The sequence below is a fragment of the Streptomyces sp. NPDC002306 genome (assembly GCF_053593435.1).
Map to the genome: position 1 here is coordinate 1 of NZ_JBSFCK010000008.1, position 222,605 is coordinate 222,605.

Sequence of the window (222,605 nt, forward strand, 5' to 3'; positions counted from 1 at the left end):
GTTGATAGGCCGGATCTGGAAGCCCAGTAATGGGTGGAGGTGACCGGTACTAATAGGCCGAGGGCTTGTCCTCAGTTGCTCGCGTCCACTGTGTTGGTTCTGAAACCACGAACAACCCCGCCATGGCCACATGGTGGTGCGGTTGTCAGTTTCATAGTGTTTCGGTGGTTATAGCGTGAGGGAAACGCCCGGTTACATTCCGAACCCGGAAGCTAAGCCTTTCAGCGCCGATGGTACTGCAGGGGGGACCCTGTGGGAGAGTAGGACGCCGCCGAACAAATTGTGAGAGAACCCCTGGCCGGGATAACCGGCCGGGGGTTTTCTGCGTTTAGGCAGCAACGCGCGGAGCCGAACCGCGGAAGGGATGCCCGGAGCGCGGCAGTTGGTCGCCGTGGGGCTGAGCGGGGACTGGGCCGGGACGCTGACCGTGCTCGTCGAGGAGGCCGGCACGCGGGACTGGGCCGGGTTTCCGGTCGAGCGGGCGGATGCGTGCTGTTGGGGAGGCCAGCCACAGCACCCGGTGCGTCCGAGGTGGAGTTCGTCGTAGCGCCCGTGTGAGCGGGCCTGGTCACACCGGGAGTTCGTGGTGGGGCCAGCGGGAACGGGCCTGTTCCCGGGAACGGAGCAGGGCCAGGGTGGGAAGACCCCGGTCCGCTCCGGTGGCCAGCAGCTCCGGGAGCTGGGGAAGCGGAGCCACCGCCGCGACGTCGTCCAGGACGAGCGTCAGTGGTGGGTCGAGGCGACCGGAGGATGACCGTTCGGCCATGCGCCGGCCACGCTCGACCACGCTGGAGACGAGGGCCGTCAGAAGCGGCATCGCGCCGGGGTTCGTCCGGGGGTCCTCGATGGATTCACCGACCACATAAAGCGTGCCCCCTTCATCGAGGAAGGAATCCAGCGCGAGCGCGTCAGTTCGGTTCGGTGTGCAGGCTTCACGGATGTTGACCGTGAACAGCGAGGACAGCGCTCGGCTCGCCAACTCCTGGGCGATGTCCCGTCGTTCGGGATGCGAGGTGAGGGCGGCCTCCAGCTCGCCCGCCGAGCCCGGGGCCGCCTTCGGGTTCGTGCGAAGGGTTCGTACCGCGTCCTGGATCTGGGTGCCCTGGGACCAGCGGTGGACGTGGCGGATGGTGCGCCCGTCGATCGCGGCGGCGTGCAGATAGCTGCGCAGGAGCGTTTCGGCGGTGTCGCTGACGGCTTGGTCGATCTTGGCGGTGGGGCGGACGGGGGTGAGGAGGGCGACGGCTCGCCGCACCGCGGTCTGCTTCTCCTCGCAGCCCGCGGTGGGGGACCAGTGCAGGCGGGCCGGGGTGTCGCAGAGGTGGGTGGGGTCGTAGAGGTGGACCGGGCCCAGTTTGGCGCGGGCGTCCTTCGTGTCCTGCCAGAGGGCGGGGTTCGAGGTGACGACGAGGGTCGCGCCCTCCGCGTCGCGCACGGCCTGGGTCGCGGTCGCATGACGGGTCTCGGGGGTGGCGTAGAGGACCGTGCCGTCGGCGCGCTTCGGCTCCCACGCGCCGAGTCGTTCGACGGCGAGCAGCGAGGCGACGGGCTCCGGGCCGCCCACCGGCACCGTCGGGGTGGGCGTCGGCTGTGACCCGGCCGTCTCGACCCTCTCGGCAGGCACCGCCGACACGGTCGGTACGGCCGCTTCGGCCGGTACGGGCTCCGGCGTCCGTACCGGCCCCCGCGGCACCGGCACTTCATGTGGTTCCGGGGCACCGGCCGCCGCCGCTGCGCGTCTTCTCGCGCGGCCCGCGCGCCAGCGGGCCAGCGTTCCCACCACGAAGACGGTCAGCACGAGCAGGACCATCAACTGGCCGATGAACAGGCCCCAGAAGAGGCCGTATCCGGAGAGGTGGGCCGGGGGCGTGTCCGGCCAGGCACCGGGCATGTCGTGCGGCTGGGCGATCAGTTGGCGCATGGCCATCGGTGTACGGGTGAAGGTGACCCCGGTGGGCCAGGAGCCGTGGGCGAACAGGCCGGCCAGGCCGGTGGCCGACCACACCAGCAGGGTCATGCCGAGGAGGAACGCGAGTATCCCGACCAGCAGGCCGTCGGGAATACCCCCCTCGGAGCTCGGGCGGTCGTCCGGTCTCATGCCAGGGAAACCCCTTCTACGCCACCGTCGACTCGGACGAGCCGTCCAGGTCGCTCAGGTGCTGTTCCATGAAGGCCGCCGCCCTTTCCTCCGCCTCCAGTTCGGCGGCGCGCAGCGCGTCGTCGTTGGAGATCAGGTCGCTGGACGACTCCGTCATCGCCCGGTCGGTGAAGACCAGCGGGCGTTCCGTCTCGGTGACCAGGTGTTTGACCACCTGGACATTGCCGTTGACGTCCCAGACCGCGATGCCGGGGGTGAGCGTGGGGATGATCTCGACGGCCCAGCGCGGCAGCCCCAGGACCCGGCCCGTCGCCCTCGCCTCGTCGGCCTTCTGGGCGTAGATCGTCCGGGTCGACGCCATCTTCAGGATGGCCGCAGCCTCCTTCGCCGCCGCTCCGTCCACCACGTCGGACAGGTGGTGGACGACGGCCACGAAGGACAGGCCGAGACGGCGTCCGAACTTCAGCAGCCGCTGGAACAGCTGGGCCACGAAGGGGCTGTTGATGATGTGCCAGGCCTCCTCGACCAGGAAGATGCGCTTCTTCCGGTCGGGGCGGATCCAGGTGTGTTCGAGCCAGACGCCGACGATCGCCATCAGGATCGGCATGGCGATGGAGTTGCGGTCGATGTGGGAGAGGTCGAAGACGATCAGCGGCGCGTCCAGGTCGATGCCGACCGTCGTCGGCCCGTCGAACATGCCGCGCAGGTCACCGTCGACCAGGCGGTCCAGGACCAGGGCGACGTCCAGGCCCCAGGCCCGTACGTCGTCTATGGCGACGTTCATCGCCTCGGCCGACTCCGGTTCCGGGTGGCGCAGTTGCTCGACGATGTCGGTCAGGACCGGCTGGCGTTCGACGACCGTCTCGTTGACGTAGGCGTGGGCGACCTTGAGGGCGAAGCCGGAGCGTTCGTCCAGGCCGTGGCCCATTGCGACCTCGATGATGGTGCGCAGCAGCGCCAGCTGGCCCGTCGTCGTGATGGAGGGGTCGAGCGGGTTGAGGCGGATTCCGTGGTCCAGGGCGGCCGTCGGATCCAGGCGGATGGGAGTTATTCCCAGCTCCTGGGCGATGAGGTTCCATTCGCCGACCCCGTCCTCGCCCTGCGCGTCCAGGACGACGACCTGGCGGTCGCGGAAGCGCAGTTGCCGTAGGACGTACGTCTTCTCCAGGGCCGACTTGCCGTTGCCGGACTCGCCGAGGACGAGCCAGTGGGGGGCCGGCAACTGCTGGCCGTAGAGCTGGAAGGGGTCGTAGATGTAGCCCTTCCCGGAGTAGACCTCGCGGCCGATGATGACGCCGGAGTCGCCGAGGCCGGGGGCGGCGGTGGGGAGATAGACCGCCTGGGCCTGGCCCGTCGAGGTGCGCACCGGGAGCCGGGTCGTCTCGACCTTCCCGAAGAGGAAGGACGTGAAGGCGTCGGTGAGGACGGACAGCGGATCCCGCATCAGGTCCTACCTCCGAATGCCGGTGGCGAAGGGAAGTGTGTTCACGAAGGCGCGGTGGTGCTCACGGTCGCACCACTCCAGTTTCAGATACGACTTGCCGGCCGAGGCCCTTATGGTCCGCTTGTCGCGGGCGAGTGCCTCGGGGTTGCGGGAGGAGACGGTGATGTAGCCGACCAGGTTGACGCCGGCCGCGCCGCTGGCGAGGTCCTCGCCACGCTGATCGAGGCGGCCGTGGGCGGCCACGTCACGCGGGTCGACGGTGCGGTTCATCTTGGCGGCGCGGGACGCCTCCGCCTCGTCGTTCGTCTTCTCCGTCAGCATGCGCTCGATGGCGACCTCGGTGGGTTCGAGGTCCATCGTGACGGCGACCGTGCGGATGACATCCGGGGTGTGGACCAGCAGGGGCGCCAGGAAGTTGACGCCGACCGGGGTCATCGGCCACTCCTTGACCCAGGCGGTGGCGTGGCACCAGGGGGCGCGGGTGGAGGACTCGCGGGTCTTCGCCTGGAGGTAGGTGGGCTCCATGGCGTCGAGCTCGGCCGGCCAGGCGTTGCGCTTGGTCATCGCCTGGATGTGGTCCATGGGGTGGTCCGGGTCGTACATGGAGTGGATCAGGGACGCGAGGCGGCCCTGGCCCAGCGGCTGGCGGACCCGGATGTCCGCTTCCTGGAGGCGGGAGCAGATGTCGGTGAGCTCGCGGGCCATGACGACGGCGAGTCCCGCGTCACGGTCGAGCTTGCGGCCGGCCGTGGGGCGTGCCGTGCGGGCCATGGCCTGTGCCTCGGCGGCCAGTTCGCGGTTGAAGTGCATGCAGGCGACGAGGTAGGCGCGGTGCTGCTCGCTGCTGGTGGACACCATCGACTGGAGCTGCTCGTACGACTGGGTCAGCCATCCCGGTGCCTTCTCGTCGCCGCGGACGGACACGTCCTTGGCGTGGGCGTCCGGGTCGGCGGGGAGGGTGCGGGCGAGCATCTGGAGGCGGGTGACGAAGCCGTCGCCGTTCGCCACGTGCTTGAGGAGCGTGCCGAAGCGGTCGACGAGGGCCTCCTGGTCCTCGCTGTCGCGCAGGCCGACGCCGGGCCCCTCGATCTCGATCGCCGCGGTGACCGTACGTCGGTCGGCGTGCAGGAGGACGGCGATCTCGTCGGGGCCGAAGGGCGCGGCCAGCCAGCTGATGCGGCCGATGCCGGGCGGCGGCCCGATCTCGATCTCCCGTCCGTCGACCCGGGTGCCCGCCTCCATGACGGAGGAGCGGTACGCGGTGCCCCGGCGAAGGGTCCTCTTGTAGCTGCGGTTGACCTCGAACCACCGGTAGAACGTGCGCTGTTTGTACGGCACGTAGACGGCGGCGAGGGCGAGCATCGGGAAGCCGGTCAGCAGCACGATGCGCAGGGACAGGACGGGGACGAGCAGCCCGCACATCATGCCGAGGAACGCGCCGACGACGATGAGCGCGATCTCGCCGGACTCGCGGTTGCGGCCGACGATCGCGTTCGGCCGGGCGCGGCCGATCAGATATGAACGGCGGGGCGTGATCGGATGGGACAGGTGGGACTCGGTCGTCAACGCCCTTCACCTCCCGTGCGGTTGGTACTGCTGTTGCGGGTGTTGCCGGCGTGCGGGGAATTCGCCGGGCTGCTGGGGGAGCGCGGCGCGGGTGCGGCGGAGGGGACAGATCCGCCGCCTCCGTTCGGGGTGCGCGTGCTGTGCGCTGCCACTCCGCCGGAGGCGGGGTTGGCCGGGCGGGGGCCGTTGGAACCGGACTGGCCTCCGCCGCCGTTGTTGTCGGCGCGGGTGCTGTGCGTCTTGATGCCCTGCGCGACCAGGGTCGCCGGGGAGCTCATGACGGCCGCGGCCTTGCCCTCGGCGCCCTGCATGATGCGGTTGTTGCGGGAGTTGGCGATCTCGTCGCCGAAGCCGGGGACGAAGCGGTAGATCATCGCGCTGGCGAAGATGGCGAGCAGGATGATCGCGAGACCGGAGACCACGGCGGAGAAGGCGTCGGGGCCTTCGTCGGTGGACAGGGCGCCGGCGAGGCCGAGCACGATGACGATGACCGGTTTGACCAGGATCACGGCGATCATGATCCCGGCCCAGCGGCGGACGTGGCCCCACAGGTTCTTGTCGACCATGCCGGCGTAGACGACGGTGCCGAGGAGGGCGCCGACGTAGAGGAGCGCGGCGCGGATGACCAGCTCGAGCCACAGGACGCCGGCGGCGAGGATGGAGACGAGGGACACCACGATCAGCATGATCGGGCCGCCGCCGATGTTCTCGCCCTTGGCGAGGGCGCTGGAGAAGTTGCCGAAGAACGAGTCGGTCTGGTTGCCGGTGGTCTTCGCGAGGACCTCGGTGATGCCGTCGGTCGCCGAGACGACCGTGTAGAGGATCAGCGGGGTGAAGGCGGAGGCCAGCACGGTGAGCCAGAGGAAGCCGACGGCCTCGGAGATGGCGGTGGTCAGGGGGACCCCGCGCACGGCCCGCTTGGCGACCGCCAGCAGCCACAGCAGCAGCGTCAGGACGGTCGACGCGGCGAAGACGACCGCGTACTGCTGAAGGAACTTGGGGTTCGTGAAGTCGACGTTCGCGGTGTCCTTCACGGCCTCGCTGAGCTTGTCGACGGTCCAGGACGCGGCGTCGGCACAGCCCTTGGCGAGGGAGGAGAGGGGGTCGAGGGTGTCGGTGGTGCTGGGGGCGGTGCTGCCGGAGGGGGCGTTGCCGCGTTCGCAGTACTTCTTGGCGTCGCCCACGATGAGACGGCAGTCGCTGTTCCCGGACGGCGACGGCGAGCCCGAGGGTGACGGCGACGGGCTGGGTGTGGGCGCGGCGAAGGCGCGGGTCGCCAGCAGCACGGCCGACGTCTGTACGGCCGTGACGATTCCGGCGAGCCTGAGCACGCGGTGCGCGTTACCGGGCATACGTGAACCCTCCGTACTCCTCGATGGCCTTGCTGATCTCGTCGGAGCTGGCGGCCTGGTCGTCGCCCGGGACCGGGGCGGGGCCGTCCTGCTGGGAGTCCGCGGTGATCTTCCAGTCGCCGCCGGACCACTGCAGGTCGAACGTCCAGGTCTTCCAGGTGGAGGTGACGGGGTCGGTGGAGTCGTCCCCCGACATCCCGATGAGCCCCATGCACCAGACCGCGACCTTGGCGGTGGTGTTGCCGTACGCGTGGACGGTCGTGCCCACCGGGATCACCCGGGAGACGAACGTGCTGCCTTGCGGGGCCTTGCCGTTGGCGTCGAGCCCGAGCTTGCCGAGGAAGTCGGCCGAGTAGGCCCGGTCCATCGGGGCCTGGAGCCGGGTGGCCGCTCCGGAGGTGTAGAGGGCGTCGACGAAGGCGTGCCGGCTGTCCTTGCGGAACATGCCGGTCGAGCCGAGGGCCACGGAGTAGTTCGCCGCGGCGGACTGGGCGCCCTGCTGGGTGTCGGCGAACCCCGAGGGGATCCCGCCCGCCCTCGACTCCACCGGCTTCGTGCCGCTCGCCGCGGTCGACGACGTCCGGGGTCGGCTGTCGCCCGCGCTTGCCGTTCCGCTGCCGTCGGTGTCCGCGGGGTCGTCTCCTCCACGGTTGGCGAAGGCGATCGCCGCGACGAGCAGCACCACCACGCCGACCACCGTGACCAGGCTCCGGGAGGAGGAGCGGCCGCCGCGTCGGGCGCCCCCGTAGGGGTCGCCGTCGGGCAGGCGGGTGCGGGTCTGGCCGCTGCCCCCGTAGCCGCCGTCGGCACCGGTGCGCGTGGTGTCGCCGTAGCCGTGATCGTCCCCGAGGCTCATGTCGCGTACGCCCCCTCGGCCTCGTACCGAAAAGCATGGAAGTACGACGGTAGCCGCGCTGGTTTCCGCGCGGGCGCGGTGTGGTGACTCGACATCAGGGAAACGCAACCTCAGCCGGTGGGCACGACGGGCGGGTGGGGTGGAGGTGGGACCGGGCGCGCCCGGGAGGAGCGGGGCTAGACGGCCATGCCGTACACGATGGTGAACAGCGTGCCGAGTGAGCCGATGATGAAGACGCCCGTGAGGCCGGCGATGATGAGGCCCTTGCCCTGTTCCGCGCTGAAGGTGTCGCGCAGAGCCGTCGCGCCGATGCGCTGCTTGGCGGCGCCCCATACGGCGATGCCGAGGCAGAGCAGGATGGCGACCGCCATCACGACCTCGATCATCACCTTGGCCTCGTTGCCCAGGCTGCCGAAGGGGCCCCAGTCCGGAGCGATCCCGCCGATGATGGTGTTGATGTCTCCCTTGTCGGCCGCAAAGAGCATGTAAGTCACCGCCCCTGGTGGGTAGTTCCGAGGGCCCCTGCGGTGTGCAGAGGTCAGGCCTCATTGTCGCCGACAATGGCGCTGTCGTATGTCGACTTGGCGTCATTGGTTGGCGGGTTTCGTACGAACACCTGGCGAAGGGCCGTATGGTCACTCTGTGTATCACGCCTGGTCACGCCGGGCAATGAAGTCGGAGCGGAACCTGTGGTGTGGTTCCGTCGTTGTCCCTTTTTCGCGTCGATGTTCTCGGGATGAAGGTTATCGGGTACGGCGGACGGGACCTCACGGCCGCTGGTGGCGTGCGGTGGTGACTGTGCGTCAGTCGACGTGGGCCGCGTTTCCCTCCGGGGCGTCCCGGTCGGCCTGAGGGCCGCCGGGTGCTCGTCGCGCCCGCCCTCGTCGACCCCCCGGTCCGCGGTGGCGACGCCGGGGGCTCCAACCGGGCCTGGGTCAGCGGGGCTTGAGGCCGTGCAGGACGTGGTGCACGTACTCGTCCACGCCGGCCAGGGCGACCTCCGGGTCGAGGCTGCCGTTGGCGGTGAACGCGGCCAGGCCCTGGATGCCGGCGGCCGCGACGAGGGTGATGTGCCCGGAGTCGCCCTCGACGATCTCGCCCCGCTGCTGGGCGCCGGAGATCAGCCGCTCGAAGGAGCCCACCGACCGGTCGACGGCCGAGGCCAGCTGCTCGGAGAGGTCGGTGTCGTGCTTGCGCGCGTACATCAGCTCCAGCAGCGCGGCGTTGCCGACGGCGAAGCCCAGATACGCCCGGGCCAGCGCGGTCAGCCGTGGTTCGAGCGGCAGCGCGGGGTCGTCGGCGGCCTCCAGGGACTGGGCCAGCCGCTCGTACCCGGAGAGCGCGAGGGCGTCGAGCAGGGCCTGCTTGTCCTTGAAGTGCCGGCCGGGGGCGGCGTGGCTCACACCGGTCTCGCGGGCCAGTTCGCGCAGGGACAGCGCGGCCGTCCCCCGCTCGCGCAGGGTCCGCTCGGCGCTGTCGAGGAGCGCGGTGCGCAGGTCTCCGTGGTGGTAGGGGCGCTGGGGCATGCGCACCATCGTATCCCGATGTTGTCACTGTCAGCATAGATGGCACTGCCAACAATGTTGTCGTTGACATCATTGTTGTCGCCGCCTACATTGGCGGCATGGCTGACCACATGAAGACCCGGAATCAGAGCAAGAACGAGAAGATCGACGAGAACGGCAAGAAGGCGCGGGGTGGCCCTGCCCTCGACCTTCCCGACCTGTCCGGCCGCATCGCCGTCGTCACCGGCGCCAACAGCGGCATCGGCCGCGCCGCCGCGGAGGCGCTGGCCGGGGCCGGTGCGCACGTCGTGTTCGCCGTACGGGACCCGGAGCGCGGCCGGGCCGCGGCGGCGGCCGTGCGCGGCTCCACGGAGGTGCGCCGGCTGGACCTCGCGGACCTGGCCTCGGTACGGGAGTTCGCCGCGTCGTGGACGGGCCCGCTGGACCTGCTGGTCAACAACGCGGGCGTGATGATGCTGCCGGAACTGCGCACGAAGGACGGCTTCGAGATGCAGTTCGGCACCAACCACCTCGGACACTTCGCGCTGACGAATCTCCTCCTGCCCCACCTCACGGATCGCGTCGTCACCGTCGCCTCCGGCGCGCACCGCATGGCGGACGGCATCCACTTCGACGACCTCGACCTGACCGGGCGTTACACCCCGCAGCGCGCCTACGCCCAGTCCAAACTGGCCAACCTCCTGTTCACCCTGGAACTCCAGCGCCGGCTGACCGAGTCCGGCTCACCGGTCCGGGCCCTCGCGGCCCACCCGGGCTGGGCCGCCACGAACCTCCAGGGCCGGGTGTCGAACCCCTTCGCCCGGGTGGCCATGACGGTCGGCAACCGGTTCCTGGCCCAGGACGACCGGGCGGGTGCCCTGCCCACGCTGTACGCCGCCACGCGGGACCTGCCCGGCGCGAGTTACGTCGGTCCGAGCGGTCTGGCGGAGATGCGGGGCGTCCCGACGCTGGTCGGGCGGACGGCCGCGGCGAGCGACCCGGTGACGGCACGGCGGCTGTGGGAGGCGTCGCAGGAGCTGACGGGTGTGCGGTTCGCGGTGGGCGTGGGGGCCTGAACCCGGTCCCCGGGGGCGGGTTGGGCGACCGGCCGTCCCACTCCGGGCCTTCTCCCCGGCCGCCTTCATGGGTCAAGGTGGGCCCGGTGAAGCGCACGCTCGGCATCCTGGGCACCCGTAGGCACGCGCTGCTCGGCGCGCTCGTGCTGCTGGCCGCCGCGTCGGCCTCGACGGCGGCCGCGGGCGACGGGACCGGTCCTCTCGGGGTGACCGCCGTCGCGACGGCGACCGGGCCCGCCGCCCGGGTCGGGGCGCTCTTCCCCGCCGGGCGGGCCGCAGGACTCGTCGGCGGACACTTCTGCACCGCCTCCGTGGTGCACAGCCCGGACCGCGACCTCATCGTCACGGCGGCGCACTGTCTCGCCGGGAGGAGCGGGGCGTTCGTCTTCGTACCGGGGTACCGGGACGGCGAGGCGCCCTACGGGGTGTGGACGGTCCGGCGGCGGTTCCTGCCGGACGTGTGGGCCGACGGGCGGGGCGACGTACCGGGCGACGTACCGGGCGACGGACCGGCCGACGTGCGGGGCGAGGACAGTGACGTCGCCTTCGCCGTCGTCGAGCGGCAGGGGGATGAAGCGGGCGCGGGAGGTGCGGGAGCCGGGGGAGCCGGGGGAGACGAGGGTGCCGGCGGCGGGAAGGGCGAGAAGCGGGTCGAGGATGTCGTCGGTGCCAACCGGTTCGCCGCGGGGGTGGCCACCGGCGCGACCGCGGTGACCCTCACCGGGTATCCCGACGCCCGCGAGGTGCCCGTCAGCTGCACCGACAAGCCCACCGCGCTCGGGTCCCGCCAACAGCGCGTCGGCTGCCCCGAGTTCAGCGGTGGCACCAGCGGCAGCCCCTGGGTGAACGGTGACCGCCAGCTCGTCGGCGTGCTCGGCGGCCACGAGCGGGGCGGGAACACCGCCGACATCTCGTACAGCGTGGTGTTCGGGAGCGAGGCCCGGGAGTTGTACGAGGACGCGGTGAGCGGTTTCTAGCCGCCGACGCGCGCGGACGCGTCGACCTTGGCCATGATCACCCCGCTGTGGCGGGGCCGCCTCTACACTGACGTGGGCGGACTCCCGGTCGGTGAGGGGCGGTTGACGGTGCGTAAGACGTGGGTCGTGGTCACCGCTGTCGGCGGTGCCGGTCTCGCCTTCGTGATGGTGCTCGTCATCGCGGTGTACGTCGTCGCCGGGAACCTCGCGGGCGGGGTGGGCGGCGGAGCCAGGGCGCTGGCCAAGGGGGCCGTGCCCGCCGCGTACCAGACGCTCGTGCAGAGGTGGGGCAACCTGTGCCCGGCGCTCAACCCGGCGCTGCTCGCCGCCCAGCTCTACCAGGAGAGCGGGTTCAACCCGAGTGCCAAGAGCCCGGCCGCCGCGCAGGGGATAGCGCAATTCATCCCCGGGACGTGGGCCACCCACGGCATCGACGGGGACGGGGACGGCGACCGCGACGTGTGGGATCCGAATGACGCGATTCCGTCGGCCGCTTCGTACGACTGCCAACTCGCGTCGTACGTGAAGGACGTGCCGGGGAACGCCACGGACAACATGCTCGCCGCGTACAACGCGGGGGCCTACGCGGTCATCAAGTACGGGGGCGTCCCGCCGTACCGGGAGACCCGGAACTACGTGAAGACGATCACGACGCTGGAGGACTCCTTCGCCGCGCCGGTCAGCCGGGTCGATCCGTCGAAGCAGGCCGCGGGAGCCATCTACTACGCGCAGAAGAAGCTCGGCACCCCCTATCTCTGGGGCGGCAACGGCACCGCTGACCAGGGCGGACGGTTCGACTGCTCGGGGCTGACCAAGGCCTCCTACGCGAGCGTGGGGATCACGCTGCCTCGGGTCGCCAACGACCAGTACAACGCCGGGCCGCACCCCAAGCGCTCCGAACTGCTCCCCGGGGACCTGGTGTTCTTCTCCCACGACCTCACCGATTCGCGGGCCATCCACCACGTGGGGATCTACGTGGGTGGCGGGTACATGATCGACGCGCCGAGAACGGGTGCCGTGATCCGGTTCGACCCGATCGACACGTCCGAGTACTTCGGTGCCACGCGGGTCACCGAAGATGGCGCGAAAGCGCTGCCGACCACGGTATGAACCGAGCGTGAACCCACCCCCTGAGCTGCGGCGATGTATCTCTCTTCGATAACGTCTGCGTGATCATTCGGTGGAGTGTGGAACGTACTGAGCGGGGCCGTGCGTTCCTGTGGGGGTAGCCCCGCCGGCGGGAGTCGGCACGTGTCACGTGCGCGGGTGCGCGCGGCGGAACGGAAACGGATCCACGGACCACGGGGGTGGGCAGCAGCGGCGCACGTGAAGTGCGCCCGGGAGAACGACGAAGGGGCCACAGCGCCATGGCTGGACTCGCTGAATCCGGGTCGAACCCCGACGTCGACCTGCTCTACGACATCAACGGTCTCGCCAAGGACGCGCCGCACTGGTTCGACCGCGGGGTCGAGCTCGTCGGCGAGTACGGGCTGCTGGCCGCCATGGTGGTGCTGGTGATCTGGTGCTGGTGGACCGTGCGCCGTCGGGGCGGGGACGAAGCCGCCCCGACCGTGGCCGGGCTGGTCTGGGCGCCGCTTGCGGCGGGCATCGCGGTGCTGGTGAACGTGCCGATACGGGGGTTCGTGGAGCGGCCTCGGCCCTTCCGCGACCACCAGGGACTCGATGTCCTCGTCTCCGGCAAGACCGACTACTCCTTCGTGAGCGACCACGCGACGATCACCATGGCGATGGGCGTCGGGCTGTTCGTCGCGAACCGGCGGTTCGGGCTCGCCGGGATCGGGCTGGCGCTGCTGGAAGGGTTCTGCCGCGTGTACATGGGCGTGCACTACCCGACCGACGTCGTCGGCGGCTTCGCGCTCGGCACGGCGGTGGCCCTGCTGCTGTCGCCGCTGGCCACGCTGATGCTCACCCCGGTGGTGAAGGCCGTGGAGCAGGCGCCGAGGGCCGGACGCCTGATTCGGCGGCGGTCGCCGGGGGACGGCGGGGACGCGGTGGTCCCGGGTGCGCGCAGCGCGCCCACGACCGGAACAGAGGAACGCGACCTCGCGGCTTGAGCACGGCTGCGGCGCCTGCGGCGACTGGGGGCGGGGGCCCTGGGAGCGTTTGCGGCGCAGGCGGGTCGGGGCTGGGGGTCGTAGCGGCGCAGGCGGGGGCCTGGAACGGTCTGCGGCGCAGGTGGCGAGGGCCGGGGGCGGTCTACGGCGCAGGCGCGGAGGTGCCCTGAGCTGGGCTGTCTACAGCGGTTGGGCGCAGGCGCACGGTGGCTTCTCAGCGCTGCGGGGCAGTCGTCCAGGGGCGACCGCGACCAGCTTTCCTAGGGGGCGCGAGCAGCTGTCCTGGAGGTCGCGGTCGTAGAGGCGTCTGGAGAGCAGCCCGCGGGCGTACGTGCACAGGTGTCTGGGGAGCGGTTGAGTGTGGGGGCCCGCGTGCCGTCGGCTTCGGGGGCCCGCGAGCGGGTGGGCGTGGCGCTCGCGGGCCGTTGGCTACAGCGCCTGCGGGTAGGTGAAGAAACGATTCGGGTCGTACTGCTTCTTCAGCTTGGCCAGACGCGTCGCCGCCTGGCCGTAGTACGCCTTGCGCCAGTCCGTCAGGGTCGGGTCCGTGTAGTTCTGGTAGGCCGCGCCCGAGGCGTAGGGCTTCATCGCGCGGTGGGCCGTCGTCAGCCAGGACTGGGCCGTGCTGCCCGAGGACCCGGCTCCCCAGGAGGCTATGTACTGCGCCAGCATGCGTGAGCGGCGGTGCACGAAGGCCGTCGCGGTGGGCGAGACCCGGTTGACCGCGCCGCCGAGGGCGGTGAGCGCGATGCTGCCGGCGCCGCCGCGGGCCGAGCTGATCTGGGTGAGCAGGGTCTGGATGCCGGCCGTGGACAGGGAGCGGTCGAAGAAGTCCGAGCGCGCCGCGTACGTCTCGCGGCCCAGCGCGCCCTGCGGGGAGCGGCCCGGGGTCGAGCCCGGCAGATGGCACTGGGGGTCGGTGGCGAAGGAGGAGCAGCCCGCGTAGATCTCCATCGCCTCCTCGTAGCCGCGGCGGCGGAGCGAGACGCTGCTCGCCGGGGCGCCGACCCGGTCGGCGAGACGGTCGACCGCGTTCTGGAGCTCGCCGTACGTGCCGAGGGAGAAGGCCGCGACGGAGATCTTGGGGGTGCCGCTGCCGTTCTCCAGGTGCAGCGAGGACCAGATCTCGTCCGGCTGGGACGGTCCCCACTCCTGCCAGGCCTTGATCACCGCGGCCGCCTTGGCCCACGGCCAGGTCAGGTATCCGGTGACGGCCTGGGGGGCGGCGTGGGTGCGGAACTGGAGTTCGGTGACGACGCCGAAGTTGCCGTTGCCCGCGCCGCGCAGGGCCCAGAAGAGGTCCTTGTTCTCGGTGGCGTTGGCGGTCAGCTGCTTGCCGTCGGCGGTGATCAGGGTCGCCTGGGTGAGGCTGTCGCAGGTCAGGCCGTACGCGCGCGAGGCCACGCCATGGCCGCCGCCCAGCACCAGACCGGAGACGCCCACGGTCGGGCACGAGCCCGCCGGGATCGTCACGCCCTTCGCGGCGAGCCCGCGGTAGACGTCGATCAGCTTGGCGCCCGCGCCGACGACCGCGGTGCTGCCGCTGCTGCGGACCCGGTTGAGCTTGGAGACGTCGACGATCAGGCGGCCGTCGCCGGAGGACCAGCCCGCGTAGGAGTGGCCGCCGTTGCGGATCGCGACCTGAAGGTGGTGGGCGCGGGCGTAGGCGAGGGTCGTGCGGATGTCGTCGGCGTGGGCGACATAGGCGACCGCCGTCGGCTTCAGGGTGTCGAAGCGGGTGTTGTAGAGCTGGTGGGCCGTCTGCCACTTGGCGTCGCCGGGGCGGACCAGGATGCCGTCCAGGTCGTGGGCGAGCGCGGTCCAGTTCGCGGGGACGGACGCGGCCGTGGTGCGGAGAGAGGGGGTGGCGGAGGCTCCGACGGAGGCTCCGGTGGTCGGGGGTGGAGTGCCCTGCGAGGCCGCGGACGACCCCGTTTCCCCGCCTTTGCACCCGGCCGTCACGACCGCCGCTATCGCGGCCGTGCCGCCTGCTATGAACGTACGCCGTTCCATGTGGCCTCCTGCCGGTTTCTCGTCGGACGAGACGAGTGCCCCGGGCGAAAGGTTCCCCTGGCAGGACGGTGGAGCCGCATGTCACACCGTGCGGCGGAGACGGGCATGAACGGGCATATCGTCGGGACCTCCACGTGTTCTCCCTGTGAGCATTCCGTGACCTAACCACACCGCCCTCAGGGGTTCACCCTCCGTTCACCTGTGGCCGTAGGCGGCTTCACCTGATCTGCCTAATTTCGGCCTTACCCGATGCGGGACGCACAGTTCATCTGCGCCTCTCATCGATCAGTCAACGCACGCCGTCGGACAGGCCGACGGCTCCTGGAAGGAATTTCCTCAAGTGAAGCTTCAGCGCATGAACCGGCGGGCTCTCGCTCTCGGCGCTCTCGCCGTCTCTGGCGCCCTGGCCCTCACGGCGTGCGGCTCGGACGACACCAGCAGCGGCACCGGTGGCAGCAGCGCCTCCGCCACCACGGACGCCAGCAGCATCAAGTGTGACGACGCCAAGGGTCAGCTCCTCGCCGACGGCTCCTCCGCTCAGAAGAACGCCATCGACGCGTGGGTCAAGCAGTTCACCGCGGCCTGCAACGGCGTTCAGATCAACTACAAGGGCGGCGGCTCCGGCGCCGGCGTCACCGCGTTCACGCAGGGCCAGGTCGCCTTCGCCGGTTCCGACTCCGCGCTGAAGCCCGAAGAGGTCACCGCCTCGAAGTCGGTCTGCAAGGACGGCACCGGCATCGACCTCCCGATGGTCGGCGGCCCCATCGCCGTGGCGTACAAGCTGGACGGCGTGGAGGACCTCGTCCTCGACGCTCCGACCATCGCGAAGATCTTCGATGGCAAGATCGCCAAGTGGAACGACGCCGCGATCAAGAAGCTGAACCCCAGCGCCAAGCTCCCCGACCTGAAGATCCAGGCGTTCCACCGCTCGGACGAGTCCGGCACCACGGACAACTTCACCAAGTACCTGATCGCCACCACCCCGGACAACTGGAAGTACTCCGGCGGTAAGGCCTGGCAGGCCAAGGGCGGCCAGTCGGCGTCCGGTTCCTCCGGTGTCGCCGCGGGCGTCAAGCAGACCAACGGTGCCATCGGCTACATGGAGCTGTCCTACGCCAAGGACGGTCTGGGCACGGTCTCCGTCGACACCGGCGCCTCCGCCCCGGTGAAGGCCTCCTCCGAGGGCTCCACCAAGGCCATCGCGGACGCCAAGGTCGTCGGCACGGGCAGCGACCTGTCGCTCAAGCTGAACTACGCCACCAAGGCTGACGGCGCCTACCCGCTTACCCTGGTCACGTACGAGATCGTCTGTGACAAGGGCAACAAGGCGGACACCCTTCCCGCCACGAAGGCGTTCCTCCGCTACATCGCCAGCGAGCAGGGCCAGGGTGTCCTCTCCGGCATCGACTACGCGCCCATCCCGGCCGAAATCAACGCCAAGGTCCGCACCACCATCGAGGGCCTGAGCTGATCTGAAGGCGCGGTCCGGTCCTGGGAGCCCGGGACCGGACCGCGCCGTCCGGTGCACCGCCGCCAGGAGCCGCCGTAGGTACGGACGGCTCCGCCGAGCTGCTCCGACCGAGTGGCTCCGCAGACCGGAGAAACCCGATGGATATATCTACACAGAACACACACGTTCCACCCCCGACGCCCCGGCCCTCCGAGGCTCAGCGCAAGCGCGCCACACGTGGCGCCACCCGGCCCGGTGACCGAATCTTCCTCGGTCTGTCCCGTGGGTCGGGCATCCTGCTGCTCGTGATCATGGGCGCGATCGCCGCCTTCCTCGCCTACCGCGCTTCCCTCGCGATCAGCAAGGACGACGCCAACTTCCTCACCGCCTTCGAGTGGAACACCGGCCTTCAGCCGCCGGCCTTCGGCATCGCGGTGCTGGCCTTCGGCACGGTCGTCTCCTCGCTCGTCGCCATGGTCATCGCCGTCCCGATCGCTGTCGCCATCGCGCTGTTCATCACGCACTACGCGCCGCGCAAGCTCGGCGGCACCATCGGGTACGTGATCGACCTGCTCGCCGCCGTGCCGTCGATCGTGTACGGCCTCTGGGGCGCCCTGATCCTCGTACCGCACATGAACGGCCTGTTCGGCTGGCTGAACGAGTTCTTCGGCTGGACCGGCGTCTTCTCCTGGGACGAGGGCGCGCCCCGCTCGATGCTCACCGTCGGCATCCTGCTCGCGATCATGATCCTTCCGATCATCACCAACGTGAGCCGCGAGGTCTTCCGCCAGGTCCCGCAGATGCACGAGGAAGCGGCTCTGGCTCTCGGCGCCACGCGCTGGGAAGTCATCCGGATGTCCGTCCTGCCGTTCGGCCGCTCCGGCGTCATCTCGGCCTCGATGCTCGGCCTCGGCCGTGCGCTCGGTGAGACGATCGCCGTCGCCACGGTGCTCTCGCCGAGCTTCGACATCCAGGCCAGCCTGCTCAACCCGGGCGGCGGAACGTTCGCCCAGAACATCGCCAGCAAGTTCAGTGAGGCGACGGAATTCGGCCGTGACGCGCTCATCGCCTCCGGTCTGGTCCTGTTCGTCATCACCCTGCTGGTCAACGGCGCGGCCCGCATGATCATCGCCCGCCGCAAGGAGTACTCGGGGGCCAACGCATGAGCCACGCAGCCGTCGTCAGCGACAAGCGGCGCAGCACCCTGCGCGGTGCCAGCCTGCCCAGCTGGTCCCCGTGGGCCATCGCCGGAGGCTCCGTCGTCCTCGCGATCGCCATCGGCCTGGGCGCCGGCCTGGACAGCCGCGTCCAGTGGGGCCTGATCGCCGCGCTCCTCTTCGTCTTCGGCACGTACGTCATCGCCGCGCGCGTCGAGGGCCGCCGTCAGGCCAAGGACCGCATCGCCACCTCGCTCGTCTGGGTCGCCTTCCTCATCGCCCTGATTCCGCTGGTCTCCCTGATCTGGGTGACCGTGCAGCGCGGTGTGAAGGTCCTGGACGTCTACTTCCTGACCCACTCCATGGGTGTGGTCGCCGACTCCGAGCCGGGCGGCGGTATCTACCACGCCATCCTCGGCAGCCTCGAGCAGGTCGGGCTCGCCACCGTGATCGGTGCGCCGATCGGTGTGCTCACCGCGATCTACCTGGTGGAGTACGGGCGGGGCAACCTCGCCCGGACCGTCACCTTCTTCGTCGACGTCATGACGGGTATCCCGTCGATCGTCGCCGGTCTGTTCATCCTCAGCCTCATGCTGATGTTCGACATGCAGCCCTTCGGCTTCGCCGGCTCGCTCGCACTGGCGATCCTGATGATGCCGGTGGTCGTGCGCTCCACCGAGGAGATGCTCAAACTCGTCCCGAACGAGTTGCGCGAGGCCTCCCTCGCGCTGGGTATCCCGAAGTGGCGCACGATCCTGAAGGTGGTCCTTCCGACCGCGATCGGCGGCATCACCACCGGCATCATGCTGTCGGTGGCCCGTATCGCGGGCGAGACCGCGCCGGTGCTGCTGCTGGTGTTCGGCAACCCGTTCATCAACGCCAACCCCTTCGAGGGTGCGCAGGCCTCGCTGCCGCTGTACATCTACCAGCAGTACTCGCAGAGCGCTGGTTCGAGTGCGGCGTACGACAGGGCCTGGGCGGCGTCGCTGACGCTGATCGCCTTCGTGATGATCCTGAACCTGGTGGCCCGCGGCATCGCCCGCTGGAAGGCCCCGAAGACCGGTCGCTGACGCGGCCCTCGGCGACTGAAGATTCTGGAAGTGAAGTAGTCATGTCCAAGCGAATCGACGTAAGCGGACTCACCGCCTACTACGGCTCCCACAAGGCGATCGAAGACATCTCGATGACGGTCGAGCCGCGCTCGGTGACGGCCTTCATCGGCCCGTCGGGCTGTGGCAAGTCGACGTTCCTGCGCACGCTCAACCGTATGCACGAGGTCACCTCGGGCGGCCGGGTCGAGGGCAAGGTGCTGCTGGACGACGAGGACCTCTACGGCGCCCACATCGACCCGGTGTCGGTGCGGCGTGAGATCGGCATGGTGTTCCAGCGGCCGAACCCCTTCCCCACCATGTCGATCTTCGACAACGTGGCGGCGGGTCTGCGCCTGAACGGCAACTACAAGAAGAGCCAGCTGAGCGACGTCGTGGAGAAGTCGCTCAAGGGCGCGAACCTCTGGAACGAGGTCAAGGACCGTCTGAACAAGCCCGGTTCGGGTCTGTCCGGTGGTCAGCAGCAGCGGCTGTGCATCGCCCGCGCGATCGCGGTCGAGCCGAAGGTCCTGCTCATGGACGAGCCCTGCTCGGCGCTCGACCCGATCTCCACGCTCGCCATCGAGGACCTCATCGGTGAGCTCAAGGAGCGCTTCACGATCGTCATCGTGACGCACAACATGCAGCAGGCCGCGCGTGTCTCGGACCGTACGGCGTTCTTCAACCTGTCGGCGGTCGGTCAGCCCGGCCGGCTGATCGAGATCGACGACACGGAGCGGATCTTCTCCAACCCGTCGGTGCAGGCCACCGAGGACTACATCTCGGGTCGCTTCGGCTAGGCCGACCGGTCTGTATGACCCCTTGCGGTGCTGCATGGCGGTGCCACCGTGAGGCAAAAAAGGGCCCGCCCCCTGGCTCCCGGGGGGCGGGCCCATCGCCGTCCCCGGGGCCGCGCCTCGTCCCCGGTCCCTGGGGCTCTGCCCCGGACCCTGTTCGGCCTGGACGGCCTCGTCCTCAAGCGCCGGACGGGCTGGATTGCCGCTGGCCGGCGTTGTCCGCATTGCCGTCGGCAGAGTTGTGAGCAACGCGGCTGGCGGTGTCGGGAAAGCTGTGGGTATTGCCGCTGACCCGTGTTGTCCGGGTCGCTGTCGACCAGAGCCGCGGGCAGTTGTGCCGCTGGGGCGGCACGGGTGGGCGCGGCGGCACCCCGTGGGCGCCGGGTTGCGCGGCCTCCCCCCTTACCCGCACCGGACCGAGTCGTCCCCCGTACTCGCACCGGACCTTGCCGTCCCGCCGTACTCGCACCGGACCTTGCCGTCCCGCCGTACTCGCAGCGGACCTTGCCGTCCCGCCGTACTCGCAGCGGACCTTGCCGTCCGCGCTGTACCCGCGCCGGACCGAGTCCTCCGCGCCGTACGCGCCCGCACCGAGTCGTCCGCGCCGTAAGCGCACCTGACGGAGTCCTTCGCGTCGTCCCGCACCGGACCGAGTCGTTCGCGCCAGGCGCGCGGCCCCGTGCTACAAGAACGCCAAGTTCACGAGCCAGAAGCTCGCCGCCGCGACCAGTGCCGCTGCCGGCATCGTGATGAACCAGCCGAGGACGATGTTCTTGGCGACGCCCCACCGCACCGCGTTCACGCGCTTCGTCGCGCCGACGCCCATGATGGCCGAGGTGATGACGTGGGTCGTGGAGATCGGCGCCTTGAAGAGGAACGCCGTGGTGAACATGATCGACGCACCGGTCGTCTCCGCCGCGAACCCCTGCGGCGGGTCGAGCTCGATGATCTTGCGGCCGAGGGTGCGCATGATGCGCCAGCCGCCGGCGTACGTGCCCAGCGACAGCATCACCGCGCAGACCAGCTTGACCCAGACCGGGATCGGGTCGCTGTAGTCCTCGACGTCGGCGATGACCAGCGCCATCACCACGATGCCCATCGTCTTCTGGGCGTCCTGGAGGCCGTGCCCGAGGGCCATGCCCGCCGCCGAGACGGTCTGCGCGATGCGGAAACCGCGCTTGGCCTTGTGCGGGTTGGCCTTCCGGAAGATCCACATGATCGCGGTCATGACCAGGTAGCCGACGATCAGGCCCACGATCGGGGACAGGAACATCGGGATCACGATCTTGTCGAGCACCCCGCTCCAGTAGACCGTCGTACCGCCCGCGAGGGCCGCGCCGACCATGCCGCCGAACAGCGCGTGCGAGGAGGACGAGGGCAGGCCGAAGTACCAGGTGACCAGGTTCCAGGTGATCGCCCCGACCAGCGCCGCGAAGAGGATGCCCATTCCCTTCGAGCCCTCGGGGGTCTGGATGATGCCTTCGCTGACGGTCTTGGCGACCCCGCTGCCGAGGAAGGCACCGGCGAGGTTCATGACCGCGGCCATGGCGAGAGCGGCGCGGGGCGTCAGTGCCCGGGTCGAGACGGAGGTGGCGATCGCGTTGGCGGAGTCGTGGAAGCCGTTGGTGTAGGTGAAGAAGAGCGCGACCGCGATGGTCACGACCAGGGCGAAGGTGTCCATGAACTAGCTCAGGACTCCTTGACCGCGATGGTCTCCACCGTGTTGGCGACGTGCTCGAAGGCGTCCGCCGCCTCCTCCAGTACGTCCACGATCTGCTTGAGCTTCAGCACCTCGATCGCGTCGTACTTACCGTTGAAGAGATGGGCCAGCAGCTTGCGGTGGATCTGGTCCGCCTGGTTCTCCAGGCGGTTGACCTCGATCCAGTACTCGGTCAGGTTCTGCATGGTGCGCAGGTTGGGCATGGCCTCCGCGGTCAGGTCCGCGGCCCGCGCCAGCACCTCGATCTGCTGCTCGACACCCTTGGGCAGTTCCTCCACGTTGTAGAGGACGACCAGGTCGACGGCCTCCTCCATGAAGTCCATGATGTCGTCGAGGGACGAGGCGAGCGAGTAGATGTCCTCGCGGTCGAAGGGCGTGATGAACGAGGAGTTCAGTTGATGGAAGATCGCGTGTGTGGCGTCGTCACCGGCGTGTTCCGCGGCCCGCATACGCTCTGCGATCTCGGCCCGAGCGGAAGCGTCCGCCCCGAGCAGTTCCATCAGGAGTTTCGAGCCCGTGACGATGTTGTCCGCGGACGCGGCAAACATGTCATAGAAGCTCGTCTCCCTGGGGGTCAGACGAAAGCGCACGTGGGGTCCTCGGGATGCATCGGTTTCGGTCAGGCTGATGCTAGGCGCATCATCCGGCCACGGCTAATGGGCCGTCCCCCAGTGTCGCCCATCAGGCAGAACGATCATCACGGGGTCCGGCACCCGCCACGGGCAAGGGCCCTATACCCAGCAAAGTTCGTTACCATATACCCACCAGGGGTATCAGTCAGCAGGAGGACGCGATGACGACCACCGAGGCCGGCGCGACGGCGCCCTCCGCGGCAGCCGTGCCGGAAGCGCCCGTGCACGGATACCACAAGCAGAAGGACGAGCACCTCAAGCGACTGCGTCGGATCGAGGGCCAGATCCGGGGTCTGCAACGCATGGTCGACGAGGACGTCTACTGCATCGACATACTCACCCAGGTGTCCGCCTCCACCAAGGCCCTGCAGTCCTTCGCCCTGCAACTCCTGGAGGAGCACCTGCGCCACTGCGTCGCCGACGCCGCCGTCAAGGGCGGTGCCGAGGTCGACGCCAAGGTGGAAGAGGCGACGAAGGCGATCGGGCGGCTGCTGCGCACCTGAGAGGTGCCGCGCGTATGGCCGGTTCTCACCGGCCGAGGATCGCTCACCGGCCCGAGGACCGCTCACCGGCCCGAGGCCCGGCGGCCTGGCCTCAGCGGCCGTAGGCGGCGCGTTCCTCCGCCACCCGCAGCACCTCGTCGATGCTCTCCAGGCTGAGCCGGTCCTCGGCGGCCGACGCCGCGATGATCAGCTCCCCGCACAGTTCGATCTCGGCGAGGGCCACGTGATCCTGAACTGCCGTACCGCCGCCCGGAGCCACGCGCGTCACCTCACCTCTGTCGTCACCGACTTCCTAGAGTAGGGAGCGGCCTACACACCGCGCATGGCACGGACGGGCTAGTCCTCACGCCTCACTCCTCGGCGATCCGCCCCGCGTAGATGTCCCCGGGCGCCGGCAGCCGTACGTCCGCCGGGGCCCCGAAATCGTAGAGCAGCGCCGTCGACGTGACCGCCACGGCGTCCTTCTGCCGCCCGTTGACGAAGCTGAACCGCTGCCGGATCTTGCGGATGCGCCCCTGGTCGTCGAGGTAGACGTCGAACGGCACCTCGGCCGTGGCGAACCCTTTCGCCGCCGCCCGCAGCGGGCCCCGCCCGCCCGCCGAGGCGCGCGCGGCCGCCGCGTTCAGGTCGGCGGTGCCGCGGTAGTGCCGCACGCTGGTCCCCGCGACCTCGGTCCGGCCCAGATAGGTGGCCGCCCGCGTCCCGCGCAGCACCTCGGCGGCGGCATACGGATCGGTGGCGCCGCCCGTCACCAGGTTCCCGTCCGACAGACCCGTCGTCTCGACCCGGACCCACTTGTCGTCCGGCACTCCCGCGCCCCGGTTCTTCATGAACAGGGCACCCGGCGCGAGAAGCTCCGTGATGGGGCGGTGCTCGCTCTGCCCGGCCGGGTCCTGCGGCAGCAGCACCTTCAGCCGCCCGAGCTGCCTGCGGTAGTCGTAGACGCCCTCGCCCCGGATGGTCACGCGGGTGCCGCCGGTGGCCATCTCCATCGACGTGCGGGCCTGCGAACTGCCCGCGTCCACCAGCCGGTCGGCGGCGTGCCGCAGCGTCTCCACGGGATCGCCCGCACCGCGCCCGTCCTCGGCGGCGGCGCCGCTCCAGGAACATCCGGTGGCCCCGACACAGACCCAGGCCACGAGCCCCGCCACGGCGGTCGTGCCCGTCGTCCGGCCGTGCCACCGCTGCCTTGCCGCCATCGCCTGCCTACCCCCAGCCGGTACGTCCGTCACGGGCCGCTCGTCGTTTCGGCTAACGACGGGCGGGTGACGCCGGTCACGCGCGGGCCGGGGTCCCCCGGGCGGCATACGAGCCCTTTACCGAGAGTCGGTAACGTGCTCGGTGTGGCGCAGCATGAGGGGCCGGATCTCGTCAGGGATCTGCCGGGACATCGCACGACGACGACCGAACAGGGGCATTTCTGTGTGGCTCGCTGCTCCTGCGGCTGGCGCGGGCCGGCCCGCCGGGCGCGGAGCATGGCCCGCACGGACGCGGAGGGGCATGTGGCGGGCGGCTGAGCCGTTCTCCTCCCGGGCGGCTGAGCCGCTCTCCTTCCGGGCGGCGCCGGGTCAGGCGGGCCGCACGGTCACCAGCAGATCGTCGACCAGGGTCCGGTCGCGGGGCTGGGTGAGGCGGCCGCGGGCCGCGGTGGGGGAGAGCCACAGGATGCGGTCGACCTCGTGGTTCGGGGCGAACGCGCCGGACACCGCCTCGGCGGCCCAGTAGCGGACCTGCTTCGGGCGGCCGTTGGCGAGATAGCACAGGGTCGGCAGCCGGGCGCCGGGCTCGGCGGAGTACCCCGTCTCCTCGGCGACCTCGCGCAGGGCGCCGGCGAGCGCTTCCTCGCCGCGCTTGAGCTTCCCCTTGGGGTGGGACCAGTCGTCGTACTTCGGCCGGTGGACCAGACAGAGCTCCAGCCCCCCGTCGAACGGGGAGCGGCGCCACAGGACACAGCCGGCCGCCTGGACGGTGCTGTCGTTCGTTTCGGTCACCGGGTCTCAGCCTCCCGCGGGTCAGGACGTCGCGACGGTCTGTTTCTGCCATGCCTGCTGGAAGGCGAACCTCGCCGCTTCCACCTCGTGCCGCTGGTCGGCGTGGAGCACCCCGAGCGCGTACGCCGTCGCCGGGGCGATGCGGGGCGTACGGGCCGCCTGGGCCGCGGCCGCGGCGGCCTCGGAGGCGTCGCGGTGCCGGTTGAGGGCCTGCCCGGCCGCCGGCACGCGCATGTGCGGGGCGGTCTCCTCGCCGTCCTGGGCCAGCACCTCGCGCGCGTAGCGGTACAGACGCAGCAGCAGGCGGACCTGATGCCAGGGGGCGTCCTGGGGGTGCGGGGACGGATCCGGGGAGAGGCCGTGGATCAGAGCCTCCGCGTTGTAGGGGTGGCCGGCCGTGACCAGGGGCAGGGCGGCCACGGCGTCCGTGAGGCGTTCCTCGGCCGCGGCCGCGAGGGGGCGCAGGTCCATGGTCGGGGCGGCCGGGACGAGCGGGACGTCGCTGGCGAGCACGGCGAGCTTGTCCGCGACGGCGTGGAAGCGCGACGAGCCCAGGGCCTGGAGCGCGGTGCTGTGGGCCCGGGTCCGGGCGAGCGTCAGCTGCCGTTCCAGCAGGGCGCCCGCCTTGGCCGCGCCCACCGTGAGGTTGCCGCGGTCCGGCGTCGCCGGGGGCGGGACGGCGGGGCCGGTGGTGCCGGGTACCGCCGCGCCCGCCGGCTGCGCCGGGAACACCGCGGCCCCGGACAGCCGGTGCAGGGCCAGCAACAGCCGCTCCAGCCGGGCCTCGCAGGCGTGCTCCAGTGCCAACGTGCCGGACAGCCACGCCAGTTCGGGGCGGATCTCCTCCGACCAGGCGGAGTCCAGCAGCGGCCGGTAGGTGTGCAGGCTGCCGCTGATACGGCGGGCCGACTGGCGCAGGGCCAGCGCCGCGTCGGCGGATCCCGCCGTGCCGTTGTCGCCCGCTTTCTGCTGTGCCCGGCCGGGGGCGCCGCCGCTGCCGCCGGTCTCCCGGTGCAGGCGCAGGGCGCGCAGGAACTCCGTGGCCTGGGACCGGAGATAGCGTGCGAGGGCGTCCCCCGTCACCGGCCCGGCCGCGGGGTCCGTCGGGTCAAGGTGTTGCTGTGCCACGCCGGCGCCTCCGGGCGTCTATGAGCATCTCCTGGATGTTGCGCAGGGGCTGACCGTCCGCGTCGGTCGCGTGCCGGATCCACTCGCCGTCCGGGCCCAGGTGCCAGGACGAGGTGGAGTCGGACATGCCGGTCTCCAGCAACCGGTTGAGAGACGCGCGGTGGGCCGGGTCGGTGACCCGGACCAGGGCCTCTATTCGGCGGTCGAGGTTGCGGTGCATCATGTCGGCGCTGCCGATCCACACCTCGGGCTCGCCGCCGTTGCCGAAGCCGAACACTCGGGAGTGTTCGAGGAAGCGGCCGAGGATGGAGCGGACCCGGATGTTCTCCGACAGACCCGTGACGCCCGGGCGCACCGCGCAGATGCCGCGGACCCAGATGTCGACCGGCACGCCCGCCTGGGACGCCCGGTAGCAGGCGTCGATGACCGCCTCGTCCACCATCGAGTTGACCTTGATGCGGACGTGGGCGGGCCGGCCGGCCCGGTGGTGCTGGACTTCCTTGTTGATGCGCGCGATCAGCCCGTCCCGCAGGGACTTCGGGGCGACGAGGAGACGGCGGTAGGTCTCACGGCGGGAGTAGCCGGAGAGCCGGTTGAACAGGTCGGAGAGGTCCGCGCCGACCTGCGGGTCCGCCGTCAGCAGGCCCAGGTCCTCGTAGAGGCGGGCCGTCTTCGGGTGGTAGTTGCCGGTGCCGACGTGGCTGTAGCGCCGTAGCGTCTCGCCCTCCTGGCGGACCACCAGGGACAGCTTGCAGTGGGTCTTCAGACCGACCAGGCCGTACACCACGTGGCAGCCGGCCTCCTCCAGCTTGCGCGCCCACTTGATGTTGGCGTGCTCGTCGAAGCGGGCCTTGATCTCGACCAGCACGAGGACCTGCTTGCCGGACTCGGCGGCGTCGATGAGCGCGTCGACGATCGGCGAGTCGCCGGAGGTCCGGTACAGGGTCTGCTTGATGGCGAGGACGTCGGGGTCGCCGGCCGCCTGCTCCAGGAAGGCCTGGACGGAGGTCGAGAAGGAGTCGTAGGGGTGGTGCAGGAGCACGTCCCGGTTGCGCAGCGCCGCGAAGATGTCGGGGGCCGAGGCGGACTCCACCTCGGCGAGGTCGCGGTGGGTGCCGGCGACGAACTTCGGGTACTTCAGCTCGGGCCGGTCCAGGCTGTGGATGCGGAAGAGGCCGGTCAGGTCCAGGGGCCCCGGCAGCGGGTACACCTCGGCCTCACCGATCTTGAGCTCGCGCACCAGGAGGTCGAGCACCTCGCGGTCGATGGACTCCTCGACCTCCAGGCGCACCGGCGGCCCGAAGCGGCGCCGCATGAGCTCCTTCTCCAGGGCCTGGAGGAGGTTCTCGGCGTCGTCCTCCTCGACCTCCAGGTCCTCGTTGCGGGTGAGCCGGAAGGCGTGGCTCTCCAGCACCTCCATGCCCGGGAACAGCTCCTCCAGGTGGGCGGCGATGACGTCCTCGATGGGGACGTACCGGCCGGGGGAGCTCTCCAGGAAGCGGGACAGCAGCGGCGGGACCTTGACGCGGGCGAAGTGCTTGTGGCCGCTGACCGGGTTGCGTACGACGACGGCCAGGTTCAGGGACAGGCCGGAGATGTACGGGAAGGGGTGCGCCGGGTCGACCGCGAGGGGGGTCAGCACCGGGAAGATCTGGTGGCGGAAGAGCGTGAAGAGGCGCGCCTGCTCCTTCTCGGTCAGCTCGCTCCAGCGCACCAGGTGGATGCCCTCCTCCGCCAGGGCGGGGGCGATGTCCTCGTGGTAGCAGGCGGCGTGCCGGGCCATGAGCTCGCGGGAGCGGGCCCAGATCATCTCCAGCACCTCGCGGGGCTGGAGGCCGGAGGCGGAGCGGGTGGCGACCCCGGTGGCGATACGGCGCTTCAGACCGGCCACCCGGACCATGAAGAACTCGTCCAGGTTGCTGGCGAAGATCGCCAGGAAGTTCGCCCGTTCGAGGAGGGGCGTGTTCGGATCCTCGGCGAGTTCGAGGACGCGCTCGTTGAACGCGAGCCAGCTGCGCTCCCGGTCGAGGAACCGGCCCTGCGGCAGCTGCGGCCCGTCGTGCGGCGACTCCTCGTATTCGTCGAGGTCGGCATCGATGTCGGGTTCCAGGTCGGAGACCGCGGCCGCCACGGTGTGCGGGCGGTGCGCGGCTATGGAGCCCACGGAGGGCTGCGCGTGCTGGACCTGTGCCTGGGCGTTTGGCTGGCTCATGGACCCATTCTTCCGCGCCAGCAGCATGACAGGCGCGTCGGAGCGTGCGGGCGGGAGCGCGGCGGCGGCGCCCTCGGGGGGCGGCGAAGGCTCAGGCACGACGGGGTTCATTGGCTGAGCGTCGCAAGTTCGTCTGAACCGTTGGTTACGGAGACATGGCGTGCGGGATATCGGGGCGCGGCTCCCGGGCGTCCGCGCCAGGGCCCGCCGTGTCCCGGGCGGCCGGGTCGGGCGGTGTCCGCAAGCAATGATTCCGGACTCGTCGGGCCGCATGGGCCAGAAGTGCGACGAGAGGGGGAGGGACGGGGTCGACTTGTGACTGTTCGTGACCATTTCGGGTTTGTTGGAAGTCGATTTCCGCATGTCGGATACCGGCTTCCGCCGCCGACCTGCCGGGTTGTCCCGATCGGGCCGTGCCGATCGGTCCCGGTCGATGATCCGAAAAGTCGGCGGCGATCCTGTGAACCGAACGGGAGGGCTCGTCCGATGAGGAGACGTGAGCGAAACGAGAAGCGACGGGGAGCTGCTGCGTGCCATCGCGGCGGACGCGGACCGGCGCGCCTTCGAGGAGCTGTACCGGCGGTACGCGCCGTGGCTGGGCGCCCGGCTGCGCGGCCGGTGCGCCGACGCCGGGATCGTCGACGACGTCGTACAGGAAACGTTTCTCGCGGTGTGGCGGGGGACCGCCCGCTACCGCGAGGACGGGTACTCCGCGGATGCCGCGGGGTGGCTGTGGCGCATCGGGTCACGGCGTCTCGTCGACGTGCTGCGCGGCGACGGGGCACGCGGGCGGCTGCGGCAGACGCTGGCACGGCTGCGGCACCGGGACGAGGTCTCGGCGGAGGAACGCGTGCTCGCGGGGGTGGAGCACGGGGACCTCGCGGGGGCCCTGGTACGGCTCTCGCCCGAGCTGCGGGCCGTCCTCCAGGCGACGGTCGTCGACGGACTCACCACCAGGGAGGCGGCCGTGCTGCTCGGCATCCCGCCCGGCACGGTCAAGACGCGGGCCCTGCGCGCCCGCAAGCAACTGCGGGAGGCGCTGGCATGAGTACGACCTGGCATGTGCCGGAGGAGGATCTGCGGGCCTACCTCCAGGGCGAGTTGGCGGCGCCCCGGCTGTGGTCCGCCGACACGCACCTGGCGGCCTGCGCCGACTGCCGCGCCCGGCTCGCGCGGGCCGACGACCCCGTCGCGCTGGACGCCGGCTGGGAACGGCTCGACGCCGAACTGGACGCGCCCGAGCGCGGGTTCGTCGAGTGGGTGCTCGTCCGCGTCGGCGTCGCCGACCACACGGCGCGGCTGCTCACCGCCACGCCCGTGCTGCGCCGCTCCTGGCTCGGGGCGGTCGTCGCGGTCCTGCTGATGACGGTGCTCGCCGCCCACACGGTCCAGTCCGGGCAGTCGCCCAAACTCTTCCTCGCCCTGGCACCGCTGCTGCCGCTCGCCGGGGTCGCGCTGTCCTACGGGCCCGCGCTCGACCCGACGTACGAGATGGCCGTCGTCTCGCCGCTGCACGGCTTCCGGCTGCTGCTGATCCGTACGGTCGCCGTCCTGGCGGTCGGCCTCGGCCTCAACGGCCTCGCCACCCTCGCCCTCCCCGGCTACGGGCTGCGCGCGCTGGCCTGGCTGCTGCCCGCCCTCGCGCTCACCGCGACGGGGCTGGCCCTGACGCCCCGGCTGGGCCCGGTCCTGGGCCCCGGCCTGGTCGGCGGCGCGTGGATCGGCCTCCTCGTCGCGGCGAGCGCCGGCACCGAGGGGACCCTCGCGCCGTTCACCGCGGCCGGCCAGGCGGTGGCGGGCGCGGTCGCCGCGCTCGCCGTCGGACTGCTGTACGCGGCCCGCGACCGGTTCGACTCGTCGTCGGCCCGGGTGCTGTTCGGGGGCTCCACGGACGGACGTGCGCTGTGACGGACTCCCGTCCCGCGACGCCGGACTCCCGTCCCGCGATGCAGGACTCCCTTGCTGCGATGCCGGACTTCCCTTCCACGAAGGACGCCTCTTCCCCGATGACGAACTCGTCTCCCGCGATGGCGGGACGCCCTCCCGTGACGACCGACTCCTCTCCCGCGATGACGCCCGGCGCGCGGCGCCGCAAGCGGCTCGTGCTGCTGCTCAAGGCGGCCGCGTTCGCGGCGGCGGCGGTCGCCGTGTGCGTCGCCGAACTCCTGCGCCTCGTCGTCACCACCCCGACGTCCCACCGCTCCGGCAACGGCGGCGCAGACGGGGGCGACGGATGAACCCCGTGGCGGTGCCCCGCCCCCGGCCGATCCGGTCCGGCCTCCCCCGTCTTTCCCTCCTCTCCGATCCCTCTCCGATCCCTCCCTCCCGTCCCTCCCGAAGGAGCGCTCCATGACGCCCACCGTCTCCGCCTCCGGGCTGACCCTCCGCTACGGCGGGACCGCGGCCCTCGACGAGGTCTCCCTGCGGCTGACCGAGGGGGTCACCGGACTGCTCGGACCCAACGGCGCCGGCAAGACCACCCTGTTGCGGGTGCTCGCCACCGCCGTGCCCGCCGACCGGGGCGCCTTCACCGTCCTCGGGCACGACCCGGGCACCGCGGCCGGACGGCTGAACGTGCGCCGCGCCCTGGGATACCTGCCGCAGACTCCCGGGTTCCACCCGGACTTCACCGCTTTCGCGTTCGTCGACTACGTCGCGATCCTCAAGGAGATGACCGACCGCGGCGCCCGGCACCGCGAGGTACGGCGGGTGCTCGACGCCGTCGACCTGTCCGACGTACGCGGCAAGCGCATTAAGCGGCTGTCCGGCGGAATGCGGCAGCGCGTCGCCCTCGCCGCCGCCCTCGTCGGCGACCCCGGCTTCCTCGTCCTCGACGAGCCGACCGTCGGCCTGGACCCCGAGCAGCGCATGCGGTTCCGCGAGCTGATCGCCCAGTCGGGCGAGGGCCGGACGGTCCTGCTGTCCACCCACCAGACCGAGGACGTGGCGATGCTCTGCCACCGTGTGATCGTCATGACCGACGGGCGGGTCCGTTTCGAGGGCACCCCCGCCGAGCTCACCGCCCAGGCGGCCGGCCGGGTCTGGAGCAGCGCCGAGCGCGACCCGGGGGCACGGGCCGGGTGGCGTACGGGACTCGGCACCTTCCGCAACGTCGGCGACCCGCCCGAGGGCGCCGACCTCCTCGAACCGACCCTGGAGGACGGCTACCTGCTCACCCTCGACGGCCGGCCCGCGGAGGCCGCCGTATGAGCGCCACCGACGTCATGGCGACGGCCCCCACGGCCGTCGAACCCGCCCCCGCCCCCCGGCGCACGGCGGCCGTCCTCGCCCTCGCCCGCTTCGAGGCCCGCGAACTCCTCCAGTACATAGCGGTGTTCGTCTTCTTCTCCCTGTACGTCGGCTACACGGTCTGGCAGATGTTCTCGGGCCGGGAGGGCATGGACGCCTATCCGGTCCTCCAGGACGTCGACCGCGGTACGCAGACCGGGCCGATGCTCGTCGCCGTCGCGCTGCTCGTCTGCGTCAACCGGGCCGCGCTGCGCTCCGGCCGCAACGGCACCGACCGGCACGACGCCGTCCTGCCCGTCGAACTCTGGCGCCGCACCGTCGCGCACGCCCTGTCCGTCGTGCCCTACGCGGCGCTCACCGCGCTCGTCGTGGCCTTCGAGTTCACCTGGGCGGCGCTCAAGCCGGGCGCGACCGGTCACGGCTCCTTCGCCGAACTGGCCGTGGGCCCGCTCACCGTGCTGCTGTCCGGCACCGTCGGCGTCCTGCTCGCCCGCCTGATCCCGTCCTCCTTCGCCGCCCCGCTCGTCGTGGCCGGCGGCTACGTCCTGTTCATGCTCGTGTCGGTGCGGGTCGGCGACGCGCGGTGGCTGCGTGAGCTGTGGCCGGTCGTCACCGAGACCGGCGCCGCCCCCTACCCGTCCGGGCTGATCGGCCGCCCGGCCGCCTGGCACGCGCTGTACCTGGCGGGACTCGTCCTGCTGGTGCTCAGCGCCGCCGTGTTGCTGAGCGGCGGGCGCACCCGGCTGATCCGGGTGACGGCCGTCGCCGCCCTCGCCGTCACCGTCGCGGGGGCCGTGGGGCAGGCCCCCGGCGACCCGGCCGCGCTGAAGGCCGCCCGCGCCGAGGCGTCCGTCCACCCGGAGCGCGTTCAGAAGTGCGTCGCGCACGGCACCTCGACGTACTGCGCCTTCCCCGAGTGGACCGGCCTCACCGCGGACTGGGCCGCCACGGCCGACCGGGTGCGCAGCCTCGCGGGGGGCGCCGCGGGGAGCACGCGGCTGACCGTACGGCAGCGCGTCGAGGCCCGTTACGGCCTCGAGGGGTCCGGCGCGATCGAGCCGCTCACGGCACCCGGCGAGGTCACCGTCACCACCGCCTGGGGCGGCAACCGGATCCCCCAGTTCGAGGTCGCCGTCGCCTCCGTGCTGGTGGCGGGCGACGAGACGGCGGGTGGCGCGGTGTGCGACTCCCGGGTCGTGACGATCATGTGGTTGGCACTGGGCGCGGAGTCCGACCCGGTGTCCGCGTTGCGTCACGTCCGCCTCGACGACACGGTCACGGGCTCCGCGATCGCGCTGAGCCCCACGGGCGCCGTGTCCATGAGCGCCGGACAGACCGAGGTCGTACGGCAGTTGCTCCAGCAGCCGCGCTACGGCGTCACCGCCAAGGTCAAGGCCCACTGGACGGAGCTGACCTCGCCGAAGACCCCGCTCACCCGCGTCGCGGAACTGCTGGACGTGAACGCGCCGAAGAACGCGGAGACGGAGGGCGGGACGAGTGACGAGTCGTGTGGCGGCTAGCCAGGACCACCCCGGAAGCGGAACGGAGACGAAGGAGTACGCCGTGGGGCGCGCCCTGCTGAGCCCCCTCTGGCGCACCCTGCCCTGGCCGGCCCTCGCCGCGGCCGGCGGTCTCGGACTCCTGCTGGCCGGGATCCCGCGTCTGCTGTCCGGGCCGGCCGACCCGTGGCTGTGCCTCAACCTGCTGCGGGCCGCCGCGCTCTGCCTCGGCCTGGGCCTGGCGTTCCTGCTGGACGACCCGGCCCGGCACACCACCGCTCCGGTGCCGGTACGCCGTCCGGTGCGCAGCGCGCTGCGGCTGGCGCTCACCGCTCCGGTGGTTGCCCTGTGGTGGACGGCCGCGCTGCTGCTGGTACCGGGTCCGGCGCGGCCCCCGGTGGGCGCCGTCACCCTGGAGGCGGCCGCCTGCGGCATGTTCGCCCTGGCGGCCGCCGCGGCCCGGGTCCGGTTCACGGACGAGCCCCGGCCGGGCACCGGCGTCGCCGTCGGCCTGCTGCTCGGCGGAGTCACCGTACCGACGCTGCTGCTCCCCGAGCGCTGGGCGCTGCTGGTGTCGGTGGGCGACAAGCACTGGGGGGACGCGCACGAACGCTGGGCCCTGCTGCTGGCGCTGGCGACAGTGGTCGCCGTCCTGTGCACCCCGGAACCACTGCGCCGCGGGCTCGCCGCCCGGCGCGGACGCGGGAGCGGCCACCGGCGCCTGTCGGCGGAGGCCGGCCCGTCCGGCGTCTGAGGACACGGCCGCTCAGGCCGGCAGCGGGGCCGGGCGGCGGGGGCCCGGTGGCGGGGGTCCGGCGGCGGCGGGAAGCCGGGGCCGACAGCCGGGGTCCGGCGGCGGCAGCGGGAAGCCGGGGTCCGGTGGGGCAGCGGGTCTGAGGCCGGCAGCGGGGGCCCGGTGGCGGCGGCCTCCGGGCCCCCGCTCACGTCTCCGTGCGGTACATCAGATCCGTCTCGTGGGTGCGGAACCCCAGCCGCTCGTACACGGACACCGCCGCCTTGTTGTCGGCGTCGACGTACAGCATCGCCGTGGTCAGCGCCTGCGCCGCGAGATGCCGCAGCCCGACCGTGGTGAGCGCCTTCCCGAGCCCGCCGCCCTGCGCGCCGGGCGCGACCCCGAGAACGTAGACCTCGCCGAGTCGCTCCTCGGCGTGGACCTTCGTCCAGTGGAAGCCGATCAGCCGGTCCCCGCGGAAGGCCAGGAAGAACCCGGCGGGATCGAACCAGGCCTCGGCCTCGCGGTCGTCGAGGTCGCGCTGGGTGAGGGACCCCTGTTCGGGGTGGTGGGCGAACGCCGCGGAGTTCACGGCCAGCCAGGCCGCGTCGTCGGCGCCGGGCTCGAAGGTCCGCATCGTCACCCCCTCGGGAAGGGCCGGCTCGGACAGTTCGAAGTCGGTCAACGACCGGCGCATCTGGCGCAGTTCACGGAACAGGGTGAGACCGAGGACCTGGGCCAGGTGCCGGGCGGCGGAGTGCCCGCCGTGCGCCCACACCCGCAGCCGCTTGCCCGAGGCGGCGAGCAGTGCGGAACCCAGCGCCCGCCCGTGCCCGTGGCCACGGTGTGCGGGGTGCACGACCATCTCGGCGGCCGGCGCCTCCACCGGGTCGGTGTCCTCCAGCTGCGCGTAGCCGACCAGTTCGTCGCCCACGGACAGCAGCAGGTGGGAGACCCCTTCGCGGGCACCGCCGCGCAGTTGCAGCCGGCCCTGTTCGGACACCGCCTGCTGGCCGTCGTTCAGCGCGGCCTCGGCGAGCAGGGCGAGCACGGATTCGGTCTGTTCCGGAGAGAGCGCGGAGTGGGTCCCGATGGAACGGGCGCCGGGCAGCCGTGCGGTGTCGTCGCTGGTCATGCGTACGAGGGTAAGGGGAGGACGCGGCAAAGTGGCGGCAAAGTGCGACAAGTGGAAAGGTCAAGGGAAACCAGGATGTAACCCCGAACCCCCTGTCGCGCTACGCGCGTTGACCCTAGGCTGCGCCGGACGGGCCACATCCTCAGCAGACCCACTGGGCCGTGACGGCCCCGGGGACGCACACCAGCCTCAGGGGGGCGTATGTCAGCCATATCTCAGCCGGACCCCAGCCGCAGACGCCGTACGTACCGGCTTCTCGCGACCGCCGCCGGTCTCGCCACCGTCGGCGCACTGGCCGCCGCGCTTCCGGCGGACGCGCACGAGCGGGGCGGGCACGGCCACCACCCGCACCCGAGCCGCTACCAGGACGTCCAGCTGCTCTCCTTCAACGACCTGCACGGCAACCTCGAACCGCCGTCGGGCTCCTCCGGGCGCGTCACCGAGATACAGGCCGACGGCACGACGAAGACGATCGACGCGGGCGGTGTGGAGTACCTCGCGACGCATCTGCGCCAGGCCCGCAAGGGCAACGCGTACTCGATCACCGCGGCCGGCGGCGACATGGTGGGCGCCTCGCCGCTGATCTCGGGCCTGTTCCACGACGAGCCCACCATCGAGGCGCTGAACAAGCTCGACCTGGACGTCACGTCCGTCGGCAACCACGAGTTCGACGAGGGGGCCAAGGAACTGGCCCGCCTCCAGAACGGCGGCTGCCACCCGACGGCCGGCTGCTACACGGACAAGAAGTTCCGGGGCGCCGACTTCCCGTACCTCGCGGCCAACGTCCTCGACGAGAAGACCGGCAAGCCGATCCTCAAGCCGTACACGGTGTGGAAGAAGAACGGCGTCAAGATCGGGTTCATCGGCGTGACCCTGGAGGGCACTCCGGGGATCGTCTCCGCCGAGGGCGTCAAGGGCCTGAAGTTCAAGGACGAGGTCGAGACGATCGACAAGTACGCCAAGGTGCTGGAGAAGCAGGGCGTCAAGTCGATCGTCGCGCTGATCCACGAGGGCGGACTGCCCGCCTCGGGCTCGTACAACTACAACTGCGACTCGCCGGGCGCGGGTGACGGCGTCTCCGGACCGATCGTCGACATCGCCAAGAACATCACGCCGAAGGTCGACGCGCTGGTCACCGGCCACACCCACGCGGCGTACGTGTGCACGATCCCCGACCCGGCCGGCAAGCCGCGCATGGTCACCTCGGCCGCGTCCTTCGGCCGTCTCTACACGGACACCACGCTGACGTACGACCGCTTCACCGGCGACATCGCCCGGACGTCGGTCAAGTCCGCGAACCACGTGGTCACCCGGGACGTCGCCAAGGCACCCGACCTGACCCAGCTGATCGCCCGGTGGAACACCCTGGCCGCGCCCGTCGGCAACCGCGCGGTCGGCTACATCTCCGCCGACGTCGCCAGCACCGGCACCGAGTCCCCGATGGGCGACCTGATCGCGGACGCGCAGCTCGCGTACGGCAAGAAGCTGGACCCGGAGACCGACCTCGCGCTGATGAACCCGGGCGGCGTCCGCGCCGGTCTCACCTACGCGGCCAAGGGCGCCGAGGGTGACGGCGTGGTGACCTACGCCGAGGGCTTCACGGTGCAGCCGTTCTCGAACACCGTGAACCTCCAGGACTTCACCGGCGCCCAGGTCGTCCAGGCGCTCAAGGAGCAGGTGAGCGGCGCGAACGCGGCCGCGCCGAAGATCCTTCAGCCCTCGTCGGGCCTGACGTACACGCTGGACCTGACGAAGACCGGCGCCGACCGTGTGGTCACCGACTCCATCCGGCTGAACGGCGCGGCCATCGACCCGGCGGCCACCTACCGCGTCGCGACCAACAGCTTCCTCGCGGGCGGCGGCGACGGCTTCACCACGCTGGGCCAGGGCACGGGTGACGTCGTCGGCACCGACGACCTGGCCGCACTGGTGGAGTACCTGACGGCCAACTCCTCGGCCGGGAACCCGATCGCGCCGCCGGCGGCCGACCGGATCACGATCGTGCAGTAGACCTGCCGGCGGAGCCCACGGGGCCCGGGACGTACGCGCGGCGTACGTCCCGGGCCCTTTGTCGTGCCCGTAATAAATTCCAGGTGAATACGACTTCGGTTCCCGGCGCTGCCTGAAAATGGCCTCAGGCGCATTTCATCAAGGTCTCAGAGGATTCGGTGCTTTGCTCGTTTTCGGTGTCGTAGTGTTTTCCATGTCGAGAACGAACGGCGTGAGCGGCACATCGCAGACAGTTTCTCGACATCCAGCCGAAGTGATGCCGAAGTAATGCCGAAGTTGATACCGGAATTGATGCCAAGGTCGATACCGAAGCAATTCAGAGGTATCCAGAGGAAATCCAAAGGCAATTGCGAAAGAGGCAATTGCGGCAGAGAGGAAAACCCCATGAGCTTCCACAAGATCGCCCCGGTGAAGAAGACCCGCAAGCCCGTCGCCCCGGCCCCGAAGCGCGCGGCCGTGAAGCCCGCCCCGAAGAAGACCGCCCCGAAGCGCCGTCCGGTCGGGCACCAGGGCTGAGGCACGCCACGAGGCGGGGTCACCGGACGCGCACGACGCGTACCGGGGCCCCGCCTCGGCCATGTCCGCACCACGGAAGGCCATGCCCGCACCACGGAAAGGGAACTGCCGACATGAGGGACGCCCGCGAGGCCTTCCGCCGCTTCTGGCCGCTGACCCGCGGCGACCGCGGGAGGCTGCTGGTGATCATCGGGTGCGTGGTGGTGGCCGCGCTCACCGAGACCGCCGCCATCCTGCTCTTCGCCCGGCTCACCGACGACGCCCTCCGGGCCGGCTCGCTCTCCGCCTTCTGGGGTCCGGCCGGAGCCTGGCTGGCCGTGGCCGTGCTCGGCGCGCTGGTCAGCTACCTCGGCAACTCGCTCGCCACCTGGACGGCGGAGCGGTTCGTCCTGCGCCTGCGCGCGAACGCCTTCCGCCATCTCCAGGACCTGCCGCCACACTTCTTCCAGCGGCACCGGCAGGGCGACCTGCTGGAACGCCTGACCGGAGACGTGGAGGCGATCGAGGAACTGGTCGTCTCCGGTGTGGTCGGCACGGTCTCCGCGGCCTTCTCGGCGGTCTTCTACGCGGCGGCCGCGCTGTGGCTCCGCTGGGACCTGGCGCTGGCCACCTTCGTCCTGGCCCCCCTCTTCCTGTTCGCCGCCCGCCGCTTCTCCGGCCGGATCAAGCAGACCTCGCGGGACGAGCGGGCCGCCGACGGCGCGATCACCTCGGTCGTCGAGGAGTCGCTCGGCAACATCGTCCTGACCCAGGCCTACAACCGCCGGCGCGACGAGGAACGCCGGCTGGACCGGGAGGCCCGTGCCTGGATGCGGGCCAGTGTGCGCGGGGCGCGGCTGAGCGAGAGGTACGAGCAGTTCGTCGAGGTCGTCGAGACCCTCTGCGTCCTCGCGGTGATCGGCCTGGGCGTCTGGGAGATCTCCGCGGACCGGATGACCCTGGGCGACCTCCTGGCCTTCGCCGCCTTCCTCGGCTACCTGTACCCGCCGGTCCGCAGCCTCGGCCGGCTCGGCCTCACCGTCACCGCCGCCACGGCCGGCGCCGAGCGCATCGGCGAGATCCTCGACGCCGAACCCGCCGTCACCGACCCCGCCCACCCGCTGCCCGCGTGGCCCGTCCGCGGCTGGATCGCCTTCCACGACGTCTCCTTCACCTACCCCGGCGCCCCCCGCCCCTCCCTGCGGAACGTCACCTTCGGCGCGGGCCCGGGGGAGTTGATCCTGGTCACCGGCGCGAGCGGCGCGGGAAAGTCGACCCTGTCCAAGCTCCTCATCCGCTTCTACGACCCCTCCTCGGGCGTGATCAGCCTGGACGGCGCCCCGTTGACGGACGTACCCCTGGAGTTCCTGCGCGAGAACGTGACGCTGCTGCCCCAGGAGACACTCGTCCTCAACGGCACGATCCGCGAGAACATCGCGTGCGGGCGGCCCGGCGCCACGGACACCGAGATCGCCCACGCGGCCCGCTCCGCCGCTGCCCACGACTTCGTCACCGCCCTGCCCGACGGCTACGACACCCACATCGCCCCCGGCACGGCGGCCCTCTCCGGCGGCCAGCTCCAACGCGTCGCCATCGCCCGCGCGATGCTCCGCGCCGCCCCGGTCCTGGTCCTGGACGAACCGACGGCGGGCCTCGACTCGCTCGCCGCCCGCCAGGTGGTCCCGTCGCTGCGCCGTCTGATGTCCGGCCGCACCACCATCATGATCACCCACGACCTGAGCCTGGCCCCCGACGCCGACCGGATCCTCGTCCTGGACGACGGCCACCTGGTGGAATCCGGCACCCACACCGAACTGACCGCCCACGCCGGCACCTACGCCCGCCTCGCGGCCCCCTGGGCCCGGCCCGCACCGGCCACACCGGCACGGAACGGCTGAACCGAATCTTCGAACCGCCTTACGTCAGCCACGCTCAGAACCGTGCCCCTCGAAGCGGCACATTCAAGGGTTGATCACTCTTCACGGTGATCGGCGGGTGCGGGTCCGGGACCGACGCCGGTAGGAAGGGGCGAGCGCGGCGACGGAGCATCGACAGTGAGGGGGAGCGCGGTGGGGGAACTGTTGCGGGCGGAGGGTGTGGGCAAGGCCTACGCCCTGCGCGGGAGGAGGGTCGACGTCCTGCGGGACATCGACCTCACGGTGCGCGGAGGCGAGGTCACGGCGCTGGTCGGGCAGTCGGGTTCCGGGAAGTCCACCCTGTTGCACATCCTCGGGCTGCTGGCGGCACCGGACCGCGGCCGGGTGTTCGTCGCCGGGGCCGACACCTCGGGGCTCGGCGACGGCGGCCTCGCGGACCTGCGCCGCGACAGACTCGGGTTCGTCTTCCAGTCGTACAACCTGCTGCCCCAGCACCCGGCGCTGCGCAACGTACTCCTGCCGTACGTCGGCCGCCGCGCCGAAGGGGAGGAGCGGGCCCGTGCGCTGCTCGCCCGGGTCGGGCTCGCCGAGCGGGCCGAGCATCTGCCCGGCGAGCTCTCCGGTGGGGAACAGCAGCGGGTCGCGCTGGCGCGGGCGCTGGTCAACGACCCGCCGGTGGTGCTGGCCGACGAGCCCACCGGCAACCTCGACGAGGCGAGCGAAGAAGTGCTGCTCGGTCTGTTCCGGGAACTGGCGGACGAGGGACGGGCCGTCGTGCTCGTGACCCACAGCCCGGCGGTGTCGCGGACGGCGGACGTGGTGCACCGGCTGGCGACGGGAGCACTGGTGACGGAGGGGAGCGCCGCGTGAACCTCTTCCCGCTGGCCCTGGCCAACGTCCGTGCCCTGCGCCGTCGTCTGTACGGCCTGGTCGCGCTGGTCTCCGTCGCCGGTGCCGTCTGTCTCGGTGCGCTGGGCATCGCCGACCGGGCGCAGGGCGCCAGCGACACGGGGGTCGCGCAGAGCGCCGCCAACCGCAGCATCACCGTGGACCGGCCCGACGGCCGCCCCGGCACACCCCAGTTGACGGACCGTACGCAGGAGCGGCTAGCGCGGCTGCCGCATGTCGCGTCGGTGCAGCACCGGGCACAGGTGTCGCTCGGTGTGTCGACCGAGTCGGGCGAGGTGGCGCTGCTGTACGCGACGACCCACCGTCCCGCGCTCGACCCGCCGGTGACCAAGTCGGTCCGCGCCCGGCTCTTCCCGCTCCGGCCGGGCGAGATCGTGGCCCCGGCGACCGCCCAGGGCGTCGACCTGAGCGAGCAGGTGGGCCGGGAGATCGAGATCGAGAGGACACGTTACGTACGGCCCGGAGAAGGCACCGGGGTCACCGGACACGCCCGCCTCGTCGGCGTCTACGACCCGACCTGGCAGCTGGACGGCCCGGATGCCGCGTACGCGGCCGACTCGGCGGTGGTCACCTGGGCGGCCGAGCGTGCCGGGGAACCGTCGGACCGCTATCTCGGCACGGTCGGCTTCGACCAGCTGACCGTGGTCGCGGACAGCGCGACGGACGTGCCGGCGGTGATGAAGTCCGTACAGAAGCTGGGCTATCCGGCCGTCACCCTGCGCCAGCAGTTGGACGCGCTGCCGTCGGTGCTGGAGCTGATCAGAGTGAGCGGACGGCTGCTGCTCGGTGTGCTCGGCGTCCTCGCCTTCGTCGGCGCGGTCACGGTGACGGGTGCGCTCTCACGGCAACGCGCGCAGGAGATCGGTCTCCTCAAGGCGGTCGGATTCCGCACCAGGGCGGTCCTGGCCATGCTGGTCACGGAGATGGCCCTGGCCGGTGCGGCCGCCGCGCTGATCGGCACGGTCCTCGGCGCGCTGCTCGGCGGCATCGGCGCGGCACTGCTGCGCACCAGCACCGACCTCGCGCCCTACGCCACGGACCGGGTGCCGCTGCCGACGGCGGGCACCGTACTGACCCTGCTCGGTCTGACCGTCCTGGTGGTGACGACGGGCGCCCTGGCACCGGCCCGCCGCGCGGCACGGATGTCCCCGACGGACGCGATGAAGGACTGGTGAGGCCGCGCGGGCGGTCGCCGCGGGCGTCGCTAAGGCAGTTCCGGAGGTGGGGTTTTTGAGCCCGGTAGGCGGACTGTCGCCACGGTGCCGCCGCCTGTGGCGTGGGTCAGGGTGACCTCGCCGCCCGCCTGCTGCACCGTGCGGGCGACGATCGACAGGCCCAGTCCCGAGCCCGGCAGGGCGCGTGCGCTCGGGGAGCGCCAGAAGCGGTCGAAGACGTGCGGGAGTTCGTCGGCGGGGATGCCGGGGCCGTGGTCGCGGACCGTCAGGACGCCGTTGCTGAGGCGTACCTCGATCGTGCCGGCCTCCGGGCTGAACTTCACCGCGTTGTCGAGGATGTTGACCACGGCCCGCTCCAGCGCCGACGGTTCCGCGCGCACGAACCAGGGATCGATGGCCGAGGTGATCTTCAGCTCCGGGCCGCGCAGCCGGGCGCGGTCCAGGGCGGCCTCGACGGTCTCCTCCAGCGAGATCACCTGGATGCGTTCGCCTCGCTGGCCCTCCGAGCGGGACAGCTCCTGGAGGTCGCCGATCAGCGACGCCAGTTCCGTCATCTGGGCCTTCACCGAGGCCAGCAGGGCCCTGCGGTCCGCCTCCGGGAGGGGGCGGCCGGTCTCCTCGCTGCGGGTGAGGAGCTCGATGTTGGTGCGCAGGGAGGTGAGGGGCGTACGCAGCTCGTGGCCGGCGTCCGCGATGAGCTGCTGCTGGAGCTCGCGGGAGTTGGCCAGGGAGGACGTCATCGAGTTGAAGGAGCGGGAGAGCCGGGCGATCTCGTCCTCGCTGTCGTCCTCCACCGGGATGCGGATGCTCAGGTCGTCCGTGCGGGCCACGTGCTCGACCGCCTCGGTGAGCTTGTCGACGGGACGCAGACCCGCGCGGGCGACGGCCAGGCCGGCCGCGCCGGCCCCGATGACCCCGATGCCGGAGACCAGGAGAAGGATCAGGGCGAGGTCGTTGAGGGTGGACTGGGTGCTCTTGAGCGGGATCGCGATGAGGAGGGCGGTGTCGGGGTACAGCTGCGGCGGGCTGTTCGGGCCGAGGGTGACGGCCAGCGGGACGGTGAGCACGCGTACGGCGTTGCCGTCGGTGTCCGTCCCGTTGCGGATGATTCCGCTGCGGACGAACCCCTCGGCGCTGTTCGCCTCCTTGATCACGTCCTTGTCGGCGGCGGTGACCTTGACGGTGCCCGCCGAGGTCGCGGAGACACAGGGCGTGCCGTCGGCCTTGACGAGCTGGATGTAGTTGTTCCGCGTCCGCAGGCCGCTGATGTCGGTCTGGTCGCTCTCGTCGCTCTGGTCGGTCTTCTGCGGACAGGCGGCGAGGAGTTCCTCGACCTGGCTGTTGCGCTGCGGCTGCGACATCTTCCTGAGGTCGTCGTTCACCTGCTCGTACAGCTTCCCCTGCACGATGAACCAGCAGGTCACCGAGACCGCCGCCACCGCGAACGCCACCGCCGCCGCGACCAGCATCGACAGCCGTGCCCGCATGGGCAGCGTACGGATCCGGCGGCCGACCTTGCTCACTCCGCGCCGCCCTGACGCAGCACGTAGCCCACTCCGCGCACCGTGTGCACGAGGCGCGGCTCGCCGCCCGCCTCCGTCTTGCGGCGGAGGTACATGACGTAGACGTCGAGGGAGTTGGAGGAGGGCTCGAAGTCGAAGCCCCATACGGACTTGAGGATCTGCTCCCGGGTGAGGACCTGGCGCGGGTGCGCCAGGAACATCTCCAGCAGCGTGAACTCCGTGCGGGTCAGCTCCACGGCCCGGCCGGCCCGGGTCACGTCCCGCGTCGTGAGATCCATGCGCAGGTCGGCGAAGGTGAGTGCCTCGTCGGCCTGGTCCGCGCCCGCCACCGGCGCCGCGTACGAGCTGCGCCGCAGCAGCGCCCTGACCCGGGCGAACAGCTCGTCCAGCTCGAACGGCTTGACCAGGTAGTCGTCGGCGCCCGCGTCGAGCCCGGTGACCCGGTCGCCGACCGTGTCGCGGGCCGTCAGCATCAGGATGGGTGTGGTGTCGCCGACGCCGCGGATACGGCGGGCGGCGGTCAGGCCGTCCATGCGCGGCATCTGGATGTCGAGCACGACCAGGTCGGGCCGGTACGCGGTCGCCTTCTCCAGGGCGTCGGCTCCGTCCACGGCGACCTCCGTTCCGTATCCCTCGAAGGCGAGGCTGCGCTGGAGTGCTTCGCGCACCGCCGGCTCGTCGTCGACGATCAGGATGCGCTGGGTGTCACGGTCGCCTTCGGCGGGGCTCATGGCGTGGTTCCTCGGTTGCGGTGGGACGACTACGGGACAGAACGGACTCGACGCGTTCAGCCTCGCACGTTTCCCGGCTGCGGCGTGAAGGAAGGGGCGGGCGTCTCAGCCGCACACCACGCTGAGCCGCTTCAGCGGCACCTTGCGGCGGTGCGGACGGTCGGCGGAGGTGCGCAGGCCCATCAGCTGGGGGGCCACTTCCGGTGCGCGCAGCTCCGGTACCTTCGGCGGCTGCGGCGCGTTGAGTTCGTAGGCCACGTCGAGGGCCAGGGCGTAGCCCGCCGGGGTGTTGACGATCGCGGGGTGGGAGATCTGCTTGATCATGACGTACTCCTCTGCGTGTCGGGTGCGCTCGGGGGCGAGCGGCCGCGTCAGCTGTCGGAACCGCCCGCCCGCAGGTCGGCCAGGTCCGACTTGACGGTGTTGATCGGGATGGCGAAGCCGAGACCGACGCTGCCGGCGCTGGACGAGGACGTGGAGTCCGCCGCCGAGTACATCGCGGAGTTGATGCCGATGATGTTGCCGTTCATGTCGATCAGCGCGCCGCCGGAGTTGCCGGGGTTGAGGGACGCGTCGGTCTGGAGGGCCTTGTAGGTCGTCGTCGACGTACCGGTGTCGCCGTTGAACTGCCGGCCACCGAACTCGAACGGCCACTGGCCGTTGCCGCCGCTGGGGCCCTGGCTCTGGCTCTGGCTCTCGTCGGTCGAGACGGTCACGTCCCGGTTGAGGGCGGAGACGATGCCGCTGGTGACGGTGCCGGTCAGGCCTTCGGGGGAACCGATCGCCACGACGTCGTCGCCGACCTGGATGCCGTCGGAGTCGCCCAGGGTCGCCGGGGTCAGGCCGGAGGCGTTCTCCAGCTTGATCAGCGCGAGGTCCTTCTTGCTGTCGGTGCCGACGACCTTCGCGGTGTACTCCTTGCCGTCGCTGGTCGACACCTTGACCGACGAGGCGCCGGAGATGACGTGGTTGTTGGTGATGATCTGGCCGCCACTGGTGATGATCACACCGGAGCCGGTCGAGGAGCCGTTGCCGAGCGCGGCCTTGACCTCGACGATGCTCGCGCTGACCGCCGCGGCGACCCCGGCGACCGTGCCCTTCTTGGCGGCGGGCACCACGGTGGTGCTGGTGGAGCCGGCGACGACCGAGTCCTTGCCGGTGAGCTCCTGTATGCCGTAGGCCGTGCCACCGCCCACGGCCGCGGCGACGATCGCCACGGCGGCGAGCAGGCCGACCGTGCCGCGCTTCCTCTTCGGCGCGGGCCCGGCGGGCACGGCGGTCAGGACGGCGGTGTCGCCGCCGTGGCCGTCACCCGCGCCGGCCGCCGCGAAACCGGCGGGGGGCGCGGCCGGGTAGGCCTGGGCCGGCCACACGGTGGCGCCGGGCTCGACGCCCACCGGCTCCGCCGGCCGGTACGCCGGCGGGGGCGGCCACTCGGGGTCCACCGGGGAGGAGTCGTGCTGCTGCCGGGGGTACGCCGGCTGCGAGGGGTGGGTGGCGTGAGGGTCGCCCTGGGAGGGGGGCTCGTACTCGCCGCTGCGGCGGAGGCTCTCGGTCATGACTAGAGCTTCCCGCGCCACGATGAGAGCTTCCTGAGTGCTCCCTGAGAAGGGGGGTAGAACCTCGTATGCCCGATATAAGGAGCATCCTCGAGCCGCGCCCGGAGGTCCGATAGGCACCGTTTTCGTGATGCGCCCGGGAGGTGCTGGTAAGGAGTGTCCTCGCGCCGCGCCGGGAAGTCCCGCCGAGCCGCTCCGGGTCGGTGCAGGCCCAGGGACGCGAGCCCTTAGACCACGCGCGGAGCCCTACTCACAGCCACAGGACCGACGGGCGACCAGCTTCGCCGGGAACACCTTCAGCCGCTCCCGCCGCGACCCCGCGACCCGCAGCCCGTCGTCCAGCACCAGGTCGACCGCCGCGCGTGCCATCGCCGAACGGTCCGACGCGATCGTGGTCAGCGGCGGATCCGCCAGGGCCGCCTCCTTGATGTCGTCGAAGCCGGCCACGGCCAGCTCCTCCGGCACCTCCAGGCGCAGCTCCCGAGCCGCTCGCAGCAGGCCGATCGCCTGGTCGTCGGTGGAGCAGAAGATCGCGGGCGGGCGGCGCGGTCCGGAGAGGATCTCCAGGGCGACCTTGTACGCGTCGTAGCGGTTGTAGGGCGCCTCGAAGAGCCGTCCCTCCGTCGAGATCCCCGCCGCGTCCATGGCGCGCCGCCAGCCCTCGACGTGGTCGGAGACCGGGTCGCCGACCGCCGGGGTGTCGGCGGTGCCGCCCATACAGGCGACGTATTCGTAACCGTGTTCGAGCAGGTGGCTCACGGCGTGCTGGGCGCCGCCCAGGTCGTCCATGACGACGGCGACGTCGTCGATGGCCTCGGGCCGCTCGTGCAGCAGGACCACGCGGGCGTCCCACGCGTCGATCTCGGCGGCGGCCAGGTCGTTGAGCGCGTGGCTGACGAGGATCAGACCGGAGACGCGCATTCCGAGGAAGGCCCGCAGATAGTGGACCTCGCGTTCGCCGATGTAGTCGGAGTTGCCGACGAGCACCATTTTCCCGCGCTCGGAGGCGGCCTGCTCGACCGCGTGCGCCATCTCCGCGAAGAACGGCTGGCGCGCGTCCGGCACGATCAGGCCTATGAGGTCGGTTCGCCGGGACGCCATCGCCTGGGCCACCCGGTCGGGCCGGTAACCCAGTTCCTTGATGGCGGCGAGGACACGCTCGCGCGTGGCCGGGGCGACCGGCCGGGGTCCGTTGTTGATGACATAACTGACCACAGCGGTGGAAGTCCCCGCCAGTCGCGCCACATCATCCCGAGTCACCTTGGCCACGCGCGGAGTCTACGCGGATGGACCGGCCCTGGGCAGGGCGTTTCACAGCTTGTCCGGGCCCGGACGGGGCGGGGGTGCCCCGCCCGAGCGCCCTCTACGCCTCCGCCCGGACCCCGGTGCTGTCCAGGGCGGCCGTCTCGTCCGCATCCTCCGGCTTTGGCGGGGCCGTCTTGGCCTTCGCCTCGTCCGTGGCGCGCTCGCCCTTGTCCGGGGTAACGAATCGATAACCGACGTTCCGGACGGTTCCGATCAGCGACTCGTGCTCGGGGCCGAGCTTGGCCCGCAGCCGCCGTACGTGCACGTCGACGGTGCGGGTGCCGCCGAAGTAGTCGTAGCCCCAGACCTCCTGGAGCAGCTGGGCGCGGGTGAAGACGCGGCCCGGGTGCTGCGCCAGGTACTTCAGGAGCTCGAACTCCTTGAAGGTGAGGTCGAGGACGCGGCCCTTGAGCTTGGCGGAGTACGTCGCCTCGTCGACCGACAGGTCGCCGTTGCGGATCTCCATCGGGGAGTCGTCGTTGACGATCTGCTGCCGGCCCATGGCCAGCCGCAGCCGGGCCTCGACCTCGGCGGGACCGGCGGTGTCGAGGAGGACGTCGTCGATGCCCCAGTCGGCGGTGACCGCCGCGAGGCCGCCCTCCGTGACCACGAGGATCAGGGGACAGCCGGGTCCCGTGGACCGCAGCAGCTGGCACAGGCTGCGGACCTGCGGGAGGTCGCGCCGTCCGTCGATCAGGATGACGTCGGCACCGGGGGTGTCGACGAGGGCGGGGCCTTCCGCCGGAGCCACTCGCACGTTGTGCAGGAGCAGGCCGAGAGCGGGAAGGACCTCCGTCGACGGCTGGAGGGCGTTGGTCAGGAGCAGCAGAGAACTCATCGCACCCCACCTGCCTGGGTCGTCGTCATACGTTCGTGCACGGTTCGCTCGCCCATAACGTCTGGTTCCTCCTCGGTCCCTGCGAGGACGTTTGCGGCACTGCTTCGTACTGTGCGGTTCCCGCGCCCCCTGGGATCCGCCACGGCTCCGGGGAGCCGCCCTGTGCTCAAGGGTCCCGTACACCTGCGGTTTCCCGCTTCGTATACAACGCTTCCGAAAGCACAAAAGGACCCGGGGGCAACGCTGCCCGAGTCCTCTGTCCAGCAGAATAGCCCACATGAGCACCAGTTCGGCAGGTCATGCGGCACGTTCCGTCGTTCGTCCGAACTCTGAGACGAGCAGACACACAGCATTGCGGACGTTTCTCCACACCGTCGACGGTGTGACGATCGATTCCGTATACGACCCGGGTGCGGTCGTATACGACGCCGGCTCGCCGCCTTCCCGTGACCTGGTGTTCGTCGTCGCGCACGGCTTCACCGGCGATGTCGATCGGCCACATGTTCGACGGGTGGCGGAGGTGTTCGCGCGGCACGGGGCCGTCGTCACGTTCTCCTTCCGGGGGCACGGAGCGTCCGGCGGACGCTCCACGGTGGGGGACCGGGAGGTGCTCGACCTGGCGGCCGCGGTGGAGTGGGCCCGCGGGTTCGGGCACGCGCGCGTGGTCACCGTCGGTTTCTCCATGGGCGGCTCGGTGGTGCTGCGGCACGCGGCGCTGTACGGCGCGCGGGACGAGGCGGCCACGGACGCCGTGGTCTCCGTCAGCGCGCCGGCCCGCTGGTACTACCGGGGCACCGCCCCCATGCGGCGGGTGCACTGGCTGGTGACCCGGCGCGAGGGCCGTCTGCTGAGCCGCTTCGGCCTGCGCACCCGCATCAACGACCGCGACTGGGACCCGGTGCCGCTGTCCCCGGTGGAGGCGGTCCCGCGCATCGCGCCCAGGCCGCTGCTGATCGTGCACGGCGACCAGGACGGCTACTTCCCCGTGGACCACCCCCGGATGCTGGCCGCGGCCGCCGGCGACCACGGCGAACTCTGGCTGGAGCCCGGCATGGGCCACGCCGAGCACGCGGCGGACGACGGGCTGCTGCGCAGGATCGGTCGCTGGGCCGCCGCGACGGCGGGCTAGCCTGGCAGCTGTTCACTGCCGAACCGACGTGAGGGACGAGATGGCAAAGGTCACGGTGCGTTACTGGGCCGCAGCCAAGGCCGCGGCCGGGATCGCCGAGGAGCCGTACGACGCGCTCACGCTCGCCGAGGCGCTCGCCGCGGTACGGGAGCGGCACCCCGGCGAGCTGGTGCGCGTCCTGGCACGATGCTCGTTCCTCATCGACGGTGATCCCGTCGGCACCCGCGGGCATGAGACGGTACGGCTGGCCGAGGGCGGCACGGTCGAGGTGCTCCCGCCGTTCGCAGGAGGATGACCCCACCGATGACCAACCAGCCGTACGAACCGCACGAGGGGCCCCCGTACGAGGGGTACGACCCGTTCGGGCAGCAGCAGCATCAGCCGCATCACCAGCAGCAGCCGCAGCAGTCCTGGCAGCAGCACCAGCCCTACGCGTACGAGGACCCGCAGCACACCCAGCAGTGGCAGGGGCAGACCTGGGAGACGCAGGTGCAGCCGCCCGTCGCCGCGACGGACACGGCGTACCCGCCGTCCCAGGGGTACCAGCAGCAGGCAGGGGAGCAGGCGCGGGCCCAGGCGTACGGATATCCGGATCCGTCGGCCGCGGGGTGGTCCGCTGCCGCCGCTGCCACCGGTCCCGCCGCCGCCGGTCCGGTCGCCGCGCTCGCGCACCCGGCGCCCGGCGCCGCCCCGGCCGACGAGGGCGCCGGCCCGGGCCCCTCCTACGGCCCCGCCACCCTCGCCGGCAACGCCCGCATCACCGACGCCCAGCGCGCCCGCCTCGAAGGCCGCTCCCCGGTCATCGAGCCCGGTATGCAGCCCGCCGCGCTCACCGCGCTGCTGGGCCTGCTGCTCGCGGCCACGGCGCCCGTCGGCTCCTACGCCCTCCTGGTCCCGCTCGTCGCCCTGCAGGCCGTCACCGCCGCGGGCTGGTTCCGGCTGAACGGGATGTGGCCGGCCCGGCAGGGCATCGCGCTGGCCTTCCTGGGCGCGCTGGTCTCGGACGCGGCGGTGCTCGTGGCCGGCCGGGAGCACGGGCCCGCCGCGATCCTCGGCACCCTCGGAGTGTGGGTGCTGCTCTGCCTCGTCCTCCAGCTGCGCTCGCACGCCGATCCGGACGAGCGGATGTACGGCCTGATGGCGGGCGTCGCCTCGGCCGCGCTGGCCATCGTGGCGACCGGGCACCTCGCCGCGGAGGCGGACGCGGTGTCGGTCGGTGCCGCCGCGGTGGCCGTGGCCGTCCTGGCCCGCGCGCTGCCGCTGCCGACCCCGGCCTCCGTGGTCGTGGCGCTGCTGGCCGCGGCGGGCGCCGGCGTCGCGGTGGGCGCGATGACGGGCTTCGGCTCGAAGGGGGCGGTGCTCGGCGTCGGTGCCGCGGTCTGCGCGCTCATCGGCCACCGGGTCGCCAGCTACGACTACCCGTCGCGGTTCGTCCACCTCACGGCGGGCGTGGCCCTGCCGCTGTCGGCCGCGGCACCGGCGATCTACGTCCTCGGGCGGGCGCTCGGCTAGAGCCCTGGGTGAGCCTTCCGGCGAAGCTCCGCGGCCAGTGCGATGGCCGTGACATGTCACAGGTGATCGACAATTTCACGGTGGTCCCGCGGGGCGGGACTACCGTGGCAGTCGTCCTTGATGGCTGCCGGGTGGGGGAAAGACCGAATGCGCGCGCTGCGAGTACTTCTGATCGTCGTCGTGATCCTTGGCGTGCTCTTCGTGGTCGTGGACCGGGTGGCCGTCCACTTCGCCCAGGGCGAGGTGGCGGACAAGCTGCGGACCACCGAGGGTCTGGCGAGCGCACCGGACGTGTCCATCAACGGTTTCCCCTTCCTCACCCAGGTGGCGGGCGGCGAACTGGACGACGTCGAGATCGGCATCAAGGACTACGACGCGTCCACCGGCACCGGCACCGGCGCGGAGAAGATCCGTATCGACAACCTGAGGGCGCACATGAAGGGCGTCGAGTTCTCGGGCGACTACAGCTCCGCCACCGCGGCCACCGCCACCGGCACCGCGACGATCGCCTACGACGAGCTGCTCAAGGCCGCCAAGTCCGAGCCCACCCGGGTCGCGCCCGGCGCCACCGCCCAGGTCGTGGGCCTGTCCGACGGCGGCAACGGCAAGATCAAGGTGGAGATCGACGGGACCTTCCTCGGCGTCGAGCTGCCCCACCCGGTCTCCGTGCTCAGCACGGTCACGGTCAAGGGCGACACCGTGCGGGTGCGCGCGGACGGGCTGCCCGAGCTCGGCGTCGACCTGGCCGAGAACGCGGTCCGCTCGATCACCGACTTCCAGCAGGCGATAGAGGAACTGCCCGGCGGCGTCCGGCTGGACAAGGTGCGGGCGACGAGTGACGGCGTGGAGATCTCGGTGAAGGGTTCGAACGTCAAGCTGGCCGGGTAGGTGGGGGTACGGCGGACGGAGGGCGGACGAAAACCGTCCGAAGGACGAGACGCTCGCCTCCGTGGAGCCGCCGTGGCGACGGACGCGGCGGCCCCGGCGTCGGCCGACGGCGCGCCGGGAACCATCCGCATCCCACATCGCGGACGATCGCGTCTCAAAATACGACACACCGGTGACATGCCAGGCTGTCCGTCCCTACGATCGACACCATGAAGCGACAGGCGGATCTCACGAAGCGGCGGGCAGTAGACCTGTGCCGCGTCGCCGCCATGCTCTGTCGCCCTTTCTGAGCGGAAGCACCGACTTCCGCGTCCCTCTCGCCCTGCCCGGGCATCCGTGCGCCCCTCTCTGTGTGCGCGCACCCCTCTCACTCGCACGCCCCGCCGCAACTGCCCCGGAGGAGAAAGAGCATGAGCCGCAGTGACGTCCTGGTAGACGCCGACTGGGTCCAGGACCACCTGGACGACTCGAACGTCGCCGTCGTCGAGGTCGACGAGGACACGTCCGCGTACGAGAAGAACCACATCAGGAACGCGATCCGGATCGACTGGACCAAGGACCTCCAGGACCCGGTCCGCCGTGACTTCATCGACCAGGAGGGCTTCGAGAAGCTCCTCTCGGCGAAGGGCATCGCCAACGACACGCTGGTGATCCTCTACGGCGGCAACAACAACTGGTTCGCGTCCTACGCCTACTGGTACTTCAAGCTGTACGGCCACCAGAACGTCAAGCTCCTCGACGGTGGCCGCAAGAAGTGGGAGCTGGACGCCCGCGAGCTGGTCGAGGAGGTGCCCGAGCGCGCCGAGACCTCCTACCAGGCCAAGCCGCAGGACACGTCCATCCGTGCCTTCCGCGACGACGTCCTGGCGGCCATCGGGGTGCAGAACCTGGTCGACGTCCGCTCGCCCGACGAGTTCTCCGGCAAGCTGCTGGCCCCGGCGCACCTGCCGCAGGAGCAGTCGCAGCGCCCGGGTCACGTCCCGACCGCCCGCAACATCCCGTGGTCGAAGAACGCCAACGACGACGGCACCTTCAAGTCGGACGACGCCCTCAAGGAGCTGTACGCCGACGAGCAGGTGGACCTGGCCAAGGACACCATCGCGTACTGCCGTATCGGCGAGCGCTCGGCCCTGACCTGGTTCGTGCTGCACGAGCTGCTCGGTGTCGAGAACGTCAAGAACTACGACGGCTCCTGGACCGAGTACGGCTCCCTCGTGGGCGTGCCGATCGAGCTCGGCGCCAACAAGTAGGCGACCCGACCGACCTCTCATCACCCTCTTCAGGAGTACGACATGTGTGGAGCGAAGGCCGGCGGCCCGGACGCCTCGACGATCAAGCCCGGTGAGACCACCATCCAGGGTCAGGTGACGAAGGACGGCGAGCCCGTGGTCGGCTATGTCCGCCTGCTGGACTCGACCGGCGAGTTCACCGCCGAGGTCCCGACCTCGGCCACGGGTCAGTTCCGTTTCTACGCGGCCGAGGGCACCTGGACCCTGCGCGCCCTCGTTCCCGGCGCCAGCGCCGACCGCACGGTCGTCGCCCAGCAGGGCGGTCTCGCGGAGGTCGCGATCGCGGTCTGAGCGCTCGCGGCGGCCGCGACCGCCGCGACGACACCGTGAAACACCGAAGGGCCGCACCCCGCGGGTTGGACGCCTGGGGTGCGGCCCTTCGGCGTGCGCGGCCCTACGCTGGAGGTATGTACGCACGGCGGCGTCACGTCTACTTCGCCATGATGGGGATCTGCATCGGTCTCTTCGTCCTGGCGTGGGCGGTCGTGCGCCTCTGGTCGGTCCCGGCGGCCGTGGGCATGTGTGTGGTGGCCATGGTCATCCCGCCGCTCGCCGCGATGGTCGCGAACCGGCGGGGACCGGACGACCGGTGGTGGGACGACCCCTCCGGCGATCCCAAGTCCGACGAGTGGTGGGACGAGCTGGACGGGAAGAAGCGGCCCCGGTAGGAAAGGCGCATGGCACCCACGAGGCTGTCGACCGTCGTGCTGGACGCGTCCGACGCGCACGAACTGGCCGGGTTCTACGTCCGCCTGCTCGGGTACGCCGTGCGTGCCGAGGAACCCGGCTGGGTGCTCATCGGGCCGCCCCCGGGCACCGAGGGCACGGCCCTGGCTTTCCAGGCCGAGCCCGGGTACGTACCGCCCCGGTGGCCCACGCGCCGGCCCGGCGAACAGCAGATGATGCTGCACCTGGACATCCAGGTCGACGACCTGGCGGGCGAGACCGCGCGGGCCGTCGCGGAGGGGGCCAGACTCGCCGCCTACCAGCCGCAGGACGACGTCCGGGTGCTGTTCGACCCGGCGGGACACCCCTTCTGCCTGTGGGTCCCGTAGGCCCGTTCCGTCTGCGGACCCGTAGGCCCGCTCCGGATCAGTAGACGAGCGCCTGCGTCTCGTCCCCCAGCGCCTCCTGTACGAACACCTGCGCGCCCGCGATCCGTACGCCCTCGATGACGTCGTCCTCCGTGATGTCGCGGCGGGCCGCGCACTGCGTGCACAGGGTCAGCCGGCCGCCCGCCAGGACCGAGTCGAGCAGGTCCGGCAGCGGAGCCGCGTGCGGCAGCTCGAACTCGGCCGCGCGGCCGGGCAGCGCGAACCACGCGGACTCCCCGGTCAGCCACAGGGAGACGTCCACCCCGCTCGCCACGGCCACGGCCGCGACCGTGAACGCCTGGGAGCACCGCTCGGGCTCGTCGGCCCCTGCCGTCACCTTGATCACGAGCTTCTTCGCCATGTCTGAATCGTAATCAACTCCCTTACAACTAGCTGTGTCGGCCATGGGTCTCCTGTGAAGCCCGTATGTGGAACCTACGCTTCATGTTCTGTGGGGGAACGTCTTGGAAGAACCCGAAGTGGTACCCGGTGCCTCTGACGTGCCGGATGTACCCGATGCCTCGGTTGGGCCCCGGTCGCGCCGTCGCGGGCGCACCGCGCTGCTGATCGGCTGCGCCGTCGTGCTCGGTCTGGTCGCCGGCACCTGTGGTGGCTACCTCGTCCAGGCGGACCGCGAACCGACAAAGCTGCCGCCGCTGTCCCAGCCGACGCTGCCGCGGGCCGGCGGCCCGGGTCCCGAGCCGCTGTCGGCCGCGCAGGACCGCCAGGTGAAGACCGACGGCGACCTGCGGAAGCTGCTGCTGAAGGCGCCGCGCGGAACCAAGAAGCTCGACTGGATCGCCAAGGACAACTGGATGGATCTGGCGAGTTACGCGGACAACTTCGAGAAGCCGGGCGATGCCTTCCCCGACCTCGTCGGCGAGGAGTTCCGCCGCGCGGCCGTCACCGGCTGGGGGATCCGCGGTACGTCCACCGTGGAGATCCGGCTGGTCCAGTTCCGCCAGGAGGAGGAGGGCGCGGCGGCCGAGGACTCCAGCAGCGACAACCAGTACTGGGCGGACAAGGAGGACGCCACCGACAGCTGGAGCGTCCCCGGTACCGGGGACGGTATGGCGTACGTCCACACCCGGCCCGACACCAAGCCCGGCTACCTGCCGATGTACCAGGCGGAGGCGCACGCCTGGCGTGGCGACATCGCCATGGAGATCTGGGTCTACGGGAGCAAGCCGATCGCCAAGAAGACGATCATGGACCTGGCCGAGCGGCAGATGGAGCGGTTGTGAGCGAGAAAGAGACCGAGCCGGTCGAGTCGGCGGTGGAGTCCATGGAGCCGGTCGAGTCGGCGGCGGTGGCCGAGCCCGCCGAGCCCGAGGTGTCCGAGGTGTCCGAGTCCGCGGCGCCCGTCACCGAGGTGCCCGGGGCCGTCGCGCCCGCGCCCGCCCGTAAGCGTCCGCGCAAGGGGCGTATCGCGGCCGTCGCCGGGTCCGTGCTGCTGGCCGGTGCCGTCGTCGCCGGGGTGGGGTACACCGTGGTGACCGTGAACGGCGCCGACCGTGACGCGGGTGCTCCCGTCTGGAAGTTCCCGAAGCCTCAGGCGGACACCGGAGCGGCGCCCGCCCGGAAGGGGCTCGCCGGCCTGCTCGTGGCGTACGGGACCGATGGCTGGAGCAAGGGGCCCGACATCGCGGTGTACGGCGCCGACGTCCAGCTCAGCGGCGCCCAGGCCACGGCCCTGCGCAAGCAGGCGCTGGTCGATCTGCCCCGTACCCGGCGCAAGCGGCTGGAGCGGGAGATCGACAAGCAGCGCACCACGGGCATGGCCATGCGCAGCTACTACAGTCAGAAGCCCGGCAGCTTCGGCAACGAAGACATCTACGCCGTGAAGATCGTGCTGGCCCAGATGGAGAGCAAGGCCGCGGTGCGGGACATCTCGACGTTCCAGAACGAGTTGTTCGACGCCCTGGACGTCTTCCGCAAGGGTCCGGCGATCAAGGGGCACAAGGACGCCAAGTGCTTCCTCCCGCCCAAGTCCGCCAAGACGGATCTCGACAGGATGTTCTGCTCCGCCTACGTGGGGAACGTGCTGGTCACGGCCACCGCGGATGGCGTGAAGCCCATCGACACCAAGGGAGTGGCGGACCTGCTGAGCACCCAGCTCGACCGCATCGCCGCGCCGGGGGAGGCGGTATGACCGAGCAGCAGCAGGTCGCGGAGCCCACGCCGACCGAGGAACCGCAGGTGCACGCGCCTGCTACCGCGGAGGCCGAAGCCAAGGCCGATGTCCAGGCCGAAGCCGTGACCGTGGCCGACGTGACAGCCGTCGCCGAGCCCGCGGTGCCTCAGCCCGCCGTCGCCGAGCCCGTCGTCCCCGGGCCCCCGAAGGACCGCCGTGTGCTGCGTGCCGTCCTGCGCTGGACCGCCGCCGTCGGCGTCTTCGCGGCGGTCGCCACGGCGACGGCGTACGGGATCGCCGGCATGGAACGGACGGACGTACCGGGACTGGCGACGGAATCGGACGGGCGCTGGGAGTTCCCCGCGTTGGTCCAGCCGCCGCTGCCCTCGGGCAGTCCCGCGCCGTTCGCCGAGGTGAACACCGCGAACGCGCACCACGCCGACCTGCGGGCGCTCCTCCTGCCCGTCCCGAAGGGCGCGACGGAGGACAAGGCACTGCGCGGCTCGGACGGCTGGCTGGCGACGAAGGACTACCTGTCGGAGTACGCGGTCGACGACGAACGTCAGGAGCTGGGGCAGAAACTCGTCGACGCCGGTCTGCGGCACGTCGCGGCCCGTGGCTGGACCACCCCGGACGGCACCCGGACCCGGATCTATCTGCTCCAGTTCGGCACGGCGGCGGTCGCGGACAAGATGTACGTGAGCCAGGCCGTCCCGTTCGGCGCCCCCGCCTACGAGGTGCGTGGCGCCGCCGAGTCCACGTTCGACGAGGCCATCGCGATGCAGTCCACGGTGCGGGGGATCAACCGTGCGGTGTACGTCGAGGCGAAGCCGTACGGGCCCGAACAGGTACGCCAGGGCTATGTGTCCGCGGGTGACGTCCTCGCGGTGATCCTCCAGACGAGGAAGGGCACCGCCGCCGCCATCCCCTTCCAGCAGACGGTGACCCTGCAGAGCCAGCTGCTCGGCTGACCCGCAGGGCGTACCTCACGGAGAGGGCCGGGTCCCAGCCGCGTAAGCTGGGACCCGGCCCTGTCTACGTGCGACACCCCGCTCATCCCAAGGAGCAATCCCGTGGAGATCTTCTTCGAAATCCTGCTGGTCCTGGTCTGCGTCGGCGTGCTCGCCTTCGCCGGACTGACCGTGAAGAAGCTGTACCAGGGCCAGCGCTGATCAACCTCTAGGGACTGCCGCTCATGATCGAGATCCCGTCCGACCTGCACAAGGACCTCGTCCCCCTCGCCTTCCTGCTCGGCGACTGGGCCGGTGCCGGTGTGCACGACTTCCCCGGTTCCGAGAAGTGCAACTTCGGCCAGGAGGTCGCGTTCACGCACGACGGCCGGGACTTCCTGGAGTACCGGTCCCACACCTGGGTCCTGGACAACGACGGGGAGAAGGTCCGGCCTCTGGAGTCCGAGTCCGGCTTCTGGCGGATCGACGCCGACCGCAAGGTCGAGGTCACGATGACCCGCGACGACGGCGTCATCGAGATCTGGTACGGCGAACTCGCCGACAAGAAGCCGCAGATCGACCTGGTCACGGACGCCGTGGCCCGTACGGCCGCCTCCCGCCCCTACACCGGCGGCAAGCGCCTGTACGGCTACGTCAAGAGCGACCTCATGTGGGTCGGCGAGAAGCAGACCCCCGAGGTCGAGCTGCGCCCCTACCTGTCCGCGCACCTGAAGAAGGTCGTCACCCCGGAGGACGTCGAGCGCTGGGCGAAGGCCCTGCCCGACGACATGCCGGACGACGGGATCGCTTTCTTCAAGTAGTCCTAGACTTTCTGGTGTGGTGAGCACCGGAAGTACGGACTGGAAGAGTGATCTGCGGCAGCGCGGCTACCGGCTGACGCCGCAACGGCAACTCGTGCTCGAAGCCGTGGACACCCTCGAACACGCGACCCCCGACGACATCCTCGTGGAAGTGAGGAAGACGGCGTCGGGGGTCAACATTTCCACGGTCTACCGGACCCTGGAGCTGCTGGAGGAGCTCGGGCTGGTCAGCCACGCCCACCTCGGACACGGCGCGCCGACGTACCACCTCGCCGACCGGCACCATCACCTCCACCTCGTCTGCCGTGACTGCTCGAACGTCATCGAGGCGGACGTCCAGGTGGCCGCCGACTTCACCGCCAAACTGCGGGAGACCTTCGGCTTCGACACGGACATGAAGCACTTCGCGATCTTCGGCCGGTGCGAGGACTGCACTCTCAAGAGTTCAATTACCAAGTCGTAGGCTTACGGTCATGAAGAGCCCTCTGCTGTCCCTGTCCGGCGCCGTCCCCGCCGAGGGCGTGGACGAAGACGTCGCCGCCCACTACGGCGACCTGTTCCGCGAGCAGCGCGCACTCGCCGACGGCACCGGATTCGTGGACCTCTCCCACCGCGGGGTCGTCGCCGTCACCGGCGAGGACCGGCTGAGCTGGCTGCATCTGCTGCTCACCCAGCACGTCAGCGAGCTGCCCGCCGGTGAGGCCACCGAGGCGCTGGTCCTCTCCGCGCACGGCCACATCGAGCACGCCCTGTACCTGGTGGACGACGGCACGACCACCTGGGCGCACGTGGAGCCCGGCACCCAGGACGCGCTGATCGCGTACCTGGAGTCGATGAAGTTCTTCTACCGGGTGGACGTCACCGACCGGACGGACGAGTTCGCGGTCGTGTACCTGCCGGCCGGTTCGATCGCCGAGCTGCCCGCCGGTGCCGTCGTGCGCGAGACGGCGTACGGCCGTGACCTGTTCCTGCCGCGGGCGGACCTGGAGGCGTTCGCGGCGAAGGCCGGCCCGCCGGCCGGGCTCCTCGCCCACGAGGCGCTGCGCGTCGAGCACCATCTGCCGCGTGTGGGCTTCGAGACCGATCACCGCACCATTCCGCACGAGCTGGGCTGGATCGGTAGCGCGGTGCACCTCCAGAAGGGCTGCTACCGCGGCCAGGAGACCGTCGCCCGCGTCCAGAACCTGGGCAAGCCCCCGCGCCGCCTGGTCTTCCTGCACCTCGACGGCAGCGAGGTGCACCTGCCGGCCCACGGCACGGAGATCCGGATCGCGGACGAGGGTCCGGACGGCCGCCGGATCGGGTTCGTCACGACGTCCGTACGCCACCACGAGCTCGGCCCGATCGCGCTCGCGCTGGTGAAGCGGAACGTGCCGCTGGACGCGCGGCTGGTGGCGGGGGAGACGGCGGCGGCGCAGGAAGTCGTGGTCGAGCCGTAGGCCGAGCCGAGCCGTAGGCCGTGGAGCTCTGGCCGTAGGCCGTCGGGCTCTCCGACCGCGGTGCCGTCGAGGTCGTGGAGGCTAGATCTCCACGAGGACGGTGAACGGACCGTCGTTCGTCAGCGACACCCGCATCTGCGCGCCGAAGCGGCCCGTCTCCACCGTCGCGCCCAGCTCGCGCAGCCGGGCGACGACCTCGTCGACCAGCGGCTCGGCCACCTCGCCGGGGGCGGCCGCGTTCCAGGTGGGGCGGCGGCCCTTGCGGGCGTCGCCGTACAGGGTGAACTGGCTGATCACGAGGAGCGGGGCGTCGATGTCGCTGCACGACTTCTCGTCCTGAAGCATGCGGATCGACCACAGCTTGCGGGCGAGCTGGGCCGCCTTCTCCGCGGTGTCCTCGTGGGTCACCCCGACCAGGACGCACAGTCCCTCGCCGATGATCTCCCCGACCGTCTCGCCGTCCACGACGACGCTCGCGCCGTCCACCCTCTGCACCACTGCACGCATACGCCCATCATGCCGGGCCCCGGCGATGGTCCGTACCAGTTCACTTTTTGATCCCTATCCCCCCATCTGGGGCCGATCGGGGGCACTCATTCACATAGCGGCCACTTGGAGTGACACGATGGCGCCCACACGCCGGTCGAGGGGACGGTAGAGGCACATGAGCACACCGAGTACCGGGCGGCCGCCTGCGGCCGCCTCCGGACCGCCCGTGCAGCGCACCGACAGCCCTTGGCTGACCGCGGAGCCGCCCGAGCACGAACTGGCCGTACTGAGCCTGGCCGAGCTGCGGACCCTGCGCCGGGACGCCCAGCGCGACGAGGCCGACCTCAGTTACGTACGGCGGCTGTTGCAGGGCCGGATCGACATCCTGCGCGCGGAGCTGGCCCGGCGCGGCCCGGCGTCCGTCGTGGACGAACCGGGCGAGGCGTCCGTCGTCGACCGGCTCCCGGAGATCCTGACCGACGCCCCGGCCCGGCACCGCTCCTCCGCCCGGCACGTGACGCTGGGCACCCCGCACAACGAGGAGTACGGGCTGCTCGCCACGGAGATGCTCGCCGAGGTGGAGCTGTCGGACCTGGACGCCCGTACCGACCCGGAGCTGAGTGAGGCGATGGGGCGGCTCGTGCGCTACGAGCAGCAGGTCTCGGGCCGGCGCCAGCGCTTGCAGCGGACGACGGACGAGTGCAGCGCGGAGATCGCCCGCCGGTACCGTGAGGGGGAAGCACAGGTGGACGACCTGCTCGTCTGACGCGCCTGGCCGGCGTACCCGTCCGACGCGTCCGGCGCGTGGGACGGGCACGCTCCCGGGAAGGCAGGCCACAGCCGATGTCCGCAGCCGTACCTCGCACGTCCGCGCCGCCGGTTCTCGCGGAGGTGGTGCGTTCCGGTTTCGTCGAGGGGCGGCACCGGGGAAGCCTGGTGCTGCTGGCCGCGGACGGGTCGGTGGAACGGGCGCTCGGGGACGTCACGTCCCCGGTCTTCCCGCGGTCGTCCAACAAGCCGATGCAGGCGGCGGGCGTGCTGCGGGCGGGCCTGGACCTGTCCGGCGAACGGCTCGCCCTGGCCGCGGCGAGCCACTCCGGCGAGCGGTTCCACCGGGATCTGGTCGAGAAGATGCTGGCCGAGCACGGTCTGGACCGGGACCTCCTCCAGTGCCCGCCGGACCTGCCCCTGGACCCGTGGGAGCGGGAGGCCTACGTGGCCTCGGGCGCGGTCCGCGACCGGGTGGCGATGAACTGCTCCGGCAAGCACACGGCGATGCTCGCGGCGTGCGTCCTGCGGGGCTGGCCGCTCGACTCGTATCTGGATCCCGCGCATCCCCTTCAGCGGCTCATCCACAGCACGGTGGAGGAGACGGCGGGCGAGGAGGTCGCGGCGGTCGGCACGGACGGCTGCGGGGCGCCGCTGGCGGCGATCAGCCTGACCGGCCTGGCCCGCGCGTACCGCGCCTTCGTACTGGCCGACCCCGGCTCCCCGCAGCGCCGGGTCGCCGACGCGATGCGTGCCCACCCCGAGTACGTCGCCGGCACCCGCCGCCATGACACCCGGCTGATGCGTGACATCCCCGGCGCGCTCTCGAAGATGGGCGCGGAGGCGGTGCAGGCCGTCGCCCTGCCCGACGGCCGCGCTCTCGCCTTCAAGGTGGAGGACGGCGCGAGCCGGGCCCTGGGTCCGGTACTGGGCCGGGCGCTCACGTTGCTGGGCGTGCGCCCCTCACCGTCGGCCGAGCTCGACGCGACCCCGCTGCTGGGCGGAGGCCGCCAGGTGGGCGAGATCCGGGCGGCCTTCTGAGCGCCCGCCGATCGCCGGCCCGGGGGGCCGCGGGCCCGGTGATCCGGGGCGGGAGGGGGCGGTGGTTCGGGGCGGGAGAGGCCGATGGTCCGGGAGGGGGCCGCGGTCGGGGTTCGCGGAGACATCACCCGTGGGGTGGGCGAAATTTGCGCGACACCTTCCTCGCCCGAGACCTACCGTGACCCCATGACCCGCCGCCCCGACATCGACGTCCGCCCGATCACCGAGCCCGAGTTCCGCGAGTGGCAGCGTGCGCTGAACACCGGCTTCCTGCGCGAGCCGGTTCTCTCGGAGGAGCAGTTGGCGGCCCGCCGCAACCAGTTCGTACCGGGCAGGCTGCTCGGCGCCTTCGACGGCTCCCGGTGCGTCGCCACCTTCCGCTCCTTCGCCCAGGAGCTCACGGCGGTCGGCGGCACCCCGGTCCCCGCCGACGCGATCTCCAACGTCACCGTCACCGCGACCCACCGCCGCCGCGGCCTCCTCACCCGCATGATGAGCCAGGACCTCGCCGCGGCGAAGGAACGCGGGGACGTCGTCGCCACCCTGATCGCGGCCGAGTACCCGATCTACGGCCGCTACGGCTTCGGCCCCGCCACCTCCATGGCCGAGTGGACCGTCGACGTCACCCGTACCGGCCTCGACAAGCGCCGGCCGGTCCCGGACGACGGCGGCCGTATCGACCTGGTGGACGGCGAGGACGTGCGCAAGCTCGGGCCGGAGCTGCACGAGCGGGTGCGCCGGGCCCAGCCGGGCGCCATCAACCGTGACGAGCTGTGGTGGCGGGTGAACACGGGCGCCGTCCGCTTCAGCTCGTGGACCGAGCCCTTCTACGCCGTGTACCGCTCGGCGGACGGCGAGGTCGAGGGGCTGATGTCGTACGAGTGCGACGACAAGTGGGACGACGCCAAGCAGCCCCGCAACACGGCGAGCGTGGAATGGCTGATCGCGTCGACCCCGGCGGCCGAGCGCGCGCTGTGGCGGTACGTGTGCTCGATCGACTGGATCGTCCGGGTGAAGACGGGCTGGCGGGCCCCGGACGACCTGCTCCCGCTCTGCTTCCCCGACGCCAGGGCGGCGAGGATCACCACGCAGGCCGACTGGCTGTGGGTGCGGCTCCTGGATGTCGTACGAGCGCTCGAGACACGTACGTACGGCGGACCGGGCTCGCTGGTGCTGGAGGTGGTCGACGGGGCCGGGCTCACCGGGGGCCGCTACCGGCTGGAGACCGCGGCGACCGGGACGGGGGTCTGCGCGCCGACGTCGGCGGACGCCGACCTCACCCTGGACGTGGGCGATCTGGCGGCCCTGTGGCTCGGCGACGAGTCGGCGGTGCGGCTGGCGGCGGCGGGCCGGGTGCGGGAAGAACGAGCGGGCGCCGCCCAGGTGGCCGACGCCCTGCTGCGTACGTCCAGGCGACCTTGGTGCCCGGACATGTTCTGAGTGCTCCTTCCGGCCGACGGCAAGTACGGCAGTGCGGTGTTGCGGTACCACGCATCCGTAGCGGTGGCTGTTCAGTTGTGGTTGTTGTGCGGTGGTGCGGTGGTGCAGACCGACCAGGCTCCCGGCTCCCCTCCGGAAGGGAGCCCGGTCAGCCGGACTGGGCGAGCAGCATCACGAGGATGACCGCTCCGATGCCGCTGATCATGGTGTTCTTGGCTTTGATGCCGATGGTCAGCGCGGCGAACGCGATGAGGCCCATCGGCCCGTACTTCCACTGGACGAGTTGTTCGAATCCGATGGCGAGGGCGGCGACAGCGATGGCGATGAGCGGCATGACGGTCTCTCCTTGTCCCCCTGGTGGCCAACACCCGGCAGGCTTGACCATGTTGCTCAAGTTGGCGACCAACTTCACTGTACTTATCTCCGCTTGGAAGCGGCTCATAACCACCTTTCCGTGAACTGCCCAAAGATGGCGGGAAGTTGTAGTGTTTGGTCGTGGAGCCGGAACCCGCCTCCGTCAATGGACGGAAAAGGCCACAACGGCCACAGCGGACACACCGCGAGGTGGCCGACGAACTGCGCACCCGGATCAGGTCCGGGGTGCTGCGGCCGGGTCAGCGCATGCCCACGCAGGCGAAACTGGCCGACGAGTTCGGCGTCGAGCGCGGGACCGTACGGGAGGCGCTGCGGATCCTGCGGGCGGAGCAGCTGCTCACCGACGTGTCCAAGGGGAGCCCGGCGACAGTCGCCCCCGACCTGGGCCTCGGCACCGCCCTGACCGGCCCGGAAGCCCCGCCCCAGCCCACCATGGTGGCCCTCGCCCCGCGCATCGCGGGCGCCTTCGCGGCCGAGCTCGTCGAGATCGACGCCCTGTGCCTGACCTCGGTCTCCCTCACGCTCGCCATGGGTGAGCCGTTGCGTCAGATCCACGCGGGACGAATGAAACCGGCCAAGGTCGACGTGCGGATCCTGCTGCCCAGCCGGGACATCGACCTGGCGTTCCCCGCGCCGGTCGACCGCTCCGTCCCCGACCGGCTGCAGGGCCGCTGGCTGGCCCAGCGCAACGCCCAGGGACAGGTGCTCCGGCACAATCTGCTGGCCCTGCGTTCCACGCACGGCATCGACGTCCGCGTGACCTTCCGCGCGCTGCCCTTCACGCCGCCGGTCAAGCTCTACCTGCTCAACGGCGCGGAAGCGCTCTTCGCGTACTACACGCTGGCGCGCCGCGAGGAGGAGATCGACCACGAGCCCCTGGAGATGTACGACGCCGAGGGCACCCAGTCGATGCTGTTCGCCTTCGAGCGGGGGACCGGCTTGCGGGACACGACGTTCGTGGAGCAGTCGTACCTGTGGTTCAACGCGCTGTGGGAGACGATCAGCTCCGAGCTGGTGCTCACGAGCTGATGTCCCCCACAGGTGGTGGCGCGGGCGGTGGTCAGGGCGCTGACCTGGGCGCTGACCTGGGCGGTCGGCCGTCAGGCGGCGGGCCTGGTCACCAGGGCGACGAGCACGACGGCCCCGATGGAGCTGACCGCGGGACTCTTCGCCTTGATACCGACGGTGAGCAGCAGCAGACCCACGGCGCCGGCGGCGCCGTATTTCCACTGGACGGTCTGTTCGAAGCCGACGGCGAAGACGGTGAGGAGGAGGGCGAGGGCGGCGGGCATGGTGGTTCCCCCTTCGGGCGGCCGGACGGAACGGGTGTGGGGGACGGAGGCTGGTCGAGGGGAGGCAAACCTTCCACCAACTGGGCTAAGTTGGCGACCAACTCCAAGATGTTTGTCCCCACTTGGTGGCAGGTCATAAACAACTTTCAAACAACTCCCGGAAGATGGATCTAAGTTGTAGCGTTTGGTCGTGGCACAGGAGAACGTGGCAGTGAACGGCAGCAGCAGGCTCTCGCCCCAGGAGATCGCCGACGTCCTGCGCGAACGCATCCGCGTCGGAGACCTCAAGGCGGGCGACCGCCTGCCCACCCAGGCCGAACTCGCCGAGGAGTTCGGCGTCGAACGCGGCACCGTCCGCCAGGCCCTGCGGGCCCTCCAGGACGCCGGCCTGCTCAGCAACGTGAGCAAGGGCAGCCCGCCGCGCGTCGCGCGGGCGACACCGAGTCCCCTGGAGCCGCAGCCGACGATGGTCGGCCTCGCCCCCCGTCTGGCCGTGGCCTTCGACGCACCGCACGTCCGGATCGACGCGGCCTGCCTCACGGCGGAGAGCCTGATGATGGCCCTGAGCGAGCCACTGCGCACGATCCACGCGGGGCGCGGCCGGCCCGAGTCGATCGACGTCCGTATCCTCCTGCCCTCCCGGGACATCGCCCTCGCCTTCCCGATCCCGGTGGACGGCCGCGGCGACGACGACCCGGTCCATCAGCGGTGGCTCCAGATGCGCAACGCCCAGGGGCAGGTCCTGCGCCACAACCTCCGCTCCCTGCGCTCCTCCCACGGCATCGACGTGCGCGTCACCTTCCGCGCGCTGCCGTTCACCCCGCCGGTGAAGCTGTACCTGCTCAACGGTTCGGAGGCGCTGATGGCCTACTACATGATCAAGCGCCGGGAGGAGGCGACCGAGAGCGGGACGACGATGGACCTGTACGACGTCCAGGGCGCCGAGTCCGTCCTGTTCTCCTTCGAGCGTGGCGCGGGTGAACGGGACGCCGCGTTCGTGGAACAGTCCCAGAAATGGTTCGACGCGCTCTGGGAAACCATCACTACGGACCTGACCCTCGGCTGACCGGTGTCGCAGGCGGTCACCGGTGCCGCACACAGTACGCACGTCGACCAGGAGAACGCGGTGGTGAACGGCAGCGGCAGAGCCTCGGCCCAGGAGATCGCCGACGTCCTGCGGGAACGCATCCGGGCCGGCCACCTCGAAGCGGGGGACCGCCTGCCCACGCAGGCCGTGCTCGCCGAGGAGTTCGGCGTCGAGCGCGGCACCGTCCGCCAGGCCCTGGGGATGCTCCAGCAGGACGGACTGCTGAGCAACGTGTCCAAGGGGAGTCCGCCGCGGGTGGCCGAGGTCGCGGAGGAACAGCCGCAGCAGGACAGGAAGGCCCGGGTCGTCCTGGTCAGGTATCTGAGGGAGGCGTTCAGGGCGGACGACGTACGCATCGACGCCGTCTGCTTCACGGCGGAGACCCTGATGCTGGCGCTCACCGAGATGTGCGACGCCGTCCGCAAGGGCGAGGCGCACCCCAGGTCGATCGCCGTGCGATGCCTGCTGCCGGGTCCGGACGTCCCCCTCCCCTACCCCGAACCGCTGCACCGACCGGAGCTCAGGGAGCGGGTCCACGAACAGACGAAGTCGCAGATCAGGGCGCAGATGGCGACCATGGACATCCATCTGTCCAACCTGAAGCGCTACCAAGGCGTCGACGCCGGGGTGACCTTTCGCCCGCTGCGTTTCGTGCCGTCGGAGAAGAAGTACGTCCTGAACGACACGCTGGTCCTGCGGGGCGACTACCCGGTGGACCGGCGCCGCTACGACGAACTGCCGGATGCCGGCGAGTTCGAGATCCTCGACCTCAGCGGCTTCAACTCGGACCTGTTCGAGTTCCGGCAGGGCAGGGGCGGACAGGATGCAGCGATCGTGCGGGCCACGAAGAATTACTTCGATGCCCTCTGGGATTCGGAGGCTCCCGGACAGACACTCGCTGAGTGACTGCTGAGACGGGACGGACCGAACTGGTGACGAGTGAGACCGGGAATCTTCGGGAACGGGTTGCCGTCGACCGAGACCAGGTGGGGCCGACTGAACGGCGGGGGGCTTCCGATGCGACGCGGACCGATGCGATGACAGAAGAGGGAGAGACCGAGACCGAGGTCCGGCTGCGGGGGCTGACCGCCCGTGCGCGGGTCGTCCTCTGGGACTTCGACGGACCGATCTGTCGGCTGTTCGCGATGCACCCGGCGGCACAGGTCGCGAAGAGCCTGGTGGAATGGTTGGACGGGCAGGGCTTGGACGGTCTTCTGACGGACGGGGAGAGAGAGTCGCCGGATCCGCACGAGGTGCTGCGCGCGGTGAACCGCCGACAGCCCGGCAGTCCGCTCGTGGAGGAACTGGAGAAACGTCTCACCGAAGAGGAGCGAAAGGCCGCCGGATCTGCCATGCCCACCGCTTACGCGGACCCCCTGATACGGACCTGGTCCGCGGTGGGCGCACGACTCGCGGTGACGACGAACAACTCTCCGAGCGTGGTCGACAAGTACTTGGTAGGCCGCGGACTGCGGTCCTGTTTCGCCCCGCAGGTCTACGGGCGTACCGAGAACCTTCAGGCTCTCAAGCCGGATCCGCACTGTCTCAACAGGGCTTTGGAGGACATGGGAGCGGACCCCCGGGACGCCCTGATGATCGGTGACACGGACTCGGACTTCCTCGCCGCCCGAGCGGCCGGCGTCCCCTTCCTGGGCTACGCGCCGGATCGACCCAGGCAGAAGCGGCTCAGGGGCGCGGGCGCCAAGGAGATGGTGGACTCACTGGCGACGGTGCTGCGGGCGGTGCTCGCCTAGCAGTCGTCAGTCAGCGTTCCGCGGTTCTGGTGGAATCCAGCGAGGGTCGCTGATGATGGGATGTTCCGGCTTGATACGGGCAAGCCTTTCCCAGAGGTTTCGGTGCCATTCCATGTGGTGCTCCGCGATCTCTCGTGTGGATCGGGACTTCGACCGCCTGTCCCAGCCGATGATGCGGGCCGCTCCGTGCCGGAGGCCCAAGCCGGCGGTGTCGAGGATGTGATAAGCGTTGCCGTGCCATACGAAACGCTTCTCCATGATTCCGTAGGGCTGATAAAAGAACTTCTCCTGATTGAGGATGTAGAACTTGCGTTCGGGGATTTGAGGTGACTCCCTTATCTCGCAGGAGATGGCAATCTCTGGATTCCTCTCGTGGATCTTGTCCAGGAGGTCCTTCAGTTTTCCCCAGTTCGGTATCGTGAAATCCTCACGCATTCGCCGGCGGTTTTCCGCGGAATCGCCGAAGTGAAGTGTTCCGGCGGGATCTCCATGGCCGGCGGGTGCGGCGTCGAGTCGACCCGGAAGGCTCATTGGGAGATTCAAGTGGGCGACGATGATACGCATCGTCAGCTCTTGTGTGCGCACTTCCCCGTCGGCCATCCGCTGGAGTGGCCCTTTGAGCAGGTCAAGCAGCGTCTCCATGGTGAAGCCGGAGAAGTCCACTCGGACGTGGCGCGCCTCGAACGCTTCCTCGAACGGGCCGTGCAGGTCGTTCTGTTGGGCGAGCACGTAGACGCCCGATACTTCCGGAGGGTCGGATTCACTGATGGCGTCGAAGAGGATGAGGGCGATCAGCGCCGCGAAGGAGCCACCCAGGAATCCCTGACTCTTGAGGGCTTCGCCCAGGGGATCGATGAGTTCCGCGGCGATTCCCAGAGCGGCTATCAGCGCGAGAGACCATTTGATGATGCGGGGCTTCCACTCGCTCAGCGAATGCCGAACGAGGTCGAGTCTGGACGGGCGGCCGACACCTGGACCGCGAGAAGACACAAGCCACCCCCGTACGTAACCCGCGGACGTGAGGCGGACGCCACGGCTCTCCCCGGCGCACCATGATGCCTCGGTCGACTTGGTCGCGCCAGAAGGTCAGTTGACGCTCTACAGCATCTTCGCCGCGTCGACGAGGGGGGCGTACGACCGCACGACCCAGGAGCCGCCCCGGTTCCGCATCTCCGTCGCGCGCCTCTCCGAGCGGGTGTACCCGAGGAAGCGCGTGCCCGCCGTGTGAGCGGCCTCCAGGTCGGTGAGCTGGTCACCGATGAGCAGGCAGGAGGAGGGCGGGAGCCGAAGATGTGTCACGGCCTGGTTCACGCAGTAGGGGTCGGGCTTCATATGCCGGAACTCGTGAGGGTCACGGCCGGCGACGGTCTCGAACTTCGACTGCAGACCCATGCCCTTGAGGAACTCCCACACAGGGCCGTCGGAGTTGTTGCTCACGATGGCGAGCGGGAGCCTCAGTTCGCACAGGACGTCGATGAGTTCCACGAAGAGCGGGACGGCCAAGGCCGACTTGGCGGCGTCGTACTCGTGCCGCGTCACGATGGCATCCGCTTGTTCGAGTGTCCGGCGGTCGCGAGGGAGGGTACTCGGCCGGTCGTACATGTCCCTGAGGTGTCGGAGAATGCCGTGCGAGTCCTCACACGCTTCCACGTCGTCGTCCAGCGCACCCCATTCGGCGCGTGCCATCTCTTTGATCTCGTGGGCGATGGGCGCGGTGGACGTGTCGCCGAACAGGTCGGTGACCGGCCCGTCGAAGTCGAGCAGGACGGCGTCCGCCTCACGGAGCAGCTTCCGCAGGGTCTTTTGTTCGTCGCGCATAGGCCTTCTCGGCCTCCTCCCGCTCACCGGGTTCAGTGTGGACCACGGCGGCCCGTACTGCCAGCATCGCAGGTCGAGGTGCAATCTGGGGCACAGCGGGCGGAGTTCGGTGAGTGGGTGGTGTCTCCGCCGCATGGAGCGCCGCCTCGCACACATGCGCGTCCGGTAGCCGGTCAGTGGAATCACGTTCGATACGGAGCGGACATGCCGGCGCGACGCGGGTCATTGATGGAGTACCGTGCTCACACTTTCTGAACCCGGATAGGGGTCCAAGAAGAAAGAAGCGGATGATGCCACTCGAATCGACCTCGATAGCTCGGCGGCGCGCAGTCGAGGTGAGTGGTGACGAGAGTGTCGTCCAGGGGCCGCTTCTTGGGTACCACCACGAGACCTATGTATTTTCGCTGCCCGACGATGTGCCGGGCGCTGGGGGAGGTCGGTGGAAGTGCCGGGAGCCGCGCACCGGCCTCTTGTGGTTCGATAGGCGGTGCTTTTTCTCGGAAGAGCAGTTGCTGAGCTCTCTCGCCGACCGTATTTCCGGCATCCCGGATATCATCGAGGTCGGCGGAATCCGCTTGCAGAGATTTATTGAAGGGCGGACGCTGGCAGCGTTGTGCAGGTCCGGATCTCCGGTTCCGGACACTCTTTTCCGTCAGATTGTCGACCTCTTCGGTCAAATGGTCGACGTCACTTCCGAGACCCTCCTGGTCAAACGGCGATGCAAGCCGGAGGACTTCCCGGAGGCGGGGGACAGCAACGGATTTCTTGAACGGCTCATCTGTTTCGCCGAAGAGCATGTGTACCTGAAGAATCTTGAGCAATTCGAAGTTCTCTTCGGCGAACTCGGAATTGACGTCGATTCTTTCAAGAAGCTCAGGAAACACGTATCGGGCCTCAAGGAGCGCCCGTTCAGCCTTCTGCACGCCGACCTGCACGGCGAGAACTTCATCGTCGACTTCGGGAACAAGCTCTGGACGATCGACTGGGAGCTGGCGATGATGGGCGACCCGCTCTACGACCTGGCCACCCATCTCTATTTGATGCGGTACCCGAGGTGGCAGGAGCGGCGGATGGTGCGGGAGTGGCGCTCAGCCGTGGAAACGTTCCGGCCCGGCGCTTCTCATGGTCTGGAGCACGACCTTCCCCTTCTGCTCGACTACAAGCGGGCACAGTCCGTCTTCACGGACGTCATCCGTGAAGCGCTGTCATTGGACGCGGGCCCGGAACCCTACGGACGTCGGATTGCTCCGGCTGGGCGCAAACTGCGGGACGTCATGGCCGCGGCTTCCGGACCGCTCGGCCTGGACGCGGTGCCGACCTCGGCGGGGATCGGGTCGGCCCTCATGCGCTGGCGGAGGTCGCGCAAGGGCGGGGAAGATGCCGGCTCACGCTGATCAGACCCCGGCGCAACACCGGCCGGGTCGGCGCCACGGTTGTGCTGGCCCGTGGCCGGCCCGGCGGTCGTGGGTGGGAGGCTGGCGGCGGGGCGGGAGAAAGGGCAATGTGGTTTTCGATGCCTCCGTCGCCTCCGTCGCCTCCGTCGCCTCCGTCGTCCCCCTGGTCCCCGTCGTCCCCCTCGCCGTCCCGGCCGCCCTCGGCTGCCCTGCTCCTCTTCCTCGACATCGACGGGACGCTGCTCCCCTTCGGGGCGGACGGGCCGTACCCGGTGTACGAGGTCGGCGGCCTGCCCTCCGCCGATGCCGGGAATCCCCTGCTGACCAGGATCGACCCGGGGCTCGGTCCCCGGCTGGTGGCGCTGGGCTGCGAGCTGGTGTGGGCGACGACCTGGATGGACGAGGCCAACGTGGCGGTCGCGCCCTGGCTGGGGCTGCCCCCGCTGCCGGTGGTGGACTGGCCGGACGAGGCGTACCCGCCGGGCGCCCTGCACTGGAAGACCCGGCCGCTCGTGGCCCGCGCGGCGGGCCGGCCCTTCGTCTGGGTCGACGACGAGATCACAGCCGTCGACCGTGACTGGGTGAGCGCCCACCACCCCGGACGGGCCCTGCTCCACCGCGTGGACCACCGGTACGGCCTGACGGACGCGGATTTCGTGGCATTGGAGGGGTGGATCGGCGGGTACCCGTGCTGAGCGTCAGGTCCGGACCCGCCTCGGCCGCCCCACAGCTCCGCAGGGCCGCTCTCGCGTCTCGAACGACGCGGACGGCTCACCCGAACGGGTGATGCGGCGCACTATTGCAAGCAGATGCTTGCAATAGTTAGCAAGGGTGGGGCATGGTGGAGTCATGGCATCACTCAACGTCGGCAATCTCGGCGAGTATCTGCGCGAGCAGCGGCGCTCCGCGCAGCTGTCGCTGCGGCAGCTCGCCGACGCCGCCGGAGTGTCCAATCCGTATCTGAGTCAGATCGAGCGCGGGCTGCGCAAGCCGAGCGCGGAGGTGCTGCAGCAGGTCGCGAAGGCCCTGCGGATCTCCGCCGAGACGCTGTACGTCCGCGCCGGGATCCTCGACGCCGAGCGGGACCGGGACGAGGTGGAGACACGTGCGGTCATCCTCGCCGATCCCACGTTGACCGAGGGGCAGAAGCAGGTACTGCTCCAGGTCTACGAGTCGTTCCGCAAGGAGAACGGATTCGTGGCCGCCCCCGAGGGGGAACCGGCCGACACGCCCGGCACGGTGGACGCCGACGACGATTCCGACGGCGCGAAGGTCGCTGACGACAGTGCTGACGACAGAGACGACCTGAGTGCTGACGACAGGGACGACCCGGGCGACGGCGAAGGCGACGGTGCCGTACGCCGTACCCGCGAGACCCCCGCACGCCGTACCCGCCGCGCCGGCGGTTCCGGCACCGATCCGCAGCAGACGGCCAGTTGACCGGACCAGGGCACGGACCGCCCGACTGCGGACCCACAAAACCCTCAGCCGAACGTGAATTCCGGGAGGACCATCACCATGGCCATCACCGATGACCTGCGCAAGACCCTCAGCGACCCGACCCCGTTCTACTTCGCCGCCGGCACCGCCGACCTGGCCCTGCAGCAGGCCCGGCGGGTCCCCGGTCTGGTGGAGCAGCTGCGCGCCGAGGCTCCGGCCCGGTTCGAGGCCGTCCGCGGCACCGACCCGAAGGCCGTGCAGGAGAAGGCCGCCGCCCGCGCCAAGGAGGCGCAGGAGAGCCTTCAGACGAAGGTCGGCGAGTTCATCAACACCCTCGACGGTGACCTGAAGAAGCTGGGCGAGAGCGCCCAGGACCTCGCGCTGCGCGGGGTCGGCGTCGCCGCCGAGTACGCCGTGAAGGCGCGCGAGACCTACGAGAAGGTCGCCGAGCACGGCGAGCAGGCCGTGCGGACCTGGCGCGGCGAGGCCGCCGACGAGATCGAGGACCTGGCGATCGCCGTCGAGCCGAACTCCGAGCCGGCCGTGGTCAGGCAGGAGCCGAAGCCCGCCGCCGCGGCCGAGGTCAAGGCCGAGCCCGTCACGGACCGGAAGCCCGTGGCGAAGAAGGCTCCGGCCCCGCGCAAGGCCACCGTCAAGAAGCCGACGCCGCCCGCCAAGTAATCGGGGACGGTATGCGTACGGGCCGGGCACCTCTGGGGTGCCCGGCCCGTTCTACGGGTACGGTGGCCGAAGGAGCCATGGTCATGGGAGTCGGAGAGAACGGACGGTGGGCAGCATGCTGGCGTTGGGCTTCGCAGGATTCCTGGGGCTCTTGAAGATCCTTCTCATGGTCCTGGCGGCGTTCGGGCTGTTCGACGCCGTGTTCCGGCGTGAGGACGCCTTTCGCGCGGCCGACAAGCAGAACAAGGTCTTCTGGCTGATCATCCTCACCATCGCGCTCGTGGTGAGCTATCTGTTCTCGATCTTCTCGATGCTGCCGATCGCCGGCGCGGTCGCGAGCATCGTCTACATCGTGGATGTGCGGCCCGCCGTCAAGCAGGCCTCCGGCGGTGGCAGCGGCTGGGGCCGCCGCCGCGGCGGAAGCAGCAGTGACGGCCCCTACGGCCCCTACAACGGCGGCCGCTGACCGCGTCGCCGCTCCCTCAGGACCCACGGGCCTCCGAGAACCGGCCGACGGTCGTTCCAGAGACCGTCGCTTGGTCCTCGGGGGCCGGCCGTGGGCCGCTGAGGATATTGCCGCCAGTCGCTCAGGGCCCGTCGGCTGTGTCGCCGGGCGGGCCCTGAATCTGTTTCCGGAACCCGCCGCATCCTCCGCGGGTCTCTTGGAATCCGGCGGAGAGCTCTCAGGGCCTCCGCAGGTCTCTCGGGGACCCCGCAGGTTCTGTCGGGACCCCTCGGCGGGTTCTCCGGCGACATCGCCTCTCAGGTCACCCCGCCCGGGGTCCCGCCGGCGGGTTCCTCAGGGGACCCGGTCCAGCAGTACCACCGCGACGTCGTCCGTCAGCTCGCCGCCGTTCAGCTCGCGGACCTCGTTGACCGCGGCCCGCAGCAGCTGTTCGCCGTGCAGGCCGGACGTGAGCTGGCGGCGGACCATCTCGACCATGCCGTCCTGGCCGAGCCGCTCCCGGCCCGCCCCGACCCGGCCCTCGATCAGACCGTCGGTGTAGAGCATCAGGCTCCACTCGGCGCCCAGCTCCACCTGCATGCGCGGCCAGCGGGCGCCGGGCAGCAGCCCGAGCGCGGGGCCGTTGTTGTCGTACGGCAGCAGCTCCGCGGGCCGGCCCGGACGGGAGATCAGCGGAGACGGGTGACCCGCCAGGCACAGGCCCGCGCGGCGGCCGTCCGGCGCGATGTCCACCGTGCACAGCGTCGCGAAGATCTCGTCGTCGCCCCGCTCGTGCTCCAGCACCTGCTGCAACGTGCCGAGCAGGTGGTCGCCGCACAGGCCCGCCAGGGTCAGCGCGCGCCACGCGATGCGCAGCTCCACGCCGAGCGCCGCCTCGTCCGGGCCGTGCCCGCAGACGTCGCCGATCATGGCGTGCACGGTGCCGTCGGGGGTGCGGACGATGTCGTAGAAGTCACCGCCGAGCAGCGCCCGCGAGCGGCCGGGCCGGTAGCGGGCGGCGAAACGCAGAGCCGAGCCCTCCAGCAGGGGGGTCGGCAGCAGGCCGCGCTCCAGACGGGCGTTCTCCTGGGCGCGCAGCTTGCCCTCGGCGAGCCGCCGCTCGGCGCTGTCGGAACGTTTCCGCTCCACCGCGTACCGGATCGCCCGGCTCAGCAGCCGGCCGTCCAGCTCGTCCCGGAAGAGGTAGTCCTGGGCGCCGACCCGTACCGCCTGGGCGCCGCGCTCGGCGTCGCCGGACGCGGTGAGCGCGAGGACGGCGTGCCGGGGCGCGAGCCGCAGCACGTGCTTCAGCACGGCGAGCTCGTCGTCATCGTCGCCGGACGGGCGGGCGGGCGCCGACAGCGCCAGGTCCAGCAGGATGCACTGGACGTCGTCGGTGAGCAGCCGCTCGGCCTCGGTGAGGTTGCGGGCGGTGCGGACGCGGATCGGGTTGCCGGCCGAGTCGAGCAGGTCGGGCACGATCGGCGATCCCGCCGGATCGTCCTCGATCAGCAGGAGCGTGAGGTGGGTGTTGGCGGTGGCGTTCGGCTGGGTGGTGGCGGCGGTGTCGTCGACCGTGGCTTCCTTGCGCGGGGTCTCTTCCTTCGAGGGGCCGCTCTGGGACACGGCCTGCGCCTGACCACACTCCACGGCCGGGATCGCTCTCTGCCGCGGCACGGGTACGGGCATCGTCTGGGTTCCTTCCCTCCCCCCGAGGGCATGGCGGACAGAGGGACCTCCATCCACCGACGGGGACCATAGCGGTTGTCGGCGCCGCAACGGAATGGTGTGAGGCAGGCCGCTTCGCTTCAGACCGCAGTCATATGCCGTTTTACGTAACGCAGTTGGGCAGGGGTCCTGTGCAGCGGAGATGACGAACGTCACGTCCGTGCCGGGTTTGCCCGCGACCCCGGGTGCGCTGGGTCACGTGGGCCGGGTCACGCGTCCGGCCGGACCACTCCGAGGATCGGCATCGTGCCCGCGCCCGCCAGTGTCACGGTCCGTCCCGGCCGCGGGGCGTGGATGATCGCGCCGTCGCCCACGTACATCGCGACATGGCTGGCGTCGCCGAAGTAGATGATCAGGTCGCCGGGGCGCATGTCCTTGATGTCGACGTGCTTGAGCTGCTTCCACTGCTCCTGCGAGGTGCGCGGGATGCCGTGGCCGGCGCTCGCCCAGGCCTGTGAGGTCAGGCCCGAGCAGTCGTACGACTTCGGTCCCTCGGCACCCCACTCGTACGGCTTGCCCATCTGGGCCGTCGCGAACTGCACGGCCTTCTTGCCCTGCTCGGACGCCTTGCCCTTGATCTCGTCGAGGATGCCGGAGTCCAGCCAGGCGGTCTGTGCCTGGTGCGCGGCCGCCGCCTCCAGCTCGGCGAGGCGTTCCTTCTCCTCTTTCTCCAGCTGGGACTCGAGCGTCTTCGCCGCCGCGATCTGCTTCTCGATCTTCTTCTGGGCGGCGGCGCGGATCTGGCGGTCGGCCTCCAGCTTCTGCCACTGGGCGGTGGCGTCCTTGGCGTACTGCTCCAAGTCCTGCTGGGTACGGGTCATTTCGCCGATGAGGCCCTTGGTCGCCCGCTCGCCCTGGATCACCCGGCCCGCTCCGTCGAGGAACTCCTGCGGGTTGTCGCTCAGCATCAGCTGGGCCTCGTCGGGGAGTCCGCCGCCGCGGTACTGGGCGCGGGCCGCGGCGCCCGCGCGGTCCTTCAACTCGTCCAGCCTGTCCTGGCCCTGCACGATCTTCTTGGCCAGCTCGACGATCTCCGCGGACTGCTTCCGCGTCCGCTCCTCGGCGGCGTTGTACGCGTCGGTGGCGACGGACGCCGCGTGGTAGAGCTGGTCGAGCTTCTCGCGGACGGCCTCAAGGTCCTTGCCGGGCTTGACCTTCGGGGCCGCGCCGGAACCGGCGGTCGGAGGGGTGGTCGGCGTGGGGGCCGCGAACGCGGTGCCAGGCACCGCCAGGACGGTGATCGCGCAGACGACGGTCACGGCCGCCGCGATCAGACCGCGCTTGCCCGTACCCATACCTCGTCCCCCCAAGCTGATTAACCGTCAGTAACTTCGCACGCCTGGGGGATCGTGCCATGTCGGCGCGGAAAACGACAGAGGCAGCGCTTCCGCCTCACTTCCCCCTCATCCGCCCCGGCATGACGATCTCCCCGCCTTTGTGACGAACGACTCGTGGAGATCGTTCCTCACGGACCGACGCGGGCAGGCCAATGCGGCCGCACCGACGCGTGAACGGGCCGCTGCGAAAGGGTGAAGCGGATGGTCCTCGGTGGGCGGATTCGACCGTTTCAGGGTCTTGGTCCGAAACCTCCGTGCGGCGGTCGGGCCACCGAGCCGAGCCGAGTTGCGCCGAGTTGCGCCTACCCACGCCGTGCCGAGCCGTGCCGACCAACGCCGAGCCGACCCAGGTCGCGCCGACCCACCCCGCGCTCGCCGGCCGAAGCCGCGCGCCGCCCGTCCCGGTTCACCCCCGAGGCGCCAGCGCCTCCCACCGCACCGTCACTTCGCCCTGCCGCCACCGCGCCGGCCGGTCCGTCACCGGCCAGTCCGCCGTCAGGTCCCGTACCGCCCGGATCCAGCGCTGACGCGCTCCGTACGAGGCGTAGGGCGCGGCGGCGGCCCACGCGCGGTCGAAGTCGCGCAGGAAGGCGTGCACCGGCTCGCCGGGAACGTTGCGGTGGATGAGTGCCTTGGGCAGGCGTTCGGCCAGGTCCGACGGGCGGTGCAGGGAACCCAGCCGGGTCGCGAAGGTGACCGTGCGCGGTCCCTCCGGGCCGAGCGCGACCCACACGTGCCGGCGGCCGATCTCGTCGCAGGTCCCCTCGACGAGCAGTCCGCCCGGAGAGCCCTCCGTCGCGGGGGCGAGGCGGGAACACAGCCGCTCCCAGACCGCGGCGACCTCGGCCTCGTCGTACTGGCGCAGGACGTTGGCCGCCCGGACCAGGTGCGGCCGGCGGGGGAGGGGGAGTTCGAAGCCGCCGTGCCGGAAGAGCAGTCCCTCGCGCTCGTAGGGTCTGGCCGCCGCCACCCGGGCCGGTTCGATCTCGAAGCCCACCACGCGCGCGTGGGGCGCGACGGAGCGCAGGCGCCCCAGCAGCTCGACGGCCGTCCAGGGGGCGGCCCCGTATCCGAGGTCGATCGCCAAGGGGTCGGCCGCGCGCCGCAGCTCCACGCCGTGCGTGGCCGCGATCCAGCGGTCCATGCGGCGCAGCCGGTTCGGATGGGTGGTCCCGCGCGTGACCGTGCCCACGGGGCGGGCGGGGGCGCGGGATGTCATACCTACGAGGGTATGCGGACGCGACAAGAGGGACGCGCGGCCGCGGGGGTACGCCTCCCACCCTCGAACGGTTGAGCGACAACCGGTAACGCCTCGGCAAAAACCGGCCCGCCTGGAATGGGAACAGCGTCCTCCGGTGTTGGAACGGCTCGGAGGGCGCGCCGTGTCCTCCCAACGGCATGCCCGCAGCGAGGAGGAACGCGACGTGAGCCAGTACGTCAGCAGGCTCGGGCGTCGCTCACCGGCCACGCCCTCGCGGCTCAGGCTGCCGCTCCGCAAGCCCCGCAGGGTCGCCATGCTCTCCGTGCACACCTCACCCCTGCACCAGCCCGGCACGGGCGACGCCGGCGGCATGAACGTCTACATCGTGGAGCTCGCGCAGCGCCTCGCCGCGATCAACATCGAGGTCGAGATCTTCACCCGCGCCACCACCGGCGCCCTCCCGCCGACCGTCGAACTCGCCCCCGGCGTCCTCGTCCGGCACGTCGACGCGGGCCCCTACGAGGGCCTCGCCAAGGAGGAGCTGCCGGCCCAGCTCTGCGCCTTCACCCACGGCGTGATGCAGGCCTGGGCGGGGCACCGCCCCGGCTACTACGACCTGGTCCACTCGCACTACTGGCTCTCCGGCCACGTCGGCTGGCTCGCCGCCCAGCGCTGGGGCGCCCCCCTGGTGCACGCCATGCACACCATGGCCAAGGTCAAGAACGCCAGCCTGGCCGAGGGCGACACGCCCGAGCCCGCCGCCCGCGTGATCGGTGAGACCCAGATCGTCAGCGCCGCCGACCGGCTCATCGCCAACACCGCCGAGGAGGCCGACGAGCTGGTCCGGCACTACGCCGCCGACCCCCGCAAGGTCGCCGTCGTCCACCCGGGGGTGAATCTCGACCGTTTCTGTCCCGCGGACGGCCGCGCCGCCGCCCGCGCCCGGCTGGACCTCCCGCAGGACGCCCTGATCCCCCTCTTCGCGGGCCGTATCCAGCCCCTCAAGGCCCCCGACGTGCTGCTGCGCGCGGTCGCCGTGCTCCTCGACGAACGCCCCGACCTGCGTAAACGCCTGGTCGTACCGATCGTGGGCGGCCCCAGCGGCAGCGGTCTGGCCAAGCCGGAAGGCCTCCAGAAGCTCGCCGCGCGGCTGGGCGTCGCCGATGTCGTACGGTTCCGGCCGCCGGTCGACCAGGAGCGGCTCGCGGACTGGTTCCGCGCCGCGTCCGTCCTCGTCGTCCCCTCCTACAGCGAGTCCTTCGGGCTGGTCGCGATAGAGGCCCAGGCGGCCGGCACGCCGGTGCTCGCCGCCTCGGTCGGCGGCCTGCCGGTGGCTGTGTGCGACGGCCGGACCGGCGTACTGGTCCAGGGCCACGATCCGGCCGCCTACGCGCGCGTGCTGGCCGAATTCGCCGACCGCCCCGAACTGGCCGCCCGGATGGGCGTCGCCGCCGCCCGGCACGCCCAGTCGTTCGGCTGGGACACCGCGGCCGCGGCCACCGCGGACGTCTACACGGCGGCGGTGCAGGCCCACCGGCGTCGCGTACGCTCCCACCATGGCTGATGTCGACCGGGCCGCACAGGTCATCGAGGGCTTCCTGAAGGACGCCGAGCTGGAGTGGGAGAGCCCCGAACCCGGCACCTACGTCGTGCAGCTGCCCGGCACCCGCAAGCTGAAGACGACCGTCTCCCTCGTGGTCGGCCGCCACTCCCTCTCGCTGAACGCCTTCGTCATCCGCCACCCCGACGAGAACGAGGCGGGCGTCCACCGCTGGCTCCTGGAGCGCAACCTCAAGCTGTACGGCGTGAGTTACGCCGTCGACCGGCTCGGCGACGTCTACGTCACGGCCCGCCTCCCGCTCGCCACGGTTACCGCCGAGGAGACCGACCGCCTTCTCGGCCAGGTCCTGGAGGCCGCCGACGGCGCCTTCAACACCCTGCTGGAGCTGGGTTTCGCCTCCGCGATCCGCAAGGAGTACGCCTGGCGGGTGTCCCGCGGCGAACCGACCGGCAACCTCGACGCGTTCAGCCATCTGACCCGGCGCCAGGCCGACTGACCCGCTGCGGGGACGGAGGCTCGGGCGGTGACGGGGACGCAGTAGGGCCGAGGCGGTAGCGCCCCGGTGTCACCCCCACCAGCCTCTTGAAGTGCCGTGTCAGATGGGCCTGGTCGTAGAAACCGGTCGCCGCCGCCACCTCGGCCGGCGGCCGCCCGTCGAGCAGGAGGCGGCGCGCCCGGTCGACCCGGCGGGACATCAGGTACTGGTGCGGGGCGATGCCGTACGCCCCGCTGAACGCCCGTACCAGATGCGCGGGATGGGCGGGTACGAGCCCGGTGGCCTCGTCGAGCGTGAGGCCCTCGACCACGCGCTCGTCGAGCAGTTCGCGCAGCCGGCGGGCGACGACGGGGTCCCGGCGCGCGGCCCGTACGCCGTCCCGCGTGGCGTCCCCTCCGGCGTCCCGGGGCCGCAGCCGTGCCCGCAGCCGCTCGCCGACGAGTGTCAGCCGGCTCTCCGCCTCCAGCTCGTCACCGGGGTGCGTGAGCGCGGTGTGCAGTTGCCCGACGCGCCGCCGCAGCAGCGGATCGCGCAGATCGGGCCCGTCCACGGCCGCCCCGATCAGCTCGTCCCCCAGCCGTGAGCTGTCCAGGTAGAGCACCCGTTTGCGGAAACCGCCCGGGGTGGCGGGCGAGCCGTTGTGCGGGACGTGCGGCGGCAGCAGCGACACCACGTCGTCCGGGGTGCCGTGCTCGTGCCGGTCGAGGTCGTACCGTACGGCCCCGTCGTCCACGATGAGCAGCGTCCACGCCTCGTGCACATGCATCGGATACGCGTACCGCGTGAAGTGCGCGTGGAAGACCTCGACGACACCCGGCACCCGTGGGCGCCAGGCGGAGACGCTGTCGCCCCCGTCCCGCTCGGTGCGTTCGCCGGCCATGCAAAGAACGTACAAGACCACGTCGTACGACGTCGGGCAGCCTCGAGACATGAGCGAGCAGCCCCGTTTCGACACCAAGATCGCCGTCCTGCTGCGGGAGGACCTGGAGACCTGGCAGCGCCTGAACGTCACCGCGTTCCTGGTGAGCGGCCTCGGTACGACCGTCCCCGAGGTGATCGGCGCCCCGTACGAGGACGCGGACGGCGTCCCCTACCTGCCGATGTTCCGCCAGCCGGTGCTGGTCTTCGAGGGGACGAAGGAGACGCTGACGGCGGCCCACACCCGGACCCTCTCGCGTGCCCTGCCCCGAGCGCTGTTCACCTCCGACCTCTTCGCCACGGGCAACGACCGGGACAACCGGGCGGCCGTGCGCGCGGCGCCGACGGCCGGGCTGGATCTGGTGGGGCTGGTGGTGTACGGGCCGCGGAACGCGGTGGACAAGGTGCTGAAGGGGGCGCGGATGCACCCCTGAAGCGGGTGAGCGGTGCGGCATCGCTGGAAAGCGGGGCGAGTGGTTCAGGGGCTCAGGCGGCGCTGATCTCGGACCTGGTCTCCACGGGCCGTTGCGCCACGCGCTCGTCCGCGGGCAGCCTCCGCATCAGCGCCCCGTACCCGACCGCGGCGCCGGTCCCGACGACCGCGCACAGGCCCCACAGCCACTCCGCCCCGAACCGGTCGATGACGAAGCCGGACATCAGCGGGGCCACCAGCGCGGCGACGGACCAGGACATGGTGTACATGCCCTGGTAGCGCCCGCGCCCGTGGACCGGGGAGAGCCGGACGATCAGCCCGGTCTGCGTCGGCGCGCTGACGATCTCGGCGAGCGTCCACACGCACACCGTCAGGGCGAAGACGCCGACGGATCCGGCGAGGGCGGTGAGCCCGAAGCCGTACCCCGCCAGCAGGGACGAGAGGACGAGCAGCCGCCGCGGGTCCCGGTGCTCGATGAACCGGGTGACGGGGATCTGGAGCGCGACGATGAGGACGCCGTTGACGGCGATGGCCATGCCGTAGTCGGCCGGGGTGAACCCCGCCTCGCCCATGGCGACGGGCAGTCCGACCGCGCCCTGCTGGAAGATCAGCGCGACGAGGAAGGACAGCCCGACCACGCTCATGAAACGCCCGTCGCGCAGCACGGTCCCGAGCCCCACCTCGTCGGCCGCCCGCTTCTCGGCCGCCGTGCGCTGCGGCCGGGACTCGGGCACCTTCAGGAACACGACGAGCGCGCAGGCCAGGGTCATCCCCGCCTCGATCAGGAACCCGGCGAGGTAGCTGAACTCGGCGATGAAGCCGGCGGCCATCGAGGAGACGGCGAAACCGAGGTTGATGGCCCAGTAGTTGAGGGAGAAGGCCCGCACCCGGTCCTCGGGCCGCACGATGTCGGCCATCATCGCCTGCACGGCCGGCCGGGAGGCGTTGGCGGCCATCCCGACGAGGCAGGCGACACCGGCGATGGCGACGGGATCGCGCATGAACCCGAGCAGTGCCACCGACAGGGCGGTGGCCACCTGGGCGATCAGCATCGTGGGCCGCCGCCCGAACCGGTCGGCCATCACCCCCGCGCCCAGGGAGGAGACGACCCCGCCGAGCCCGTGCAACGAGGCCACCAGACCGGCGTACGCGGGGGAGTACCCGCGGTCGAGGGTCAGGTACAGCGCCATGAAGGTGGCGACGAAGGCACCGAGCCGGTTGACGAGCGTGCTGGTCCACAGCCACCAGAACTCGCGGGGCAGCCCGGAAAGGGTCTCGCGAGTGGCGCGTCTCAGGGTGGCGACGGACATAGGGGACCCCCACGGATGGACGGATGCAAGCGCAGATGTAAGCGGCTCGGGCGGCGTACACAACTTACGGTCGGTGGCTCCGCGCGGACCACTCGATTAACAGATCCCGTCAACCGTCGGCCCAACCGTCCGCCCTGCGGGCAGGGGCGCTCGGCCCCAAAACCTTCGATTACGCTCATACGCATGGCCGACGCACCGTACAAGCTGATCCTCCTCCGCCACGGCGAGAGCGAGTGGAACGCGAAGAACCTGTTCACCGGCTGGGTGGACGTCAATCTCAACGAGAAGGGCGAGAAGGAGGCAGTCCGCGGTGGCGAACTCCTGAAGGACGCCGACCTCCTGCCCGACGTGGTCCACACGTCCCTCCAGAAGCGCGCCATCCGCACCGCGCAGCTGGCCCTCGAATCCGCCGACCGCCACTGGATCCCGGTCCAGCGCTCGTGGCGCCTGAACGAGCGCCACTACGGCGCCCTCCAGGGCAAGGACAAGGCGCAGACCCTCGCGGAGTTCGGCGAGGAGCAGTTCATGCTCTGGCGCCGCTCCTACGACACCCCGCCGCCGCCCATCGAGCCCGGCTCGGAGTTCTCCCAGGCGGACGACGCGCGCTACGCGTCCATCCCCCCGGAGCTGCGCCCCCTCACGGAGTGCCTGAAGGACGTCGTCGAGCGCATGCTCCCGTACTGGTACGACGACATCGTCCCCGACCTCCTCGACGGCCGCACGGTCCTCGTCGCCGCCCACGGCAACAGCCTGCGCGCCCTGGTCAAGCACCTCGACGGCATCTCCGACGCCGACATCGCGAGCCTGAACATCCCCACGGGCATCCCCCTGTACTACGAACTCGACGCCGACTTCAAGCCGCTCACCCCCGGCGGCACGTACCTCGACCCGGAGGCCGCGGCAGCGGCGATCGAGGCGGTCAAGAACCAGGGCAAGAAGAAGTAGATTTTGTGATCATGCCCCCGACCTGCGCATACGGCGCGAGTCGGGGGCGTCTTCATGAGCCGGGCCCTCTGTGGGACCTCAGCGCAGCGGCTCTTGCTGCGGTCGGAGTGCCTGGCTGAGGGCCTTCCGGGCGCGGTCCCGGCTGCTGGGCATGAGGTGCGCGTACACCTGCAGCGTCAGGCCCGGGTCGGAGTGCCCCAGGTACTCGCTGACAGCCTTGATGCTCTCTCCCGTGTCCAGCGGAACCGACGCGTAGAAGTGCCGCAGAGCGTGCATGCCGCGCTCCCGCGGGGCAGCGTGCTCGCGGCGCTTGGCCTTCGGGATGACGCCCACGGATGCCAGAGCGGGCTTCCAGTGGTCCTCATTCAGCGACGTCCGCCGGACGTGGCCGCCGTTGGGCCCACTGAAGATCAGGCGCTTGGCCACGGGCTGCCCGTTCGCTCGCATCGCCGTTGCCGAAGTCCACCCCATCCACGCACAGCCCGAGGATCTCGCCTTGCCGTAGGCCGCAGCCGGCGCCCACGTCGACCATGGGCCGGAAGCGTTCGACCATGGCGCCCCGCATCGCGAAGACGCGCTCCGGCTGCCAGCGCGATGGCCGAGGTACTCGCTGAGCGCCTCGGCAAGCGTACGGCTCCCTGATCAGGCGCGACCCCAAACCGGGCAGGACACCGACCAAAGCCGCTCCGTAGGTTGTTCGGCCGCCCGGGAGGCTTAAACGGGATAATCGAGTGAAATGGGCGTTTCTCCCTCGCTTGCTGACTAGCGGGTCGTTGCCGGTCAGTACGTTCCCCACGTCGGCTCCTCCATTCGCACCCGGAGCCTGATCGCAGCGGACCCCCACGGACTGGAGAAACCGTAGATGAAAAGACACGGGTTGAGACGGCGGATGTCTGCCCTCGGCACGGCGGTGGGGCTGGGCGTCGCGCTGCCGTTCGCCCTGGCCGCGCCCGCCCATGCTCAAGCAATCTTGAGTATCAGTAAGAGCCATGAAGGGAACTTCGCACGAGGAGGGCAAGGCGCCTACAGCATCACGCTGAGCAACAGCGGTGATGACACGAGCGGCCAACTGCTGCTCACGGACAACCTTCCCGCGGGTCTCACGGTCGCGGGCCTCGACGGCTACATCTCACCCGGCTGTGACGTCACCAACGCCGGTGCGACGCTCCGTTGTGACGGCTTTGCTCTCAGCAATACTGGCTCTGCCACACTCATCGTCACCGTCAACGTCGCCGTCAACGCACCGTGTTCCGTCACCAACACCGTCACGCTCACCGAGACAGGCACCGGACAGTCCACTGTCTCGGACGGCGACCCGACGACGATCACCGGCGGCGAATGCGACGGAGGGAACAGTGGCGGCGGGGGCTCGATCCTGCCGATCAACCTCAACGGCATCATCCCGATGTTCAACAACATCACCACGAACAGCAACATCAACAGCCCCGGCGCAAGCAACAACAGCCGTCAGAACTTCGGGCTGAACGCGCCCTGAGCGCTGTAGCGTCACACCGCGGACCAGTTTTGAGCTGAATACGCAGGCCGTGCCAGGCGCGTGCCAGACGCACCGGGGAATCACGGGAAACAGCGGGCGCGGCGACGAGGCAACCCCCTCCGATCCGCGTCCGTTGTGCCGGCTCAGGCCCAGTAACTCCCCGTGGACCACCTGAGCTTCCCAGACTGATGCGCTTCGCCCCGGCGGATCAGCCAGCGCGGTTTGCGTGCTTCGATGCGCCCCCGTCGCGCCACTCCCCCACGTCAGACGCACCTCAACCATGAACCCGCATGAACGGAGTCGGAAAGTACTGGGGTTGGATCGTCTTCGCAGTGCTGATAGCCGGCTGGCTGAGCTTCGACTTCGGACCGGTCGTGCTCCTCGTCCTGTCGGGGATCAGCGCCTTCTCCTTCTTCTTCAACGTGCCCGTCTGGTGCGGAGCCGAGGGACGAGGCGAGGCCCGTTGAATCGAACTTCTAAAGCGGTGGCTCCCTGCGAACTAGCGGCAGCGGCCAGCCGGCGCAGGCCACTAATGCGCTGCCGTCCTCGGTGGGAAAAGCAGGGTGGTCCATGTCCGATCGGCAGCATCGATCAGCCCTGTGCGCACGGGCCGGCCATGTTCGCGGACGAGCTGCACTGCTCGTTCCAGCCCAAGAGGTTCGAGTCCGTGCATCCGCATGCGCTGAAGTCGGCCCTTGAAGACTCCGGCATGCTGGCCTGCGGGTTGTGCCTTGTCTGCCACCCAGTAGGTGGCACCGCTGCGGAGGGTGGCCAGAGCTACGGATCAGAGGTTCCCGTGCCACATCCGTGCCAGATCCAGCGGGGAGCCACGGGGAACGGCAGTGGCTGGCGGGTGACTGGCTCTCGATCCACCAACTGGACAATTCGTAGCTCAGAGTGGCACTCGCCCAGCCTCACTCCTCAAGGGCCCGATCCCTCGCCCCATCGCAGCTCCCGTGCAAAGCCGCTGCGCCGGCCTCCGATACCGTGCGCCTGTGGACGTCTAGCGGATGGTCCAAGCCTTGCCGTGCCGTCCGAGGTCGCCCAACCGTAGGCAGACAAGTCGACTGAACCTTGGCAAGAGAACAACTTGGAGCACTCGGTGACCGACTCTTTGGAACGCTTGGCTCAGTTGCTGCCACCGCCTGCGGCGTCCGTTACCCAGCCGCCCTGGGAGCGGTCGCGCGCGGAAGTGGGGTTCGACTTTCCCTCGGACTACCGGGCCTTCGTGGACCGCTATGGCGGAGGGGAATTCGGCACCTCGGACTGGTCGACGTTCAAGGTCTACGCGCCGTCCTCCGCAGAGCTGAAACCCGGTAAGCCTGCCGGATTTCAGGGTTTCGTGGATTACCACGTCTCGGGAACCGCCAGACTGTTCGAAGGGTGCGACGAGGACGACTGGGGCGGCACCGTCTACCCCATGCATCCCCAGCCAGGTGGCCTGCTGACGTGGGGGGAGAACAGGGAGGGGGACATTTTTTGGTGGCTGACCGAGGGCGACGATCCTGACGCATGGCCGGTGGTCATGTGGGCGCGCAGTACCGCAACGACCTACCGGTTCGACACCGGCATGGTTGAGTTCCTTCACTCCATGGTCAACGGCGACGTTCCGGGCCCCAGCTGGATGCGGTCCTCCCGGAACCGCTGGACCACGACCCATGACTGGCTGTACCGCGCCCTCACCATCTCAGCGGGCCCGGGCTCGCGTGCCGGACGTGCGTGAGCGAGCGGCCCCTCTGGCGAGCGCCAGAAGCCTGACAGAACTCGGAGCTGGTTCCCCCGCTGGGCCCTCCGGGGACGACCGACGACGACAGGCAACGACCGCCAACGACCGTACGGTCGCAGGCCAGTTGGGGTGCGCGGCCCTCTGGCCAGGTCCGAAAAAACGGGCCCACCAGACCCAGGGCAAGAAGAAGTAAGCACCTGCCTTTGAGCCACCGACCTGCGAGTTCTTCGCGGGTCGGGGGCTTTTTTGCGGGGCTGGGCCGTCAGGTGCCTGGTCGAACCGTCAGACGTTGCGAGCACGCCGCCACTCGTAAGCACCAGGTGATGTCTCGACGACCTCGCGCGGGTGGACCTCGCGCACCCGGGTGAGCAGGGCGCGCTGATCGCTGACCCACGTCGGCGGTGGTACGGACAACGGGACGGTGATCGTGACTCCTGACGATGGCCCGTCGTGCACGGACACCCGGAGCCCGCCGCTCTCGGCAGGCTTGAACTCCATCGAAGGAGTTCGCCCGGATACGAGCCACATGGCGAACCGGCCGGACTCCAGGGTCGCCAGTGCGTCCTCCCAGTCCTCCAGGTCCTCAGGGAGAAGGGTCACCGAGAAGGTGCCGTTCACGGACTCCGCCTTGATGACGATCTCGCAATCGAGGAAGTCGTGTCCGGTCAGAATGCCGGGTTGGGAGCGCCCCAGGACGCGCACGGAGACACTGTGTCCGCTGGTGCCGGGCCTGTCGGCCAGGTGGATCAGATTGACGACGCCGTCCGTCGAGTCCATGGATTCCCTCCCCGAAGTGACCAGGTCCGAGCATCCTGCCGGACCACCCGCGGACCTCACGGTTCGGGGTGCAGACGCTTCGAGTAGACATCGGACACGGTCTGCTGGTCCGCTCCTGGCTGGTCCGAAGCTGAGAGCCCTGCCTCGTCATCGGCTGATCGCTTCCGCCGAACAGGCGGAGGCACAGCAGAGGTCCCTACGGAAGAGGGCTCGTCGGAAAGAGCCTCTGCCAGTTGTCAGAGGCCCCGGTCGCGGTTCCAGCGGCTCACGTGCATCGCGTAGAAGACGTTACCGATGCCCGCGGTGAACATGAACAGCCAGAAGTGGGCCCATAGAGACTGACGCCGACGCCTCAGCCCCGCCCCGGCGATAACCGCTGCGGCAGATGCCGTAGCGGAATTCATGTTGTTGATGATGATCGTCGGAGGCTGTCCGTACGGCTGAACAGGCTGATGATCCGGCGGTGTCGCCATGCTGCGTCGACTCCTCGGTGAGCTGAGTTGCAAAAGTGAGACGCACCATAGGGGCGTTTGGACCGTCGCCATGGCCGAACCAGCTGCACGTCACCCGGTCGAGGCATGTCGCCTCCGCCCGTCTCAGTTTCCGTATAATTCAACGCCGTTCACGACCGTTCAGACGAGGTTGAGGGCTATGGGCGGGCCCCTCGATGGGCCGCCATGAACACAGGTGAACGCCGCCGTCCGCAGCCCCCGAGCCCACTGCCACAGTTGGAAAGCGTGAAGGTCCGCAGACTGGAGGACTGCCAGATGGGATGCCGGCGACTGGCACCGCAGGGGTCGGAGCCATTCAGGCGAGATGAGGCGCCGGGTCGACGGACATGCCGAGGATCTCGCCTTGTCGCAGGCGACATCCGGCGCCCACGTCGGCCATCGGTCGGAACCGAACCGGGCCGGACAAGGTGTGGAGTTGTTCCGGTGGGTGGTACCGGAAGCGCCGTCGTGACCTCAGGGATGTGGCTGATCATCGGACCGGCCGTCGGGATGTGTCCGTCAGGTCCTCGACCGGGTGCCGCTTCGAAGGAGGATGGGGGAAGAGAGGGCCTCTGACAACTCCGACAGTAGGGAGCGTTCCTTCCGATGACCGCACAGCCCGCACAGCCCGTATGCCCTGAGCGCAGTGGTCCCGGGGCCGCCTCGGTCATGGGTGTCCCGCCGTTCAAGCCGTCCCTCGTCAAAGCGGTGTTCAGGGACGTGACCCCGATGCAGGTCTCTCGGTCGGCCGCGTGGGCCGCGGCGTCGGTGACGCGGACCGTGCTGACGGAGATCATCGACGGCGCGAGGAGAGCGGCGGCGGCGCAGGCTCGGAGGAAGCTGGTTCCCGGGGACCTTCTCTCGGCGATCGACCGGAACGTCGAGCTCGAGGTGGGGGACAAGTGGTACCACCACAGCCCGACGTTTCGCGGCCTGACCGGTGTCCTGCGCGACGCCGAGGGTGTCATCGTGCCTTCTCACGAGCGCAGGGGGTCGCGTAAACCGAGTGCTGTGGTCGGCGCCCACAGGTTCGAGGCCGGGGTCAAGAGGCTGCTGTGGAGCCAGGGGGTGACGGCCGTCCCGGCGCTGGTCCGCGACCTGGACGGAATCGCGAGCGTGTTCCTGACGGACCTCGCCCGGGACGCGGCCATGGTCGTCCGCGAGGGCGGGGTCAAACGGTTCGGTACGGTCACCCCGGTGACGTCGGGCGAGCCGGCCCCACCCACGTTCCCCGAGGATTCCCTGCGGGCCATGTCCGCACGCAGAGGGGACGGGCGGACCATCGGCAGGGACGACATCCTGGACGCCGCCACGATGCAGCTGTTCGGCGGCAACCTCAGGCAGCGAGCCCTCGCCGAGGCACGCGAGGCGACACAGAACACTTCGGCCGGCTGAGCGGGTGCGTGCGACCGGCATCGCCGCCCGCACCCTCATCTGCTAGCGCGGCCGGCAGCCCTGATCTGCTGCCCGGTCCCCCGAATGGCATCCCCCGGATGCTGTGCACAGGATGGAGAGGTAGGCGCGGCCTCCAGCTCCGAGCTCTGGAGTGTTCGAGGGGATGGTTTGCATGTCGTACCCGAAGCAGGTGTATTTCGGCGATGGCGGCGAGGTCGACGCGCACTTCCTGCCGGCCGACACCGCGCCGGATGTCGGCGAACCCGGGGAGGGCATGGCCATCCGCTACCTCGCGACGAGCGGCCTCACGCATGGTGAGTTCGGCCTCTACCGGGTCATGTTGGGGGCGAAGGCGGGTGGCCCCAGGACGCATTTCCACCGGACCATCTCGGAGTCCTTCTTCATCCTCGGCGGAACCGTCCGCCTCCTCAACGGCGAGACGTGGGTGGACGGGCGGGAGGGCGACTTCTTGTACGTTCCGCAGGGCGGGCTGCACGCCTTCCGCAACGACTCCGACTCCCTGGCCGAGATGCTGCTGCTCTTCACGCCGGGCGCGCCGCGTGAGGAGTTCTTCGAGAAGATGCCGGAGATGCGTGACGCCACCGACGCGGAGCGCGCCGAGTTCTTCGACAAGCACGACCAGTATTTCGCCGACTGACCGGCGCCACCCGATCCACATCGCCGCCCGCTACGGATCCGACAGGTTGTGCCACTCGTGACCGCACCCATCGGCGCAGTGCAGCCTGCGCCTGCGGGTATCCGCGACGGTGAAGAGGGCGATGAGCAGGCGGAAGGACTTGGTGAGTTCATAGGGCGGGAGGGCGTCCATCCCGAAGCGCCACTTCGTGAGCATCACCGCGGGCGTGTGCGTGGGACGAATGCCGGAACGCGCGATGCTCTCCGGCACATCGTCCTGGCGGGCGCGGGCCTGCCCGCAGAAGAGCTCCAGTGCGTGCAGGACCTTGCGTCGGTCGTCCTCCGGGAGGCCTTCGAACCACTCGACACCCTCGGCCGTCGGTCTCAGCCCCTGCGCGAGTTGGTTCAGGACCACCTCGTGTGCGTACAACATCGGCCGTCTCCCCCGCTTTTTCGACCGACGGTACGCTCACCGGTTTCCGTGAGCGAGACAGTTTTCTACGTCACCTCTTCTACGTCAGCCGGCGCACCCCCCGATCGCTGTTCGACCGGCGGCGTACGAGACGCGTCGTGGGTGTCGCGCAACGTGCCCGGTTCGATACTGAGCGCATGCGCGTCGAATACGACCCCGAGGCCGTGGGCCGGGATGCCTTCTACAGGTTCCTGACGTCCGTGGTCGTTCCCCGCCCGATCGCCTGGGTCTCCACGGTCACGCCGGACGGAACCACGAACCTCGCCCCGCACTCCTTCTTCAGCATCGCCAGCACCGACCCCCCGATCGTCCAGTTCACCTCGATCGGGCGCAAGGATTCCCTGCGCAACGTCGAGGACACCGGGGAGTTTGTCGTCAACTTCTCCTCGGAACCGCTACTGGAGCTGATCAACGCCACCGCCATCGACTTCCCCCGGGGGGTCAGCGAGTTCGACACCGCGGGGATCGAGCGCGAGGCCAGCAGGTGTGTGCGGCCGCCCAGGGTGGCCGCGTCCCATGTGGTCCTGGAGTGCCGCTCGCACACCACCCTGCGGATGGGCAACTCCACGCTCGTCTTCGGACGGGTGGTCCATGCCGCCGCGGATGAGGACTGTCTCGCCGACGACCGTCCCAGCAGCGGCCTGCTGCGTCCGCTCACCAAACTCGGCGGCGACGAGTGGGGCACCCTGGGCGAGGTCATCCACCTGAGCCGGATCCCCTACGAGGAGCCCGACTCCGACTGACCCGCGTGGACGCCCGGCCTCCTGGATCCTCGACCGCCGAAGTGGCGGCTCTCCGGCCCCGGCTGACGCTCCGTGGCAAGGTCTCCCCGTCCACACGGCCGACCTTCCCGAACGTTCCGGCCCGCCCGGGAGAGCCCCCGTCGGAGGCCCGTCCGGCTCCGTCTCCGCGGCCGGGCTGAGGCGGTCGGCGGCGCCCCGCGCGCCCGGGCCGCCCGTCTCCTCGGTCGTCGGGGGGACTCCTCCGCGCGGTCTGGCCCCGCGTCGGGCCCATCGCCGCGCGGGAGTTGAGGCAGGGGTGCGGGACCGGCGACCGCGTGCGCGCGGGGCTCCGGTGGACACCTCCGGTGGGGCGGCGGAGCATGGATGGGGAGGGACAGCACAACGGTTCACGTGTGACCGCGTAGACGCCATGCGGGAGACGCATAACGCCCCGTGAGCACATGTTCGTCAGAGCCGGGCGCGGAGCGCGGCATGTGAGTCCGAGGTGGCCTCGTGATCTCCGGGTCCTCGGGCGGGCCGCTCGTGCGTGTCCCGGTTCGCACACACCCCAGGGCCGTCGTCGTGTTCGGCGTGCCCCTTCCCGCTCCGGGAGGAAGAAAAGATGATCCGCACTCGTCGGCTCGCCACGCTCACCCCCCTGCTCGTGTCCGCGCTGGCCCTCGGGCCGGCTGTCGCCGCGCACGGAGCGACGGGGCACACGCCTGCCGCCCCCACCAAACCCCGGTGTCTCCTCGCCCAGGACGCGGGCAACTCGAAGCCGGACGACCCGAGGTTCACCCTCTTCGCCTCCGGCTTCAAGTCCGACTCGGTGTCGTTCTCCGGCGGCAACGGGAACGGTGGCGCGAAGACCACGAACGGATCCTTCTCCGTCAACAACCTCAAGCCGGGCCGCTACGTCGCCAAGAGCCACAAGGACGGCGTAGTGAACTGCGGTCGCACACCGGGAGAGAGGGGCAACACGAACAACGAGGCCAAGACCCAGTACGGGAAGGGGTTCCTGGACGGCTACAAGACGATCAAGAAGGACTGCAAGGGGAAGCCGCCTCAGGAACTCAGGAAGTCGAACGCGGACTACGAGCGCGGCTTCAAGGACGGAGCGGCCCTGGCCTCGGACAAGTTCTGCTAGCGAGTCCGCCTCGGACAAATTCCGCTAGCGAGTCCGCTTCGGGCTGGTTCTGCCGGTAAGTCCGCATCGGATTAGCTCCGCGCGCCCGCGGGTCCGCCTCGGACGAGTTCCGCTGTCGGGACGTCCTCGGACCCGCCCCGGCCGGCACACGCTGCCGGCCGGACGCGGAGACGGCGTGGACCGCGTACGACGACCTTCGTCGCCGGACGCGGTCCACGCCGTCCGTGCCGTGTGCCGCGTCAGCCGCACTGGCAGGGGTTGCCCGACTGGCACCCGCACCCGCAGCCCGACCCGCAGCCGCACGCGCCGATCAGCGTCAGGTTCCTGATCTCGGTGGGCTGCTCGGTCGGGCGTTCCTGCGTGGGGTCGGGCGTCTTGCTGGGGGATTCGGCCATGACTCTGGGTCCCTCCTCGAGGCTGTGCCTGTGCCCATTTCATGCCCGTTCCACTGGGCGCATCAACGGCGCACTGTGGAACGGTCGCGCACGCCCCGCCCGAACCCCCCGCGCGCCCGTCCGATGACGGAGGAGCGCGGGGGGTGTCGGAGCGGGTCGCGAGGGGAGTCGGCCCAGAGGATTCCGGAGGGAATCAGGGGATTCCCGAGGGAATCCCGAAGGGTCAGGCGCCCTCGGTGCCCGGCTGGATGTCGGGCTGGATGTCGGGCTGGAGCTCGTCCGCGTGCTCGCCCGTGACCAGGAACACCACGCGCTTGGCGACCGCCACCGCGTGGTCGGCGAACCGCTCGTAGTAACGGCCGAGCAGCGTCACGTCCACGGCGGTCTCGATGCCGTGCTTCCAGCGGTCGTCCATCAGGTGCTGGAACAGCGCGCGGTGCAGCAGGTCCATGTCGTCGTCGTCGGCCTCCAGCTGGAGCGCCAGGTCGACGTCCTTCGTGATGATCACCTCGGCCGCCTTCGCCATCAGACGCTGCGCGAGCTGGCCCATCTCCAGGATCGTGGCGTGCAGGTCGTGCGGCACGGCGTGGTGCGGGAAACGCAGGCGTGCGAGCTTCGCCACATGCTGGGCGAGGTCGCCGGAGCGCTCCAGGTCGGCCGACATACGCAGTGACGTGACGACGATCCGCAGATCCGTGGCCACCGGCTGCTGCCGGGCCAGCAGGGCTATCGCACGGGCTTCCAGGTCGTGCTGGAGCTCGTCGATCTTCTTGTCGGCCTCGATGACGCTTTCGGCCAGCTTCAGATCGGAGTCCAGGATGGCGGTCGTGGCGCGTCCGATCGCCGATCCGACCAGCCGGGCCATCTCCACCAGTCCGTCGCCGATCGAGTCCAGTTCCTCGTGGTACGCGTCCCGCATCAGGATTTCCCTCTCCTACGTGTGCTGTCGGGGGTTCCGGGGGCCGGGACCCCGGCGGTGTCAGTCCTCGAACATCCTCGAACCGGCGGTGCGAACCCCACGCTCCCACGGTCCGGCCTGTACGCGTCGGTTTCCGTCATCCCAAATGAACCACTACTAGCTCCTAGGTGAACTCTGGGCGACGAGTGTTCGAGGTCGCACTTCGATGGCTGTGGTCTGGCCGGACGACATGCCTAACCTGGGAGCATGGACGTGAACGCGGCGGTCGCCGCAGCGGCAGCGATCGCCGGGGTACTCACCGGTGTCATCGCCATGCTGGCGTTCCGCTGGAGCGAACGCGACCAGCAGCGACCCACCAGAACCTCACTGCACACCGACCCCGTGCTGCCGCCGGGAGTGGACACGGTCCTGTCCGTGCTCCGCTCCTCCGCCGTCGTCCTCGACGAGGCGGACGCCGTGGTCAAGGCGAGCTCCGCCGCGTACGCCCTCGGGCTGGTGCGCGGCGGCAAGCTGGCCGTCGAACCCATGCTCCTGATGGCCAGGGACACCCGGCGGGACGGAGAGATACGCCAGGTCGAACTGGATCTGCCCCGGCGGGGGACCGGGCGGGGCGAGGCACTCGCCGTGTCCGCGCGCGTCGCCCCCCTCGGGTCCCGGCTCGTCCTGCTGCTGGTCGAGGACCTCACCGAGGCCCGGCGCATCGAGGCGGTACGGCGCGACTTCGTCGCGAACGTCAGCCACGAGCTGAAGACCCCGGTCGGCGCGCTCTCCCTCCTCTCCGAGGCCGTCATGGACGCGTCCGACGACCCCGAGGCGGTGGAGCGTTTCGCCGGACGCATGCAGATCGAGGCCACCCGCCTGACCAACCTGGTCCAGGAGATCATCGACCTCTCCCGGGTCCAGAACGACGACCCCCTGGAGGACGCCGAGCCGGTCCGCGTGGGCGAACTCGTCGCCGAGGCCATCGACCGCTGCCGTCACCAGGCCGGCGCCAAGCAGATCACCATGGCCGCCGGCGGCACCGCCGACCTGCGGATCTGGGGGAACCGAGGGCAGCTCGCGGCCGCTCTGGGCAACCTCGTCGAGAACGCGGTCAACTACTCCCCGGCCCGCACCCGGGTGGGCATAGCCGCCCGCCGGGTGACCGCGCCCGGCGGAGAGCTCATCGAGATCGCCGTCACCGATCAGGGTCTCGGCATCTCCGACAAGGACAAGGAGCGCATCTTCGAGCGCTTCTACCGCGTCGACCCGGCCCGCTCCCGCGCCACGGGAGGCACGGGTCTCGGGCTGGCGATCGTCAAGCACGTGGCCGCCTCGCACGGCGGGGAGGTCACGGTGTGGAGCTCCGCGGGTCAGGGCTCCACGTTCACTCTGCGGCTGCCGGAGGCGGGTGCGGCTCGCGACCGTGCCCAGCAGCACCCCGACCTCGACGACGACAACGACGACGACATCGAGAATGATGGGGCCGGGCAGTCAGCCCACTCGTCGCGCGCCACTTCCCCCGACTCACCCGCGTACCAAACGCTTTCCGCCCCGGAGGTCCTTCCGTGACCCGAGTGCTCGTCGTCGAGGACGAGGAGTCCTTCTCCGACGCCCTGTCGTACATGCTCCGCAAGGAGGGCTTCGAGGTCGCCATCGCGACCACGGGCCCCGACGGACTCGACGAGTTCGAGCGCAACGGCGCCGACCTCGTCCTCCTCGACCTGATGCTGCCGGGGCTGCCCGGCACGGAGGTGTGCCGTCAGCTGCGCGGCCGCTCCAATGTCCCCGTGATCATGGTCACCGCCAAGGACAGCGAGATCGACAAGGTGGTCGGCCTGGAAATAGGAGCCGACGACTACGTCACCAAGCCGTTCTCCTCGCGCGAGTTGGTCGCCCGTATCCGGGCCGTCCTGCGCCGCCGTGGCGAGCCCGAGGAGGTCACCCCGGCCGCGCTGGAGGCCGGACCGGTCCGTATGGACGTCGACCGCCACGTGGTCACCGTCTCCGGCTCGAAGGTCGACCTCCCGCTCAAGGAGTTCGACCTGCTGGAGATGCTGCTGCGCAACGCGGGCCGTGTGCTCACGCGCATGCAGCTCATCGACCGGGTCTGGGGCGCCGACTACGTCGGTGACACCAAGACCCTCGACGTCCACGTCAAGCGCCTGCGCGCGAAGATCGAGCCGGACCCCGGCGCGCCGCGGTACCTCGTGACCGTGCGCGGCCTCGGCTACAAGTTCGAGCCGTAAACCGCCCACCGTCGACGCTGGATCGGTCGGCGGCAGGAGCACGGTAGGCGGTACACACGAGAAGGGCGGCACCCGGTGACGGGATGCCGCCCTTCTCGTACGCGCGTGCCGCTCGGGGTCCGCCTCGAACCCGGTCGCGGACGCTGCTCAGTTGCCGGACGCGGACTCCGAGGCCGTCGCGTTCGCGTTCGTGTCGCCCGCGTTCGCGTTCGCGTCGGCGTTCGCCGTGTCGCTCGGGGAGGCCGAGGTGGAGGCGGACTCGCTCGGCGAGGACGACGCGCTCTGCGACGGCTGCTCGGAGGCGGACGCCGAGGCGTTCGGCACCTCGCTCGGGCCCCAGGTGGAGAAGTAGCCGTCGGCCGGGACGACGAAGGCGCGCAGGCTCACCGCGCCGGTCTTGCTGAAGGTGAAGGTGATCTTCTGGGCGTTGCCGCCCTTCACGGAGTCCCCGGGCGAGGAGAGCACCGCGGCGACGTTGTCCTTGCCGCCGATGATCACGGAGCCGCCGGCCGGGACGGTCAGCTTGTCGTCGCCCTTGGCGGGGGAGAGCTCGGCGTTGCCGTCACCGTCGACGCTGATCGAGTCCAGAGTCTGGGGAGAGGTGCCGCTGTTGAAGACGGTCGCGGAGATCACCGCGGGACCCGAGGAGCCGGTGCCCGGCTGGGTGATGACGATCGCGTTCTGGATCTTGATGTCACCGACGCTCGTCGCCGCGTTGTCCGGCTTGATCTCCAGTGTCTGGGAGTTGCCTCCCGCGCCGCACGCGGCGAGCGAGGCGATCGAGAACGCGATGGCGGATGCGGCGAGTGCGCCGCGTCGAAGGCTGCTGCTCACGGCGGCGGCTACTCCTTGTTGAACGCAGGGGCAGCTGTACCTAAAGCCGCCCTAAGTGTCTGTCAGCGGCCTTAGGTTACCGATCCGTTCCCCGGAGGCCGCACCCGACCCTCCCTCGAGCGCCCGGCTTCGCTCAGCAGGCGGTACCCGGACGCTTTCCGGACCGTGAAGTGCGCCCGGGTCACATTGGTCTCATGGTCGTACGGGATTCACTTAAGGGGGCTTGCAGTTTTTCCGTGCGGGAATGCGCGCGCGGTGACGGGGCTATGTCTTGGAATTGATCACGGACTGCGTCAGGTCGGGCGTTCCACAGGTTGTTCCGCCGGTTGTTCCGTCGGCTGTTCCGAGGGCGTTCCGCCGGCCTAGTGATCGGTCCCGTGATCCATCCCGTGATCGGCCTCGTGATCACCCCGTGATCAATTCCGGATTCGACTCGTATCGGCCGCGGGCAACCGAACGGAGTAGCGGAAGTCGATCGTATGGAACCGGACATATGTGGACGTTCATCCACCCGGAGGTGCCTCCGGATGCGGGTGACGCGCGTGTTTCTCCTCCCCCGGACAGCCGCTCCGACCTGCGAATACCCGGTTCCGATCGGCCCGCGATGCACGTTCCTGTTGCTGTTGTCAAGCCCCGAGATATGCCCTGACCTGCGAAAACGCCATTCAGAACCCGCCGTTTCCGTGTTACCCTGGATAGCCACGGAAGGGGTACCTGTCACATGACGTTCAAGGTTGGCGACACCGTGGTCTATCCCCATCACGGGGCCGCGCTGATCGAGGCCATCGAAACTCGCCAGATCAAAGGCGTGGACAAGACCTACTTGGTGCTGAAGGTCGCCCAGGGTGACCTGACGGTACGTGTGCCAGCGGACAATGCGGAGTTCGTCGGCGTGCGTGATGTGGTCGGTCAGGACGGGCTGGACCGGGTCTTCGAGGTGCTGCGCGCTCCGTACGCCGAGGAGCCCACGAACTGGTCGCGCCGCTACAAGGCAAATCTGGAGAAGCTCGCCTCCGGCGATGTCATCAAGGTCGCGGAAGTCGTACGTGACCTGTGGCGTCGTGAGCGCGAGCGCGGACTCTCCGCGGGTGAGAAGCGCATGCTCGCCAAGGCCCGCCAGATCCTGGTGAGCGAGCTCGCCCTCGCGGAGAACACCAACGAGGACAAGGCGGAGGCCCTGCTCGACGAGGTCCTCGCGTCCTGACGCGTGGCGGTCACGGCCCGCCCCACTTCAGCACGCTCAGCACAGTGAAATGCCGCGGTGCCCGATGACGTACGTTCTGTCGCCGGGCGCTGCGGCATGTTCGTGCTCGAATGCCGTACGCCACGGGGGAAACCCCCGATACTCGGTGTGCCGGGCCCGGGCTGCTGGCTCGACCGGTGTCACGGAAGGGTTCCGGTCAAGGCGTCGCGCCCGGCACGCTGTGGCCATACCCACGTAGGCCGAGCACACAAACCTGACAGGAACCGATGTCTGACGTTTCGCACCCTTCGACCGCGGGTGCCGTTCCGGAAGCCCCGACTGTGGCCCCCCGTACCGCCGTGGTCATCCCGGCCGCCGGCCGGGGCGTACGTCTGGGCCCCGGCGCCCCCAAGGCGCTGCGCGCGCTGAACGGCACGCCCATGCTCATCCACGCGGTACGCGCCATGGCCGCCTCCCGCGCCGTCTCCCTGGTCGTCGTTGTGGCGCCGCCCGACGGCGCGGGCGAGGTCAAGTCACTGCTCGACGCGCACGCGCTGCCGGAGCGGACAGACTTCCTCGTCGTACCCGGCGGGGAGACCCGCCAGGAGTCGGTGAAGCTCGGCCTCGACGCGCTGCCGCCCGACTACGCCATCGTGCTCGTCCACGACGCGGCGCGGCCGCTGGTGCCGGTCGACACGGTGGACGCCGTGATCGACGCCGTACGGGAGGGCGCGCCCGCCGTGGTGCCCGCGCTGCCGCTCGCGGACACGGTCAAGGAGGTCGAGCCGGCGGCGGTGCCGGGCGAGCCGGAGCCGGTGCTGGCCACGCCCGAGCGCGGGCGGCTGCGGGCCGTCCAGACACCGCAGGGCTTCGAGCGGGCCACGCTGATCCGTGCGCACGAGACGGTGACGGACGACGTCACCGACGACGCGAGCATGGTGGAGCAGCTCGGGCTGCGGGTCGTGGTCGTCCCGGGGCACGAGGAGGCCTTCAAGGTCACGCGGCCGCTGGACCTGGTGCTGGCGGAGGCGGTTCTGGCGCGCAGGAGGCTCAACGATGGCTTCTGAGGCGTCCAGGGCGCCGGAAGCCGCCCGGGCTTCCGTGCCGCCGCTGCCGCAGGTCGGGATCGGTACGGACATCCACGCCTTCGAGGAGGGGCGTGAGCTGTGGTGTGCCGGTCTGAAGTGGGAAGGGGAGGGCTCGGGCCTCGCCGGGCACTCCGACGCGGACGTCGTCGCCCATGCCGCGTGCAACGCCCTGTTCTCCGCGGCCGGGCTGGGGGACCTGGGGCAGCACTTCGGCACCGGGCGGCCCGAGTGGGCCGGGGCGTCCGGGGTGACGCTGCTGGCGGAGGCCGCGCGGCTGGTGCGCGCGGCCGGGTTCGTCATCGGCAACGTGGCCGTCCAGGTCGTCGGGCCGAGGCCGAAGATCGGCAAGCGGCGCGACGAGGCGCAGAAGGTGCTGTCGCAGGCGGTGGGCGCGGCGGTGTCCGTGTCCGGGGCCACGACGGACGGGCTGGGGTTCCCCGGACGGGGAGAGGGACTGATGGCGGTCGCGACGGCGCTGGTGGTCCGGGTGGCCTGAGCGCCGCCGACCCGCCCGGCCCAGCGGGCCGGAAGACCCCGCCGAGGAGCCCTGCCGCGGACCGTGGCGGGGCTCCGCCCCCGCACGGTCCCGGCTCGCGCCCTCCCTCAGTACCTCTCAAACACCCCCACCCCCGGGGCAATACCGCGCAACGGTCGCGAGGCACTGCCTCGTGCCCACTACCCTGGAGTGGTGACCATTCGCCTGCACGACACCAGCGCCCGGCAGATTCGTGACTTCGCCCCGCTCACGCCGGGTTGTGTCTCGATCTACCTGTGTGGTGCCACCGTGCAGGCCGCACCGCACATCGGGCACATCCGCTCGGGGCTGAACTTCGACATCATGCGCCGCTGGTTCGAGTACCGCGGCTACGACGTCACGTTCATCCGCAACGTCACCGACATCGACGACAAGATCATCACCAAGTCCCACGACCAGGGGCGCCCCTGGTGGTCCATCGGGTACGAGAACGAGCGCGCGTTCAACGACGGCTACCAGGCGCTCGGCTGCCTGCCGCCCACGTACGAACCGCGGGCCACCGGGCACATCCCCGAGATGATCGAGATGATGCGCGGGCTCATCGAGCGCGGGCACGCCTACGAGGCCGACGGCAACGTCTATTTCGACGTGCGCTCCTTCCCGGAGTACCTCCGGCTGTCCAACCAGGAGTTGGACAACCTCCTGCAGCCCTCGGGCGAGGGCGAGACGGGCAAGCGGGACCCGCGTGACTTCGCCATGTGGAAGTCGGTGAAGCCGGGCGAGCCGAGCTGGGAGACGCCGTGGGGCCGGGGCCGGCCCGGCTGGCATCTGGAGTGCTCCGCGATGGCGCACAAGTACCTGGGCACCGCCTTCGACATCCACGGCGGCGGCCTGGACCTGATCTTCCCGCACCACGAGAACGAGATCGCCCAGGCCAAGGCGTTCGGTGACGACTTCGCCCGGTACTGGGTGCACAACGCCTGGGTCACCATGAGCGGCGAGAAGATGTCCAAGTCGCTCGGGAACTCGGTGCTCGTCTCCGAGATGGTCACGCGGTGGCGCCCGATCGTGCTGCGCTACTACCTGGGCACCCCGCACTACCGCTCCATGATCGAGTACAGCGAGGAGGCCCTGCGCGAGGCCGAGTCCGCGTTCGCGCGGATCGAGGGCTTCGTGCAGCGGGTGGTGGAGAAGGCCGGCGGGGTCGTCGAGCCCGCCGCCGAGGTTCCGCCCGCCTTCGCCGAGGCCATGGACGACGACCTGGGCGTGCCCCAGGCGCTCGCCGTCGTGCACACCACCGTCCGGCAGGGCAACTCCGCCCTCGCCGCCGACGACAAGGAAGCGGCCGTCGCCCGCCTCGCCGAGGTGCGCGCCATGCTCGGCGTCCTCGGACTCGACCCGCTCGACCCGCACTGGGCGGGCGAGAGCGACCGCGGTGACGATCTGCACGGCGTCGTCGACAGTCTCGTACGACTCGTCCTCGACCAGCGTGAGGCGGCCCGTACCCGCAAGGACTGGGGCACCGCGGACGCCATCCGCGACCAGCTCAACCAGTCCGGGCTCGTCATCGAGGACAGCCCGCAGGGGCCGCGCTGGACCCTCGGTCCGCGCTGACCCCGTCAGATCGCTTACGTGATCGATTGTGCCGTCCGGGCCTCCGGGCGGCACACTTCATAGACGTACACGCTTCATCGCTTCGCACAGACAGGTAGGTCATGGCCGCTAACAACCGCCGCATGTCCGGCAAGAAGGGCGCGCAGGTCGGCAGTGGCGGCCAGCGGCGCAAGGGTCTGGAGGGCAAGGGACCCACCCCGCCCGCCGAGATGCGCAAGGGACACAAGAAGAACCGCGTCGCCAACGCCAAGGCGAAGCAGGTGGTCCGCCGGCCCGTGCAGCGCGGCCGGGGCGGCAAGGGCACGTCCGAGATGGTCGTCGGACGCAACCCGGTCGTCGAGGCGCTGCGCGAGGGCGTGCCCGCGTCCACGCTCTACGTCCAGCAGTTCATCGACAACGACGAGCGGGTGCGCGAGGCGCTCCAGCTCGTGGCCGAGCGCGGTGGCATCAACCTCATGGAGGCGCCCCGCCCCGAGCTCGACCGGATGACCAACGGGCTCAACCACCAGGGCCTGGTCCTCCAGGTCCCGGCGTACGAGTACGCCCACCCCGAGGACCTCGCCGCCGCCGCGTACGACGAGGGCGCCGACCCGCTCATCGTCGCCCTCGACGGCGTCACCGACCCGCGCAACCTCGGCGCGGTGGTCCGGTCCGTCTCCGCGTTCGGCGGCCACGGCGTCGTCGTGCCCGAGCGGCGCGCCGCCGGTATGACCGCCGGTGCCTGGAAGACGTCCGCCGGCGCGGCCGCGCGCACGCCGGTCGCCCGCGCCACCAACCTGACGCGCGCCCTGGAGGCCTACAAGAAGGCCGGGATCGCCGTCGTCGGTCTCGCCGCCGACGGTGAGACCGAGGTGGGGGAGCTGGCGGCCCTGGGCGGCCCGGTCGTCATCGTCGTCGGCAGCGAGGGCAAGGGACTGTCCCGGCTGGTCGGCGAGACCTGTGACTACCGGGTGCGGATCCCGATGCCGGGCGGCACGGAGTCGCTGAACGCGGGTGTCGCGGCCGGTGTCGTGCTGTACGAGGCGGCCCGGCGACGCGCCTGAGTCCGGGTGCGGGCGGCGCCCGAACGGGCGTCCGCCGCATCACCCGCTCGGGGCAATCTGGACGGCGAGGACAATGTTGACGGGGTCCGGACAGATCCGGCCGGTCAAAGCAGTGTCCTAACTCCACGTCACTCGGTTAGATGAGTGTGGACACCAGAACGCCCCGCACACCCAGGGGGGACCGCTCGTCGGGATACGACGACGCTCCCGCGCTGAGCATGGTGAAGGTGCCGAGCGATCCGGCGCAGGTCATCGTCAATCACGCGAGTTTCCGCGTACAGCTGGGCACGTCGACGAGACGCGCCCAATCCCCGCGGATCGCACGGCACTTGAGCGCCGCCGACGGCGCCGGGCGCGTGCCCGCCGCGGGCGCCACCGCAGGCCGCCGCCGCGCGGTCGTCTGGAGCGGCAGGTCCGACCCCGACGACACCGGCGCCCACCGCCTGCTCCAGGCCGTGCGGGCAGGCAGCGTCCGCCACGGCGAACAGCCCGCCGCCGACGCCGGAGCCACCCAGGTCATCCCCCGTGTCGACGCCGCTCCCGGCTACCCCGGCGGCGGTTACGAAGGCTACGACGGGTACGGCGGTGCGTACGGCGGCGGACCCGACCGCGGTTACGGCGCCGCCTACGGCGAGCTCGACCAGACCGTCGAGACCCCCGTCGTCGGCGCCCAGCGCACCTCCGGCGACGGCGACCCGGCCGGCGCCCGGCTCCTGCCCCCGATGCGTACCGTCGGCAGCGCCTACGACGAACCCGCCTACGACGCACCGGCGTACGGCGAACCCGCCTACGACGACGGGCGGTTCGAGGACGAGGAGTTCGAGGAGCGGACCCGGGCGGCGCGCGGGTCCCGGGCCAGGCGGCACGGCGACGACCCCGCGCGGCACGCCTACTACCCCGGCCGCCGGATGAACCTCGGCGTCGTCCTGCTCCCGCTGCGCATCTTCCTCGGCTTCATCTCCATCTACGCCGGCATGGGCAAACTCTGCGACCCCGTCTACTTCGACGGCGGCAAGCGCGGCTCCATGGTGAAGTGGCTCAACACCCTGCACCCGTGGGAAGTCGCCGAGCCACTGCGCCAGTTCGCGCTCCAGCACCCGGTCGGCTCCGGCCTCGTCATCGCCTTCCTCCAGGTCGTCGTGGGCGTCCTGACGGTCCTGGGCTGCTGGCAGCGGGTCACCGCGGTCGTCGGCGCGACCCTGTCCGCCGCGCTGATCGTCACCGTCAGCTGGAAGACGGTCCCCGTCTACGACGCCCCCGACATCATCTGCCTCGCCGCCTGGTCCCCGCTGATCATCGCCGGCGCCCCCGTCTACTCCATCGACGGACGGCTCGCCGCCGGTGCCTGGCGGCGCCTCGGACCCCGCTCCGACATCTGGGAGCTGCGCCGCTACGTCCTGCGCCGCGGCGCCCTCGTCACGGCCGTCGCCGCCGGTCTCACCCTGCTGGTCGGCTCGCTGCTCGGCGGTGCCGTGCGCGACGCCGACCGTATCGTCGTGCCCGGTCCCGGCGAGGCCCCGCGCAACGAACTGCCCGGCTCGCCGCTCCCGCAGGACCCCGCCAAGCGCAAGCACCAGCAGAAGCCGTCGGCCTCCACCACGCCCACCCAGGGCGCCACCTCCGGCTCGGCCAGCCCCTCCAGCGACGCCGCCACCACCCCCGGCGCCACCCGCGACACCGGTACGGCCACCACCGGCGCGCCCAGCCAGAGCCAGAGCAGCGCCGGCCAGGCGCCGCCCCAGCACTCGGCCCCGTCCGGCGGCTCCCCGAGCACCAGCTCCGGACCGTCCTCCACCGGCGGCAGCGGCTCGCCCGGCGGCAGCGGCGGCACCGGCGGCTCCTCCGGTGGCTCCGGCGGTTCGAGCTCCTCCTCCGGCCAGCCCGGCCTGGTGGGCGGCCTGCTCGGCTAGCACCTGCCCGCGTCCCGACCCGCACGTACGACGACGGGGTCCCGCACCTGGTGGTGCGGGACCCCGTCGTCGTAGTGCGTCCGTGGGCGTCCGTAGGCGCGTCCTGGAGGGCTGTCAGCGGCCCAGGGCGGCCAGTTCGCGCGCGGCCTCGGTGAGGTCCTTCGCCGTGTCGATCGCCCGCCAGTAGGCGCCCTGCGGGATCGGGAAGCCCGCGAGGCGGCGCTCACGGGCCAGATGCGGGAACGTGGTCCGCTCGTGGTCGCCCCGCGCGGGGAGCAGATCGGCGAACTCGGGGGAGAAGACGTAGACGCCCGCGTTGATCTCGTACGTGGTCGGCGGGGCCTCGATGAAGTCCGTGATGTGGCCGAAGCCGTCCGTCTTCACCGCGCCCCACGGGATGCGCGGGCGGGCCAGGGCGAGCGTCGCGGCGGCGTCCCGCTCGGTGTGGAAGTCCGCCATGTCGCGCAGCGAGAAACGGGTCCAGATGTCGCCGTTCGTGGCGTACCAGGGCCGGTCCGGGTGGGGGAGGTGGGCGGCCGCGTACTTCAGACCGCCGCCGCGGCCCAGCGGCTCCGTCTCGACGACCGTCTTGACGTTCACCGGCAGATCGGCGGCGTCCAGCCACTTCTGCAGGACGTCGGCGAGATGGCCGCAGCTGACCACCACGTCCGTCACGCCCTCCTCGGCGAGCCAGACGAGCTGATGGCCGATGATCGGCGTCCCCGTGCCGGGGATCTCGACCATCGGCTTGGGCCGGTCGTCGGTGTACGGGCGCAGCCGGGAGCCCTGGCCACCGGCCAGGACGACGGCTTGCGTGGGGCGGGACGCGGCGTGCGGATCGGTCATGCCCGAACTGTACGCGGCGCCCCGCTCGTGGCCTGGACCGGCGATCGATCCTCGACCAGCCGCTTCCGACCGGTCGCCGCGGTGGCGCGGGCCGGGGGTGTCAGAGCTCAGCTGTGGGCGGCCGCCACCCCCGACGCGAAGGAGGTGTCGCAGACCGGGCGCGCGTACCGCTGGGCGCGCGTGGGGCCGTAGATGCGGACCGCGGCCCGGCCGAGGGCGCGGGCGATGGAGACGCAGTGCTCGGCCAGCGCCGGACGGCCGTTGACGGCCTGCTGGAGGTGGGTGAGGACGTCACCGGGGTTCTTGTCCTGCAACTCGGTCAGCAGCCGGTCACGCAGCACGTCCTGCGGTGCGCGGGCCGCGGAGTGCGAGGTGCGGCCCGCGGCGGAGACGTCGGACGCGGTGAGCACCGAGTTCGAGGGGTTCCCCGACCAGTTGACTCGGGTGACCGCGAGGGTCCCGGAGAGCACCAGGACGACGGGCAGGACGAGGGCGAGGGTGCGGCCGATCCGGCGGGCGGGGCCCCGGTGGCCGCGTCGCGTCTGTTGGGAGATGGAGTGCTTCACGCGTGTGAGGGTAGCGCCCGGTAATGATTTGGCGACATTTAGTCACCGGTTCGGGGGATGAACTGGTGCCCCCTGGTGGGTAAGGCGTTGACGTACAGCGCTCGAAACGGGTGGTTTGTCGGGGTATTTGTCGACAACGGAAAGGGCCCCGCAGGGGTTTGCGGGGCCCGATTCGTCAACCTGGGTGAATTACCCGGGAATCACCGTCCCGGGATGTGGTGAAACATCCCGGGATGATCCGTGCTGTCGCGGGATCAGTCGGTGAGGCGCTCGCCCGTGGACGTCGAGAACACGTGGATCTCGCCCGGCCGCGGCACGACGTGCAGCTGCGCGCCCTTGTCCGGCACCTGACGGCCGCCGACGCGGACCACCAGGTCCTTGACCTCGCCGCTGACCTCGGCGGCGCCGTAGACGTAGCCGTCGGCGCCGAGCTCCTCGACGACGTTCACGGAGACCGCGAGACCGGCCGGGGCGTCCTCGGTGTCCTTCGACAGCGAGGCGGCGGCGGCGCCGTTGTGCTCGACCACGTCGAAGTGCTCGGGGCGGACGCCGACGGTGACCGTGCGGTCACCGCGGTCGGCGGCGGCCTTGAGCGCGTCGCGGTTGACCGGCACCACGCTGTTGCCGAACTTCACACCGCCGTCGGTGATCGGCACCTCGACCAGGTTCATCGCCGGGGAGCCGATGAAGCCGGCCACGAACAGGTTGGCGGGCTTGTCGTACATGTTGCGCGGGGTGTCGACCTGCTGGAGCAGTCCGTCCTTGAGGACCGCCACACGGTCGCCCATCGTCATGGCCTCGACCTGGTCGTGGGTGACGTACACGGTCGTGATGCCCAGGCGGCGCTGGAGCGACGCGATCTGCGTACGGGTCGACACACGGAGCTTGGCGTCCAGGTTGGACAGCGGCTCGTCCATGAGGAACACCTGCGGCTCACGCACGATGGCGCGGCCCATCGCCACACGCTGACGCTGACCGCCGGACAGCGCCTTCGGCTTGCGGTCCAGGTACTCGGTCAGGTCGAGGATCTTCGCGGCCTCCTCGACCTTCTGCCGGATCTCCGCCTTGTTGACGCCGGCGATCTTGAGCGCGAAGCCCATGTTGTCGGCGACCGACATGTGCGGGTACAGCGCGTAGTTCTGGAACACCATCGCGATGTCCCGGTCCTTGGGCGGCAGGTGCGTGACGTCACGGTCACCGATGCGGATGGCGCCGGCGTTCACGTCCTCGAGCCCCGCGAGCATCCGGAGCGAGGTGGACTTGCCGCAGCCGGACGGACCGACCAGAACGAGGAACTCTCCGTCCTCGATCTCGATCTCGAGTGCGTCTACGGCGGGCTTCTCGGAACCGGGGTAGATCCGGGTCGCCTTGTCGAACGAAACAGTGGCCATGGTGATGGGCCCCCTTCTACCGGCAGGAACGTGCCGGACGATCCGTTGTAGGAAGGTGGTTGGTGTAGTCCACACGAGTGAACTGAATCTGGACGGTACCTGGCGACCGGCCACTCTGTCAGTACCCGAAGGACTGTGAACTTCGCGGCAATTTTCGACCGGCTGCCTCTCGCGACCTGGGTACACTGCACGGGCACGCGCGTGCTCCGCGCGCGCAGGCCTCCTTAGCTCAGCTGGTCAGAGCGCCGCTCTTGTAAAGCGAAGGTCGTCGGTTCGAATCCGACAGGGGGCTCCGGGAAAGGCCCAGGTCGAAGCTGTTCCGACCTGGGCCTTCGGCGTGGTGGCGAGGGTGTGCCGGGGGCTATTCCTGGGTGCCCAGTTTGGCCAGTGGCTCGTCTGTCAGGCGGTAGACCGTCCACTCGTCCTGGGGGCGGGCGCCGAGGGAGTCGTAGAAGTCGATCGCGGGCCGGTTCCAGTTCAGGACCGACCACTCCAGGCGCTGGTAGCCGCGCGCCACGCAGATGCGGGCGAGTTCCGTCAGGAGGGCCTTGCCGTGCCCGGCGCCGCGGGCCATGGGCCGGACGTACAGGTCCTCCAGGTAGATGCCGTGGACACCGCGCCAGGTGGAGAAGTTCAGGAACCACAGCGCGAAGCCGACCGGCTCGCCGGTCTCGTCGTCCGCGGCGATGTGGGCGAAGGCGGCGGGCCGCTCGCCGAACAGCGCCTCGTGGAGTTGCTCCCGCGTGGCCCTGGCCTCCTGCGGAGCCTTCTCGTACTCGGCGAGTTCGCGGATCAGGGCGTGCACGACGGGGAGGTCGGCGGGGGTCGCGGTACGGATCATGCGGGGAGCCTAGGACCTGTCCGGCGGATCGCCCCGCAGACGCGGGGGCAGGACGGCGGGCGGTTCGGCCGCGGACGGGGGGTCTGGCGGGGAAGCGGTTCGGCTGGGGACGGGGGCGGGCAGGTCCGCTGGGGTCCTGTGGTTCGTGCGGGGTGGGTGCCGTGTCGGCTTCACCCGCCTGAGCTTCGTAGTCTGTGCGCGATCTCCAGCTGGGTCTGCTGGGGCGGGCGTCCGGCCTCGATCTCCCACAGGCAGTTCTGGAGCACCCGGCCGAGGGTCCAGGCCCTGGCCCGGTCCCGGTCGAGGGCGAGGACGTCGGTCAGGGCGTCGAAGCGCCGGAGCAGGGCGCCTGGGTCGTAGCGGTTGGCGAGGGCGGGCAGGAGCTCGAAGCCGGGGTCGCCGGCGAGCGGCTTGGGGTCGATGGCGAGCCAGGGGGCGCGGTCGGCGGCCAGGACGTTGTCGTAGTGCAGGTCCCAGTGCAGCAGCCGGTCGCCGGGCTCGGCCAGCACCTCGCGTACGGCGGCGGCGCAGTCGGCGAGGAGCCGGCCGCTCCCGGGGTCGGGGACGCGGTCCAGCGCGGCCGGGGCCCGTTCCAGCAGGGCGCCGGCGAGGTCGCCGAGGCGGCGCAGCCCCGCCGGGGCGGGGAGAGCCGTCAGCCGGGCGAGCAGCCGGGCGATGACGAGGACCGCCTCCTGCGGGTCCGGGAGCCGGGACAGCGGGCGGGCCGCGTCGAGGCGTTCGAGGAGCAGGGTGCCGGTCGTCCCGTCGTGCCGCAGCAGCCGTACGGCCCCGTCGCCGTCCCACGCCCGCAGGGCGGCCGGTTCGCCGGCGCTCTCCTCGTCCACGAGCGGCATCTTCAGTGCGGCGGGGGTGCCGTCGGCGCGGCGGACCGGCAGGACGAGGGCGGTGACGCCGTGCAGGGAGGGGCCGTCGGGGCGCAGCTCCCAGCGGTCCAGGAAGCCGGCCGCCAGCCGGGGCAGCCCGGCGACGAAGGCGCGTCCGGCCGCTCCGTTGAACTTCGCCTGCGCCGCCACCAGTCCCGCCGGGATGTCGATCACATGGGGACGATACTGACGATACTGGCGGGTGTGAATCGGCTCATGCGGGACAGCGGCGGGGGTGGCGGTGTGCGCCGGGTGTGGGCGTACGTCCGCAGTGCGCCCGGCACCTACGGGTGGCTGGGGATCCTGTTCGTCACCACGGTCGCCCTGCACCACATGTCGCCGGACTTCGAGGCGGACTTCCTGCGGCAGCGGTCGACGAACATCCATGAGCTGTCGAACAATCCGGTGCGGGTGCTGATCGCCAGCGCGATGTGGATCGACGGCGGGTTCTGGTGGCCGTACGTCGTGCTCTACTCCGTCTTCCACGCGCAGGCCGAGCGCTGGCTGGGGACACCGCGCTGGCTGCTGGTGTGCGGGACCGCGCACGTGCTGGCGACGCTGATCAGCGAGGGCGCGCTGCTGAAGGCGGTCCGGGACGGGATGGCGCCGGCCTCGGCGGTCGACACCCTCGACGTCGGGGTGAGTTACGCGCTGGCGGGCGTGGTCGCGGTCCTGACCTACCGGATCGCGTCGCCCTGGCGGTACCTGTATCTGGCGTGCGTGCTCGGCGGCTACACGGTCCCGCTGGTGACCGGGCGCACCTTCACCGACGTCGGGCATTTCGTCGCGGTGCTGATCGGGCTGGCGTGCCGTCCGCTGGTCGCGGGGCGCGGAAAAGTGCGGAATCCGAAGGAGACAGTGGCCGCGCCCGGGAGTTAACGTCCCGGCCATGAGCGACTCGGGCGGCGGTGCGGTGAACGGCGGGGTCTCCTTCTGGTACGCGGACGACGGTCTGCCGGCACGGCGGGAACCGCTGGCCGGTGACGCGTCCGCGGACGTCGTGATCGTCGGGGGCGGGTACACGGGCCTGTGGACCGCGTACTACCTGAAGAAGGCGTCCCCGTCGCTCCGTATCACCGTCCTGGAGCAGAAGTTCTGCGGTTACGGCGCCTCGGGCCGCAACGGGGGCTGGCTGTACAACGGCATCGCCGGGCGGGACCGGTACGCGAAGCTGCACGGCCGGGAGGCGGCCGTGCGGTTGCAGCGGGCCATGAACGACACCGTGGACGAGGTCGTCCGGGTCGTCGGCGAGGAGGGCGTCGAGGCGGACGTCCACAAGGGCGGGGTGCTGGAAGTCGCCCGTACCCCGGCGCAGTTGGCGCGCCTGAAGGCGTTCCACGCGGGAGAGCTGGCGTTCGGCGAGAAGGACCGGGAGCTGTACGGCGCGCGGGAGACGGCCGAGCGGATCCGGGTCGCGGACGCGGTGGGTTCGACGTGGACGCCGCACGGGGCGCGGCTGCACCCGGTGAAGCTGGTGAAGGGGCTGGCGGCGGCCGTGGAGGCGCTGGGGGTGACGCTGCACGAGTCGACGCCGGTGACGGAGATCCGGCCCGGGCACGCGGTCACGCCGTACGGGACCGTCCGCGCGCCCTACGTCCTGCGCTGCACGGAGGGGTTCACGGCCTCGCTCAAGGGGCAGCGGCGGACCTGGCTGCCGATGAACTCCTCGATGATCGCGACCGAGCCGCTGACGGCGGAGCAGTGGGCGGCGGTCGGCTGGGACGGGCGGCAGACGCTGGGCGACCTGGCGCACGCGTACATGTACGCGCAGCGCACCGCCGACGGCCGGATCGCGCTGGGCGGGCGGGGCGTCCCGTACCGCTTCGGGTCGAGGACCGACAACGACGGGCGCACCCAGGAGGCGACCGTGGCGGCGCTGCGGGAGATCCTGGTGGACTTCTTCCCGGCGCTGGCCGGCGTGCGGGTCGCGCACGCCTGGTCGGGGGTGCTGGGGGTGCCGCGGGACTGGTGCGCGACGGTCACCCTTGACCGGTCCTCGGGGCTCGGCTGGGCGGGCGGTTACGTCGGTTCGGGCGTCGCCACCGCCAACCTCGCCGCCCGCACCCTGCGGGACCTCGTCCTGCGGGACTCCGGCACGGGCGGGCCGACGGAGCTGACGGATCTGCCGTGGGTGGGGCACCGGGTCCGCCGCTGGGAGCCGGAGCCGTTGCGGTGGCTGGGCGTGCGGGGGATGTACGCCACCTACCGGGCGGCGGACCGGCGGGAGCGGGAGACGCACGGCGCCGGGTCCTCACGGCTGGCACGGCTGGCGGACCGGGTGGCGGGACGGCACTGAGACACCTGTCGGGGGCGGAGTGGCCGGGGTGGCCGGGGGCGGTGCGGGCCGTGGCCGGTCAGGGCTCCAGGACCACCTTTCCGGTCGTGCCGCGGGTCTCCAGGGCGCGGTGCGCGGCGGCGGCCTCGGCCAGCGGGAAGCGCTGGACGGCGGGGGTGAGGCGGCCCGCGGCGGCCTCGGCGAGGGCGCGCAGTTCGAGGGTGCGTACGGGGTCGGGGCCACCGGCCCTGCGCATCATGGCGGGCCCGAGGACCTGCTCGGAGACGCCGTCGACGAGGTGGGCGCCGCCGCCCCGGAGGCCCTCCGCCGACCAGCCGAAGACGAGGTGCCGGCCGCCGGGGCCGAGCAGGGCGACGGCCTCGCGGGCGACGGCGCCGCCGACGCCGTCGAAGACGACGGTGGCGGCCCGTCCGCCGAGGTACCCGCGGACCGTGTCCGGCCAGGCGGGCTCGGTGTAGTCGACGGCGAGGTCGGCGCCTTCGGCGCGCACCCGCGCCACCTTGTGCGGGCCGCCCGCGAGGCCAACGACGGTGGCGCCGGCGTTCTTGGCGTACTGCACGAGCAGGGTGCCGATGCCGCCCGCGGCGGCCGGGACCACGGCGACCGAGTCGGGGCCGAGCTCGGCGAACTGGAGGATCCCCATCGTCGTACGGCCCGTGCCGATCATGGCGACGGCCTGGGCGAAGTCGAGGCCGGCGGGGATCTCGTGGACCCGGCCGGCGTCGGTGACGGCCAGCTCGGCGTAGCCGCCGGGCGCGAGCCCGAGGTGCGCGACCACGCGCTTGCCGAGCCAGTGTCCGTCGACGCCCTCGCCGACGGACTCGACGGTGCCCGCGACCTCGCGGCCGGGGACGGTGGGCAGGACGGGCGGCTCGGGCAGCGGACCCCGGAAGCCCTCGCGCAGGGCGGTGTCGAGGAGGTGGACACCGGCGGCGGCCACGGCGACGCGCAGTTGGCCGGGGGCGGGCAGGGGGTCCTCGACGCGTTCGTGGACGAGGTTCTCGGCGGGGCCGAAGGCGTGGAGGCGGATGGCGTGCATGAAGGGGCTTCCCGTTCGGGTCACTTGGGCGCCGCGTGGGTGCGGTCCGGGTGCCGCCCACTCTTCGACCTCGAGCGTGCTTGAGGTCAAGGGGCGGGGTCCCGGTGGGACCCGACGGGCTCGGGCGGCGCGGCCGACGGGGTCCCTGTGGGTCGGGGTCCGTGCGGGTCGGGGTGAGTGTCGGTGGCGGGGTGCAGGATGGGGGCATGGCGAGGACAGGTGTGAGCGGGACGGGAAGGGCCGGAGGGGGCGGCGGGACCGGCCGTAAGGGCGCGCGGCGGCCGGAGCTGCGCCTGCCGCCGCTGGAGCCGTACGAGGGTGGCGCTCTGGAGCCCGACGGGGACTACGACGGGCTGGAGTTCCGCGAGCGGGACCTCGCAGGGCAGGACGGCGCGGGCGCGCGCTTCATGGACTGCGCGCTGCGGGGCTGCGCGCTGGACGGGACGCGGCTGCACCACGCCCGGATCCTGGACTCGGTCCTCACCGGCATACGGGGTGTCGGCACCGACCTCGCCGAGTCGACCCTGCGGGACGTGGAGCTGCTCGACGCGCGGCTGGGCGGGGTGCAGTTGCACGGCGCCGTGCTGGAGCGGGTGGTGATCCGGGGCGGGAAGATCGACTACCTCAACCTGCGTACGGCCCGGCTGAAGGACGTCGTCTTCGAGGGCTGCGTCCTGGTCGAGCCGGACTTCGGGGGCGCGCGTCTGGAGCGGGTGGAGTTCGTGGACTGCGCGCTGAAGGGCGTGGACTTCGGCGCGGCGACCCTGACGGACGTGGATCTGCGCGGGGCCGTCTCGCTGGAGATCGCCCGGGGTGTGGACCGGCTGCGGGGCGCGCTGATCAGCACGGGACAACTGCTGGATCTGGCACCGGTGCTGGCGGCGGAGCTGGGGATCCGCGTGGAGGGGTGAGCCGGGTGCCGGGGTCAGGGCAGTCTCGGGAAGCGGGCCTGAAGGGTCCAGATCGCCGGGTTCTCGCCGAGGTCGTCGTGCAGGTCGACCAGGTCGGCGATCAGGTCGTGCAGGAAGTCCCGTGCCTCGCGGCGCAGTTCGGCGTGGGAGAAGGTGAGCGGGGGTTCCTCGGCCGGCATCCAGTCCGCCTCCACGTCGACCCAGCCGAAGCGGCGCTCGAAGAGCATGCGGTCGGTGGACTCGGTGAAGTCGAGCTCCGCGAACTGCGGACGGGAGGCGCGGGAGCCCGCCGGGTCCCGGTCGACCCGCTCCACGATGTCGCACAGCGCCCACGCGAAGTCCAGCACCGGCACCCATCCCCAGGCTGTGGACAACTCCCGGTCCTTCTCGGCGTCCGCCAGATAGACGTCGCCGCAGAACAGATCGTGGCGCAGCGCGTGGACGTCCGCGCGGCGGTAGTCCGTCTGGGGCGGGTCCGGGAACCGGTTGGAGAGGGCGTAGCCGATGTCGAGCACGTACGTGATGGTGTCACGCCCTCATAGGATCGCCGGCATGTCCCGATCTGCGCCCGTTGTTCCCGCGCTCGTGCTCGCCCTCGCCCTCACCGCGTGCGGCGGCGGCGTCCACGGCACCCCGGGCGGCTCCGGAGTGCGCGACCCGTACTTCCCGAAGGCGGGCAACGGCGGCTACGACGTCTCCCACTACGACCTCGAACTCACCTACGACCCCGACAGCCGCCACCTCACCGGCACCGCCGACATCACCGCCCGCGCCACCCAGGACCTCTCCGCCTTCGATCTCGACCTCGAGGGCCTGGACGTGCGGGCGGTCACCGTCGAGGACCAGGCGGCCCGCTGGAGCCGCGCCGGCCAGGAACTGACCGTCCGCCCGCACGACGACATCGACGACGGGACGACCTTCCGGGTCAGGGTCCGTTACGCGGGCACCCCGGTGACCATCACCGACGCGGACGGCTCCAAGGAGGGCTGGCTGCCCACCGCCGACGGGGCGCTCGCGCTCGGCGAGCCGACGGGGTCCATGGCCTGGTTCCCCGGCAACCACCACCCCTGCGACAAGGCGGCCTACGACATCGCCGTCACCGTGCCGAAGGGGCTGACGGCGGTGTCCAACGGAGAGCTGACCGACGAGGAGACCGCGGGCGGCCGCACCACCTTCAGCTGGCACGTCGGCGAACCCATGGCGAGCTATGTGGCCACGGTCGCGATCGGCCGCTACGACGTCACCCGCACCACCACCGACGACGGCCTGCCGGTGTACGTCGCCGTCGACCCGGCCCGCGCGGCCGACAGCCGGGCCGTGGTCGCGAAGATCCCCGAGATCATGGAGTGGGCGGAGTACAACCTCGGCCCGTACCCCTTCTCCTCCACCGGCGTGATCGTGGACCGCGCCGACGACGTCGGCTACGCCCTGGAGACCCAGAGCCGCCCGGTCTTCCCCGGCACCGTCGACACCGAGACCCTCGTCCACGAGATCGCCCACCAGTGGTTCGGCGACTCCGTCACGCCGAAGACCTGGCGCGACATGTGGCTCAACGAGGGCTTCGCGACGTACGCGGAACTGCTGTGGCAGGAGGACCAGGGCGGCGACAGCGTCCAGGAGGCCTTCGACGCGCTCTACGACGGCGACTACTTCGACGACGCGCAGGAGAACGAGGAGATCTGGGCGTTCCCGCCCGGGAAACCGTCCGACGCGGCCCACATCTCCGACCCGCCCGTCTACTGGCGCGGCGCGATGGTCCTGCACAAGATCCGGCAGACCGTCGGCGACGACACCTTCTACGACATCGTCCAGGGCTGGGCGGCCGCGCACCGGCACGGCAACGCGGACACGGCGGAGTTCACGGCGTATGTGGAGGAGCAGGCGCCCGGCAAGGACTTCAGCGGGATCTGGAAGGACTGGCTGTACGGGGACGGGAAGCCGGCACACCGCTGACCGCTGACCGCTGACCGCTGACCGCTGACTGCTGATCCCGTGCCTGCGTGCCTGCGTGCCTGCGTGCCGCCGTGCCCCCGTGACGCCCGCTGACGGCTGAGGGTCGGCCGCCGTCACCCGCTTCGGGGCGGATCAGTCCCCGCTCGGCCCGTCGGGCCCGTCCAGCGCCTCCAGTTCGTCCAGCAGGCGGGCCAGTTCCGGAGGCCGGACCGGCTCCCGCTCCTCGGCGAGCTCCTGCCGTGTCCACCAGCGCCAGCCCAGGATCCCGTCCCGCGCGTGCGCGTCCGCGAGGCCGGGGCCGGTCGGCTCGCGGTGCGGGCCGTGGGCGACGTAGATGTGCTCGGTCTGGTGGACGGGGACGTCGAAGCGGGTGAAGTCGTGCTCCCAGGTGCACAGCAGCGGGCCCGGCTCCAGGTCGGTCCAGCCGGTCTCCTCGCGCAGTTCGCGCAGGGCGCCCTCGCGCGGCGACTCGCCGGACTCCAGCCCGCCGCCGGGCAGCGCCCAGTGGACGCCGACCTCGGCGTCGTCGTACCGGAAGAGGAGGACGGAGCCGTCGGGAGCGAGCACGGCGACGCGGCCGGCCGGGCGCGGGGTGCGCAGGCGTTTGCGCAGGACGGCGCAGGGGCGGCCCAGTTGGCGGTCAGGCCTCCGGTCGACGACCTCGTATCCGAGGGCGGTCCAGAAGGCGAGGCCGGCAGGGTTGTCGTCCAGGACGGCGAGGCGTACGGCGGTACGGCCGGCGGCGCGGAAGCGGTCCTCGACGGCCGCCGCCAGCTCCCGCCCGTACCCCCGCCGCTGCACTCCCGCGTCCACCATCAGCAGCCCGATCCACGGGTCCGGGTCGGCCGGGTCGGGATGGTGCGCCAGGGTCACGGCCACCCCGACGAGCCGGCCCTCGCCGCGCGCCAGCGACACCTCCACGCCCGGCTGCGCCAACTCGGCGGCCAGGGCCGCCGCCACCTGTTCCGGACGGACGTCGTCCGGGTCGGGGAAGTCGCCGCTGAGGGCGTGGAAGGCACGGTTGGACGCGTAGAGCGCGGTCAGTTCGGTGAGGAGGGGGCCCGGGATGTCGTGGTCGGGGGTGAGGCGGAGCGGGTCGAGTCGCATGGGCGCAGGTTAGGACCTGTCCGGCCGGTCGGGCGGCAGGACGGCGGCGGCCCGTTCACGCCGGAGCCCCCGGCCGGGTGGCCGGGGGCTCCGTGCGGTCGCGTGGGACTCAGACGTTGACGCCGAAGTCCTGGGCGATGCCCGTCAGACCGGACGCGTAGCCCTGGCCGACCGCGCGGAACTTCCACTCCGCGCCGTTGCGGTACAGCTCGCCGAAGACCATGGCGGTCTCGGTCGCCGCGTCCTCGGAGAGGTCGTAGCGAGCGATCTCGGCGCCGCCGGCCTGGTTCACGATGCGGATGTAGGCGTTGCGGACCTGGCCGAAGTTCTGCGAGCGGGTCTCCGCGTCGTAGATCGAGACCGGGAAGACGATCTTGTCGATGTCGGCGGGCAGGCCCGCCAGGTTGACGTTGATCGCCTCGTCGTCGCCGGCGCCCTCACCCGTGCGGTTGTCGCCGGTGTGGACGATCGTGCTGTCCGGGGTCTGCTTGTTGTTGAAGAAGACGAAGTGGGCGTCGGAGTAGACCTTGCCCTGGGTGTTGACCGCGATCGCGGAGGCGTCGAGGTCGAAGTCGGTGCCGGTGGTGCTGCGGACGTCCCAGCCGAGGCCCACGGTGACGGCGGTCAGGCCCGGAGCCTCCTTGGTGAGCGAGACGTTGCCACCCTTGGACAGGCTTACAGCCATTGTTGGGAGTCCCTTCCCTCGGTGCGAAGCGGCTTCGTACGGCACGAAGCTACAGCTACCCCTATGAACGCCGAGAGACGTACCGAAGGTTCCAGGTGTCTTTACTTTCTTTACCCGATCGCCCGAATGCCCGAATGCCGGATATTCGGGTGACGTGGACCGGACAGAGGCGGGACCATGGACGGCATGTCTGGTCCTTATGTCGTCCGCGGCTCCGTCTCGCTCCCCGAGGCCGAGCTCATGTGGCGTTTCTCGCGGTCGTCGGGGCCCGGCGGGCAGCACGTCAACACCAGCGACTCACAGGTGGAGCTGCGGTTCGACCTGGCCGGGACGACCGCGCTGCCCGAGGTGTGGAAGCAGCGGGCGCTGGAGCGGCTGGCCGGGCGGCTGGTCGACGGCGTCGTGTCCGTCCGTGCCTCCGAGCACCGTTCCCAGTGGCGCAACCGCGAGGCCGCCGCCGTACGCCTGGCGGCTCTCCTCGCCGAGGCCACCGCGCCGCCGCCCAGGCCGCGCCGGCCCACCCGGATCCCGCGCGGGATCAACGAGCGGCGGCTGCGGCAGAAGAAGCAGCGCTCGGACACCAAGCGGGGCCGGTCCGGGCGGGACTGGACGTAGCGCACCCGGTCCCGGCGGGGAGGGGGCCGTGGTGTTCACGTTCGTACACGGTCGCGTCGCCGTGATCGCCGGCGCGACGGGTCCCGCCCGGGTGACCCGCCTCGCCGTCGGGAGGGTCTAGGACAGCTCCAGCACGCCCACGGTCTCGTCCTTGCTCAGTTCGCCGGTCGTCCGGAAGCCGAGGCCCAGATAGAAGCCCTCGGGGCCGTGGGGGCCGGGGTGCCAGGTGACGTGGAGCTCCTTGCCGCCGCGGCGGCGGATCTCGGCGGCCACCGACTCGACGGCGAAGCGGCCGTATCCCTTGCCCTGTTCGGCGGCCGCGATGTTCAGGCGCCACAGGCCGGAGCGGAAGAGGGTGCCGTCGGCGCGCCAGTCGATGTCGAGGAAGGCCATCAGGAAACCGACGGGCCGGTCGCCGTCGACGATCAGGCGCGGCCAGGCTACGCCGGGTGGATGGACGTAGGCCTCGGCGAGGGACCGCATCACCGGGGAGACCGCGTATTCCTGCTCGGGGCGGACCTGGATGCCGGTCGCCGCGTCGAAAAGGGCGGGTGTGATCTCTTCGAGGCGCGGTGCGGAAGGGGGCGTCATACGGGGACCGTAGGCAGGCGGTGCGACGCGGTGCCACGGGATTTCTCAACCCAACTGCCGGTACCGCCCGCGGAAATGCACCAGGGGTCCGCCGTCCGCGCTCGGTACCTCCGCCGTCAGCACCCGCCCGATCACCAGCACGTGGTCCCCCGCGGTCACCCGCTGCTCGGTGCGGCACTCCAGGGTCGCCAGCGCGCCGCCCACCAGGGGCGCGCCGGAGACCTCGCCCCGCGCGTACGGGATGTCCTCGAAGAGCAGCCGGTCGCTGATGCGGCCCTTCATGGCGAACCGGCCGGCGATGTGCCGCTGGCTCTCGGTGAGCACGGAGACCGCCCACAGGGGCTGTTCGTCGAGGAGGTCGTCCATACGGGAGCCCGTGCGCAGGCTGACCAGTACCAGGGGCGGGTCCAGGGACACCGACAGGAAGGCGGTCGCCGTCATGCCGACGTCCTCACCGCCCGGCGCGGACGGGTCGTCGGGGTCGAGCGGCGGCTCCTGAGCGGTCACCAGGACCACGCCCGCGGCCAGTCGGGACATCGCGGCGCGGAACTCGTCGTTGCTCACCCCCTCAGCATGCCCGGAGGCGGGAGCGGGGGTGGGGGAGGGCACGGCGGGGGGAGTCTTCAGCACGCCGGAAACGCTAGCCTCCGCGACGCGGGCGGCACATCGGACCTCGGCCCGAGGAGGGTCCTACGCCCCTGGACGGAGGCCCGCACGCGACGCACAGGAGCCCCACGGCACACTTCGTGCAACAAGTCCTCACAGTCACAAAGTTTGCGTTCAGTAAACGCACAGGGGAAATGCAGAAACTCCACTCAATTGCTCAGGTTCTGCTGTGACTTGAGTCACAAGAGCCATTAATTGTTGACCCTGTGTACCGAGTGGGGAGCGCGCTGTGATTCAGTGGCGGGGAAGCTGCAAGGACGTACGCCGAAGACAACCCTTGATTCGCTGCGAAGTCTCGGGGGGAGGGCGAGCATGGAGACCGAGTCGGAGCCCTACGTCCGTCTTGCGTCCCTGCGACAGCTGCACCAGGTCATGGCGGACATGAACACCGCACGCAGCCTGGCGGACACACTGCAGACTGTCGCGGAGGGCGTGGTGACCGCCCTCGGGTACGAGCTGGCGTGCGTGAACCTCGTCCGCCCCGACGGCGACCTCGTGGTCGCCGCCTTCGCCGGCAACCCGGCCGCCGAGGCGCTCATCACCGGCCGGGTCGGCTCGCGCGACTCCTGGGAGCGCCGCCTGAGCATGGGTGAGACCTGGGGCGACCTGGTGTTCATACCCCATACCGAGGGCTGGGTCCTCGACGACGACGACGTGCCCCAGTGGTACACCGACGGTCCCGCTCCCCGCTTCGAGGACGAGTGGCATCCCTCCGACCGGCTCTTCGCGCCGATGTTCACGCCCGCCGTGCCGGGAGGCTCCTGCGGCGAGCTGATCGGCGTCCTGTCCGTGGACCGGCCGCGCAACGGCCGCAGGCCGGGCGCGTGGGGGCGCGAGGCGCTCCAGATGTACGCGTTCCAGGCCGCCATCGCGATCAGCAACGCGCGTCTACGTGCCAACATGCAGCGCGCGCTGGTCCGGCTCGAACGGGAACAGCAGGCCCTGCGCGCCAGCGAGGAAAGCTTCCGGCAGGCCTTCGAGTACGCGCCTTCCGGCATGGCCATCGCCGAGATGGGCGGCGAGCAGCACGGCCGGATCCTGCGCACCAACGACGCCCTGTGCCGCCTGCTCGGCCGCCCGGCGTCCGCGATGCGCCGCTACTCCTTCTCCGACCTCGTCCACCCCGAGGACATCGGCACCCTGCTGCGCACCTCGGCCGAGGGCGGGCGGGCCGAGCTGCGCCTCGGCCGCCGTGACGGCACGTACGTCTGGGTGTCCCTGCGCAACAGCGTCGTCGCCGACGCCGCCGACGGGCCCCGGTTCCTGCTCACCCACGTCGAGGACATCGAGGAGCGCAAGCGCCGCGAGCTCCAGCTCGCCCACCGCGCCTCCCACGACTCCCTCACCGGCCTGCCGAACTCCGCGGAGCTGCGCTCCCGGCTGTCCGCCCGGCTCTGCCGGCGTCCGCAGTCGACGCATCCCGCCGCGCTCGACTCCCACGACGCGGCCTTCGGGCATCCCGCCTTCGACGCCAACGGTCACGGCTTCGACTTCCGGCCGGGCACGGAGGCGTACGACGCCTACGACCACCATGTGCACACGGCCGCCCCCGAGGAAGGCCAGGACGACGGCACCAAGGGACTCGCGGTCCTCTTCTGCGACCTCGACGGGTTCAAGTCGATCAACGACCGGTTCGGGCACAACGCGGGCGACGCGGTCCTGATCGAGGTCGCCCGGCGGCTCAGCCGGCAGGTCCGCGACGGTGACACGGTGGCCCGGCTCGGCGGCGACGAGTTCGTGATCCTCGCCGACGGCCTCGGCCTGGCCGACGCCGAGGACCTCGCCGTACGGCTGCGCAACGAGATCATCCAGCCCATCCGGGCCGAGGGCCGGGCCGTCCGGGTGGGCGCCAGTTTCGGCATCGGCTGGGCGCACTGCGGCATGACCGCGGACGAAGTCCTGAAGTCAGCTGACGAACGGATGTACGTGGAGAAACGATCTCGTCCCAAACAGCACCGGCGCGCGGGATGATCCGCAGGTCAGTGTATCGATGCGGTCCGAGTCACCCGTTTGGGGCAGCGGAAGCGGGTAGGCTCGCCATTCTCTACACCTAGAGAAACGCGTACCGCATCCGACCCGCACCTGTTGAGGAGTACGAAGGGATGACGCCCGGCAACAACGGCGCGAGCACGCCCGAGGACGAGGACCCGTTCGGCTACCTCTACGCCGACGGTCAGGCCAACGGAGCTCAGCCGCCGTCCGGCGGTGGCTACGGCTACCCGAACTCGGTCAGCCGGGTGCGCGCGGTCGGCGAGCGACAGTACGGCCAGCAGGCGCCGACGACCGCCTACGGCCAGCCCCAGGTGCCCCAGCAGGCCACGTACGGCCAGCAGAACACGCACTACGCGGCGCCCGAGTCGTTCTCCGGCGGTCCGTCCACGGCTCCGCAGCAGTCGGCCCACGGCGGTGGCGGCCGGGGCCGCGGCCCCAACACCAAGGGCCTGTTGATCGGCGCGATCGCGGTGGTCGCGGCGGTGGTGATCGGTATCGCGGTGGCGATGGCGGGCGGTGACGACGACAAGAAGGCCGGCGACCAGGCGAGCACGGAGCCGTCGACCTCGGAGAGCGCGTCGCCCAGCGCGTCGTCCTCCGCGTCGGCCGAGGCCGGAGAACTCCCGAAGATCGACGCGAAGGCTCTGCGGCTCGGTGGCACGGCGGCGCTCGCCTCGGACGTCCAGGGGGCGGAGGCGGGCGGCGGCATCTACGTCGGCAACCTCAACCAGGTCGGCAACTCCGTCACGTGGACGGTCAACAGCATCCCCGAGGACGGGGACTACACGCTCTTCGCGCACTACAGCGTGCCGGGCCAGGACCAGTCGATGACGCTCACGATCAACGGCAAGCAGTTCGGCAGCAAGCTGAACCTGGGCAACTTCGCGCATGGCGCGGACGGTGACTTCTCGAAGGGCTGGACGAAGACCTTCGCCTACCCGACGCTCACCAAGGGCACCAACACGATCTCGGTCTCCTGCCAGGACGGCGACAAGTGCAACGTCCTCCTGGACCAGCTCTGGCTGAAGAAGGGCCAGGTCAAGGGCTAGCGAGCCCGGCACGTCGGTGGCCGCCGCGCGGCCACCGACGGCGATCGGCGCGGACGTCGAGGCCGGAGTCGTGGCGGACGTCGAGGCGGCGGCCGTCAGCCGTGCCCGACCTTTTTCACGCCGCCGACGCCTCGGCTGTCACGGCCACCTTGTCCAGCAGTTCCTCGTAGGTGGGCCGGTCGAAGTCGCCGGCCGTCGGGGACAGGACCGTCGCGGCCGACAGCGCGGCCGCCCGGGCCAGGCGTCCGGGCCAGGGAAGCTGGTCGGCCAGGCCGGAGAGCAGACCGGCGACCACGGAGTCGCCGGCGCCCGTCGGGTTGCCGTGGATCCGGGCCGGCGGGGCGGCGCGCCAGCGGCCCTCGGGGGTCACCGCGAGGAGACCCTCCGCGCCCAGGGAGGCGACGACCGCCCGTGCGCCGCGCCGGCAGGCGTCCTGGGTGGCACGCAACGGCTCGTGTGCGCCGGTGAGTTCGGCGAGTTCGTCGGTGTTCGGCTTGACGATGTCCGGGCGGGCGGCGACGGCCCGGCGCAGCGGCTCACCGCTGGTGTCCAGCAGGACCGGGACGTTCGCGGCGCGTGCCGTGCGCACGAGCCCCGCGTAGGCGCCCACCGGGACACCGGGCGGCAGGCTGCCGCACAGGGCCACCGCCGAGGCCGTGGCGAGCAGCGCCGCGTACGTCTCCTGGAAGGCGGACCACTCGGCGGGCGTGACGTTCGGGCCGGGCTCGTTGAGCTGGGTCGTGTCGCCGGTGCGGTCGTCCACGACGGCTATCGTGCGCCGGGTCGTGCCGGTGACCGGGACCAGCGCGTCCACCACGCCGGGGCTGTCCGCGAGCCGCTCCCGCATGATCCGGCCGGTCGCGCCGCCGGCGAACCCCGTGGCGGTGACGGGGTGGCCGAGGGCGGCCAGGACGCGGGCCACGTTCAGGCCCTTGCCACCGGGGCGTTCCCACACCTCGGACACCCGGTGGGAGGCGTGCGGGCGCAGGGACCGTACGCGATAGGTGATGTCGAGAGCGGTGTTCAACGTGACCGTGAGGATCACCCGGACCGACCTCCCCCCGAAAGAATTCAGCACACGTTCGCCGTGTCTCCTTGTCCAGGGGCCTGATCATGCCAAAGAGACGGCGGTCGGCCCAGTCCCCGGTGCGCCACCGTCTCTTCGCGAGCGGACGTTTCAGGTCAGTTGGGGATCGACGACCCATTCGCCCCGGCGCATCACGCCCTTGAGGGCGAAGTCCGCGTCGAGGAGCACCAGGTCGGCGTCCTTGCCCGGGTCGAGGGAACCCACCCGGTCGTACATCCCCAGCAGCCGGGCCGGGTTGGCGCTGAGGGCGGCGACGACGTCCTCCACGGGGAGCCTGTCGATGGTCACCGCCCGCTGGAACGCGCGGTCCAGGGTGAGGGTGGAGCCCGCGATCGAGCCGCCCTCCACCAGCCGGGCCACGCCCTCGCTGACCTCGACCTCCAGCGGGCCGAGCATGTAACGGCCGTCGCCGATGCCGGCCGCGTCCATCGCGTCGGTGATGAACGCGACCCGCCCGGCGCCCGCGTGATGGAACGCCAGTTCCAGTGCGGCCGGGTGGAGATGGGTGCCGTCGTTGATCAGTTCGACCGTGACGCGCTCGTCGTCGAGCAGCGCGGCGATCGGTCCCGGGGTGCGGTGGCCGAGCGTGGGCATCGCGTTGAAGAGGTGCGTGGCCACCGTCGCGCCCGCGTCGATCGCCTCCACCGTCTGCTCGTACGTCGCGTCCGTGTGCCCGATCGCCGCGATCACGCCGTGCTCCGCGAGCAGCCGTACGGAGTCGATGCCGCCCGGCAGTTCGGTGGCGAGGGTGACCATCTTCGCGTGGCCGCGCGCCGCGTCGATCAGCTTGCGCACCTCCGCCGGGTCGGGATCGCGCAGCAGTTCCTCGGAGTGCGCGCCCTTGCGGCAGGGCGAGATGAACGGGCCCTCGAAGTGGATGCCGGCGATGTCGCCCTGCTCGGCCAGTTCGGACAGCTGTCCGGCCTGCCGGGCGAGGAAGTCCATGTCGTCGGTGACCGTGGAGGCGACCAGGGTGGTGGTGCCGTGCAGCCGGTGGGTCCGGATCGCCGTCAGGGCGTCCTCGACCGGGCCCGAGAAGGACGCGCCGCCGCCGCCGTGGTTGTGGATGTCGACGAAGCCGGGGACCAGCCAGTGGCCGCTGACGTCCACGCTCCGCGCGTCGGCCGGGGCCGAGCCGGCGATCCGGGTGCCCTCGACGATCACGCGGCCGCCGTCCACGGTCCCGGTGGGCAGTACCACCCGGGCACCGGCGAGAACCTTGCTAGTGGCCATCAGGCGGTTACCTCCGAGGGGTCAGTGGTGGTCAGGAGATCCCAGGCGAGGAGTCCCGCGCCCAGGCATCCGGCGGTGTCCCCCAGTGCGGCGGGGACGATCGACGGCAGCTTCTGGAAGGTGACGCGCCGCCGCACGGCGTCCCGCAGCGGCGAGAACAAGGTTTCCCCCGCTTCGGCGAGCCCGCCACCGATGATGAGGGTGCCCGGGTCCAGCAGGGTGAGCGCGGTGACCAGGCCGTCCGCGAGCGCGTCGACGGCGTCCCGCCAGACCCGGACGGCGTTCGGGTCGCCGGACGTGACGGCCTTCGCGCAGTCCGCGGCGTCCGCCGCCGGGTCCCCGCAGGCGGCGGCCCACGCCTCGCTCACGGCGGCGGCCGACGCGTAGCGCTCCAGGCAGCCGTGCTGCCCGCAGGGACAGGGCGACCCGCCGGGCCGTACGACGATGTGGCCGATCTCGCCCGCGAAGCCGTGCGCGCCCGCCTCCACCCGGCCGTCGAGCCCGATGGCGCCCGCGATGCCGGTGCCGAGGGGGACGAACAGGAAGCGGTCGGCGCCCCGGCCCGCGCCGATCCGGCCCTCGGCGAGTCCGCCGGTGCGCACGTCGTGCCCGAGGGCGACGGGGATGCCGTCGAGCCGCCGCCCGAGCAGATCGCGCAGGGGGACGTCGCGCCAGCCGAGATTGGCCGCGTAGGCGGCGATGCCGTGGGTCTCGTCGACGATGCCGGGAACGGCGACGCCGGCCGCGGCCGCGGGCTCACCGAGCTGCCGCTCGCCGTGGGCGCGCAGCTCGGCGGCGAAGTCGAGGATGCCGTCGACGACCGCGTCGGGCCCGCGCTCGCGCCCGGTGGCCCGACGGGCCCGGTGCAGCAGCCGGCCCTCGGCGCCGATCAGGGCGGCCTTCATCCCGGTGCCGCCCACGTCGAGGGCGATGACATGTCTCACGCAGGACAGTGTGGCCCCAGGACCCGGGAGAGGTCTAGTCCACTTGCGTGGTGTAGACCTTAATTCGGAAATCGGACGGCCGTTCAGGTGAACGTTCAGTGGAATCGGAGCGAACAGCGGTGCAGCAGGGCCAGCGGGGCAGGACAGGGATGATCGCGGCGGCGTCCGCACTGGGCATGACGGCGGCCCTGGGAGGCTGCGGGCTCGGTGACGGCTCCGACGAGGTGACCCTGAGACTGGTCGCCGCCGACTACGGCGACAGCGAGGCCACCAGCTCCCAGGGCTACTGGGACGCACTCGTCAAGGCGTACGAGGCGAAGCACCCGGACGTGAAGGTCGACGTCACCGTCTACTCCTGGAACGACGTCGACCGCAAGGTCAAGGAGCTGGTCGCCGCCGGCGACGCCCCCGACATGGCGCAGACCGGCGCGTACGCCGACTACGCGGCGAAGGGCCTCCTCTACCAGGCAGGCGAGGTCCTCTCCATCCCCGTACAGGCCGACTTCAACGCCCAGCTCGCGCAGGCGGGCGAGGTGAGCGGCGTGCAGTACGGCATGCCGTTCGCCGCCTCCACACGCCTGCTCTTCTACAACAAGTCCCTCTTCGACCAGGCCGGGATCACCACGGCGCCGACGACCTGGGAGGAGCTCGCCGCCGACGCGAAGGCGCTGAAGGGGAAGGGCGTGAAGTACCCGTACGCGCTGCCCCTGGGCCCCGAGGAGGCGCAGGCCGAGACCATGCAGTGGCTGCTGAGCGGCGAGGGCGGCTACACGGCGACCGTCGGCACCTACGACATCGACTCCGCGCAGAACGTCGAGACCTTCGGCTGGCTCAAGAACGAGCTGGTCGGCAAGGGCCTCACCGGACCGGTCGCGCCCGGCAGCCTGAACCGGGCGGCCGCGTTCACCGCCTTCGCCGCCGGTGACGTCGGCATGCTCAACGGCCACCCCTCCCTGATCAAGGCGGCCGCCGAGAAGGGCGTGCGGGTCGGCATGGTGCCGATGCCCGGTGTGAGCGGGCCCGCCGCGTCCGGGATGGGCGTCGCCGACTGGATGGCGGCCTTCAAGAAGAACGGCCACAGCGAGGAGATCGGCTCGTTCCTCGACTTCGTCTACGACGAGAAGAACGTGCTGGCCTTCTCCCGCGCGTACGACCTGCTGCCGGTCACCGTCTCCGCGGCCGACGCCATGGGCACGGCCGCGCGGGACAAGGACCTGAAGCCGTTCCTGGACGGACTTCCCGTCGCCACGCTCTACCCGGTCGGCAAGACCTCCTGGGCGACGGTCAGCGCGGCCGTCAAGAAGAACATCGGCCAGGCGGTGGCGCCCACCGGCAGCCCGTCCGGGGTGCTCGCCGAGCTGGAGGCGACGGCGAACTCCGCGGACGCCGAGGCACAGTAGGCAGCCCGCCTGTCGGTGGCGGGGGCTACCGTGCGGTCATGGACGACGAGAGGGAAGGCCTCGGCCGCCGCGAACGGGACATCCTCGCCCTCGAACGCCGGGGCTTCCCCGGCGCCGGCGCGAAGGAACGCGCGATCCGCGAGGAGCTCGGCCTGGCCCCCGTCCGCTACTACCAGCTCCTGAACGCTCTCCTCGACGACGAGCGCGCCCTCGCGGCGGACCCGGTGACGGTGAACCGCCTCAGAAGAGTGCGGGACTCCCGGCGCGCGGAACGCTGAGCGCGGTGGGCGACCGGGCGCGAGGTTGCGCGTCCGGCCCGGGTCGCCGGGTACCTGGCGCGCGTCACGCACGCGGGTAGCCGGTTCGCGTCACGCACGCGGGTACCCGGCCCGAGTCACGCATGCGGGTGCGGTCGCGCGGATAGGGTCGCCGTATGGGCAGCCATGACACGCACCCCCCGCATCCCGCACCGCCGCCCCTGCCGGCCCCCACGACCCGGGCGGGCCGCGACGCGCTGGACGCCGTCCTCGCCCGCCCGCAGCGCGCGGTGATCGGGCTCGACTTCGACGGCACGCTCGCGCCGATCGTGGCGGACCCCGAGCAGGCCCGCGCGCACCCGGACGCGGTCCCCGCGCTCGCCGTCCTCGCGCCGAAGGTGGCCGCCGTGGCCGTCGTCACCGGACGGCCGGCCGCGGTGGCCGTGCGGCACGGCGGCTTCGACGGCGTCCCCGGCCTGGAGCACCTGGTCGTCCTCGGCCACTACGGCGCCGAGCGCTGGGAGGCCCGCACCGGCACCGTCACCGCCCCGCCGCCGCACCCCGGCGTCGCCGCGGTACGGGCCGAGCTGCCGGGGTTCCTCGACACGATCGGCGCCTGGCGGGGCACCTGGATCGAGGAGAAGGGCCGGGCACTCGCCGTCCACACCCGCCGCGCCGAGGATCCGCAGGCCGCCTTCGAGGCGCTGCGCGGCCCCCTCGCCGAGCTGGCCGCCCGGCACGGCCTGATCGTCGAGCCGGGCCGTATGGTCCTCGAACTGCGGCCGCCGGGCATGGACAAGGGCGTCGCCCTCCAGGAGTTCGCCCGCGAGCTCGCCGCCGAGTCCCTCGTCTACGCCGGTGACGACCTGGGCGACCTGCCCGCCTTCGCCGCCGTCGACAAACTCCGCTCCGACGGCGTCCCGGGGCTGCTGGTGTGCAGCGGCAGCGACGAGGTCGCCGAACTGAGGGACCGGGCGGACCTGGTGGTGAACGGCCCGGAAGGGGTCGTGGACCTGCTGCGCGCGCTGGCGGCCCGGCTCGGCTGACCGGCCCGCCCCGCGGCACCGCGCGAGCGTGCGCTCAGTCCCTCAGCGCACCGAGCTGGTCGAGGAACCACTGGGCCGGCGGCAGCGCGGTCGCCGCGGCGGCCAGGCGCTTCGTCCGCTCCGCCCGCTCGGGCAGCGGCATCAGCAGCGCCTCGTGCAGGGCCCGCGCGGTGCCGACCACGTCGTACGGATTGACGGTGATCGCGTCCTCGCGCAGCTCCTCGTAGGCACCCGCCTCCCGCGACAGCACCAGCGCGCACCCCTCGTCGGAGACCACCGGCACCTCCTTCGCGACCAGGTTCATGCCGTCCCGGATCGGGTTCACGAGGGCGACGTCGGCCAGCCGGTACGCGGCCAGCGAGCGCGCGAAGTCGTCCTTCACATGCAGCACGACCGGAGTCCATCCCGGTGTCCCGTAGGCGGCGTTGATCTCGTCCGCGAGCCGCTGCACCTCGGCCGTGTAGTCGCGGTAGACGGCGAGGTCCTGCCGGGAGGGGTAGGCGAAGGCGACGTGCACGACCCGCTCGCGCCACTCCGGGTGGTCGTCGAGCAGCTGCCGATACGCCAGCAGGCCCCGCACGATGTTCTTCGACAGCTCGGTCCGGTCGACCCGCACGATCGTCCTGCGACCCTCGCCGATCTCCGTCCGCAGCGCGGCCATCCGCTCGCCGACGTCGGCCTGGTGGGACCGGGCGCGCAGGAACTCGGCGTCGGCCCCGAGGCCGTGCACGCCGATCACCGTGGTGCGGGCCGGACCCCCTGAGGCCGGCGTGTGCTCGATCGCCGCGCCCGGCTCGCCGGCCGGTCCGGTCGGGCGGATCCGCTCGGGATCCACCTCCCCGGCGCACTCCGTGAAGGCGCGCGCCCACCGCCGGGTGAGGAAGCCCAGCCGGTCCGCGCCGAGCATGCCCCGCACGATCTGCTCGCGGATGTCGTCCGGCAGCATCCGGAAGTAGTCCGGCGGTGCCCAGGGCGTGTGCGAGAAGTGGCCGATGCGCAGGTCGGGGCGGAGTTCGCGGAGCATGCCCGGCACCAGTGTCAGGTGGTAGTCCTGCACGATCGCCGTGGCCCCGTCGGCCGCGTCCTCGGCCAGCGCCCGCGCGAAGGCGCGGTTGTATCTCTCGTACGACGTCCACCGGCGCCGGAACTCCGCGTCGAAGGCCGGCTCCAGCGGTGTCTGGTAGAGCATGTGGTGGACGAACCAGAGCACGGAGTTGGCGATGCCGTTGTAGGCGTCGGCGTGCACGTCGGCCGGGATGTCCAGCATCCGCACCCCGCTCTCGCCCACACCGCGCCGGACCGCCTCGCGGTCGCCGTCGGACAGGGCGGAGCACACCCACAGCGCCCCCGCGTCCGGCCCGATGGCGGACAGGCCCGAGACCAGCCCGCCGCCGCCCCTGCGGGCGTGCAGCGAGCCGTCCTCGCGCACCTCGTACGAAACCGGGCCGCGATTGGACGCGACCAGCACCTCAGCACCGTGCGTGGAAGCCATACGCCTCAACCTAGCCCGGCCCGGAAACGCTCAAACGTGCGGCAGGCCCGCACAGTCCGGGGATATTTGTATACGACCGCTGGTGACCGTCACTCCGCGCGCGCGTCACGCGACCTTCCGTGACGCGTACTCCGCGATCTCGGCCATGGGCGGACGCTCCTCCGTGTCCACGGAGTACGTGCGTGGCTCGAAGCCGTCGGGGCCCCGCTCGAACTGGGTGAGAGAGGGCCGGATCAGGTGGCCGCGGGCCATGCGCAGCTGTGCGGTGCGGTAGATCGCGGCGGCCATCCGGCCCAGCGCCTGCCCGTCCTGGTGCCGGTGCTTGCGCACCCCGACGTCCACCTGGGCCAGGGCGTCGAGACCCACCAGGTGCAGCGAGTCGACCAGCATGCCGAGCTCCACGCCGTAGCCGACGGGGAAGGGGAGCTGTTCCAGCAGGGAGCGGCGGGCGGCGTACTCGCCGCCGAGCGGCTGCACGAATCCGGCCAGCCGCGGCCAGTGCATGTTCAGCAGCGGGCGGGCCATCAGCTCGGTGACCCGGCCGCCCTGGCCGGCCGTACGGCCGGAGTCGAGCACGTCGGCCCCGGTGCCCAGCGGGCGGTCGTACATGGCCTTGACCAGGTCGATGCCGGGGTCGGTGAGCAGCGGCCCCACGATCCCGGAGACGAAGTCGGAGGAGAACTCCTTCAGGTCGGCGTCGATGAAACAGACGATGTCCCCACGGGTGACCAGGAGCGACCGCCAGAGCACCTCGCCCTTGCCCGGCACGGCCGGGACGCGGGGCAGGATGTCGTCGCGGTGGACGACCCGGGCGCCCGCGGCGGCGGCCACCGCGGAGGTGCGGTCGGTGGATCCCGAGTCGACGACGACGATCTCGTCGACGAGCGGGACCTGCTGCATGAGGTCGTGACGGATCACGGCGACGATGTCGCCGACCGTCTCCTCCTCGTTCAGCGCGGGCAGGACGACGGAGACCGACTGGCCCCTGGCGCGCTTCGCGGCGAGGATCTTGTGGAGCGGGCGATCGGTCACGGACCAGGAGCGTGTGCTCAGCCAGCGCTCGACTTCTTCCAGCACAGTGGCGGCTCCTTCTACGTTCTCGCGGCGGGAGGTGGTGCCTGTCGTGCCGACGGCTGACGGGCCCGGGCATCTCGCGGTTCGGACGGTTATCTCAACTGTCCTGGCCTTCGGTTACAGTCTTGAACAACGCGGATGACCATCGCATGTCCAGGGTGGCCCCGCCGTTCACAACTTCATACCGCTCATCCAGAGGGGCAGAGGGATACGGCCCGATGAAGCCCCGGCAACCCTCCAGTCGGTTCTCGTTCACGCGAGGCTCCCGGCTCGGGAAGGTGCCAAATCCGTCTCACGGCGAGGTGCGCCGTGAGGAAGATGAGGAGAAAGGGCCTCGCCTCCATGGCTGTGCAGACCGCTGCAAGCACCACCAACTCCGTCGATCTGGGCCCCGCCGCGGCGCTTTCCTGCCGCGAGTGCGGACACCGCGTGCCGCTCGGCCCGGTCTTCGCCTGCGAGGAGTGTTTCGGCCCGCTCGAGATCGCCTACGACTTCTCGGCCTACGACACCGAGGAGCTCCGCAAGCGCATCGAGGCGGGCCCCGCGAACATCTGGCGCTACGCCCCGCTGCTGCCCGTCCCGGCCGACGTGGCGACCAAGCCCAACATCAACCCCGGCTGGACCAAGCTCGTCCAGGCCGACAACCTGGCGCGCGAGCTCGGGGTGACCGGCGGGCTGTACGTGAAGGACGACTCCGGCAACCCGACGCACTCCTTCAAGGACCGGGTCGTCGCCCAGGCCCTGGAGGCCGCGCGCGCCTTCGGCTTCACCACCCTCTCCTGCTCCTCCACCGGCAACCTGGCCGGCGCGGTCGGCGCCGCCGCCGCGCGGGCCGGCCTGCGCTCCTGCGTCTTCATCCCGCACGACCTGGAGCAGGGCAAGATCGTCATGGCCGCGGTCTACGGCGGTGAACTCGTCGGCATCGAGGGCAACTACGACGACGTGAACCGCTTCTGCTCCGAGCTGATCGGCGACCCGGCCGGCGAGGGCTGGGGCTTCGTCAACGTCAACCTGCGGCCGTACTACGCGGAGGGCTCGAAGACCCTCGCGTACGAGATCTGCGAGCAGCTCGGCTGGCGGCTGCCCGACCAGCTGGTCGTCCCGATCGCCTCGGGCTCCCAGCTCACGAAGATCGACAAGGGGCTCCAGGAACTGATCAGGCTCGGGCTGGTCGAGGACCGGCCGTACAAGATCTTCGGCGCGCAGGCGGAGGGCTGCTCGCCGGTGTCCGTGGCGTACAAGGCCGGCCACGACGTGGTGCGGCCGCAGAAGCCGGACACCATCGCCAAGTCCCTCGCCATCGGCAACCCGGCCGACGGGCCGTACGTCCTCGACATCGCGCGCCGCACGGGCGGTGCCGTGGAGGACGTGACGGACGAGCAGATCGTGGACGCGATCAAGCTGCTGGCGCGGACCGAGGGGATCTTCGCGGAGACGGCGGGCGGGGTGACGGTGGGCGTGACGAAGAAGCTCATCGAGGCCGGCCTGCTCGACCCGACGAAGACGACCGTCGTGCTGAACACCGGCGACGGCCTGAAGACCCTGGACGCGGTGGCCGGCACCGGCCTCACCACGACGATCCGCCCGAACCTGGACTCCTTCCGAGAGGCTGGCCTCGCATCATGAGCGTCAACGTCCGCATCCCCACCATCCTGCGCACCTACACCGGCGGCCAGGCCGAGGTGAGCGCCGAGGGCGCGACCCTCGCCGAGGTCATCTCCGACCTGGAGAAGAACCACACCGGCATCGCGGGCCGCGTCCTGGACGACGAGGGCAAGCTGCGCCGGTTCGTCAACGTGTACGTGAACGACGACGACGTCCGCTTCGAGCAGGGCCTGGCGACCGCGACCCCGGACGGCGCGGGTGTCTCCATCATTCCGGCGGTCGCCGGAGGCTGATCATTACCATCGGTAACCGAGATTACCGAGAGTTCATCGAATTGCCCCCTCCGTGAGAGAAGCGGAGGGGGCAATTCAGTGTGGTTGAGCGCGGTACAGTTGGGGAAGCCGCCCCCGATTCCAGGGCGGGCGACCTTCGCAGCCCGCTGGACTGCCGATAAGAAGCAGCCAAAGTATGCAGGCCTTTTGCGCCTTTCGCTCCCTATGCCTGGCCCAACTTGCCCTGAAACCAGGCGAATTGTAGGTAGATTCCGGACCCGTCATGCCCGGATTTCTCGTCCGATTGACCTGTTGCAGACGGCAGTTGGACAGATACATTCAGCCGCGGTCGACGCGTTCCGGCGCACGCCCCCGGCCAATGGGGGGTGAGGTCTGACCCGGATTCGCGAAGTGCGGATCTGTGCAAGGGCCAGTAATAGGGGAGTTAGGCATGGCTCAGGGCACCGTCAAGTGGTTCAACGCGGAGAAGGGGTACGGCTTCATCGCGGTCGACGGTGGTGCGGACGTGTTCGTCCACTACAGCGCGATCCAGATGGACGGGTACCGCACCCTGGAAGAGGGCCAGCGGGTCGATTTCGAGATCTCGCAGGGTCAGAAGGGGCCGCAGGCGGACATGGTCCGCCTGGCGACCGGCTGAAGCACGCGCCGACTTACTGCAGCGACGTTCTTCTGTACTGCTCGAAGGGCTCGTATCCCACGGGGTGCGAGCCCTTCGGCCTGCCCGGGGTCCGCCGCGCGCGCCCCCGGATCACCGGCCCGCGCCGGCGTCCGTCCGTCACCCGACCGCCGCCTCCCGTCGTGCCTGCCGCGCGGGCGCACCTTGCACTCGGGCGGGGCGAGTGCTAATCATTGGCGTTAGCACTCTGAAGGTGAGAGTGATAACGAAGGACCGGTTCGGTGAGGCCCGCAGGCCAGGTGGTGCAAGGAACCACGGGGCAGGCAGGCCGTCCGTCGCGGGCGCCAGCGCGGTCCGGAGCAATCCACCCCAGTCCGGGAGGACCACTTCACATGGCCAAGATCATCGCGTTCGACGAGGAGGCACGGCGCGGTCTCGAGCGCGGGATGAACCAGCTCGCCGACGCCGTCAAGGTCACCCTTGGCCCCAAGGGCCGCAACGTCGTCCTCGAGAAGAAGTGGGGCGCCCCCACGATCACCAACGATGGTGTTTCCATCGCCAAGGAGATCGAGCTCGAGGACCCGTACGAGAAGATCGGCGCCGAGCTGGTCAAGGAAGTCGCCAAGAAGACGGACGACGTCGCCGGCGACGGTACGACCACCGCGACCGTGCTCGCCCAGGCGCTGGTCCGTGAGGGCCTGCGCAACGTGGCCGCCGGTGCCAACCCGATGGCCCTCAAGCGTGGTATCGAGAAGGCCGTCGAGGCCGTCTCCGGTGCCCTGCTGGAGCAGGCCAAGGATGTCGAGACCAAGGAGCAGATCGCTTCCACGGCCTCCATCTCCGCCGCCGACACCCAGATCGGCGAGCTCATCGCCGAGGCGATGGACAAGGTCGGCAAGGAAGGCGTCATCACCGTCGAGGAGTCCCAGACCTTCGGTCTGGAGCTGGAGCTCACCGAGGGTATGCGCTTCGACAAGGGCTACATCTCGGCGTACTTCGCCACCGACATGGAGCGTATGGAGGCGTCGCTCGACGACCCGTACATCCTGATCGCCAACTCCAAGATCGGTTCCGTCAAGGACCTGCTCCCGCTCCTGGAGAAGGTCATGCAGTCGGGCAAGCCGCTGCTGATCATCGCCGAGGACGTCGAGGGCGAGGCCCTGTCGACCCTGGTCGTCAACAAGATCCGTGGCACCTTCAAGTCCGTCGCCGTCAAGGCCCCGGGCTTCGGTGACCGCCGTAAGGCCATGCTCGGCGACATCGCCATCCTCACGGGCGGCGAGGTCATCTCCGAGGAGGTCGGCCTCAAGCTGGAGAACGCGACCCTGGACCTCCTGGGCCGCGCCCGCAAGGTCGTCATCACCAAGGACGAGACGACGATCGTCGACGGCTCCGGTGACACCGACCAGGTCCAGGGCCGGGTCAACCAGATCCGCGCCGAGATCGAGAACTCGGACTCGGACTACGACCGCGAGAAGCTCCAGGAGCGCCTGGCGAAGCTGGCCGGCGGCGTGGCCGTCATCAAGGCCGGTGCCGCCACCGAGGTCGAGCTCAAGGAGCGCAAGCACCGCATCGAGGACGCCGTCCGCAACGCGAAGGCGGCCGTCGAGGAGGGCATCGTCGCCGGTGGTGGCGTGGCCCTGCTCCAGGCCTCCTCGGTCTTCGAGAAGCTCGAGCTCTCGGGTGACGAGGCGACCGGCGCCAACGCCGTGAAGCTCGCGCTGGAGGCCCCGCTCAAGCAGATCGCCGTCAACGGTGGTCTCGAGGGTGGCGTCATCGTCGAGAAGGTGCGCAACCTGCCCGTCGGCCACGGCCTGAACGCCGCGACCGGTGAGTACGTCGACATGATCGCCGAAGGCATCATCGACCCGGCGAAGGTCACGCGCTCTGCCCTGCAGAACGCCGCCTCCATCGCCGCGCTGTTCCTCACCACCGAGGCCGTCATCGCCGACAAGCCGGAGAAGTCCGCGGCTCCGGCCGGCGGCGGCATGCCGGGCGGTGACATGGACTTCTGATCCTTCGCGCACCGCGAGGATCGGACCCGTCCGTTCAGTACCGAGGGCGGCACTCCCTGGAAACAGGGGGTGCCGCCCTCGGGCGTTTTCACGGGGAATCCCAGGCAGGGCCGCGCGGGGAGCGGTGCGGTGAGGCGTGGTGAGTGGCGCGGATCACATCCGATGGGCGGGGGGTCGGCGGAATGCGGCGGCCCGCGGGTCCGTTGACGCCACAGTGCTTTCGATGCACACGCACATACCGACCAGTCCAGTCAATTCACCAGGAGCCCCCCACGTGACCGTCAACGCGTCCTCCGCCTCCCGTGCCGCGGAGATCCTGTCCCGTCCCGTCGCGCTCAACGGCCTCACCGTCCCGAACCGCATCGTGATGGCGCCGATGACGCGCCAGTTCTCCCCGGGCGGCATCCCGGGCGAGGACGTGCTGTCGTACTACTCCCGCCGCGCCGCCGCCGGCGTGGGCCTGATAGTCACCGAGGGCACGTACGTCGGCCACGAGTCGGCCGGGCAGAGCGACCGCGTGCCGCGTTTCCACGGTGACGAGCAGCTGGCCGGGTGGGCGCGGGTCGCGGACGCCGTGCACGCGGCGGGCGGCACGATCGTGCCGCAGCTGTGGCACATCGGCATGGTGCGCAAGGCCGGGCAGCCGCCGTTCGCCGATGCCCCGCCGGTCGGCCCGTCGGGCATCGGCGCGGAGGGCGCCGAGGTCACCGGCAGGGCCATGACCCGGCAGGACCTGGACGACGTGATCGAGGCGTTCGCGAAGGCCGCGGCCGACGCCGAGCGCATCGGCTTCGACGGGGTCGAACTGCACGGCGCGCACGGCTATCTGCTCGACCAGTTCCTGTGGGCGGGCACCAACCGCCGTACGGACGCCTACGGCGGCGACCCGGTGGCCCGGACGAAGTTCGCGGCGGAGATCGTCGCTGCGGTGCGCGCGGCGGTCTCGCCGGAGTTCCCCGTCCTCTTCCGCTACTCGCAGTGGAAGCAGCAGGAGTACGACGCCCGGCTCGCCGAGACCCCGGAGGAGCTGGAGGCGATCCTGACCCCGCTGGCCGCGGCCGGCGTCGACGCCTTCCACGCCTCCACCCGCCGCTACTGGCTCCCGGAGTTCGAAGGCTCCGACCTGAACCTGGCCGGCTGGACGAAGAAGATCACCGGCAGGCCCGCCATCACCGTGGGCTCGGTCGGCCTCGACGGCGACTTCGTCGGGAGCTTCCGGGGTGAGGGCTCCCCGCTGAAGGGCATCGACAACCTCCTCGACCGGCTGGAGCGCGACGAGTTCGACCTGGTGGCCGTCGGCCGCGCGCTGCTCCAGGACCCGGACTGGGCGTCGAAGGTCCTGGCAGACCGCCTCGACGAGCTGAAGCCGTACGACGCGGCGGCGCTGCGCACCCTCAGCTGAGGTCCACGGGCCCGCGGCCGCCCTCTGGCCGTGGGCCCCGACTGCCGTTAGCGTGCGGCAGATGCGGATCCTGCATCTGTCCGACACCCATGTCGAGCGGACCGACGAGCCCAACCGGCACGGCGTCGCCGCCACCGAGTCGCTGCGGCTGATGCTGGCCGCACTGCGCCACCAGCGGGCCGTCGACGCGATCGTCGTCACCGGTGACATCGCCGACGACGGCGCGGTGGAGGCGTACGCGACCGTGCGGGAGGCGGTCGGCGCGTTCGCCCGGACCTGGGACGCCCCCGTCTTCTTCACCACCGGCAACCACGACGAACGCCAGGCCTTCGCGAAGGTGCTGGGCAGCGGGCATCTGGCCGCCGACGGGACGGAGCGGGCCGTCGCGGCCCTGCCGGGGGCCGAGCGGGCCGCCGTGAGCGGCGTCGGCGGCTACCGCTTCGTGACGCTGGACTCGCTGGTGCCGGGGGAGGTGTACGGGCGGCTGGGGGAGGCCCAGCTCGACTGGCTGCGCGAGGTGTTGAGGGCGCCCTCGGAGCGGGGCACGGTGCTGGCCCTGCACCATCCGCCGATCGCCCTGGACGTGCCGACCCAGCGGGCCTTCGGGCTGTGTGATCCGGGCGGGCTGGGCGAGGTGATCCGCGGGACGGACGTGCGGGTCGTGCTCACCGGGCATTTCCACCTCCAGCTCCTCGGCTTCCTGGCGGCCGTGCCGGTGTGGGTCACGCCCGGCGTGGTCAACCGCATCGACCTCACGACCCGGCCGGGGACCGAGCGGGCGGTGCGCGGCGCGTCGGCGTCACTGGTGGAGCTCGGCGGGGCGTCGGGTCCGATGTTCCACACCTTCCACGCGCGCGACCCGCGGGCTCACGAGACCGTCTACGAACTCGACGAGGAGCGCACCCGCGAGGTGATCGCGCGCCACGGGCCCCCGGACCACCGGGACTGATCCCGCTCCTCCCCTTCTCTTCGCTCCTCCCCTTCTCTTCGCTCCTCTCCTCCACGCGTCCGGGCTCTCGGCCGCCCTGCCCGCGTCGGTGCCGGGCCCGCCCGTTTCTCTTGCTTAAGTCAATCAATTGACTTAAAGTTGCCTGAGTCAAGCAGATCCGTGTGCCCGTACGCCCCTCGGAGGCCCCTCCATGTCCGACGCTCCCGTCCGGCCCCCAGTGGCCGGGGGAACCGCCCAGCCCAGGTCGAACGCGGTGGTGGCGGTCCTGGCCTTCGCCGGCATCGTCGTCTCGCTGATGCAGACCCTGGTCATCCCGATCGTCCCGGAGCTGCCGAAATACCTGAACGCCTCGGCCGCCGACACCGCCTGGGCGGTCACCGCCACCCTGTTGGCCGCCGCCGTCGTCACGCCCGTCGCCGGCCGGCTCGGCGACATGTTCGGCAAGCGCAGGCTGCTGCTCGTCAGCATCGTGCTGCTGGTGGCCGGGTCGGTGGTGTGCGCGTTCAGCGACTCCCTGACCCCGATGATCGTGGGCCGCGCGTTGCAGGGCCTGGCCGCCGCCACCGTGCCGCTCGGCATCAGCATCATGCGCGACGAACTGCCCGCGGAGCGGCTCGCCGGTTCCACCGCGCTGATGAGCGCCTCCCTCGGTGTCGGCGGTGCCCTCGGTCTGCCCGCCGCCGCCTTCATCGCCGACAACTTCGACTGGCACCTGCTGTTCTGGACCTCCGCCGCCTTCGGCGTCGTCGCCCTGGCGCTGGTCCTGACACTGGTGCCCGAGTCCCAGGTGCGCACCGGCGGCCGCTTCGACTTCGTCGGCTCGGCCGGGATGGCGGCCGGCCTGGTCTCCCTGCTGCTCGCCGTCTCCAAGGGCGCCGACTGGGGCTGGGGCAGCGCCACCACGCTCGGCCTGTTCGCCGTCGCCGTCATGGTCCTGCTCGCGTGGGGCTTCTACGAGCTGCGCACCCCGACCCCGCTGGTCGATCTGCGCACCCTCGCCCGCCGGCAGGTCCTCTTCACCAACCTCGCCTCGATCGCCTTCGGCTTCTCGATGTTCGCGATGGCGCTGGTGCTGCCGCAACTGCTCCAGCTGCCCACCGCGACCGGCTACGGACTCGGGAAGTCGATGCTGACCGTCGGCCTGGTCATGGCCCCGCAGGGTCTGGTCATGATGGCCTTCGCCCCGGTGTCGGCGACCGTGACCAAGGCCAGGGGCCCGAAGGTCACCCTGATGATCGGCGCCGTGATCGTCGCGGCCGGCTACGGCCTGAACATCGTGCTGATGTCCGAGGTCTGGCACCTGGTCCTGGTCTCCTGCGTCATCGGCGCCGGTGTCGGCTTCGCCTACGGCGCGATGCCCGCGCTCATCATGGGCGCCGTGGGCCCGTCGGAGACGGCCGCGGCCAACAGCCTCAACACCCTGATGCGTTCCATCGGCACCTCGGTCGCCAGCGCCGTCGCCGGTGTGATCCTGGCGCAGATGACCATGAACCTCGGCGGCTACGCCCTGCCGTCCGAGAACGGCTTCAAGGTCGTCATGGCCCTGGGAGCCGGTGCCGCCGCGCTGGCGTTCGTCCTCGCCGCCTTCCTCCCCGGCCGGGACGCGGCCATCGCCCGGCCGGCCCCCGCGGCGGCCGAGCCCGGTGGGCGGACGGAGGCAGGCGAGGCTCCCGACGCTCCCGAGGTTTCCGGGGCGAAGGCGTAGGACGGGCCGGCCGGGGAGCCGCCCGGTGCCGCTAGAGGTTCCCGAGCGGTTCGATGTCGACCTTCACCGGGGTGCCCCACACCCGCAGCACCTCGTAGTCGGTGAACTCGTGGACCAGGCGGTAGGCCATCGCGGGCCGGGGGCCGCGGCGCTGGGCGGCGATGTACAGCTCCGCCTCGCGGCGGTCCCGGCGCGGGGTGCCGCACAGCTGCCACTCCTGCCCGTTCCACAGCTCCGGCAGCCAGCGCTGCTGGGGTTGCGGCCGGTCCGCGCGCACGCCGTAGCGGGAGGGGGCCAGGACGCCGGGCCGCTGGTCCGGCGCGGGGCCGTTGAACTCGGAGCGGCGGGCGGCCCGGCGCCGTGTCTCGCACAGCAGGCACAGGTCGGGCGCGGAGGCGTCCACCGGCCCGTTGGGGTGTTCGGCGCACCGGGTGTTGGGCACGGCCGTGGTGGCACTCTCCTCCAGCAGGTCCAGGGCGCGCCGCAGGTCCGCCCTGACCTCGTGCAGCCGGGTGTCGGGGGTGTCGGCGGTGAGGGCCTCGCCGTGCTCGCCGAGGAGACGGAGGGCACGGCCCAGGGAGGTGAGCTGCGCATGGTTCATGGGGACCTGCTCCTTGGTGGTCTGCGGCCTCCAGCGTAGGACGCCGGGGGAGCGGGCAGGGCGGCCGCGAGGGTCGTGACGAGGACGTGAAGGCCCCGCGGCGACGGCGTGCGGAAAACTCGTTCCTCGATTGTCACAGCCATGCCATAGGCTCCGTTCCGGCAGCCGCGCCCCGCGCGTCACCGCCGACACGAGTCGCGCGGTCATGTGCGGGTGTTGCGCGGCGCTCTCGATTCCCCGGTGCACCACCGGGTTTCTTCGTGGGGGTATCAGTAACTGTGCGTACGCGCAGCATTTCGACCGCGACGGCGCTCGCGGTCCTCTTCAGCTCGGCGGCGCTGACCGTCGCCACCGCCGGTTCCGCGTCGGCCGAGTCGGCCGTTCTCACCCAGCCCGTCGGCCTCGTCGTGGACGGCGCCCTGCAGCGCGTCTTCGTCGCCGACCAGGACAACGGCCGGATCCTGGCGACCGACTACAACGGTTCCCTCGTCGACCTGAACGTGGGCTTCGGCCGTCCCAGCGACCTGGCGCTCTCGGACGACGGGGCCACGCTGTACGCGGCACTGCCGACCAGCCACGAGATCGTGGCCCTCGACGCGGCCACCCTCGACGTCAGGACCCACTACGACATCGGCGCCGAGGCCACCCCGCGCGAGGTCGCCTTCGCGGGCGGGCGCCTGTGGTTCTCGTACCGGACCACCGGTGAGGACGGGGCCTTCCACGGCAACCTGGGTGCCATCGACCCCGCCGTCGCCGACCCGGCCGCCGCGGTGGCCGTCGGGCAGCTGCCGGACGCGGTGACCCCGTACTACAACTCGGCGATCCTCGACGCCGACCCGGCGGTCCCCGGCCTGCTGGCCTACACCGACAGCGGCGACAGCTCGGGCACGGCGAACGTGCTCGACGTGTCCGGGGCCACCCCGCAGGTGGTCGCCAAGAGCGACGGCGGGCGCTACTTCGGGGACGTCGACCTCGTGCCCGGCACCTCCGAGGTGCTGTGGAACGGCACCCGGCGGCTCTCCTACGCCGACGGGGGCTTCACGGAGGCGGGGAGCCTCACGGAGACGGGCTGGCACGGTGACGTCTCGCCGAGCGGTCTGATCGCGCAGGTCTACGACCGGCACGTGTCGGTCTACAAGCCCGCGGCCGACAAGCCGGTGCGCCGCTTCGACGCGGGGAACTCCTCCATGGGAGAGGTGGCCTGGGCCCCCGACTCCTCGCGGCTGTTCGCCCTGACCGGCACGGACAGCACCTACACCCTCAAGGCCTTCACCGGCCCGGCGCTCAGCGTTCCCACCCTCACGGCCAGCGCACCGTCCACCGCGACCCGCGCGAAGGCGCTCAAGGTCACCGGCCGGCTCTCGGCCACCGTCCCGTTCGCGGCGGGCACCAAGGTCGCGGTCACCCGTACCGACCTGGAGAGCCCGCGCGGCAAGGCGCTCGCGGCTGTCACGGTCAAGGCGGACGGCACGTACTCCTTCACCGACACCCCGCCGGCCGGCGGTACGGTCACGTACAAGGTCGCCTACGCGGGCGACGCCCAGCACACCGCGGCCTCCGCCTCCGACTCGGTCGCCGTCTCCCGGGCGGCGACCAAGCTGACCCTCAACAACAACGGCAAGCTGTACAACTACGGCGCCGACGTGAAGTTCACCGCGCACCTCGGTACGACGTACAAGAACCGTACGGTCGAGATCTGGTCCGACCCGTTCGGCGGCGACAAGCCGAAGAAGCTGGTCAAGACCGGCAAGGTCAACTCGCACGGCGACCTCGCGGTGACGCTGGACATGACCCGGGACACGGCGGTCACCGCGGTCTTCAAGGGCGACGCCCGCTACGCGTCGAAGTCCGTGAAGGTCACGGGCTACGCGCGGGTGAAGGTCTCCACGGCCGTCTCCCGGCACTACAAGACGGCGAAGATCGGCTCGACGTCGTACTACTGGTTCCACAAGAACACCGCCCCGGTGCTCACCACGAGCATGACGTACTACCCGGGCCGTGAGTTCCGGTTCGACCTCGAGGTCTACTACGGCGGCCGCTGGTACTCCACGGACTCGGAGTACTTCCCCCTCGGCACGAGCGGCCGGACCGCCGTGCAGCTCAGCGCGCCCGGCGAGTCCGGCATCCGGGCCCGGGTGCGGTCGACGTACGTCAACGGCTCGTCCGGCGACAGCGTGAACTCGACGACGTACGGAGCGTGGAAGTACCTGTACTTCTCCAACTGACCAGGTTCAGCCCCCCGCCGCCAGCGCGGCGCGCAGACGGCCGTCCGACTCCTCCAGGAGGCGGGCGGCCGTCGGGCCGTCCACCCCCGCCAGGATCGCCAGGATCGCGTGCTTCACCTCACCGCCGGTGGCCGCCAGCGCCTCCTCGATCTCCCGGTCGTCCGCGCCGGTGGCGAGGGCCACGATCCGGCGGGAGCGGGCGCGCAGCTTCTCGTTCGAGGCGCGTACGTCGACCATCAGGTTCCCGTACGTCTTGCCCAGCCGGATCATCGTGATCGTCGAGATCATGTTGAGCACCAGCTTCTGCGCCGTGCCCGCCTTCAGCCGGGTGGAACCGGTGAGCAGCTCGGGTCCGACGACGATCTCGATGCCGTGGTCGGCCGCGGCGGCCAGCGCGCTGTCCGCGTTGCAGGCCAGCCCGATCGTCAGCGCGCCGCGCGTCCGGGCGTGGGCCACCGCGCCGATCGCGTAGGGCGTGCGTCCCGAGGCCGAGACGCCGACCACCGTGTCGTCGGCGGTCAGGCCGAGGGCGTCCAGGTCGGTCCCCGCCATGGCGTCGGAGTCCTCCGCGCCCTCGACCGAGGTGACCATGGCGTCCGGGCCGCCCGCGATCAGCCCGACGACCTGTCCGGGCCGGGTGTTGAAGGTCGGCGGGCACTCGGAGGCGTCCAGCACCCCCAGCCGGCCCGCCGTGCCCGCCCCGGCGTAGACCAGCCGGCCGCCGCGGGCCATCCGCTCCGCCACGGCGTCGATCGCCGCGGCGATCTCCGGCAGCCGCCGGGTGACCGCCGCGGGCACGGTGGCGTCCTCGCCGTTCATGAGCCGGGCGATGTCGAGGGTGGGGAGTCGGTCGACGTCGGCGAGTTCCGGACGGAAGGCTTCGGTGGTGAGCGTCTCCAGCTCGGCCAGGAGATCACGGGGACGGGAGGCGGAGGTCATGGGCGGTGGCTCTTTCCGGGTGCTGTCCGGTCGTGGCGTGGTGCGGCGGGCCTGAAGGGGGGCGGATCTGAAGGGGGGGCGCTCAGCGATGCCGGTGGGCCAGCGCCTCGTACGAGGCGGCCAGCGCCGGTCCGGCCGTGTCGTACGTCCGCTGCGCCACTCCCACGAACAGGCAGTCCACCACCAGCAGTTGGCTGGTACGGGACGACATCGCGGCGGGCCGCAGCTCGCTCTCTCGGGCCGTGGACGTGGTCAGCACGTGATCGGCGTACTGGGTGACCGCGCTGGTGGGTCGTCCGGTGATGGCCACCGTCGTCGCCCCGCGCTCGAAGGCGACACGCAGCGGCTCGATGACGTCGCCGGTGGACCCGGAGTGCGTGATCGCGATGGCCAGGTCGCCCGCGCGCAGCTGTACCGCGTTGGTGACGGCGAGGTGCGGGTCGCTGTGCCCGTGCGCTATCAGCCCTATGCGCAGCAGCTTCTGGGTGAGGTCCTGGGCGACCAGGCCGGACGCCCCGATGCCGTACACGTCGATGCGCCGGGCGGTGGCGGCCGCGGCGACCGCCGCGCCGAGCTGGACGGTGTCGAGCCCGGCCGCGGTGTCGGCGAGGGTCTGCTGCTCGTCGTAGGCGAGTTTCGCCACGACGTCGGCGATCGGGTCGTCGGCCGCGATGTCGGTGGTGATCACGGGCGCCCGTCCCGACTGCTGGTGCGCCGCCAGGCCCGCGAGGGCCAGGCGCAGATCGCGGTAGCCGGGGTAACCGAGGAGGCGGGCGGTGCGCACGACCGTGGCCTCGCTGGTGCCGGTCAGTTCGGCGAGGCCGGTGACCGTGAGGGCGGCGCAGCCGGCCGGGTCGCCCGCGACGGCCTCGGCGACGCGCTGCATGGAGCGGGTCATCGACGGGGCGAGCGTGCGGACCTTGGCCGCGAGGGCGGCGGGCGCGGGCGGGCTGCCGCCGGGCGCACCGGGACGGCCGAAACTTTCCTTCACTTTCTGGGTCACCTGTGAAAGATATTTTCAGCTCGGTGTCGGGGTCAAGAGTGCGCACAATGGGTGCATGGATCCCATCAGCCCCCTGGAGCAGGCTCTGCACGCCGCGCGCGCCCTCGTCCTCGCCGATCTCGTCGCCGGGCAGGTGGCCGAGGCGGACGTGGTGTCGCTGGTCGAGGACTCGGTGGTGCAGCGGCGCTGGTGGGTGGAGCAGTGGCCGGACGGCGCGGAGTACGTGGCCGGGCTGATCGCGCAGGACGTGCAGGACGCGCTGCTGGAGCGCTACGGCCGCTGGCCGCTGTGCCCGGTCTGCGGCTCCGGCGACCCGCACGCCCTCGACGTGGAGCCGGAACTCGGCCCCGATCCGCACTGGGTGTGCCACCAGGCGGGCGTGAAGGTCGCGCCGGTGGGAGCACTGGGGTCGGCCGCCGACGGGACGCCGTCCTCGTGACGGCGGTGCTCCGGTGACCATCTACATCGACCCGCCCACCTGGCCCGGTCACGGCCGCCTGTGGTCGCATGTCGTCAGCGACGTCTCCTACGACGAACTGCATCTGTTCGCCGACGGGCTGGGCGTGCCCCGGCGGGCCTTCGAACGCGACCACTACGACCTGCCCGAGCGGCGGTACGCCGACGCGGTCGCCGCCGGGGCGGTCGAGGTCAGCAGCCGCGAGGTGGTGCGGCTGCTGCACGCCTCGGGGCTGCGCAGGCCCAAGGGCCGTCCTCAGCCGAGGAGTTCGTAGGCGAGTTCCTCGTTGTCCGCGGTGTCCGTGTCGACCCGGGTGAACCCGGCCCGGGTCACCACGGCCTGCGAGGCGATGTTGTCGCGTTCGACGGTCGCGAACAGGGACCGTACGTCCTCGCGCGCCAGCGCCCACCGTGTCAGCACGTTCAGCGCCTCGGTCGCGTAGCCCTGGCCCCGGGCGGCCTCGACGAGGTCGTAGCCGACCTCCGCGCGGCCCTCCTCGTCGGGGGCGCCGTGGAAGCCCATGCCGCCGACCGCGCGGCCGTCGTCGGCGCGGACGAGCGCGAACACGCCCCACTCGGGCCGGTGCACACCGGCCTCGTACGCCTTCACCAGCATCCCGGCGGCCTCCCGTGTGCCCTCGAACGGGCCGCCGTCGATCCACTCGAACCCGCCGTCGCCGCCGAGGCTCAGGTCGCGGGCGGCGGCCGGGGTGACGCCCTGGAGGGTGAGGCGTCCGGCCGGGAGGACGAGGTTGTTGTTCCAGCGCCACTCGGTGACGGGGGCGCGGCCGGGCAGGTCGCCGCGGCCGGTGGCCCACAGCAGGGTGGCCCAGGGGGTCGGACCCGGCTGGACGTGCGGGAAGATCCGGGTGAGGACGCTCTCGGCGAGCTCGGCGGACGGCTCGTGGGCGAGCCCGAGGCCCTCGGCGATGTCGTGGGTGTGCAGCAGCGCCTCGGCGATGCCCATCGCGGCGAAACCCTCGCGGCCGGCGCTGCGGAACGGGTACGGGTGGAAGGCGCGGACCTCGCGCGGGGTGGTGCGCACGGCGGCGGCGAGCAGGGCGCCGGTCGTCTCGATGACGTGCAGGATGCCGGAGTTGCCGGCCGCGTCCAGGCCGTCGTCGCTGCCTTCGATGGTGATCTCGAAGGGTACGTACGCGTGCTGCGCCCGGCCCGCCAACTGGCCCGCGTAGGCGATGAGATCGCTCGCGATGTGCGCGGCCGTCTCCCGGCAGCTCCATTCCAGCCGGCCGGCCCTCACCCCGGCCCAGTCCTCGTCCACCGCCGGCCGCAGTGTCGCGACACAGCCCGCGACGGCCTCTTCCACCTGATCCCCGCCCATGGCACGCATGCGGGGCAGCGTAGGCGGGCCGTGGTGGTCAGGTCGACAGCATTTCCAGCTCGGCGCGCAGGTTGTAGCGGGCCGTGGCCTCCCACTCCGCGACCGCGTGCGGGGTGCGGAACAGTCGTGGCAGGTCGAGGAGTTGGCGCAGGATCGCCGACCGGCCCGCGCGGAAGGCGTCGTCGGGGACGAAGTGGTACTCCTGGCGGACGGCGGCCGTGTACGCGGCGTACGCGGACGGCGGCCCGGCGAGCACCGCGAGGTCGGCGTCGCACAGGACCTGCCCGTTGCGGTCGTCCTCGGCCGGGTTGTGCCCGACGGTGAGGCGGACCAGGCGGGCCACCTCGGCCGTCCGCTCGGCGCCGACCCCCGCCTCGGGCAGCGCGCGTTCGGCGAGGCGGGCGGAGCGCTCCTCGTTCGTCGAGCGCTCCGGCAGGTAGACCGCGTCGTGGAACCAGGCCGCCAGCCGCACCGCGAGGGGGTCGTCCGCGTCCTTCTCCAGTACGTCGACGTGGTCGAGGACCGCGACCAGGTGGGCGACCGTGTGGTACCGGCGCTGCGGCTCCGCCCAGCGGCGCAGCAGGTCGTCGGCGTACCGGTACGGGTCGGGGTGGCAGGCGCCCTCCCGTGCCGCGAGCAGGGTGCGCAGCCAGCGGGAGCGCAGCGCGTCGAGATCGACAGGATCGGCCATGTCCTCATTCTCCCGCCACCGCCGCCGTGTTCCAGCCGCCGCGTGCCGGGCCCGGCTGAAGCGGGCGTGGGTGCCGACCGTCTCGCGGCCCCGGGGCCCGTGGGCGTACCCTGAGATTGGACTAGACCTGTAGCACTCCAGGGGAACCAGGGACACCAAGGGAAGGGGCCCTATGAGCACGCGTGCAGTCCTGGAGGTGATCGCCCTCGACGCCGTGGACGCGGTCGCCGCCCAGGCCGGAGGCGCGGACCGCCTCGAGGTGGTCACCGACATCGCCGCCGACGGGCTCACCCCGTCGGTGGCGACCCTCGCCGGGATCCGGGCCGCCGTCGACATCGACCTGCGCGTGATGCTGCGGCTCGCCGACGGGTTCGACGCGGGCGACGTCGAGGGGCTGGTGCGGGCCGCCCGCGCGCTGCGGGCGGCCGGTGCCACCGAGTTCGTGCTCGGCTTCCTCGACGCGCAGGGCGGTGTCGACCTCGGCGCGGTCGAGCGGATCGTGGCCGAACTGGAAGGCGCTCCCTGGACCTTCCACCGGGCCATCGACCGCGCCGCCGACCGGGACGCCCTGCGCAAGCAGCTCGACGGCCTGCCCGGCCTGGACACCTACCTCACCGCCGGCTCGCCGGCCGGCGTCGACGAAGGCCTGCCCGTCCTGCTCGCCGAGGCGGCGCGGTGCGGGGAGCCCGGCTACGAGCAGCGGCTCCTCGTCGGCGGCGGCCTCCGCCTCGACCATGTGCCGGCGCTGCTGTCCGCCGGGATCGACGGCTTCCACATCGGCGGCGCGGCCCGCCCGGACGGCTGGACGGCCCCGGTGACGTCGACCGCGGTCGCGGAGTGGCGACGGGTGATCGACGGCGGTTGAGCGTCGGCGCGCGACCGTGGGCGGGTGACGGTCGGTGCATGCGCGAGGCCGCCTGGGTGGGCGGCTGGTCGTTGCCGCGCTTTCGCCGGTGTGCGACTGCCGGCGGACGTCTTCCGGCGGACGCCCGCCGGTGCGTGACCGGCGGTGGGTGACCGTGGGCGGGTGTCCGCCGGTGTGCCGCCGACGGTGTGTGGCCGTCGGCGGTGACTACCGGAAGATCCGTCGGCGGTGACTGCCGGAAAGGGGGTGCCCCCGGAGGGCCTCCCCTTGCCGGTCTACCGGGTCTACCGGGGCTATCGGGCCAGCTGGGTCGGCAGTGGAGCCGAGTGGGTGACGATCAGGCCCGACACCGCGCGGGTCAGCGCCACGTACAGGCGGCGCAGGCCGGTGCGTTCGTCCGGTTCGCCGTCCACCAGGGCCTGCGGCTCGTCCAGCACCACGTAGTCGTACTCCAGGCCCTTGGCGAGCGAGGCGGGGACCAGGGTCAGCCGGGTCTCCCGGGTCGTCTCCTCGCCCGGGGCCAGATACGCGATCCCGGCCGCGGTGAGCGCCTGCGCGAGCGCCGGGACACGGACGTCGGCCGCGATCAGACCGGTCGAGCCCTCATTGCGCAGCAACTCCTCGCAGGCGGCGACCACGTCGGCGGAACCGGCGGCCGGACGCAGGTCGAAGAAGCCCGGGTTCTCCCGGACCGACGCCACCGGGGCGAGGCCCGGCGCGATGTGCGGCAGCAGCCGGGAGGCGTAGCGGATGACGTCCGTCGGTACGCGGAACCCGGCCGTCAGCTCCTCGATCACCCCGTCCGACTTGCCCAGGTGGGCCAGCGCCTCGTCCCAGCTGCGGGTCGCCCAGGGCGTGGTGCCCTGCGCCAGGTCACCCAGCACGGTCGCCGAGCCCGTGGTGCACCGCCGGCCGACGGCCCGGTACTGCATCGGCGAGAGGTCCTGCGCCTCGTCCAGCACCACGTGCCCGAGCGAGTGCGTGCGCTGCACCAGGTCGGTCGCCTCGTCGATCAGCACGGCGTCGGCCGGGGACCACCTGGCCGCCTTCACGCTCCGCACGGGCTTCGCCCACAGGACGGTCTTCTGCTCCTCCTCGGTGAGGATCCCCTCCGCGTGCGCGGCGAGGAAGTCCGCGTCCGTCAGCAGCCGCAGGACGAGCTTCGCCGGATCCACCGGCGGCCAGATCTCCTTCACCGCCGCCTTCACCGCGCTGTTGCGGGCCACCGCGTCCTGCACCCGGTCGTCCGGCGCCTCGCCCGAACGCTCCATCTGCACCAGCACGGCGTGCGCGACGCGCTGCGGCAGGGCCTCGCGGGCGGCGCCGTAGCGCATGTCGCGCTCCAGCAGCTCGCGGACCATGTCCTCCAGCTCGTACGCGGGCACCCGCCAGCGCCGTGAGCCGCGCACCACCACGACGGGCTCGGTGGGCACGGTGACGTGCGCGTACACCGCCCGCCTGAGCACCCGCGCCATTCGCGCGTCGCCCTTGACCACCGCGGCCGTCGCGTCGTCCGCGCCCCGCACGTCCACATGGGCCACCAGGTCGTCGACCGTGGCCTGCCGGACCGCCAGCTCGCCCAGCGCGGGCAGCACCTGCTCGATGTAGTGCAGGAACGACCGGTTCGGCCCGATGACCAGGGTGCCGGTGCGGGCGAGCCGCTCGCGGTGGGCGTACAGGAGGTAGGCGACGCGGTGCAGACCGACGGCGGTCTTCCCGGTCCCCGGCCCGCCCTGCACGCAGACCGTCCCGCCCAGCCCGCTGCGGACGATCTCGTCCTGCTCGGGCTGGATGGTGGCCACGATGTCCCGCATCGGACCGACACGCGGGCGCTCGATCTCGCGCTGGAGCAGCTTGCTGGTGCGCGCCGCCTCGGCCGGGTCCGAGAGGTGCTCGTCCTCGTACGCCGTGAGGTCGCCGCCCGTGTACCCGAAGCGGCGGCGCAGCCCGACGTCCATCGGGTCCTTCTTCGACGCCCGGTAGAACGGCTGCGAGACCGGCGCGCGCCAGTCGATCACCATCGGATCGCCGTCACCGTCGTGCACATGCCGGCGCCCGATGTAGAAGCGCTCGCCCTCCGCCCCTTCCGCCCGGTCGGCGCCGGGCGCGTGCAGGTAGTCGAGCCGGCCGAAGAACAGCGGGGTGTCGCTGAGGTCGGCCAGGGCCTTGATGCGCTCGTCGATCTGGCGGGCGAGGACCTCGGCGTTGACCCAGTTCGCCGTGACGTCTCTGATGTCGAGGGACTCGGCGTCCTCGCGCATCGCGCGCAGCGCGGCACGGGACGAGGTGAGGTGGGAGCGCTCACGGGAGAGGGGGTCGTCGATGGGCGGAGTGGACAAGGGGGTGCCTCCGGGGGCCTGCTGCGGGAAGGACTGCTGGTGCGCGCGGCGTGCGAGGCGGCCGCGGGGTGCCGCCCGGTTTCCGTCCGGCCGGCTGCGCTCCGTGAGGGAGGCGGGCAAGAGCGGAGATTCTAGGCGAGGGGTGGGCGGGGGCGCGAACGGTTTTCCGTCCCCTAGGGGACGCCCCCTCCCGCCCTGGGGGGAGCGGGTCGGTCCACGGGAGGACTCGGGGGCCGTGCGGGTTCGGCCCGGGGACCGATGCGGCTTTTACGCCAGAAGAGCGACCATGGAGACATGAGCGCAGCAACCTTCCACCCCCATCACCCCGTCCGCCCCGCCGGTGCGACCCCGGTCACCGGCAGCCACCCCCACCGCCTCGGCGACGCCCTGCGCGCCGTGAAGGTGTTCGTGGGCGCGGCCTTCGACGTGGTCATCCTCGGGGAGTACGGCGAGGAAGCGGGCGTCCGCCACCGGTGACCCCCTAGGGTCACTGCGTGATCCGCCGTTCACTCTCCGCGACCTCCCCGCTTCTCCTGGCGGCCTCCTTCGCCGCCTTCGCCGCCCTGTGCGTCGCACAGCGCGCCCCGATGGCCGACGCGCTGGTCTACCGCGCCGAGGGCGAGGCCGTGCTCCGCGGCGCCGACCTCTACGGCTTCACCGTCACCCGGTGGCGGCTGCCCGCCACCTACCCGCCGTTCGCGGCCCTGCTGTTCGCCCCGGCGGCCCTGCTGCCCGAGGCCGCCCTGAAGGCCGCGTTCCTCGCGGGCAACGCGCTGCTGCTCGTCTGTCTCGTCCGGCTCTCCGCCCGCCTCGCGGGCCGCCCCCTCGCCCTGCCCGCGCTGTGCACCGCCACGGCCCTGGCCGTCTGGCTGGAGCCGGTCTTCCAGACCCTGCTGTTCGGGCAGGTCAACCTCGCCGTGACCTGCCTGGTGCTGTGGGACCTGACCCGCCCGCCGGGCGCCCCCGGCAAGGGCGTCGCCCTGGGGATCGCGGCCGGCGTCAAACTCACCCCGGCGCTCTTCGTGGTGTACCTGCTGCTGCGCGGCAGGCGCCGGGAGGCGGCCACCGCGACGGCGGCCTTCACCGGCACCCTGCTGCTGGGCGCCCTCGTCCTGCCCGCCGCCAGCGCCGACTTCTGGACCCGCCGCCTCTACGACACCGACCGCGTCGGCAAGGTGTGGATCGTCGACAACCAGTCCCTCCAGGGTCTGACCGCCCGCGTCCTGGGCGATCCGGCGCCCGGTGCCGCCTGGGTGCTCCCGGCGCTCGCGGTCGCCGCCGCCGGCCTGTGGCTCGCCGCGCGCGCCGCCGACGAAGCGCGCGGTGTCCTGCTGACCGCGTGCACCGCGCTGCTGGTCTCGCCCGTCAGCTGGTCCCATCACTGGGTGTGGTGCGTCCCGCTGATCGCCGTCCTGCTGGCCGAGGGCCACTCCCGCACGGCGGTCCTGACCGCCGTGCTCTTCACCGCCCGCACGATGTGGCTGCTGCCGCACGAGGGCGACCTGGACCTGCGGCTGCCCTGGTGGCAGCAGCCCCTGGCGGCGCCGTACCCGCTGGCCGGATGCGCGCTGCTGGCGGCCTCGGCCCTCGCCGGGCGGCGCGCCGCCCGGGGTGCGCCGCCGCGCCCCGGCCCGTGGCGGCCGGCCGCCGCACCGGGCGCGCCCCGCGCGGCTCAGCCCCCCGCGAGCAGTTCGTCCGCGTCCACGATCCGGTAGGCGTACCCCTGCTCCGCCAGGAACCGCTGCCGGTGCGCGGCGAAGTCCTGGTCGATCGTGTCGCGGGCGACGACGGAGTAGAAGTGGGCCTTGTGGCCGTCGGCCTTCGGCCGCAGGACCCGGCCCAGCCGCTGTGCCTCCTCCTGCCGTGACCCGAAGGTCCCCGACACCTGGATGGCGACGGTCGCCTCCGGCAGGTCGATCGAGAAGTTGGCGACCTTCGACACCACCAGCACGCTGATCTCGCCCTCCCGGAAGGCGTCGAAGAGCTTCTCGCGCTGGGCGTTCGAGGTCTCGCCCTTGATCACGGGCGCGTTCAGGTGCTCGCCCAGCTCGTCGAGCTGGTCGATGTACTGGCCGATGACGAGGATCTGCTGGCCCGCGAAGCGCCGCACGATCGCCTCCGTCACCTTCCGCTTCGTCGCGGTCGTGGCGCAGAAGCGGTACTTCTCCTCGGCCTCGGCGGTCGCGTACGCCAGCCGCTCGGATTCGGTGAGGTTGACCCGGACCTCGACACAGTCCGCGGGCGCGATGTAGCCCTGCGCCTCGATCTCCTTCCACGGCGCGTCGAAGCGCTTCGGCCCGATGAGCGAGAAGACGTCCGACTCGCGGCCGTCCTCGCGCACCAGGGTCGCGGTGAGTCCCAGCCGCCGCCGGGCCTGGAGGTCGGCGGTGAACTTGAAGACCGGCGCGGGCAGCAGATGCACCTCGTCGTAGACGATCAGCCCCCAGTCCCGGGAGTCGAACAGCTCCAGGTGCGGGTAGACGCCCTTCCGCCGGGTGGTGAGCACCTGGTAGGTGGCGATGGTGACGGGCCGGATCTCCTTGCGCGTCCCGCTGTACTCGCCGATCTCGTCCTCGGTGAGCGAGGTCCGCTTGACCAGCTCGTGCTTCCACTGCCGGGCGGAGACGGTGTTGGTGACGAGGATCAGGGTGGTCGATCTGGCCTGCGCCATCGCCCCCGCCCCGACCAGCGTCTTGCCGGCGCCGCACGGCAGGACGACGACGCCGCTCCCGCCGTGCCAGAAGTTCTCCACGGCCTGCTTCTGGTACGGCCGCAGCGCCCACCCGTCCTCGGCCAGGTCGATCGGGTGCGCCTCGCCGTCGACGTACCCGGCGAGGTCCTCGGCCGGCCAGCCCAGCTTCAGCAGCGTCTGCTTGATCTGCCCGCGCTCGGACGGGTGCACGGCGACGGTGTCGGGGTCGATGCGGTGGCCCACCAGCGGCGCGATCCGCTTGGAGCGCAGGATCTCTTCGAGCACGGGCCGGTCGGTGGTCGTCAGGACGAGCCCGTGCGCCGGGTCCTTGGACAGCGTCAGCCGTCCGTAGCGGTCCATCGTCTCCGCGATGTCGACGAGCAGCGCGTGCGGCACGGGGTAGCGGCTGTACTGCACGAGCGCGTCCACGACCTGCTCGGCGTCATGGCCGGCCGCCCGCGCGTTCCACAGGCCGAGCGGCGTCACCCGGTAGGTGTGGATGTGCTCCGGCGCCCGCTCCAGCTCGGCGAACGGGGCGATCACCCGGCGGCAGTCGTCGGCCTGCTCGTGGTCGACTTCGAGGAGCAGGGTCTTGTCGGACTGGACGATCAGCGGACCGTTCACTCGGGGCTGCCTTTCTGGATGGCGCGGCATGGCCAAACGTCCAGTGTGCCCTACCGGCCGCCCGGGTGACCGGTCGTGCCGGGCGGGAGCGGTCGGTCGGCGGGCGGAACGGCGGGTGACGCTTTCGTGCGGGAGCCGCCGGCTCCGCCGGCTCTTCCCGCCGCCGGCCCGGCGAGCGGATCCGAGGCCGTCGCGCGGGCGGTCCGTCCGTCTCCCGGGAGCTCCGCCGGTCTCAGGCGGTCCGCCATTCTCAGGCCCTCCGCCGTCCTCCCGGACGCTCCGCCGTTGTCCCGGGCAACCGTGCGCCCGCGCCGTGAGTCTGACCGGGAGGGGAGCGGCGCAGCCCGCGCGGCGCGGTGAGGAGCGCACGGTATGTCGGCACACAGGTGGGGAACCGGCGTGGGAGCCGTGGTGGTGCTGGTCGCGACGGGCACCTGGGTGATGTGGCCGGCGGGCGTGGACGCCCGGCTGTGGGGCGAGGTACGGCCGGTGATCGAGGCCCGGCTGGTCGCGGACTCGCGGGGGACCGGGTACGGGGAGAGCGAGCCCGGCCTCGGCGCGCGGTGGTTCTGCCGGGCCCGCGCGCTCGACCTGGAGGAGAGCGGGGACCGGATACGGGCGGGCGTCGACACGCTCTGCGTGGAGTACGGGGTGCGCGACGGGGTTTTGGTGGAGTGCGGCGGAGCGCGGATCCCGCAGGTGGTGAGGCTGGAGCGGGACGGCGACGGCGGCTACCGCGTCGTCTCCCGGGACCAGCCGCCGGACGGCGCCGGGTACGCGGAGTGGACGAAGAGCCGCTTCGGCTTCCTCACCCGGTCCAAGCTCGACGACGACGTCCCGGCCGCCGCGCTGGAGGCCGCGGCCCGCGAGCGCTTCGGACTGCCCGCGAACACCCCCGTCCGGGACTGCTGACGGGGGCGCCCGGCGGTCACCGCTCGTCGTCCGCCAGCTCCGCCACCCCCGTGATCCGGTGCAGCGGATACGTACGGACCTCGTCCGCGGTGTGGTCGTAGGCCGTGACGAAGCCGCCCTCGACCCGGACCGGCGCGATCACCCGCTGGCTCGCGGCGCCCTCGGCGTTGACGTAGCCGATCCACACGGTGTCACCGGTGAGGACGGCGGCCTGCATGGTGGCGAGCGTCTCGGCGGAACCGGTGCGCGGGAGCGCGCCGCCGGGCGGCGGGGCGCCGTCGGCCGTGGGCTTGCGGGGGGCCGTGGAGGCCAGGTCACCCGCCCGGATCGCGCGGATCGCCGCCGTCAGGAGTGTCCCGTCGGGCACCGGCGGGCCGTCGGGGACCGGCTCGGGGGCCGTGCGCGGCGGAGTGCGGTGGGCGTGCGCGCGGGCGATCAGCACATCGCCCTCGGCGGACTCGGCGGCCGGCGCGTAGCCCATCGCCCGCAGGCCCTCCAGCAGCGTCGCCGGGTCGGCCTGGGTGGCCAGCACGGTCGGCGCGAGACGGCGCAGCCGCAGGCCGGCGGCGCGCTTGTCGGCGACGATCTCGTTCAGCAGGGCGTCGTCGTCGCAGCGGACGTACGCCGAGGCGGCGCCGACGCGCAGATGGCCGTGTCTGCGGGCCACGTCGTCGATCAGATAGGCGAGCGGCTGCGGGACCGGCGTACGGGAGTGGGTGGCGAGGAAGGCCTGCAGGTCGGACGCCGTCCGGCCGGCGTCCAGCGCGCGCCGCACCGAACCGGGCGTGAACCGGTACACCGTCGCCCCGCCCTTCGACTCCACGTCCGCGAGCACGCCCAGGGTGTCGGCGAGCGGGCGCCGCAGCGGGCCGGGCGCCACCGCCGTCAGGTCGGCCTGGAGCAGGACGTGGTCCAGGGGCTCGGGAAGGAGCGGGGCGAGCAGCCGGGTGGCGGCCGCGGAGGCGACGGCCTGTGCGGCGGGGGAGAGGGGTTCGAGCGGCGCGGCCCGGTGGTGCGGGAAGGGCAGCCTGCCGCCCGGGCCAGCGGAGGCGTCGGCGGCGGCCGCCCTCGGCTCGGGCGCCCCGAGCAGCGCCCGCCCGTGCGCCGACAGCGCGCCGCGGCCGGTCACGCCCAGCGTCTCCGCCTCGGACAGCGTCCACCGCGCCAGCCGGGACCGCAGGTCGTCCCCCTCGCCCTCGGGGTCGCCCGCCCGCGGGGTGCCCGGGGTGCCGCGGCCACGCAGCGGACGTTCCCAGCGCAGCCGGGCGAGGACCGTGCCGGAGGCCGGCGCGGCGCCCTCGGGGAGCCCGGCCAGCAGCGTCAGCACCCGGTGGCGCACCTCGGGCGCGGCGGACCGGTCGAGGCCCGGCCCGAGCGCGGACAGCGCCCGCTCCTTCGCGTCCCGTCCGCCGACCACGCCGGAGGTGCGGGTCGCCGACAGCCACGCCTCGGCGAGCCGTGCCCAGCGCTCGGCGGGGGGCCGCTCCAGCCATTCGTCGTAGGCCGGGGTGGCCGCGTACCGTTCGTCGGCCTCGCCGTCGGAGGCCAGCAGCCCGGCCGCGTATGCCAGTTCGACCCAGAACGCGGCCACCGGCTCGGCCACGTCGAGGGCGACGGCGGTGCGCTTGAGGTCGCGCACGCTCAGGCCGCCCGCCCGCAGCACCGTCGGCCCGCCCTCGTCCCAGTCCTTCAGCAGCTCCTCCACGGTCGAGAGCGCCGTGTACGCCTGTCCGGCCGCGGTCGCGTCCACCACCGCCAGGGCGTGCGCGGCGGCCGGATCGACGGCGGGCGGCACCGGTTCCGGCGCGTGGTGCGCGCGTCCGGCGCGCAGATGCAGCGCGACCTCGCGCGGCAGTACGACCGTCCCGGGCGCGGTCGGCAGCAGCAGCCCGCGGTCCAGCAGCCACCGCAGCCGCGCCGCCGGGTCGGCCGTGACCTGCCCGTAGGGCGGCCCCCACACCAGGCGGTCCAGTACGTCGAGCGAGTCGGCCGGCGCCTCGCCGAGCAGGGTGTCCATCCGGGCGCGGTCGGTGAACAGGGCGGTGAGCGCGGCGGCCGCCGACACGGCGTCGTGCGTCGACGTCAGCCCGGCGGCGGTGACGATCTCCTGGATGCGGCCCGGTGACATGGCCGCCGTCGCCTCCTGCACGGTCGGGCCCAGACCGGTCGGGGACGGGTGCTGCGGGGACGGCGCGAGCAGCTCACGGGCGGTGCGCACCAGCCGCAGCCGGTCGTCGCCGCCCCACACGAGGGCCTGTTCGCGCAGCACGGCCAGGGCACCGGGCAGGGCCGCGGCGACGGCCGGGTCGCCGTCGTCGCCGGCCATCAGGGCGAGCAGTTCGCCGTACGACGCCGGGTCGTCCGCGACCGCGAGCGCCTCCGCCGTCTGGAGCGCGAACCGGTCCAGCCGTTCCAGCGCGCGCACCACGGAGGCGCGGGTGCCCGCCCTGGTCGCGAGCTGGGTGAGGTCGGTGGGGACGGGGGTGATGAGGTCGGGGCGGCTGCGCAGGAGGGCGGCCAGGGAGGAGTCCTCCCTGACGCGGAGCGCTTCCGCGAGGGAGCGGGGGGCCGGGTGGTCCGCGGTGCTCATCTGACCCACGGTAGCGGGTCACCTGGGGCGGCCCACCCGGGAGCGGCCCGGTTGTGGCCGGCGTCCCCGCGGGGCGGGAGATGCCCGGCCCGCGCCGGGGGCGGTAACGTCTCCCACCACGGGGTCAGCCAACACACCCGCCCCGGAGGGGACTTCGTGGGGATCGAGAGCGACCAGGTCGTCTACGAGTATCTGAGCCGTGTCGGAGACGTGGCGCACCAACGGCAGTTGCCGTCGTCCGCGCGGATGCGGCTCGTGTCGGAGCTGCGCAACGAGATCGACCGGCGGCGCGCCAGGACCCCGGTCGACAGTCCCGCCGCCGTGCGCCGCATCCTGGACCGCCTCGGCAGCCCGGACGACGTCGTCGCGGCCGTCGAGGACGGCAGCGGGGGTGCCCCGCGGGCACCGGAGAACTCCGTGCCCGTCCAGCGCGACCGGCTGGATCCACAGGGCGACGGCCGGTCCAGGAAGCTGCGCCGGGTCGTACCGCGCCCCCGGACGGGCCGGCCCGCCGTGCCGGACGCCCCGTCGCCGCCGCATCTCGCGGCGGCGGACGAACTCGGCGACAGCGTCTCGCGGCCCGACTGGTGGCGGACGGACAGCAGCCCGTTCGGGGCCGGCGAGGACGTGCCGGGGTTCGTCGGCGGGGTGGAGATCCCGGAGCTGCTCAAGCCGCCGCCCCGCAAGGACCCGAAGGTCCCCGGGGAGCCGGCCGAGGCCGAGGAACCGGCGGCGCGGGCCGTGGAGGAACCGGAGCCCGCCCGCCGCCGCCGTCTGCCGTCCCTGCCCACCGGCGGCTGGAGCAACCCGCTCCTGCTGATCGCCGCCTGCTGTCTCGTCGTCGGCGCGGTGCTCGGCAACTGGTTCGCGCTGCTGCTCGGCTGGCTGATCGCCTACGCCTCGCGCCGGCTGTCCCGGACGGAGACGAAGTGGGCGGTCATGGGCCTGCCCGGCCTCGCGGTCGCCGCCGGTGTCGTCTGGCTGTGGGGCAGGACCGACGGCCGCTGGGGCGCCCCCATCGCCGACGGCCACATGAACGACGCCCTCGCCCAGACCTGGCCCTGGGTGGTCCGCGGCGCGGCCGTCACCTCGGCCCTGTTCCTCACCTGGCGCTCCCAACGCCAACGCTGACCCCACCCCCGACCGGTCCCCGTCCCCCGGCCCCCGGCCGTCCCCCCGCCCCCGGTCGTCGTTCCGGGCTCGGCACAATGGGTTGTATGGCTTTCACCACCGCGTCCGTGCTGACCGTCGGGTTCGATCTGGACATGACGTTGATCGACTCCCGGCCCGGGATCCGGGCCTGCTACACGGCGCTGGCCGAGCGGACGGGGACGTACATCGACGCCGATCTGGCGATCACCCGGCTCGGGCCGCCGCTGGCGGAGGAACTGGTCAACTGGTTCCCGGCGGAGGACGTGCCGGCCGTGGCGGACCTGTACCGGGCGATGTATCCGGCCATCGCCGTCGGCGCGACGCCCGCGCTGCCCGGCGCCCGTGAGGCGATCGAGGCCGTACGGGCGGCCGGTGGACGGGCGATCGTGGTCACGGCGAAGTACGAGCCCAACGCCAGACTGCACCTGGAACACCTGCGCATCGACGCCGACGAGGTGATCGGCGATCTGTGGGCCGAGCAGAAGGCGCGGGCGCTGCGCGCGCACGGCGCGGGCGTCTACGTCGGCGACCACGTCGGGGACGTGCGCGGTGCCCGCACCGCCGGCGCGCTGTCGGTCGCGGTCGTCACCGGACCGTGCGGCACGGAGGAACTGCGGGAGGCCGGCGCGGACGTCGTCCTGCCGGACCTCACGCACTTCCCGCGGTGGCTTTCGGCCTATCGCCCGGCGGCCCGCGCCTGACGGCGCCCGGCCGCGACCGACTGGAGCACCCCCGCTCCGGCGATCAGGAACCCGACGCCCATCAGCATGCTCAATCCGAACATGTACGTCGGAAAAGGCGTCGTTCCGAGCAGGAACGGGGCCACCGTGACCAAAGTGGCCACGGCGCCGGCGAAGAAGACGATGGCACCGGCACGGATCAGACGGTCACCGGGCGCGGCGGAATTCGTTTGGGTTTTGTCACGCACCCGACCAGGGTAGTTCCCAGCCCGAAGGAACAACCGGGCGACGTCTTGTCACCGGCCTGAAGACCATTAGCCTTGGTACCGGCGGGTCCCGACGACCCGCCCCAGTGCTATCAAGACCCGTTTCCAGAAGCAGTTTTCCGACGAGTACGAGGACGAGGACAGACGTGCCTACCGGCAAGGTCAAGTGGTTCAACAGCGAGAAGGGCTTCGGCTTTCTCTCCCGTGACGACGGCGGTGACGTCTTCGTCCATTCCTCGGTCCTCCCCGACGGAGTCGAGGCACTCAAGCCGGGACAGCGCGTGGAGTTCGGAGTCGTCGCGGGACAGCGCGGCGACCAGGCCCTCTCGGTCGTCATCCTGGACCCGACCCCGTCCGTCGCGGCCGCGCAGCGCAAGAAGCCGGACGAACTGGCCTCCATCGTCCAGGATCTGACGACCCTCCTGGAGAACGTCACCCAGACCCTGGAACGCGGCCGCTACCCGGAGAAGACCGCGGGCAAGAAGGTCGCCGGCCTGCTCCGCGCGGTCGCCGACCAGCTGGATGTGTGACGTCCGCCGGGAAAGAGATTTCCGCGAGGAGCAGGACCTCCGCGAGGAGTAGGGCCCCCGCGGGGAGCGGGATCCCGCTAGGGGAAGACGAGCGCGTCCGGGCCGAGGGGCGGCACCAGTCCCTCGGCCGCCGCACGCGTCAGCAGTCCGCGCACCGCCGCGTAGCCGTCCTCGCCGAGGCCGGCGGTGAACTCGTTCACGTACAGCCCGATGTGCTGGTCGGCGACGGCCGGGTCCATTTCCTGGGCGTGTTCCATGACGTACGGGCGGGAGATCTCGGGTGCGCCCCAAGCCGCACGTACGGATGTGCGAATTGATTCGGCGAGCAGGGTCAGCGTCTCCGTGCCCAGCGAACGCTTCGCGATGATCGCGCCCAGCGGAATCGGCAGCCCGGTGGTGTCCTCCCAGTGCTCGCCCATGTCCGCGAGCTTGTGCAGCCCGTAGTTCTGGTAGGTGAAACGCGCCTCGTGGATGACGAGGCCCGCGTCGACCTTTCCGTCCCGCACGGCGGGCATGATCTCGTGGAAGGGCATCACGACGATCTCCCCGACCCCGCCGGGAACGACGTCCGCGGCCCACAGCCGGAACAGCAGGTACGCCGTCGACCTCTCGCTCGGCACGGCGACGGTACGGCCGGTCAGGTCGGCGCCCGACTCCCGGGTGAGCACCAGCGGCCCGCAGCCCCGCCCCAGCGCGCCGCCGCAGGGCAGCAGCGCGTACTCGTCGAGGACGTACGGCAGCACGGCGTACGACACCTTCAGCACGTCGGACTCGCCGCGCTCGGCCATGCCGTTGGTGATGTCGATGTCGGCGAAGGTCACGTCGAGGGCGGGGGCGCCCGGGACGCGCTCGTGGGCGAGGGCGTCGAAGACGAAGGTGTCGTTCGGGCAGGGGGAGTACGCGATCCGCAGCGAGGGCCGCGCGGGCTCACCGGTCATGGGGGTTCCACCTTCGAAGAACGGGTGCGAGCTGCGTGAAGCCCTCGGTGAGGGCCGCGAGGGCGTCGCCGATGCGCCAGGCGGCACGGTCGCGGGGACCGACGGGGTTGGAGACGGCGCGTATCTCCAGCACGGGCGTGTCGTGCGCGGCGGCCGCCTCGGCGACCCCGAACCCCTCCATGGCCTCGGCGAGCGCCCGGGGGTGCCGGGCGCGCAGTCCCGCCGCGCGCTCGGCGGTCCCGGTCACCGTCGAGACGGTCAGTACGGCCCCCGAGCGGGCGCCCAGTGCCGCCGTGAGATCTCGTACGAGTGTTTTTGGCGGACGGTGGGTGACGGTGCCGAAGCCGAGTTCGGTGACCGGCAGGAAGCCGTCGGCGGTCTCGGCGCCCAGGTCGGCGACGGTGATCTCGTCGGCGACGACGAGCGAGCCGACGGGCGCCCCGGGCTGGAAGCCGCCGCCGATCCCGGCGCTGACGACGAGACCGTAGGGGGCGCCGCGCAGGGCGGCGGCGGTGAGGGCGGTCGCCGTGGAGGCGGCGGCGAGTGCGGGGCCGACCCCGGCGGCCAGCAGGTCGTACCCGTCGGCCACCCGCAGCAGGCTCAGCCCGGGAAGACGTTCCTCACGGACGGCCCCGGCGAACGCCTGTGCCACCGCGTCCCGTTCGGCGGGAACCGCGGTGGTCACGAGGACACGTACGGAAGACGTGGTCAGGCGTCCTTCTTGAGCTTGAAGGACCACAGGCCCGTCACGTCCTTCTCGCCCTCCTTGATCGACACCAGCGTGGAGTTGCCGCTGGCGCCGTACTGGGCGTTGAAGAACACGCTGCCGGGGATCGTGCGGTACGTCTTGGTGCTGGAGTCGGTCAGCGGCTGACCGTTCATCAGGAGCGTCCAGCCGTTGTCCGCGATCTCCGGGTCGACACCGAAGCGCACGGTCTCGTCCGGGTCGACCTCGATGGACTTGATGCCGGAGTCCTTCAGGCAGGTCGTCAGGGTCTTGGTGTCCAGGGCCTTGCCGTCGTTGTAGCAGGTGGCCTGGCTGTTGACCGAGCTGGAGCCGACGGTGATCGTGGAGATCGGGGTCGGCTTGTCGCAGGCGGACAGAACGAGCAGTCCGGCGGAAACGGCGCCGGCGGCTGCGACGGCGCGGCGGCGTCGCACAACGGATTGCAGCGTCTTCATGCCCGAAGGCTATCGGGCACCCCCGACGCTCCCCCCATGTGGGGTGCGGCGTGGCCGGGGGTTACGCCACACGCGACCGGGTCCGGCCCCCGCGCCGCGCCGAGGACAGCAGTCCCCGTGCCGTCGCCAGCCAGCCGACGGCCACGATGCAGGCGGCCACCGAGAGGCCCAGAGAGCCGTTCAGCGGCATCACGATCCCCACCGCGCCGCCGAACACCCAGGACACCTGGAGCAGCGTCTCGGAGCGCGCGAACGCCGACGTACGCACCGGCTCGGGCACGTCCCGCTGGATCAGCGCGTCCAGCGAGAGCTTGGCCAGTGCCTGCGCGAACCCGGCGACCGCGGCCAGACAGGCCACCAGGAACGCCCCGAAGAACACCGCCGCGGTGATCGCCACGCCCAGCACGAACGCCACCACCGTGAGGATGATGATCTCCGGCGCCCGCGATCTGAGCCAGGCCCCGACCGCCGTCCCGAGCGCGTTGCCCGCGCCCGCCGCGACGCCGACCGTCCCCAGCGAGACGGCCGCGCTCTGGCCGGTCAGCGGATGCTCCCGCAGCAGGAAGGCCAGGAAGAAGATCAGGAAGCCGGTCAGACAGCGCAACGCGGCGTTGGCGCCCAGCGCGTGGGTGACGGCGGGCCCGACCGTCCGCAGGCCGGGGCGCCTGACCGGTTTGCGGTGCGGCCCGTACAGATGGTCCTCGTCGGAGGCCAGCAGGGCGATGTCCTCGCCCTTGGCCGAGTCGACCTTCGGCGGCAGGGAGAAGGACAGGAAGGTCCCCGCGACGAAGATCGCGAAGGCGCCGTAGAGCGGCCAGCGCGGGCCCACCGCCTGGAGCCCGGCCCCGATCGGCGCGGCGACACCCGTCGCCAGCAGCCCGCCCAGGGTCACCCGGGAGTTCGCCTTCACCAGGGAGAACCCCGGCGGCAGCAGCCGTGGCACGACCGCGCTCCTGACCACCCCGTACGCCTTCGACGCGACGAGCACGCCGAGCGCGGCCGGGTACAGCCCGATGCTGCCGGTGATCACCGCCCCCGACAGCACCAGGGCGAGCAGCGCGCGGGCGAGCATCGCGCCCGCCATGGCCGCGCGGCGGCCGTGCGGCAGCCGGTCCAGGAGGGGCCCGATCACGGGCGCCAGGACCGTGAAGGGCGCCATGGTGATCGCGAGGTAGAGCGCGACCCGCCCGCGGGCCTCGTCCGTCGGCACCGAGAAGAACACGGTGGAGGCGAGGGCGATGGTGATCATGACGTCGCCCGCGCCGTTCACGCCGTGCAGCTCGATCAGCTTGCCCAGGCCGGACTCGCCGGCGCCGTGCGCGTGCGTGGCCTTGCGGATGCCGCGGGCGGTTCCGGTGAAGGGCAGGTGCAGGGCACGGCCGACCGCGCGGACGGACCCGGTGACCCGGCCCGAACCGCCACCTCGACTGCTGCCCTTCACTCCACCGGTCCCGGCGGCGCTCTGGGACGACCTCGCGGCTGCCACGTACGTCATAGTGCCCCGATAAGGCTGTGCCTAGTGCGGTTACCGCGCGTATGGGCGTGCACTTTGTGACCGGACGGCGCGGTCGGGCGGCCGGGAAACAGCACGAAACATCATCGGGAGGCGGCGAACAGTCCCGTCGGTGTAGGCCAAGCGCACGCGAACAGGTAGCGTGCGTAGCGCGCCGTGGCGAACGTTCTCGGCCGCGCGCCTCTCGGACATCCCGCAGAATGGATGACGTAGGTGCGCCCGAGCGCGTCGGGCGCGGACGTCGACGCGGCCCTTCGGTCCGCTCCGTTCGCCCTGCCGCCTTCAGGCCGGCGCACCCGAGAGACGGCGTAGGAGAGAAGCGATACCTGTGAGCGCAGCGACAACGCGAAGCCGCACCCCCGACCGTCTGTGCGCCGAGGCGGTCGACCTCGCCCGAGCCGCCGCCGAGGAGGCCGCCGCGCCCGGGGTGGTCGGCGAGCACGTGGGGCTGGAGTCCGAGGGCGACCGCGTTGTCACACACTTCTTCGGGTGCAAGGAACTCGGGTACCGGGGCTGGCGCTGGGCGGTGACGGTGGCCCGCGCGTCGCGCGCCAAGATCGTCACCCTCGACGAGGTGGTCCTGCTGCCCGGGCCCGACGCGGTGCTGGCACCGGAGTGGGTGCCGTGGAGCGAGCGGCTGCGCCCCGGGGACATGGGCCCCGGCGACCTCCTGCCGACCGACGCCGACGACCTCCGGCTGGAGCCGGGCTACACCGGCGAGGACGAGCTCCCGCCGAACGCGCCCGTCTCCGAGGAGATGGCCGAACTCGCCGAGGCCGAGGACGCGGAGGTCACCGCCGGTACGCCCGCGACGCTGCCTACCGTGCCCTCCCGCGGCTCCCTCGCCTCGGTGGCCGAGGAGCTCGGCATGCGCCGGGCGCGGGTGCTGTCCCGGTACGGCCTGCACATCGGCGCCGACCGCTGGGAGGAGTCGTTCGGGGCGAAGACCCCCATGGCCCAGGCGGCTCCGGCGCCCTGTGTGAGCTGTGGCTTCCTGCTGCCCATCGGTGGCTCCCTCGGGCAGGCGTTCGGCGTCTGCGCCAACGAGTTCTCCCCGGCCGACGGCCGGGTCGTCTCCTTCACCTACGGCTGCGGCGGTCACTCCGAGGCCGCGGTCATGCCGACGCCGCCCCGCCCGGCGGAGCCGGTGATCGACGAGACCCGGGTGGATCCCTTCCCGCTGCGACCGGCCCCGGATTCGGGATCGGTGCCGGTGGTGACGGCGGACGAGGAGACGGCGGAGCTGGGGCACTCGTAGGGTGCCGTGGCGGGGGATCCGCGCGCCCGCGACCCCCTTTCCGGGGCTTCCTGCCCCTGTTCCGGGGGCTTCGTCCCTGTTCCGGGGGTTGTGCACCCCTGGGGCCCCGTCCCGGGGGTTCTTTCGCCCCCGCCCCGCCGCCCCTTCCCGTCCCGTCCCCGGGGGCTGCCGCCCCCGGACCCCGCTTCGGCCTGAACGGCCTCGTCCTCGAACGCCGGACGGGCTGGATGGGTCCGGGTGGGTCTCGGGTGGGCTGCGTGAGTGGCGAGGGCCGGGGTGCCCGCTCGGGCGCCGGAGGGGCCGAACGAGTTCCGGAGCGGCAGAATCGGTCGGGACCGGCTGAGCGACGCTCGTCGGCACGGCGGGAGCGCCCTCGACCGCGCGGTACCTTCGACCTCACGCCGATGAGGAGAGTGTGAACGTGAGCAAGTTCGTGCGGCCGGCACCCGAGGGCGCGGACCCCTTCGGAACGGCCCGTCTGCGCCGCGGTGTACTCGACGCCTGGGCCACCAGCCCCGCCCGCTTCCGTGAGGACGCCAACGCCGAGGAGGACCTGGTCCTCGGCGGCTACCGCGACCGGCTCGTCGTCGAGCTCGCCCAGAACGCCGCGGACGCCGCCGCCCGCGCGGGCGTCCCGGGCCGCCTCCGGCTCACCCTCCGCGACGGCGTCCTCGCCGCCGCCAACACCGGCGCGCCCCTGGACGCGACCGGCGTCGAGTCGCTGTCGACGCTGCGCGCCTCCGCCAAGCGCGGCGCCCACGACACCGCGGTGGGCCGCTTCGGCGTCGGCTTCGCCGCCGTCCTCGCCGTCACCGACGAACCCGCGGTCCTCGCCCGCCACGGCGGGGTCCGCTGGTCTCTGGCGGAGGCCCGCGAGCTGGCCTCCGAGGTGGCCGGGCACAGCCCCGGCCTCGGCGACGAGATCCGCCGCCGGGACGGTCACGTCCCCCTGCTGCGCCTGCCGTTCCCCGCCGAGGGCACCGCCCCCGACCCCTACGACACGGTCGTCGTCCTCCCGCTGCGCGACACGGCCGCCGCCGACCTCGCCGAACGCCTCCTCGACGCCGTCGACGACGCCCTCCTCCTCGCCCTGCCCGGCCTGGCGGAGGTCGTGGTCGAGATCGGCGACGGCAGCCCCCGCACCCTGGAACGCCGCACCGACGGCGACCACACCGTCCTGGCGGACTCCCGTGACGGCACCACCCGCTGGCGCACCGTCGCCGCGCACGGCCCGCTCACCCCCGACCTGCTCGCCGACCGCCCCGTGGAGGAGCGGCTGCGCCCCCAGTGGTCGGTCACCTGGGCGGTGCCCGTGGACGGCGACGGCACTCCCGCGCGCCCCCGCACCAGCCCCTACGTCCACGCCCCCACCCCCAGCGACGAGCCCCTGGGCGTCCCCGCCCTGCTCATCGCCTCCTTCCCGCTGGACACCACCCGGCGCCACGCGGCCCCCGGCCCGCTGACCGACTTCCTCGTGCAGCGCGCGGCCGACGCGTACACCGAACTCCTCGCCGGGTGGCGCCCGGTGAGCGACGGCGTCATCGACCTCGTGCCCGGCCCGCTCGGCAAGGGCGAACTCGACGGCGCCCTGCGGCAGGCGATCCTCGAACGGCTGCCCCGCACGGCCTTCCTGCCGCCCGCTCTCGCGCCGGACGGCACCCCCGACTCCGACCTTCCGGAAGCCCTGCGCCCGCGCGACGCCGAAGTGGTCGAGAGCGCGGGCGGCGAGACCGTAGAGGTCCTCGCCGAGGTGCTCCCCACCCTGCTGCCCGCCGGCCTCGAACGCCGTGTCGAGCTGCGCACGCTGGGCGTGGCCCGGGTACCGCTCGCCGACGCGGTCGACCGGCTGGCCGGGCTGGAGAAGGAACCCGACTGGTGGCGGCGGCTGTACGACAGCCTCGCCGGCGTCGACCCCGACCGGCTCTCCGGGCTGCCCGTCCCGCTCGCCGACGGACGGACCACCATCGGCCCCCGGCAGGTACTGCTGCCCACCCCGGACGGCGCCCGGATCGACCCCGAGGTGCTCGCCCGGCTCGGCCTCAAGGTCGCCCACCCGGACGCCGCCCACCCGCTGCTGGAGAAGCTCGGCGCCCTGCCCGCCACCTCCCGCGCCGTCCTGACCACGCCCCAGGTCCGGGCCGCCGTCGCCGCCTCCCTCGACGACGAGGGCGGGGCGTGGGAAGAGGACACCCCGGACGCCGAGGAACTCGCCGACATCGTCCTCGCGCTGGTCCGGGACGCCGGTCTCGACCCCGGCGAGGAACCCTGGCTCGGCGCGCTGGCCCTGCCCGACGAGGACGGCGAACCCGCCCCCGCCGGCGAACTGGTGCTGCCCGGCAGCGCCTTCGCGCAGGTGATGCGCGAGGACGAACTGGCCTTCGTCGACGCCGAACTGGCCGAGAGGTGGGGCGAACAGCCGCTGGCCGCCTGTGGCGTGCTCGCCGGTTTCGCCCTGGTCCGGGCCACGGACGTGGTCCTCGACCCCGATGAACTGGAGCCCCGCGAAGGGGACTTCGCCGAACCCGACGACGCCGGGCTGCTGGACGCCGTGGACGTGTGGTGCGAGGACATCCTCGACCGGTTCCCGGACACCCCGGTGCCGCCCGTCGCCACCGAACTCGTCGCCGTGCGCGACCTCGACCTCGTCGACGAGGACCGCTGGCCGCAGGCCCTCGCCCTGCTCGCGCTGCCCCCGCTGCGCGACGCGCTGATCCAGCCGCTGCGGATCCTGCTGCCCGACGGCACCCACGAGGTCGTACGGCCCTACACGGCCTGGTGGCTGCGCGGGCACCCGGTGATCGACGGCCGCCGCCCGGCCGGCCTGCTCGCCGCGGGCGGCGACCCGCTGCTGCGCGGGCTGTACGACGAGGCCGACGCGACCGGATTCGACGACGAGCAGGTGCTGCGGGCGCTCGGTGTGCGCACCTCCGTGGCCGCGCTGCTCGACGAGCCGGGTGGCGCCGCCGAACTGCTCGACCGGCTCGCCGACCCGGAGCGTTCCGTCACCGCCGCTCAACTGCACGGCCTGTACAGCGCGTTGGCCGAGCTGGATCCCGAGCAGGTGACGCTGCCGGACGAGCTGCGGGCGGTCGTCGACGGCCAGGTACGGGTCGTGGACGCGGCCGACGCCGTGGTGGTCGACTCACCCGACCTGCTGTCCTTCACCGAGGGCGTCCCGCTGCTGCCGGTACGCCCGGCGCTGGTCGCCCAGCTCGCCGAGCTGTTCCAGGTGCGACGGCTGAGCGAGTCCGTCACCGGCGAGGTCGGCTCCGAGGGCGCCGAACACGACGTACCGGAGTCGGTAGGGGTGCTGCTCGGGCCGCGCACCCCGCGGTCGTACGTCGAGCACGAGGAACTCCTCGTCGACGGCACGGAACTGGACTGGCGCCTCACCGGCGACGGCGTCCTGCACGCCTCGACCCTGGAGGGCGTGGCCGCGGGCCTGGCCTGGGCGGCCGGCCAGTGGCCCCGCCGCTTCGAGGTCGCGGCCCTCCTCGAAGACCCCTCCCGCACCGAGGAACTGGCCCGCGACCGCTGGTTCGACTGACCTCGACGGCCAGTCTCTCGCCGGCAGGGCGACGGCCAGTCCCTTGCCGGCAGGGCGCGTACAGGCCTCGTCCGCGTGTACGCGCCCGCACGCGCGGGCGAAGAGAACTCCCTTTCGGTAAACCCGTCGGAGAATCTCCTCGGTTCATGCAACCATGCGCACCTGTCACAGCTCTGATCACATGAGCCAACAGACCCACTGATCGCTTCCTGACTTCATCGGAGGAGCGCATGCGCATCCGAGTCACCGTGGCCGCCGTTTCCGGCGCCCTCGCCCTGTCCGCTTTCGCCGTGCCCGCCGCGCAGGCCGGACCGCAGGGCGACGGGGGGCTGTCCCGGCCGACCGCCGCCGAGCGCTTCGGGGTCCCGTCGGCCGGGTCGGGGCTGCGGGCGACGGCCGCCGCGGGCGAGCTGCCGAAGGTCTCCAAGGTCACGGTCAACTCCGGCAAGGACATCGTCGTCGGCACGACGGGCGCCAAGAAGTTCACCGTGTCGGTGACCGCGAGCCACTCCACCGGCATCGCGGACGCCTTCATCAGCCTGTGGCACGGTACGAACACCGAGTCGGGGCTCAACGGCCTGCTGCTGCCGAGCGAGGACGCGGCCGCCTGCACCGCGGCCAGTGCCACCACGTCGACCTGCAAGCTCACCATCTCGGCCACCCCGGGCCGCGACCTGCCCGCCAGCCTGCTGGCCGGCACCTGGCACGTGTCGGTCGGGGTGCTCGCCCGGGACGACGTCAACATGTACTGGAACGACTACCAGACGACCCACCGGGTCCAGCGCGCCTCGACGCTCACGGCGAACGCGGCGCCGGAGCCGGTGAAGAAGGGCAAGACGATCACGGTCACGGGCAAGCTGGCCCGCGCCAACTGGGACACCCTCAAGTACGGGGGCTACTCCACCCAGCCGGTGAAGCTCCAGTTCCGCAAGAAGGGCTCCACCGTCTACACCACGGTCAAGACGATCAAGACCAGCACGACGGGCACCCTGAAGACCACGGTCAAGGCCTCCGTCGACGGCTACTACCGCTATGTCTTCGCGGGCAGCACGACCACCCCGGCCGTCAACGCCATGGGTGACTTCATCGACGTGAAGTAGCAGCGACAGCCCCGCACGCGTTCCGCCCGGCCCCGGATCTTCCCCGGGGCCGGGCGTTCTCGTCGTGCCCGGTCCTCCGCGCCCCGCCGTCGGAATGTTACGGGCGCGTAAATTTACGACTCTCCCGCATCACCCGTACAACCAATCGCACCCTTCACGAATCTCACTCGTCGAGCCAGCAGGCTCACCCGTCACTTCGGGTCCCGAGCCGACGACGAGCCGTGAGGAACGACCAGCGCCGGGACCCCCCTTCTCCCATCTGGGGAACCCATGCGTATACGTGCCACCGTGGCCGCCGTCACCGGCGCCCTGGCCCTCTCCGCCTTCGCCGTCCCGGCCGCGCAGGCTGTCGGCAACAACCCGCTGTCCGGCGTCTCCTTCTCCAACGTCAAGGTCAACAGCGGCAAGAACATCGTGGTCGGCCCGACCGGGCAGGTCACGGTCACGGCGACCTACACCGTGACGCACCCCGCGACCCTCAGCGCCGACTCCTTCGAGACCGGCCCCGTGCTCTACCGCGGCGCCAAGATCGCCACTCCGACCGACCTGCTCGGCGGCGACGACTCGGGCACCTGCACCGCCGCGTCCACGACCGTGCTGCGCTGCACGGCCAAGATCCAGTTCCGCCCGGCCGCCGCGGACGAGTTCGACGACCTGAGCAACGCCCAGGCCGGTGCCTGGAAGGTCGGCGCCCTCGCGATGGACGAGCACGTCAACATGCAGTGGCAGGGCGACCTCGGCGCCCAGAAGGTCCAGCGCCTGTCGAAGCTGACGGCGAACGCCGCGCCGGAGCCGGTGAAGAAGGGCAAGACCATCACGGTCACCGGCAAGCTGACCCGTGCGAACTGGGACGGCAAGAACTACACGGGCTACGCCGGCCAGCCGGTCAAGCTCCAGTTCCGCAAGAAGGGCTCCACCGTCTACACCACGGTCAAGACGGTCAAGACCAACTCGGCGGGCAACCTGAGCACCACGGTCAAGGCCGCGGGCGACGGTTACTTCCGCTACGTCTTCGCGGGCAGCACGACCACCCCGGCCGTCAACGCCATGGGTGACTTCATCGACGTGAAGTAAGCCGGATCCGGCGGTACCGCGGCGGCGGTACCGCTACGCCGGGAAGCGGCGGCCGACCTCTCTCCACAGGAGTTCCAGGGCGGCCGCCGCCACCGCCGCGATGCCGACCGCGATCCACGGCATCTGCATCCCCACCAGCTTCAGCGCGAAGAAGTGCTGGAGCGTGGGCACGACCAGGACCAGGACGAACGCCGCGCCCATCGAGGCCACCAGCACGACCCGCCACCAGGTGTAGGGGCGGGCGACGATCGCCAGCACCCACATCGAGATCAGGAACAGGGTCAGGGTCGCCACACTGGTCTCGGCGTCCAGCGCCCCCGGGCCGGTGTAGTGGTGGCGGGCGATCAGGTAGGTCACGAAGGTCGCCACCCCGGCCACCACCCCGCCCGGGATCGAGTACCGCATCACCCGCCGGACGAAGTGGGGTCTGGCCCGCTCCTTGTTGGGGGCGAGGGCGAGGAAGAACGCCGGGACGCCGATGGTCAGGGTGGACAGCAGGGTCAGATGCCGGGGCAGGAACGGGTACTCGACCTGCCAGCACACCACCAGCACGGCCAGCAGGACCGAGTAGACGGTCTTCACCAGGAACAGCGTGGCCACGCGGGTGATGTTGCCGATCACTCGACGGCCCTCCGCGACCACCGAGGGCAGCGTGGCGAAGCTGTTGTTCAGCAGCACGATCTGGGCCACGGCCCGGGTGGCCTCGGAGCCCGATCCCATGGACACGCCGATGTCGGCGTCCTTGAGGGCGAGTACGTCGTTCACGCCGTCGCCGGTCATCGCGACCGTGTGGCCGCGGGACTGGAGGGCGCCCACCATGTCCCGCTTCTGCTGCGGGGTGACCCGTCCGAACACCGTGCCCTCGTCCAGGGCGCGCGCCATGTCCTCCTGGGCGGCGGGCAGCCGGCGGGCGTCGAGGGTGGCGCCGGTGAGTCCGAGCTTGCCCGCGACCGCCGCGACGGACACCGCGTTGTCGCCGGAGATGACCTTCGCGTGGACGTCCTGCTCGGCGAAGTAGCGCAGGGTGTCGGCCGCGTCCGGGCGCAGCCGCTGTTCCAGGACGACGAGGGCGGCGGGGCGGGCGCCCTCGGCCACGTCGGGGCCGTCGAGGTCGCGCACGGCCCGGGCGAGCAGCAGCACCCGTAGCCCTTCCTCGTTGAGCCGTCCGGTCTCGTCGAGGGCGGGGTCGCCGTCGGCGAGCAGGACGTCGGGTGCTCCCAGCAGCCAGGTGCTGGACTCCCCGTTGCCCTCGCTGAAGGAGGCGCCGCTGTACTTGCGGGCGGAGGAGAAGGGCAGCGACTCGGTGCAGCGCCACTCCTCGGTGTCCGGGTAGGCGTCGATGACGGCCTGGAGGGAGGCGTTGGGCCGCGGGTCGGACTCCCCGAGCGCACCGAGCACCTTGCGTATGTACGTCTCGTCATGACCGTCGAGCGTCCGCAGCTCCATGACGTCCATGCCGCCCTCGGTGAGGGTGCCGGTCTTGTCGAGGCAGACGGTGTCGACGCGGGCGAGGCCCTCGATGGCGGGCAGCTCCTGGACGAGGCACTGTTTTCGGCCGAGCCGGATGACGCCGATGGCGAAGGCGACGGAGGTGAGGAGCACGAGCCCCTCCGGGACCATCGGGACGATGCCGCCGACGGTCCGGGCGATGGCGTCCTTGAGCCCGTACTGCTTGACGACGAGCTGGCTGATGATCAGGCCGATCGCGGTCGGGATCATCATCCACGTCACGTACTTGAGGATCGTGGAGATGCCGGAGCGCAGCTCGGAGTGGACGAGCGTGAAGCGGGAGGCCTCCTCGGCGAGCTGGGCCGCGTAGGCCTCGCGTCCGACTCGGGTGGCCTTGAAGGCCCCGCCGCCGGCCACCACGAAGCTGCCGGACATGACCTTGTCGCCGGGCCGCTTGACGACCGGGTCGGCCTCACCGGTGAGCAGGGACTCGTCGATCTCCAGCCCGTCGGTCTCGGCGCAGACGCCGTCGACGACCACCTTGTCGCCCGGCCCGATCTCGATGAGGTCGTCGAGCACGATCTCAGAGGTGCCGATCTCGACCGCCGCGCCGTCCCGCCGCACCGTCGGCCGGGACTCCCCGATCACGGCGAGCGAGTCCAGGGTCTTCTTCGCCCGCCACTCCTGGATGATGCCGATCCCGGTGTTGGCGATGATCACGTAACCGAACAGGCTGTCCTGGAACGGCGCGACGAACAGCATGACCAGCCACAGCGCGCCGATGATCGCGTTGAACCGGGTGAAGACGTTGGCGCGGGCGATCTCGGACAGGGAGCGGCTGCTGCGCACCGGTACGTCGTTGACCTGCCCCCGCGCCACGCGCTCCGCGACCTGGGCCGTGGTCAGGCCGATCGCCGGGGGCGAGGGCATGGGGACGGGATGCACGGGATCAAGCTCGGCACCGGCGTCGATGTGCGTCATGCATTCGACGGTACGTGCGCTTCTGGGGCTTCACCCGTCGGGGGTGCGGAAGATCCGACGAGGGGGCGAGGGGGCGAGGGGGCGGGGGAGGGGTGATGCCGTGGTCGCCGGTCCGTCCGTTACCGCTCGGTCGTCCGCACCGGGTCCGCGGCCGCCGCGGCCGCCCGCTTGATCGCCGCGTCCCGCTTCCTCACGTACCAGATGCCGATGAGGCCCAGTCCGCCGCCGGCCAGGCAGGTCCAGACCCACCACGCCTGACCCCGGTCGTCGAACCAGCCGTAGAACGGGAGCTGGACGAGGAACAGGACGAACCAGATGATCGTGCCGCCGGTGATGGTGGCGACCACGGGGCCCTCCAGGGGCTCGGGCGCCTCGTGCTTGGGGGTCCATTTGGCCATGGGCACAGCTTACGAGGCGCGCCACCGGTCCCCGCCCGCGCCCGCGGATCCCTTGCACGGCAGTGGTCTACGCGCGGAGATGGCCAATTCGACTTCATATGTTCATACTGAAACGGTCTGAGTCTGGCTACTTCCAGTCGTAGGAAACTCCAACAGAAACGTGGGGGAGACCTGTTGGTGACCTGGAGGCGGCGGGGCTCGATCACGTTCCCCACCCCCTGCACCCCCTGAGGTCCCGCATGCCCACCTCGGCTCCCGCCAAGGTCCCCGCGCCCGAACAGCCGGGCGGCACGTCCGCGTACGGCGCCCTCGACCGCTACTTCAAGATCTCCGAGCGCGGCAGCACGCTGTCCCGCGAGATCCGCGGCGGTTTCGCCACCTTCTTCGCGATGGCGTACATCATCGTGCTGAACCCGATCATTCTGGGCAGCGCGAAGGACATGTACGGGCACCAGCTCGACAACGGCCAGCTGGTCACGGCGACGGCGGTCACGGCCGCGTTCACCACGCTGCTCATGGGTGTGATCGGCAACGTGCCCATCGCGCTCGCCGCCGGTCTCGGCGTGAACTCCGTGGTCGCGCTCCAGCTCGCCCCGCGGATGACCTGGCCGGACGCCATGGGCATGGTGGTCCTGGCCGGCTTCATCGTGATGCTGCTCGTCGCCACCGGTCTGCGCGAGCGGGTCATGAACGCGGTCCCCTACGGCCTGCGCAAGGCGATCTCCATCGGTATCGGCCTGTTCATCATGCTGATCGGGCTGGTCGACTCGGGCTTCGTCTCCCGGATCCCGGACGTCGCCCAGACCACCGTCCCGCTCCAGCTGGGCGCCGACGGCCACCTCAACGGCTGGCCGGTGCTGGTCTTCGTGCTGGGCGCCCTGCTCACGCTGGCGCTCATCGTGCGCAAGGTCTCCGGCGCGATCCTGATCTCGATCGTCGCCATGACCGTCCTCGGGCTGATCATCGACGCGGTCGCGAAGATTCCGTCCTGGGGTCTGACCACGCCCAAGTGGCCGGGCAACCCGGTCGCCACCCCTGACTTCGGGCTGATCGGCAAGTTCAGCCTGTTCGGCGGCTTCGACAAGGTCGGCGTGCTGACCGGCATCCTCTTCGTCTTTACCGTCCTGCTGTCGTGCTTCTTCGACGCGATGGGCACGATCATGGGCGTCAGCGACGAGGCCAAGCTCACCGACGCGCAGGGTCAGATGCCCGGCATCAACAAGGTCCTCTTCGTCGACGGCATCGCGGTCGCCGCGGGCGGCGCCAGCTCCTCCTCGGCCACCACCTGCTTCGTGGAGTCCACGGCCGGCGTCGGCGAGGGCGCCCGCACCGGCTTCGCGAACGTCGTCACCGGCGCGCTGTTCGCCGTGGCCCTGTTCCTGACCCCCGTCGCCACGATGGTCCCGTCCCAGGCGGCCACCCCGGCTCTGCTCGCGGTCGGCTTCCTGATCCTGGCCGGCTCGGTCAAGGAGATCGACTGGGCCGACCACACCATCGCCATCCCCGCCTTCATCACGATGGTGATGATGCCGTTCACCTACTCGATCACCAACGGCATCGGCATGGGCTTCATCACCTTCGTGGTGCTCCGGCTGGCGGCCGGCCGGGCCAAGGAGGTGCCGGTCGCGATGTACGTCGTGTCGGCGGTGTTCGCTTTCTACTACCTGATGCCGGCGCTCGGTCTGACCTGATGCCGGTCCCCGCCCGGACCCGCCCGATGCCGGTGTGCCGGTCCGGTCCGGTCCGACGGCCGAGGGCCCTCACGTGACCCCGTAGAACTTCTCCGTCTCGTCGACGGCGGTCTGGAACCGCTCGTCGAAGTCATCCCGAATGAGCGTCCGGACGACATAGTCCTGGACGCTCATTCCCCTTTTCGCCGCGTGATGCCGGAGCCTTTCGAGCAGCTCCCCGTCTATCCGCAGGCTGAGCACGCTGGTCCCCATGTACACGAGAGTCGCGGCACGCTGCCGTGCGGGGCGTGACGTTCCGCAGGGGTGTCACCCATATGAGTGATATCCGGGTTGAGTGGCCCGGCTCGCGGGCATCTCTGCGTGTCCCGAGTGGTCTTTAGCGAGGGTAATGAGTTACGCTAAAGAACATGTCGGACTTTACCCATGGCGACGATGTTGCCGCCGTGAACTCTCTGCGATCCGCCGTCATGCGGCTGTCCCGTCGGCTCAAGCACCAGCGGGTCGACGAGTCGCTCAGCCCGACCGAGATGTCGGTGCTGGGCACCCTGTCCCAGTGCGGCAGCGCGACCCCGGGCGAACTCGCCCGTAAGGAGCATGTCCAGCCGCCGTCGATGACGCGCATCGTCGCGCTGCTGGAGGCCAAGGGTCTGGTCCGACTGGAGCCGCACCCCGACGACCGGCGCCAGAAGGTCGTCACCCAGACCGAACAGGCCACGGCGATGCTCGAGGAGAGCCGCCGCAAGCGGAACGCCTTCCTGGCCTCCCTGGTCGAGGGCCTCGACCAGGACGAGTGGGCGACACTGCGCGCCGCCGCCCCCGTGCTGGAGAAGCTCGCACACCTGTAAGCACAGCCGCAAGGAGGCGACCCCCTTTGAGTACGGGATCCGGAGCACCTTCCGCCCCCGCACCGACCGCCCACGACACCTCCTCCGGGAGGACCGGCAGATCGTCGATGTTCAGCTCCCTGAAGGTCCGGAACTACCGCCTGTTCTTCATCGGCCAGGTCGTCTCCAACACCGGTACCTGGATGCAGCGCATCGCCCAGGACTGGCTGGTGCTCAGCCTCACCGGCTCCTCCACGGCCGTCGGTGTCACGACGGCTCTGCAATTCCTGCCGATGCTGCTCTTCGGTCTCTTCGGCGGCGTCCTCGTCGACCGTCTGCCCAAGCGCGGCACGCTGCTCGTCACCCAGTCCGCGATGGCCGTCACCGGCCTCGTGCTCGCCTCCCTCACCCTCTCCGGCCATGTCCAGGTCTGGCACGTCTACCTCGCCGCGTTCGTCGCCGGCCTCGCCACGGTGGTCGACAACCCGGCCCGCCAGTCGTTCGTGACCGAGATGGTCGGCCGCGACCAGCTCCAGAACGCGGTCAGCCTGAACTCCGCCAACTTCCAGTCCGCGCGCCTGGTCGGCCCCGCCGTCGCGGGCCTGATGATCACCGGGGTGGGTACCGGCTGGGCGTTCCTCGCCAACGGCCTGTCCTTCGTCGCGCCCATCGCGAGCCTGCTGCTGATGCGCGCCCGCGAGCTGTACGTCGTCGAGCGCGCGCCGCGCGGCAAGGGCCAGCTGCGCGAGGGCCTGCACTACGTCGCCGGGCGCCCCGAGCTGATCTGGACGATCGTCCTGATCGGGTTCGTCGGCACCTTCGGCTTCAACTTCCCCGTGTACCTCTCGGCCTTCGCCGACGACGTCTTCCACGCCGGAGCGGGCTCGTACAGCCTCTTCAACACGCTGATGGCGGCCGGCTCCCTGGCCGGCGCGCTGCTCGCGGCCCGTCGGGGCACCGCCCGGATGCGGGTGCTGGTCGCGGCGGCGGTGGTCTTCGGCGCGGTCGAGATCGTCGCGGCGCTCGCTCCCTCCCTGTGGCTGTTCGCCCTGCTCATGGCGCCGATCGGGATGTTCGGCATGACGGTCAACGTCACCGCCAACACCAGCGTGCAGATGGCCACCGACCCGGCCATGCGGGGCCGGGTGATGGCCCTGTACATGATGGTGTTCATGGGCGGCTCGCCGGTGGGCGCGCCGATCGCCGGCTGGATCACGGACACGTACGGAGTCCGGGCGGGCCTGGCGGTGGGCGGCGCGATCGCGGCCGCCGCGGCCGTCACCATCGGCCTGGTCGTGGCCCGCATCGGCGGCCTGCGCCTGTCGGTCGGCTGGAACCACGGCCACCCCCGGGTCGGCTTCGTCCCCCGGGAACGCCAGGAGCGGCTGGCCGCGGTGGCGTGAGCCGTGCCTGATGACGTCCTGCGCACAGGACGTCCGGGGCACGCGCCCGGAACAGGGGCCCGGTGGACACTCGCCCACCGGGCCCCTGCCCGTGCAGTTCCTCTGCCCGGGCCGCTCGCCGGACGATCCGTTCCCTGGAAGGGTGACACGCATGAGACTCTTCGCCGCCGTGCTGCCGCCGGAGCACGTCACCCGCGAACTGGCCGCCGAGGTCGCCGTGTTGAAGGAGCTGCCCGGTGCGGCGGGCCTGCGCTGGACGGGCCGCCCCGGCTGGCACTTCACGCTCGCGTTCTACGGCGAGGTCGACGACGGCCTCGTACCGGAGCTGTCCGCCCGTCTGGAGCGCGCGGCACACCGTACGGCGCCCTTCCCGCTGGCGGTACGCGGCGGCGGTCAGTTCGGGCACGGGCGGGCGCTGTGGGCGGGCGCGGCCGGTGACCTGGAGGCGCTGCGGCTGCTGGCCGACCGCAGCGAGGCGGCCGCGCGCAAGGCCGGGGTGCCGACGGGGGAGCACCGCCGCTACCAGGCCCACCTGACGGTGGCCCGCAGCCGCGACGCCGTGGACGCCCGCCCGTACGTCGACGCCCTCGCCGGCTTCACCAGCACCACCTGGACGGTGACGGACCTGTGCCTGGTGCGCAGCCACCTGCCGAGGTCGGGTGTGCCGGGCGAGCAGCCCCGCTACGAGACCGAGGGGCGCTGGCCGCTGGGAGCCGGAGGGCGGACCGGTTCCGAGGGCGGCGACGGCGCCGGTTAGGCTCAAGGGCGTGGACCCGAAAACCCGGAACCGGATCATGGCCGGTGCGCTCGTACTGTTGTTCGTCGTCGTCGCCCTGGCGGCCGCGCTCGGCAGGTGAGCACGGCGCGGCCGCCAGGCAGCGGCAGCCGCCCGGACACCCGGTGACCGGGTGACTACCAGGCGAAGGCCTCCGGCGACGGCCCCGGGCCCGGGAAGATCTCGTCGAGGCCTTCCAGCAGCTCCTCGCCCAGCTCCAGCTCGACCGCGCGCAGGGCGGATTCGAGCTGCCCGGCGGTGCGCGGACCGACGATCGGGCCGGTCACGCCGGGCCGGGTGAGCAGCCAGGCCAGCGCGGCCTCGCCGGGCTCCACGCCGTGCTTCTCCAGCAGGTCCTCATAGGCCTGGATCTGCGCCCGCGCGGCGGGCTGGGCGAGCGTGTCCGCGGCCCGGCCGGAGGCACGGCGTCCGCCCTCGGCCTCCTTCTTGATGACCCCGCCCAGCAGGCCGCCCTGGAGCGGCGACCAGGGGATGACCCCGAGGCCGTACTCCCGCGCGGCCGGGACGACCTCCATCTCGGCGCGCCGCTCGGCGAGGTTGTACAGGCACTGCTCGCTGACCAGCCCGATCGTGCCGCCGCGACGGGCGGCGATCTCGTTGGCCTGGGCGATCTTGTAGCCGGGGAAGTTGGAGGACCCCGCGTAGAGGATCTTGCCCTGCTGGACCAGGACGTCGATCGCCTGCCAGATCTCGTCGAACGGGGTGTCCCGGTCGACGTGGTGGAACTGGTAGAGGTCGATGTAGTCGGTCCCGAGCCGCTTCAGCGAGGCGTCCACCGCCCGCCGGATGTTGAGCGCGGAGAGCTTGTGGTGGTTGGGCCAGGCGTCGCCGTCCCCGGCCATGTTGCCGTACACCTTGGTGGCGAGGACGACCTTGTCGCGCCGCTCACCGCCCTTGGCGAACCAGCTTCCGATGATCGATTCCGTACGGCCCTTGTTCTCGCCCCAGCCGTACACGTTCGCCGTGTCGAAGAAGTTGATACCCGCGTCCAGTGCCGCGTCCATGATCGAGTGGCTGTCGGCTTCGTCCGTCAGCGGGCCGAAGTTCATGGTGCCGAGGACGAGTCGGCTGACCTGGAGTCCGGTGCGTCCGAGCTGCGTGTACTTCATGGTTGACAAGCCAACGTCTTGGAGCGCGCTCTATGCAAGGGCAATCAGCCGCGGGGGAACTCTTCGGTGGTGAGGGTGAGGCCGACGGAGGTCGCGGTGAGATCGATGTCCGTCCCGAAGACGACGGTCAGTTCACTGACGTACTCGCCGCCCTTGGGCTGGGTGAAGAGATGACATTTGCCTTGGTAGGGGTCGGCGATGAGGTAGACGGGGACCTCCGCGACGGCGTAGGCGGTCTTCTTCGGGCCGTAGTCGTTGGCGGCGGTGCCCTTGGAGATCACCTCGGCGACGAACTCGACGTCCTCGTACCGCCAGCGGCCGTCCTCCGTCCTGGCGGCGCCTTCGACCATCGCCGTCACATCGGTCGCGAATCCGTTGAGGTGTCCTGGATAGTCGATGCGGACGTCCGACTTCACACGCCGGCGGGGGTACTTGGTCCGCAACTGCTCGACGATGTCCAGGATGATCTCCCAGTGGGTGTCCCGCTGCGGTGCCATGAAGACGGTCCCCTCGACGATCTCGACCTTGTATCCCTCGGGGACGGGCATCTTCTCGAGCCGCTCGAACATCTCGTCGAGTGTGCCCATGTTGTCGCTCTCGGCCATCGCGATCCTGTCTTCGAGGACGGTTATCGTGGCGCTCCTCCCCGGCGGCCCCATGGACCAGTGCCGCCGCGCGGTACAACGATACGCACGGTGACCGGGTCACGGGAGGAGAGGAATATGCCGGAGCGGGCGGCTCTCAGCCCTGTTCGTACTCCCCGCCCAGTCCCCACCCCTGGTGCATCGCCTCCGCGAACGCCTCGGCGATCCGGTGTTCGCCGCTCGCGTTCGGGTGGGTGCCGTCGTAGGTGTCGAGGTTGATGTCGTACCCCGGCGGGGGCGAGGCCAGCAGCAGCGCGGAGCGGGGCTCGTCGAGGTCGGCGACGGCCTTGGCCAGGAGCTCGTTGAAGGCGGCGACCTCGGCGGCGAAGTCGGGGTCCGACAGCGCGCGGGAGTTCGGGATCACCGGCAGCGCGACCATCCGCACGCGCGGGTTCGCCGCCCGCGCCTCGGTCACGAAGGACCGCATGTTGGCGGCGGTCTGTTCCGCGTTCGTGTAGAAGCCCAGGTCGATCAGGCCGAGGGCGACGAGGAGCACGTCGGCCCGGTGCGCGCGGACCGCCTCGCCGATCAGCGGGACCATGTGCTGCCAGCCCTCGCCCCAGCCGGCCAGATGGGCGCGGGGGAAGTCCGGGTCGGCGTACTCGTACGAGGTGGGCGCGTCCGTCGCCTTGTCGTAGAGCGTCTCGCGCGGCCCGACGACGGCGAACGGGCGGCCGTACGTCGTGCGCAGGTGCTGCCACATCCGGTAACGCCATGTGTGTTCGCCGGCGCTTCCGATCGTCTGGGAGTCGCCGACGGGCATGAACCTGAGCATCCGCTCATGATGGACGATCGGCGGACCATCGGCGGAACGGGCGGGGTGTGAGGCCCGCCACGCGCGCGGGCCGCTCGGCCGGGGATGGCACTCTTGGGGGCATGCGCCGACCGTTCGCCCTCCTCGCCGGGGCCCTGCTCGTGGGTGTGTTCACCGTGCCCGCCTCCGCCGCCGACGGTGACGAGGGGTTCACCCTGAAGGACCCGCGGATCACCGAGTCCAGCGGCCTCGCCGCCTCCCACCTGCACCCCGGCGTCTACTGGACGCACAACGACAGCGACGACGGCCCCTACCTGTACGCCGTCGACAGCGCGACCGGGAAGACGGTCGCCCGGATCACCATGAGCGGGATCGGCGCGCCCCGCGACGTCGAGGCCGTCTCCATCGGCCCCGGCAACCAGATCTACGTCGGCGACATCGGCGACAACGACGGTGTCACGTGGCCGTACGTCTGGGTCTACCGCCTGCCCGAGCCCAAGGTGCTCCAGGACCAGACGATCCGGGCCAAGCAGTACGTCGTGAAGTACGAGGGCGGGTCGCGGGACGCCGAGTCGCTCGTCGTGCATCCCAAGACCGGCCGGGTCTACATCATCGACAAGAACGAGGACGGCGGGCACCTCTACGCGGGCCCGGCCGAACTCTCCTCCTCCGGCACGAACCTCTTCGAGCCGGTCGCGACCGTCGACCTCTGGGCGACCGACGCGGCCTTCTCCCCGAACGGCGAACAGCTTGCCGTGCGCGGCTACTTCGGCGGGATCTCCTACGACTGGAACGGCGGGCGGATCAAGCGGCTGGGCCGCCTCGACGTGCCGTTGCAGGGACAGGGGGAATCCGTCACGTATTCCGCCGACGGCACCAAGCTCATGTACGGCAGCGAGGGCGCCGGCAGCTCCGTCAAGGCGGAGGACGCGCCCGAGGGGGCGGCCGAGTCCAAGTCGCCCACGGGGAGCGGCGGTTCGGGCGACTCCACGGCGAGCGGCGGGTCCGGCGACAGCGGACTCAAGGTGGGCGCGCTCGCCGTCGCCGTCGTCTGCGCGGCGCTGTTCGGCGTACGGAGTCTGCGACGGCGGGGCTGAGGTGCCGGGGTCGAGGTGCCGGGTCTGAGGTGTCGGGTCTGAGGTGTCTGGTCGAGGTGGTGCCCCGGGGCGGGGTGTACCGAGCGTGAGCCGCACGGCGGCCTGGGACGCGAGGAGGAGCGCCCGGACGTGACGCCGGGCGCTCCGGACACGCGAGGGGCGCCCGGCGAGTGCCGGGCGCCCCTCGTCGTCGTGGCGGCAGCCGTTACAGCTTCTCGATCACGTGGTCGACGCACTTGGTGAGCGCTTCGACGTCCGCCGGGTCGATCGCCGGGAACATCGCGACGCGCAGCTGGTTGCGGCCTAGCTTGCGGTAGGGCTCGGTGTCGACGATGCCGTTGGCGCGCAGCACCTTGGCGACGGCGGCCGCGTCGATCTCGTCCGCGAAGTCGATCGTGCCGATGACCTGGGAGCGCTTGGCCGGGTCGGTGACGAACGGCGTGGCGTACTTGGAGTCCCCGGCCCAGGTGTACAGCCGGGTCGAGGAGTCCTTGGTGCGGGCCGTCGACCAGGCCAGGCCGCCCTGGCCGTTGAACCACTCCAGCTGCTGGTTGAGCAGGAAGAGGGTGGCCAGGGCCGGGGTGTTGTACGTCTGGTTCTTGCGGGAGTTGTCGATCGCCGTCGGGAGCGAGAAGAACTCCGGGACGTGCCGTCCGGACGCGTGGACGCGCTCGGCGCGCTCGATGGCGGCCGGGGAGAAGACACCGATCCACAGGCCGCCGTCGGAGGCGAAGGACTTCTGCGGGGCGAAGTAGTAGACGTCGGTCTCGGCGATGTCGACCGGGAGGCCGCCGGCGCCGGAGGTGGCGTCCACCAGGACGAGGGAGCCCTCGTCGGCGCCCGCCACGCGCTTGACGGGCGCGGCGACACCGGTGGAGGTCTCGTTGTGGGTGAAGGCGTAGACGTCGACGCCCGCTTCGGCCTCGGGCTCGGGGTGGGTGCCCGGGTCGGAGGAGATCACGGTCGGCTCGGCCAGCCAGGGAGCCAGCTTGGCGGCCTTGGCGAACTTGGAGCTGAACTCGCCGAAGGTGAGGTGCTGCGACTTGTTCTCGATCAGGCCGTGGGTCGCGATGTCCCAGAACGCGGTGGAACCGCCGTTGCCGAGGACGACCTCGTAGCCGTCCGGGAGCTGGAACAGTTCGGCGATGCCCGCGCGGACCTCGCCGACCAGGTTCTTCACCGGGGCCTGGCGGTGGGAGGTGCCGAGCAGGGACGCGCCGGTGGCGGCCAGGGCGTCCAGCGCCTCCACCCGCACCTTGGAGGGACCCGCGCCGAAACGACCGTCGGCGGGCTTCATGTCAGCAGGAATCTGGATCTCAGCCACGAGCCGGAGGGTATCGCCTCGGCGAAACCGGGCGGGCACGTGTCCGTTCGATGAGACGAGTTCTCCGGCTTTTGGTCCTGTGAATACCTACAGGACCACCGGCCCGGTCGTCACTGTCAGTGGTCGGATGCATCCTGGACGCATGACGGATCTCGATGCGTTCGCGGATGCGGAGGCGGAACTGCGCCGGGTCGTCCGGGGGGAGGTCGGTTTCGACGTCACCTCCCGGGCACTGGTGACCATGGACGCGTCCAACTACCGGCGTGTCCCGCTCGGGGTCGTGGCGCCCAGAGACGCCGACGACGTGGCCGCGACCCTCGCGGTCTGCCGTGAGCGGGGCGTGCCGGTGGTCGCCCGCGGCGGCGGGACCTCCATCGCGGGCCAGGCCACCGGCACCGGTGTCGTGCTGGACTTCACCCGGCACATGAACCGGCTCGTGGCCCTGGACCCGGACGCGCGCACGGCCGTCGTCCAGCCGGGGCTGGTCCTGGACCGCCTCCAGGAGGCCGCCGCGCCGCACGGGCTGCGCTTCGGCCCCGACCCGTCCACGCACAGCCGGTGCACGCTCGGCGGGATGATCGGGAACAACTCGTGCGGGTCGCACAGCGTGGCCTGGGGGACGACCGCCGACAGCGTGCGGGAGCTGGACGTGGTCACCGCGCGCGGGGAGCGGTTGCGGCCGGGACCGGGATGGGCCGGGGCGCCCGAGGGCCTGCGAGCCCTGGCGGAGGGCGAGTCGGCGCGGCTGCGGACCGGATTCCCCGAGCTGCCCCGCCGCATCTCGGGGTATGCGCTGGACGCGCTGCTGCCCGAGCGGGGCGCGGATGTCGCCCGGTCCTTCTGCGGGAGCGAGGGCACCCTGGGCATCCTCACCGAGGCGGTCGTGGGGCTCGTCGAGGCGCCCCGCGCGCGGGCGCTCGCCGTGCTGGGATACGCCGACGAGGGCGCCGCCGCCGAGGCCGCGGCCGGGCTGCTGCCCCACGGGCCGCTCACGGTGGAGGGGATGGCGGCCGATCTGGTGCCGTCGGAGACCGACCTGCCCCGGGGCAGGGCCTGGCTGTTCGTGGAGACCGGCGGGGAGTCGGCGCCGGAGGCACGCGCGCGTGCGGAGGCCGTCGTGCGGGGCGCGGACGTCGTCGACGCCCGGATCGTCACCGACCCGGCCGGGCAGCGGGCGCTGTGGCGGATCCGGGAGGACGCGAGCGGTACGGCGACCCGGATGCCGGACGGCTCCGAGGCGTGGCCCGGCTGGGAGGACTGCGCGGTGCCGCCCGCCCGGCTCGGCGCGTATCTGCGCGACTTCCGGGCGCTGTTGTCCGCGTACGGTCTGCGCGGCACGCCGTACGGGCACTTCGGGGACGGCTGCATCCACGTCCGTATCGACTTCGACCTGCTGACCGAGTCGGGGGTCGGCCGGTTCCGGCGGTTCTCGGAGGAACTGGCGGACGTGGTCGTGGCGCACGGCGGCTCGCTGTCCGGGGAGCACGGGGACGGGCAGGCCCGCGCGGAACTGCTGCCGAGGATGTACGGCGGGCAGATGGTGGCACTGTTCGAGCGGGCCAAGGCGGTGTGGGACCCGGACGACCTGCTCAACCCCGGGATGCTGGTGCGCCCGGCGCCCCTGGACACCAACCTCCGCTTCTCCGTGCTGCCCCGCACCCCCGTGGACGTGGCCTTCGGCTACCCGGCGGACGGCGGCGACTTCTCGGCGGCGGTGCGGCGGTGCGTGGGGGTCGCGAAGTGCCGTACGACGCAGGCGCCCGGGCCCGCCGTGATGTGCCCGTCCTTCCGGGCGACCGGCGAGGAGGCGCACTCCACCCGCGGGCGCGCCCGCCTGCTGCACGAGATGCTGGCGGGCGAGGTGGTGACGGACGGCTGGCGCTCGACGGAGGTCCGGGACGCGCTCGACCTGTGCCTGTCCTGCAAGGGGTGCCGCTCGGACTGCCCGGTCGGGGTCGACATGGCCACGTACAAGGCGGAGTTCCTGCACCACCACTACGCCGGCCGGCGCCGTCCCGCCGCCCACTACACGATGGGACGGCTCCCGGTGTGGCTGCGCTGGGTGTCCCGTGCGCGCGCGGCGCGGGTGGTCAACGCCCTCGCCTCGGTGGCGCCGCTGGCGTGGACGGCGAAACGGCTGGGCGGGATCGCGCCGGAGCGGGAGATCCCGCAGCTGGCCCCGCGGACGTTCAGCCGGTGGTGGGGCCGGCGCCGGGCCCGGTTGGGCGCGGGAGGCGGGATCCCGTCGGCACCCGGCGCGGCCGGTGATCTCGTCGTCCTGTGGCCGGACACCTTCACCGAGCACCTCTCGCCGGCCGTGGGGCAGGCGGCCGTCCGGGTGCTGGAGGCGGCCGGGCTGCGGGTGACGCTCCCGCCGACGCTGCGGCTGCGCCGGAGCCCGGTCGGGGACGGCAGGTCGAAGGCGCCGTTCGCCCTGCTGACGGCACGTCACGGCCGGGTCTGCTGCGGTCTGACATACCTCTCCACGGGCCAGCTCGACCGCGCCCGTCGCGTCCTGCGGGACACCCTCGACCTCATGGCGCCGGTCCTGGAGACCGCCGCCCCGGTCGTCGTCCTGGAGCCGAGCTGCGCGGCGGCCCTCCGCGGCGACCTGCCCGAGCTGCTGCACGACGACCCGCGCGCGGCCCGCCTCGCCGCCCGCGTCCTGACCTTCGCGGAGGTCCTCGAACGCCATGCCCCCGACTGGAGGCCGCCCCGCGTGGACCGTCCCGCCGTCGGTCAGACCCACTGCCACCAGCACGCGGTCCTCGGCGACGACCCGGACCGCCGGCTGCGCGCCGCCGCCGGTCTGGCGGGCGAACTCAGCGGTGGCTGCTGCGGCCTGGCCGGCGACTTCGGTTTCACCCAGGGGCATCACGAGGTGTCGACGGCCTGCGCGGAGGACCGGCTGCTGCCCTCGGTGCGCGCGGCGGAGCCCGCGGCGGTGGTCCTGGCGGACGGCTTCTCCTGCCGGACACAGCTGGAGCAGCTGGCGGGGGTGCGGGGGAGACATCTGGCGGAGGTGCTCGCGGAGGGCCTGGCGGAGGACCGGCCCGACTGAGAGGAGAGAGGGGGAGGCGGTGCACGGACCCGGCGGAGGGGCGGAGGGATGCACGAGCGGGCCGGTGGACCGGTGGACCGGCGGAGAGGCGGATGGGCGGACGGCGGACCGGCGGACGAGCGGAGAGGCGGATGGGCGGACGGCGGAGGGGCGGAGGGGCGCACGGGCGGACCGGCGGAGGGGCGCACGGGCGGACCGGCGGAGGGGCGCACGGGCGGACCGGCGGAGGGGCGGAGGGGCGCACGGGCGGACCCGGTCGGCCGCGTGGTGCCGGGTGGTGTGGACAAGCCCTCCTAGGCTGGCTGATAACCGGCCATAACGCCCGAAGGAGCCCCGCGCATGACCCTCCGCGTCCAGCCCATCACCCGCGCCGAGCACCTGGCGTTCGTCGCGACCCGCTCCTCCGTGAGCCCCCTGCAACTCCCCTCCTGGGGAGAGGTGAAGCAGGACTGGCGGGCGGAGAGCCTGGGCTGGTTCGACGGCGGCGGGCGGCCGGTCGGGGTGGGCCTGGTCCTGCTGCGGCCGCTGCCGAGGCTGAAGCGGTACCTCGCCTACCTGCCGGAGGGGCCGGTGATCGACTGGTTCGCGCCCGACCTGGAACGTTGGCTGGCGCCGATGCTCGCCCATCTCAAGGCGCGGGGCGCGTTCTCGGTCAAGATGGGCCCGCCCGTGGTCGTCCGCCGCTGGAGCGCGGACGCGGTGAAGGCGGCGATCGCGGATCCGGGTGCGCGGCGGCTGGGGGACGTGCCGGCGACGTCGGAGGAACCGCGCGCCCGTGACCTCGCGGACCGGCTGCGCCGCATGGGCTGGCGGCCGGCCGAACCCGGCGGCGAGGACGGGTTCGCGGCCGGGCAGCCCCGCCATGTTTTCCAGGTGCCGTTCGCGGGACGGCCGCTGGAGGACATCCACGCCGGTCTCAACCAGCAGTGGCGGCGCAACGTCAAGAAGGCGGAGAAGGCCGGCGTGAAGGTCGTGCGCGGTGGCCCCGAGGACCTGCCGGTGTTCCACGGGCTGTACACCGAGACCGCCGAACGCGACCGCTTCGTCCCGCGCCCGCTGTCCTACTTCCAGCGCATGTGGAGCGCGCTCACCGCCGAGGACCCCGACCGGATGCGGCTCTACCTCGCCCACCACGACGGCGAGGTGCTCGCCGCGGCCACCCTGCTCACCGTCGGCGACCACGTCTGGTACTCCTACGGCGCCTCCACCGCCCGCAGGCGCGAGGTGCAGCCCAGCAGCGCCGTGCAGTGGCGCATGATGACCGACGCCCACCGACTGGGCGCCGCCGTCTACGACCTGCGGGGGATCACCGACACGTTGGAGGAGTCCCATCACCTGCTGGGTCTGCTCCGCTTCAAGGTGGGCACCGGCGGCCAGGCCGTGGAGTACCTCGGCGAGTGGGACTTCCCGCTGAACCGGCTGCTGCACAAGGCGCTCGGGCTGTATCTGGCCCGCCGCTGAGCTCCCGCGCCCGGTCCGCCCTCCCTCGCTGAGGCAGGGCCCTGACCCCGGCCGCCGCCCATGCGTCCAGGACAGCCCCACGAAGGGTTCACACACCTGACGAAGTCCATTACCCTGGACTCGGAAGTACAGCACGATGGACGAACCCCGAGCCGAGCACCTGGACCGCCCGTGAGCCCGACCCCCGCCCCGACGTCGACCCGGCCCCCTTCCCCGACCGGGGTCGCCTCCTCCGTACGTCGCGGGGGCCTTCTCGGTCCCGTCGGCCTGGTGTTCGCCGGCGGGGTCTCGGTGCAGTTCGGCGGAGCCCTGGCGGTGACCCTGATGCCGCGGGCCGGCGCGCTCGGCGTGGTGAGCCTGCGGCTGCTGGTGGCGGCGGTGGTCCTGCTGCTGGTCTGCCGGCCCCGGCTGCGCGGTCACTCCCGTACCGACTGGGGCACGGTCGTCGTCTTCGGCGTCACGATGGCCGCCATGAACGGCCTCTTCTACCAGGCGGTCGACCGCATCCCGCTGGGCCCCGCCGTCACCCTCGAAGTCCTCGGGCCCCTTGCCCTCTCGGTCTTCGCCTCCCGCCGCGCGGTCAACGTCGTCTGGGCGGGACTGGCCCTCGCGGGCGTCTTCCTGCTCGGCGGCGGAGGCTTCGGCGACCTCGACCGCGCGGGCGTCGCCTTCGCCCTGGGCGCGGGCGCGATGTGGGCGGCGTACATCGTCTTCAGCGCCCGTACGGGCCGCCGCTTCCCGCAGGCCGACGGACTCGCCCTCGCGATGGCGGTCGGCGCGGTGCTGTTCCTGCCGCTGGGGATCGCCGAGTCGGGCACGAAGCTGCTCGATCCGGTGACACTCGGCCTCGGCGCCGGTGTGGCCCTGCTCTCCTCCGTCCTGCCGTACACCCTCGAACTCCTCGCCCTGCGCCGCCTGCCCGCCTCCACCTTCGCGATCCTCATGAGCCTGGAACCGGCCATCGCGGCCACGGCCGGCTTCCTCGTCCTGGACCAGGCACTCTCCGCCCTCCAGGCGGCGGCGATCGCCCTGGTCGTCGCGGCGAGCATGGGCGCGGTACGCACACAGGTGGGACGCGCGCGACCGAAGAGCCTGGCGGAGCCGGTCGCCTGACCACGTGACGGCCCGGGGGGCGCGTACGGCCCGGGTGGCGCGTGCGGTCCGGGTGGCGCGTACGCCATGTGCGGCGCGTACGCCACGAATGGTGAGTACGCCATGTGTGGCCCGTACGCCGCGAATGGCGCGTACGCCACGGACCGTGCGGTCCGCCCGGGCACCCGCCGGCAGGGTCCGGCCCAATTCATGCAAGCGTGCTTGATTGTTTATCGGCGCGCTGCCATGCTCCTCAGCACACCGCGCCGCACACCGCCGTGCCCGAGGGGAGCGCCATCGTGTCCGACCCGACGCCCGTGATCGACGACCTGCGCGAGGAGAGCGAGGAACTCGACCGGCTCGTGGCCGGGTTGAGACCGCGCGAGTGGGCGCTGCCGACCCCCGCGCCGGGCTGGACCGTCGCCCACCAGATCGCCCACCTCGCCTGGACCGACCGCTCGGCCCTGCTGTCCGTCACCGACGAGGACGGCTTTCGCGGGCTCGTCGAGAAGGCGCTCGCCGCGCCGGAGTCGTTCGTCGACGAAGGGGCACGGGAGGGCGCTCTCGTCCCGCCCGCCGCACTGCTGGAACAGTGGCGGGACGGCCGCGCCGCACTCGACAAGGCGCTGCGCGCCGCCCCGCCCGGCGCCCGCTTCCCCTGGTACGGGCCGCCCATGTCGGCCGCCTCCATGGCCACCGCCCGGCTCATGGAGACCTGGGCGCACAGCCAGGACGTGGCGGACGCCCTCGGCGCGGCCCGCCCGCTCACCGACCGGATCCGGCAGGTGGTGTGGCTCGGGGTGCGCACCCGGGACTTCGCCTTCGGCGTGCACGGAGCCACCCCGCCCGCCGACGCCTTCCGCGTCGAACTCGTCGCGCCCTCCGGCGACCTGTGGACGTACGGCCCCGAGGACGCCCCGCAGCGGGTCACCGGACCGGCCCTCGACTTCTGCCTCCTCGTCACCCAGCGGGCCCACCGCTTCGACCTGGCGCTGCGCGCCGAAGGCCCGGACGCCGACCGCTGGCTGGACATCGCGCAGGCCTTCGCCGGCCCGCCCGGCGCCGGACGCCCGCCGACGGGCGAGGCGGCCGCCCGGTGACGACCCTGCGCATCGGCAACGCGTCCGGGTTCTACGGCGACCGCTTCGACGCCGTGCGCGAGATGCTCACCGGCGGCGAGCTGGACGTACTGACCGGCGACTACCTCGCCGAACTGACCATGCTCATCCTGGGCCGCGACCGGCTGAAGGACCCGGCCGCCGGGTATGCCCGCACCTTCCTGCGCCAGCTGGAGGAGTGCCTCGGTCTCGCCCACGAGCGGGGCGTCCGCGTGGTGACGAACGCCGGCGGGCTGAACCCGGCCGGCCTCGCGGACGCCGTGCGCGGGCTGGCCGACCGGCTCGGCATCCCGGTCCGCGTCGCCCATGTCGAGGGCGACGACCTGCGGGCCCGCTATCCCGACCGCCTCGCCGCCCACGCCTACCTCGGCTGCTTCGGCATCGCCGCCTGTCTGCGGGCGGGCGCCGACATCGTGGTCACCGGCCGGGTGACCGACGCGGCCCTGGTCACGGGACCCGCCGCCGCCCACTTCGGCTGGACGCCGGACGACCACGACCGGCTGGCCGGGGCCGTCGTCGCCGGGCACATCCTGGAGTGCGGGACACAGGCCACCGGCGGCAACTACGCCTTCTTCCGGCGGGGCGACGGCGACGGCGGCCATGGCGTCGGCGCTGTCCGCCGTCCCGGATTCCCGCTCGCCGAACTCCACGCCGACGGCAGCTGCGTCATCACCAAGCACCCCGGCACCGGCGGCTTCGTGGACGTCGGCACGGTCACCGCCCAGCTCCTGTACGAGACCGGTCCTGCCCGGTACGCGGGCCCCGACGTCACCGCCCGGCTGGACACCGTACGGCTCACCCAGGACGGCCCCGACCGGGTGCGCGTCGAGGGCGTGACCGGGGAGGCCCCGCCGCCGACCCTCAAGGTCGGCCTCAACAGCCTCGGCGGCTTCCGCAACGAGGTCGTCTTCGTGCTCACCGGCCTCGACATCGAGGCGAAGGCCGCGCTGGTGCGGGAGCAGATGGCGGACGCGTTCGCCAAGTCGCCTCCCGCGGAGATCCGCTGGGACCTGGTCCGCACCGACCGGCCCGACGCCGACACCGAGGAGACCGCAGGCGCGCTGCTGCGGCTCGTCGTGCGCGACCCGGACCAGACGGCCGTCGGGCGGGCCCTGAGCGCGGCGGCGGTGGAGCTCGCGCTCGCCAGCTACCCGGGCTTCCATGTGCTGGCGCCCCCCGGAAAGGGCGCGCCCTACGGGGTCTTCGAGGCCGACCACGTCCCCCAGGACTCCGTCGGCCACCTGGCGGTCCTGCCCGACGGACGCCGGATCCCGGTGCCCGCCGCCCACGACACCCTCGTCCTGGACGACGTACCGCAACCGCCGCTGCCCGAGCCGTGGCCGGCGACGGCACCGACCCGGCGGGCCCCGCTCGGCCTCGTCGCCGGGGCCCGCAGCGGCGACAAGGGCGGCGACGCCAACGTCGGGGTGTGGGTCCGTACGGACGACGCCTGGCGGTGGCTCGCGCACACCCTCACCGTGGACCGGCTGCGCGTACTCCTGCCGGAGACCGCGGAACTGCGTGTCGTCCGGCACGTCCTGCCCGGCCTGCGGGCCCTCAACTTCGTCGTCGAGGGCATTCTCGGCGCCGGGGTCGCCGCCCAGCACCGCTTCGACCCGCAGGCCAAGGCCCTGGGCGAGTGGCTGCGCTCCCGTCACCTGGACATACCGGAGGCTCTGCTGTGACGGTCCTTCCGACCGCGCTGGACGTCCACGGCCCGGACCACCGGGCCCACCGCGAGGCCATGCTCGCCAAGCTCGCCGACCTCGACGCCGAGCACGCGAAGGCGCTGGCCGGCGGCGGCCCGAAGTACGTCGAACGCCACCGCGGACGCGGCAAGCTGCTCGCCCGCGAGCGCATCGAGCTGCTCCTCGACCCGGACACGCCGTTCCTGGAGCTGTCGCCGCTGGCCGCCTGGGGCAGTGACTACGCGGTGGGCGCCTCGCTGGTGACCGGAATCGGTGTCGTCGAGGGCGTGGAGTGCCTGATCACCGCCAACGACCCCACCGTGCGCGGCGGCGCCAGCAACCCGTGGAGCCTGAAGAAGGCCCTGCGCGCCAACGACATCGCGCTCGCCAACCGGCTGCCCTGCATCAGCCTCGTGGAGTCGGGCGGCGCCGACCTGCCGTCCCAGAAGGAGATCTTCATCCCCGGCGGCGCGATCTTCCGGGATCTGACCCGGCTGTCGGCCGCCGGGATCCCCACCGTCGCCGTCGTCTTCGGCAACTCGACCGCGGGCGGCGCCTACGTCCCCGGCATGTCCGACCACGTGATCATGGTGAAGGAGCGGGCGAAGGTCTTCCTCGGCGGTCCGCCGCTGGTGAAGATGGCCACCGGCGAGGAGAGCGACGACGAGTCGCTGGGCGGCGCGGAGATGCACGCGCGTGTGTCGGGTCTCGCGGACCACTTCGCCGTGGACGAGCGGGACGCGCTGCGCCAGGCGCGCCGGGTCGTGGCCCGGCTCAACCACCGCAAGGCGTACCGCGATCCGGGCCCGGCGGCGCCGCCCAAGTACGACCCGGAGGAACTCCTCGGGATCGTCCCCGGCGACCTCAAGACCCCCTTCGACCCGCGCGAGGTGATCGCCCGGATCGTCGACGGCTCCGACTTCGACGAGTTCAAGCCGCTGTACGGGACGAGCCTGGCCACCGGCTGGGCCACCCTGCACGGCTATCCCGTCGGCATCCTGGCGAACGCCCAGGGCGTGCTGTTCAGCGCGGAGTCCCAGAAGGCCGCCCAGTTCATCCAGCTGGCCAACCAGCGCGACATCCCGCTGCTGTTCCTGCACAACACCACCGGCTACATGGTCGGCCGGGAGTACGAGCAGGGCGGCATCATCAAGCACGGCGCGATGATGATCAACGCGGTCAGCAACTCGAAGGTGCCCCATCTGTCCGTCCTCATGGGCGCCTCCTACGGCGCCGGGCACTACGGCATGTGCGGACGGGCGTACGACCCGCGCTTCCTGTTCGCCTGGCCCAGCGCGAAGTCGGCGGTGATGGGCCCCCAGCAGCTGGCCGGGGTGCTCTCCATCGTCGCCCGGCAGTCGGCGGCCGCGAAGGGGCAGCCGTACGACGACGGCGCCGACGCGGCCCTGCGCGCCATGGTCGAGCAGCAGATCGAGTCCGAGTCGCTGCCGATGTTCCTGTCCGGGCGGTTGTACGACGACGGCGTCATCGACCCGCGCGACACCCGCACCGTTCTCGGCCTGTGCCTGTCGGCCGTCCACACCGCGCCCTACGAGGGCGCGCGCGGCGGCTTCGGCGTCTTCCGGATGTGAGGTCCCGAACGTGCTTTCTTCCGTCCTCGTCGCCAACCGCGGCGAGATCGCCTGCCGTGTCTTCCGCACCTGCCGTGCGGCCGGGATCCGTACGGTCGCCGTGCACTCCGACGCCGACGAACACGCCCTCCACACGCGCGTGGCGGACGCGGCGGTACGGCTGCCGGGGGCGGCCCCCGCCGAGACGTACCTGCGCGGCGACCTGATCGTGAAGGCGGCCGTCGCCGCCGGCGCGGACGCCGTGCACCCGGGCTACGGCTTTCTCTCCGAGAACGCCGACTTCGCGCGCGCCGTCCTGGCCGCGGGCCTGGTCTGGATCGGGCCGCCCCCCGAGGCGATCGAGGCCATGGCGTCCAAGACCCGCGCCAAGGAGCTGATGGGCCTCGCCCCGCTGAGCGAGGTCACCGCGGCCGACCTGCCGGTGCTGGTGAAGGCGGCGGCGGGCGGCGGCGGGCGCGGGATGCGGATCGTGCGCCGGCTGGACGACCTCGACGGCGCGCTGGAGGGCGCGCGGGCCGAGGCCGCGAGCGCCTTCGGGGACGGCGAGGTCTTCGTCGAGCCCTACGTCGAGAACGGGCGCCATGTCGAGGTGCAGATCCTCGCCGACACCCACGGCACGGTGTGGGCGCTGGGCACCCGCGACTGCTCCCTCCAGCGCCGCCACCAGAAGGTCGTCGAGGAGGCGCCGGCGCCCGGACTTCCCGGGGAACTGGAGCACGAACTGCACGCCCTGGCCGTGCGCGCGGCCCGCGCCGTCGACTACGTGGGCGCGGGCACGGTCGAGTTCCTGGTCGCCGACGGCACGGCGCACTTCCTGGAGATGAACACCCGCCTCCAGGTCGAACACCCGGTCACCGAGGCCGTGTTCGGGATCGACCTGGTCGCCGAGCAGCTCAGGATCGCCGAGGGGAACGCCCTGGCGAGCGACCCGCCACGCGCGCGTGGCCACGCCGTCGAGGCCCGCCTCTACGCCGAGGACCCCGCCCGTGACTGGGCCCCGCAGACCGGCACCCTGCACCGCCTCGCCGTCCCCGACGGCGTCCGTCTCGACACCGGCTACACCGACGGCGACGAGATCGGCGTCCACTACGACCCCATGCTCGCCAAGGTCGTCGTCCACGCGCCCACGCGCGCGGAGGCGGTCCGCGGCCTCGCCGGCGCCCTGGAACGGGCCGTGGTCCACGGTCCCGCCACCAACCGGGATCTCCTCGTCCGCTCCCTGCGGCACGAGGAGTTCACCGCCGGACGCATGGACACCGGCTTCTACGACCGCCACCTCGCGGCGCTCACCGCCGCCGGTCCTGCCGACCCCCACGCCCCGCTGGCCGCCGCCCTGGCCGACGCCCACGGCCGGTCCCGCTTCGGCGGCTGGCGCAACCTGCCCGCACAGCCCCAGACCAAGCGCTACGCGATGGCCGGCGAGGAACACGAGGTCCACTACCGGCACACCCGGGACGGCCTGACCGCGGACGGCGTCCGCGTCGTGCACGCCGACGCGGACCTGGTCGTCCTCGAAGTGGACGGCGTGCGGCGCAGGTTCGAGGTCTCCCGCTACGGCGACCAGGTCCACGTCAACGCCACCACCCTGACCGCCCTGCCCCGCTTCCCCGACCCGACCGCGCAACAGGCTCCCGGCTCCCTCCTCGCACCGATGCCGGGGACGGTCGTACGGATCGCCGAGGGCCTGGCCGTGGGAGCGGCGGTACGGGCCGGAGAGTCCCTGCTCTGGCTGGAGGCGATGAAGATGCAGCACCGGATCACCGCCCCGGTCACCGGAACGCTGACCGCCCTGCACGCGACCCCCGGGCAGCAGGTGGAGGTCGGCGCCCTGCTGGCGGTCGTGCAGGACACCCCCTAGGGGAGCGAGGCCGAATCGGCCTGCGGCTCCGCCGCGTGAGCGCGACCAGCCACGACGAACCCGCACCCGAAGGAGCGCCATGACCACCCTCATCGAACCCGAAGAGCACAAGGACCTCCGCGCCGCGGTGGCCGCCTTCGGCTCCCGCTACGGGCGGGCCTACCTCACCGGCGTCGTCGCCGAGGGCCGCTACCCCACCGAGCTCTGGCAGGAGGCCGCCAAACTCGGCTACCTCGGCGTCAACCTGCCGGAGGAGTACGGCGGTGGCGGTGGCGGCATCGCCGAACTCTCCATCGTCCTCGAAGAGCTCGGCGCGGCCGGTGCCCCGCTGCTCATGCTGATCGTCTCGCCCGCGATCTGCGGCACGGTCATCGCCCGCTTCGGCACCGAGGAGCAGAAGCGGGAGTGGCTGCCCGCGCTCGCCGACGGCAGCCGCACGATGGCCTTCGGCATCACCGAACCCGACGCCGGTTCCAACTCGCACCGCATCACGACCACCGCCCGCCGCGACGGTGACAGCGGGGACTGGCTGCTCACCGGCCGCAAGGTCTTCGTCTCCGGTGTCGACATCGCCGACGCCACCCTCATCGTGGGCCGTACCGAGGACGCCCGCACCGGCAGCCTCAAGCCCTGTCTGTTCATCGTCCCGCGCGACGCCGAGGGCTTCACCCGGCGGCCGATCGACATGGAACTGCACGGCGCGGAGAAGCAGTTCGAGCTGGTCCTCGACCAGGTGCGGCTGCCCGCCGAGGCGCTCGTCGGGGACGAGGACGCGGGTCTGCTCCAACTGTTCGCCGGCCTCAACCCCGAGCGGATCATGACGGCCGCCTTCGCGATCGGCATGGGACGCCACGCCCTGGCCCGGGCGATCGAGTACGCGCGCGAGCGCACCGTCTGGAAGGCCCCGATCGGCGCCCACCAGGCCATCGCCCACCCCCTCGCCCAGGCGCACATCGACCTCGAACTGGCCCGGCTGATGATGCAGAAAGCCGCGTACCTGTACGACGTGGGGGACGACGTCGGCGCGGGCGAGGCCGCCAACATGGCGAAGTACGCGGCCGGAGAGGCCTGCGTGAAGGCCGTCGACCAGGCCGTGCACACCCTCGGCGGCAACGGCCTCACGCGTGAATTCGGCCTCGCCACATTGATAACCGCCTCGCGCGTGGCTCGTATTGCTCCGGTGAGCCGGGAGATGATTCTCAACTACGTCTCCCACCAGACCCTGGGTCTGCCCAAGTCGTACTGATCCAGCACACCGTTGTGCGAGGAGGAACCGTGTTCCGCAGCGAGTACGCAGACGTCCCTGCCGTCGAACTCCCCATCCACGAGGCGGTACTGGGCCGGGCCGCCGAGTTCGGGGACACGCCCGCGCTCGTCGACGGCACCGACGGCACCACCCTCACCTACGAACAGCTCGACCGGTTCCACCGCCGGGTCGCCGCCGCACTCGCCGAGGCGGGCGTGCGCAAGGGCGACGTGCTCGCCCTGCACAGCCCCAACACGGTCGCCTTCCCGGTCGCGTTCTACGGCGCCACCCGCGCCGGGGCCTCCGTGACCACCGTCCATCCGCTCGCCACGCCGGAGGAGTTCGCCAAGCAGCTGAGCGATTCGGCGGCCCGCTGGATCGTCACCGTGTCGCCGCTGCTGGCGAGCGCGCGCCGGGCCGCCGAACTCGCGGGCGGGGTCGAGGAGATCTTCGTCTGCGACAGCGCGCCGGGCCACCGCTCCCTGATCGACATGCTCGCCTCGACGGCGCCGGACCCGGTGGTCGACATCGACCCCACGCGGGACGTCGCCGCCCTGCCGTACTCGTCCGGGACCACGGGCGTCCCCAAGGGGGTGATGCTCACCCACCGCCAGATCGCCACCAACCTGGCCCAGCTGGAACCGGCCGTCGACACCGGCCCCGGCGAGCGCATCCTCGCCGTGCTCCCGTTCTTCCACATCTACGGTCTGACGGCCCTGATGAACGCGCCCCTGCGCAAGGGCGCCACCATCGTCGTCCTCCAGCGCTTCGAGCTGGAGAGTTTCCTCGCGGCGATCCAGAACCACCGCATCACCGGCCTGTACGTGGCCCCGCCGATCGTGCTCGCCCTCGCCAAGCACCCGGCCGTCGCGCAGTTCGACCTGTCGTCGCTGAAGTACATCGTCAGCGCCGCCGCGCCCCTGGACGCCGAACTCGCCGCCGCCTGCTCCCGGCGCCTGGGCCTGCCGCCCGTCGGCCAGGCCTACGGCATGACGGAACTGTCGCCCGGCACCCATGTCGTCCCCCTCGACGCGATGCACGAGGCACCCGCCGGGACCGTCGGCCGGCTCATCGCCGGCACCGAGATGCGGATCGTCTCCCTCGACGACCCCGACAAGGACCTCGACCTCGGCGAGCCCGGCGAGATCCTGATCCGCGGCCCCCAGGTCATGAAGGGCTACCTGGGCCGCCCGGACGCCACCGCCGACATGATCGACGCCGACGGCTGGCTGCACACCGGAGACGTGGGCCATGTCGACGCCGACGGCTGGCTGTTCGTCGTCGACCGGGTCAAGGAACTCATCAAGTACAAGGGATTCCAGGTCGCCCCCGCGGAACTGGAGGCCCTGCTGCTCACCCACCCCGGCATCGCCGACGCCGCCGTCATCGGCGCCTACAACGACGACGGCAACGAGGTCCCGCACGCGTACGTGGTCCGCCAGCAGGCCGCCGCCGACCTCTCCGAGGCCGAGGTCATGATGTACGTCGCCGAACGCGTCGCCCCGTACAAACGCGTCCGGCGGGTCACCTTCATCGACGGGGTGCCGCGGGCCGCCTCCGGGAAGATACTGCGCCGGGAACTGAGGGAGCGGACGTGACACTGGTCGGCCGTACACGCACGCGTGGCGTCGAGACGCTCAGCCTCGACGCCACCGGCAACCGCAACGCGCTCTCCGCGGCGCTCGTCGGCGAACTCGCGGACGCCCTGACCGACTGCGCGAAGGACACCGACGTGCGCGCGGTCGTCCTGACCCACACGGGGAACACCTTCTGCGCCGGCGCCGACCTGCGCGACCCGCCGCACCCGGACGCGCTGGTCGGCCTGCTGCGGCAGATCGTCGAGCTGCCCAGACCCGTCGTCGCCCGGGTCACCGGGCACGTCCGGGCGGGCGGTCTGGGCCTGCTCGGCGCCTGCGACCTCGCGCTCGCGTCGAGCGCGGCCACGTTCGCGTTCACGGAGGTGCGGATCGGGGTGGCGCCCGCCGTCATCTCGCTCACCCTGCTCTCCCGCACGGACCCGCGCGCCCTCGCCCGCTACTACCTCACCGGCGAACGCCTCGACGCCGCCGAGGCGGCCCGCATCGGCCTGCTGACGGCGGCGGCCGGGGCCGGGGACGACGTCGACGACGTACTGGCGCCGGTCCTGGACGGTCTGCGCAGGGCCGCCCCGCTGGCGCTGGCGGAGACGAAACGGCTGCTCACGGCTAGGGTGCTGGAGGCATTCGACCGGGACGCGACCGACCTCACCGCGCTCTCGGCCCGGCTGTTCTCCTCCGAGCAAGCCCGGGAGGGGATGACGGCCTTCCTCGAACGACGGGATCCCGCATGGGTGCTGTGACCACGGCGGAACGCGACCGCGCCCCCAAGCAGGACCGCAGCCGGGCCACCCGGCAGCGCCTGCTGGAGGCGGCCGTGGCCTGCCTCGCCGAACACGGCTGGGCGGGCTCCACGGTCCTGGTCGTCGCCGAACGCGCGGGTGTTTCCCGGGGCGCCGCCCAGCACCACTTCCCGACCCGCGAGGACCTGTTCACGGCGGCGGTCGAGTACGTCGCCGAGGAACGCTCCGGCGCCCTGCGCGCCCTGTTCCCGCAGGGCGCGGCGGGGGACCGGAGCGAGGTGGTGGCGGCCCTCGTCGACCTCTACACGGGCCCGCTCTTCCGGGCCGCCCTGCACCTGTGGGTGGCCGCGTCGAACGAGGAGCAGCTCAGCCCGCGGGTGACCGAGCTGGAGGCCCGGGTCGGCCGTGAGACCCACCGGATAGCCGTCGACCTGCTGGGCGCGGACGAGTCCCGGCCCGGGGTCCGGGAGACGGTCCAGGGCCTGCTCGACATGGCCCGCGGTCTGGGCCTGGCCAATCTGCTCACCGACGACCGGCCGCGCCGCGAGCGGGTGGTGGCGCAGTGGGCGGCCGTCCTCGACGGGGCGCTCGGCGACGACGGGGCGCTCAGGGACTGAGCCGCTCCGCCCGCCAGCCGCCGTCCGCCTCCGCCACGTACCGGAGCCGGTCGTGCAGCCGGTTCTCCCGGCCCTGCCAGAACTCCACGGTCTGAGGGGCCACCCGGAAGCCGCCCCAGTGCGGCGGGACCGGGACCTGTTCGCCCTCCGGGTAGCGGGCGGCCAGCTCGGTGTACGAGGCGTCCAGCTCGGCCCGGGAGGGGACGACGCTGGACTGGGCGCTGGCCCAGGCCCCCAGCTGGGAGCCGTGCGGCCGGGTGCGGAAGTAGGCGGCCGTCTCGTCCCGGCCGGTGCGCCGGGCGACGCCCTGGACGATGACCTGGCGGGCCATCGGGTGCCAGGGGAACAGCAGCGAGACGTACGGGTTCTCCCCCAGGTCACGGGCCTTGCGGGAGTCGTAGTTGGTGTAGAAGACGAAGCCCTGCTCGTCGAACTGCTTCAGCAGCACCGTACGGGAGCTCGGCCGGCCCTCCGCGTCCGCCGTCGAGACGATCATGGCGTTCGGCTCGAAGAGATGCGCCTCGGCGGCGGCCTGCTTGAACCAGCGCGCGAACTGTTCCACGGGCGTGGCGGCCAGGTCGGACTCGGCGAGACCCTCGGCCCGGTACTGCTTGCGCATCGAGGCGGGATCCGGGGGGAGGGGGTCGTGGGCGGCGTTCACGCGGTCATCCTGCCGTATGCGCGGGCGCCGCCGGGCGGTGTCCCGCATGATGGGGATGGCACTCAGTGCCGCAGGCCCTCCCCAAAGGTGGCACTCAGGGATATGGTGCTGATGATGTTCGGGTCGGGTGACCGCCGACCGTACGGGGCATCACCAAGGTGAGCGCCCGGGACCGCGAGTCGTAGGGACGACCGCGGATCCGCAGGGCGTACGCCGCTTCCCGCCGTTCGACCCGTTCGACCCGCTCCCTGGTCCCCACAACACCATCTGTCGCACACATCATGAGGAGCCGCCTGATGTCCGACTTCGTACCCGGACTCGAAGGAGTCGTAGCGTTCGAGACGGAGATCGCCGAACCGGACAAGGAGGGCGGCGCGCTGCGGTACCGGGGCGTCGACATCGAGGACCTGGTCGGCCACGTCTCGTTCGGCAACGTCTGGGGCCTGCTCGTCGACGGCGCCTTCAACCCCGGCCTGCCGCCCGCCGAGCCGTTCCCGATCCCCGTCCACTCGGGTGACATCCGGGTGGACGTCCAGTCCGCGCTGGCGATGCTCGCCCCGGTCTGGGGCCTCAAGCCCCTCCTCGACATCGACGCCGAGCAGGCCCGCCACGACCTCGCCCGCGCGGCCGTCATGGCGCTGTCCTACGTCGCCCAGTCGGCGCGCGGCCAGGGACTGCCCATGGTCCCGCAGAGCGAGATCGACAAGGCGCAGTCCGTCGTCGAGCGCTTCATGATCCGCTGGCGTGGCGAGCCCGATCCCAAGCACGTGGCCGCGGTCGACGCCTACTGGACGTCCGCCGCCGAGCACGGCATGAACGCGTCCACCTTCACCGCCCGGGTCATCGCCTCCACCGGCGCGGACGTGGCGGCCGCCCTCTCCGGCGCGGTCGGGGCCATGTCCGGCCCGCTGCACGGCGGCGCGCCCTCCCGCGTCCTCGGCATGATCGAGGAGATCGAGCGGACCGGGGACGCGGAGGCGTACGTCAAGAAGGCCCTCGACAAGGGCGAGCGCCTGATGGGCTTCGGCCACCGTGTCTACCGCGCCGAGGACCCCCGCGCGCGCGTGCTGCGCCGCACGGCCCGCGAACTGGGCGCACCCCGCTTCGAGATCGCCGAGGCCCTGGAGAAGGCGGCTCTCGAAGAACTCCACGCCCGCCGCCCGGACCGGGTCCTGGCGACGAACGTCGAGTTCTGGGCGGCGATCATGCTGGACTTCGCGGAGGTCCCGGCGCACATGTTCACCTCGATGTTCACCTGCGCCCGCACGGCCGGCTGGTCGGCGCACATCCTGGAGCAGAAGCGCACCGGCCGGCTGGTCCGCCCCTCGGCCCACTACATCGGCCCGGGTCCGCGTGACCCGCGGGAGGTCGAGGGCTTCGCGGACATCGCGGACTGAGGCGGGACGGGTCGCGGCGGGTCGGAGCGCGCGCCGGGCGGGCTCACGCGGGGCTGAGCAGCTCCGCGTGGTGCCGCTCGGCCACCAGCGGGTGCGCCCGCAGCTTGCCCTTCAGCTCGTTGTAGCCGTACTCGGCGAACAGGGGATTGGCCGGGTCGTCGGTCACGCCGGGAGCGGCCGAGGCGTGCGGGAAGGGCAGCGGCTCGACGCGCGCGTCCAGACGTGGGTTGTAGAAGAAGGGCACGGAGAACCGCTCGACGGCGGCGGGCGGTGACACGACCCGGTGGTTGGTGGCGACGAGATACCCGTCGGTCGCCACCTCCAGCAGTTCACCGAGGTTGACCACGAACGCCCCGTCCAGCGGCGGGACGTCGTGGAACAACCCGTCCGCGCGCTGCACCTGGAGTCCGCCGACCCGGTCCTGGAGCAGCAGCGTCAGGAAGCCGTAGTCCTTGTGCGCCCCCACCCCCTGGTCGGCGCCGTCGTCCGCGCTGCCCGGGTACCGCACCAGCTTCAGGTGCGGATGCGCGTGCTCGCCGAAGACGCCGTCGTAGAAGCCGGGAGGCGCGCCGATGGCCTCGAACAGCTCGTGCAGCAGCCGCTCGGCGACGCCGCTGAGCCGATCGATCCAGCGCAGCGCGGCGACCCGCAGCTCCGGCAGGGCGGCGGGCCACTGGTTCGGCCCCTCCAGCCACCAGTACGCCGGTTCACCGGCCCCGGGTATCCGGGCCGGCCGCTCGGCCCCGATGTCGAGCTGGTCCCGCCAGTCCCGGCGGCCCCCGGTTCGCTCGTCACCGGTGCGTGTGTAGCCCCGGAAGTGCGGCGAGTTCACGTTGTCGAGCGCGAGCCGGTCGCTCCGGGGCAGCGCGAAGAACCGCCGCATGGCGGTCAGGAGCGCATCGGTCTCCTCGCGCGTCACCCCGTGCCCCACGAGCTGGAAGAACCCCACGTCGTGCGCGGCGCTGTGCAACTGCGCGTGCAGCAGGGCACGGGCCTGCGGGCCGCGGTCGGCGGCGGAGAGATCGATGATCGGAAGTTGCTGGTGCGTCATGGGATACGTCCGCGAGGTGTACGGGCGAGCCCGGAGCACCGCACGGACAGCGCGGGACACGGGCGCCGGATGAATGAGGAGGGGCCACGAGGCCGAGGAGCCGGCAGGCCGGGGAGCGGGGAGGCGCGGGCCGGACGGCCGGGGAGCCGGGAAGCGCGGGGACGCCGCCGAGGCACAGGAGCGCCGGAGGCGCGGAGAGCGGGGCCGGACTGCTCAGACCGAGCGTCGACAGCCCATGTTCGTGACGCGGCCGTAGTCCACGTGGCGGCGTCGAACGAGCGAAAGCATGCGGCAAGGATACTGCGCGCCGGGAAATCCGTACGTGGCGCGGGTCACCGCCCGGACATCTTCCGGAGAATCCCCGGGGAACGCAGACGACCCGCGAGTCTGGTCCTCCACTGGAGGGTCCGGCCGGACGTACCGGCGACTCGCGGGTCGGGTGACTGCCTGGGATTGGGCCGGCTGCGCGCGTGTCTCACGCGCTGGTCCGGCACCGCACTCGGTGTGGTGACGGGCCGCTAGCCCGCAGCCACCTCACGCGTCCGGTTTGCATACATCTGCCGAACCACCTCCCTTCTTGTGTGCTCGCCACCTTAGGAAGGGTCCCGCCACGGATCAACCTCTTTTTCGGCGTTCGTGCTTCCCCTCCGTTCCGCCCGTTGACGGGCGCGGGCGGACACGGTTCGCTGCTGCCGTGACCGATCTTCGTATGGAGCCCGTGAGCGGCGAGGGCATGGTGGAGCAGTGGCGGCACGTCCACAACGTGATCGTGCCGCCCGCCGCGATGTCCCGGGACGAGGCGCGGGAGCGCGCCGGACGGTACCGGCTGGAGAACGCCTACCTCGGTGACGTGCTCGTCGGCTGCTCGACCGTGCGGCCCCCGCGGGGCGAGGACGCCGTCGCGACCGTCATCGCGCGGGTGCTGCCCGAGCACCGGGGGCAGGGCTTCGGCACGGCACTGTACGAGAAGGGCCTCGCGCACGCGCGCGGGCTGGGTGCCCGGGTGATCGAGACGGTCGTGCTCGCCGCCAACGAGGACGGGGTCCGGTTCGCCGAGGCGCGTGGGTTCGTCGAGACCGAGCGGTACGTGCTGGACGGCGAGAGCGATCTGTGGCTGGAGTTGCGGCTGGAGACCTCCGTCTCGTAGGTCCGTGTAGGTCCGCCTAGGTCCCTCCGTACAACGATTCCTTCAATGTTGTGAGAAATTGGTGTGTGCTGCATCACGTTCGAGTTGAATGAGGGCAAGTGACGCAGCCTGCAGGGGGTCCAGGTGAGTGCTTCCCGGCGTAGTGGGACCACCGACGAGCTGGGGCCGGACGAGCCCGAACAGCCCGGGCGGGAGGCCTCGGACGGTTCGGACCTGCTCGCCGCGCTGCTGGACGGCATGGACGCGGCCCTGTGCGCCTTCGACGCGGACGGCGTCGTCACCCACTGGAACCGGGAGGCCGAACGGATCCTGGGCTGGACGGCGGCGGAGGCGGTGGGCCGGCCCGGCTTCGCCGGCTGGGCCGTGCGCAGCGCGGACGCCGAGGAGGTCGAGGGGCGGCTGATGGCCGCCATGCAGGCCTCCGGCCGCCAGGTGCACGAGTTCGCGCTGCTGACCAAGGACGGCGGCCGGGTGCTCGTCCGTACCCAGTCGGCCGCCGTGCGCGGTCCCGACGGGAAGCCCGCGGGCCTGTACTGCGCCTTCAGCGAGGTGCACGCGCAGATCGACCTGGAGCGGTCCATCGCGCTGAGCGAGGCGCTGTTCGAGAACGCGACCTGGGGTGTCGTCCTGGTCGACGCCGATCTGCGGCCCGCCGTCGTGAACGCGCACGCGGCCCGCGCGCTGGGCGTCGGGCGCACGGCGGTGCTGGGGCGCCCGCTCGGTGAACTGCTCGCCCAGGGCGTCGAGGAGCTGGAGGGCGCGCTCACGTATGTGCTGGCCGAGGGCGCGCCGCCCGCGCCCGCCGAGATCTGGGTGAGCGTGCGCACGCCGGAGGGCGAGAAGCGGCGCTGCTGGCGCTGCGGCTTCCTGCGGCTGTCCTCGCCGCTCGCGGAGGAACCGGTCCCGCTGGGCGTCGGCTGGCTGTTCCAGGACGTCACGGAGGCCAAGCACGGCGAACAGGAGGCGGCGCTGCAGCGGTTCCGCGCCAACCAGCTGCACCGGGCGGCCCGCGCGGCGGCGGAGTGCGAGGATCCGGCCGAGGCCGCCGTCGTCCACCTCGACTTCGCGCTCGCGGGGTTCGCCGACCACGCCCTGATCGACCGGGCGGCGGGCGGCGTGGCGGCCGACGGCGAGGTGGCCGCGGGGCCCGTACGGCTGGTCCGGATCGCCCAGACCCCGTCCGGCGCGCCGGGGCCGAGCCTGCTCACCGGGCAGGCCGGGCTGCCCGTGCGCTACGCCCCGGGGCACCCGGCGTTCCAGGCCATGGAGCGGACCGGGGCCGTGCGCTCCAGCGTCGGTTCCGTCTCCGCCGAGCGGGCGCGTGAGTGGGCCGTGGGCCGCCAGTGGCCGCCGGACACGGTGCACGCGCTGTGCGCGGTGCTGCGCAGCCGGGGTCGGACGCTGGGCGTCGTGACGTTTCTGCGCTGCGGCGGCCGCAGCACCTTCGAGCGGTCCGACACGATGTACGCGGAGGACGTGGCGGTACGCATCGCGAGCGCCCTCGACCTGTCCGGACTCGTCGGGAAGTAGCCGGCCGGCGGCCGCGCGGGCCCGCGTCGGTGACCGCCGGTCACTGCCGGTAGAAGATCCGGTCCCGGTACTCGTCCATGATCCGGCCGTTCCAGTCGTGGCCGCCGTCGACGTTGCCGGAGCGCAGCAGCGGCGGCTCGATGCCCCGGTCGGCGAGGGCGCCGGCCGCGGTGGCCATGACCGCCTGGAGCAGCGCCGAGGTGACCACGGTGGAGGCCGGGGCGAACGGGGCCGGGATGCTGTCGAGGCTGAGTTCCGCGTCGCCGACCGCGATCTTCGAGTCGAGGACCAGGTCGCAGTGGTCCTTCAGGTACGTCCCCGAGGCGTGCCGGGAGGTCGTCCGCGCGGCGTACGCCACCGAGGTCACGCCGATGACCCGCACGCCGCGGGCGCGGGCCTCCATGGCCATCTCCACGGGGAGGGCGTTGCGGCCCGAGAGGGAGATGATCACGAGGGCGTCGCCCGCGCGCAGCGGCGAGCAGTCCAGGACGGCGCTCGCCAGCCCGTCGACGCGCTCCAGGGCGGAGCCGAGGGTGGCGGGCATGACGTCGACGCCGACGACGCCCGGCACGACGAGCAGGTTCATCAGGGCGAGGCCGCCGGCGCGGTAGACGATGTCCTGGGCGGCGAGCGAGGAGTGCCCGGCGCCGAAGGCGAAGAGGCGCCCGCCGTCGGCCACGGTGTCGGCGAGGAGCGTGCCGGCCGCCTCGACGGCCCCGGCCTCCTCGTCGCGCACCCGCCGCAGCAGGGTGATCGCGGCGTCGAAGAACTGGCCGGCCGGTGTGCTCTCGCCCATGCGATGCCCCTTCGCAGCGTCTGGCGGCGTCTGTGCCGCGGATCACCGTGCGGTCTGGACCAGCGCCGTGTCAATACGGCGGCGCGGGGTACGGCGCGGTTCGGCCGGACGCCCCGCCGAGGTGCCGTTCGGTGCCCGCGGACCGCACGTGGAAGCGCGTGACGCCCGCGTTTGGACGGCGCGGCACGGTTGTCGGTGGTATGCGTCAGAATTGAAGCCAGGGCCAGCGCACGCGCCGCGGAGCCAGCCGCGCTTCCGGCAGATCTCATTGAGGGGCACGTATGTCCGGACTGATCGACACGACGGAGATGTATCTCCGCACCATCCTCGAGCTGGAGGAGGAAGGTGTGGTCCCGATGCGCGCCCGGATCGCCGAGCGGCTCGACCAGAGCGGGCCGACCGTCAGCCAGACGGTGGCACGGATGGAGCGCGACGGACTGGTGTCGGTGGCCAGCGACCGTCACCTGGAGCTGACGGACGAGGGCCGCAGGCTGGCCACGCGCGTGATGCGCAAGCACCGGCTGGCCGAGTGCCTCCTCGTCGACGTGATCGGCCTGGAGTGGGAGCAGGTGCACGCCGAGGCGTGCCGCTGGGAGCACGTGATGAGCGAGGCCGTGGAGCGGCGCGTGCTCGAACTGCTCCGCCACCCGACCGAGTCGCCGTACGGCAACCCGATCCCCGGCCTGGAGGAGCTCGGCGAGAAGGACGGCGCCGACCCGTTCCTGGACGAGGGGATGGTGTCCCTGGCCGATCTCGACCCCGGCCAGGAGGGCAAGACGGTCGTGGTGCGCCGGATCGGCGAGCCGATCCAGACGGACGCGCAGCTCATGTACACGCTGCGTCGGGCGGGTGTGCAGCCCGGTTCGGTGGTGAGCGTGACGGAGGCCGCCGGCGGTGTGCTGGTGGGCAGCGGCGGCGAGGCCGCGGAGCTGGATCCGGACGTCGCCTCGCACGTGTTCGTCGCCAAGCGCTGAGTGCGCCGAATCGCAGCGGTCCGACGCTTCGCGTGCCAGGCTGTCGCATGAGGCATACGGCCTGAGGGGGGCGGGGAGGATGTGCCGCAGAGACGTGGATGGCCCCGGCGCCCTGCGGCGCCGGGGCCTGTCCTCCCCTGTGCTGACCCGGAGCCCCGAGCTCCCAGGGTCATCCCCGTCGGACCGTTTTCCCCGAGCGGTCCGCCTCCTGTTGAAGATCTCCCCTCGGCAGAGGCGATCATTCCTTGAGAGGGGTCACTCAAACGAGGGGTGTTGCTCACGGAGAAGGCATTTTCCGAATGCGCGTTCGATAGTCTGCGTGTGAGTCTGCGTAGAGTCCGTAGATGTGGATGAAGGACAGCGGTACGCCGACGACGGCAGACAGCAAGCGGTTCACAGGACCGGCCGGCTCGAGCGGTCCGAGCGGAGCTAGGGGGGTGCCAGGACCTATGGCGCGACGCATCGACGTGACCGGGGCGGGCGGCGTGCGCCTGGCCGCCTGGGAGTTCGGCGACCCTCCCAAGAGCGACCCGGTGAAGTTCGTACCGGAACAGGCGGGACCGCCCGGGCCGGGCGGGCCGGCGGACCCCGGGGCCACGCCGTCGGCTGCTTCTCCGCCCGGCGTGCTGTTACTGCACGGTCTGATGGGCCGTGCCTCGCACTGGGCGTCCACCGCCCGCTGGCTCTCCGAGCGGCACCGCGCGGTCGCCCTCGACCAGCGCGGCCACGGACAGAGCGAGAAGCCCCCACAGGCCTCCTTCACCCGCGAGGCCTACGTCGAGGACGCCGAGGCCGCCCTGGAACAGCTCGGCCTCCCCCACGCGGTCGTCATCGGACACGCCATGGGAGCGCTGACCGCCTGGCAGCTGGCCGCCAAACGACCCGACCTGGTGCACGGCCTGATCATCTGCGACATGCGGGCCTCCGCCCTCGGCGCCGCCTCGCAGCGCGAGTGGGCCGACTGGTTCAAGTCCTGGCCCGTCCCCTTCGCCACCCTCGCCGACGTCCGCAAGTGGTTCGGCGAGGACGACCCGTGGGTCGAGCGGCCCAACCCGTCCCGCGGCGAGTTCTACGCCGAGGTCATGCAGGAGTCCCCCGACGGCTGGCGTCCCGTCTTCGAGCCCGAGCAGATGCTGAAGTCCCGCGAGACCTGGGTCTACGACGCGCACTGGGAGGCGCTCGCCCAGGTCCGGTGCCCCGCCCTGGTCGTGCGCGGCCTGGACGGCGAGCTGGGCCGCGCGGAGGCGCAGGAGATGGTCCGGGTGCTGCCCGGCGGGAAGTACGCGGAGGTGGCGGACGCCGGCCACCTCGTCCACTACGACCAGCCGGAGGCGTGGCGCACGGCGATCGAGCCGTTCCTGGACGGCGTACTCACCCTCTGATCCCGCCCCGGCCGGAGAGCCACGCCGCCCCCACCGAAGGCCCGTGCCCCCGAACCTGACGCCCGTCCCGGACCGCCGTGCCCCCTGAGGCCGGTACCCGTCGCGGCCCGCCTGCCGTCCCCTGAGGCCCGCCTCTGTCCCGGACCGCCGCGCCCCCCGAGGCCGGTGTCCGTCCCGGACCGCCGTGCCCGGCCCCGAGCCCGGCGTCCCGCCCGAGAGTGACGTTCCGCCCCGAGTCCTGCCACTCGGCCCCCAGCCGGCTCAGCCCTTGCTGACCGCCGCCAGTATTTCCGGCAGCCGTGCGGCCGTGCGGGGGGCCGCCAGCCGCAGTCCCAGCAGGGTGATGGCCGCCCCGTACACCGCGCCCACCGGCAGCAGCAGCCAGGCCCATGTGTCGCCGTCCGCGCTGACGTGCAGCCAGATCGTCAGCGCGATCACCGGCGCGCACAGCAGGGCGGCGGAGAGCATGCCGCCGAAGATGGCGATCCAGGCGAGCCCGGCCTGCCCGGGGGCCACGTTCTTGTAGCCCTCCTGCGGAATGGAGTAGGGGAAGCGGGCCGAGGTCCAGGCGCCGGTCGCCAGCATCGCCCCCAGCAGCGCGAGAGACAGCCCCAGCGCCTCGGGCAGCCGGGACCAGTCGCCGAGCATGGCGGTCGTCAGGACGGTGACGAGGGTGGCGTAGGGGAGGGTGATCAGCAGCAGCGCGAACGCCCGCGCCCGCAGCTCGGCGTACGCGTCGCGCGACGAGGAGATGGTCATCGCGACCATCCAGAACGCGGAGGTGTCCTGGCCGAACTGGTTGTACATCTGGATGCCGAGCATGCCCGCGGCGAAGCAGGCGAAGTAGATCGAACCGGTGCCCTGCAACGCGTTGAACACCGGCACGATCAGACCGATGGCCAGCGACGTCACCCAGGCCGCCTTCGTCTTGGGATCGCGCCAGACATAGCGCAGGCTGCGCTCCATGACGGTGCCGGTGCGGCCGGCGGGCAGCAGCCGGGTCAGGCCCGACGACGTGTCGCGCTCGCGCGTGCCCGACTCCGCGGCCTGCGCCGTCGATCCGTCGGGCGCGGTCATCAGCCGGGTCAGACTGCGCGCCCACGCCGCCACCAGCAGCGCCAGCGCGGCCGCGGTCAGCGCGACCTGGGCGACGGCGACGCCGTACGCCCCCTCGCTCACCGACTGCACCGCCCCGATCGCCGACGCCGGCGGCAGCCAGCGCACCACCTCGTACACCGGGTCCAGCTGGGCCAGGCCCGACGAACCGAGGCGCTGCGCACCGAAGTTCACGACCTGTGCGCCGACCGCGACGACCAGACCGCTGAGCACCGCCAGGTCGCGCCCCTTGCGGCTGGTCAGCAGCCGGATGTTGGCCGCGGCGACGGCCCGCGCGAGGGCCACGCAGACCAGCAGCGCGAGGACCACGGCGGCGACCGCGACGACGCCGGCCGCCGCCCCGTGCGCCACGGAGATCACCGAGCCCAGGAGCAGCAGCACGGTGAACAGCGGGCCGATGCCGACGAGAGAGGCCGCCAGCAGCGCCCGTACCAGCGGGCGGGGCCGCAGCGGCAGCATCACCAGCCGGGTCGGATCCAGGGTCTCGTCGCCGCTGGGGAAGAACAGCGGCATCACCGCCCACCCCAGCCCCAGCACCGCGGTCAGCAGGACGACCACGGACGCGGCGTGCGCGTGGCCGCGCAGCGCGATCAGGCCGAGCAGTTGGAGCGCGGCGAACAGGAGGGTGACGACGGCGGAGGCGATGTAGGCGGCCCGCCGTCCGCCGGACTGCCGCAGACCGTTGCGCAGCAGGGACAGCTTCAGCCGGACGACGGTGGAGGTGAGACGCGCCGGGCCGGGGGCGGTGGACGTGAGCCGGGCCGGGCCGGGGGCGGTGGAGGCCGTGCTCGTCATCGGGCCCCGCCGCCCAGCCAGTCGAGGTCGGAGCCGGTGTCGCGGCCGTGCGCGCCGACGAGTTCGAGGAACGCCTGCTGGAGCGTGGGCGCGTCGCCGCGCACCTCGTCGAGGGGGCCGTGGGCGCGAATGCGGCCCGCGGCCAGCACGGCGACCCAGTCGCACAGCGACTCGACCAGCTCCATCACGTGGGAGGAGAAGACGACCGTGGCGCCGGAGGCGGTGTACCGCTCCAGGACGCCCCGGATGATCTGCGCGGACACCGGATCGACGCCCTCGAACGGCTCGTCGAGGAAGAGGACCTCGGGGTTGTGGAGGAGAGCGGCCGCGAGCCCGATCTTCTTGCGCATGCCGGTCGAGTAGTCGACGACGAGCTTGTGCTGCGCGCCGGCCAGGTCGAGGACGTCCAGGAGCTGGGCGGCCCGCTTGTCGACCTCGGCGCCGGGCAGCCCGCGCAACCTGCCGGAGTAGCCGAGCAGTTCCCGCCCCGACAGCCGCTCGAAGAGCCGCAGACCCTCCGGCAGCACCCCGATCCGCGCCTTCACCTCGACCGGGTCCCGCCACACGTCGTGCCCGACGACCTCGACGCTGCCCTGGTCGGGCCGCAGCAGCCCGGTCACCATCGACAGAGTGGTGGTCTTCCCGGCTCCGTTCGGCCCCACCAGACCGATGAACTTGCCCGCGGGCAGCTCCAGATCGATCCCGGCGACGGCGATCTGCTGCCCGAACCGCTTCCAGAGCCCCTGTACTCGTACGGCCGCTGTGCCCACCACTGCTCCCTCCGTCTTCGAGCACCCTACGGTGGAACAGCGGGCGCACGGGGCGCGGGAAGGCGACGGCACGCGGCCGTGCCACGCGGGCGGGATCGGCCACCCGGCCCCCGCGGCGCGTCACCACCGGCGATCCGCCCGCCCCGGCGAGGACCGACCCGTCATCCGCCCCTGCGGCCGCCGAACTACCGGTCCCGTCCGCACGCGTAGGCGAGCGGTGACATCAACTCCTCCGCGTCCGGCAGCCATCGGTTCGCGGGGGTCGGCCGGCACGCCCACTGCACGGCCCCCCGCGACCCGAACCGGGTGGGCGGCGCGGCCACGTACGTCCCCTCCCCGAGCGGGACCAGGTCCAGCGACGCGGGCGACCAGCCCAGCTTGCGTACCAGCTCCGGCACCTTCGCGGACCCTCCGGGCAGCACGAAGAAGTGCATCCGCCGGTCCGGCGCCGACGTCACCGGCCCGAGCGTCAGTTCCATCCGCTCCATCCGGGCCAGCGCCAGGAACCCGGCGGTCTCCGGCACGGAGATCGCGTCGAAGGTACGCCCGGTCGGCAGCAGGATCGACGCCGTCGGATGCTTCTGCCACATCCGGCGGGCGACGGTGGCACTGCCGGTCGCCTGCGTCGCCCAGTCGTCGCGCGCCGGATGCGCGCCGGGCGCGTCGCACCCGGCCTCGCCGCAGGAGCAGCGCTGCACCCCCTCGACGGCTTCCAGCCAGGTGCCGGGAAACACGTCCCAGTGGCGCTCCTCGGCGTAGCGTACGGCGGTCTCCAGCAGTGATTCCCCACGCTGCTTCGGAATCTGGGCGGCATCGGTGGCCGGGATCGTCTCTTCCACGCTCACTCAACTCCCGCGCCCACCTCGGGTTACGGCTGTAGCGCGCGCGGGGGAGGAGCATTGATTCCGCGTCTGGGGCGCATGGATGCACGTGTGGGGGCGCGCGGGAGGATCCACCGCGGAACTGGGTAGCCACGAGTGGGGTCGGCTCCCACCTTTACCCCGGCAATCCTCGCATGCCTCGCATTTTCGGTATGTCCGTGGGGCATTGATCTTCGAGGCCGGATCTTTTCGCTGGACCCGACGGGGTCCGGCCGTGGAAGACACGTCAACCCGGTGCGTGGGCAGGCACCGCAGCCACAGGGGGTTTAGCCATGGCCGCAAGGCCTCTCGTCGCGCGGCAGCCGAACGAACGGCTGCAGGCGCTCATCCAGGAAGCGGGTTGCTCGAACGCCGGGCTGGCCCGCCGGGTCAACATGTGCGGCGCCGAGCACGGCCTCGATCTGCGCTACGACAAGACGTCCGTGGCCCGCTGGCTGCGCGGGCAGCAGCCGCGGGGACGCGCACCGGCGATCATCGCCGAGGCCCTCGGCCGCAAGCTGGGCCGTACGGTCACGATCGACGAGATCGGGATGGCCAACGGCAAGAACCTCGCGTCGGGTGTCGGTCTCCAGTTCTCGCCGACGGTACTGGGGGCCATCGAGCAGGTCTGCGAGCTGTGGCGCAGTGACGTCGGGCGCCGGGACTTCCTGTCCGGCTCGTCCGTCGCCGCGTCCGCGCTGGTCGAACCGAGCCGCGACTGGCTGATCTCCGCGCCGGACTCGCAGGTCGCGCGGGCGGCGGGGCCGCGGGTGGGCCAGTCCGACGTGACGGCGGTGCGCGCGATGACACAGGCGCTGACCGACCTCGACCACCAGTACGGCAGCGGGCATGTGCGCCCGGTCGTCGTGCACTACCTCAACAGCGTGGTCTCCGGGCTGCTGGCCGGCTCCTACCGGGAGGCGGTGGGCCGCGACCTGTTCGCGGCGGTGGCCCGGCTGACCGAACTCGCCGGGTACATGGCCGTGGACACCGGTCAGCCGGGTCTCGCCCAGCGCTACTACATCCAGTCGCTGCGGCTGGCGCAGGCGGCGGGCGACCGGGGGTACGGCGGTTACGTGCTCGCCGCGTCCATGAGCCACCTCGCCGCGCAGCTCGGAAACCCGCGGGAGATCGCGCAGTTGGCCCGGGCGGCGCAGGAGGGGGCGCGTGGGCGCGTCACACCGCGCGCGGAGTCGATGTTCCACGCGGCGGAGGCGCGCGGGCACGCGCTGATGGGGGACGCCAGGGCCGCCCAGGCGGCTTCGGCGCGCGCGGTGGCGGCGCTGGAACAGGCGGATCCGGCCGCGGGGGACGACCCGGCGTGGATCGCGCACTTCGACGAGGCCTATCTCGCCGACGAGTTGGCGCACTGCCACCGCGACCTGGGGCAGGCCGACGCGGCGGCGCGGTGCGCGCAGGAGTCCCTGGCCGGGCACCCCGAGTCGCGGGCGCGCAGGCGGGCCATCGGCTATGTGCTCCTCGCCACCGCGCAGGTGCAGCAGCGTGAGATCGAGCTGGCCTGCAACACGGGCCTGCGGGCGGTGGAGTTGCTGGAGACGCTGCGCTCCAACCGCGGTGCCGAGTACCTGGAGGACTTCCAGCAGCGGCTGGAACCGTTCCGGGACGAGCCGGTGGTCAGGGAGTTCGGGGCGCGCCTCGAGCTACAGGCGGCCGCGTGAACATGTGGGGCGCCGGCGCGTGAACGGGCGGGAAACGACCCGCCGGTTCGCGGGAGGTGGCATGAACAGCGCACGGCGCTCCGGATCTGTTACAGCCGTCACAACGGGAGGGGTCACGCCCTGAGCTGCGTAGCACCTGGTTCCGGGGACCCGGTAGCGTGAGCCGATGATTCCGAAGGTCCCCCATTCGTAGGAGTCCCGGTGACGCAGAGTGGACAGGGCGAGGAGCCCTCGGCGCGGCCCGCGCGCGAAGGCATCGTGCTGCCCTCCGACGGAGGTGAGCCGCTGCTTCCGGGCATGACGGGGACACCCGCAGGCCGACAGCATCAGAGCTACCAGAGCGACGGCTACCCGCACAACGCCCAGCACGACGGTCAGCAGTACGGCCAGGCGTACGGCCAGGACACCGGCGGCGCGACGCCGACCGGTGGCCAGGCCTGGGGCCAGCCCTGGGGCCCCGGCCGGCAGCAGGGCGCGGGCCAGCCGCCCGCGGCGGACTGGCCGGCCGCCGAGCCCGCGGAGACGGCCTGGGGCACGCCGGAGGCGGCGCCGTCCGCGGGGTCCTGGCAGCAGGGTCCCGGCGCGGGCCCGCTGCCACCGGAGGCCGCGCGGCCGACGGCGTACGGCACTCCTGGCGCTCCGCTGCCGCCGGCGGCCCACGAGGGCGCCACGCAGTACATACCGCCGGTCCCGGCCGCGCCCGGCGGTGCCGAGGGCGCCACGCAGTACCTGCCGCCCGTCGCCGTACCGCCCGCCACCCTGTCCCACGCGGACGAGGGGGCGACCCAGTACATACCGCCGGTCGGGCCGGGGGCGCTGCCGCCGGAGACGCCGACCGCCGGGGCGCCGTCCGAGCCCACCCAGTTCCTGGGCCATGCTCCGCTCCAGGGCGCCCACCCCGACGCGCAGGCCACCCAGTACATCCCGCCGGTGCCCGCGCAGCCGGACCCCGGAGCGTACGGCGGGGGCGGCGACAGGCAGCCGCCCGCCGAGTTCGACAACCTCTTCCGCACCGACGCCGGCCCGGGCGGCGAGTACGCGGGCGCCACGCAGCAGATGCCGCGCATCCCGCAGCACGACTCCGGACCCGCCGCACCCGGCGGCTACCCCGGGCAGTTCCAGCCCGCGTACGCGCCGCCCGCCGGTCCCGGTGGGGGACGGCGCGGGGCGCGTGACGAGGGCGGCGGCGGCCGGGGGGGCCGTGGCGGTTCACGGGTTCCGCTCATCGCCGCGATCGGCATCGGCATCGTCGTGGTCGGCGTCGGCGCGGGAGCGCTGCTCGCCGGCGGTGGGGGCGACGACAAGAAGGACGGCGGTACGGCCTCCTCCGCCTCGGCGCCCGCGTCCGACGGGTCCGCCTCCTCGGCCGCCGATCCGGCCGAGGCGCAGGCCGGCGCCCTGGACAAGCTGCTGGCGGACAGCGGCAGCAGCCGGGCCACGGTGATCGCGGCGGTCGCCGACGTGAAGTCCTGCAACAACCTCGGCCAGGCGGCCTCCGACCTGCGGGACGCGGCCAAGCAGCGCACCGAGCTGGTCACCAGGCTGTCCGGGCTGTCCGTGGACAAACTGCCCGACCACGCCGGGCTGACCAGCGCCCTGACCGACGCCTGGAAGGCGTCCGCGTCGGCCGACAACCACTACGCGGCCTGGGCCGATCAGACGGCGAACAACAAGAAGGCGTGCCGCAAGGGCCAGGCCCGGTCCACCGGGCAGACCCAGGCGGGCAACGCGGCGAGCGGCACGGCCAGCACGCAGAAGAAGAAGGCCGCGCAGCTGTGGAACACGATCGCGCGGAAGTACGGGCTGACCGAGCGCCAGTCGACCCAGCTGTGACCTGGGACGACGTGAGATGACGTGAGAAAGGCGGGCCGGGATCTCCCGGCCCGCCTTCGTCGTCCTCGTCGTCAGTTCAGGTTCGCGTTCTCCAGCGTCCCGGTCACGTCGATGAAGCTCTTCCGGGCGGCCACCAGCTGCCCCTTCTTCACCAGCTGAAGGGTCACGGCGGCGTTGGTCAGGCGCGGGAAGCCGACGGCGGCGAGCCGGTCCTGGAAGCGCCACCGCAGGGTCGGGGTCAGACCGCCGGTACCGATCTCGAGGCCGTCGTCCAGGGCCTCCCGCACGGTGTCGGCGCTCACCTCACCGCCGGCCAGCGACTCGATGACCCGCTTGAACACGGTGTACGCGATCCAGGTGGTCTGCACTCCGGCGTCCGCGGGGTCGATGCGGTTGTCGGAGAAGGCCTGCTCCTTGATCACCTTCTTCATGCCGTCCCAGCGGCTGTCGCTCGCCACCGGGTACCAGCCGGTGACGTACGCCCCCTCGTACGGACTGGAGGCGCCGCCGGTCGAGTTGATCACGGTCTGGTCGACGCTGCCGAGCACGGTCGCGGTCCGCACCGCGGGGTAGCCCGCGCGGTCACGCCGGAAGGAGTCCATGAAGGTGCTGGTGGCGTCGCCGAGCGCGGGCACCACGCAGCCTCGGTCGCCCTGCCCGGTGCCTTCGGCGGACGCGTCCAGCGCGTCTTTGGACTGCTCGGAGTACTCGGTGGCGTCGTCCGCGGCCAGCACGTCGGCCGTCTTCGCGTGGCCGGCCGCCGTCAGTCCCGAGTTGAGCAGGTCGGGAAGGGCGTCCCCCGCGATGTTGTCCGGGCGGACGAGGGAGACGGCGCCGCAGTTCTTGCCGAGTTCCTTGCCGAGGCCGGCCAGCAGCGTGGGCTGGCCGCCGTTGACGGGGTAGGACAGGGGGCTGGTGAACTCGGCGTTGGTGATGCCGTAGCCACCTATGTAGGGGATGCCGGCGCCCTCGAGGGGCGGGAAGAACGACTCGGAGTACTGGCTGTAGGAGCCGACGACCGCGACCGCGTTCTCCTTGACGGCGCGGCGGGCGCACTTGGCGGCGGTGACGCTGTCGTTGCGCTCGTTACAGGTCAGCACCTTGAGCTTGCGGCCCCCGGCCAGACCGCCGTGGGCGTTGATCCACCGGGCGTAGGCCTGGGCGAACGCCGGCATTCCGGGCTTGTTGGTCGCCGCGGTCTCCTGGGGTGCCCATGTCATGACAACGATCGGGTCGTCCCCCGAACCCCCGGAGGTGCCGGGGATGACCCCGCATCCGGCCACGAGCGACGCACACGCCACCAGGAGGCCCGCGGCACGGCGAACCGCTCTGGTGCGGGGGCTGGTGCGGGGAAGAAGTGTGATGCGCGTGTGACGCCTGCCAGTCATAGATCCGCACGATTCCGCCACACAAAAAACCGGGGAGTGACCTTCGGTCAACGTGAGGTGACTTCCAGGTGAATTGCCGGGGGTGGTGATCGGTTTGTGAGAAGGAACGTACGATCGATGACCGTGCAAGGTTCGGAGAACTCTTCCCGTCGCGGCCGTCGCTCCCCCACCATGGGCGGCATGCCACTGAACGACATGCCCTGGTGGCGCTGGCGCAGCAATGTGCGCTCCGCGCTGCACATGCTCTCCGACCCCCTGTTCCAGCAGAACGTCTGGCTGGCGGGCGTGGACGGATACGGCGACGTCACCGACGCGGTGTACCGCCTGGTCGAGGACACCTGGCTGGACAACTGGTCCGCCGAGAAGTACGTCGGCACGATATTCCGCGACTCGCAGGAGGCGGCGCTCGTCGACACCGCCGTCCTGCGGGTGCTGCGGATCATGCACCAGGTCGGCCCGGACGCACCCGTCTCCGCCTACGTCGACCACGAGGCGTGGCCCGAGGCGATACGCGCGGCGCGCGACGCGCATGTGCGCCTCGCGGTGAGTGACGGTGACGACCCGGACGCGCCCCCGCGCACGCTCGAACTGCTGCGGATCATGACGCGGGCCGCCTGACGGCCGGCGTTCCACCTGGCGGACCCGCGTTTCACTTGGCGGACGGCGCTCCGCCGGGACCGGGCGGATATGGGACGCTGTGCTGCATGAGTGAGCAGTCCACCCGAGCCGCGGCCCCGGCCGACCAGTACGTCCTCACCCTGTCCTGCCCTGACAAGAAGGGCATCGTGCACGCCGTGTCGAGCTATCTCTTCATGACCGGCTGCAACATCGAGGACAGTCAGCAGTTCGGGGACCACGACACGGGTCTGTTCTTCATGCGTGTCCACTTCTCGGCCGAGGCGCCGGTGACCGTGGACAAGCTCAGGGCCAGCTTCGCCGCGATCGGTGACTCCTTCCGCATGGACTGGCAGATCCACCGGGCCGAGGAGCGGATGCGGGTCGTCCTGCTGGTGAGCAAGTTCGGGCACTGCCTGAACGACCTGCTGTTCCGGGCGAGCATCGGCGCGCTGCCGGTGGAGATCGCGGCGGTGGTCTCCAACCACACCGACTTCGCCGAGCTCGTGGGCTCGTACGACATCCCCTTCCACCACATTCCGGTGACGAAGGACACCAAGGCCGAGGCCGAGGCCCGGTTCCTTGAGCTGGTGCGCGAGCAGGACATCGAGCTCGTCGTCCTCGCCCGCTACATGCAGGTGCTGTCGGACGACCTGTGCAAGCAGCTCAGCGGGCGGATCATCAACATCCACCACTCCTTCCTGCCGAGCTTCAAGGGCGCGAAGCCGTACCACCAGGCGCACGCGCGCGGGGTGAAGCTGATCGGCGCGACGGCGCACTACGTGACCGCCGACCTGGACGAGGGCCCGATCATCGAGCAGGAGGTCGAGCGGGTCGGTCACGACGTCACGCCGGACCAGCTGGTCGCGATCGGGCGGGACGTCGAGTGCCAGGCGCTGGCGCGGGCCGTGAAATGGCACGCGGAGCGCCGGATCCTGCTGAACGGCCGGCGGACGGTCGTCTTCGCGTAGCCGGACGGCCCGGCGGCGGACGAGCCCGGCCGGGGCACCGGCGGTCTCCAGGCGATGCGACGACGCCGACGGGCCACCGGCGGCTGAAGACGCCGGCGGGCTACAGGCGGCTCAGCGACGCCGTCGCCAGCAGCACGTCCCTGATCGCCGCTCGGTCCCCGACCTGTCCCGCGGCCGCCTCCTCCGGGGGCACGTGCCCTGCCGCGAGCCGGCAGAACTCCACGCCGTCCAGGGCCACATGCGCCACCTCGTGGTGGGCGGAGCCCACCGCCGCCGGGGAGTCCAGCGGGATCAGCCACTCCCCGCCGCCGAGCCCCTCGATCTCCAGCCGCAGACTGCGCCCGGGTTCACCGGCCGGTACGAGGTGCCGCTCCGGGCCGGGCGCGGCGAGTCCGGCGCGACGGCGCTCGGCCAGCGCGAGCGGCAGCATCCGGGCCGCGAGGTCGATCATGCGGTGCATGTGGCGCGGGGACGGCGGGTCGTACGGGTAGTCCACCGCCTCCGCGATGTCCTCCCCGTGCACCCAGCACTCGAACGCGCGGTCCAGCATCGCGTCCCGCAGCGGCAGTGCCATCTCGTGGTCGCCGTCGCCGCCGTAGGACACCGCAAGCTGTCCGGAGCCCCCGCCGGTGAAGGACACCATCCGGACGATGCCGTGGCTCTGCTCCCGCCACGGGGTGCGCACCGAGCGGGTGGGCGGGAAGTGGGACGCCCGCCAGTACGCCTCCGTACGGCCGCCCGGTGACGGGACCGTGCCGGACGGAAGGTGCGCCAGCGGATCCTCCAGACCGAGCGCGAGCGCGACGAGGCCGTCGACCGCGAGCAGATGCGCGATGACCCCGGCGACCGTCGTACGGCGGCTGGCCGAGGCGACGCCGTCGAACCAGCGCAGCCGCACCGGCGCGTGCCACTCGGCGTCGCCGAAGTCCTGGAGCAGCGCGTCGAGCCGGGCGGTCTCGGCGTCGTACGCGTGGGCCCAGTCGGGCACCGGGATGCGGGGCGGCCGCCGGTCGAGACAGCCGGCCAGCACCCGGGTGCGCAGCCCCGGGTCCAGGTCCAGCGGCTCGGGCGGATGCAGCAGGCCGACCGCCTCGCGCAGCCGCCGTGCCTCGTCGGCGCAGGAGCCGCAGTCGCCCAGGTGCTCCTCGACGGCCGCCGTCTCCTCGGCCGAGCAGGCGGCCAGCGCCCAGGCACCGAGCAGGGACTTCAGGACCGGGTGCTCCAGCGCGAGCGGCGCGAGGCCCGAGGCCGAGGCGGCCGGTCCGGCCGATCCGGTCCTGTCCTCCGCGGCGGCATTGTCGGCCTCACGGTGCTTGTCGGCCTCATGGTGCTCGTACTCGTCGTGCTGGTACCTGTCGCGCTGGTCGTGCTGGTACCTGTCGAGCTCCTCGTGCGCCCGCTCGGGCTCGTACGTGCCGTGCCCGTCGTCGTGCTCCTCGCCGTGCTGCTCGCGCCGGTGCTGGTCGTCGGGTGTCTCGAAGCGGTCCGCCCCGGTCACGCCGCACCTCCGTATTCGGGTGGTGCCCCGGGCGCGCCGGCGTCATGGGCGGTGGACAGCAGTTGCAGGCCCAGGCGCAGTCGGCGGCGGGCCTCGTCCTCGGTGACGCCGAGGTCGGCGGCGGTCTGGCGGTAGTCGCGGCGCTGGAAGTACGCACGGTCCAGGGCGGCCCGCAGCGGGGTCGGCATGGACTGGACGATGTAGTCGGCGCGGGCGGCGACCGAGGCGTGGCGCACCCTGAGCTCCAGTTCCGCGGCGGTTCCGGGGGCGCCGTCGGCCAGGGCCGCGGTCCCGAGGGCGCGCAGTCGCTGCACGGCCAGGCGGTGGGTCAGGTCGGCCATCCAGGTGCGCAGGGGCCCCTTCTTCGGGTCGTAGGCGTCCGGATGCTCCCAGACATGGGCGAAGACCTCGCGGGTGATGCCGTCGGCCGCCTGGTCGTCTTCGAGCACGCGGTGAGCGAGACCGCGCACGAGCGACGCGAATCGGTCATAGAGCTCACCCAGGGCGGCCGCCTCACCGCGAGCGAGCCGCTGCTGCATCTTGCGGTCCCAGCGGGGCGGTGCGTCCCTTTTCGCCATCAGGCCCCCCTCACCGGTCCGTCCCTGAGTCCAGCGTGCGCCCACTGTCTCCTCGAATGTAGTCGGCACGTCCGACAGCGCACGCCCCTTTGTTGCAATGTGCGCCCCCCGAAGAGTCGTGGGTGGTAAGAGGCCTTGGAAGGGCCTGGGTGTGGGGCTCCCGATCGCTCGGTTACCCCCGTATCGGTCGATCAGACACGATCGAACAGGATCGAAGCCGACTGAAACAAGCCTTATCCGGTCGGTTTCCGTTTCTCGGTAGGTGTTTCAGGGAACAGCCCGCTGGGCAGCCGCGCTGCAAGGAAGCGAAGCAGTTGCTTCCGTTTGGCGAGCGAAGGGCGTGGTGGTGGCGATCAAAGTGACCGACGGCGAGCGCGGCGACTGGGCCGTGCTCCAGGTGTCCGGCGAACTCGACCTGGTGACCTCGCCCACGCTGCGGCAGCGGGTGCACGACGTGGTGGCCGAGGGCCGGCACAGTCTCGTCCTCGATCTGTCCGGGGTGTACTTCTGCGACTCCAGCGGTGTCGGCGTCCTCATCGCCGCCCGCCGCCTGCTGCGTTCCTGCCAGGGCCGCCTGCGGCTGGTCCTGCCCGCCCAGGGCGCGGTCGAGGGCTCCCACGTCAACCGGGTCTTCGGCGCGCTGGGCGTCCGCCGTCTGTTCGACGTGCATCCGGACCTGGCGACGGCGGTCACCGAGGAGCCCCGCCCGCTGTCGGCGTGAGCCCCGTCTTCGCGCCGCGCCGTTGTCCTGGAATTCCCCCGGTCTTGGCACAAGCGTCGATTTCCCCCTCCCGGACGGCCCCCGGCGTCGTACGCTCCAGATCAGATGTATCCCGACGTGACGTGAGGCGGGCCGAGGAGACATGGTCAGCAGCGAGTACGAGCGCAGGATCGCGGCCCGGTTCGCCGTCTTCGACCAGGACGGCAACGGCTACATCGACCGCGAGGACTTCAACACGGCCGCCAAGGCACTGCTGGTGGAGTTCGGCACGGCGGCGCGCTCCGACAAGGGGCAGGCGCTGTACGCGGGCGCCGAGGCGTTCTGGCAGGGAATGGCCGGCATGGCGGACCGGGACGGTGACCAGCGCATCACCCGGGAGGAATTCGTGAACGGCGCGGTCAAGCGCCTGCGCGACAACCCCGACCGGTTCGGCGAGATCGCCCGCCCCTTCCTGCACGCGGCCCTGGACCTGGCGGCCGAACCGGACGGCACGGCCGCCGTCGCGGACACCGCGCGCGTGCTCACGATCCTGGGCGTGCCCGAGGACATCGCGCGCCCGGTGGCCGCCGCGCTCGACGTCGACGGTGACGGCCGGGTCGGCGAGGCGGAGATCGTGCCGGCCTTCGCCAGCTACTTCACCGTCGCCGAATAGCGCTCCCTGAGCCGGTACTTCAGCACCTTCCGCAGGGTCTCGTTGCGCGGCAGGGCGTCCACCACCTCCAGCTGTTCCGGCAGCTTGTGGACCGACAGCCCTTCCGCGCGCAGGTACGACGTCACCGCCTCCAGGGTCAACGCACCGGCCCCGGGCGGCTGTTCGACGACCGCGCAGACCCGCTCCCCGCGCTCGGCGTCCGGCAGTCCGACGACGGCCACGTCACCGACGTCCGGGTGCCGGTGCAGCAGGTCCTCGATCTCCTTCGCCGAGATGTTCTCGCCCTTGCGGATGATGACGTCCTTGAGGCGGCCGGTCAGGACCAGGTGCCCGCTGCCGGTGACCTGCCCGAGGTCGCCGGTGCGCAGGAACCCGTCCCGGTCGAAGGCCTGTGCCGTCTGCGCCGGGTCCAGGTACCCCTGGCACACCGCCTCCCCCTTCAGTCGTACCTCCCCGTCGACGATCCGGATCTCCATCCCCGCCGGCGGCCGCCCCTCCGTCGTCGCCAGGTTCTCCGCCGTGTCGTCCGGCGCCCCCATGGTGATCATCGGTACCTCGGTCATGCCGTAACCGTGGGTGAGCTGCACCCCCATCTCCCGTACGACGCGGTGGTAGAGCTCGGGCGGCTTCGGCGCCCCGCCGCCCGCCAGCAGCCGCAGCGTCGGGACGACCTTCTCGCCCGGCCGCCGGCGCTGCTCGGCGAGGAACATCGAGTAGAACGCCGTCGAGCCGCCCGCCACCGTCACCCCGTGCCTGCGGTACTCCGCCAGCGCGTCCGGCAGCGCGAACTGCTCGAACATCACCGCGGGGAAGCCGTACAGCAGCAGCATCACCGTGTAGTCGGGGCCGGCGATGTGCGCGTAGGGGAAGGCCATGGAGCCCACGTCGGCCGCCGACAGCCGCAGCGCGTGGGCGAGGCAGGAGCCGCCCGCCAGCAGGGAACGGTCCGTGTGCAGCACGCCCTTGGGGTCGGACGTGGTGCCGGAGGTCCAGTAGATCCACCGTACCGAGGTGCCGTCGGCGGGCGGCGGGGGCAGGACGCGGGGGTCGCCGTCGGGCAGGTCGCCGTCGTCGTACGCCTCGAAGATCCCCTTCGCGCCCAGCCGCCGTGCCAGCTCCGTGTGGTCGAAGCCCCGCCATGTTCCCGGCACGGCGAAGAACTCCGCCCTGGACTCGCGCAGCGCGAAGCCGACCTCACGGTCCCGGTAGAACGGGATGACGGGCGTCTGTACGGCGCCCAGGCGGGCCAGGGCGAAGGACAGCAGGGCGGTCTCGATACGGGTGGGCAGCTGCCAGGCGACCACCGTGCCGGGGCGTACGCCCATCCCGTACAGCCCGGCCGCCACCCGCTCGGCCCGGCCGCGCAGCTCTCCGAAGGTCAGCGCGCGGTCGCCCTGGAGGAGGACGGGGCGCTCGGGGGTGAGGCCTGCGCGGCGGTCCACCAGTTCCCAGAGGGTGCGGGCGGAGCTCAGGGCGTGTGCGGTGTCGTTCACTTCGGCCCCCTGACATAGCTGACGGGTAGTCAGATCGTGGGCAGAGCGTAGGCCCGGGCGCCTTGTCGGTCCAGGGGTGCGCGGCTAGCCTGCCCGTGCGGCAAGGATCTGACGGGTTATCAGATAGGTGGCGTATGGACCTCTCCTGCACGCCCGAGGAGGAGGAGTTCCGCGCGGGGCTGCGGGAGTGGCTCGCGCGGGTGCTCCCGACCCTGCCGGTGAAGCCGTCCGCCGACGACTGGCCGGGCCGCCGGGCCTACGACCTCGGCTGGCAGCGGATGCTCCACGACGCCGGGTACGCGGGACTGCACTGGCCCGTCGACGCGGGCGGCCGGGGCGCCACGCCGACCCAGCACCTGATCTTCCTGGAGGAGACCGAGCGGGCGGGCGCCCCGTACGTGGGGGCCGGTTTCGTCGGACTGCTGCACGCGGGGCCGACCATCGCCGCCGAGGGGACCGCGGAGCAGCGGGCGCGCTGGCTGCCGCCCGTACTGCGCGGCGAGGAGGTCTGGTGCCAGGGCTTCAGCGAACCGGACGCCGGATCGGACCTGGCCGCGCTGCGCACGCGCGCGTGGCGGGACGGCGACCACTATGTGGTGAGCGGGTCCAAGATCTGGACGTCCCACGCCGAAGTCGCCGACTGGTGCGAGCTGTTGGTGCGGACCGACCCGACCGCGCCCAAGCACCGGGGGATCAGCTGGCTCGCCCTGCCGATGGACACGCCGGGCGTCACCGTACGGCCGCTGCGCACGCTCGCCGGGTCCGCCGAGTTCGCCGAGGTGTTCCTCGACGAGGTGCGGGTGCCGGTCGCCAACCGGGTGGGGGCGGAGAACGACGGCTGGCGGGTGACGATGGTGACCCTGTCCTTCGAGCGCGGTACGGCGTTCGTGGGCGAGGTGGTGGCGTGCCGGCGTGTGCTGGGCGAACTCGCCCGTGAGGCGCGCGCGAACGGCCGCTGGGACGACCCGGGCGTGCGGCGCTCGCTGGGCGTGCTCAACGCCGAGTTCCGCGCGCTGTGGCGGCTGACGCAGTGGAACGTGAGCGAGGCGGAGGCGACCGGCGGCGGGGTGCCCGGCGTCGGGGGTTCGGTCTTCAAGCTGAGGTACTCGCACGCGCGTCAGGAGCTCTACGACATCGCGGCCGACGTCCTGGGCGCCGAGTCGCTCGACCTCGGGCGGCCGTGGGTGCTGGACCGGCTGTCCTCGCTGTCGTACACCATCGCGGCCGGGACCTCGCAGATCCAGCGCAACATCGTGGCCGAGCGGATTCTCGGGCTGCCGAAGGGACGGTGACTCACCGCGATGCGTTTCCGACTCACGGAGGACCAGCAGGCGTTGCGGACCGGCGTACGTGAGCTGCTGGCCCGGCGTTTCGGCCGCGAGGCGCTGCGGGCGGCCGTGCGGACGCCGGAGCTGGACCGGGCACTGTGGCGGGAACTGGGCGCGGCCGGGTTCTTCGCGCTGCGGGTACCCGAGGCGGACGGCGGGGTCGGACTGGGCCTGCCAGAAGCGGTGTTGGCGTTCGAGGAGGCGGGCCGGGTCCTGCTGCCGGGTCCCCTCGTGGCCACCCACCTCGCGGCGGGCACGGTGCCGGGCGCGGCGGCCGGGGAGGCTGTGGTGACGGCCGTGGACGGCGGTCTCGTGGAGTGGCTGGCGGAGGCGGACGTGGTGCGCGGCGACGCCGCCGGCGCCGTACCGCTGACGTCGGTGGACCCGCTGACCCCCCTGCACCGGGTGCCCGCGGGCACCGGCCCGGACGCGACCGCCGACCGCGCCCTCGGCGCCGCCCGCCGCGTACCCGCCGTCGTGTCCGTTCCCGCCCCGGATCCCCTCGCCGTGCTCCTCACCGCGGCCGAACAGCTCGGCACGGCCACGCGCGCGTGCGAGCTGGCGGTGGAACACGCCCGGACGCGTGAGCAGTTCGGTCGGCCGATCGGGGCCTTCCAGGCGGTCAAGCACCTATGCGCGCAGCTTCTGGTACGGGCGGAGGTGGCCCGCGCGGCGGTCTACGCGGCCGCGGTCACCGCCGACCCGGTCGACATCGCCGCGGCCCGGCTGCTCGCCGACGAGGCCGCCGTGCGCGGCGCCCGCGACTGCCTCCAGGTGCACGGCGGGATGGGCTTCACCTGGGAGTCCGAGGTGCATCTGCACCTGAAGCGGGCGTGGGTGCGGGCGCGGCGGGCGGGCGGCGGCACCGAGGGCGCCGAACTGCTCGCGGCCGACCTGGCCGCCGGTCCGGCCTAGGGCCCGGGCGGCGGGACGCGGGCGGCCCGCGTGTCGCCGATCGTGGCACGAGGGAACTACGGAGCGTCGATATCGGGTTGTGTCCTGCCGGGGGCTCGTCACGGCCCGGAGTCGGCACCCCGCTCCGGTACCTTGTGTGAGATGCGAGTGGTTCCGGGTACGAGCCATGCCGGTGTTGCCCCAGGGGCGGCCCCGGGACCGGCGGTGCGCGTCGCTGTTCGCGGGACGGCAGGGGCCTGTTTCCGGCCATGTTTCCCGGCCTGTTCGACTCCCCGCGGTACGGGTCGCACAGTATGCCGGACGAGTACTCCTTGGCGCTGGAATATGCCCGAAGCGCTTGTTGGGGTGACTGTACGTCAACCAAGCTGTCCTACAAGGGATTCACGTTCCGTGATCCTGGCCCCGGCC

At 71.7% G+C, this 222,605-nt stretch carries 213 protein-coding genes, 1 tRNA gene, 1 rRNA gene, 1 pseudogene and 1 riboswitch (1 of these 217 running past the window's edge); of the genes and pseudogenes, 130 read left to right on the forward strand and 86 right to left on the reverse strand.

What is annotated here, in order from left to right:
* Window positions 1–160: 160 nt before the first annotated feature.
* Window positions 161–277 (forward strand): 5S ribosomal RNA (gene rrf, locus ACWCQK_RS17555).
* A 291-nt stretch (window positions 278–568) separates the two neighbouring features.
* On the opposite strand, the gene ACWCQK_RS17560 is transcribed toward rrf, so the two are convergent.
* The 7 genes from ACWCQK_RS17560 to ACWCQK_RS17590 all read right to left on the reverse strand — a co-directional run bounded on the left by ACWCQK_RS17560 (window position 569) and on the right by ACWCQK_RS17590 (window position 8,851).
* Window positions 569–2,098, reverse strand: coding sequence for a type VI secretion protein (locus ACWCQK_RS17560; protein ID WP_451156043.1), 1,530 nt, complete (start codon window positions 2,096–2,098; stop codon window positions 569–571).
* 16 nt (window positions 2,099–2,114) lie between these two features.
* Window positions 2,115–3,542 carry an ATP-binding protein gene (locus ACWCQK_RS17565; protein ID WP_451156044.1) on the reverse strand — a complete coding sequence of 476 codons (1,428 nt, stop codon included), beginning with the start codon at window positions 3,540–3,542 and terminating at the stop codon, window positions 2,115–2,117.
* Between the two features lie 6 nt (window positions 3,543–3,548).
* Window positions 3,549–5,108, reverse strand: a complete 1,560-nt coding sequence (locus ACWCQK_RS17570) for an SCO6880 family protein (RefSeq protein WP_451156045.1) — start codon at window positions 5,106–5,108, stop codon at window positions 3,549–3,551.
* On the reverse strand, window positions 5,105–6,460 hold the full coding sequence (locus ACWCQK_RS17575) for a hypothetical protein (RefSeq protein ID WP_451156046.1): 1,356 nt from the start codon (window positions 6,458–6,460) through the stop codon (window positions 5,105–5,107). Before ACWCQK_RS17575 ends, ACWCQK_RS17570 begins: the two co-directional genes overlap by 4 nt.
* On the reverse strand, window positions 6,450–7,316 hold the full coding sequence (locus ACWCQK_RS17580; protein ID WP_451156047.1) for a hypothetical protein: 867 nt from the start codon (window positions 7,314–7,316) through the stop codon (window positions 6,450–6,452). Before ACWCQK_RS17580 ends, ACWCQK_RS17575 begins: the two co-directional genes overlap by 11 nt.
* A 176-nt stretch (window positions 7,317–7,492) precedes the next feature.
* The gene (locus ACWCQK_RS17585) at window positions 7,493–7,801 is read right to left on the reverse strand and encodes a hypothetical protein (RefSeq protein WP_014673544.1); all 309 of its coding nucleotides are present in this window, start codon (window positions 7,799–7,801) and stop codon (window positions 7,493–7,495) included.
* A gap of 450 nt (window positions 7,802–8,251) precedes the next feature.
* The gene (locus ACWCQK_RS17590) at window positions 8,252–8,851 is read right to left on the reverse strand and encodes a TetR/AcrR family transcriptional regulator (protein ID WP_451156048.1); all 600 of its coding nucleotides are present in this window, start codon (window positions 8,849–8,851) and stop codon (window positions 8,252–8,254) included.
* Window positions 8,852–8,940: 89 nt separating this feature from the next.
* On the opposite strand from ACWCQK_RS17590, the gene ACWCQK_RS17595 reads away from it, so the two are divergent.
* The 4 genes from ACWCQK_RS17595 to ACWCQK_RS17610 all read left to right on the forward strand — a co-directional run bounded on the left by ACWCQK_RS17595 (window position 8,941) and on the right by ACWCQK_RS17610 (window position 12,949).
* Window positions 8,941–9,897: an oxidoreductase gene (locus tag ACWCQK_RS17595; RefSeq protein ID WP_451156049.1), complete on the forward strand. Its 957-nt coding sequence runs from the start codon at window positions 8,941–8,943 to the stop codon at window positions 9,895–9,897.
* A gap of 86 nt (window positions 9,898–9,983) precedes the next feature.
* Window positions 9,984–10,874: a trypsin-like serine peptidase gene (locus tag ACWCQK_RS17600; RefSeq protein ID WP_451156050.1), complete on the forward strand. Its 891-nt coding sequence runs from the start codon at window positions 9,984–9,986 to the stop codon at window positions 10,872–10,874.
* A 102-nt stretch (window positions 10,875–10,976) separates the two neighbouring features.
* On the forward strand, window positions 10,977–11,984 hold the full coding sequence (locus ACWCQK_RS17605) for a C40 family peptidase (RefSeq protein WP_451156362.1): 1,008 nt from the start codon (window positions 10,977–10,979) through the stop codon (window positions 11,982–11,984).
* A gap of 257 nt (window positions 11,985–12,241) precedes the next feature.
* Window positions 12,242–12,949: a phosphatase PAP2 family protein gene (locus tag ACWCQK_RS17610; RefSeq protein ID WP_451156051.1), complete on the forward strand. Its 708-nt coding sequence runs from the start codon at window positions 12,242–12,244 to the stop codon at window positions 12,947–12,949.
* 429 nt (window positions 12,950–13,378) lie between these two features.
* Here the strand turns inward: ACWCQK_RS17610 and ACWCQK_RS17615 are convergent, their stop codons facing one another.
* Window positions 13,379–14,962, reverse strand: a complete 1,584-nt coding sequence (locus tag ACWCQK_RS17615; RefSeq protein WP_451156052.1) for an FAD-binding oxidoreductase — start codon at window positions 14,960–14,962, stop codon at window positions 13,379–13,381.
* Window positions 14,963–15,302: 340 nt separating this feature from the next.
* On the opposite strand from ACWCQK_RS17615, the gene pstS reads away from it, so the two are divergent.
* From pstS to pstB, 4 genes are all read left to right on the forward strand, one after another.
* A complete protein-coding gene (pstS, locus tag ACWCQK_RS17620; protein WP_451156053.1) occupies window positions 15,303–16,433 on the forward strand; it encodes a phosphate ABC transporter substrate-binding protein PstS in 1,131 nt (376 codons plus the stop codon).
* Between the two features lie 137 nt (window positions 16,434–16,570).
* A complete protein-coding gene (pstC, locus tag ACWCQK_RS17625; RefSeq protein ID WP_451156054.1) occupies window positions 16,571–17,578 on the forward strand; it encodes a phosphate ABC transporter permease subunit PstC in 1,008 nt (335 codons plus the stop codon).
* Window positions 17,575–18,639 (forward strand): phosphate ABC transporter permease PstA, encoded by a 1,065-nt coding sequence (gene pstA / locus ACWCQK_RS17630; protein ID WP_451156055.1) that lies wholly within the window; start codon window positions 17,575–17,577, stop codon window positions 18,637–18,639. Before pstC ends, pstA begins: the two co-directional genes overlap by 4 nt.
* 41 nt (window positions 18,640–18,680) lie before the next feature.
* Window positions 18,681–19,457 carry a phosphate ABC transporter ATP-binding protein PstB gene (gene pstB, locus ACWCQK_RS17635; RefSeq protein WP_451156056.1) on the forward strand — a complete coding sequence of 259 codons (777 nt, stop codon included), beginning with the start codon at window positions 18,681–18,683 and terminating at the stop codon, window positions 19,455–19,457.
* Between the two features lie 679 nt (window positions 19,458–20,136).
* Here pstB and ACWCQK_RS17640 read toward each other — a convergent pair.
* Both ACWCQK_RS17640 and ACWCQK_RS17645 read right to left on the reverse strand, forming a co-directional pair.
* Window positions 20,137–21,135 carry an anion permease gene (locus ACWCQK_RS17640; protein WP_451156057.1) on the reverse strand — a complete coding sequence of 333 codons (999 nt, stop codon included), beginning with the start codon at window positions 21,133–21,135 and terminating at the stop codon, window positions 20,137–20,139.
* Between the two features lie 8 nt (window positions 21,136–21,143).
* Complete coding sequence (locus tag ACWCQK_RS17645) at window positions 21,144–21,764, reverse strand: DUF47 domain-containing protein (protein WP_451156058.1); 621 nt, start codon at window positions 21,762–21,764, stop codon at window positions 21,144–21,146.
* Between the two features lie 203 nt (window positions 21,765–21,967).
* On the opposite strand from ACWCQK_RS17645, the gene ACWCQK_RS17650 reads away from it, so the two are divergent.
* The gene (locus tag ACWCQK_RS17650) at window positions 21,968–22,309 is read left to right on the forward strand and encodes a metal-sensitive transcriptional regulator (RefSeq protein ID WP_451156059.1); all 342 of its coding nucleotides are present in this window, start codon (window positions 21,968–21,970) and stop codon (window positions 22,307–22,309) included.
* Window positions 22,310–22,400: 91 nt separating this feature from the next.
* Here the strand turns inward: ACWCQK_RS17650 and ACWCQK_RS17655 are convergent, their stop codons facing one another.
* Together ACWCQK_RS17655 and ACWCQK_RS17660 are read right to left on the reverse strand one after the other, a co-directional pair.
* Complete coding sequence (locus ACWCQK_RS17655) at window positions 22,401–22,577, reverse strand: hypothetical protein (RefSeq protein WP_451156060.1); 177 nt, start codon at window positions 22,575–22,577, stop codon at window positions 22,401–22,403.
* A gap of 82 nt (window positions 22,578–22,659) precedes the next feature.
* Entirely contained in the window at window positions 22,660–23,508 is an 849-nt protein-coding gene (locus ACWCQK_RS17660) for a hypothetical protein (RefSeq protein WP_451156061.1), read from the reverse strand.
* Between the two features lie 144 nt (window positions 23,509–23,652).
* Here ACWCQK_RS17660 and ACWCQK_RS17665 point away from each other — a divergent pair, with 144 nt between their 5' ends.
* Window positions 23,653–23,826 carry a hypothetical protein gene (locus tag ACWCQK_RS17665; protein WP_451156062.1) on the forward strand — a complete coding sequence of 58 codons (174 nt, stop codon included), beginning with the start codon at window positions 23,653–23,655 and terminating at the stop codon, window positions 23,824–23,826.
* 51 nt (window positions 23,827–23,877) lie between these two features.
* Here ACWCQK_RS17665 and ACWCQK_RS17670 read toward each other — a convergent pair whose 3' ends face one another.
* Genes ACWCQK_RS17670 through ACWCQK_RS17680 form a run of 3 tightly spaced genes read right to left on the reverse strand, consistent with a single transcriptional unit; the run spans window position 23,878 to window position 27,751 of the window.
* Window positions 23,878–24,300 (reverse strand): NUDIX hydrolase, encoded by a 423-nt coding sequence (locus tag ACWCQK_RS17670; RefSeq protein WP_451156063.1) that lies wholly within the window; start codon window positions 24,298–24,300, stop codon window positions 23,878–23,880.
* Window positions 24,301–24,321: 21 nt separating this feature from the next.
* Window positions 24,322–25,428, reverse strand: coding sequence for a CHAD domain-containing protein (locus tag ACWCQK_RS17675; protein ID WP_451156064.1), 1,107 nt, complete (start codon window positions 25,426–25,428; stop codon window positions 24,322–24,324).
* A complete protein-coding gene (locus tag ACWCQK_RS17680; protein WP_451156065.1) occupies window positions 25,409–27,751 on the reverse strand; it encodes an RNA degradosome polyphosphate kinase in 2,343 nt (780 codons plus the stop codon). Before ACWCQK_RS17680 ends, ACWCQK_RS17675 begins: the two co-directional genes overlap by 20 nt.
* Before the next feature lie 385 nt (window positions 27,752–28,136).
* Between ACWCQK_RS17680 and ACWCQK_RS17685 the strand changes: the two genes are divergently transcribed.
* From ACWCQK_RS17685 to ACWCQK_RS17710, 6 genes are all read left to right on the forward strand, one after another.
* Window positions 28,137–28,688 (forward strand): RNA polymerase sigma factor, encoded by a 552-nt coding sequence (locus ACWCQK_RS17685; protein WP_451156066.1) that lies wholly within the window; start codon window positions 28,137–28,139, stop codon window positions 28,686–28,688.
* Entirely contained in the window at window positions 28,685–29,548 is an 864-nt protein-coding gene (locus ACWCQK_RS17690) for a zf-HC2 domain-containing protein (protein ID WP_451156067.1), read from the forward strand. The genes ACWCQK_RS17685 and ACWCQK_RS17690 overlap by 4 nt, the downstream gene beginning before the upstream one ends.
* 98 nt (window positions 29,549–29,646) lie before the next feature.
* Entirely contained in the window at window positions 29,647–29,877 is a 231-nt protein-coding gene (locus ACWCQK_RS17695) for a hypothetical protein (protein WP_451156068.1), read from the forward strand.
* 112 nt (window positions 29,878–29,989) lie between these two features.
* Window positions 29,990–30,850 carry an ABC transporter ATP-binding protein gene (locus ACWCQK_RS17700; RefSeq protein WP_451156069.1) on the forward strand — a complete coding sequence of 287 codons (861 nt, stop codon included), beginning with the start codon at window positions 29,990–29,992 and terminating at the stop codon, window positions 30,848–30,850.
* Window positions 30,847–32,409: an ABC transporter permease gene (locus ACWCQK_RS17705; protein ID WP_451156070.1), complete on the forward strand. Its 1,563-nt coding sequence runs from the start codon at window positions 30,847–30,849 to the stop codon at window positions 32,407–32,409. The genes ACWCQK_RS17700 and ACWCQK_RS17705 overlap by 4 nt, the downstream gene beginning before the upstream one ends.
* Window positions 32,410–32,452: 43 nt before the next feature.
* The gene (locus tag ACWCQK_RS17710; protein WP_451156071.1) at window positions 32,453–33,142 is read left to right on the forward strand and encodes an ABC transporter; all 690 of its coding nucleotides are present in this window, start codon (window positions 32,453–32,455) and stop codon (window positions 33,140–33,142) included.
* A 187-nt stretch (window positions 33,143–33,329) separates the two neighbouring features.
* Here ACWCQK_RS17710 and mshD read toward each other — a convergent pair whose 3' ends face one another.
* A complete protein-coding gene (mshD, locus tag ACWCQK_RS17715) occupies window positions 33,330–34,256 on the reverse strand; it encodes a mycothiol synthase (protein ID WP_451156072.1) in 927 nt (308 codons plus the stop codon).
* Window positions 34,257–34,457: 201 nt separating this feature from the next.
* On the opposite strand from mshD, the gene ACWCQK_RS17720 reads away from it, so the two are divergent.
* The 5 genes from ACWCQK_RS17720 (at window position 34,458) to ACWCQK_RS17740 (ending at window position 40,722) form a co-directional block, all read left to right on the forward strand.
* Complete coding sequence (locus ACWCQK_RS17720; protein WP_451156073.1) at window positions 34,458–36,266, forward strand: bifunctional metallophosphatase/5'-nucleotidase; 1,809 nt, start codon at window positions 34,458–34,460, stop codon at window positions 36,264–36,266.
* Between the two features lie 384 nt (window positions 36,267–36,650).
* Complete coding sequence (locus tag ACWCQK_RS17725) at window positions 36,651–36,782, forward strand: hypothetical protein (protein ID WP_451156074.1); 132 nt, start codon at window positions 36,651–36,653, stop codon at window positions 36,780–36,782.
* A 113-nt stretch (window positions 36,783–36,895) separates the two neighbouring features.
* Window positions 36,896–38,659, forward strand: coding sequence for an ABC transporter ATP-binding protein (locus tag ACWCQK_RS17730; RefSeq protein WP_451156075.1), 1,764 nt, complete (start codon window positions 36,896–36,898; stop codon window positions 38,657–38,659).
* 171 nt (window positions 38,660–38,830) lie between these two features.
* Window positions 38,831–39,508, forward strand: coding sequence for an ABC transporter ATP-binding protein (locus ACWCQK_RS17735; protein WP_451156076.1), 678 nt, complete (start codon window positions 38,831–38,833; stop codon window positions 39,506–39,508).
* Window positions 39,505–40,722, forward strand: a complete 1,218-nt coding sequence (locus ACWCQK_RS17740) for an FtsX-like permease family protein (protein WP_451156077.1) — start codon at window positions 39,505–39,507, stop codon at window positions 40,720–40,722. Before ACWCQK_RS17735 ends, ACWCQK_RS17740 begins: the two co-directional genes overlap by 4 nt.
* A 29-nt stretch (window positions 40,723–40,751) precedes the next feature.
* On the opposite strand, the gene ACWCQK_RS17745 is transcribed toward ACWCQK_RS17740, so the two are convergent.
* From ACWCQK_RS17745 to ACWCQK_RS17770, 6 genes are all read right to left on the reverse strand, one after another.
* Window positions 40,752–42,245, reverse strand: a complete 1,494-nt coding sequence (locus ACWCQK_RS17745) for a sensor histidine kinase (protein ID WP_451156078.1) — start codon at window positions 42,243–42,245, stop codon at window positions 40,752–40,754.
* Window positions 42,242–42,976 carry a response regulator transcription factor gene (locus ACWCQK_RS17750; protein ID WP_451156079.1) on the reverse strand — a complete coding sequence of 245 codons (735 nt, stop codon included), beginning with the start codon at window positions 42,974–42,976 and terminating at the stop codon, window positions 42,242–42,244. Before ACWCQK_RS17750 ends, ACWCQK_RS17745 begins: the two co-directional genes overlap by 4 nt.
* A 105-nt stretch (window positions 42,977–43,081) precedes the next feature.
* Entirely contained in the window at window positions 43,082–43,300 is a 219-nt protein-coding gene (locus tag ACWCQK_RS17755) for a hypothetical protein (RefSeq protein ID WP_451156080.1), read from the reverse strand.
* Window positions 43,301–43,347: 47 nt separating this feature from the next.
* Window positions 43,348–44,535, reverse strand: a complete 1,188-nt coding sequence (locus tag ACWCQK_RS17760; RefSeq protein WP_451156081.1) for a S1C family serine protease — start codon at window positions 44,533–44,535, stop codon at window positions 43,348–43,350.
* A 246-nt stretch (window positions 44,536–44,781) separates the two neighbouring features.
* Entirely contained in the window at window positions 44,782–45,804 is a 1,023-nt protein-coding gene (locus ACWCQK_RS17765) for a LacI family DNA-binding transcriptional regulator (RefSeq protein ID WP_451156082.1), read from the reverse strand.
* 94 nt (window positions 45,805–45,898) lie between these two features.
* Window positions 45,899–46,678 carry a response regulator transcription factor gene (locus ACWCQK_RS17770; RefSeq protein WP_451156083.1) on the reverse strand — a complete coding sequence of 260 codons (780 nt, stop codon included), beginning with the start codon at window positions 46,676–46,678 and terminating at the stop codon, window positions 45,899–45,901.
* Window positions 46,679–46,955: 277 nt separating this feature from the next.
* Here ACWCQK_RS17770 and ACWCQK_RS17775 point away from each other — a divergent pair, with 277 nt between their 5' ends.
* From ACWCQK_RS17775 to ACWCQK_RS17815, 9 genes are all read left to right on the forward strand, one after another.
* Window positions 46,956–47,807, forward strand: a complete 852-nt coding sequence (locus ACWCQK_RS17775) for an alpha/beta hydrolase (protein WP_451156084.1) — start codon at window positions 46,956–46,958, stop codon at window positions 47,805–47,807.
* A 40-nt stretch (window positions 47,808–47,847) separates the two neighbouring features.
* Complete coding sequence (locus ACWCQK_RS17780) at window positions 47,848–48,102, forward strand: MoaD/ThiS family protein (RefSeq protein ID WP_451156085.1); 255 nt, start codon at window positions 47,848–47,850, stop codon at window positions 48,100–48,102.
* A gap of 8 nt (window positions 48,103–48,110) precedes the next feature.
* Entirely contained in the window at window positions 48,111–49,319 is a 1,209-nt protein-coding gene (locus tag ACWCQK_RS17785; RefSeq protein ID WP_451156086.1) for a hypothetical protein, read from the forward strand.
* 147 nt (window positions 49,320–49,466) lie between these two features.
* The gene (locus tag ACWCQK_RS17790; RefSeq protein ID WP_451156087.1) at window positions 49,467–50,207 is read left to right on the forward strand and encodes an LmeA family phospholipid-binding protein; all 741 of its coding nucleotides are present in this window, start codon (window positions 49,467–49,469) and stop codon (window positions 50,205–50,207) included.
* 209 nt (window positions 50,208–50,416) lie between these two features.
* Entirely contained in the window at window positions 50,417–50,497 is an 81-nt protein-coding gene (locus ACWCQK_RS17795) for an Ms5788A family Cys-rich leader peptide (RefSeq protein ID WP_350751515.1), read from the forward strand.
* Between the two features lie 120 nt (window positions 50,498–50,617).
* Window positions 50,618–51,457 (forward strand): sulfurtransferase, encoded by an 840-nt coding sequence (locus ACWCQK_RS17800; protein ID WP_451156088.1) that lies wholly within the window; start codon window positions 50,618–50,620, stop codon window positions 51,455–51,457.
* A 42-nt stretch (window positions 51,458–51,499) separates the two neighbouring features.
* The gene (locus tag ACWCQK_RS17805; RefSeq protein WP_385788298.1) at window positions 51,500–51,787 is read left to right on the forward strand and encodes a DUF1416 domain-containing protein; all 288 of its coding nucleotides are present in this window, start codon (window positions 51,500–51,502) and stop codon (window positions 51,785–51,787) included.
* A 116-nt stretch (window positions 51,788–51,903) separates the two neighbouring features.
* Window positions 51,904–52,164: a DUF3099 domain-containing protein gene (locus ACWCQK_RS17810; protein ID WP_451156089.1), complete on the forward strand. Its 261-nt coding sequence runs from the start codon at window positions 51,904–51,906 to the stop codon at window positions 52,162–52,164.
* A 9-nt stretch (window positions 52,165–52,173) separates the two neighbouring features.
* The gene (locus ACWCQK_RS17815; RefSeq protein ID WP_451156090.1) at window positions 52,174–52,551 is read left to right on the forward strand and encodes a VOC family protein; all 378 of its coding nucleotides are present in this window, start codon (window positions 52,174–52,176) and stop codon (window positions 52,549–52,551) included.
* Window positions 52,552–52,588: 37 nt separating this feature from the next.
* On the opposite strand, the gene ACWCQK_RS17820 is transcribed toward ACWCQK_RS17815, so the two are convergent.
* Window positions 52,589–52,951: a DsrE family protein gene (locus ACWCQK_RS17820; RefSeq protein ID WP_451156091.1), complete on the reverse strand. Its 363-nt coding sequence runs from the start codon at window positions 52,949–52,951 to the stop codon at window positions 52,589–52,591.
* 139 nt (window positions 52,952–53,090) lie between these two features.
* Here ACWCQK_RS17820 and ACWCQK_RS17825 point away from each other — a divergent pair, with 139 nt between their 5' ends.
* From ACWCQK_RS17825 to ygfZ, 6 genes are all read left to right on the forward strand, one after another.
* The gene (locus ACWCQK_RS17825) at window positions 53,091–53,834 is read left to right on the forward strand and encodes a hypothetical protein (RefSeq protein WP_451156092.1); all 744 of its coding nucleotides are present in this window, start codon (window positions 53,091–53,093) and stop codon (window positions 53,832–53,834) included.
* Window positions 53,831–54,742: a hypothetical protein gene (locus ACWCQK_RS17830; protein WP_451156093.1), complete on the forward strand. Its 912-nt coding sequence runs from the start codon at window positions 53,831–53,833 to the stop codon at window positions 54,740–54,742. The genes ACWCQK_RS17825 and ACWCQK_RS17830 overlap by 4 nt, the downstream gene beginning before the upstream one ends.
* On the forward strand, window positions 54,739–55,695 hold the full coding sequence (locus tag ACWCQK_RS17835) for a hypothetical protein (protein ID WP_451156094.1): 957 nt from the start codon (window positions 54,739–54,741) through the stop codon (window positions 55,693–55,695). The genes ACWCQK_RS17830 and ACWCQK_RS17835 overlap by 4 nt, the downstream gene beginning before the upstream one ends.
* Window positions 55,696–55,919: 224 nt before the next feature.
* Window positions 55,920–56,495, forward strand: a complete 576-nt coding sequence (locus ACWCQK_RS17840) for an FABP family protein (RefSeq protein ID WP_451156095.1) — start codon at window positions 55,920–55,922, stop codon at window positions 56,493–56,495.
* A 16-nt stretch (window positions 56,496–56,511) separates the two neighbouring features.
* Complete coding sequence (locus ACWCQK_RS17845; protein WP_451156096.1) at window positions 56,512–56,958, forward strand: Fur family transcriptional regulator; 447 nt, start codon at window positions 56,512–56,514, stop codon at window positions 56,956–56,958.
* Window positions 56,959–56,968: 10 nt separating this feature from the next.
* A complete protein-coding gene (gene ygfZ / locus ACWCQK_RS17850) occupies window positions 56,969–57,934 on the forward strand; it encodes a CAF17-like 4Fe-4S cluster assembly/insertion protein YgfZ (RefSeq protein ID WP_451156097.1) in 966 nt (321 codons plus the stop codon).
* 81 nt (window positions 57,935–58,015) lie between these two features.
* Here the strand turns inward: ygfZ and dtd are convergent, their stop codons facing one another.
* The gene (gene dtd, locus ACWCQK_RS17855) at window positions 58,016–58,441 is read right to left on the reverse strand and encodes a D-aminoacyl-tRNA deacylase (protein ID WP_451156098.1); all 426 of its coding nucleotides are present in this window, start codon (window positions 58,439–58,441) and stop codon (window positions 58,016–58,018) included.
* Between the two features lie 157 nt (window positions 58,442–58,598).
* Between dtd and ACWCQK_RS17860 the strand changes: the two genes are divergently transcribed.
* The 3 genes from ACWCQK_RS17860 to ACWCQK_RS17870 all read left to right on the forward strand — a co-directional run bounded on the left by ACWCQK_RS17860 (window position 58,599) and on the right by ACWCQK_RS17870 (window position 61,672).
* Window positions 58,599–59,189 (forward strand): RsiG family protein, encoded by a 591-nt coding sequence (locus tag ACWCQK_RS17860; protein ID WP_451156099.1) that lies wholly within the window; start codon window positions 58,599–58,601, stop codon window positions 59,187–59,189.
* A 77-nt stretch (window positions 59,190–59,266) separates the two neighbouring features.
* The gene (locus ACWCQK_RS17865; RefSeq protein ID WP_451156100.1) at window positions 59,267–60,232 is read left to right on the forward strand and encodes an asparaginase; all 966 of its coding nucleotides are present in this window, start codon (window positions 59,267–59,269) and stop codon (window positions 60,230–60,232) included.
* A gap of 186 nt (window positions 60,233–60,418) precedes the next feature.
* A complete protein-coding gene (locus ACWCQK_RS17870; protein ID WP_451156101.1) occupies window positions 60,419–61,672 on the forward strand; it encodes a GNAT family N-acetyltransferase in 1,254 nt (417 codons plus the stop codon).
* A gap of 148 nt (window positions 61,673–61,820) precedes the next feature.
* Here the strand turns inward: ACWCQK_RS17870 and ACWCQK_RS17875 are convergent, their stop codons facing one another.
* On the reverse strand, window positions 61,821–62,006 hold the full coding sequence (locus tag ACWCQK_RS17875) for a hypothetical protein (protein WP_451156102.1): 186 nt from the start codon (window positions 62,004–62,006) through the stop codon (window positions 61,821–61,823).
* Window positions 62,007–62,161: 155 nt separating this feature from the next.
* Between ACWCQK_RS17875 and ACWCQK_RS17880 the strand changes: the two genes are divergently transcribed.
* Window positions 62,162–63,076: a FadR/GntR family transcriptional regulator gene (locus ACWCQK_RS17880; protein WP_451156103.1), complete on the forward strand. Its 915-nt coding sequence runs from the start codon at window positions 62,162–62,164 to the stop codon at window positions 63,074–63,076.
* Window positions 63,077–63,147: 71 nt separating this feature from the next.
* Here ACWCQK_RS17880 and ACWCQK_RS17885 read toward each other — a convergent pair whose 3' ends face one another.
* Window positions 63,148–63,339, reverse strand: coding sequence for a hypothetical protein (locus ACWCQK_RS17885; RefSeq protein WP_451156104.1), 192 nt, complete (start codon window positions 63,337–63,339; stop codon window positions 63,148–63,150).
* A 184-nt stretch (window positions 63,340–63,523) separates the two neighbouring features.
* Between ACWCQK_RS17885 and ACWCQK_RS17890 the strand changes: the two genes are divergently transcribed.
* From ACWCQK_RS17890 to ACWCQK_RS17900, 3 genes are all read left to right on the forward strand, one after another.
* Window positions 63,524–64,405, forward strand: coding sequence for a GntR family transcriptional regulator (locus tag ACWCQK_RS17890; protein ID WP_451156105.1), 882 nt, complete (start codon window positions 63,524–63,526; stop codon window positions 64,403–64,405).
* 3 nt (window positions 64,406–64,408) lie between these two features.
* Window positions 64,409–65,332, forward strand: a complete 924-nt coding sequence (locus ACWCQK_RS17895; protein ID WP_451156106.1) for a GntR family transcriptional regulator — start codon at window positions 64,409–64,411, stop codon at window positions 65,330–65,332.
* A 131-nt stretch (window positions 65,333–65,463) separates the two neighbouring features.
* Complete coding sequence (locus ACWCQK_RS17900) at window positions 65,464–66,180, forward strand: HAD family hydrolase (RefSeq protein WP_451156107.1); 717 nt, start codon at window positions 65,464–65,466, stop codon at window positions 66,178–66,180.
* Window positions 66,181–66,186: 6 nt separating this feature from the next.
* Here the strand turns inward: ACWCQK_RS17900 and ACWCQK_RS17905 are convergent, their stop codons facing one another.
* Window positions 66,187–67,170: a hypothetical protein gene (locus ACWCQK_RS17905; RefSeq protein WP_451156108.1), complete on the reverse strand. Its 984-nt coding sequence runs from the start codon at window positions 67,168–67,170 to the stop codon at window positions 66,187–66,189.
* Window positions 67,171–67,278: 108 nt separating this feature from the next.
* On the reverse strand, window positions 67,279–67,998 hold the full coding sequence (locus ACWCQK_RS17910; RefSeq protein WP_451156109.1) for an HAD family hydrolase: 720 nt from the start codon (window positions 67,996–67,998) through the stop codon (window positions 67,279–67,281).
* A 290-nt stretch (window positions 67,999–68,288) separates the two neighbouring features.
* Here ACWCQK_RS17910 and ACWCQK_RS17915 point away from each other — a divergent pair, with 290 nt between their 5' ends.
* The 5 genes from ACWCQK_RS17915 (at window position 68,289) to ACWCQK_RS17935 (ending at window position 71,979) form a co-directional block, all read left to right on the forward strand.
* Window positions 68,289–69,392, forward strand: coding sequence for a phosphotransferase (locus ACWCQK_RS17915; protein ID WP_451156110.1), 1,104 nt, complete (start codon window positions 68,289–68,291; stop codon window positions 69,390–69,392).
* A 209-nt stretch (window positions 69,393–69,601) separates the two neighbouring features.
* Window positions 69,602–70,087: a hypothetical protein gene (locus ACWCQK_RS17920; protein ID WP_451156363.1), complete on the forward strand. Its 486-nt coding sequence runs from the start codon at window positions 69,602–69,604 to the stop codon at window positions 70,085–70,087.
* 154 nt (window positions 70,088–70,241) lie between these two features.
* Window positions 70,242–70,832, forward strand: coding sequence for a helix-turn-helix domain-containing protein (locus ACWCQK_RS17925; RefSeq protein ID WP_451156111.1), 591 nt, complete (start codon window positions 70,242–70,244; stop codon window positions 70,830–70,832).
* A gap of 78 nt (window positions 70,833–70,910) precedes the next feature.
* Window positions 70,911–71,513 carry a hypothetical protein gene (locus ACWCQK_RS17930; RefSeq protein WP_451156112.1) on the forward strand — a complete coding sequence of 201 codons (603 nt, stop codon included), beginning with the start codon at window positions 70,911–70,913 and terminating at the stop codon, window positions 71,511–71,513.
* A 115-nt stretch (window positions 71,514–71,628) separates the two neighbouring features.
* Complete coding sequence (locus tag ACWCQK_RS17935; protein ID WP_451156364.1) at window positions 71,629–71,979, forward strand: DUF2516 family protein; 351 nt, start codon at window positions 71,629–71,631, stop codon at window positions 71,977–71,979.
* A gap of 333 nt (window positions 71,980–72,312) precedes the next feature.
* Here the strand turns inward: ACWCQK_RS17935 and ACWCQK_RS17940 are convergent, their stop codons facing one another.
* The 3 genes from ACWCQK_RS17940 to ACWCQK_RS17950 form a co-directional block, all read right to left on the reverse strand.
* Window positions 72,313–73,647: a PP2C family protein-serine/threonine phosphatase gene (locus ACWCQK_RS17940; RefSeq protein WP_451156113.1), complete on the reverse strand. Its 1,335-nt coding sequence runs from the start codon at window positions 73,645–73,647 to the stop codon at window positions 72,313–72,315.
* Window positions 73,648–73,895: 248 nt separating this feature from the next.
* Window positions 73,896–74,981 carry an NlpC/P60 family protein gene (locus ACWCQK_RS17945; RefSeq protein WP_451156114.1) on the reverse strand — a complete coding sequence of 362 codons (1,086 nt, stop codon included), beginning with the start codon at window positions 74,979–74,981 and terminating at the stop codon, window positions 73,896–73,898.
* Window positions 74,982–75,429: 448 nt separating this feature from the next.
* Window positions 75,430–76,242, reverse strand: a complete 813-nt coding sequence (locus ACWCQK_RS17950; RefSeq protein ID WP_451156115.1) for a class I SAM-dependent methyltransferase — start codon at window positions 76,240–76,242, stop codon at window positions 75,430–75,432.
* A 205-nt stretch (window positions 76,243–76,447) separates the two neighbouring features.
* Here ACWCQK_RS17950 and mshA point away from each other — a divergent pair, with 205 nt between their 5' ends.
* Together mshA and ACWCQK_RS17960 are read left to right on the forward strand one after the other, a co-directional pair.
* Window positions 76,448–77,788: a D-inositol-3-phosphate glycosyltransferase gene (gene mshA, locus ACWCQK_RS17955; protein WP_451156116.1), complete on the forward strand. Its 1,341-nt coding sequence runs from the start codon at window positions 76,448–76,450 to the stop codon at window positions 77,786–77,788.
* The gene (locus ACWCQK_RS17960; RefSeq protein WP_451156117.1) at window positions 77,781–78,281 is read left to right on the forward strand and encodes a YbjN domain-containing protein; all 501 of its coding nucleotides are present in this window, start codon (window positions 77,781–77,783) and stop codon (window positions 78,279–78,281) included. The genes mshA and ACWCQK_RS17960 overlap by 8 nt, the downstream gene beginning before the upstream one ends.
* On the opposite strand, the gene ACWCQK_RS17965 is transcribed toward ACWCQK_RS17960, so the two are convergent.
* Window positions 78,250–79,161, reverse strand: a complete 912-nt coding sequence (locus ACWCQK_RS17965) for an AraC family transcriptional regulator (RefSeq protein ID WP_451156118.1) — start codon at window positions 79,159–79,161, stop codon at window positions 78,250–78,252. The genes ACWCQK_RS17960 and ACWCQK_RS17965 overlap by 32 nt on opposite strands.
* Before the next feature lie 49 nt (window positions 79,162–79,210).
* On the opposite strand from ACWCQK_RS17965, the gene ACWCQK_RS17970 reads away from it, so the two are divergent.
* Complete coding sequence (locus tag ACWCQK_RS17970; protein WP_451156119.1) at window positions 79,211–79,633, forward strand: DUF2000 family protein; 423 nt, start codon at window positions 79,211–79,213, stop codon at window positions 79,631–79,633.
* A gap of 52 nt (window positions 79,634–79,685) precedes the next feature.
* Here ACWCQK_RS17970 and ACWCQK_RS17975 read toward each other — a convergent pair whose 3' ends face one another.
* Window positions 79,686–80,942 carry an MDR family MFS transporter gene (locus ACWCQK_RS17975; RefSeq protein ID WP_451156120.1) on the reverse strand — a complete coding sequence of 419 codons (1,257 nt, stop codon included), beginning with the start codon at window positions 80,940–80,942 and terminating at the stop codon, window positions 79,686–79,688.
* 183 nt (window positions 80,943–81,125) lie between these two features.
* Between ACWCQK_RS17975 and ACWCQK_RS17980 the strand changes: the two genes are divergently transcribed.
* Complete coding sequence (locus tag ACWCQK_RS17980) at window positions 81,126–81,887, forward strand: phosphoglyceromutase (protein WP_451156121.1); 762 nt, start codon at window positions 81,126–81,128, stop codon at window positions 81,885–81,887.
* Between the two features lie 78 nt (window positions 81,888–81,965).
* Here the strand turns inward: ACWCQK_RS17980 and ACWCQK_RS17985 are convergent.
* Window positions 81,966–82,533: pseudogene (locus ACWCQK_RS17985) on the reverse strand (site-specific integrase); the annotation flags it as partial.
* Window positions 82,534–82,776: 243 nt separating this feature from the next.
* Here ACWCQK_RS17985 and ACWCQK_RS17990 point away from each other — a divergent pair.
* The 3 genes from ACWCQK_RS17990 to ACWCQK_RS18000 all read left to right on the forward strand — a co-directional run bounded on the left by ACWCQK_RS17990 (window position 82,777) and on the right by ACWCQK_RS18000 (window position 85,105).
* On the forward strand, window positions 82,777–83,382 hold the full coding sequence (locus ACWCQK_RS17990) for a hypothetical protein (protein ID WP_451156122.1): 606 nt from the start codon (window positions 82,777–82,779) through the stop codon (window positions 83,380–83,382).
* 290 nt (window positions 83,383–83,672) lie between these two features.
* On the forward strand, window positions 83,673–83,849 hold the full coding sequence (locus ACWCQK_RS17995) for a hypothetical protein (RefSeq protein WP_451156123.1): 177 nt from the start codon (window positions 83,673–83,675) through the stop codon (window positions 83,847–83,849).
* Between the two features lie 635 nt (window positions 83,850–84,484).
* Entirely contained in the window at window positions 84,485–85,105 is a 621-nt protein-coding gene (locus tag ACWCQK_RS18000; protein WP_451156124.1) for a hypothetical protein, read from the forward strand.
* A 285-nt stretch (window positions 85,106–85,390) separates the two neighbouring features.
* Here the strand turns inward: ACWCQK_RS18000 and ACWCQK_RS18005 are convergent, their stop codons facing one another.
* Window positions 85,391–85,885, reverse strand: coding sequence for a DUF5959 family protein (locus ACWCQK_RS18005; RefSeq protein WP_451156125.1), 495 nt, complete (start codon window positions 85,883–85,885; stop codon window positions 85,391–85,393).
* A 236-nt stretch (window positions 85,886–86,121) separates the two neighbouring features.
* Window positions 86,122–86,358 (reverse strand): hypothetical protein, encoded by a 237-nt coding sequence (locus ACWCQK_RS18010; protein WP_451156126.1) that lies wholly within the window; start codon window positions 86,356–86,358, stop codon window positions 86,122–86,124.
* A 624-nt stretch (window positions 86,359–86,982) separates the two neighbouring features.
* Here ACWCQK_RS18010 and ACWCQK_RS18015 point away from each other — a divergent pair.
* Window positions 86,983–87,771 (forward strand): hypothetical protein, encoded by a 789-nt coding sequence (locus ACWCQK_RS18015; protein WP_451156127.1) that lies wholly within the window; start codon window positions 86,983–86,985, stop codon window positions 87,769–87,771.
* Between the two features lie 172 nt (window positions 87,772–87,943).
* Window positions 87,944–88,429 (forward strand): cupin domain-containing protein, encoded by a 486-nt coding sequence (locus ACWCQK_RS18020; protein ID WP_451156128.1) that lies wholly within the window; start codon window positions 87,944–87,946, stop codon window positions 88,427–88,429.
* 30 nt (window positions 88,430–88,459) lie between these two features.
* Here ACWCQK_RS18020 and ACWCQK_RS18025 read toward each other — a convergent pair whose 3' ends face one another.
* The gene (locus tag ACWCQK_RS18025; protein ID WP_451156129.1) at window positions 88,460–88,840 is read right to left on the reverse strand and encodes a DUF5958 family protein; all 381 of its coding nucleotides are present in this window, start codon (window positions 88,838–88,840) and stop codon (window positions 88,460–88,462) included.
* Window positions 88,841–89,016: 176 nt separating this feature from the next.
* On the opposite strand from ACWCQK_RS18025, the gene ACWCQK_RS18030 reads away from it, so the two are divergent.
* Together ACWCQK_RS18030 and ACWCQK_RS18035 are read left to right on the forward strand one after the other, a co-directional pair.
* Complete coding sequence (locus tag ACWCQK_RS18030) at window positions 89,017–89,622, forward strand: flavin reductase family protein (protein WP_451156130.1); 606 nt, start codon at window positions 89,017–89,019, stop codon at window positions 89,620–89,622.
* Between the two features lie 601 nt (window positions 89,623–90,223).
* Window positions 90,224–90,748, forward strand: a complete 525-nt coding sequence (locus tag ACWCQK_RS18035) for a hypothetical protein (protein ID WP_451156131.1) — start codon at window positions 90,224–90,226, stop codon at window positions 90,746–90,748.
* A gap of 239 nt (window positions 90,749–90,987) precedes the next feature.
* Here ACWCQK_RS18035 and ACWCQK_RS18040 read toward each other — a convergent pair whose 3' ends face one another.
* A complete protein-coding gene (locus ACWCQK_RS18040) occupies window positions 90,988–91,143 on the reverse strand; it encodes a hypothetical protein (RefSeq protein WP_451156132.1) in 156 nt (51 codons plus the stop codon).
* A 223-nt stretch (window positions 91,144–91,366) separates the two neighbouring features.
* Entirely contained in the window at window positions 91,367–92,062 is a 696-nt protein-coding gene (gene phoU, locus ACWCQK_RS18045; protein WP_451156133.1) for a phosphate signaling complex protein PhoU, read from the reverse strand.
* Between the two features lie 246 nt (window positions 92,063–92,308).
* On the opposite strand from phoU, the gene ACWCQK_RS18050 reads away from it, so the two are divergent.
* Both ACWCQK_RS18050 and ACWCQK_RS18055 read left to right on the forward strand, forming a co-directional pair.
* Window positions 92,309–93,613: a sensor histidine kinase gene (locus ACWCQK_RS18050; RefSeq protein WP_451156134.1), complete on the forward strand. Its 1,305-nt coding sequence runs from the start codon at window positions 92,309–92,311 to the stop codon at window positions 93,611–93,613.
* The gene (locus ACWCQK_RS18055) at window positions 93,610–94,290 is read left to right on the forward strand and encodes a response regulator transcription factor (RefSeq protein WP_009340348.1); all 681 of its coding nucleotides are present in this window, start codon (window positions 93,610–93,612) and stop codon (window positions 94,288–94,290) included. Before ACWCQK_RS18050 ends, ACWCQK_RS18055 begins: the two co-directional genes overlap by 4 nt.
* A gap of 147 nt (window positions 94,291–94,437) precedes the next feature.
* On the opposite strand, the gene ACWCQK_RS18060 is transcribed toward ACWCQK_RS18055, so the two are convergent.
* Entirely contained in the window at window positions 94,438–95,124 is a 687-nt protein-coding gene (locus ACWCQK_RS18060; protein WP_451156135.1) for a DUF461 domain-containing protein, read from the reverse strand.
* A 721-nt stretch (window positions 95,125–95,845) separates the two neighbouring features.
* On the opposite strand from ACWCQK_RS18060, the gene ACWCQK_RS18065 reads away from it, so the two are divergent.
* From ACWCQK_RS18065 to ACWCQK_RS18090, 6 genes are all read left to right on the forward strand, one after another.
* Complete coding sequence (locus tag ACWCQK_RS18065; protein ID WP_003953493.1) at window positions 95,846–96,328, forward strand: CarD family transcriptional regulator; 483 nt, start codon at window positions 95,846–95,848, stop codon at window positions 96,326–96,328.
* 266 nt (window positions 96,329–96,594) lie between these two features.
* The gene (gene ispD, locus ACWCQK_RS18070; RefSeq protein WP_451156136.1) at window positions 96,595–97,374 is read left to right on the forward strand and encodes a 2-C-methyl-D-erythritol 4-phosphate cytidylyltransferase; all 780 of its coding nucleotides are present in this window, start codon (window positions 96,595–96,597) and stop codon (window positions 97,372–97,374) included.
* Window positions 97,364–97,891: a 2-C-methyl-D-erythritol 2,4-cyclodiphosphate synthase gene (gene ispF, locus ACWCQK_RS18075; RefSeq protein ID WP_451156137.1), complete on the forward strand. Its 528-nt coding sequence runs from the start codon at window positions 97,364–97,366 to the stop codon at window positions 97,889–97,891. Before ispD ends, ispF begins: the two co-directional genes overlap by 11 nt.
* 192 nt (window positions 97,892–98,083) lie before the next feature.
* Complete coding sequence (gene cysS / locus ACWCQK_RS18080) at window positions 98,084–99,484, forward strand: cysteine--tRNA ligase (RefSeq protein WP_451156138.1); 1,401 nt, start codon at window positions 98,084–98,086, stop codon at window positions 99,482–99,484.
* A gap of 101 nt (window positions 99,485–99,585) precedes the next feature.
* The gene (gene rlmB, locus ACWCQK_RS18085; protein WP_451156139.1) at window positions 99,586–100,527 is read left to right on the forward strand and encodes a 23S rRNA (guanosine(2251)-2'-O)-methyltransferase RlmB; all 942 of its coding nucleotides are present in this window, start codon (window positions 99,586–99,588) and stop codon (window positions 100,525–100,527) included.
* 140 nt (window positions 100,528–100,667) lie between these two features.
* Entirely contained in the window at window positions 100,668–102,437 is a 1,770-nt protein-coding gene (locus ACWCQK_RS18090) for a DoxX family membrane protein (protein WP_451156140.1), read from the forward strand.
* 114 nt (window positions 102,438–102,551) lie between these two features.
* On the opposite strand, the gene ACWCQK_RS18095 is transcribed toward ACWCQK_RS18090, so the two are convergent.
* The 3 genes from ACWCQK_RS18095 to ACWCQK_RS18105 form a co-directional block, all read right to left on the reverse strand.
* The gene (locus tag ACWCQK_RS18095) at window positions 102,552–103,283 is read right to left on the reverse strand and encodes a nucleotidyltransferase family protein (RefSeq protein WP_451156141.1); all 732 of its coding nucleotides are present in this window, start codon (window positions 103,281–103,283) and stop codon (window positions 102,552–102,554) included.
* Between the two features lie 107 nt (window positions 103,284–103,390).
* A complete protein-coding gene (locus ACWCQK_RS18100) occupies window positions 103,391–103,849 on the reverse strand; it encodes a hypothetical protein (protein ID WP_451156142.1) in 459 nt (152 codons plus the stop codon).
* A gap of 254 nt (window positions 103,850–104,103) precedes the next feature.
* A complete protein-coding gene (locus ACWCQK_RS18105) occupies window positions 104,104–105,240 on the reverse strand; it encodes an ABC transporter ATP-binding protein (protein ID WP_451156143.1) in 1,137 nt (378 codons plus the stop codon).
* Window positions 105,241–105,458: 218 nt separating this feature from the next.
* Between ACWCQK_RS18105 and ACWCQK_RS18110 the strand changes: the two genes are divergently transcribed.
* Window positions 105,459–105,532 (forward strand) — tRNA-Thr (locus tag ACWCQK_RS18110).
* 69 nt (window positions 105,533–105,601) lie between these two features.
* Here ACWCQK_RS18110 and ACWCQK_RS18115 read toward each other — a convergent pair.
* The gene (locus ACWCQK_RS18115; protein ID WP_451156144.1) at window positions 105,602–106,081 is read right to left on the reverse strand and encodes an N-acetyltransferase family protein; all 480 of its coding nucleotides are present in this window, start codon (window positions 106,079–106,081) and stop codon (window positions 105,602–105,604) included.
* Between the two features lie 170 nt (window positions 106,082–106,251).
* Complete coding sequence (locus ACWCQK_RS18120) at window positions 106,252–107,139, reverse strand: aminoglycoside phosphotransferase family protein (RefSeq protein WP_451156145.1); 888 nt, start codon at window positions 107,137–107,139, stop codon at window positions 106,252–106,254.
* Window positions 107,140–107,181: 42 nt separating this feature from the next.
* On the opposite strand from ACWCQK_RS18120, the gene ACWCQK_RS18125 reads away from it, so the two are divergent.
* Both ACWCQK_RS18125 and ACWCQK_RS18130 read left to right on the forward strand, forming a co-directional pair.
* Complete coding sequence (locus ACWCQK_RS18125) at window positions 107,182–107,844, forward strand: rhomboid-like protein (protein ID WP_451156365.1); 663 nt, start codon at window positions 107,182–107,184, stop codon at window positions 107,842–107,844.
* Window positions 107,845–107,854: 10 nt separating this feature from the next.
* On the forward strand, window positions 107,855–109,261 hold the full coding sequence (locus ACWCQK_RS18130) for an NAD(P)/FAD-dependent oxidoreductase (RefSeq protein WP_451156146.1): 1,407 nt from the start codon (window positions 107,855–107,857) through the stop codon (window positions 109,259–109,261).
* Window positions 109,262–109,319: 58 nt separating this feature from the next.
* On the opposite strand, the gene ACWCQK_RS18135 is transcribed toward ACWCQK_RS18130, so the two are convergent.
* Window positions 109,320–110,300, reverse strand: coding sequence for a zinc-binding dehydrogenase (locus ACWCQK_RS18135; RefSeq protein WP_451156147.1), 981 nt, complete (start codon window positions 110,298–110,300; stop codon window positions 109,320–109,322).
* A 206-nt stretch (window positions 110,301–110,506) separates the two neighbouring features.
* On the opposite strand from ACWCQK_RS18135, the gene ACWCQK_RS18140 reads away from it, so the two are divergent.
* Complete coding sequence (locus ACWCQK_RS18140) at window positions 110,507–111,211, forward strand: pentapeptide repeat-containing protein (protein ID WP_451156148.1); 705 nt, start codon at window positions 110,507–110,509, stop codon at window positions 111,209–111,211.
* A gap of 14 nt (window positions 111,212–111,225) precedes the next feature.
* Here ACWCQK_RS18140 and ACWCQK_RS18145 read toward each other — a convergent pair whose 3' ends face one another.
* Window positions 111,226–111,726 carry a hypothetical protein gene (locus ACWCQK_RS18145; protein WP_451156149.1) on the reverse strand — a complete coding sequence of 167 codons (501 nt, stop codon included), beginning with the start codon at window positions 111,724–111,726 and terminating at the stop codon, window positions 111,226–111,228.
* A 37-nt stretch (window positions 111,727–111,763) separates the two neighbouring features.
* Here ACWCQK_RS18145 and ACWCQK_RS18150 point away from each other — a divergent pair, with 37 nt between their 5' ends.
* Window positions 111,764–113,164: a M1 family metallopeptidase gene (locus ACWCQK_RS18150; RefSeq protein WP_451156150.1), complete on the forward strand. Its 1,401-nt coding sequence runs from the start codon at window positions 111,764–111,766 to the stop codon at window positions 113,162–113,164.
* A gap of 132 nt (window positions 113,165–113,296) precedes the next feature.
* Here the strand turns inward: ACWCQK_RS18150 and ACWCQK_RS18155 are convergent, their stop codons facing one another.
* Window positions 113,297–114,271 carry a GNAT family N-acetyltransferase gene (locus ACWCQK_RS18155; RefSeq protein ID WP_451156151.1) on the reverse strand — a complete coding sequence of 325 codons (975 nt, stop codon included), beginning with the start codon at window positions 114,269–114,271 and terminating at the stop codon, window positions 113,297–113,299.
* A gap of 109 nt (window positions 114,272–114,380) precedes the next feature.
* Complete coding sequence (locus ACWCQK_RS18160; RefSeq protein ID WP_451156152.1) at window positions 114,381–114,956, reverse strand: TerD family protein; 576 nt, start codon at window positions 114,954–114,956, stop codon at window positions 114,381–114,383.
* Between the two features lie 177 nt (window positions 114,957–115,133).
* Between ACWCQK_RS18160 and arfB the strand changes: the two genes are divergently transcribed.
* On the forward strand, window positions 115,134–115,571 hold the full coding sequence (gene arfB / locus ACWCQK_RS18165; RefSeq protein ID WP_451156153.1) for an alternative ribosome rescue aminoacyl-tRNA hydrolase ArfB: 438 nt from the start codon (window positions 115,134–115,136) through the stop codon (window positions 115,569–115,571).
* A 117-nt stretch (window positions 115,572–115,688) separates the two neighbouring features.
* Here the strand turns inward: arfB and ACWCQK_RS18170 are convergent, their stop codons facing one another.
* Together ACWCQK_RS18170 and ACWCQK_RS18175 are read right to left on the reverse strand one after the other, a co-directional pair.
* On the reverse strand, window positions 115,689–116,162 hold the full coding sequence (locus tag ACWCQK_RS18170; RefSeq protein ID WP_451156154.1) for a GNAT family N-acetyltransferase: 474 nt from the start codon (window positions 116,160–116,162) through the stop codon (window positions 115,689–115,691).
* Window positions 116,163–116,207: 45 nt separating this feature from the next.
* Window positions 116,208–116,792 carry a flavin reductase family protein gene (locus ACWCQK_RS18175; protein ID WP_451156155.1) on the reverse strand — a complete coding sequence of 195 codons (585 nt, stop codon included), beginning with the start codon at window positions 116,790–116,792 and terminating at the stop codon, window positions 116,208–116,210.
* A gap of 348 nt (window positions 116,793–117,140) precedes the next feature.
* Between ACWCQK_RS18175 and cdgB the strand changes: the two genes are divergently transcribed.
* Both cdgB and ACWCQK_RS18185 read left to right on the forward strand, forming a co-directional pair.
* Entirely contained in the window at window positions 117,141–118,799 is a 1,659-nt protein-coding gene (gene cdgB, locus ACWCQK_RS18180) for a diguanylate cyclase CdgB (RefSeq protein ID WP_451156156.1), read from the forward strand.
* 131 nt (window positions 118,800–118,930) lie between these two features.
* The gene (locus ACWCQK_RS18185; RefSeq protein WP_451156157.1) at window positions 118,931–119,869 is read left to right on the forward strand and encodes a carbohydrate-binding protein; all 939 of its coding nucleotides are present in this window, start codon (window positions 118,931–118,933) and stop codon (window positions 119,867–119,869) included.
* Window positions 119,870–119,984: 115 nt separating this feature from the next.
* Here ACWCQK_RS18185 and ACWCQK_RS18190 read toward each other — a convergent pair whose 3' ends face one another.
* From ACWCQK_RS18190 to ACWCQK_RS18200, 3 genes are all read right to left on the reverse strand, one after another.
* A complete protein-coding gene (locus tag ACWCQK_RS18190; protein WP_451156158.1) occupies window positions 119,985–120,914 on the reverse strand; it encodes a 1-phosphofructokinase family hexose kinase in 930 nt (309 codons plus the stop codon).
* A gap of 132 nt (window positions 120,915–121,046) precedes the next feature.
* The gene (gene nagA / locus ACWCQK_RS18195; RefSeq protein WP_451156159.1) at window positions 121,047–122,189 is read right to left on the reverse strand and encodes an N-acetylglucosamine-6-phosphate deacetylase; all 1,143 of its coding nucleotides are present in this window, start codon (window positions 122,187–122,189) and stop codon (window positions 121,047–121,049) included.
* Window positions 122,189–123,133: an ROK family protein gene (locus ACWCQK_RS18200; protein ID WP_451156160.1), complete on the reverse strand. Its 945-nt coding sequence runs from the start codon at window positions 123,131–123,133 to the stop codon at window positions 122,189–122,191. The genes nagA and ACWCQK_RS18200 overlap by 1 nt, the downstream gene beginning before the upstream one ends.
* 149 nt (window positions 123,134–123,282) lie before the next feature.
* On the opposite strand from ACWCQK_RS18200, the gene ACWCQK_RS18205 reads away from it, so the two are divergent.
* The 3 genes from ACWCQK_RS18205 to otsB all read left to right on the forward strand — a co-directional run bounded on the left by ACWCQK_RS18205 (window position 123,283) and on the right by otsB (window position 125,836).
* Entirely contained in the window at window positions 123,283–124,533 is a 1,251-nt protein-coding gene (locus tag ACWCQK_RS18205) for an extracellular solute-binding protein (protein ID WP_451156366.1), read from the forward strand.
* A gap of 38 nt (window positions 124,534–124,571) precedes the next feature.
* Entirely contained in the window at window positions 124,572–124,811 is a 240-nt protein-coding gene (locus ACWCQK_RS18210) for a DUF3263 domain-containing protein (RefSeq protein ID WP_451156161.1), read from the forward strand.
* A 155-nt stretch (window positions 124,812–124,966) separates the two neighbouring features.
* Complete coding sequence (gene otsB, locus ACWCQK_RS18215; protein WP_451156162.1) at window positions 124,967–125,836, forward strand: trehalose-phosphatase; 870 nt, start codon at window positions 124,967–124,969, stop codon at window positions 125,834–125,836.
* Between the two features lie 34 nt (window positions 125,837–125,870).
* On the opposite strand, the gene ACWCQK_RS18220 is transcribed toward otsB, so the two are convergent.
* Together ACWCQK_RS18220 and ACWCQK_RS18225 are read right to left on the reverse strand one after the other, a co-directional pair.
* The gene (locus ACWCQK_RS18220; RefSeq protein WP_451156163.1) at window positions 125,871–127,328 is read right to left on the reverse strand and encodes an alpha,alpha-trehalose-phosphate synthase (UDP-forming); all 1,458 of its coding nucleotides are present in this window, start codon (window positions 127,326–127,328) and stop codon (window positions 125,871–125,873) included.
* A 105-nt stretch (window positions 127,329–127,433) separates the two neighbouring features.
* On the reverse strand, window positions 127,434–128,405 hold the full coding sequence (locus tag ACWCQK_RS18225) for a glucosyl-3-phosphoglycerate synthase (RefSeq protein ID WP_451156164.1): 972 nt from the start codon (window positions 128,403–128,405) through the stop codon (window positions 127,434–127,436).
* Between the two features lie 182 nt (window positions 128,406–128,587).
* A riboswitch (SAM riboswitch) is annotated at window positions 128,588–128,727 on the forward strand.
* A 17-nt stretch (window positions 128,728–128,744) separates the two neighbouring features.
* On the opposite strand from ACWCQK_RS18225, the gene thrC reads away from it, so the two are divergent.
* The 7 genes from thrC to ACWCQK_RS18260 all read left to right on the forward strand — a co-directional run bounded on the left by thrC (window position 128,745) and on the right by ACWCQK_RS18260 (window position 136,987).
* The gene (gene thrC, locus ACWCQK_RS18230; RefSeq protein ID WP_451156165.1) at window positions 128,745–130,028 is read left to right on the forward strand and encodes a threonine synthase; all 1,284 of its coding nucleotides are present in this window, start codon (window positions 128,745–128,747) and stop codon (window positions 130,026–130,028) included.
* Window positions 130,025–130,300, forward strand: coding sequence for a MoaD/ThiS family protein (locus ACWCQK_RS18235; protein WP_451156166.1), 276 nt, complete (start codon window positions 130,025–130,027; stop codon window positions 130,298–130,300). Before thrC ends, ACWCQK_RS18235 begins: the two co-directional genes overlap by 4 nt.
* A gap of 430 nt (window positions 130,301–130,730) precedes the next feature.
* Window positions 130,731–130,937 (forward strand): cold-shock protein, encoded by a 207-nt coding sequence (locus tag ACWCQK_RS18240; protein ID WP_007493268.1) that lies wholly within the window; start codon window positions 130,731–130,733, stop codon window positions 130,935–130,937.
* A gap of 371 nt (window positions 130,938–131,308) precedes the next feature.
* On the forward strand, window positions 131,309–132,931 hold the full coding sequence (gene groL, locus ACWCQK_RS18245) for a chaperonin GroEL (protein WP_451156167.1): 1,623 nt from the start codon (window positions 131,309–131,311) through the stop codon (window positions 132,929–132,931).
* Window positions 132,932–133,205: 274 nt separating this feature from the next.
* Window positions 133,206–134,333: an NADH:flavin oxidoreductase gene (locus ACWCQK_RS18250; RefSeq protein WP_451156168.1), complete on the forward strand. Its 1,128-nt coding sequence runs from the start codon at window positions 133,206–133,208 to the stop codon at window positions 134,331–134,333.
* Window positions 134,334–134,394: 61 nt separating this feature from the next.
* Window positions 134,395–135,282, forward strand: coding sequence for a metallophosphoesterase (locus ACWCQK_RS18255; protein WP_451156169.1), 888 nt, complete (start codon window positions 134,395–134,397; stop codon window positions 135,280–135,282).
* 190 nt (window positions 135,283–135,472) lie between these two features.
* Window positions 135,473–136,987 carry an MFS transporter gene (locus ACWCQK_RS18260; RefSeq protein ID WP_451156170.1) on the forward strand — a complete coding sequence of 505 codons (1,515 nt, stop codon included), beginning with the start codon at window positions 135,473–135,475 and terminating at the stop codon, window positions 136,985–136,987.
* Between the two features lie 31 nt (window positions 136,988–137,018).
* On the opposite strand, the gene ACWCQK_RS18265 is transcribed toward ACWCQK_RS18260, so the two are convergent.
* Window positions 137,019–137,588 (reverse strand): hypothetical protein, encoded by a 570-nt coding sequence (locus tag ACWCQK_RS18265; protein ID WP_451156171.1) that lies wholly within the window; start codon window positions 137,586–137,588, stop codon window positions 137,019–137,021.
* 278 nt (window positions 137,589–137,866) lie between these two features.
* On the opposite strand from ACWCQK_RS18265, the gene ACWCQK_RS18270 reads away from it, so the two are divergent.
* A complete protein-coding gene (locus tag ACWCQK_RS18270) occupies window positions 137,867–139,813 on the forward strand; it encodes an Ig-like domain repeat protein (protein ID WP_451156172.1) in 1,947 nt (648 codons plus the stop codon).
* Window positions 139,814–139,819: 6 nt separating this feature from the next.
* Here the strand turns inward: ACWCQK_RS18270 and murQ are convergent, their stop codons facing one another.
* Both murQ and ACWCQK_RS18280 read right to left on the reverse strand, forming a co-directional pair.
* Complete coding sequence (gene murQ, locus ACWCQK_RS18275; protein ID WP_451156173.1) at window positions 139,820–140,752, reverse strand: N-acetylmuramic acid 6-phosphate etherase; 933 nt, start codon at window positions 140,750–140,752, stop codon at window positions 139,820–139,822.
* A gap of 82 nt (window positions 140,753–140,834) precedes the next feature.
* Window positions 140,835–141,755, reverse strand: coding sequence for a MurR/RpiR family transcriptional regulator (locus ACWCQK_RS18280; protein WP_451156174.1), 921 nt, complete (start codon window positions 141,753–141,755; stop codon window positions 140,835–140,837).
* Window positions 141,756–141,810: 55 nt separating this feature from the next.
* On the opposite strand from ACWCQK_RS18280, the gene ACWCQK_RS18285 reads away from it, so the two are divergent.
* Window positions 141,811–142,194: a hypothetical protein gene (locus tag ACWCQK_RS18285; protein WP_451156175.1), complete on the forward strand. Its 384-nt coding sequence runs from the start codon at window positions 141,811–141,813 to the stop codon at window positions 142,192–142,194.
* 13 nt (window positions 142,195–142,207) lie between these two features.
* Complete coding sequence (locus ACWCQK_RS18290; RefSeq protein WP_451156176.1) at window positions 142,208–142,486, forward strand: DUF4031 domain-containing protein; 279 nt, start codon at window positions 142,208–142,210, stop codon at window positions 142,484–142,486.
* Here the strand turns inward: ACWCQK_RS18290 and ACWCQK_RS18295 are convergent.
* Window positions 142,468–143,562: a GNAT family N-acetyltransferase gene (locus ACWCQK_RS18295; protein ID WP_451156177.1), complete on the reverse strand. Its 1,095-nt coding sequence runs from the start codon at window positions 143,560–143,562 to the stop codon at window positions 142,468–142,470. The genes ACWCQK_RS18290 and ACWCQK_RS18295 overlap by 19 nt on opposite strands.
* 28 nt (window positions 143,563–143,590) lie before the next feature.
* On the reverse strand, window positions 143,591–144,244 hold the full coding sequence (locus ACWCQK_RS18300; protein WP_451156178.1) for an HD domain-containing protein: 654 nt from the start codon (window positions 144,242–144,244) through the stop codon (window positions 143,591–143,593).
* Window positions 144,245–144,416: 172 nt separating this feature from the next.
* Between ACWCQK_RS18300 and ACWCQK_RS18305 the strand changes: the two genes are divergently transcribed.
* On the forward strand, window positions 144,417–145,109 hold the full coding sequence (locus ACWCQK_RS18305; protein WP_451156179.1) for a copper homeostasis protein CutC: 693 nt from the start codon (window positions 144,417–144,419) through the stop codon (window positions 145,107–145,109).
* 293 nt (window positions 145,110–145,402) lie between these two features.
* Here the strand turns inward: ACWCQK_RS18305 and ACWCQK_RS18310 are convergent, their stop codons facing one another.
* A complete protein-coding gene (locus ACWCQK_RS18310) occupies window positions 145,403–147,448 on the reverse strand; it encodes a HelD family protein (RefSeq protein ID WP_451156367.1) in 2,046 nt (681 codons plus the stop codon).
* Between the two features lie 294 nt (window positions 147,449–147,742).
* On the opposite strand from ACWCQK_RS18310, the gene ACWCQK_RS18315 reads away from it, so the two are divergent.
* On the forward strand, window positions 147,743–147,925 hold the full coding sequence (locus ACWCQK_RS18315) for a hypothetical protein (protein WP_451156180.1): 183 nt from the start codon (window positions 147,743–147,745) through the stop codon (window positions 147,923–147,925).
* A 17-nt stretch (window positions 147,926–147,942) separates the two neighbouring features.
* Window positions 147,943–149,163 carry a glycosyltransferase 87 family protein gene (locus tag ACWCQK_RS18320; protein WP_451156181.1) on the forward strand — a complete coding sequence of 407 codons (1,221 nt, stop codon included), beginning with the start codon at window positions 147,943–147,945 and terminating at the stop codon, window positions 149,161–149,163.
* Here ACWCQK_RS18320 and ACWCQK_RS18325 read toward each other — a convergent pair.
* Window positions 149,121–150,764 carry a DNA repair helicase XPB gene (locus tag ACWCQK_RS18325; protein ID WP_451156182.1) on the reverse strand — a complete coding sequence of 548 codons (1,644 nt, stop codon included), beginning with the start codon at window positions 150,762–150,764 and terminating at the stop codon, window positions 149,121–149,123. The genes ACWCQK_RS18320 and ACWCQK_RS18325 overlap by 43 nt on opposite strands.
* Before the next feature lie 372 nt (window positions 150,765–151,136).
* On the opposite strand from ACWCQK_RS18325, the gene ACWCQK_RS18330 reads away from it, so the two are divergent.
* Window positions 151,137–151,676: a hypothetical protein gene (locus ACWCQK_RS18330; protein ID WP_451156183.1), complete on the forward strand. Its 540-nt coding sequence runs from the start codon at window positions 151,137–151,139 to the stop codon at window positions 151,674–151,676.
* A 16-nt stretch (window positions 151,677–151,692) separates the two neighbouring features.
* Here ACWCQK_RS18330 and ACWCQK_RS18335 read toward each other — a convergent pair whose 3' ends face one another.
* Window positions 151,693–154,266 carry a helicase-associated domain-containing protein gene (locus ACWCQK_RS18335; protein WP_451156184.1) on the reverse strand — a complete coding sequence of 858 codons (2,574 nt, stop codon included), beginning with the start codon at window positions 154,264–154,266 and terminating at the stop codon, window positions 151,693–151,695.
* Between the two features lie 156 nt (window positions 154,267–154,422).
* On the opposite strand from ACWCQK_RS18335, the gene ACWCQK_RS18340 reads away from it, so the two are divergent.
* Window positions 154,423–155,397 (forward strand): hypothetical protein, encoded by a 975-nt coding sequence (locus tag ACWCQK_RS18340; protein WP_451156185.1) that lies wholly within the window; start codon window positions 154,423–154,425, stop codon window positions 155,395–155,397.
* 77 nt (window positions 155,398–155,474) lie between these two features.
* Window positions 155,475–156,119, forward strand: coding sequence for an HAD family hydrolase (locus tag ACWCQK_RS18345; RefSeq protein WP_451156186.1), 645 nt, complete (start codon window positions 155,475–155,477; stop codon window positions 156,117–156,119).
* Here the strand turns inward: ACWCQK_RS18345 and ACWCQK_RS18350 are convergent.
* The gene (locus tag ACWCQK_RS18350; RefSeq protein WP_451156187.1) at window positions 156,095–156,346 is read right to left on the reverse strand and encodes a hypothetical protein; all 252 of its coding nucleotides are present in this window, start codon (window positions 156,344–156,346) and stop codon (window positions 156,095–156,097) included. The two genes, ACWCQK_RS18345 and ACWCQK_RS18350, sit on opposite strands and share 25 nt — an antisense overlap.
* 164 nt (window positions 156,347–156,510) lie before the next feature.
* Here ACWCQK_RS18350 and ACWCQK_RS18355 point away from each other — a divergent pair, with 164 nt between their 5' ends.
* The gene (locus ACWCQK_RS18355) at window positions 156,511–156,894 is read left to right on the forward strand and encodes a cold-shock protein (protein WP_385779500.1); all 384 of its coding nucleotides are present in this window, start codon (window positions 156,511–156,513) and stop codon (window positions 156,892–156,894) included.
* 77 nt (window positions 156,895–156,971) lie between these two features.
* Here ACWCQK_RS18355 and ACWCQK_RS18360 read toward each other — a convergent pair whose 3' ends face one another.
* The 4 genes from ACWCQK_RS18360 to ACWCQK_RS18375 all read right to left on the reverse strand — a co-directional run bounded on the left by ACWCQK_RS18360 (window position 156,972) and on the right by ACWCQK_RS18375 (window position 160,500).
* Window positions 156,972–157,832 (reverse strand): 1,4-dihydroxy-6-naphthoate synthase, encoded by an 861-nt coding sequence (locus ACWCQK_RS18360; RefSeq protein ID WP_451156188.1) that lies wholly within the window; start codon window positions 157,830–157,832, stop codon window positions 156,972–156,974.
* Window positions 157,822–158,517, reverse strand: a complete 696-nt coding sequence (locus tag ACWCQK_RS18365) for a futalosine hydrolase (RefSeq protein ID WP_451156189.1) — start codon at window positions 158,515–158,517, stop codon at window positions 157,822–157,824. The genes ACWCQK_RS18360 and ACWCQK_RS18365 overlap by 11 nt, the downstream gene beginning before the upstream one ends.
* Before the next feature lie 23 nt (window positions 158,518–158,540).
* Window positions 158,541–159,014 carry a DUF2771 domain-containing protein gene (locus ACWCQK_RS18370; protein WP_451156190.1) on the reverse strand — a complete coding sequence of 158 codons (474 nt, stop codon included), beginning with the start codon at window positions 159,012–159,014 and terminating at the stop codon, window positions 158,541–158,543.
* A 61-nt stretch (window positions 159,015–159,075) separates the two neighbouring features.
* The gene (locus ACWCQK_RS18375) at window positions 159,076–160,500 is read right to left on the reverse strand and encodes an MFS transporter (RefSeq protein ID WP_451156191.1); all 1,425 of its coding nucleotides are present in this window, start codon (window positions 160,498–160,500) and stop codon (window positions 159,076–159,078) included.
* Window positions 160,501–160,855: 355 nt separating this feature from the next.
* Between ACWCQK_RS18375 and ACWCQK_RS18380 the strand changes: the two genes are divergently transcribed.
* The 4 genes from ACWCQK_RS18380 to ACWCQK_RS18395 all read left to right on the forward strand — a co-directional run bounded on the left by ACWCQK_RS18380 (window position 160,856) and on the right by ACWCQK_RS18395 (window position 167,506).
* On the forward strand, window positions 160,856–161,785 hold the full coding sequence (locus ACWCQK_RS18380) for a DUF3027 domain-containing protein (RefSeq protein ID WP_451156192.1): 930 nt from the start codon (window positions 160,856–160,858) through the stop codon (window positions 161,783–161,785).
* Window positions 161,786–162,206: 421 nt separating this feature from the next.
* Window positions 162,207–165,332, forward strand: coding sequence for a sacsin N-terminal ATP-binding-like domain-containing protein (locus tag ACWCQK_RS18385; protein ID WP_451156193.1), 3,126 nt, complete (start codon window positions 162,207–162,209; stop codon window positions 165,330–165,332).
* Between the two features lie 230 nt (window positions 165,333–165,562).
* Window positions 165,563–166,432 carry a DUF5707 domain-containing protein gene (locus ACWCQK_RS18390; RefSeq protein WP_451156194.1) on the forward strand — a complete coding sequence of 290 codons (870 nt, stop codon included), beginning with the start codon at window positions 165,563–165,565 and terminating at the stop codon, window positions 166,430–166,432.
* 270 nt (window positions 166,433–166,702) lie between these two features.
* The gene (locus ACWCQK_RS18395) at window positions 166,703–167,506 is read left to right on the forward strand and encodes a hypothetical protein (RefSeq protein ID WP_451156195.1); all 804 of its coding nucleotides are present in this window, start codon (window positions 166,703–166,705) and stop codon (window positions 167,504–167,506) included.
* A gap of 33 nt (window positions 167,507–167,539) precedes the next feature.
* On the opposite strand, the gene ACWCQK_RS18400 is transcribed toward ACWCQK_RS18395, so the two are convergent.
* Together ACWCQK_RS18400 and ACWCQK_RS18405 are read right to left on the reverse strand one after the other, a co-directional pair.
* On the reverse strand, window positions 167,540–169,936 hold the full coding sequence (locus ACWCQK_RS18400) for an HAD-IC family P-type ATPase (protein WP_451156196.1): 2,397 nt from the start codon (window positions 169,934–169,936) through the stop codon (window positions 167,540–167,542).
* Window positions 169,937–170,055: 119 nt separating this feature from the next.
* Entirely contained in the window at window positions 170,056–170,334 is a 279-nt protein-coding gene (locus ACWCQK_RS18405; RefSeq protein WP_451156197.1) for a DUF2530 domain-containing protein, read from the reverse strand.
* A 239-nt stretch (window positions 170,335–170,573) separates the two neighbouring features.
* Between ACWCQK_RS18405 and ACWCQK_RS18410 the strand changes: the two genes are divergently transcribed.
* Window positions 170,574–172,025 (forward strand): NCS2 family permease, encoded by a 1,452-nt coding sequence (locus ACWCQK_RS18410; RefSeq protein WP_451156198.1) that lies wholly within the window; start codon window positions 170,574–170,576, stop codon window positions 172,023–172,025.
* A 69-nt stretch (window positions 172,026–172,094) separates the two neighbouring features.
* Here the strand turns inward: ACWCQK_RS18410 and ACWCQK_RS18415 are convergent, their stop codons facing one another.
* Window positions 172,095–172,283, reverse strand: a complete 189-nt coding sequence (locus ACWCQK_RS18415; protein WP_451156199.1) for a ribbon-helix-helix protein, CopG family — start codon at window positions 172,281–172,283, stop codon at window positions 172,095–172,097.
* A 149-nt stretch (window positions 172,284–172,432) separates the two neighbouring features.
* Here ACWCQK_RS18415 and ACWCQK_RS18420 point away from each other — a divergent pair, with 149 nt between their 5' ends.
* The 3 genes from ACWCQK_RS18420 to thpR all read left to right on the forward strand — a co-directional run bounded on the left by ACWCQK_RS18420 (window position 172,433) and on the right by thpR (window position 175,009).
* Window positions 172,433–172,870 carry a MarR family winged helix-turn-helix transcriptional regulator gene (locus ACWCQK_RS18420; protein WP_451156200.1) on the forward strand — a complete coding sequence of 146 codons (438 nt, stop codon included), beginning with the start codon at window positions 172,433–172,435 and terminating at the stop codon, window positions 172,868–172,870.
* A gap of 107 nt (window positions 172,871–172,977) precedes the next feature.
* Window positions 172,978–174,252: an MFS transporter gene (locus ACWCQK_RS18425; protein ID WP_451156201.1), complete on the forward strand. Its 1,275-nt coding sequence runs from the start codon at window positions 172,978–172,980 to the stop codon at window positions 174,250–174,252.
* A gap of 151 nt (window positions 174,253–174,403) precedes the next feature.
* Entirely contained in the window at window positions 174,404–175,009 is a 606-nt protein-coding gene (thpR, locus tag ACWCQK_RS18430) for an RNA 2',3'-cyclic phosphodiesterase (protein WP_451156202.1), read from the forward strand.
* Between the two features lie 155 nt (window positions 175,010–175,164).
* Here the strand turns inward: thpR and ACWCQK_RS18435 are convergent, their stop codons facing one another.
* The 3 genes from ACWCQK_RS18435 to ACWCQK_RS18445 form a co-directional block, all read right to left on the reverse strand.
* Window positions 175,165–176,157, reverse strand: a complete 993-nt coding sequence (locus ACWCQK_RS18435; RefSeq protein ID WP_451156203.1) for an aldo/keto reductase — start codon at window positions 176,155–176,157, stop codon at window positions 175,165–175,167.
* Between the two features lie 44 nt (window positions 176,158–176,201).
* Entirely contained in the window at window positions 176,202–176,762 is a 561-nt protein-coding gene (locus ACWCQK_RS18440) for a Uma2 family endonuclease (RefSeq protein ID WP_451156204.1), read from the reverse strand.
* 136 nt (window positions 176,763–176,898) lie between these two features.
* A complete protein-coding gene (locus tag ACWCQK_RS18445) occupies window positions 176,899–177,576 on the reverse strand; it encodes an SGNH/GDSL hydrolase family protein (RefSeq protein ID WP_451156205.1) in 678 nt (225 codons plus the stop codon).
* Window positions 177,577–177,677: 101 nt separating this feature from the next.
* Between ACWCQK_RS18445 and ACWCQK_RS18450 the strand changes: the two genes are divergently transcribed.
* Complete coding sequence (locus tag ACWCQK_RS18450) at window positions 177,678–178,652, forward strand: WD40 repeat domain-containing protein (protein WP_451156206.1); 975 nt, start codon at window positions 177,678–177,680, stop codon at window positions 178,650–178,652.
* Window positions 178,653–178,857: 205 nt separating this feature from the next.
* On the opposite strand, the gene serC is transcribed toward ACWCQK_RS18450, so the two are convergent.
* On the reverse strand, window positions 178,858–179,976 hold the full coding sequence (gene serC, locus ACWCQK_RS18455) for a phosphoserine transaminase (RefSeq protein WP_451156207.1): 1,119 nt from the start codon (window positions 179,974–179,976) through the stop codon (window positions 178,858–178,860).
* Window positions 179,977–180,118: 142 nt separating this feature from the next.
* On the opposite strand from serC, the gene ACWCQK_RS18460 reads away from it, so the two are divergent.
* From ACWCQK_RS18460 to ACWCQK_RS18510, 11 genes are all read left to right on the forward strand, one after another.
* Complete coding sequence (locus ACWCQK_RS18460; RefSeq protein WP_451156208.1) at window positions 180,119–183,037, forward strand: FAD-binding and (Fe-S)-binding domain-containing protein; 2,919 nt, start codon at window positions 180,119–180,121, stop codon at window positions 183,035–183,037.
* Window positions 183,038–183,376: 339 nt separating this feature from the next.
* The gene (locus tag ACWCQK_RS18465; protein WP_451156209.1) at window positions 183,377–184,498 is read left to right on the forward strand and encodes a lipid II:glycine glycyltransferase FemX; all 1,122 of its coding nucleotides are present in this window, start codon (window positions 183,377–183,379) and stop codon (window positions 184,496–184,498) included.
* A 171-nt stretch (window positions 184,499–184,669) separates the two neighbouring features.
* On the forward strand, window positions 184,670–185,611 hold the full coding sequence (locus ACWCQK_RS18470; protein WP_451156210.1) for an EamA family transporter: 942 nt from the start codon (window positions 184,670–184,672) through the stop codon (window positions 185,609–185,611).
* Window positions 185,612–185,889: 278 nt separating this feature from the next.
* Entirely contained in the window at window positions 185,890–186,690 is an 801-nt protein-coding gene (locus tag ACWCQK_RS18475) for a TIGR03084 family metal-binding protein (protein ID WP_451156211.1), read from the forward strand.
* Window positions 186,687–188,393 (forward strand): acyclic terpene utilization AtuA family protein, encoded by a 1,707-nt coding sequence (locus tag ACWCQK_RS18480; RefSeq protein WP_451156212.1) that lies wholly within the window; start codon window positions 186,687–186,689, stop codon window positions 188,391–188,393. Before ACWCQK_RS18475 ends, ACWCQK_RS18480 begins: the two co-directional genes overlap by 4 nt.
* Complete coding sequence (locus tag ACWCQK_RS18485) at window positions 188,390–189,988, forward strand: acyl-CoA carboxylase subunit beta (RefSeq protein ID WP_451156213.1); 1,599 nt, start codon at window positions 188,390–188,392, stop codon at window positions 189,986–189,988. The genes ACWCQK_RS18480 and ACWCQK_RS18485 overlap by 4 nt, the downstream gene beginning before the upstream one ends.
* A gap of 10 nt (window positions 189,989–189,998) precedes the next feature.
* Window positions 189,999–191,846, forward strand: a complete 1,848-nt coding sequence (locus tag ACWCQK_RS18490) for an ATP-binding protein (protein WP_451156214.1) — start codon at window positions 189,999–190,001, stop codon at window positions 191,844–191,846.
* 79 nt (window positions 191,847–191,925) lie between these two features.
* On the forward strand, window positions 191,926–193,092 hold the full coding sequence (locus tag ACWCQK_RS18495) for an acyl-CoA dehydrogenase family protein (RefSeq protein ID WP_451156215.1): 1,167 nt from the start codon (window positions 191,926–191,928) through the stop codon (window positions 193,090–193,092).
* Between the two features lie 29 nt (window positions 193,093–193,121).
* The gene (locus ACWCQK_RS18500) at window positions 193,122–194,690 is read left to right on the forward strand and encodes a 4-coumarate--CoA ligase family protein (RefSeq protein ID WP_451156216.1); all 1,569 of its coding nucleotides are present in this window, start codon (window positions 193,122–193,124) and stop codon (window positions 194,688–194,690) included.
* Window positions 194,687–195,430 (forward strand): enoyl-CoA hydratase family protein, encoded by a 744-nt coding sequence (locus ACWCQK_RS18505; RefSeq protein WP_451156217.1) that lies wholly within the window; start codon window positions 194,687–194,689, stop codon window positions 195,428–195,430. Before ACWCQK_RS18500 ends, ACWCQK_RS18505 begins: the two co-directional genes overlap by 4 nt.
* Complete coding sequence (locus ACWCQK_RS18510; protein ID WP_451156218.1) at window positions 195,418–196,047, forward strand: TetR/AcrR family transcriptional regulator; 630 nt, start codon at window positions 195,418–195,420, stop codon at window positions 196,045–196,047. Before ACWCQK_RS18505 ends, ACWCQK_RS18510 begins: the two co-directional genes overlap by 13 nt.
* Here the strand turns inward: ACWCQK_RS18510 and pdxH are convergent.
* Window positions 196,037–196,666: a pyridoxamine 5'-phosphate oxidase gene (gene pdxH, locus ACWCQK_RS18515; RefSeq protein ID WP_451156368.1), complete on the reverse strand. Its 630-nt coding sequence runs from the start codon at window positions 196,664–196,666 to the stop codon at window positions 196,037–196,039. The two genes, ACWCQK_RS18510 and pdxH, sit on opposite strands and share 11 nt — an antisense overlap.
* Window positions 196,667–197,004: 338 nt before the next feature.
* Here pdxH and ACWCQK_RS18520 point away from each other — a divergent pair, with 338 nt between their 5' ends.
* Entirely contained in the window at window positions 197,005–198,105 is a 1,101-nt protein-coding gene (locus tag ACWCQK_RS18520; RefSeq protein ID WP_451156219.1) for a citrate synthase 2, read from the forward strand.
* A 43-nt stretch (window positions 198,106–198,148) separates the two neighbouring features.
* On the opposite strand, the gene ACWCQK_RS18525 is transcribed toward ACWCQK_RS18520, so the two are convergent.
* On the reverse strand, window positions 198,149–199,156 hold the full coding sequence (locus ACWCQK_RS18525) for an isopenicillin N synthase family dioxygenase (RefSeq protein WP_451156220.1): 1,008 nt from the start codon (window positions 199,154–199,156) through the stop codon (window positions 198,149–198,151).
* 694 nt (window positions 199,157–199,850) lie between these two features.
* On the opposite strand from ACWCQK_RS18525, the gene ACWCQK_RS18530 reads away from it, so the two are divergent.
* Window positions 199,851–200,303: a GNAT family N-acetyltransferase gene (locus tag ACWCQK_RS18530; RefSeq protein ID WP_451156221.1), complete on the forward strand. Its 453-nt coding sequence runs from the start codon at window positions 199,851–199,853 to the stop codon at window positions 200,301–200,303.
* A gap of 123 nt (window positions 200,304–200,426) precedes the next feature.
* Window positions 200,427–201,833, forward strand: coding sequence for a PAS domain-containing protein (locus tag ACWCQK_RS18535; RefSeq protein ID WP_451156222.1), 1,407 nt, complete (start codon window positions 200,427–200,429; stop codon window positions 201,831–201,833).
* A gap of 40 nt (window positions 201,834–201,873) precedes the next feature.
* Here ACWCQK_RS18535 and ACWCQK_RS18540 read toward each other — a convergent pair whose 3' ends face one another.
* Entirely contained in the window at window positions 201,874–202,629 is a 756-nt protein-coding gene (locus tag ACWCQK_RS18540; RefSeq protein ID WP_451156223.1) for an SIS domain-containing protein, read from the reverse strand.
* 281 nt (window positions 202,630–202,910) lie between these two features.
* Here ACWCQK_RS18540 and ACWCQK_RS18545 point away from each other — a divergent pair, with 281 nt between their 5' ends.
* Window positions 202,911–203,603: a metal-dependent transcriptional regulator gene (locus ACWCQK_RS18545; protein WP_385779433.1), complete on the forward strand. Its 693-nt coding sequence runs from the start codon at window positions 202,911–202,913 to the stop codon at window positions 203,601–203,603.
* 449 nt (window positions 203,604–204,052) lie between these two features.
* Window positions 204,053–204,985, forward strand: a complete 933-nt coding sequence (locus ACWCQK_RS18550) for an alpha/beta fold hydrolase (RefSeq protein ID WP_451156224.1) — start codon at window positions 204,053–204,055, stop codon at window positions 204,983–204,985.
* Window positions 204,986–205,246: 261 nt separating this feature from the next.
* Here the strand turns inward: ACWCQK_RS18550 and ACWCQK_RS18555 are convergent, their stop codons facing one another.
* From ACWCQK_RS18555 to ACWCQK_RS18565, 3 genes are all read right to left on the reverse strand, one after another.
* Window positions 205,247–206,896, reverse strand: a complete 1,650-nt coding sequence (locus tag ACWCQK_RS18555; RefSeq protein WP_451156225.1) for a transporter — start codon at window positions 206,894–206,896, stop codon at window positions 205,247–205,249.
* A complete protein-coding gene (locus ACWCQK_RS18560) occupies window positions 206,893–207,669 on the reverse strand; it encodes an ABC transporter ATP-binding protein (protein ID WP_451156226.1) in 777 nt (258 codons plus the stop codon). Before ACWCQK_RS18560 ends, ACWCQK_RS18555 begins: the two co-directional genes overlap by 4 nt.
* A 182-nt stretch (window positions 207,670–207,851) precedes the next feature.
* Window positions 207,852–208,505 carry a bifunctional DNA primase/polymerase gene (locus tag ACWCQK_RS18565; RefSeq protein ID WP_451156227.1) on the reverse strand — a complete coding sequence of 218 codons (654 nt, stop codon included), beginning with the start codon at window positions 208,503–208,505 and terminating at the stop codon, window positions 207,852–207,854.
* 314 nt (window positions 208,506–208,819) lie between these two features.
* On the opposite strand from ACWCQK_RS18565, the gene ACWCQK_RS18570 reads away from it, so the two are divergent.
* Both ACWCQK_RS18570 and ACWCQK_RS18575 read left to right on the forward strand, forming a co-directional pair.
* Entirely contained in the window at window positions 208,820–210,205 is a 1,386-nt protein-coding gene (locus tag ACWCQK_RS18570) for a transcriptional regulator (RefSeq protein WP_451156228.1), read from the forward strand.
* Between the two features lie 201 nt (window positions 210,206–210,406).
* Entirely contained in the window at window positions 210,407–212,038 is a 1,632-nt protein-coding gene (locus ACWCQK_RS18575) for a hypothetical protein (protein ID WP_451156229.1), read from the forward strand.
* 71 nt (window positions 212,039–212,109) lie between these two features.
* Here ACWCQK_RS18575 and ACWCQK_RS18580 read toward each other — a convergent pair whose 3' ends face one another.
* Window positions 212,110–213,426 (reverse strand): ABC transporter substrate-binding protein, encoded by a 1,317-nt coding sequence (locus tag ACWCQK_RS18580; RefSeq protein WP_451156230.1) that lies wholly within the window; start codon window positions 213,424–213,426, stop codon window positions 212,110–212,112.
* Window positions 213,427–213,543: 117 nt separating this feature from the next.
* Between ACWCQK_RS18580 and ACWCQK_RS18585 the strand changes: the two genes are divergently transcribed.
* Entirely contained in the window at window positions 213,544–214,044 is a 501-nt protein-coding gene (locus ACWCQK_RS18585) for an SCO4402 family protein (protein ID WP_451156231.1), read from the forward strand.
* 86 nt (window positions 214,045–214,130) lie between these two features.
* On the forward strand, window positions 214,131–215,012 hold the full coding sequence (gene purU, locus ACWCQK_RS18590; protein ID WP_451156232.1) for a formyltetrahydrofolate deformylase: 882 nt from the start codon (window positions 214,131–214,133) through the stop codon (window positions 215,010–215,012).
* A 100-nt stretch (window positions 215,013–215,112) separates the two neighbouring features.
* Here purU and ACWCQK_RS18595 read toward each other — a convergent pair whose 3' ends face one another.
* Together ACWCQK_RS18595 and ACWCQK_RS18600 are read right to left on the reverse strand one after the other, a co-directional pair.
* Window positions 215,113–216,510, reverse strand: a complete 1,398-nt coding sequence (locus ACWCQK_RS18595; RefSeq protein ID WP_451156233.1) for a zf-HC2 domain-containing protein — start codon at window positions 216,508–216,510, stop codon at window positions 215,113–215,115.
* A complete protein-coding gene (locus ACWCQK_RS18600) occupies window positions 216,507–217,088 on the reverse strand; it encodes a sigma factor (protein ID WP_451156234.1) in 582 nt (193 codons plus the stop codon). Before ACWCQK_RS18600 ends, ACWCQK_RS18595 begins: the two co-directional genes overlap by 4 nt.
* A 340-nt stretch (window positions 217,089–217,428) precedes the next feature.
* Between ACWCQK_RS18600 and ACWCQK_RS18605 the strand changes: the two genes are divergently transcribed.
* Window positions 217,429–217,809, forward strand: coding sequence for an STAS domain-containing protein (locus tag ACWCQK_RS18605; protein WP_451156235.1), 381 nt, complete (start codon window positions 217,429–217,431; stop codon window positions 217,807–217,809).
* A 142-nt stretch (window positions 217,810–217,951) separates the two neighbouring features.
* On the forward strand, window positions 217,952–218,461 hold the full coding sequence (locus ACWCQK_RS18610; RefSeq protein ID WP_451156236.1) for an EF-hand domain-containing protein: 510 nt from the start codon (window positions 217,952–217,954) through the stop codon (window positions 218,459–218,461).
* Here the strand turns inward: ACWCQK_RS18610 and ACWCQK_RS18615 are convergent.
* Window positions 218,440–219,954 carry a class I adenylate-forming enzyme family protein gene (locus ACWCQK_RS18615; protein WP_451156237.1) on the reverse strand — a complete coding sequence of 505 codons (1,515 nt, stop codon included), beginning with the start codon at window positions 219,952–219,954 and terminating at the stop codon, window positions 218,440–218,442. The two genes, ACWCQK_RS18610 and ACWCQK_RS18615, sit on opposite strands and share 22 nt — an antisense overlap.
* Window positions 219,955–220,088: 134 nt before the next feature.
* On the opposite strand from ACWCQK_RS18615, the gene ACWCQK_RS18620 reads away from it, so the two are divergent.
* The 3 genes from ACWCQK_RS18620 to ACWCQK_RS18630 form a co-directional block, all read left to right on the forward strand.
* Window positions 220,089–221,246 (forward strand): acyl-CoA dehydrogenase, encoded by a 1,158-nt coding sequence (locus tag ACWCQK_RS18620; RefSeq protein ID WP_451156238.1) that lies wholly within the window; start codon window positions 220,089–220,091, stop codon window positions 221,244–221,246.
* 9 nt (window positions 221,247–221,255) lie between these two features.
* Window positions 221,256–222,197, forward strand: a complete 942-nt coding sequence (locus tag ACWCQK_RS18625; RefSeq protein WP_451156239.1) for an acyl-CoA dehydrogenase family protein — start codon at window positions 221,256–221,258, stop codon at window positions 222,195–222,197.
* A 390-nt stretch (window positions 222,198–222,587) separates the two neighbouring features.
* On the forward strand, window positions 222,588–222,605 hold the beginning of the coding sequence (locus tag ACWCQK_RS18630; RefSeq protein ID WP_451156240.1) for a hypothetical protein. It continues 108 nt past the right edge of the window; 18 of the gene's 126 nt are visible here — the first part of the coding sequence; its start codon is at window positions 222,588–222,590; the stop codon falls past the right edge of the window.

Excerpts from the sequence above, each read along its gene's own strand:
- ACWCQK_RS17965 (WP_451156118.1), bottom strand. The coding sequence starts at position 79,161 with ATGGCCGGCGAACGCACCGAGCGGGACGGGGGCGACAGCGTCTCCGCC.
- ACWCQK_RS18095 (WP_451156141.1), bottom strand. The coding sequence starts at position 103,283 with ATGACCGATCCGCACGCCGCGTCCCGCCCCACGCAAGCCGTCGTCCTG.
- ACWCQK_RS17945 (WP_451156114.1), bottom strand. The coding sequence starts at position 74,981 with ATGGGTACGGGCAAGCGCGGTCTGATCGCGGCGGCCGTGACCGTCGTC.
- ACWCQK_RS18135 (WP_451156147.1), bottom strand. The coding sequence starts at position 110,300 with ATGCACGCCATCCGCCTCCACGCCTTCGGCCCCGCCGAGAACCTCGTC.
- pstB (WP_451156056.1), top strand. The coding sequence starts at position 18,681 with ATGTCCAAGCGAATCGACGTAAGCGGACTCACCGCCTACTACGGCTCC.
- ACWCQK_RS17935 (WP_451156364.1), top strand. The coding sequence starts at position 71,629 with ATGCTGGCGTTGGGCTTCGCAGGATTCCTGGGGCTCTTGAAGATCCTT.
- ACWCQK_RS17770 (WP_451156083.1), bottom strand. The coding sequence starts at position 46,678 with ATGAGTTCTCTGCTGCTCCTGACCAACGCCCTCCAGCCGTCGACGGAG.
- ACWCQK_RS18450 (WP_451156206.1), top strand. The coding sequence starts at position 177,678 with ATGCGCCGACCGTTCGCCCTCCTCGCCGGGGCCCTGCTCGTGGGTGTG.
- ACWCQK_RS18020 (WP_451156128.1), top strand. The coding sequence starts at position 87,944 with ATGTCGTACCCGAAGCAGGTGTATTTCGGCGATGGCGGCGAGGTCGAC.
- ACWCQK_RS17565 (WP_451156044.1), bottom strand. The coding sequence starts at position 3,542 with ATGCGGGATCCGCTGTCCGTCCTCACCGACGCCTTCACGTCCTTCCTC.
- ACWCQK_RS17585 (WP_014673544.1), bottom strand. The coding sequence starts at position 7,801 with ATGCTCTTTGCGGCCGACAAGGGAGACATCAACACCATCATCGGCGGG.
- ACWCQK_RS18625 (WP_451156239.1), top strand. The coding sequence starts at position 221,256 with ATGCGTTTCCGACTCACGGAGGACCAGCAGGCGTTGCGGACCGGCGTA.
- cdgB (WP_451156156.1), top strand. The coding sequence starts at position 117,141 with ATGGAGACCGAGTCGGAGCCCTACGTCCGTCTTGCGTCCCTGCGACAG.
- ACWCQK_RS18440 (WP_451156204.1), bottom strand. The coding sequence starts at position 176,762 with ATGGCCGAGAGCGACAACATGGGCACACTCGACGAGATGTTCGAGCGG.
- ACWCQK_RS17860 (WP_451156099.1), top strand. The coding sequence starts at position 58,599 with ATGAGCACACCGAGTACCGGGCGGCCGCCTGCGGCCGCCTCCGGACCG.
- ACWCQK_RS18400 (WP_451156196.1), bottom strand. The coding sequence starts at position 169,936 with ATGACGCACATCGACGCCGGTGCCGAGCTTGATCCCGTGCATCCCGTC.
- ACWCQK_RS17800 (WP_451156088.1), top strand. The coding sequence starts at position 50,618 with ATGAGCCGCAGTGACGTCCTGGTAGACGCCGACTGGGTCCAGGACCAC.
- ACWCQK_RS18305 (WP_451156179.1), top strand. The coding sequence starts at position 144,417 with ATGAGCACGCGTGCAGTCCTGGAGGTGATCGCCCTCGACGCCGTGGAC.
- ACWCQK_RS17780 (WP_451156085.1), top strand. The coding sequence starts at position 47,848 with ATGGCAAAGGTCACGGTGCGTTACTGGGCCGCAGCCAAGGCCGCGGCC.
- ACWCQK_RS17640 (WP_451156057.1), bottom strand. The coding sequence starts at position 21,135 with ATGGACACCTTCGCCCTGGTCGTGACCATCGCGGTCGCGCTCTTCTTC.
- ACWCQK_RS17690 (WP_451156067.1), top strand. The coding sequence starts at position 28,685 with ATGAGTACGACCTGGCATGTGCCGGAGGAGGATCTGCGGGCCTACCTC.
- ACWCQK_RS17990 (WP_451156122.1), top strand. The coding sequence starts at position 82,777 with ATGTCTGCCCTCGGCACGGCGGTGGGGCTGGGCGTCGCGCTGCCGTTC.
- ACWCQK_RS18315 (WP_451156180.1), top strand. The coding sequence starts at position 147,743 with ATGAGCGCAGCAACCTTCCACCCCCATCACCCCGTCCGCCCCGCCGGT.
- ACWCQK_RS18005 (WP_451156125.1), bottom strand. The coding sequence starts at position 85,885 with ATGGACTCGACGGACGGCGTCGTCAATCTGATCCACCTGGCCGACAGG.
- ACWCQK_RS17870 (WP_451156101.1), top strand. The coding sequence starts at position 60,419 with ATGACCCGCCGCCCCGACATCGACGTCCGCCCGATCACCGAGCCCGAG.
- ACWCQK_RS17805 (WP_385788298.1), top strand. The coding sequence starts at position 51,500 with ATGTGTGGAGCGAAGGCCGGCGGCCCGGACGCCTCGACGATCAAGCCC.
- ACWCQK_RS18105 (WP_451156143.1), bottom strand. The coding sequence starts at position 105,240 with ATGGCCACTGTTTCGTTCGACAAGGCGACCCGGATCTACCCCGGTTCC.
- ACWCQK_RS18130 (WP_451156146.1), top strand. The coding sequence starts at position 107,855 with ATGAGCGACTCGGGCGGCGGTGCGGTGAACGGCGGGGTCTCCTTCTGG.
- ACWCQK_RS17580 (WP_451156047.1), bottom strand. The coding sequence starts at position 7,316 with ATGAGCCTCGGGGACGATCACGGCTACGGCGACACCACGCGCACCGGT.
- ACWCQK_RS17790 (WP_451156087.1), top strand. The coding sequence starts at position 49,467 with ATGCGCGCGCTGCGAGTACTTCTGATCGTCGTCGTGATCCTTGGCGTG.
- ACWCQK_RS17775 (WP_451156084.1), top strand. The coding sequence starts at position 46,956 with ATGAGCACCAGTTCGGCAGGTCATGCGGCACGTTCCGTCGTTCGTCCG.
- ACWCQK_RS18010 (WP_451156126.1), bottom strand. The coding sequence starts at position 86,358 with ATGGCGACACCGCCGGATCATCAGCCTGTTCAGCCGTACGGACAGCCT.
- ACWCQK_RS18435 (WP_451156203.1), bottom strand. The coding sequence starts at position 176,157 with ATGAAGTACACGCAGCTCGGACGCACCGGACTCCAGGTCAGCCGACTC.
- ACWCQK_RS18460 (WP_451156208.1), top strand. The coding sequence starts at position 180,119 with ATGACGGATCTCGATGCGTTCGCGGATGCGGAGGCGGAACTGCGCCGG.
- ACWCQK_RS17840 (WP_451156095.1), top strand. The coding sequence starts at position 55,920 with ATGATCGAGATCCCGTCCGACCTGCACAAGGACCTCGTCCCCCTCGCC.
- ACWCQK_RS17700 (WP_451156069.1), top strand. The coding sequence starts at position 29,990 with ATGACGCCCACCGTCTCCGCCTCCGGGCTGACCCTCCGCTACGGCGGG.
- ACWCQK_RS17720 (WP_451156073.1), top strand. The coding sequence starts at position 34,458 with ATGTCAGCCATATCTCAGCCGGACCCCAGCCGCAGACGCCGTACGTAC.
- ACWCQK_RS18600 (WP_451156234.1), bottom strand. The coding sequence starts at position 217,088 with ATGGCGAAAAGGGACGCACCGCCCCGCTGGGACCGCAAGATGCAGCAG.
- ispF (WP_451156137.1), top strand. The coding sequence starts at position 97,364 with ATGGCTTCTGAGGCGTCCAGGGCGCCGGAAGCCGCCCGGGCTTCCGTG.
- ACWCQK_RS18265 (WP_451156171.1), bottom strand. The coding sequence starts at position 137,588 with ATGAACCATGCGCAGCTCACCTCCCTGGGCCGTGCCCTCCGTCTCCTC.
- ACWCQK_RS18410 (WP_451156198.1), top strand. The coding sequence starts at position 170,574 with ATGCCCACCTCGGCTCCCGCCAAGGTCCCCGCGCCCGAACAGCCGGGC.
- ACWCQK_RS18125 (WP_451156365.1), top strand. The coding sequence starts at position 107,182 with ATGCGGGACAGCGGCGGGGGTGGCGGTGTGCGCCGGGTGTGGGCGTAC.
- ACWCQK_RS17730 (WP_451156075.1), top strand. The coding sequence starts at position 36,896 with ATGAGGGACGCCCGCGAGGCCTTCCGCCGCTTCTGGCCGCTGACCCGC.
- ACWCQK_RS18040 (WP_451156132.1), bottom strand. The coding sequence starts at position 91,143 with ATGGCCGAATCCCCCAGCAAGACGCCCGACCCCACGCAGGAACGCCCG.
- ACWCQK_RS17560 (WP_451156043.1), bottom strand. The coding sequence starts at position 2,098 with ATGAGACCGGACGACCGCCCGAGCTCCGAGGGGGGTATTCCCGACGGC.
- ACWCQK_RS17815 (WP_451156090.1), top strand. The coding sequence starts at position 52,174 with ATGGCACCCACGAGGCTGTCGACCGTCGTGCTGGACGCGTCCGACGCG.
- ACWCQK_RS18090 (WP_451156140.1), top strand. The coding sequence starts at position 100,668 with ATGAGTGTGGACACCAGAACGCCCCGCACACCCAGGGGGGACCGCTCG.
- ACWCQK_RS17615 (WP_451156052.1), bottom strand. The coding sequence starts at position 14,962 with ATGGAACGGCGTACGTTCATAGCAGGCGGCACGGCCGCGATAGCGGCG.
- ACWCQK_RS17885 (WP_451156104.1), bottom strand. The coding sequence starts at position 63,339 with ATGCCCGCCGCCCTCGCCCTCCTCCTCACCGTCTTCGCCGTCGGCTTC.
- ACWCQK_RS18585 (WP_451156231.1), top strand. The coding sequence starts at position 213,544 with ATGACCGTGCAAGGTTCGGAGAACTCTTCCCGTCGCGGCCGTCGCTCC.
- ygfZ (WP_451156097.1), top strand. The coding sequence starts at position 56,969 with ATGAAGAGCCCTCTGCTGTCCCTGTCCGGCGCCGTCCCCGCCGAGGGC.
- ACWCQK_RS18220 (WP_451156163.1), bottom strand. The coding sequence starts at position 127,328 with ATGGCTTCCACGCACGGTGCTGAGGTGCTGGTCGCGTCCAATCGCGGC.
- ACWCQK_RS18050 (WP_451156134.1), top strand. The coding sequence starts at position 92,309 with ATGGACGTGAACGCGGCGGTCGCCGCAGCGGCAGCGATCGCCGGGGTA.
- nagA (WP_451156159.1), bottom strand. The coding sequence starts at position 122,189 with ATGGCCACTAGCAAGGTTCTCGCCGGTGCCCGGGTGGTACTGCCCACC.
- ACWCQK_RS18030 (WP_451156130.1), top strand. The coding sequence starts at position 89,017 with ATGCGCGTCGAATACGACCCCGAGGCCGTGGGCCGGGATGCCTTCTAC.
- ACWCQK_RS18465 (WP_451156209.1), top strand. The coding sequence starts at position 183,377 with ATGACCCTCCGCGTCCAGCCCATCACCCGCGCCGAGCACCTGGCGTTC.
- ACWCQK_RS18330 (WP_451156183.1), top strand. The coding sequence starts at position 151,137 with ATGTCGGCACACAGGTGGGGAACCGGCGTGGGAGCCGTGGTGGTGCTG.
- thpR (WP_451156202.1), top strand. The coding sequence starts at position 174,404 with ATGAGACTCTTCGCCGCCGTGCTGCCGCCGGAGCACGTCACCCGCGAA.
- ACWCQK_RS17785 (WP_451156086.1), top strand. The coding sequence starts at position 48,111 with ATGACCAACCAGCCGTACGAACCGCACGAGGGGCCCCCGTACGAGGGG.
- ACWCQK_RS17835 (WP_451156094.1), top strand. The coding sequence starts at position 54,739 with ATGACCGAGCAGCAGCAGGTCGCGGAGCCCACGCCGACCGAGGAACCG.
- groL (WP_451156167.1), top strand. The coding sequence starts at position 131,309 with ATGGCCAAGATCATCGCGTTCGACGAGGAGGCACGGCGCGGTCTCGAG.
- ACWCQK_RS18620 (WP_451156238.1), top strand. The coding sequence starts at position 220,089 with ATGGACCTCTCCTGCACGCCCGAGGAGGAGGAGTTCCGCGCGGGGCTG.
- ACWCQK_RS17660 (WP_451156061.1), bottom strand. The coding sequence starts at position 23,508 with ATGGCGGCAAGGCAGCGGTGGCACGGCCGGACGACGGGCACGACCGCC.
- ACWCQK_RS18445 (WP_451156205.1), bottom strand. The coding sequence starts at position 177,576 with ATGCTCAGGTTCATGCCCGTCGGCGACTCCCAGACGATCGGAAGCGCC.
- ACWCQK_RS18210 (WP_451156161.1), top strand. The coding sequence starts at position 124,572 with ATGGACGACGAGAGGGAAGGCCTCGGCCGCCGCGAACGGGACATCCTC.
- rlmB (WP_451156139.1), top strand. The coding sequence starts at position 99,586 with ATGGCCGCTAACAACCGCCGCATGTCCGGCAAGAAGGGCGCGCAGGTC.
- ACWCQK_RS17590 (WP_451156048.1), bottom strand. The coding sequence starts at position 8,851 with ATGGTGCGCATGCCCCAGCGCCCCTACCACCACGGAGACCTGCGCACC.
- ACWCQK_RS18255 (WP_451156169.1), top strand. The coding sequence starts at position 134,395 with ATGCGGATCCTGCATCTGTCCGACACCCATGTCGAGCGGACCGACGAG.
- ACWCQK_RS17960 (WP_451156117.1), top strand. The coding sequence starts at position 77,781 with ATGGCTGATGTCGACCGGGCCGCACAGGTCATCGAGGGCTTCCTGAAG.
- ACWCQK_RS18115 (WP_451156144.1), bottom strand. The coding sequence starts at position 106,081 with ATGATCCGTACCGCGACCCCCGCCGACCTCCCCGTCGTGCACGCCCTG.
- pdxH (WP_451156368.1), bottom strand. The coding sequence starts at position 196,666 with ATGCGCAAGCAGTACCGGGCCGAGGGTCTCGCCGAGTCCGACCTGGCC.
- ACWCQK_RS17940 (WP_451156113.1), bottom strand. The coding sequence starts at position 73,647 with ATGCCCGTACCCGTGCCGCGGCAGAGAGCGATCCCGGCCGTGGAGTGT.
- ispD (WP_451156136.1), top strand. The coding sequence starts at position 96,595 with ATGTCTGACGTTTCGCACCCTTCGACCGCGGGTGCCGTTCCGGAAGCC.
- ACWCQK_RS17575 (WP_451156046.1), bottom strand. The coding sequence starts at position 6,460 with ATGCCCGGTAACGCGCACCGCGTGCTCAGGCTCGCCGGAATCGTCACG.
- ACWCQK_RS17970 (WP_451156119.1), top strand. The coding sequence starts at position 79,211 with ATGAGCGAGCAGCCCCGTTTCGACACCAAGATCGCCGTCCTGCTGCGG.
- ACWCQK_RS17930 (WP_451156112.1), top strand. The coding sequence starts at position 70,911 with ATGGCCATCACCGATGACCTGCGCAAGACCCTCAGCGACCCGACCCCG.
- ACWCQK_RS18260 (WP_451156170.1), top strand. The coding sequence starts at position 135,473 with ATGTCCGACGCTCCCGTCCGGCCCCCAGTGGCCGGGGGAACCGCCCAG.
- ACWCQK_RS17795 (WP_350751515.1), top strand. The coding sequence starts at position 50,417 with ATGAAGCGACAGGCGGATCTCACGAAGCGGCGGGCAGTAGACCTGTGC.
- ACWCQK_RS18345 (WP_451156186.1), top strand. The coding sequence starts at position 155,475 with ATGGGTTGTATGGCTTTCACCACCGCGTCCGTGCTGACCGTCGGGTTC.
- ACWCQK_RS17610 (WP_451156051.1), top strand. The coding sequence starts at position 12,242 with ATGGCTGGACTCGCTGAATCCGGGTCGAACCCCGACGTCGACCTGCTC.
- ACWCQK_RS18395 (WP_451156195.1), top strand. The coding sequence starts at position 166,703 with ATGCGTATACGTGCCACCGTGGCCGCCGTCACCGGCGCCCTGGCCCTC.
- ACWCQK_RS18525 (WP_451156220.1), bottom strand. The coding sequence starts at position 199,156 with ATGACGCACCAGCAACTTCCGATCATCGATCTCTCCGCCGCCGACCGC.
- ACWCQK_RS18025 (WP_451156129.1), bottom strand. The coding sequence starts at position 88,840 with ATGTTGTACGCACACGAGGTGGTCCTGAACCAACTCGCGCAGGGGCTG.
- thrC (WP_451156165.1), top strand. The coding sequence starts at position 128,745 with ATGGCTGTGCAGACCGCTGCAAGCACCACCAACTCCGTCGATCTGGGC.
- ACWCQK_RS18520 (WP_451156219.1), top strand. The coding sequence starts at position 197,005 with ATGTCCGACTTCGTACCCGGACTCGAAGGAGTCGTAGCGTTCGAGACG.
- dtd (WP_451156098.1), bottom strand. The coding sequence starts at position 58,441 with ATGCGTGCAGTGGTGCAGAGGGTGGACGGCGCGAGCGTCGTCGTGGAC.
- ACWCQK_RS18300 (WP_451156178.1), bottom strand. The coding sequence starts at position 144,244 with ATGGCCGATCCTGTCGATCTCGACGCGCTGCGCTCCCGCTGGCTGCGC.
- ACWCQK_RS18160 (WP_451156152.1), bottom strand. The coding sequence starts at position 114,956 with ATGGCTGTAAGCCTGTCCAAGGGTGGCAACGTCTCGCTCACCAAGGAG.
- ACWCQK_RS17680 (WP_451156065.1), bottom strand. The coding sequence starts at position 27,751 with ATGAACCCCGTCGTGCCTGAGCCTTCGCCGCCCCCCGAGGGCGCCGCC.
- ACWCQK_RS18420 (WP_451156200.1), top strand. The coding sequence starts at position 172,433 with ATGTCGGACTTTACCCATGGCGACGATGTTGCCGCCGTGAACTCTCTG.
- ACWCQK_RS17705 (WP_451156070.1), top strand. The coding sequence starts at position 30,847 with ATGAGCGCCACCGACGTCATGGCGACGGCCCCCACGGCCGTCGAACCC.
- ACWCQK_RS17875 (WP_451156102.1), bottom strand. The coding sequence starts at position 62,006 with ATGCCGCTCATCGCCATCGCTGTCGCCGCCCTCGCCATCGGATTCGAA.
- phoU (WP_451156133.1), bottom strand. The coding sequence starts at position 92,062 with ATGCGGGACGCGTACCACGAGGAACTGGACTCGATCGGCGACGGACTG.
- ACWCQK_RS18065 (WP_003953493.1), top strand. The coding sequence starts at position 95,846 with ATGACGTTCAAGGTTGGCGACACCGTGGTCTATCCCCATCACGGGGCC.
- ACWCQK_RS18510 (WP_451156218.1), top strand. The coding sequence starts at position 195,418 with ATGGGTGCTGTGACCACGGCGGAACGCGACCGCGCCCCCAAGCAGGAC.
- ACWCQK_RS17950 (WP_451156115.1), bottom strand. The coding sequence starts at position 76,242 with ATGACATCCCGCGCCCCCGCCCGCCCCGTGGGCACGGTCACGCGCGGG.
- pstA (WP_451156055.1), top strand. The coding sequence starts at position 17,575 with ATGAGCCACGCAGCCGTCGTCAGCGACAAGCGGCGCAGCACCCTGCGC.
- ACWCQK_RS17760 (WP_451156081.1), bottom strand. The coding sequence starts at position 44,535 with ATGACCGAGAGCCTCCGCCGCAGCGGCGAGTACGAGCCCCCCTCCCAG.
- ACWCQK_RS18550 (WP_451156224.1), top strand. The coding sequence starts at position 204,053 with ATGGCGCGACGCATCGACGTGACCGGGGCGGGCGGCGTGCGCCTGGCC.
- ACWCQK_RS17595 (WP_451156049.1), top strand. The coding sequence starts at position 8,941 with ATGGCTGACCACATGAAGACCCGGAATCAGAGCAAGAACGAGAAGATC.
- ACWCQK_RS18580 (WP_451156230.1), bottom strand. The coding sequence starts at position 213,426 with ATGACTGGCAGGCGTCACACGCGCATCACACTTCTTCCCCGCACCAGC.
- ACWCQK_RS17820 (WP_451156091.1), bottom strand. The coding sequence starts at position 52,951 with ATGGCGAAGAAGCTCGTGATCAAGGTGACGGCAGGGGCCGACGAGCCC.
- ACWCQK_RS18150 (WP_451156150.1), top strand. The coding sequence starts at position 111,764 with ATGTCCCGATCTGCGCCCGTTGTTCCCGCGCTCGTGCTCGCCCTCGCC.
- ACWCQK_RS17810 (WP_451156089.1), top strand. The coding sequence starts at position 51,904 with ATGTACGCACGGCGGCGTCACGTCTACTTCGCCATGATGGGGATCTGC.
- ACWCQK_RS18540 (WP_451156223.1), bottom strand. The coding sequence starts at position 202,629 with ATGGGCGAGAGCACACCGGCCGGCCAGTTCTTCGACGCCGCGATCACC.
- mshD (WP_451156072.1), bottom strand. The coding sequence starts at position 34,256 with ATGACCAGCGACGACACCGCACGGCTGCCCGGCGCCCGTTCCATCGGG.
- ACWCQK_RS17650 (WP_451156059.1), top strand. The coding sequence starts at position 21,968 with ATGACGACCACCGAGGCCGGCGCGACGGCGCCCTCCGCGGCAGCCGTG.
- ACWCQK_RS18495 (WP_451156215.1), top strand. The coding sequence starts at position 191,926 with ATGACCACCCTCATCGAACCCGAAGAGCACAAGGACCTCCGCGCCGCG.
- arfB (WP_451156153.1), top strand. The coding sequence starts at position 115,134 with ATGGACGGCATGTCTGGTCCTTATGTCGTCCGCGGCTCCGTCTCGCTC.
- otsB (WP_451156162.1), top strand. The coding sequence starts at position 124,967 with ATGGGCAGCCATGACACGCACCCCCCGCATCCCGCACCGCCGCCCCTG.
- ACWCQK_RS17755 (WP_451156080.1), bottom strand. The coding sequence starts at position 43,300 with ATGATCAAGCAGATCTCCCACCCCGCGATCGTCAACACCCCGGCGGGC.
- ACWCQK_RS18035 (WP_451156131.1), top strand. The coding sequence starts at position 90,224 with ATGATCCGCACTCGTCGGCTCGCCACGCTCACCCCCCTGCTCGTGTCC.
- ACWCQK_RS17925 (WP_451156111.1), top strand. The coding sequence starts at position 70,242 with ATGGCATCACTCAACGTCGGCAATCTCGGCGAGTATCTGCGCGAGCAG.
- ACWCQK_RS18240 (WP_007493268.1), top strand. The coding sequence starts at position 130,731 with ATGGCTCAGGGCACCGTCAAGTGGTTCAACGCGGAGAAGGGGTACGGC.
- ACWCQK_RS18140 (WP_451156148.1), top strand. The coding sequence starts at position 110,507 with ATGGCGAGGACAGGTGTGAGCGGGACGGGAAGGGCCGGAGGGGGCGGC.
- ACWCQK_RS17695 (WP_451156068.1), top strand. The coding sequence starts at position 29,647 with ATGACGAACTCGTCTCCCGCGATGGCGGGACGCCCTCCCGTGACGACC.
- ACWCQK_RS18555 (WP_451156225.1), bottom strand. The coding sequence starts at position 206,896 with ATGACGAGCACGGCCTCCACCGCCCCCGGCCCGGCCCGGCTCACGTCC.
- ACWCQK_RS17865 (WP_451156100.1), top strand. The coding sequence starts at position 59,267 with ATGTCCGCAGCCGTACCTCGCACGTCCGCGCCGCCGGTTCTCGCGGAG.
- ACWCQK_RS17980 (WP_451156121.1), top strand. The coding sequence starts at position 81,126 with ATGGCCGACGCACCGTACAAGCTGATCCTCCTCCGCCACGGCGAGAGC.
- ACWCQK_RS18405 (WP_451156197.1), bottom strand. The coding sequence starts at position 170,334 with ATGGCCAAATGGACCCCCAAGCACGAGGCGCCCGAGCCCCTGGAGGGC.
- ACWCQK_RS18390 (WP_451156194.1), top strand. The coding sequence starts at position 165,563 with ATGCGCATCCGAGTCACCGTGGCCGCCGTTTCCGGCGCCCTCGCCCTG.
- ACWCQK_RS18545 (WP_385779433.1), top strand. The coding sequence starts at position 202,911 with ATGTCCGGACTGATCGACACGACGGAGATGTATCTCCGCACCATCCTC.
- ACWCQK_RS18360 (WP_451156188.1), bottom strand. The coding sequence starts at position 157,832 with ATGACCGGTGAGCCCGCGCGGCCCTCGCTGCGGATCGCGTACTCCCCC.
- ACWCQK_RS18185 (WP_451156157.1), top strand. The coding sequence starts at position 118,931 with ATGACGCCCGGCAACAACGGCGCGAGCACGCCCGAGGACGAGGACCCG.
- ACWCQK_RS17725 (WP_451156074.1), top strand. The coding sequence starts at position 36,651 with ATGAGCTTCCACAAGATCGCCCCGGTGAAGAAGACCCGCAAGCCCGTC.
- ACWCQK_RS18610 (WP_451156236.1), top strand. The coding sequence starts at position 217,952 with ATGGTCAGCAGCGAGTACGAGCGCAGGATCGCGGCCCGGTTCGCCGTC.
- ACWCQK_RS18425 (WP_451156201.1), top strand. The coding sequence starts at position 172,978 with ATGTTCAGCTCCCTGAAGGTCCGGAACTACCGCCTGTTCTTCATCGGC.
- murQ (WP_451156173.1), bottom strand. The coding sequence starts at position 140,752 with ATGACCTCCGCCTCCCGTCCCCGTGATCTCCTGGCCGAGCTGGAGACG.
- ACWCQK_RS17750 (WP_451156079.1), bottom strand. The coding sequence starts at position 42,976 with ATGAGCCCCGCCGAAGGCGACCGTGACACCCAGCGCATCCTGATCGTC.
- ACWCQK_RS18370 (WP_451156190.1), bottom strand. The coding sequence starts at position 159,014 with ATGAAGACGCTGCAATCCGTTGTGCGACGCCGCCGCGCCGTCGCAGCC.
- ACWCQK_RS18015 (WP_451156127.1), top strand. The coding sequence starts at position 86,983 with ATGACCGCACAGCCCGCACAGCCCGTATGCCCTGAGCGCAGTGGTCCC.
- ACWCQK_RS17910 (WP_451156109.1), bottom strand. The coding sequence starts at position 67,998 with ATGCGCGACGAACAAAAGACCCTGCGGAAGCTGCTCCGTGAGGCGGAC.
- ACWCQK_RS17975 (WP_451156120.1), bottom strand. The coding sequence starts at position 80,942 with ATGTCCGTCGCCACCCTGAGACGCGCCACTCGCGAGACCCTTTCCGGG.
- ACWCQK_RS18295 (WP_451156177.1), bottom strand. The coding sequence starts at position 143,562 with ATGCGTGCCATGGGCGGGGATCAGGTGGAAGAGGCCGTCGCGGGCTGT.
- ACWCQK_RS18285 (WP_451156175.1), top strand. The coding sequence starts at position 141,811 with ATGGATCCCATCAGCCCCCTGGAGCAGGCTCTGCACGCCGCGCGCGCC.
- ACWCQK_RS17915 (WP_451156110.1), top strand. The coding sequence starts at position 68,289 with ATGCCACTCGAATCGACCTCGATAGCTCGGCGGCGCGCAGTCGAGGTG.
- pstC (WP_451156054.1), top strand. The coding sequence starts at position 16,571 with ATGGATATATCTACACAGAACACACACGTTCCACCCCCGACGCCCCGG.
- ACWCQK_RS17995 (WP_451156123.1), top strand. The coding sequence starts at position 83,673 with ATGAACGGAGTCGGAAAGTACTGGGGTTGGATCGTCTTCGCAGTGCTG.
- ACWCQK_RS18570 (WP_451156228.1), top strand. The coding sequence starts at position 208,820 with ATGGCCGCAAGGCCTCTCGTCGCGCGGCAGCCGAACGAACGGCTGCAG.
- ACWCQK_RS18170 (WP_451156154.1), bottom strand. The coding sequence starts at position 116,162 with ATGACGCCCCCTTCCGCACCGCGCCTCGAAGAGATCACACCCGCCCTT.
- ACWCQK_RS18155 (WP_451156151.1), bottom strand. The coding sequence starts at position 114,271 with ATGCGACTCGACCCGCTCCGCCTCACCCCCGACCACGACATCCCGGGC.
- ACWCQK_RS17900 (WP_451156107.1), top strand. The coding sequence starts at position 65,464 with ATGACAGAAGAGGGAGAGACCGAGACCGAGGTCCGGCTGCGGGGGCTG.
- ACWCQK_RS18335 (WP_451156184.1), bottom strand. The coding sequence starts at position 154,266 with ATGAGCACCGCGGACCACCCGGCCCCCCGCTCCCTCGCGGAAGCGCTC.
- ACWCQK_RS18235 (WP_451156166.1), top strand. The coding sequence starts at position 130,025 with ATGAGCGTCAACGTCCGCATCCCCACCATCCTGCGCACCTACACCGGC.
- purU (WP_451156232.1), top strand. The coding sequence starts at position 214,131 with ATGAGTGAGCAGTCCACCCGAGCCGCGGCCCCGGCCGACCAGTACGTC.
- ACWCQK_RS18205 (WP_451156366.1), top strand. The coding sequence starts at position 123,283 with ATGATCGCGGCGGCGTCCGCACTGGGCATGACGGCGGCCCTGGGAGGC.